Annotated in this window: 201 protein-coding genes, 1 pseudogene and 1 other annotated feature (2 of these 203 running past the window's edge); of the genes and pseudogenes, 49 read left to right on the forward strand and 153 right to left on the reverse strand. The window is 44.9% G+C overall.

All coding sequences use genetic code 11. The features are described 5' to 3' along the window. From MHI06_RS20915 to MHI06_RS20925, 3 genes are all read right to left on the reverse strand, one after another. A protein-coding gene (locus MHI06_RS20915; RefSeq protein ID WP_340398961.1) for a ComEC/Rec2 family competence protein crosses the window boundary here: on the reverse strand, positions 1–812 show its 5' portion. It extends 2,059 nt beyond the left edge of the window; only the first 812 of its 2,871 coding nucleotides appear in the window; the start codon lies at positions 810–812; the stop codon falls past the left edge of the window. A gap of 102 nt (positions 813–914) precedes the next feature. Then, positions 915–1,436 carry a deaminase gene (locus MHI06_RS20920; protein WP_169481197.1) on the reverse strand — a complete coding sequence of 174 codons (522 nt, stop codon included), beginning with the start codon at positions 1,434–1,436 and terminating at the stop codon, positions 915–917. Between the two features lie 39 nt (positions 1,437–1,475). Next, the gene (locus tag MHI06_RS20925) at positions 1,476–2,111 is read right to left on the reverse strand and encodes a helix-hairpin-helix domain-containing protein (protein ID WP_340398962.1); all 636 of its coding nucleotides are present in this window, start codon (positions 2,109–2,111) and stop codon (positions 1,476–1,478) included. 185 nt (positions 2,112–2,296) lie between these two features. Here MHI06_RS20925 and comER point away from each other — a divergent pair, with 185 nt between their 5' ends. Further along, positions 2,297–3,142, forward strand: coding sequence for a late competence protein ComER (gene comER / locus MHI06_RS20930; RefSeq protein WP_036615122.1), 846 nt, complete (start codon positions 2,297–2,299; stop codon positions 3,140–3,142). Here the strand turns inward: comER and leuS are convergent. The 17 genes from leuS to spoVAC form a co-directional block, all read right to left on the reverse strand. Then, complete coding sequence (gene leuS / locus MHI06_RS20935; protein WP_340398963.1) at positions 3,123–5,567, reverse strand: leucine--tRNA ligase; 2,445 nt, start codon at positions 5,565–5,567, stop codon at positions 3,123–3,125. The two genes, comER and leuS, sit on opposite strands and share 20 nt — an antisense overlap. A 78-nt stretch (positions 5,568–5,645) precedes the next feature. Next, positions 5,646–5,915, reverse strand: a binding site (T-box leader). A 112-nt stretch (positions 5,916–6,027) separates the two neighbouring features. Continuing rightward, positions 6,028–6,984, reverse strand: a complete 957-nt coding sequence (locus tag MHI06_RS20940; protein ID WP_340398964.1) for an aminoglycoside phosphotransferase family protein — start codon at positions 6,982–6,984, stop codon at positions 6,028–6,030. A gap of 222 nt (positions 6,985–7,206) precedes the next feature. Continuing rightward, positions 7,207–7,977: a class I SAM-dependent methyltransferase gene (locus tag MHI06_RS20945; RefSeq protein WP_169481201.1), complete on the reverse strand. Its 771-nt coding sequence runs from the start codon at positions 7,975–7,977 to the stop codon at positions 7,207–7,209. 317 nt (positions 7,978–8,294) lie between these two features. Continuing rightward, entirely contained in the window at positions 8,295–9,200 is a 906-nt protein-coding gene (locus MHI06_RS20950) for a S1-like domain-containing RNA-binding protein (RefSeq protein WP_036668546.1), read from the reverse strand. Beyond that, positions 9,197–9,544 (reverse strand): ribosome silencing factor, encoded by a 348-nt coding sequence (rsfS, locus tag MHI06_RS20955; RefSeq protein WP_036615136.1) that lies wholly within the window; start codon positions 9,542–9,544, stop codon positions 9,197–9,199. The genes MHI06_RS20950 and rsfS overlap by 4 nt, the downstream gene beginning before the upstream one ends. Positions 9,545–9,620: 76 nt before the next feature. After that, positions 9,621–10,187: a bis(5'-nucleosyl)-tetraphosphatase (symmetrical) YqeK gene (gene yqeK, locus MHI06_RS20960; RefSeq protein ID WP_169481202.1), complete on the reverse strand. Its 567-nt coding sequence runs from the start codon at positions 10,185–10,187 to the stop codon at positions 9,621–9,623. Continuing rightward, positions 10,171–10,761, reverse strand: coding sequence for a nicotinate-nucleotide adenylyltransferase (locus MHI06_RS20965; RefSeq protein WP_074095918.1), 591 nt, complete (start codon positions 10,759–10,761; stop codon positions 10,171–10,173). Before MHI06_RS20965 ends, yqeK begins: the two co-directional genes overlap by 17 nt. A gap of 15 nt (positions 10,762–10,776) precedes the next feature. Then, positions 10,777–11,070 carry a ribosome assembly RNA-binding protein YhbY gene (yhbY, locus tag MHI06_RS20970; RefSeq protein ID WP_017687186.1) on the reverse strand — a complete coding sequence of 98 codons (294 nt, stop codon included), beginning with the start codon at positions 11,068–11,070 and terminating at the stop codon, positions 10,777–10,779. An 82-nt stretch (positions 11,071–11,152) separates the two neighbouring features. Next, positions 11,153–12,022, reverse strand: a complete 870-nt coding sequence (gene aroE / locus MHI06_RS20975) for a shikimate dehydrogenase (RefSeq protein WP_340398965.1) — start codon at positions 12,020–12,022, stop codon at positions 11,153–11,155. 42 nt (positions 12,023–12,064) lie between these two features. Beyond that, on the reverse strand, positions 12,065–13,192 hold the full coding sequence (gene yqeH, locus MHI06_RS20980) for a ribosome biogenesis GTPase YqeH (protein WP_169481204.1): 1,128 nt from the start codon (positions 13,190–13,192) through the stop codon (positions 12,065–12,067). Then, positions 13,189–13,716 carry a YqeG family HAD IIIA-type phosphatase gene (locus MHI06_RS20985; RefSeq protein ID WP_062835565.1) on the reverse strand — a complete coding sequence of 176 codons (528 nt, stop codon included), beginning with the start codon at positions 13,714–13,716 and terminating at the stop codon, positions 13,189–13,191. Before MHI06_RS20985 ends, yqeH begins: the two co-directional genes overlap by 4 nt. Positions 13,717–13,826: 110 nt before the next feature. After that, positions 13,827–16,040, reverse strand: coding sequence for a transglutaminase domain-containing protein (locus tag MHI06_RS20990; protein ID WP_340398966.1), 2,214 nt, complete (start codon positions 16,038–16,040; stop codon positions 13,827–13,829). Beyond that, positions 16,037–17,284: a DUF58 domain-containing protein gene (locus MHI06_RS20995; RefSeq protein WP_340398967.1), complete on the reverse strand. Its 1,248-nt coding sequence runs from the start codon at positions 17,282–17,284 to the stop codon at positions 16,037–16,039. Before MHI06_RS20995 ends, MHI06_RS20990 begins: the two co-directional genes overlap by 4 nt. Positions 17,285–17,287: 3 nt before the next feature. Continuing rightward, positions 17,288–18,244, reverse strand: coding sequence for a MoxR family ATPase (locus tag MHI06_RS21000; protein ID WP_169481207.1), 957 nt, complete (start codon positions 18,242–18,244; stop codon positions 17,288–17,290). Positions 18,245–18,452: 208 nt separating this feature from the next. Next, complete coding sequence (gene spoVAE, locus MHI06_RS21005) at positions 18,453–18,803, reverse strand: stage V sporulation protein AE (RefSeq protein WP_169481208.1); 351 nt, start codon at positions 18,801–18,803, stop codon at positions 18,453–18,455. A 5-nt stretch (positions 18,804–18,808) separates the two neighbouring features. Further along, positions 18,809–19,825: a stage V sporulation protein AD gene (gene spoVAD / locus MHI06_RS21010; protein ID WP_169481209.1), complete on the reverse strand. Its 1,017-nt coding sequence runs from the start codon at positions 19,823–19,825 to the stop codon at positions 18,809–18,811. Next, complete coding sequence (gene spoVAC, locus MHI06_RS21015) at positions 19,822–20,328, reverse strand: stage V sporulation protein AC (RefSeq protein ID WP_340402160.1); 507 nt, start codon at positions 20,326–20,328, stop codon at positions 19,822–19,824. Before spoVAC ends, spoVAD begins: the two co-directional genes overlap by 4 nt. A 602-nt stretch (positions 20,329–20,930) precedes the next feature. On the opposite strand from spoVAC, the gene MHI06_RS21020 reads away from it, so the two are divergent. Both MHI06_RS21020 and MHI06_RS21025 read left to right on the forward strand, forming a co-directional pair. Continuing rightward, positions 20,931–22,004 (forward strand): M42 family metallopeptidase, encoded by a 1,074-nt coding sequence (locus MHI06_RS21020; RefSeq protein WP_340398968.1) that lies wholly within the window; start codon positions 20,931–20,933, stop codon positions 22,002–22,004. Positions 22,005–22,231: 227 nt separating this feature from the next. Beyond that, positions 22,232–22,552 (forward strand): hypothetical protein, encoded by a 321-nt coding sequence (locus tag MHI06_RS21025; protein WP_062835571.1) that lies wholly within the window; start codon positions 22,232–22,234, stop codon positions 22,550–22,552. Between the two features lie 238 nt (positions 22,553–22,790). Here the strand turns inward: MHI06_RS21025 and MHI06_RS21030 are convergent, their stop codons facing one another. After that, positions 22,791–23,498: a metal-dependent hydrolase gene (locus tag MHI06_RS21030; protein ID WP_169481210.1), complete on the reverse strand. Its 708-nt coding sequence runs from the start codon at positions 23,496–23,498 to the stop codon at positions 22,791–22,793. Between the two features lie 275 nt (positions 23,499–23,773). On the opposite strand from MHI06_RS21030, the gene nirB reads away from it, so the two are divergent. The 4 genes from nirB to MHI06_RS21050 all read left to right on the forward strand — a co-directional run bounded on the left by nirB (position 23,774) and on the right by MHI06_RS21050 (position 28,332). Further along, entirely contained in the window at positions 23,774–26,203 is a 2,430-nt protein-coding gene (gene nirB, locus MHI06_RS21035; protein WP_340398969.1) for a nitrite reductase large subunit NirB, read from the forward strand. 56 nt (positions 26,204–26,259) lie between these two features. Continuing rightward, complete coding sequence (nirD, locus tag MHI06_RS21040; protein WP_017687170.1) at positions 26,260–26,586, forward strand: nitrite reductase small subunit NirD; 327 nt, start codon at positions 26,260–26,262, stop codon at positions 26,584–26,586. A 49-nt stretch (positions 26,587–26,635) separates the two neighbouring features. After that, positions 26,636–27,418, forward strand: a complete 783-nt coding sequence (locus MHI06_RS21045) for a formate/nitrite transporter family protein (RefSeq protein ID WP_169481212.1) — start codon at positions 26,636–26,638, stop codon at positions 27,416–27,418. Between the two features lie 284 nt (positions 27,419–27,702). Continuing rightward, on the forward strand, positions 27,703–28,332 hold the full coding sequence (locus tag MHI06_RS21050; protein ID WP_340398970.1) for a YfbR-like 5'-deoxynucleotidase: 630 nt from the start codon (positions 27,703–27,705) through the stop codon (positions 28,330–28,332). On the opposite strand, the gene MHI06_RS21055 is transcribed toward MHI06_RS21050, so the two are convergent. Beyond that, positions 28,333–29,154, reverse strand: coding sequence for a response regulator (locus tag MHI06_RS21055; protein WP_340398971.1), 822 nt, complete (start codon positions 29,152–29,154; stop codon positions 28,333–28,335). Then, positions 29,147–31,066, reverse strand: a complete 1,920-nt coding sequence (locus tag MHI06_RS21060) for a histidine kinase (protein ID WP_340398972.1) — start codon at positions 31,064–31,066, stop codon at positions 29,147–29,149. The genes MHI06_RS21055 and MHI06_RS21060 overlap by 8 nt, the downstream gene beginning before the upstream one ends. A gap of 135 nt (positions 31,067–31,201) precedes the next feature. Here MHI06_RS21060 and MHI06_RS21065 point away from each other — a divergent pair, with 135 nt between their 5' ends. The 5 genes from MHI06_RS21065 to MHI06_RS21085 all read left to right on the forward strand — a co-directional run bounded on the left by MHI06_RS21065 (position 31,202) and on the right by MHI06_RS21085 (position 35,761). Beyond that, entirely contained in the window at positions 31,202–32,506 is a 1,305-nt protein-coding gene (locus MHI06_RS21065; protein WP_340398973.1) for an ABC transporter substrate-binding protein, read from the forward strand. A 100-nt stretch (positions 32,507–32,606) separates the two neighbouring features. Beyond that, a complete protein-coding gene (locus MHI06_RS21070; protein ID WP_017687164.1) occupies positions 32,607–33,479 on the forward strand; it encodes a sugar ABC transporter permease in 873 nt (290 codons plus the stop codon). Position 33,480: 1 nt separating this feature from the next. Next, positions 33,481–34,305 (forward strand): carbohydrate ABC transporter permease, encoded by an 825-nt coding sequence (locus MHI06_RS21075; RefSeq protein WP_340398974.1) that lies wholly within the window; start codon positions 33,481–33,483, stop codon positions 34,303–34,305. Between the two features lie 61 nt (positions 34,306–34,366). Then, positions 34,367–34,792 carry an Rrf2 family transcriptional regulator gene (locus tag MHI06_RS21080; RefSeq protein WP_036668516.1) on the forward strand — a complete coding sequence of 142 codons (426 nt, stop codon included), beginning with the start codon at positions 34,367–34,369 and terminating at the stop codon, positions 34,790–34,792. 111 nt (positions 34,793–34,903) lie between these two features. Next, entirely contained in the window at positions 34,904–35,761 is an 858-nt protein-coding gene (locus MHI06_RS21085; protein WP_340398975.1) for an SDR family oxidoreductase, read from the forward strand. 186 nt (positions 35,762–35,947) lie between these two features. Here the strand turns inward: MHI06_RS21085 and MHI06_RS21090 are convergent, their stop codons facing one another. The 35 genes and pseudogenes from MHI06_RS21090 to MHI06_RS21260 form a co-directional block, all read right to left on the reverse strand. Then, on the reverse strand, positions 35,948–36,487 hold the full coding sequence (locus MHI06_RS21090) for an RNA 2'-phosphotransferase (protein ID WP_340398976.1): 540 nt from the start codon (positions 36,485–36,487) through the stop codon (positions 35,948–35,950). A 42-nt stretch (positions 36,488–36,529) separates the two neighbouring features. After that, complete coding sequence (gene imm48 / locus MHI06_RS21095; protein WP_062835582.1) at positions 36,530–36,970, reverse strand: Imm48 family immunity protein; 441 nt, start codon at positions 36,968–36,970, stop codon at positions 36,530–36,532. 288 nt (positions 36,971–37,258) lie between these two features. Beyond that, entirely contained in the window at positions 37,259–38,161 is a 903-nt protein-coding gene (locus tag MHI06_RS21100) for a nucleotidyl transferase AbiEii/AbiGii toxin family protein (RefSeq protein ID WP_340398977.1), read from the reverse strand. A gap of 36 nt (positions 38,162–38,197) precedes the next feature. Continuing rightward, positions 38,198–38,779 (reverse strand): hypothetical protein, encoded by a 582-nt coding sequence (locus tag MHI06_RS21105; protein WP_340398978.1) that lies wholly within the window; start codon positions 38,777–38,779, stop codon positions 38,198–38,200. A gap of 79 nt (positions 38,780–38,858) precedes the next feature. Continuing rightward, on the reverse strand, positions 38,859–39,086 hold the full coding sequence (locus MHI06_RS21110) for a hypothetical protein (protein WP_340398979.1): 228 nt from the start codon (positions 39,084–39,086) through the stop codon (positions 38,859–38,861). A 20-nt stretch (positions 39,087–39,106) separates the two neighbouring features. After that, complete coding sequence (locus tag MHI06_RS21115; RefSeq protein ID WP_340398980.1) at positions 39,107–39,298, reverse strand: hypothetical protein; 192 nt, start codon at positions 39,296–39,298, stop codon at positions 39,107–39,109. Positions 39,299–39,519: 221 nt separating this feature from the next. Continuing rightward, a complete protein-coding gene (locus MHI06_RS21120) occupies positions 39,520–39,999 on the reverse strand; it encodes an antitoxin YezG family protein (RefSeq protein WP_340398981.1) in 480 nt (159 codons plus the stop codon). Positions 40,000–40,184: 185 nt separating this feature from the next. Beyond that, the gene (locus MHI06_RS21125; protein ID WP_340398982.1) at positions 40,185–41,120 is read right to left on the reverse strand and encodes a WG repeat-containing protein; all 936 of its coding nucleotides are present in this window, start codon (positions 41,118–41,120) and stop codon (positions 40,185–40,187) included. A gap of 705 nt (positions 41,121–41,825) precedes the next feature. Continuing rightward, positions 41,826–42,302 (reverse strand): hypothetical protein, encoded by a 477-nt coding sequence (locus tag MHI06_RS21130; protein ID WP_340398983.1) that lies wholly within the window; start codon positions 42,300–42,302, stop codon positions 41,826–41,828. Between the two features lie 20 nt (positions 42,303–42,322). Beyond that, positions 42,323–42,421: pseudogene (locus MHI06_RS21135) on the reverse strand (HNH endonuclease); the annotation flags it as partial. Positions 42,422–42,427: 6 nt separating this feature from the next. Beyond that, positions 42,428–42,559: a hypothetical protein gene (locus MHI06_RS21140; RefSeq protein ID WP_340398984.1), complete on the reverse strand. Its 132-nt coding sequence runs from the start codon at positions 42,557–42,559 to the stop codon at positions 42,428–42,430. Positions 42,560–43,118: 559 nt separating this feature from the next. Next, positions 43,119–43,613, reverse strand: a complete 495-nt coding sequence (locus MHI06_RS21145) for an SMI1/KNR4 family protein (protein ID WP_340013869.1) — start codon at positions 43,611–43,613, stop codon at positions 43,119–43,121. Positions 43,614–43,639: 26 nt separating this feature from the next. Then, positions 43,640–44,080, reverse strand: coding sequence for an SMI1/KNR4 family protein (locus MHI06_RS21150; protein WP_340398985.1), 441 nt, complete (start codon positions 44,078–44,080; stop codon positions 43,640–43,642). 102 nt (positions 44,081–44,182) lie between these two features. Then, positions 44,183–44,719 carry a T6SS immunity protein Tdi1 domain-containing protein gene (locus MHI06_RS21155; protein ID WP_340013871.1) on the reverse strand — a complete coding sequence of 179 codons (537 nt, stop codon included), beginning with the start codon at positions 44,717–44,719 and terminating at the stop codon, positions 44,183–44,185. Between the two features lie 17 nt (positions 44,720–44,736). Further along, the gene (locus MHI06_RS21160) at positions 44,737–45,477 is read right to left on the reverse strand and encodes a polymorphic toxin type 15 domain-containing protein (RefSeq protein WP_340398986.1); all 741 of its coding nucleotides are present in this window, start codon (positions 45,475–45,477) and stop codon (positions 44,737–44,739) included. Then, positions 45,474–46,118 (reverse strand): hypothetical protein, encoded by a 645-nt coding sequence (locus MHI06_RS21165; protein WP_340398987.1) that lies wholly within the window; start codon positions 46,116–46,118, stop codon positions 45,474–45,476. Before MHI06_RS21165 ends, MHI06_RS21160 begins: the two co-directional genes overlap by 4 nt. A 511-nt stretch (positions 46,119–46,629) precedes the next feature. Further along, positions 46,630–47,184: a T6SS immunity protein Tdi1 domain-containing protein gene (locus MHI06_RS21170; protein WP_340398988.1), complete on the reverse strand. Its 555-nt coding sequence runs from the start codon at positions 47,182–47,184 to the stop codon at positions 46,630–46,632. Between the two features lie 81 nt (positions 47,185–47,265). Next, on the reverse strand, positions 47,266–47,949 hold the full coding sequence (locus tag MHI06_RS21175) for an endonuclease V (protein WP_340398989.1): 684 nt from the start codon (positions 47,947–47,949) through the stop codon (positions 47,266–47,268). After that, the gene (locus MHI06_RS21180) at positions 47,930–48,388 is read right to left on the reverse strand and encodes a hypothetical protein (protein ID WP_289389923.1); all 459 of its coding nucleotides are present in this window, start codon (positions 48,386–48,388) and stop codon (positions 47,930–47,932) included. Before MHI06_RS21180 ends, MHI06_RS21175 begins: the two co-directional genes overlap by 20 nt. Before the next feature lie 455 nt (positions 48,389–48,843). After that, complete coding sequence (locus tag MHI06_RS21185) at positions 48,844–49,533, reverse strand: Imm3 family immunity protein (RefSeq protein ID WP_340398990.1); 690 nt, start codon at positions 49,531–49,533, stop codon at positions 48,844–48,846. A gap of 1,200 nt (positions 49,534–50,733) precedes the next feature. Then, complete coding sequence (locus MHI06_RS21190; protein ID WP_340398991.1) at positions 50,734–51,447, reverse strand: pentapeptide repeat-containing protein; 714 nt, start codon at positions 51,445–51,447, stop codon at positions 50,734–50,736. Positions 51,448–51,473: 26 nt separating this feature from the next. Further along, positions 51,474–52,253, reverse strand: a complete 780-nt coding sequence (locus tag MHI06_RS21195; protein WP_340398992.1) for a hypothetical protein — start codon at positions 52,251–52,253, stop codon at positions 51,474–51,476. Positions 52,254–52,297: 44 nt separating this feature from the next. Continuing rightward, complete coding sequence (locus MHI06_RS21200) at positions 52,298–55,207, reverse strand: hypothetical protein (protein WP_340398993.1); 2,910 nt, start codon at positions 55,205–55,207, stop codon at positions 52,298–52,300. Positions 55,208–55,368: 161 nt separating this feature from the next. Next, a complete protein-coding gene (locus MHI06_RS21205) occupies positions 55,369–55,824 on the reverse strand; it encodes a hypothetical protein (protein WP_221821884.1) in 456 nt (151 codons plus the stop codon). A 17-nt stretch (positions 55,825–55,841) separates the two neighbouring features. Then, a complete protein-coding gene (locus MHI06_RS21210) occupies positions 55,842–56,807 on the reverse strand; it encodes a hypothetical protein (RefSeq protein WP_340398994.1) in 966 nt (321 codons plus the stop codon). 17 nt (positions 56,808–56,824) lie between these two features. Next, positions 56,825–57,421 (reverse strand): hypothetical protein, encoded by a 597-nt coding sequence (locus tag MHI06_RS21215; RefSeq protein ID WP_340398995.1) that lies wholly within the window; start codon positions 57,419–57,421, stop codon positions 56,825–56,827. A 193-nt stretch (positions 57,422–57,614) separates the two neighbouring features. Then, a complete protein-coding gene (locus MHI06_RS21220) occupies positions 57,615–58,094 on the reverse strand; it encodes an immunity protein YezG family protein (protein WP_154897029.1) in 480 nt (159 codons plus the stop codon). 4 nt (positions 58,095–58,098) lie between these two features. After that, positions 58,099–61,812, reverse strand: coding sequence for a DNA/RNA non-specific endonuclease (locus MHI06_RS21225; RefSeq protein ID WP_340398996.1), 3,714 nt, complete (start codon positions 61,810–61,812; stop codon positions 58,099–58,101). A 1-nt stretch (position 61,813) separates the two neighbouring features. Continuing rightward, on the reverse strand, positions 61,814–62,251 hold the full coding sequence (locus MHI06_RS21230; RefSeq protein WP_340013881.1) for a DUF4280 domain-containing protein: 438 nt from the start codon (positions 62,249–62,251) through the stop codon (positions 61,814–61,816). A 16-nt stretch (positions 62,252–62,267) separates the two neighbouring features. Beyond that, entirely contained in the window at positions 62,268–62,801 is a 534-nt protein-coding gene (locus MHI06_RS21235; RefSeq protein ID WP_340398997.1) for a hypothetical protein, read from the reverse strand. Beyond that, positions 62,783–63,889: a pentapeptide repeat-containing protein gene (locus MHI06_RS21240; protein ID WP_340398998.1), complete on the reverse strand. Its 1,107-nt coding sequence runs from the start codon at positions 63,887–63,889 to the stop codon at positions 62,783–62,785. The genes MHI06_RS21235 and MHI06_RS21240 overlap by 19 nt, the downstream gene beginning before the upstream one ends. Positions 63,890–63,909: 20 nt before the next feature. Further along, entirely contained in the window at positions 63,910–65,325 is a 1,416-nt protein-coding gene (locus MHI06_RS21245; RefSeq protein ID WP_253502183.1) for a hypothetical protein, read from the reverse strand. Positions 65,326–65,340: 15 nt separating this feature from the next. Continuing rightward, positions 65,341–65,979: a hypothetical protein gene (locus tag MHI06_RS21250; protein WP_340398999.1), complete on the reverse strand. Its 639-nt coding sequence runs from the start codon at positions 65,977–65,979 to the stop codon at positions 65,341–65,343. A gap of 34 nt (positions 65,980–66,013) precedes the next feature. Further along, complete coding sequence (locus tag MHI06_RS21255; RefSeq protein WP_340399000.1) at positions 66,014–66,787, reverse strand: DNA and RNA helicase; 774 nt, start codon at positions 66,785–66,787, stop codon at positions 66,014–66,016. Between the two features lie 31 nt (positions 66,788–66,818). Further along, complete coding sequence (locus MHI06_RS21260; protein ID WP_340399001.1) at positions 66,819–67,202, reverse strand: hypothetical protein; 384 nt, start codon at positions 67,200–67,202, stop codon at positions 66,819–66,821. A gap of 602 nt (positions 67,203–67,804) precedes the next feature. Between MHI06_RS21260 and MHI06_RS21265 the strand changes: the two genes are divergently transcribed. Then, a complete protein-coding gene (locus MHI06_RS21265) occupies positions 67,805–68,053 on the forward strand; it encodes an IS3 family transposase (protein ID WP_339308752.1) in 249 nt (82 codons plus the stop codon). Between the two features lie 839 nt (positions 68,054–68,892). Here the strand turns inward: MHI06_RS21265 and MHI06_RS21270 are convergent. The 18 genes from MHI06_RS21270 to MHI06_RS21355 form a co-directional block, all read right to left on the reverse strand. After that, complete coding sequence (locus MHI06_RS21270) at positions 68,893–69,594, reverse strand: SMI1/KNR4 family protein (protein ID WP_339305162.1); 702 nt, start codon at positions 69,592–69,594, stop codon at positions 68,893–68,895. Positions 69,595–69,610: 16 nt separating this feature from the next. Then, positions 69,611–72,841 carry a hypothetical protein gene (locus tag MHI06_RS21275; protein ID WP_339305164.1) on the reverse strand — a complete coding sequence of 1,077 codons (3,231 nt, stop codon included), beginning with the start codon at positions 72,839–72,841 and terminating at the stop codon, positions 69,611–69,613. Between the two features lie 2 nt (positions 72,842–72,843). Continuing rightward, the gene (locus MHI06_RS21280; RefSeq protein ID WP_307543034.1) at positions 72,844–73,278 is read right to left on the reverse strand and encodes a DUF4280 domain-containing protein; all 435 of its coding nucleotides are present in this window, start codon (positions 73,276–73,278) and stop codon (positions 72,844–72,846) included. A gap of 15 nt (positions 73,279–73,293) precedes the next feature. Then, complete coding sequence (locus tag MHI06_RS21285) at positions 73,294–73,809, reverse strand: hypothetical protein (RefSeq protein WP_339305166.1); 516 nt, start codon at positions 73,807–73,809, stop codon at positions 73,294–73,296. Beyond that, positions 73,809–74,915, reverse strand: a complete 1,107-nt coding sequence (locus MHI06_RS21290; RefSeq protein ID WP_339305168.1) for a pentapeptide repeat-containing protein — start codon at positions 74,913–74,915, stop codon at positions 73,809–73,811. Before MHI06_RS21290 ends, MHI06_RS21285 begins: the two co-directional genes overlap by 1 nt. Before the next feature lie 36 nt (positions 74,916–74,951). Beyond that, a complete protein-coding gene (locus MHI06_RS21295) occupies positions 74,952–76,367 on the reverse strand; it encodes a phage baseplate assembly protein V (RefSeq protein ID WP_339305170.1) in 1,416 nt (471 codons plus the stop codon). 21 nt (positions 76,368–76,388) lie between these two features. Then, positions 76,389–77,024, reverse strand: coding sequence for a hypothetical protein (locus MHI06_RS21300; protein ID WP_340399002.1), 636 nt, complete (start codon positions 77,022–77,024; stop codon positions 76,389–76,391). A 31-nt stretch (positions 77,025–77,055) separates the two neighbouring features. Next, on the reverse strand, positions 77,056–77,829 hold the full coding sequence (locus MHI06_RS21305; RefSeq protein WP_340399003.1) for a DNA and RNA helicase: 774 nt from the start codon (positions 77,827–77,829) through the stop codon (positions 77,056–77,058). Positions 77,830–77,860: 31 nt separating this feature from the next. Beyond that, positions 77,861–80,512: a molecular chaperone gene (locus MHI06_RS21310; protein WP_340399004.1), complete on the reverse strand. Its 2,652-nt coding sequence runs from the start codon at positions 80,510–80,512 to the stop codon at positions 77,861–77,863. A 32-nt stretch (positions 80,513–80,544) separates the two neighbouring features. After that, the gene (locus tag MHI06_RS21315) at positions 80,545–81,234 is read right to left on the reverse strand and encodes an iron-dependent peroxidase (RefSeq protein ID WP_100528546.1); all 690 of its coding nucleotides are present in this window, start codon (positions 81,232–81,234) and stop codon (positions 80,545–80,547) included. Between the two features lie 7 nt (positions 81,235–81,241). Beyond that, positions 81,242–82,534 carry a normocyte-binding protein gene (locus MHI06_RS21320; RefSeq protein WP_340402161.1) on the reverse strand — a complete coding sequence of 431 codons (1,293 nt, stop codon included), beginning with the start codon at positions 82,532–82,534 and terminating at the stop codon, positions 81,242–81,244. Continuing rightward, entirely contained in the window at positions 82,534–84,378 is a 1,845-nt protein-coding gene (locus MHI06_RS21325; RefSeq protein ID WP_340399005.1) for a serine/threonine protein phosphatase, read from the reverse strand. Before MHI06_RS21325 ends, MHI06_RS21320 begins: the two co-directional genes overlap by 1 nt. 40 nt (positions 84,379–84,418) lie before the next feature. Beyond that, entirely contained in the window at positions 84,419–85,300 is an 882-nt protein-coding gene (locus tag MHI06_RS21330) for a protein phosphatase 2C domain-containing protein (protein WP_340399006.1), read from the reverse strand. After that, positions 85,285–85,818: an FHA domain-containing protein gene (locus tag MHI06_RS21335; RefSeq protein WP_062835604.1), complete on the reverse strand. Its 534-nt coding sequence runs from the start codon at positions 85,816–85,818 to the stop codon at positions 85,285–85,287. The genes MHI06_RS21330 and MHI06_RS21335 overlap by 16 nt, the downstream gene beginning before the upstream one ends. A gap of 43 nt (positions 85,819–85,861) precedes the next feature. Next, entirely contained in the window at positions 85,862–86,386 is a 525-nt protein-coding gene (locus MHI06_RS21340; protein WP_260632976.1) for an FHA domain-containing protein, read from the reverse strand. 69 nt (positions 86,387–86,455) lie between these two features. Then, the gene (locus MHI06_RS21345; protein WP_340399007.1) at positions 86,456–86,887 is read right to left on the reverse strand and encodes a DnaJ domain-containing protein; all 432 of its coding nucleotides are present in this window, start codon (positions 86,885–86,887) and stop codon (positions 86,456–86,458) included. A gap of 117 nt (positions 86,888–87,004) precedes the next feature. After that, positions 87,005–87,430, reverse strand: a complete 426-nt coding sequence (locus tag MHI06_RS21350) for a membrane-associated protease 1 (RefSeq protein WP_221824347.1) — start codon at positions 87,428–87,430, stop codon at positions 87,005–87,007. Positions 87,431–87,613: 183 nt separating this feature from the next. After that, complete coding sequence (locus MHI06_RS21355; RefSeq protein WP_221824348.1) at positions 87,614–89,782, reverse strand: transcriptional regulator; 2,169 nt, start codon at positions 89,780–89,782, stop codon at positions 87,614–87,616. Between the two features lie 577 nt (positions 89,783–90,359). Between MHI06_RS21355 and MHI06_RS21360 the strand changes: the two genes are divergently transcribed. Beyond that, entirely contained in the window at positions 90,360–92,414 is a 2,055-nt protein-coding gene (locus tag MHI06_RS21360) for a vWA domain-containing protein (RefSeq protein ID WP_340399008.1), read from the forward strand. A 181-nt stretch (positions 92,415–92,595) separates the two neighbouring features. On the opposite strand, the gene MHI06_RS21365 is transcribed toward MHI06_RS21360, so the two are convergent. The 4 genes from MHI06_RS21365 to MHI06_RS21380 form a co-directional block, all read right to left on the reverse strand. Next, positions 92,596–93,585 (reverse strand): serine/threonine-protein kinase, encoded by a 990-nt coding sequence (locus MHI06_RS21365; protein WP_340399009.1) that lies wholly within the window; start codon positions 93,583–93,585, stop codon positions 92,596–92,598. 300 nt (positions 93,586–93,885) lie between these two features. Beyond that, entirely contained in the window at positions 93,886–94,755 is an 870-nt protein-coding gene (locus MHI06_RS21370; protein ID WP_264928185.1) for an alpha/beta hydrolase, read from the reverse strand. Positions 94,756–94,965: 210 nt separating this feature from the next. Further along, positions 94,966–95,619, reverse strand: a complete 654-nt coding sequence (locus MHI06_RS21375) for a ribonuclease H family protein (RefSeq protein WP_340399010.1) — start codon at positions 95,617–95,619, stop codon at positions 94,966–94,968. 124 nt (positions 95,620–95,743) lie between these two features. After that, positions 95,744–96,232 (reverse strand): HEAT repeat domain-containing protein, encoded by a 489-nt coding sequence (locus MHI06_RS21380; RefSeq protein WP_169481226.1) that lies wholly within the window; start codon positions 96,230–96,232, stop codon positions 95,744–95,746. A gap of 207 nt (positions 96,233–96,439) precedes the next feature. Between MHI06_RS21380 and MHI06_RS21385 the strand changes: the two genes are divergently transcribed. Then, positions 96,440–97,072 (forward strand): DUF421 domain-containing protein, encoded by a 633-nt coding sequence (locus tag MHI06_RS21385; RefSeq protein WP_340399011.1) that lies wholly within the window; start codon positions 96,440–96,442, stop codon positions 97,070–97,072. Between the two features lie 143 nt (positions 97,073–97,215). On the opposite strand, the gene MHI06_RS21390 is transcribed toward MHI06_RS21385, so the two are convergent. Together MHI06_RS21390 and MHI06_RS21395 are read right to left on the reverse strand one after the other, a co-directional pair. Then, the gene (locus MHI06_RS21390) at positions 97,216–97,983 is read right to left on the reverse strand and encodes an ABC transporter ATP-binding protein (protein ID WP_169481228.1); all 768 of its coding nucleotides are present in this window, start codon (positions 97,981–97,983) and stop codon (positions 97,216–97,218) included. Positions 97,984–97,985: 2 nt separating this feature from the next. Further along, positions 97,986–99,095: an iron ABC transporter permease gene (locus MHI06_RS21395; RefSeq protein ID WP_340399012.1), complete on the reverse strand. Its 1,110-nt coding sequence runs from the start codon at positions 99,093–99,095 to the stop codon at positions 97,986–97,988. Positions 99,096–99,228: 133 nt separating this feature from the next. Between MHI06_RS21395 and MHI06_RS21400 the strand changes: the two genes are divergently transcribed. The 4 genes from MHI06_RS21400 (at position 99,229) to MHI06_RS21415 (ending at position 103,149) form a co-directional block, all read left to right on the forward strand. Beyond that, positions 99,229–100,293 (forward strand): ABC transporter substrate-binding protein, encoded by a 1,065-nt coding sequence (locus MHI06_RS21400; protein ID WP_340399013.1) that lies wholly within the window; start codon positions 99,229–99,231, stop codon positions 100,291–100,293. 158 nt (positions 100,294–100,451) lie between these two features. Beyond that, positions 100,452–100,898, forward strand: coding sequence for a MarR family transcriptional regulator (locus MHI06_RS21405; RefSeq protein WP_340399014.1), 447 nt, complete (start codon positions 100,452–100,454; stop codon positions 100,896–100,898). A 56-nt stretch (positions 100,899–100,954) separates the two neighbouring features. After that, positions 100,955–101,818 (forward strand): alpha/beta fold hydrolase, encoded by an 864-nt coding sequence (locus MHI06_RS21410; RefSeq protein WP_340399015.1) that lies wholly within the window; start codon positions 100,955–100,957, stop codon positions 101,816–101,818. A 125-nt stretch (positions 101,819–101,943) separates the two neighbouring features. After that, positions 101,944–103,149, forward strand: coding sequence for an MFS transporter (locus MHI06_RS21415; RefSeq protein ID WP_340399016.1), 1,206 nt, complete (start codon positions 101,944–101,946; stop codon positions 103,147–103,149). Positions 103,150–103,244: 95 nt separating this feature from the next. Here MHI06_RS21415 and MHI06_RS21420 read toward each other — a convergent pair whose 3' ends face one another. Beyond that, positions 103,245–103,697, reverse strand: coding sequence for an Lrp/AsnC family transcriptional regulator (locus tag MHI06_RS21420; RefSeq protein ID WP_133385636.1), 453 nt, complete (start codon positions 103,695–103,697; stop codon positions 103,245–103,247). A gap of 170 nt (positions 103,698–103,867) precedes the next feature. Between MHI06_RS21420 and MHI06_RS21425 the strand changes: the two genes are divergently transcribed. Beyond that, a complete protein-coding gene (locus tag MHI06_RS21425) occupies positions 103,868–105,052 on the forward strand; it encodes a serine hydrolase domain-containing protein (protein WP_340399017.1) in 1,185 nt (394 codons plus the stop codon). A gap of 56 nt (positions 105,053–105,108) precedes the next feature. Here MHI06_RS21425 and MHI06_RS21430 read toward each other — a convergent pair whose 3' ends face one another. From MHI06_RS21430 to MHI06_RS21450, 5 genes are all read right to left on the reverse strand, one after another. Then, positions 105,109–106,470, reverse strand: coding sequence for an amino acid permease (locus MHI06_RS21430; protein WP_169481233.1), 1,362 nt, complete (start codon positions 106,468–106,470; stop codon positions 105,109–105,111). Positions 106,471–107,057: 587 nt separating this feature from the next. Beyond that, positions 107,058–107,756, reverse strand: a complete 699-nt coding sequence (gene sigK / locus MHI06_RS21435) for an RNA polymerase sporulation sigma factor SigK (RefSeq protein WP_062329827.1) — start codon at positions 107,754–107,756, stop codon at positions 107,058–107,060. 130 nt (positions 107,757–107,886) lie between these two features. After that, entirely contained in the window at positions 107,887–108,066 is a 180-nt protein-coding gene (locus tag MHI06_RS21440; protein WP_340399018.1) for a hypothetical protein, read from the reverse strand. A gap of 85 nt (positions 108,067–108,151) precedes the next feature. Beyond that, positions 108,152–109,399: an MFS transporter gene (locus MHI06_RS21445; RefSeq protein WP_340399019.1), complete on the reverse strand. Its 1,248-nt coding sequence runs from the start codon at positions 109,397–109,399 to the stop codon at positions 108,152–108,154. Between the two features lie 26 nt (positions 109,400–109,425). After that, positions 109,426–110,352: an ADP-ribosylglycohydrolase family protein gene (locus tag MHI06_RS21450; protein ID WP_340399020.1), complete on the reverse strand. Its 927-nt coding sequence runs from the start codon at positions 110,350–110,352 to the stop codon at positions 109,426–109,428. A 500-nt stretch (positions 110,353–110,852) separates the two neighbouring features. On the opposite strand from MHI06_RS21450, the gene MHI06_RS21455 reads away from it, so the two are divergent. Together MHI06_RS21455 and MHI06_RS21460 are read left to right on the forward strand one after the other, a co-directional pair. Next, positions 110,853–111,521, forward strand: a complete 669-nt coding sequence (locus tag MHI06_RS21455; protein WP_169481237.1) for an HAD-IA family hydrolase — start codon at positions 110,853–110,855, stop codon at positions 111,519–111,521. A gap of 47 nt (positions 111,522–111,568) precedes the next feature. Then, positions 111,569–112,741, forward strand: a complete 1,173-nt coding sequence (locus tag MHI06_RS21460; protein ID WP_169481238.1) for a mannitol-1-phosphate 5-dehydrogenase — start codon at positions 111,569–111,571, stop codon at positions 112,739–112,741. A 239-nt stretch (positions 112,742–112,980) separates the two neighbouring features. Here the strand turns inward: MHI06_RS21460 and MHI06_RS21465 are convergent, their stop codons facing one another. The 3 genes from MHI06_RS21465 to MHI06_RS21475 all read right to left on the reverse strand — a co-directional run bounded on the left by MHI06_RS21465 (position 112,981) and on the right by MHI06_RS21475 (position 115,614). After that, entirely contained in the window at positions 112,981–113,871 is an 891-nt protein-coding gene (locus MHI06_RS21465; protein ID WP_340399021.1) for a hypothetical protein, read from the reverse strand. 142 nt (positions 113,872–114,013) lie between these two features. Then, positions 114,014–114,667, reverse strand: a complete 654-nt coding sequence (locus MHI06_RS21470) for a YkyA family protein (protein WP_340399022.1) — start codon at positions 114,665–114,667, stop codon at positions 114,014–114,016. A 38-nt stretch (positions 114,668–114,705) separates the two neighbouring features. After that, complete coding sequence (locus tag MHI06_RS21475; RefSeq protein WP_340399023.1) at positions 114,706–115,614, reverse strand: polysaccharide deacetylase family protein; 909 nt, start codon at positions 115,612–115,614, stop codon at positions 114,706–114,708. 222 nt (positions 115,615–115,836) lie between these two features. On the opposite strand from MHI06_RS21475, the gene MHI06_RS21480 reads away from it, so the two are divergent. Beyond that, positions 115,837–116,781: a DMT family transporter gene (locus MHI06_RS21480; RefSeq protein WP_211080880.1), complete on the forward strand. Its 945-nt coding sequence runs from the start codon at positions 115,837–115,839 to the stop codon at positions 116,779–116,781. Positions 116,782–116,846: 65 nt separating this feature from the next. After that, positions 116,847–117,683 carry a sulfurtransferase gene (locus tag MHI06_RS21485; protein ID WP_340399024.1) on the forward strand — a complete coding sequence of 279 codons (837 nt, stop codon included), beginning with the start codon at positions 116,847–116,849 and terminating at the stop codon, positions 117,681–117,683. A 113-nt stretch (positions 117,684–117,796) separates the two neighbouring features. Here MHI06_RS21485 and MHI06_RS21490 read toward each other — a convergent pair whose 3' ends face one another. From MHI06_RS21490 to MHI06_RS21510, 5 genes are all read right to left on the reverse strand, one after another. After that, positions 117,797–118,027, reverse strand: a complete 231-nt coding sequence (locus tag MHI06_RS21490; RefSeq protein WP_340399025.1) for a helix-turn-helix transcriptional regulator — start codon at positions 118,025–118,027, stop codon at positions 117,797–117,799. Positions 118,028–118,045: 18 nt separating this feature from the next. Continuing rightward, positions 118,046–118,663: a DUF2975 domain-containing protein gene (locus tag MHI06_RS21495; protein ID WP_340399026.1), complete on the reverse strand. Its 618-nt coding sequence runs from the start codon at positions 118,661–118,663 to the stop codon at positions 118,046–118,048. A gap of 342 nt (positions 118,664–119,005) precedes the next feature. Continuing rightward, positions 119,006–120,277 (reverse strand): hypothetical protein, encoded by a 1,272-nt coding sequence (locus MHI06_RS21500; protein ID WP_340399027.1) that lies wholly within the window; start codon positions 120,275–120,277, stop codon positions 119,006–119,008. A gap of 169 nt (positions 120,278–120,446) precedes the next feature. Next, a complete protein-coding gene (locus MHI06_RS21505; RefSeq protein WP_340399028.1) occupies positions 120,447–122,057 on the reverse strand; it encodes a helix-turn-helix domain-containing protein in 1,611 nt (536 codons plus the stop codon). A 113-nt stretch (positions 122,058–122,170) separates the two neighbouring features. Next, on the reverse strand, positions 122,171–123,205 hold the full coding sequence (locus tag MHI06_RS21510) for an ABC transporter substrate-binding protein (protein ID WP_340399029.1): 1,035 nt from the start codon (positions 123,203–123,205) through the stop codon (positions 122,171–122,173). Positions 123,206–123,498: 293 nt separating this feature from the next. On the opposite strand from MHI06_RS21510, the gene MHI06_RS21515 reads away from it, so the two are divergent. Then, on the forward strand, positions 123,499–125,460 hold the full coding sequence (locus tag MHI06_RS21515) for an AraC family transcriptional regulator (protein ID WP_340399030.1): 1,962 nt from the start codon (positions 123,499–123,501) through the stop codon (positions 125,458–125,460). 145 nt (positions 125,461–125,605) lie between these two features. Here MHI06_RS21515 and MHI06_RS21520 read toward each other — a convergent pair whose 3' ends face one another. The 3 genes from MHI06_RS21520 to MHI06_RS21530 all read right to left on the reverse strand — a co-directional run bounded on the left by MHI06_RS21520 (position 125,606) and on the right by MHI06_RS21530 (position 128,962). Next, the gene (locus tag MHI06_RS21520) at positions 125,606–127,165 is read right to left on the reverse strand and encodes an exosporium glycoprotein BclB-related protein (RefSeq protein ID WP_340399031.1); all 1,560 of its coding nucleotides are present in this window, start codon (positions 127,163–127,165) and stop codon (positions 125,606–125,608) included. Between the two features lie 34 nt (positions 127,166–127,199). Beyond that, positions 127,200–127,559, reverse strand: a complete 360-nt coding sequence (locus MHI06_RS21525) for a hypothetical protein (RefSeq protein WP_340399032.1) — start codon at positions 127,557–127,559, stop codon at positions 127,200–127,202. 458 nt (positions 127,560–128,017) lie between these two features. After that, positions 128,018–128,962: a dihydrodipicolinate synthase family protein gene (locus tag MHI06_RS21530; RefSeq protein ID WP_340399033.1), complete on the reverse strand. Its 945-nt coding sequence runs from the start codon at positions 128,960–128,962 to the stop codon at positions 128,018–128,020. 177 nt (positions 128,963–129,139) lie between these two features. Here MHI06_RS21530 and MHI06_RS21535 point away from each other — a divergent pair, with 177 nt between their 5' ends. Further along, entirely contained in the window at positions 129,140–129,970 is an 831-nt protein-coding gene (locus MHI06_RS21535) for an AraC family transcriptional regulator (protein ID WP_340399034.1), read from the forward strand. A 115-nt stretch (positions 129,971–130,085) separates the two neighbouring features. On the opposite strand, the gene MHI06_RS21540 is transcribed toward MHI06_RS21535, so the two are convergent. Further along, positions 130,086–132,038: an AraC family transcriptional regulator gene (locus MHI06_RS21540; RefSeq protein WP_340399035.1), complete on the reverse strand. Its 1,953-nt coding sequence runs from the start codon at positions 132,036–132,038 to the stop codon at positions 130,086–130,088. A 235-nt stretch (positions 132,039–132,273) separates the two neighbouring features. Here MHI06_RS21540 and MHI06_RS21545 point away from each other — a divergent pair, with 235 nt between their 5' ends. After that, positions 132,274–132,993, forward strand: a complete 720-nt coding sequence (locus MHI06_RS21545; RefSeq protein WP_340399036.1) for an SDR family NAD(P)-dependent oxidoreductase — start codon at positions 132,274–132,276, stop codon at positions 132,991–132,993. A gap of 96 nt (positions 132,994–133,089) precedes the next feature. Here MHI06_RS21545 and MHI06_RS21550 read toward each other — a convergent pair whose 3' ends face one another. Next, the gene (locus tag MHI06_RS21550) at positions 133,090–134,835 is read right to left on the reverse strand and encodes a methyl-accepting chemotaxis protein (RefSeq protein WP_340399037.1); all 1,746 of its coding nucleotides are present in this window, start codon (positions 134,833–134,835) and stop codon (positions 133,090–133,092) included. A gap of 268 nt (positions 134,836–135,103) precedes the next feature. Between MHI06_RS21550 and MHI06_RS21555 the strand changes: the two genes are divergently transcribed. Continuing rightward, positions 135,104–137,176 carry a methyl-accepting chemotaxis protein gene (locus MHI06_RS21555; protein ID WP_340399038.1) on the forward strand — a complete coding sequence of 691 codons (2,073 nt, stop codon included), beginning with the start codon at positions 135,104–135,106 and terminating at the stop codon, positions 137,174–137,176. A gap of 96 nt (positions 137,177–137,272) precedes the next feature. Further along, positions 137,273–138,445: an aminotransferase class I/II-fold pyridoxal phosphate-dependent enzyme gene (locus MHI06_RS21560; RefSeq protein WP_340399039.1), complete on the forward strand. Its 1,173-nt coding sequence runs from the start codon at positions 137,273–137,275 to the stop codon at positions 138,443–138,445. Positions 138,446–138,734: 289 nt separating this feature from the next. Here the strand turns inward: MHI06_RS21560 and MHI06_RS21565 are convergent, their stop codons facing one another. The 3 genes from MHI06_RS21565 to MHI06_RS21575 form a co-directional block, all read right to left on the reverse strand. Continuing rightward, on the reverse strand, positions 138,735–140,783 hold the full coding sequence (locus MHI06_RS21565) for an iron ABC transporter permease (protein ID WP_340399040.1): 2,049 nt from the start codon (positions 140,781–140,783) through the stop codon (positions 138,735–138,737). Continuing rightward, positions 140,780–141,781 carry an iron-siderophore ABC transporter substrate-binding protein gene (locus MHI06_RS21570; RefSeq protein ID WP_169481261.1) on the reverse strand — a complete coding sequence of 334 codons (1,002 nt, stop codon included), beginning with the start codon at positions 141,779–141,781 and terminating at the stop codon, positions 140,780–140,782. Before MHI06_RS21570 ends, MHI06_RS21565 begins: the two co-directional genes overlap by 4 nt. 181 nt (positions 141,782–141,962) lie before the next feature. Beyond that, complete coding sequence (locus MHI06_RS21575; protein ID WP_169481262.1) at positions 141,963–142,505, reverse strand: CueP family metal-binding protein; 543 nt, start codon at positions 142,503–142,505, stop codon at positions 141,963–141,965. Between the two features lie 164 nt (positions 142,506–142,669). On the opposite strand from MHI06_RS21575, the gene MHI06_RS21580 reads away from it, so the two are divergent. Then, complete coding sequence (locus tag MHI06_RS21580; RefSeq protein WP_340399042.1) at positions 142,670–143,302, forward strand: TetR/AcrR family transcriptional regulator C-terminal domain-containing protein; 633 nt, start codon at positions 142,670–142,672, stop codon at positions 143,300–143,302. Between the two features lie 106 nt (positions 143,303–143,408). Here MHI06_RS21580 and MHI06_RS21585 read toward each other — a convergent pair whose 3' ends face one another. Together MHI06_RS21585 and MHI06_RS21590 are read right to left on the reverse strand one after the other, a co-directional pair. Beyond that, positions 143,409–144,179, reverse strand: coding sequence for a glucose 1-dehydrogenase (locus tag MHI06_RS21585; protein ID WP_340399043.1), 771 nt, complete (start codon positions 144,177–144,179; stop codon positions 143,409–143,411). Between the two features lie 217 nt (positions 144,180–144,396). After that, entirely contained in the window at positions 144,397–146,250 is a 1,854-nt protein-coding gene (locus MHI06_RS21590; RefSeq protein ID WP_340399044.1) for an AraC family transcriptional regulator, read from the reverse strand. 197 nt (positions 146,251–146,447) lie between these two features. Here MHI06_RS21590 and MHI06_RS21595 point away from each other — a divergent pair, with 197 nt between their 5' ends. After that, on the forward strand, positions 146,448–147,422 hold the full coding sequence (locus MHI06_RS21595; protein WP_340399045.1) for an ABC transporter substrate-binding protein: 975 nt from the start codon (positions 146,448–146,450) through the stop codon (positions 147,420–147,422). 598 nt (positions 147,423–148,020) lie between these two features. On the opposite strand, the gene MHI06_RS21600 is transcribed toward MHI06_RS21595, so the two are convergent. The 7 genes from MHI06_RS21600 to hcp all read right to left on the reverse strand — a co-directional run bounded on the left by MHI06_RS21600 (position 148,021) and on the right by hcp (position 156,819). Further along, positions 148,021–148,419 (reverse strand): hypothetical protein, encoded by a 399-nt coding sequence (locus tag MHI06_RS21600; protein ID WP_076332907.1) that lies wholly within the window; start codon positions 148,417–148,419, stop codon positions 148,021–148,023. Positions 148,420–148,593: 174 nt separating this feature from the next. Beyond that, positions 148,594–149,619, reverse strand: coding sequence for an NAD(P)/FAD-dependent oxidoreductase (locus MHI06_RS21605; RefSeq protein WP_340402162.1), 1,026 nt, complete (start codon positions 149,617–149,619; stop codon positions 148,594–148,596). A 6-nt stretch (positions 149,620–149,625) separates the two neighbouring features. Beyond that, on the reverse strand, positions 149,626–150,642 hold the full coding sequence (locus tag MHI06_RS21610) for an ABC transporter substrate-binding protein (RefSeq protein WP_340399046.1): 1,017 nt from the start codon (positions 150,640–150,642) through the stop codon (positions 149,626–149,628). A gap of 102 nt (positions 150,643–150,744) precedes the next feature. Continuing rightward, positions 150,745–152,370, reverse strand: a complete 1,626-nt coding sequence (locus tag MHI06_RS21615; protein WP_340399047.1) for an AraC family transcriptional regulator — start codon at positions 152,368–152,370, stop codon at positions 150,745–150,747. A 228-nt stretch (positions 152,371–152,598) separates the two neighbouring features. Beyond that, on the reverse strand, positions 152,599–154,002 hold the full coding sequence (locus MHI06_RS21620; protein WP_340399048.1) for a PTS transporter subunit EIIC: 1,404 nt from the start codon (positions 154,000–154,002) through the stop codon (positions 152,599–152,601). 217 nt (positions 154,003–154,219) lie between these two features. Further along, entirely contained in the window at positions 154,220–155,341 is a 1,122-nt protein-coding gene (locus MHI06_RS21625) for a tocopherol cyclase family protein (RefSeq protein WP_340399049.1), read from the reverse strand. A gap of 185 nt (positions 155,342–155,526) precedes the next feature. Next, the gene (gene hcp / locus MHI06_RS21630) at positions 155,527–156,819 is read right to left on the reverse strand and encodes a hydroxylamine reductase (RefSeq protein WP_340399050.1); all 1,293 of its coding nucleotides are present in this window, start codon (positions 156,817–156,819) and stop codon (positions 155,527–155,529) included. A gap of 78 nt (positions 156,820–156,897) precedes the next feature. On the opposite strand from hcp, the gene MHI06_RS21635 reads away from it, so the two are divergent. After that, complete coding sequence (locus MHI06_RS21635) at positions 156,898–157,272, forward strand: hypothetical protein (RefSeq protein ID WP_340399051.1); 375 nt, start codon at positions 156,898–156,900, stop codon at positions 157,270–157,272. Between the two features lie 214 nt (positions 157,273–157,486). After that, positions 157,487–160,138, forward strand: a complete 2,652-nt coding sequence (locus MHI06_RS21640) for a cation-translocating P-type ATPase (RefSeq protein ID WP_340399052.1) — start codon at positions 157,487–157,489, stop codon at positions 160,136–160,138. Between the two features lie 65 nt (positions 160,139–160,203). On the opposite strand, the gene MHI06_RS21645 is transcribed toward MHI06_RS21640, so the two are convergent. Further along, positions 160,204–160,587, reverse strand: a complete 384-nt coding sequence (locus MHI06_RS21645; protein ID WP_340399053.1) for a VOC family protein — start codon at positions 160,585–160,587, stop codon at positions 160,204–160,206. A 268-nt stretch (positions 160,588–160,855) separates the two neighbouring features. On the opposite strand from MHI06_RS21645, the gene MHI06_RS21650 reads away from it, so the two are divergent. Continuing rightward, entirely contained in the window at positions 160,856–162,196 is a 1,341-nt protein-coding gene (locus tag MHI06_RS21650) for an MFS transporter (RefSeq protein WP_340399054.1), read from the forward strand. A 141-nt stretch (positions 162,197–162,337) separates the two neighbouring features. On the opposite strand, the gene MHI06_RS21655 is transcribed toward MHI06_RS21650, so the two are convergent. Next, the gene (locus tag MHI06_RS21655; RefSeq protein WP_340399055.1) at positions 162,338–162,877 is read right to left on the reverse strand and encodes a DUF2625 family protein; all 540 of its coding nucleotides are present in this window, start codon (positions 162,875–162,877) and stop codon (positions 162,338–162,340) included. A gap of 220 nt (positions 162,878–163,097) precedes the next feature. Here MHI06_RS21655 and MHI06_RS21660 point away from each other — a divergent pair, with 220 nt between their 5' ends. Continuing rightward, positions 163,098–164,585 carry a DUF5123 domain-containing protein gene (locus MHI06_RS21660; protein WP_340399056.1) on the forward strand — a complete coding sequence of 496 codons (1,488 nt, stop codon included), beginning with the start codon at positions 163,098–163,100 and terminating at the stop codon, positions 164,583–164,585. A gap of 187 nt (positions 164,586–164,772) precedes the next feature. On the opposite strand, the gene MHI06_RS21665 is transcribed toward MHI06_RS21660, so the two are convergent. After that, a complete protein-coding gene (locus MHI06_RS21665) occupies positions 164,773–165,756 on the reverse strand; it encodes a sensor domain-containing diguanylate cyclase (protein WP_340399057.1) in 984 nt (327 codons plus the stop codon). 24 nt (positions 165,757–165,780) lie between these two features. Continuing rightward, positions 165,781–166,587 carry an alpha/beta hydrolase gene (locus tag MHI06_RS21670; RefSeq protein WP_169481277.1) on the reverse strand — a complete coding sequence of 269 codons (807 nt, stop codon included), beginning with the start codon at positions 166,585–166,587 and terminating at the stop codon, positions 165,781–165,783. Between the two features lie 219 nt (positions 166,588–166,806). Here MHI06_RS21670 and MHI06_RS21675 point away from each other — a divergent pair, with 219 nt between their 5' ends. Beyond that, positions 166,807–168,021, forward strand: a complete 1,215-nt coding sequence (locus MHI06_RS21675) for an MFS transporter (protein WP_340399058.1) — start codon at positions 166,807–166,809, stop codon at positions 168,019–168,021. After that, positions 168,014–168,577 (forward strand): TetR/AcrR family transcriptional regulator, encoded by a 564-nt coding sequence (locus MHI06_RS21680; RefSeq protein WP_340399059.1) that lies wholly within the window; start codon positions 168,014–168,016, stop codon positions 168,575–168,577. Before MHI06_RS21675 ends, MHI06_RS21680 begins: the two co-directional genes overlap by 8 nt. Before the next feature lie 85 nt (positions 168,578–168,662). Here the strand turns inward: MHI06_RS21680 and MHI06_RS21685 are convergent, their stop codons facing one another. Continuing rightward, on the reverse strand, positions 168,663–170,297 hold the full coding sequence (locus MHI06_RS21685; RefSeq protein WP_340399060.1) for a nucleoside hydrolase-like domain-containing protein: 1,635 nt from the start codon (positions 170,295–170,297) through the stop codon (positions 168,663–168,665). Positions 170,298–170,623: 326 nt separating this feature from the next. Between MHI06_RS21685 and MHI06_RS21690 the strand changes: the two genes are divergently transcribed. Together MHI06_RS21690 and MHI06_RS21695 are read left to right on the forward strand one after the other, a co-directional pair. Then, entirely contained in the window at positions 170,624–171,274 is a 651-nt protein-coding gene (locus tag MHI06_RS21690) for a hypothetical protein (protein ID WP_340399061.1), read from the forward strand. A 34-nt stretch (positions 171,275–171,308) separates the two neighbouring features. Then, entirely contained in the window at positions 171,309–171,872 is a 564-nt protein-coding gene (locus tag MHI06_RS21695; RefSeq protein ID WP_340399062.1) for a DUF1697 domain-containing protein, read from the forward strand. A 72-nt stretch (positions 171,873–171,944) separates the two neighbouring features. Here MHI06_RS21695 and MHI06_RS21700 read toward each other — a convergent pair whose 3' ends face one another. Further along, positions 171,945–173,138, reverse strand: a complete 1,194-nt coding sequence (locus tag MHI06_RS21700; RefSeq protein WP_340399063.1) for an MFS transporter — start codon at positions 173,136–173,138, stop codon at positions 171,945–171,947. A gap of 314 nt (positions 173,139–173,452) precedes the next feature. Continuing rightward, entirely contained in the window at positions 173,453–174,412 is a 960-nt protein-coding gene (locus tag MHI06_RS21705) for an AraC family transcriptional regulator (RefSeq protein WP_340399064.1), read from the reverse strand. Positions 174,413–174,643: 231 nt separating this feature from the next. Between MHI06_RS21705 and MHI06_RS21710 the strand changes: the two genes are divergently transcribed. Beyond that, positions 174,644–176,230, forward strand: a complete 1,587-nt coding sequence (locus tag MHI06_RS21710) for a stalk domain-containing protein (RefSeq protein ID WP_340399065.1) — start codon at positions 174,644–174,646, stop codon at positions 176,228–176,230. A 140-nt stretch (positions 176,231–176,370) separates the two neighbouring features. Here the strand turns inward: MHI06_RS21710 and MHI06_RS21715 are convergent, their stop codons facing one another. From MHI06_RS21715 to MHI06_RS21730, 4 genes are all read right to left on the reverse strand, one after another. Beyond that, entirely contained in the window at positions 176,371–176,583 is a 213-nt protein-coding gene (locus tag MHI06_RS21715; protein ID WP_340399066.1) for a hypothetical protein, read from the reverse strand. A 146-nt stretch (positions 176,584–176,729) separates the two neighbouring features. Further along, positions 176,730–178,973: a carboxylesterase family protein gene (locus MHI06_RS21720; RefSeq protein ID WP_340399067.1), complete on the reverse strand. Its 2,244-nt coding sequence runs from the start codon at positions 178,971–178,973 to the stop codon at positions 176,730–176,732. Between the two features lie 598 nt (positions 178,974–179,571). Continuing rightward, positions 179,572–180,828 (reverse strand): amidohydrolase, encoded by a 1,257-nt coding sequence (locus MHI06_RS21725; RefSeq protein WP_340399068.1) that lies wholly within the window; start codon positions 180,826–180,828, stop codon positions 179,572–179,574. Between the two features lie 253 nt (positions 180,829–181,081). Continuing rightward, a complete protein-coding gene (locus tag MHI06_RS21730; RefSeq protein WP_340399069.1) occupies positions 181,082–182,995 on the reverse strand; it encodes an AraC family transcriptional regulator in 1,914 nt (637 codons plus the stop codon). 232 nt (positions 182,996–183,227) lie between these two features. Between MHI06_RS21730 and MHI06_RS21735 the strand changes: the two genes are divergently transcribed. After that, complete coding sequence (locus MHI06_RS21735; protein WP_340399070.1) at positions 183,228–184,880, forward strand: alkaline phosphatase; 1,653 nt, start codon at positions 183,228–183,230, stop codon at positions 184,878–184,880. A gap of 153 nt (positions 184,881–185,033) precedes the next feature. Further along, positions 185,034–185,399 carry a VOC family protein gene (locus MHI06_RS21740; protein WP_340399071.1) on the forward strand — a complete coding sequence of 122 codons (366 nt, stop codon included), beginning with the start codon at positions 185,034–185,036 and terminating at the stop codon, positions 185,397–185,399. Positions 185,400–185,472: 73 nt separating this feature from the next. On the opposite strand, the gene MHI06_RS21745 is transcribed toward MHI06_RS21740, so the two are convergent. The 7 genes from MHI06_RS21745 to MHI06_RS21775 form a co-directional block, all read right to left on the reverse strand. Next, positions 185,473–186,696, reverse strand: a complete 1,224-nt coding sequence (locus MHI06_RS21745; RefSeq protein ID WP_340399072.1) for a GNAT family N-acetyltransferase — start codon at positions 186,694–186,696, stop codon at positions 185,473–185,475. Between the two features lie 63 nt (positions 186,697–186,759). Then, positions 186,760–187,443 carry a DUF4274 domain-containing protein gene (locus MHI06_RS21750; RefSeq protein ID WP_340399073.1) on the reverse strand — a complete coding sequence of 228 codons (684 nt, stop codon included), beginning with the start codon at positions 187,441–187,443 and terminating at the stop codon, positions 186,760–186,762. A gap of 253 nt (positions 187,444–187,696) precedes the next feature. Further along, complete coding sequence (locus MHI06_RS21755) at positions 187,697–188,725, reverse strand: pectate lyase (protein ID WP_340402163.1); 1,029 nt, start codon at positions 188,723–188,725, stop codon at positions 187,697–187,699. Positions 188,726–189,109: 384 nt separating this feature from the next. After that, complete coding sequence (locus MHI06_RS21760) at positions 189,110–190,540, reverse strand: glycoside hydrolase family 1 protein (RefSeq protein WP_340399074.1); 1,431 nt, start codon at positions 190,538–190,540, stop codon at positions 189,110–189,112. A 25-nt stretch (positions 190,541–190,565) separates the two neighbouring features. Then, positions 190,566–192,461, reverse strand: a complete 1,896-nt coding sequence (locus tag MHI06_RS21765) for a beta-glucoside-specific PTS transporter subunit IIABC (RefSeq protein WP_340399075.1) — start codon at positions 192,459–192,461, stop codon at positions 190,566–190,568. Between the two features lie 212 nt (positions 192,462–192,673). After that, positions 192,674–195,058, reverse strand: coding sequence for a helix-turn-helix domain-containing protein (locus tag MHI06_RS21770; protein WP_340399076.1), 2,385 nt, complete (start codon positions 195,056–195,058; stop codon positions 192,674–192,676). A 225-nt stretch (positions 195,059–195,283) separates the two neighbouring features. Next, positions 195,284–196,126: an AraC family transcriptional regulator gene (locus MHI06_RS21775; RefSeq protein ID WP_340399077.1), complete on the reverse strand. Its 843-nt coding sequence runs from the start codon at positions 196,124–196,126 to the stop codon at positions 195,284–195,286. A gap of 116 nt (positions 196,127–196,242) precedes the next feature. Between MHI06_RS21775 and MHI06_RS21780 the strand changes: the two genes are divergently transcribed. Continuing rightward, positions 196,243–198,228, forward strand: a complete 1,986-nt coding sequence (locus MHI06_RS21780; protein ID WP_340399078.1) for a beta-galactosidase — start codon at positions 196,243–196,245, stop codon at positions 198,226–198,228. 73 nt (positions 198,229–198,301) lie between these two features. Here the strand turns inward: MHI06_RS21780 and MHI06_RS21785 are convergent, their stop codons facing one another. The 8 genes from MHI06_RS21785 to MHI06_RS21820 form a co-directional block, all read right to left on the reverse strand. Then, a complete protein-coding gene (locus MHI06_RS21785) occupies positions 198,302–201,460 on the reverse strand; it encodes a glycosyl hydrolase (RefSeq protein WP_340399079.1) in 3,159 nt (1,052 codons plus the stop codon). Between the two features lie 211 nt (positions 201,461–201,671). Next, positions 201,672–202,787 carry a UDP-galactopyranose mutase gene (gene glf, locus MHI06_RS21790; RefSeq protein WP_340399080.1) on the reverse strand — a complete coding sequence of 372 codons (1,116 nt, stop codon included), beginning with the start codon at positions 202,785–202,787 and terminating at the stop codon, positions 201,672–201,674. Positions 202,788–202,898: 111 nt separating this feature from the next. After that, entirely contained in the window at positions 202,899–203,915 is a 1,017-nt protein-coding gene (locus MHI06_RS21795) for a glycosyltransferase family A protein (protein WP_340399081.1), read from the reverse strand. A 27-nt stretch (positions 203,916–203,942) separates the two neighbouring features. Further along, positions 203,943–204,542 (reverse strand): hypothetical protein, encoded by a 600-nt coding sequence (locus tag MHI06_RS21800; protein WP_169481299.1) that lies wholly within the window; start codon positions 204,540–204,542, stop codon positions 203,943–203,945. Further along, positions 204,508–206,928 (reverse strand): glycoside hydrolase family 2 TIM barrel-domain containing protein, encoded by a 2,421-nt coding sequence (locus MHI06_RS21805; RefSeq protein WP_340399082.1) that lies wholly within the window; start codon positions 206,926–206,928, stop codon positions 204,508–204,510. The genes MHI06_RS21800 and MHI06_RS21805 overlap by 35 nt, the downstream gene beginning before the upstream one ends. A 16-nt stretch (positions 206,929–206,944) precedes the next feature. Beyond that, entirely contained in the window at positions 206,945–207,367 is a 423-nt protein-coding gene (locus MHI06_RS21810; RefSeq protein ID WP_169481301.1) for a hypothetical protein, read from the reverse strand. Positions 207,368–207,372: 5 nt separating this feature from the next. Beyond that, complete coding sequence (locus MHI06_RS21815) at positions 207,373–210,312, reverse strand: glycoside hydrolase family 3 C-terminal domain-containing protein (RefSeq protein WP_340399083.1); 2,940 nt, start codon at positions 210,310–210,312, stop codon at positions 207,373–207,375. Positions 210,313–210,346: 34 nt separating this feature from the next. Next, positions 210,347–210,976 (reverse strand): hypothetical protein, encoded by a 630-nt coding sequence (locus tag MHI06_RS21820; RefSeq protein WP_340399084.1) that lies wholly within the window; start codon positions 210,974–210,976, stop codon positions 210,347–210,349. A 242-nt stretch (positions 210,977–211,218) separates the two neighbouring features. On the opposite strand from MHI06_RS21820, the gene MHI06_RS21825 reads away from it, so the two are divergent. Both MHI06_RS21825 and MHI06_RS21830 read left to right on the forward strand, forming a co-directional pair. Beyond that, complete coding sequence (locus tag MHI06_RS21825) at positions 211,219–211,938, forward strand: LytTR family DNA-binding domain-containing protein (RefSeq protein ID WP_169481304.1); 720 nt, start codon at positions 211,219–211,221, stop codon at positions 211,936–211,938. Beyond that, a complete protein-coding gene (locus tag MHI06_RS21830) occupies positions 211,931–213,262 on the forward strand; it encodes an ATP-binding protein (protein WP_340399085.1) in 1,332 nt (443 codons plus the stop codon). The genes MHI06_RS21825 and MHI06_RS21830 overlap by 8 nt, the downstream gene beginning before the upstream one ends. 119 nt (positions 213,263–213,381) lie before the next feature. On the opposite strand, the gene MHI06_RS21835 is transcribed toward MHI06_RS21830, so the two are convergent. The 7 genes from MHI06_RS21835 to MHI06_RS21865 all read right to left on the reverse strand — a co-directional run bounded on the left by MHI06_RS21835 (position 213,382) and on the right by MHI06_RS21865 (position 217,865). Further along, complete coding sequence (locus tag MHI06_RS21835; RefSeq protein ID WP_340399086.1) at positions 213,382–214,524, reverse strand: DUF4179 domain-containing protein; 1,143 nt, start codon at positions 214,522–214,524, stop codon at positions 213,382–213,384. After that, entirely contained in the window at positions 214,514–215,062 is a 549-nt protein-coding gene (locus tag MHI06_RS21840; RefSeq protein WP_340399087.1) for a sigma-70 family RNA polymerase sigma factor, read from the reverse strand. The genes MHI06_RS21835 and MHI06_RS21840 overlap by 11 nt, the downstream gene beginning before the upstream one ends. A 177-nt stretch (positions 215,063–215,239) precedes the next feature. Further along, on the reverse strand, positions 215,240–215,641 hold the full coding sequence (locus tag MHI06_RS21845) for a hypothetical protein (protein ID WP_340399088.1): 402 nt from the start codon (positions 215,639–215,641) through the stop codon (positions 215,240–215,242). Positions 215,642–215,677: 36 nt separating this feature from the next. Beyond that, on the reverse strand, positions 215,678–216,004 hold the full coding sequence (locus tag MHI06_RS21850) for a hypothetical protein (RefSeq protein WP_340399089.1): 327 nt from the start codon (positions 216,002–216,004) through the stop codon (positions 215,678–215,680). A 14-nt stretch (positions 216,005–216,018) separates the two neighbouring features. Continuing rightward, positions 216,019–216,666, reverse strand: a complete 648-nt coding sequence (locus MHI06_RS21855; RefSeq protein WP_340399090.1) for an SMI1/KNR4 family protein — start codon at positions 216,664–216,666, stop codon at positions 216,019–216,021. A gap of 27 nt (positions 216,667–216,693) precedes the next feature. Further along, entirely contained in the window at positions 216,694–217,374 is a 681-nt protein-coding gene (locus MHI06_RS21860; protein WP_340399091.1) for a hypothetical protein, read from the reverse strand. Between the two features lie 29 nt (positions 217,375–217,403). Further along, complete coding sequence (locus MHI06_RS21865) at positions 217,404–217,865, reverse strand: DUF6386 family protein (protein WP_340399092.1); 462 nt, start codon at positions 217,863–217,865, stop codon at positions 217,404–217,406. A 182-nt stretch (positions 217,866–218,047) separates the two neighbouring features. Between MHI06_RS21865 and MHI06_RS21870 the strand changes: the two genes are divergently transcribed. Continuing rightward, complete coding sequence (locus tag MHI06_RS21870; protein WP_036617371.1) at positions 218,048–218,425, forward strand: PilZ domain-containing protein; 378 nt, start codon at positions 218,048–218,050, stop codon at positions 218,423–218,425. A 69-nt stretch (positions 218,426–218,494) separates the two neighbouring features. Here MHI06_RS21870 and MHI06_RS21875 read toward each other — a convergent pair whose 3' ends face one another. Beyond that, the gene (locus tag MHI06_RS21875) at positions 218,495–219,838 is read right to left on the reverse strand and encodes a uracil/xanthine transporter (RefSeq protein WP_340399093.1); all 1,344 of its coding nucleotides are present in this window, start codon (positions 219,836–219,838) and stop codon (positions 218,495–218,497) included. Between the two features lie 50 nt (positions 219,839–219,888). Then, the gene (locus MHI06_RS21880) at positions 219,889–220,476 is read right to left on the reverse strand and encodes an ankyrin repeat domain-containing protein (protein ID WP_340399094.1); all 588 of its coding nucleotides are present in this window, start codon (positions 220,474–220,476) and stop codon (positions 219,889–219,891) included. A 183-nt stretch (positions 220,477–220,659) separates the two neighbouring features. On the opposite strand from MHI06_RS21880, the gene MHI06_RS21885 reads away from it, so the two are divergent. After that, complete coding sequence (locus MHI06_RS21885; RefSeq protein WP_340399095.1) at positions 220,660–221,565, forward strand: LysR family transcriptional regulator; 906 nt, start codon at positions 220,660–220,662, stop codon at positions 221,563–221,565. 72 nt (positions 221,566–221,637) lie between these two features. Here MHI06_RS21885 and MHI06_RS21890 read toward each other — a convergent pair whose 3' ends face one another. From MHI06_RS21890 to MHI06_RS21905, 4 genes are all read right to left on the reverse strand, one after another. Next, positions 221,638–223,500, reverse strand: a complete 1,863-nt coding sequence (locus MHI06_RS21890) for a beta-glucoside-specific PTS transporter subunit IIABC (protein ID WP_340399096.1) — start codon at positions 223,498–223,500, stop codon at positions 221,638–221,640. Positions 223,501–223,628: 128 nt separating this feature from the next. Next, positions 223,629–224,480, reverse strand: a complete 852-nt coding sequence (locus tag MHI06_RS21895; RefSeq protein WP_145323608.1) for a PRD domain-containing protein — start codon at positions 224,478–224,480, stop codon at positions 223,629–223,631. Between the two features lie 233 nt (positions 224,481–224,713). Further along, positions 224,714–226,144, reverse strand: coding sequence for a glycoside hydrolase family 1 protein (locus MHI06_RS21900; protein WP_340402164.1), 1,431 nt, complete (start codon positions 226,142–226,144; stop codon positions 224,714–224,716). A 186-nt stretch (positions 226,145–226,330) separates the two neighbouring features. Then, positions 226,331–227,788 carry a glycoside hydrolase family 1 protein gene (locus MHI06_RS21905; protein WP_264928341.1) on the reverse strand — a complete coding sequence of 486 codons (1,458 nt, stop codon included), beginning with the start codon at positions 227,786–227,788 and terminating at the stop codon, positions 226,331–226,333. A 273-nt stretch (positions 227,789–228,061) separates the two neighbouring features. Here MHI06_RS21905 and MHI06_RS21910 point away from each other — a divergent pair, with 273 nt between their 5' ends. Together MHI06_RS21910 and MHI06_RS21915 are read left to right on the forward strand one after the other, a co-directional pair. Further along, positions 228,062–228,178 carry a LuxR C-terminal-related transcriptional regulator gene (locus MHI06_RS21910; protein ID WP_248278184.1) on the forward strand — a complete coding sequence of 39 codons (117 nt, stop codon included), beginning with the start codon at positions 228,062–228,064 and terminating at the stop codon, positions 228,176–228,178. 108 nt (positions 228,179–228,286) lie between these two features. Further along, a complete protein-coding gene (locus MHI06_RS21915) occupies positions 228,287–229,066 on the forward strand; it encodes a hypothetical protein (RefSeq protein WP_340399097.1) in 780 nt (259 codons plus the stop codon). Positions 229,067–229,174: 108 nt separating this feature from the next. Here MHI06_RS21915 and MHI06_RS21920 read toward each other — a convergent pair whose 3' ends face one another. Next, positions 229,175–230,686 carry the 3' portion of an ABC transporter ATP-binding protein gene (locus MHI06_RS21920; protein WP_340399098.1) on the reverse strand. The gene runs 240 nt beyond the window's last position, so only the last 1,512 of its 1,752 coding nucleotides appear in the window; its start codon lies off the right edge, out of view — the gene reads right to left on this strand; the stop codon is at positions 229,175–229,177.

Here is a 230,686-nt window from a genome sequence, read left to right on the forward strand (position 1 = left end):
AGTTGTGAAAACTGACCATAGGTGCCTGGATCGATATCATTAGCCATCCCGATAATCAGACCCTTCATATATCCCGCATGAGGCTCAGGAAATAAATGCTCGACCGCCGAACCCAACGTATGCCTCGTCCAATCCGTCCATCGTAGTACGTTAAATTGTCCAAGCCCTTCGGGGGGAGCTGCTGTTACTGAACTGGCTCCCTTCACTTTGAACAACCAGTGGATATGTAGGGTTCGTAAATAACTGCGATAATCAAACCCACCGAAGTTCCTGGCTTCCCCAGGAAGGCTAAAAGAACCATTAAGCGTGATGGAATCGCCCCTCTTCCAGTCTGCTGCTACCTGTTGTTCTTCTTCCTCCACCAGTCTGACTTGTACCATTAATTGTTCATCTATTTTGAATGCAGATGATGTTGCCAGATCTGTATCTGCTGATGAATCCGATATGGGCAATATTGTAGACATCTGTATCTTAAAGTCTGCCCGATCTCCATCAATACGTACATCTGACACAAGCTCACCCTGAATTTTGGCTGCCAAGCCGTCCAACTCTCTAGTAGAGATATGAGTAGTCTCGGACAGACTGCTATGATTGCGTGCATCATTCCATTCCCAATGTGCAACACCTCCAATAAAGGCAGCGAGTAAAAATAAAATAGACCACCCACGTACATCTATGAAACGAAGTAGAAGCGGCAGACATGCCAGCGCTCCAATCATTCCCCAGATTAACGTCCAGCCTGTTAACGCACATGCTATCCCGCTCCCGCACAACCAACAAATCGTAAAACTTAGTAACGGTCTGCCTTTCATTTCTACCCCTCCTTCATTTCACCCGTTGAACGCAGAAAAACCCCCGGAAAGCCAATTCAGGCTTGCCGGAGGTTCTCCCTCACGTATTCGATCATATTTACATTAATTGCTCACAGTCATCATCGTTTCCCGCGGTGGCTGATAATTCTCCAGTCTGCGGAACGTTATGCCCTTCTGTTGCATCATGTTAGTAACCTTGCCGGTATCTTTAGGATAAGAACGATGAAAGACGATTTCTGTAATCCCACTATTCGCCAGCATATTGGCACATGTCCAGCACGGTTCATCGGTCACATACACGGATGAGCCTTCCCGGTCAATTCGATCTGTGAATAAAAGTAAATTTTGCTCCGCATGGATTGTGCGAATACAGCGTTGCTTTTTGACCATTTCTTCCTGACCATCAGTCACGACCAACTCATATTCTTCCGATATCATGCAACCTGCTTCAGAACAATCCGGGACGCCAGTGGGTGCACCATTATAGGCTGTTCCCAGCAGTTTCTTTCCCTGAACAAGAACGGAACCCACGTGACGACGCGAACAGCGGGAACGGGTCGAGACCATATATGCGATGTCCATAAAATACGTGTCCCAGTCCTTGCGTACCTCTACTGTACTCATGCTGCTTTCCTCCCGCTCAACACAATTTTTATTCTAATATTACCGGATCTGCACATACGGTGCCATCTTCTCAAGCATCTTCATGCCGATTCCTTTGACCTTCGTCAGATCACTGACTTTTGCAAAAGGACCGTGTGCATTCCGATAGTCCAAAATAGCCTGAGCTTTCTTCTCTCCGATTCCGGGAAGCTCTGTAAGCTTGGAGACAGGCGCTGTATTCACATCAATTTTCCCACTGTCACCAGATTCCTCACGAACTACAGGTGCATTACTGTTCGAAGCCGTCTCGGAGGTAACCGAAGGATTCGAGTTCGTACTTTGCGCAACTGGTTCAATCGAATTTGAGGTGTCTGGTGGATTATCATTCGTCTGATTTGGAGCTTGAACTCCCGAAACACCTTCAACCCCAACGCTCGAAAGCTCTTTAGACTCTCCTGCCTTTGCATCATTCCCAGTCTGCATTCCACTTGCATCCGATCCTGAAGATGCTCCTGTATTGCCCTGAACCGAATTAGCCGACAGTACAGCAGGGAGTTCCTGCTCTATCGTCGGCTTCTCGGTGCCGAGCTGCAAGGGTTCCCAGCCACTAGGTGGTTGTTCACTTTTGCCCGACCATAATATAAGTATACTTCCAACCACCGCAGCAGCGATGGTCATTCCTTTATTCCATCTCATTCTTCCACACCTCTCCCTGAATTCAAAATCATTCATTTCGAACACGGGCGGTGCTTCCGAACCGTTGAATTTTCCTGATGAAACAAGTTATGCATTTTTCATGTCATGTGAAACAGGTCCTCACGCATAGAATAGAGGGAATGAACTGCGCCAGTACCGTAAAGCATGAAAGGAGGCCTGAAACAATGAAGGTTGGATTTATCGGAACCGGCAGCATGGGCAGCCTGTTGATCTATGCCCTGATCCAATCGGGTGCACTCGAGCCCCGGCAGATCGCCGCCAGCAATCGAACCCCGTCCAAAGTACGTCAGTTATCCCTCCGTTACCCCGGTCTGCATGAATCCCAGAGCAATCGGGAAACGGTGATCCGAAGCAATATCATCTTCCTGTGCGTGAAGCCGCTTGAATTCAAACATGTCATTGACGACATCCTGCCTGTCGTGAATCCCAATCATATAATTGTCTCGATCACCAGTCCCGTGCAGCTGCGACATCTGGAATCTTCACTTCCTTGCAAAGTCTCCAAGGTAATTCCCAGCGTCACACACCAAGTCGGCAGTGGAGCGTCCCTCTGCATACATGGCGAACGAATGACCAGTGAAGACCGCGCTGTGTTGGAAAGTCTGCTCAGTCACATAGGCAGGCCGTACCAGGTGGATGAAGCCTGTACAAGAATCACATCCGACTTCTCTAGCTGCGGACCTGCATTCATATCGTTCTTTTTGGAACAGTGGATCGAAAGCGCCGTGAAGCTGACAGGCATCAAACGGGCAGATGCCTGTGCTCTGGCAGGAGAAATGCTCCTGGGAACAGGCAAGCTGCTCACCGAAGGAGGATACACGCCGCAAGAGCTTCAGGCTCGTGTCGCTGTACCTGGTGGTATTACCGCTCAGGCACTTGCACTACTGAAGGTTAGTCTCGACGGCGTTTTCGACAGCCTGATCCACACGACACATGACAAATATGATGAAGATTTGTTAAAACTGGATGAACTATTCCGAGCCGGCGAGATTAACCGGCAACAATATTAACGAGTTTGCCTGGAACGGCAATGACCTTGCGAATGGTCTTGCCTTCCAGCGCCTGCTTAACAGGTGCCAACTCCATTGTAAAGTCCTGCATACCCTGTGCATCCAGATCCTTCGCGATCGTAGCACGAGTTACAATTTTACCGTTTACTTGAACAACGATTTCTACTTCTGCATCCACCGTCATGGACTCATCATATTCAGGCCAAGCCACGTAAGAGATTCCGCCTTCATAACCCAGACGGCTCCACAGTTCCTCTGCCATATGTGGTGCCAGTGGTGACAACAGCTGTACAAAGTTCTCCATCGCTTCACAAGGCAGTGTATCGGCTTTGTATGCATCGTTGATGAAAATCATCAGCTGGCTGATGGATGTGTTGAAGCGCAGGTGTTCCAGATCTTCCGTAACTTTTTTGATCGTTTTGTGAGCAGTCCGCTTGAACTCGTCCGTTCCACCATCCACCGTAATCTTGTCATTGATGGCTCCTGTATCTTCGTTAATGAAGAGACGCCATACACGTGACAGGAAGCGGTACATGCCTTCAACCCCGTTCGCATTCCACGGTTTTGTCGCTTCCAATGGTCCCATGAACATCTCGTACAGACGCAATGTATCGGCACCGAATTCATTGACGATTTCATCCGGGTTAATGACATTACCACGGGATTTACTCATTTTCTCATTGTTCGTACCCAGGATCATACCTTGGTTCACCAGTTTGTGGAAAGGCTCTTTTGTATCCACAACACCCAGATCATACAGCACTTTATGCCAGAAACGAGCGTACAGCAAGTGAAGTACCGCGTGCTCCGCTCCGCCAATGTACAGATCAACTGGCAGCCACTGCTGCTGTTTCTCCTTGGAGATCAGTTCCTTGTCATTGTGCGGATCGATAAAGCGCAGGTAATACCAACAGCTACCCGCCCATTGTGGCATGGTGTTGGTCTCGCGACGTGCCTTCATTCCCGTTTCCGGATCTACCGTATTCACCCACTCCGTAACATTCGCCAGTGGTGATTCTCCAGTACCCGAAGGTTTGATCTGGTCGATATCAGGCAGCAGCAGTGGAAGTTGATCCTCCGGTACTGTCTTCATCGTTCCGTCTTCCAGATGAAGAATCGGGATTGGCTCACCCCAGTAACGCTGACGGCTGAACAGCCAATCGCGCAGACGATAGGTTACTTTCCCTTGTCCTTTTCCGTTCTCTTCCAACCAAGCAATCATCTTGGCAACCGCTTCTTCATTGTTCAGTCCATTCAGGAAATCGGAATTCACATGCGCGCCATCACCCGAATACGCCTCTCGTGTAACGTCTCCACCTTGAATAACCTCGATGATATCCAGACCGAACTGCTTCGCAAATTCCCAGTCACGTGCATCATGACCCGGAACAGCCATAACCGCACCTGTACCGTAACCTGCAAGAACGTAATCAGCAATCCAGATCGGCAGTTTCGCGCCATTAACGGGATTGATTGCATAAGCGCCAGTGAATACACCTGTTTTGTCTTTGGCCAAATCCGTACGTTCCAGATCACTCTTACGAGAAGCCTGCTCCTGATAAGCCTGAATAGCTTCACGTTGGTCATCAGTTGTAATTGCTTCTACCAATTCATGTTCCGGAGCAAGTACTGCAAAGCTCGCACCGAACAATGTGTCCGCACGGGTAGTGAACACTTTGATGACTTCCTCGCGACCTTCAATGGCAAATACAACTTCTGCCCCTGTCGATTTACCGATCCAGTTACGTTGCATGTCCTTGATGCTTTCAGACCAATCCAGCTCTTCCAGGTCTTCCAACAGACGCTCTGCATACTCGGTAATTCTCAGGACCCACTGGCGCATCGGTTTGCGTACAACCGGATGTCCGCCACGTTCACTCTTACCATCAATAACCTCTTCATTAGCCAGTACCGTTCCAAGTGCTTCGCACCAGTTAACTGCTACTTCATCAACATAAGCGAGGCCCTTATTGTACAGCTGGATAAAGATCCATTGTGTCCATTTATAATATTCAGGGTCCGTTGTACTGATCTCGCGATCCCAGTCATAGGAGAAACCGAGCGATTTGATCTGACGACGGAAATTATCAATATTGCGGAATGTAATATGACGTGGATGTTCACCTGTATCCAGTGCATGCTGCTCAGCAGGCAAACCGAATGCGTCCCAACCCATTGGGTGCAATACATTGTAACCGCGCATACGTTTGTATCGGGAAACGATATCTGTTGCTGTATATCCTTCCGGGTGGCCTACATGCAGACCTGAACCGGATGGATAAGGGAACATATCCAGTGCATAAAATTTGGGTTTAACCGGGTCCTCACCCGTTTTAAATGTTTTATTTGCATCCCAGTATTGCTGCCAACTTTTTTCCATGACTTGTGGCTGATAGCCGTGTTTCGGCTGGTTATTCTCACTCATCTATTGTTCCTCCTTCAGGTTATTCGCTTTAGCTTTAATTGCAACAAAAAAACCTCAGCATCCCGTAGCGTTTGCAGCGCTAGGGACGAGAGGTTGAATTCCCGTGGTACCACCCTAGTTAGCGGACGAACGTGCTTCGTCATCCACTCCCTTTGGACCTGTAACGGCGGTTAACCGATGCGGATTTCCATTCCTGAACCCAAGCTTTATACAAGCAGGTTAAACAGAATGGTGTAATCACCGCATTTCTCCAAGGCGAGTTCGCAAATCACTGTCAACCGGCTTGCACCAACCGCCGGCTCTCTGTTATGTACAGGAATCACTACTGATCCTTATCATCGAAATATGTATACAATATCGGGACCATTATATAAAAAAGCAAGCCCAAAGTCAATATTACACGTGATAATCACCCTTTTAAGCCACACGGTTCGTACCGTTCATTAACACTCGTTGTTGTTCAGGATAAACGAAAACGCTTGATGCCTTCCTCCAGATTATGAATGGTCCAATTCACATGTTCCTGATTATCATATTGACGGTAAGCGCACTCAATACGCAGCACCAGATCAAAGTACAAGTCATAGAGACTTCTTCTTTTCAGCTCACTTCCAGTCGTAATCGCATGCCTATACCCTTTCACAAAACCGGGAGTATAGTTAAAATGACTGAAATAATGCTCCATCAGAGGGTCTGCCCACAGTGAACGTTCAAAATCAATAATCGCTGTGATGCGCCCCGCGTGCACTAGTACATTGCCATCCCACAGATCCCAACTGACAAGCACAGGTTCTTTTACATCGTCCAGCACATCCGATTTTTCTTCAATCAAGCATCTCAATTCAGGGTAATCGATCAAAAATGTAATCCCCGCTTCTTCCCCATCGGTAAGAATGTCATCTATCAGATTCATAAATGCTTCTTTCCATGTGGAATAACGCTGTTTTTGCTCCGAGAAATATCCGAACTGCTCGCCCTTGATTTCATTAATTCGACGATTGTACCGACCCAGCTGGTGTTCAATGGCTTCCTGCTCTTTCGCAGAATACTGATCCTTGACCTGATTATAGGGTATTCCAGACATGTACTCCATGATAAAATAACGCGCTGGAGCAATGGTTAATGAATCATCATAAGCCAGCACTTTAGGTACGGGAACATCCTGTAGTTCCGTAATGAGGCGTAGTGCCTCAACCTCGGCAATCATGAGATCCTGCTCACAGCGCATCAGATTTGTTGAAGCCGACGGAGCAATTTTGAGTACCACCCGCTGTGCGTCACTCAATGTAATGAGATATGCATGATTGGCCCAGCCATCCACCATCTCCTTGTAGTCCTGTATACTTGCAGAGAAATGCTGCTCTATTATGGCATTCAACTGTTCTGACGAGAGTCTTGTTTTATATGTACTTTCCACGTCTACACCTCACCCTGACTATTGATTGATTCAATTAGAAAACGCTTTCTATCCGACTATTATCGCCTCCCTTACTTTAACTGGCAATACTTTTTGTCACGTCGTTATGTCTTTTCTTGCATTCCTTTACCCTATTTAAGAATATTGCTATTCATTCTCCATAAAAAATCAAACAAAAAAACTGCCCTTATGCACCATAAGGACAGTTCTCATTATTCACTCTTACTTCACAGCAACGTAGAACAAGCGCTGTGCGCTGTCTCCGGCCTCTTTCCATTCAAAATCCGCATATACCTTCACGTCTCTAAAGCCTGCCTTGGACAACTCCAGCTTCATCCAGTCCGGATCATACGCACGCTGGACATGAACTTCTTCAAAACGCTGGTACATATCCTTGCGACCATCATCCACACGTGAAAAGATACTGAGATGATGCTCAATCTCACAACGATCTTGATCCAATCCACAAGTCCAAATATAAGATACGGAGCGTTCATCCAGTACGAAAGGCTGCTCCTCATCATAACGAATAAGGGTATTGGGATGATGCACATCAAACAGGAACGTTCCACCAGGCTTCAGCATCTCATATGTGCGCTGGAATGTACGAACGACATCTTCTTGTTCAAGCAGATAATTGACGCAATCACAGAATGATATCACCGAATCCACAGGCTCCGGAACTCGCCAGTCCCGCATATCCTGCTGTACCCAACGTACACTACCTTCCCGATACAAGCGATGACCCTGAGGCGTAGCCTCCATCTTGCTACGTGCAACCGACAGCATATCTGATGAGAGGTCAATGCCTGTAACTTCGAATCCGGAGTTCACGAGCGGGATCGTAATCGAGCCCGTTCCACAGCCAAGTTCAGCGACACTTTTGGGCATTCCATGCTGTTCCCATGCTGTTCTTGCAAACCTTATCCAGTCCGGATAAGGCATATCTTCCATTAATTCATCATACACATAGGCAAATTTCCGGTAAGACATGTCAGGCACCGCACTTTCAATTTCATTTTCGAATTGATCTATATAAGTTGAACCAAAGAATATTTACACTGGACACTCCAATGACAGAACAACCTTCCGATCGCTGTTATCCCCAGATTTTTTTATTCCTTTTATAAAGGTTTAAACCCGGGGATAAAGGCGAACGCTCCGCTTCTTCAGGTTCTTTCTGTCCTCTCCGTTTCGTGTAAATGTTTAGTTCAATTTATATAACAAAAGAAAAAGCAGGGGCATCCGGTGTTTACCCAGCCTATCCCTGCTTATCCGAGTTCCATATTACAACTATTTAATCAGGAAGATTACTTGTTTTCACTTTGATCCGCAGGAGCAGATTCGGACAGATACGTCCAGCTTTCCTTTTGGACCACCAATCCGTCCTTCATCAATTTGCCCAAGGCACGTTTGAATGCAGACTTACTGATGCCAAAGCGCTGCTTGATGATATCCGGTGGAGTTGCATCTGAGTAAGGCATGCCGCCCATAGGACGCTCTTTCATAAAGGCGAGCAGCTTGTCTGCATCTTCGTTACGTCCAACTTGTTTGAGTTGAGTCATGGCCAGATTCACACGTCCGTCTTCACGTACCAGTGTCACCCGACATTTAACTTTCTCACCAAGACGCAGCATATGGCTACGTTCAGATGAATGAATCATACCAATCGCGCCAAAACCCAGTACACCGCCCTCTACAAGTACAAAAGTACCCATCTGCAGTGGCTTGTATACCGTCGCTTCAACCCACTCGTTTAACCATGAAGTTGGCGCATGAAAAGACAATGGTGAAAGCTCACGTTCCCCGGCCAATTTGGCACGCAGACGTCCCTGCTTGTCATGTTCCATGATTACAAAGACTTCATCCCCCACTTGAGGACGCAGTTCTTCCAGTTCAGGCAATTCACGAATAGGAAGCAGCAATTGCCGTCCAAGGCCCATTTCCAGGAAACAGCCCAGTCGTGGGTGAACATCAGCCACAACCAGTCGTGCCATTTCGCCAAGCATGAGATAAGGTTTTTTCATCGTTACGGCCAGACGATCTTCGGTATCAAAGAATACAAATACCTCAAGCGTCTCACCAATTTTAATATCCCGTGTTAACTCGGTGTAGTGAAGCAGTACATCTTCCGATCCTGTCGTCAAAAAGAAGCCAAACGGAGACACTTCACGTGAAACCGGCAAAGAGACGACTGTTCCAGCAATCAAACTCATACAGTTTCCACCACTTTGGCATCAGACCATAGTCGTTCAATGTTGTAGTATTCACGCTCGTCACGGTGGAAGATATGAACAACAACATCGCCCATGTCCATCAATACCCAACGTGCGGAATCCATACCTTCGATACCTTTGATCGTCGCTCCAGCTGCATGAGCCTGTTTGCGAATTTCAGTGGCAATGGCTTGTACCTGTGTATCGGAATTCCCGTGACAAATAACAAAATAATCCGCCACCAGAGAAACATTAATCAGATCCAACGCTACAATATTGGATGCCTTTTTGTCGTCAGCGGCAGCAACCGCCATATTCATAAGTTCTTTCGATGATACTGTCATGAACCAACCTCCATAATCTATATTTGTGTGTTCAAAAAGATCCTTCGTAATCAAAAGTGGACTTTTTGAACAACCTCTATAATTGTGCAATTAAGTCATTCCGCGACAGCATGGTCAAAGGATAAATGACACGTCGTTGCGAGATCAGCAAGCTGATCGTCGAATCGAATCCGGCAATTAAACCTTCCTCCAGACTACGTTCAGCCTGTTCGCGAATGTGATCCACTCCCGGGAAATCTCGTCCCGGTTCAATGTAATCGGCAAGACATACCACTTTGTCCAGCAAGCTCATGCCTACCCGACCCGAGGTATGCCACCGGATAGCATTAATAACTTCGGAATCCGTTACACCGTAATCACGCTTGGCTACAAAAGCACCGACTTCGGAATGCCAGAGCTGCTTGTCATGTTGCAGAAGTTCCTGGTTTAATCCGTTATCACGGATGACCGCTTCCATCTCCGCTACGGGCCAGTACTTCGCCACATCATGCAATATCGCTGCCAGATCTGCTTTCACAGGATCAGCACCGTATTTTTCAGCCAACATCACTGACGATTCCATTACACCCAGTGTATGCTTCCAGCGTTTTTCCGGCATTTGTCCGGATACGGCTTGAATCAGTTCATCACGGCTTAGTGCCATATAAACCGCTCCTTACAATGTATTGGTGCACTTCATCAGGAATCATGAAGCGTACCGAATGTCCTTTGGCTAGACGTCTGCGTACGGCTGTCGATGAAATATCCACCAAGGGCATCTCGGCTAATAGGACCCGATCCTGTAACTCGTCTGGTAGATCATCCAGATGTAACTGGAAGCCCGGCCGACCAACCCCAATAAAGGTTAGGCGTTCGGCAAGTTCTTCAATCTGCTCCCATTTGGGAAGATAGTTCACCATATCCGCCCCAATTATGAAATAGAATTCATGTTCAGGATGGCGACGCCACAGTTCCTTCATCGTATCGATTGTATAAGACACTCCGCCCAGTTCCATCTCGATGCCCAGCACCTCATATTGCTGCACACCCTTCACAGCCGCTTCCGTCATATCGAGACGTTGCTGTCCCGAAGCTCCGGCTCCGCGCTTGTGAGGTGGAACATGGGAAGGCATGAACCAGATCTCATCCAGTGCATGCGAATCCCTTGCCGCCTCTGCTGCCAGGAGGTGTCCCATGTGGATCGGATCAAACGTACCACCCATGATACCGATCTTCACCCGTGTCACGCTCCCTTATCTAGGTAGTTCGATTTGTTTGTTATCGCGAGATTCTTTGTACAGGATGATTGTGTTACCGATAAGTTGTACAAGCTCACTTCCCGTTTCACGGGCAACTTCTTCTGCCATCTCTTTTCTGTCCTCGTCATTGTTGTTCAACACTTGCACTTTCATCAATTCGCGCTTCTCAATCGCATCTTCGATGTGACGGAACAGGTGCTCGTTGGTTCCACCTTTACCAATCTGAAATACAGGGGTCAGGTGATGTGCCTGTGACCGCAAAAAGCGCTTTTGTTTACCGTTTAACATGAATACTCCATACTCCTTATGTTGAGCAGGCCCTGATTGACAGTTGAAAGTCTGTCCGGGCCTGACCGTTCAATTATTATTTTCACACTTCAAAACTATTTAGTACAGCTCGTCTCATCGTCTCCACTGGAGCCGGAATGCCGAGCCAATGCTCAAAGGCCACTGCGCCCTGGTATACAAACATACCCAGACCACCGTGCACCGTGCATCCGCGTAATCGCGATTCCCGAAGCAGACGGGTTTCCAGCGGATTGTAGATCAGATCACTCACCGCTGCTCCTTCACGGATCAGTGTGGGATCAACCGGTACGTCATCAACATGTGGATGCATTCCGGCAGCCGTTGTGTTAATAACGATATCAGCCGTAGCCAGTACCATCGCAGCGTCTTCCATGCCACTACCCGAGATCTCTCCCAAGCCGTGGCCCCGTAAATCCGAAGCAAGTGCAATAGCTCTGTCCGCTGTACGATTCAGAATGTGGATCTGCTCAGGCTTCTCCAGTGCAAGTGCGTATATAACGCCTCTCGCCGCTCCACCTGCTCCCAGGACAGCAATACGTTTGCCCGCAAGCTCCGGCACAGCCTCTTCCTTCAGTGATCGGACATAGCCAATACCATCGGTATTGTACCCTGTCAATGTTCCACCTTCATTGACGATGGTATTCACCGCACCAATCAGGCGAGCACTTTCATCGATCACATCCAGATACTGCATCACCTGCTCTTTGTGCGGGATGGTGACATTGACCCCACGATAGCCAAGTGCCACAATTCCGCGAACTGCCGCTTCCAGTTGATCCGGATGAACATGCAGTGGCATATACATTCCATTCACTCCAGCAGCCTGCAGAGCCGCATTGTGCATTGCCGGAGACTTGGAGTGAGCAATAGGATCACCCATAACACCAAGCAACACGGGAAGTGAAGAGTTGAATTTGTTCTGCTCAGACATAGGTCCGCCTCCGATCCATCTGATGTACAGCTTCTGAGATTACTAGATCAAGGATGGGCGGATCTGTACACGAATGCCTTTAGGCGCATGAACAGCAACCAGTGCTCCAACATCACCATTTACCTTAATCCAGCCCAGACCCGAGATGAATACATCCGATTGACTGCCGCGTTTGATGCGGAATTCATGTCTGGTCCATTCAGCCATTTCTGCTGCATCCTCACGGGTTGGTGGAGACAATAATTCTCCCAGGTGGTCGCGGTACAGGTCATCTGCACGCTCCAGCTTCGTCCGGTGAATATCAAGCGCAGTGCTGATAAAACAAGTGAACGACTGGCGATCACCTTCAACAAAGTCGAATCGAGCCATGCCGCCGAAGAACAGCGTCTGACCGGAATTCAACTGATAAACAGCGGGTTTAAGCGGTTTTTCCGGCATGATGGCAGCAAGATCCTTACGTGAGACAATCTCGCTGAAACGCCAAGGATACACGATTCCAGGCGTATCAATGATATATTTTCCATCATCCAGCGGAATATTTACCATATCCAGCGTCGTTCCCGGATAACGGGACGTGGTCAGTTCCTGCTCCAGATCGCTGTAATCACGGATCAGACGGTTAATCAGTGTAGATTTACCCACATTGGTACCGCCAACCACGTACACGTCACGATCTTCGCGATACGTTCCCACGAGCTCAAGCAGTCGGTCGAAGCCCTGATTTTGCTTCGCACTGCACAAGACTACATCCACTGTGCGCAAACCTTGTTCTTTGGCTTGCTTTTGTACCCAGTTGCGAACCTTATTCCAGTTAGTTACTTTCGGAAGCAAGTCCGTTTTGTTCACAGCAAGCAATACTGGATTGTTGCCTACAAAACGTTGCAGTCCAGAGATAATACTGCCATCAAAGTCAAACAAATCAACGATATGGATGACAAGTGCATCCTTATCCCCGATTTTGCTAAGCAGCGCCAGGAATTCGTCCTGATCCACCGTAACGGATGATGACTCATTGTAGTTTTTGATACGGAAACAGCGCTGGCATATAACCGGTTCACGATCCAGTGCCTTCTCGGGGATAAACCCTGGTAATTCCGAATTTTCTGTTTGCAGATGCACGCCGCATCCGCTGCACCTTACGGCAAGATTGCCGTTATGCGGTTCTGTCATTTCTTCTTTTCCTCCTCAAGCCATAAGCCTTTCCTGCGTAAACTCGTTAGAGCAATCCGTTCCACGCGCCGATTGAAGCGGGTCATAAATCCTTCGTCCCCAATGGAGATTGGCAGTACCAGAACGGTATATAACCCCATTCGGTTCCCTCCATAGACGTCCGTAAGCATCTGATCGCCTACTACAATCGTTTTTTCAGGAGATAACTCCATCATTTTCATTGCTCTACGAAACGGTACATTCGATGGTTTGCGTGCACTATGCACAAACTGGATATCCAGCGGGGTCGCAAACAGGGATACACGATTCAAATTGTTATTGGACACAATCATCAGCTTGAAACCGGCCTCTTTCACACGTGCAAACCATTCAATCAGTTCGGGCGTAGCGTCAGGGGCTTTGGCTCCAACGAGTGTGTTATCCAGATCAGTTATAATTCCACGGTAGCCTTGAGCGTACAGCTCTTCCAGATTAATGTCAAAAACCGTGTCTACACGCAGCTTGGGCATTAACATTTTAAACAAAGAAGTCACCTCAGTTTCATACGACACACTATATCACAAATCCGTCTTTCCTGAAAATGCATACAGCGCCTGATGGCATAGGAAAAAAGGAAAAACGGGACGGGCAACAACTATGCCCGTTCCGCTTTCAGTTCCTTCCGCAGCTTCAAGGCGGTCTGATAAACACCCTTCCAGTCGTCGGCAGTTACGGACGCCGGACTGTAGCGAGTCTGTTCAAACTTCGTGAGAAGCTCATACAATGTCCCTGCTGCAGCAGGTTTTGCCTGGCTCCAGCGAGTTACCGATTCACGAAGTGTCTCGTCTCCGCTCCGGGTCAGACCTTTGCGTTTCACATATTGAATCCAACGCTCGGTCTCTGCCACCACCTTCTGTTCAGGGGTGAGCGGTCCACCTGTCCGCAAACGAAGCAGGAGGAATCGCATGGAGAAACGATTACGCCAGAACATATATGCTACCCACAATACAATAATGGCTCCTGCAGCCCAGATAATAAAAGTCGGGATGGCAGACGATGCCTGCTCAGGTGCAGGGGTCTGCTCTTCCTCTTGTACCGGCTCCTCTTCTGGCTGTTCTTCAGGCTCATCTACAGGCTGTACATCAGGCTGTTCCGTGAGCAGCGGCATATCAAAGCCCGGCGTTGCTTCAACGGGAATCCAGCCATACTCACCAAAGTAAACCTCTGCCCAGGAGTGTGCATCTGCATTCGTAACGGTGTAGGTCGTCTCAATCTCTGCGCCAGGTTGACGCGGGGCCTGCATGTCCGAATTCAGAGACAGTTGTCCAGGCGCATAACCTTTAACCCACCTTGCAGGAATGCCCTCCGAACGCGCCATCATAACCAGCGCAGTAGAGAAGTAGTCACAGTAGCCTTCCATAATATCGAACAGGAAGCCTTCCACAAAGTCGCTGCTTACTTTTCGAGATAAATCCGGATTGTTCGTGTATTCAAAATTAGTTTGTAAATAGTTTTGCAGTAATGCCACTTTTTCATACGGGGTATTCGCAGACGCCGTTATCTCGGCTGCCAGATCCGAAACCCGGTTAGGGAAACGGGATGGTAACTGCAAGTACATATCCTCTGCCGGATTACTGTTATACAGATCATCAAAAGACTTCGTACGAAGCTCATCTTCCACAATCACAGGGGCTTCAGATAGGATGGTGTATGTCTTGGGATACTGTGGTTGCTGACGGTCTGTCACTACATGCAGTTCAGCCTGTTCGGCATTCCACAGCATACGTTCCGTTCTGTCCTCACCGTTAATCGAACTCACTTCAGAGATCGAATAAGCACCAAAGAGAATCGGATAGACGTTATCATTCAGCATCGTTACGTTCTGAGTTACTTGTTTGGTATTCACATTACCGGATTCTTGGTTCTCCAGAGGCTGTCCGGCTTCAACATTCTCTGTCGCACCCCGTCCACGGTCATCCCAGCCTGTGCCTGTATACTCTGCACGTGTCTCACCGCGCCAGTAACTACGCTCATTGGTCGTGACAGACATGACAGGGGTATAGTCGAAGTTGAATCCTCCACCAAGCTGATTGTCTTCCCTGCTGTATCCCGATTCAGTAGCCGCCGGGATATCAAGGCTTCCGTTACCAGCCTGACTTGTGGAAGTTCCGGTATAGTTACGCCAAGCCGTATATGGGTCCGTCAAGGTGGGTGGAATCTCCGGCATATTGACGCTGGCTACAATAATCAAAGAAAAGATAATGGCAATATTGGCCAGGATTTTATAAGGATAACGGATGATTCGTTTCCAACCTTGTGGATACTGTAGCTGATAGTTACGGAAATGCTGACATACGAGCCATCCCATCCCCGCAAAGATCACCCACGCGATTTCAATCCAGAGTGGAATCTGAGTGAAAGAATCGAGAATCCCCATCGAAATGATGTTAACACCCAGAAAAACAAGAATGCGACGTGTGGTGGTCACGAGTCGAAGCGCAGCTTCAAGCATCACCCATGCACACAGGGAGAACCAGATGTACGGCGTCATGTGTAATATGAATTGTTCCGCTCGGTCCGTTAAAGAGCCATAAGGGATGTACACCGTATAATCAATCAGCGTTTTATGCAAAATGTAACCAACAACGACCGCCTTGATGATCGCCCGATAGATCGTTTTGAAGGGCAGAATGACCTCCAGCACACTGACCGCTGCAAGTGTCCATAACACCAGAGAAGTCGTCTCCGTATACCAGGATTCCTGCGTAAATGAAATCCACTGCATTCCAATCAGGAAAATCCAGAGCAATGATGCTGCATGATACCAGGATCGTTTGCCTGCAACACTTTCATTTCCTTTTGTACTCATACAGAACCTCCCCCCATCACCGTTGGAAGCTCCTGCAAGTGAGAAACCGCGAATGACCTCGTACCTCTTCCACGCAACATGGCATTCCACTCCGCACTGCGGCGGGATTCACTGGTATCGATCAGAATATGACATGGCGTCATGCCCCGCGTATCGGCCCAGCGCAACAGTTCCAATATTTTTTCATCCTTCTGAGGAGAAATCACAACAAAATAAGCTCCCTGGGGAAGTTGACGAGCTATTCTTTCCACCCCAGGCAACAGCTGGGCATCCTGCCCGTTATACTGAATATCCACCAGATGATGCATCATCTTCTGTCGTTCCAGCAGACTTTCACTGGGGGCCATAAAGGATGTCTCCTCTGACAATGTCAATAAGCCCATCCCCATCCGTTCCCTGGCACCATACTCCAGCAGAGAAGCAGCAGTAGACACAGCAATTTCGAATGCTTCCCCATGTTCATAACTTGCTGCCAGTGCATCGAGAACCAGAATGGTCTTGGGCACAGACTCATGCTCGAATTCCTTGGACTTCCAGTTCCCCGTCTTCGCCGTTGCATTCCAGTGAATACGAGAAAGTCGATCTCCGTATACGTAATCACGTACACCATTGATCTGAGTGGTCTCTCTCCGCGAGCGGGTTAGAGCTGTCTGCGGACCGGATAACCGTGATTTGCGGTCGTAGAGCTGCCAATATGGAATAAATACCGTTCTTGGCAGTACTCGAAACTCACCTTTGGCCTTAAACTTTCCTCGATGTTCAATCAGTCCAAATATGTCCTCACTGGCACATTCTGTTTCCGAAAAAACATACTTGCCCCGCTCAAGTGGCGGTGTCTGGAAAGACAGCTCGCCATTTCCTCGCATATTGGGAATCAAACTTTCTTTGAATGACCAGGATTCTCCGTTATGCCGGTGCAGCATTTCACGTACTACCACATAGGGAAGCGGGAGGAATCCCGGAATCGTCAGACTCAGCTGTACTTGAACCTGGTCACCTGCATGCAGCAGTTCTTCGTGGTCCAGACCAGAGGATAGCTTACGTACTCCTTGAGCACGTCTTACTCCGCTAAATCCAGCAATGGCAAGGTACACACAGAGCAGGGTAACCATCGACAGCAACATGAGTGATGTCTTCCCGCCCTGAAACAAAACATAAGCCAGACAGCACATCCACACCATTGCGATGCTCCATACGCGTGGGTGGCGCAGCCCTCTATTGACTGTACTCAAAAGCGGCTTCATAAACTATTGCCCCATGGAGACGGGCACGCGTACCTGCTGGAGTACGGCATTCAGAACGGCCTCGGAACTCATACTGTCCAGTCTCGATTCGGGACGAAGCACAATACGATGAGAGATTACATAAGGGGCCATCGTCTTCACATCATCCGGCAGCACATAATCACGTTCCTGCAGGAAAGCAAAGGCTTTTACGGCCATCATGAAGGATATGGCTGCCCGTGGGCTGGCACCCAGCAATACAGATGGGTGGGAGCGGGTTTGACGAACAACATCCAGCAGATAGTCCATGACCGGATCACCGATAAAGACTTCCTTAATCTCTTGTTGAATTGCCGCGATCTGGTCCATATGGGTTACCGATTCAAGCCGATCTACAGGCTGACCCAACTGATGCGTCTTGAGCAGTGTTTTCTCAATTTCTTTATCGGGATAACCGAGACTTATTTTCAACATAAACCGGTCAAGTTGCGCTTCCGGCAATGTGTACGTACCTTCAAAATCAATCGGATTCTGAGTTGCACAAAGCATGAACGGGTGTGGCAGATCATACGTGTCCCCATCAACAGTTACACTGCGCTCCTCCATGACTTCGAGCAGAGCGGACTGGGTTTTCGTGGTCGCCCGGTTAATCTCGTCAGCCAGCAAAATGTTGGTCATCACGGGACCTGGACGGAAATAAAAACGCTCATCCTTCGGGTGGAACACGGATACGCCCGTAATATCACTTGGTAAAATATCAGGATTACATTGAATGCGTCGGTACTCTCCGCGCATGGATTTCGATAGTGCCTTGATCAACTGCGTTTTGCCAGTTCCCGGTACGTCTTCAATCAGAACGTGCCCGCCTGCAAGCAAAGCTGTAAGTAAAAGTTGAATTTCAAAGGATTTCCCCATAATGCAGGATTCCAGATTCGAACGAACTGCGGATATGATTTGGATCGACTCTTTGCGCACAGGCATGTGGTCTAACCTCCTAAAAAAGCATACAGATTTCCTTTTATTGTACATGATCCACGGGCGTGAGTACACTCGAAGGAACTCACAATTTGTTTCCAGCCGTCAGATTCACCGCAGTTCACGCATGAAGACGACAAAAAAGGCCCGGATAGAAGTTATCCGAAGCCTTTGCTGAATCGCAATTATGTTCAAGTAGATATTCCATTCTATGTCAGCCTTTTGGCCTAACCACCAATGCGGCGAGAAAAGAAAAGATGATCGCTGACGAAATCCCTGCCGCGGTCAGATCGAAAATCCCCGTAATGACACCAAGCCACCCCTCTTTCTCCAGTTCCGTCAATGCCCCATGCACCAAGGAATTGCCGAAACTTGTAATGGGGATGGTAGCACCCGCACCTGCAAATTTAACCAAGGGGTCGTACAGGCCAAATGCATCCGCAAGCGCACCTGCCACAACAAGTGTGCTCATGGTATGTGCCGGTGTCAGTTTGACACCGTCCATAAGAAGTTGCCCCACAACACAGATCAAACCGCCAACGATAAATGCCCACAAGAACTGCATGACCTTTATCCCTCCTTTTCTATGGCTACCGCATGAGCAATACAGGGGATACTTTCACCCTGCTGGTACGAAATCGGAGACAACAGTGCCCCGGTAGCAACGACGAGCACACGCTTAAGATCACCCTTCTGCATTCGATTCAAAATATGACCGTAGGTTACGGTAGCAGAACATCCGCATCCACTCCCCCCGGCAACAACATAAGGCTGTTTCTCCCGATCATAGATCATCAGGCCGCAGTCATTAAAAACCGTCTGTTCCATCGGAATGCCTTCTTTTTGCAAAAGTTCTTTGGTAATTGGCAGACCGACGGAAGCCAGATCCCCGGTAACAATGAGATCATAATAACCAGGCTCCAATCCCGTATCTCTGAAATGCGAGATCAGGGTGTCGGCTGCTGCCGGTGCCATCGCTGAACCCATGTTGAAGGGATCTTTGATGCCCAAATCCATAATGCGCCCAATAGTGGCTTTGGTAACTACAGGACCATCACCGGTACGGGAGACTACACCACACCCTGCTCCTGTTACGGTGTATTGCGCATAAGGCGGCTTCTGGGAGCCATATTCGGTCGGATAACGAAATTGTTTCTCGACCGTGCAGTTGTGGCTGACCGTTCCTGCAAGAACATAATCGCCAGCTCCCGAGTCAACAATCATCGACGCTAGCGCTAACGTTTCCATGGAAGTAGAACAGGCTCCAAAGACCCCCAGGTAAGGTACACCCAGTTTTCGCGCTGAAAAAGAACTACTGATAATCTGGTTCATCAGATCTCCACCGACAAAAAAGTGAAGCTCTTCCTTGGTAATATTGGCATTAACCAAAGCCAGTTGGGAGGCCTGTTCGAGCAGTTTGCGTTCTCCCTTTTCCCACGTCTTCTCGCCGATCTCAAGATTGTCATAGACGTAATCAAAATCAGATGACAAAGGACCCTTGCCTTCATCAGGTCCTACAACTGCCGCTTTACCGATAATTCGTGGACGATTCTCAAACTGCCACGTTTGGCGACCCAATCGCTTCATAGATGTCCACCTCCGAATCCCAAAAAGGCATAAACGATCCCTACGACAAATGCTGCCACGACACCGAACACAATAACAGAACCAGCAAGTTTAAACATGTTGGCCCCTACACCGAGCACCAGTCCTTCAGCACGATGTTCCAGTGCAGCAGAGCACATGGAATTGGCAAATCCGGTAACCGGCACAGCCGTTCCTGCTCCTGCCCACTGTGCCATTTTATCGTAAACACCGAGACAAGTTAGAATAACCGATATGAGAATCATGACCGCCACCGTAGGACTGGAAGCCTCCTTCGATGTCATGTCGAAACCGGCCATAAAAGCCTCTTGAATGGCCTGTCCGATCAAGCAGACGGTTCCACCAACCAGAAATGCCTTGAGGCAGTTCTTCAGGATCGGACGAGGCGGCTCATGTTTTTTGGCGACTTTCTTGTACTCCTTTTCATCGATGGACAGGGACGATGTTTTTTTTTCGCTTCCGGATGCAGATTGAGCTGGCAAGATACAAGACCTCCTCTATGTGAAAATGGATCAAAGCTGCGGCTGAATGCCAATGTGTGTAATCCTCTATTCATTGTTTGTTAATGATCGGAAGGTTATGTATCCGGCGACAGACAGCATATGTTTCCAACAGGGACATGCCGCGGAAGCAGGATTGGATTACGCCGGACTGAACACTTATTCAGTTACGTTCTATAAATAAAGAAGAACGATCACGAGCAAGATAAAAAGAACGATAAACAGTACTTTTTCCGTGCCTTCTTCCGGAGGCTTCATCTGATATCCTGGCTCCTTCCTGTTACAGACAAGCGAATATTAATCATGAAGAAATTCAAAAAATGATGACATCTCCTCCATATATTCATATTCATTGCCGTGTCATCAGGACTGCGACTACAGCGGATAGAATACTGAAATTCTGACATGATACGAGCCCAAAACATGCCTTAAATACGTGACATAAACATGGACAATCACTTGCGCAAGGTTCATACTGTTATGTGACCAGTGGTTAAATAACAAGTCCTCAGCATATTAAAGGACAACAGGCGGGTAGCCGTTCTACTGTGACCTGAACTACATACCGACAGAGGAGTTGTTGACACATGAATGAAAAAACGATGGATATGTTCCGTACATTAACGGAGTTTCCTTCCGCATCCGGTTTTGAACGTGAGCTTCGCGGCTGGATGAAAGAGCAGCTTTCCGCTTATACCGAGGAATTCGTCCAGGATCGACTGGGAAGTCTTTTTGGTGTATTACGCGGAGAGGAATCCGGTCCCAAAGTTATGGTAGCCGGACACTTTGACGAAGTAGGTTTCATGACTACAGGCATTACTGAAACAGGTATGGTCAAATTCCGTCCACTGGGTGGATGGTGGAGTCAGGCTGTACTGTCTCAACGGCTGGAAATCATCACACCTGATCGCCGCATTACCGGAGTTGTAGGTTCTACACCTACACACTTGCTGGACGAGTCCCAGCGGAGCAAACCTGTTGACCTGAACACCATGTATCTCGATATTGGAGCAGACAACCGTGCGGAAGCAGAATCTTGGGGCATTCATCCGGGGATGCAGATCGTGCCGATCTGTGAATTCACACCTATGGCCAATCCGAAGAAAATTATGGCAAAAGCTTGGGATAATCGTTATGGCGTAGGACTTGCACTTGAACTGGTTGAAGCACTCCACAAGGAAAAACTGCCAAACACACTCTATGCTGGTGCAACAGTACAGGAAGAACTAGGGCTTCGCGGTGCACGTACGGCGGCCAATCTGATTCAGCCTGATATCTTCTTCGCACTCGACTGTAGCGCGGCGAATGATATGACAGGTGACAAGCAGTCCTTTGGACATATCGGACAAGGGGCATTACTTCGTATTTTTGACCCGGGTATGTTCACTCATCGCGGAATGGTGGAGTACGTGCAAGATACAGCTTCATCCAATCAGATCAAAATGCAGTATTTCATCTCACCAGGCGGTACCGATGCAGGTCAAGTTCACCTGAGTGGAATTGGCGTACCATCAACGGTTATTGGGATCTGTGCTCGTTATATTCACACCTCTTCTTCCATCATTCATACAGACGACTACGATGCAGCCAAAGAGCTGATTGTGAAGCTGGTGAAGGGTCTGGATCGGACAACAATGAATACCATAATTAATAACGCGTAATAATTGACAAGAGACCTCCTAATTATATCGGGAGGTCTCTTTTTTTATATCCACAACGATATCAGCTGAACACATTTACACAGAAAGGCTATTCTGTCATCGAAATGGCGAGTGTAAATATTCTTTAGTTCAACGTACGTAGATTAATAGGCCGAACATTATAGGAAATTACACATAAGATACAATAACGGAAGATGAATTAAACACCAAGCAGCGGGGGACCTGTTATGGCAGTGGGAAGGAATGGAAAATCGAATAAGGGCTCCAAAAAAACAAATGCCGCAAACACCCTTCTCAATGGCAACCTTAAAGGAAGAAATCTGGAACTTATCGTTGCAGCATTACTAGTAAGTGGGAAGTTAAGAGTGGATGCGGTCACGTTGTTTCGAGAAGCTACACTGGTCGTTGAATTGGTCGGGCAATATAAAACGCTTCAAAATGTTACACCGTCAAATCAAGACAAACTGGTGCAATTCCTCGATGAGATCGGTGGCGATATGACATTGAATGATGTGATACGGGCATTCCAACAGAGAATCAATTCCTAAACGCCAAGAAATGAGGTTGAAGTGATGTCTGACTTTGATGGAAATGGGTTCGCAGAGCTATTGATCATCGTCATTCTCGTTGTTTTATTTGTATTTGGATCTTCAGATATTGACAGCCTTACCGATGCACCTTCTCAATCCTGAATCGTCGCACAGATAATACAATCCATTGCAGTACGAACTTCATACCTGTTGTAAACGCCAGTCCACAGTTTAGTGGACTGGCGTTTTTGGATGACTAGAGAAATAGCGGTGAGAATGCAATCCAGGCCAAAATAAGGGTAAGCACAATGCAGACATTCTCCACAACGGCTCCACGCTTGGTTCCTGTACTCATCAGATTCACCCGTATGCGCCACTTGAACGGTGGTAACGGACGAATCCCCCGATTGGTTAGTGAATCAGCCAACAGATGCATCGCATATGCTGTACCTCCCGCTACCCAGATCTCCGGTCCCTGCTGCTGGGTCGTGCTGTAAAGCAAGCCCGCCCATATTGCGGTTCCGTACAGAGTATGAGTCAGTCCCCTATGAGTCAGTGTGGTGCAGAGCATTAACAAACTGCCTGCAATCAAGTTCCACGGTGCGAACGCGTGACCATAGAAGACCAGCCCAAGTCCAATCGCAAACATCAGTACTTTGCGAAGCGAACGTGAGGGCAGAAATGATACGAGCGCAATGAGAATCGCAAGCAACAGGTTCCACGGTTTGGCATGAACATAAAAGTACACGAAGACAGCTGTGGGCAACAGAATCGTCTGTAACAGCCTGATCAGACTATTAGGTAAAGCTCTCGATACCAACAGCGAATTCGGCTCATCGATGTCAGGCAATAACGAACCAATCAGAGCAACCGTAACTGCCGGCGCAGTCACCGGCATACCAGCCAACTGCAGAACAGATAGCGATACGCCTGTCCCAATAATCAGGTGGGATCTTCCCATCATGATGCAAAAACTTCCTTTCGAAGAAATAGGGAACATATATGGCCCAGTTCCGATTTTACAACGAAAACAAAATAAGAACAATAGTTCGCATTTCTTATTTGTATGAAAAAAATATAACTTTCTGTGATGGGGCTCACACTATTATATTTATGACTCTTCTATCTTTATTAGTGAATTAAATCACATAAACTGTCGTCAACTACTTGTATAATTTCAAATATAAACCACTAAAATTGTTGGTAATGTACAGCGTCTATCCAAGGAGGCATACACACATGAACGGAAAAAAAGAGAAACTCGTTATCATTGGTAACGGTATGGCAGGAATCAGTACGGTTGAACAAATTTTGAAATTAACTTCGCGATTCGATATTACTGTTTTTGGTACAGAGCCCTACCCTAACTACAACCGCATTATGTTGTCCTATGTGTTGGAAGGTAGCAAAACACTGGATGACATCGTGCTGAATGATCTCCACTGGTATGAGGATTATGGTATTACTCTCCATACAGGAACAACTGTAGCCCGAATTGATTCGGATACGCTTGAGGTCGTTACGGAGGATGGAAATCGCTTCACTTATGACAAAATCATCATTGCGACTGGCTCCAACTCCTTCATTCTGCCGGTACCGGGACATGACAAAGAAGGTGTCGTTGGTTTCCGCGATATCGCCGATTGTAATGTGATGCTCGACGCTGCTAAACAGTACAAAAGAGCGGCCGTTATCGGTGGCGGACTGCTGGGTCTTGAAGCTGCGAAAGGTCTGGTACAACTTGGCATGGAAGTTACCGTAGTGCATCTGATGCAGGATCTGATGGAACGTCAGCTTGATCCGCAAGCTTCAGCCATGTTGAAGGCAGAACTGGAACGTCAGGGTATCCGATTCAAGATGGGTGCGCAGACTTCCGAACTGCTGGGCGGCGAACGGGTCGAAGGGATTCGTTTTGCTGATGATTCTGTACTCAATGTTGATTTTGTGGTCATGGCTGTAGGCATTAAACCCAATACGGCTGTAGCCCGCGAAAGCGGTATGGAAGTGAACCGGGGTATTGTCGTGAATGACTATATGCAGACTTCACTTGCGAATGTCTATTCGGTCGGGGAATGTACAGAGCACCGCGGGGTATGTTATGGCCTCGTTGCCCCATTATTCGAGCAAGGTATGATTCTGGCGAAACATATCTGCGGAGTTGAAACGGCTCCTTATGAAGGTTCTGTTGTATCCACGAAATTAAAAATTTCGGGTGTGGACGTCTTTTCAACTGGTGAATTCATCGACAGTCCAGAGCACACCGTCATTTCGCACAAAGATGACTGGAAACGGACTTACAAAAAAATTCTGCTTCGTGACAATAAAATGGTCGGTGCCGTGCTCTTCGGTGACATTACGGATTCTGCCGAATTGCAAAAACTGATCAAAAATCAAACCGAAATGACCGAGGAATTGTACGGTTCGCTCATGGGCACAGGCTGCGGCGGTCATAAGAAAGCAACCTCTGTTGAAACGATGCCCGAGGACGAGATCGTCTGCGGATGTAACGGGGTCACCAAAGGAACTATTGTCGATGTAATTACAAACCAGGGCCTTACCACTGTAGATGAAATCAAAGCCTGTACCGGTGCAACCCGCTCTTGTGGTGGATGTAAACCAGTTGTGGAACAAATTCTGCAATACGTGCTCGGAGACGGCTTCAGCAGTGGTGCCAAACAGGGAATATGCGGATGTACTTCTATGGGCCGAGATGAGATCGTAGCCGAGATTCGTGAAAAAGGATTACAAACAACCAAAGAGGTCATGAATGTACTCGGTTGGAGCCAACCTGAAGGTTGTTCCAAATGTCGTCCGGCTATCAACTATTACCTTGGCATGATTGCACCGGATACGCACGAAGATGAGAAGGAATCCCGTTTTGTTAATGAACGCATGAACGCGAATATTCAAAAAGATGGAACATACACGGTTGTACCTCGGATGTATGGCGGGGTGACTACACCAGCAGACCTCAAACGCATCGCTGACGTTTCCGTCAAATATGATGTGAAAGCAGTCAAAGTGACTGGCGGTCAGCGTCTCGACTTGATTGGTGTCAAAAAAGAAGATCTGACTAAAGTCTGGGCTGAACTGGATATGCCTTCAGGTTATGCATACGCCAAATCGCTGCGAACGGTCAAAACATGTGTCGGCTCCCAATTCTGCCGCTTCGGTACACAGGATTCCATGGCCATGGGTGCTCGCATCGAACGTAAATTCGAACGTCTGGATCTGCCCGCTAAGTTTAAATATGCCGTGAACGGTTGTCCGCGGAACTGTGCAGAAGCATGTACAAAAGATATTGGTATCGTAGGTAACGACGGCGGCTGGGAGATCTTTATCGGCGGTAACGGCGGTATTAAAGCAAGACTTGCTGATTCCCTATGCAAAGTGAAAACGGATGAAGAGTTGATCGAACTGTGCGGAGCCATCATGCAATATTACCGCGAGACAGGTAACTATCTGGAACGGACTTCCGAGTGGGTGGAACGCATGGGTCTGGAGCATATTCGCTCGATTGTCGTCGATAACCTTGAGGAACGTAAAGCGTTGATGGAGCGGATTGAATTTGCACTTGAGCATGTTGAAGAACCTTGGCAAAAAGCGATTCGCAATGAAGAAGGCCAAAGCAAAATGTTCCATGGTATCGAAGTATCGGCTCGTCCATAAACAAGCACGCAAGATCAATACTGGCGGAATGTTAAATAGATAAGGAGTGGTTTAAGATGACGACAAAACAATCAGGCACCTACTTCCCTGCCGGAGTAGTTGAAGAATTCCTGCCACGAATCGGAAGAGTAGTTGAAATCCAGGATCATCAGCTTGCTGTCTTTCTTGCATCGGATGGTACCATCTTCGCTGCGGATAATCACAACCCCCACCCTAAGGGTGGGCCACTGGCTGAAGGCATTGTGTCCGGGCATTATCTGTACGACCCACTGTATGATTGGAAAATCGACCTGACTACCGGTCTTGTGCAGGCACCAGACAATGGTCAAGTACAGATGTATCCGGTAAAGGTAGAGAACGGCCAGGTCTGGATCGAAATATAGCTCCATTGAAACGTTCAAAGATTGATGCAAAATAATGGGGGAAACCGTGATGTATACACCAAGTGTTGAGGGAATTATTGAAGCTGCGGTTAAAAAACGGGATCAAATGAACGCAAGCCTGCCACGTTACATGGTTGCTGCCTTGATGGCTGGTGCCTATGTAGGACTTGGCATCGTTCTGATCTTCAGTATTGGTGCTCCGCTCCTTGCAGCACAGTCACCACTGCAAACCATGTTGATGGGCATGTCCTTCGGACTCGCGCTCACGCTGGTCATCTTTGCCGGATCGGAACTGTTTACAGGTAACAATATGTTCTTTACCATGAGTACGCTGGCAGGCCGAACTACAGTTAACGATACGCTGAAGAACTGGGGGCTCGTCTTTGTCGGCAACCTGCTCGGTGCGATTCTGCTCAGTCTGCTGATAGTCGGTAGCGGCCTGTTCAAAACGGCTACGCCGGAACATCTGTTATTCGTCGTATCTGCCAAAAAGATGGCCGCTCCCGTATCCGAGTTGTTCTTCCGCGGCATTCTCTGTAACTGGCTCGTCTGTCTGGCGATCTGGATGGCGGCACGCTCCAAAGAGGATATCGCCAAACTTGTTCTCATCTGGTGGTGTCTGTACGCATTTATCGCAAGTGGCTATGAGCACAGTGTTGCCAATATGACATTGCTGTCTTTATCCTGGTTGCTGCCAAACCACCCAGATACGATCACGATGGCAGGCTGGTTCCATAACATGATTCCGGTGACACTTGGTAATATCATCGGCGGTGCCCTCTTTGTCGGCATGGCGTACTGGTATACTTCGCCGGTACGAAAAAAATCATAATTTTTGATTCAACTGCACTTATGTAGCCTAGAGCACAACATCTACACACTGAAGCCATGATGGATGCCGAACTCACGTTCAGTCACACATCGTGGCTTTTTATTGTTTGTCGATAAGCTGCTACTCTCTCGGACGTTTCCCTTTCATCCTCTCGTCCTTATATAGAGAAATTAAAAATTCATTTTACCTTTGATGCTATCCGCGTTAATCCACAGTTGACATAGTTGGCGTATAGTCGATGGATACTCACACTTATACTCAACCAGCAAAGGATGAACGCTTATATGGGAATCCACACGTACTTCAGGTCACTAAACGATCTTGAACGTATTATTCGTACACCTGGCAAATTCAAATTCGAAGAACACAGCGTATCCGCCCATTCCTGGAAAGTCGTACAGTACGCCAAAACCCTCGCAGATATTGAGGAGCAACATGGAGTCACCATCGATTGGAAGAAGTTATACGAAATCACCAGCAGTCATGATTATGGCGAAATCTTCATCGGTGATATCAAAACACCAGTCAAACATTATTCACTGGAGCTTCGTTCGATGCTGCAAAAGGTGGAAGAAGGCATGGTTGAACATTTTATTAATGAAAACATCCCTGAAGAGTTCCAGCCTATTTTCCGCAGACAGCTACGTGAAGGCAAAGACCAATCGGTCGAAGGACTGATTCTCGAAGTCGCAGACAAGATGGATCAGGTATATGAAGCCTTTGCCGAGCTCCAACGTGGCAATACGGAGAAAGAATTTATCGTCATGTACCGTTATGCCTTGATCAAAATCAAAAATATCGACCTCCACTGTGTGCAGTATTTCCTAGAACAGATTCTCCCTGACATGATCGATGAAGGTATTCGCTCCCCGTTTGATATTCGCAAAATAACCGAAGAAGCTTTGGCCCAGTAATCAGCTCAAGTCAACATGGTGCTCATCATCCATGGACAGGGCTTTTTTTCGTTCCTGTAATTGCAGTCGATACTCGCTAGGATACATTCCGGTTTTGTTTTTGAAGATTCGGCTGAAATAGTGGGAATCACTATACCCTACCGCTACGCCAATGGTCTTGATATCCATATTTTCGTGCGTGACGAGCATGCGCTTCGCTTCATTCATTCGCAGGCCTGTCATATATTTCAGTGGAGTCTCCCCTGTTACTTTCTTAAAACACTTCCCTAGATAGTCCACACTAAAATGCATCTGCCCTGCCATGTCCTGAAGCGTAATCTCATGCATGTAATTCTGCTTCAAATACAGCTTAACGGCCTCTGCGATGTCCTCTGGCTTCACCTGCTCATCCAGCACGGCACTGACATGGGCAAGCGAATCCACTGCGCTCCCAAGCTTCAATTCCATTGCATCGAGCAGTGTACGAAGCTGTTCTTCCGACAATGGTTTGAGCAGATAATCCTCCACCTTGTAGCTGATTGCCTGCCGTGCATACTCGAATTCATGATAACCACTCAGAATGACAATCTTTACATGCGGATAGGCAAAATACAGATATTTGGCCAGTTCCAATCCATTCATTACTGGCATCTGAATATCGGTTACAACCAGGTCAGGAACGGAATGTTCGATCAGCTGTAACGCTTCCTGACCGTTCCTCGCCTCACCGATCACCTCGAACCGGGTGCCCAGCTCCCTAAATTTGCGCGATACATTGCGGCGAATCAAGGCCTCGTCCTCCACAATAATCGTTCTGTATTTAATCGTCATGGGTTCAGTCATGCTCCTTTCGAATGGAACCACCTATGGTAATCTGGACACCGCCGGAAGGCTTGTTTGTAATCTGCATGTGGGCTGCAGTGCCATACCATAATTTCAATCGGACCCAGATATTCTTGAGTCCCATACCGTTAATTTCAAGATCGGGCATACGCTCCCACTCCTGTGACTGTTTGATGTAATGCATGATCTTGGCAAGTGCCTCGGGTTCCATGCCAGGCCCGTTATCGTCCACGTGGATCATCCAAGTCTCCTGTACCGCATCCATAGCTCCAGTAATGTTCAGTCTCCATGGAGGGGTATCACCCAGTCCATATTTCATGGCATTTTCGAGTAGTGGTTGTACCATCAGCATCGGAACCTGGATATTTTGCATCTCATCCGGAATATGGAACGCATAGTGCAGATCATCCTCGAACCGAATTTTCATACACTCCAGATATCGCTCACAATAATCCAGTTCTTGAGACAGTGGAACCCCGTTCTTACCCGGAGTAGAAATATAACGGAGCATGGATGCAATATGACCACAGAAAGCGACAATCTGCTCATTCATGCCTTCTTCCGCCATGATGCTAATATTCGTGATGTTGTTGTAGAGAAAATGCGGGTTCATCTGGGATTGTAACGCCAGTAATCTCGCTTCTGTCTCCTGGGATTTCATCGCCAGCCTGTCCTGAAAAGATTGTACAAGTTGCTGATTCAGCCGGATAAACGTATCATTCAGCTCATCCATCTCCCGGATGGAACCGGGATGCTCCAGCTTGAACAAATGTGCCGAAGCCTGACCTGATATCAGATCGTTCTCACCCGTCTTCTGAATAATGCGCTGTAAGCGATGCAGCGGCAAAGTAACCCGTTTGGAGATCAGATACGAGAGAACCAGAATCAGCATGAGAGTAGCTAATGTGGCACCAATAAACATCACAGCCATCCGGTTGAGACTGGCGAAAAGGGACTGCTTCGACTGCATGACAACAACGGTCCATCCCGTCTCCTGTGACGTCATATACGTCATCATTTGCTTGGAATGATCGAGAGGATCGGTTACTTCTTGCATGGTATCAGTGGGAAATGTACGATGTTGAATCAAGTCCACATCATCGAAATAGCCTGCTTCGGAAGCATCGGCGCCCGACGAAAGCGGATATAACCGTGTATTTTGTTCATCCATCACATAGATGCGAAGCTCATCGTTACCCGCCTGCAAGTCATTCAAATGCTGGAACAGGGTTCCGGCATCCTGCAAAATCTCAACCACGCCCTGGCTGACATAATTGCCATCTTTGTATACCCGGGTAAGCGATATGTAGGGTTGTTCTGACTTTCCCTCCCCTGTTGGCATGGGTAAAGCTCCCCCCTCTAACAGACGGATCACTCGCCAGCCACTCCGCTCCCAGGTTTCCTTGTACCAAGGTCGCTGAGTCAGATCCATCGACAGTTGACCGTTGAATGCACCCGCTCCCAGCATCTTGCCGTTCACATCATAGATATTGGCCTGCTTGGCTGTATTGGAGCTGCTGATGATCGCCAGTATGACGTCAATCAGTGTGGTTGTATCTTTGTACAATGCGGGGTCACTCGTCAGTGTCTGTTCACTGTCCTCCGCTGGTGCCAAGTAGTGACTGAAGTGTTCCTTTACCAGATTGGAGTACACGATATTCATGGAGAAGTTGTTCATTTTCACCACTTCCTGATCCAGATTGCCAACAATCGATACCCCCAGTTGTTTCTGCTGTTCTTCACTTCGATGACGAATGTCACTTGCGAGAAAAACATACAAAAGCCCAGCCACAATCAGCGAAAAGATAATAAATACCGCAGAGTAATAGGCAAACAGACTTTGCTGAAGCGTTCCAAATCGATACCGCAATCCCCACACACCTCGTCCTATGATGATATTGGTTACACCCATCGAAAATGTCCACCCAACAGAACGCTTTTGTCTATTGAGCGCATTCGTTCTTCGCAGTAAAGTTATCCACATAAGAATACGCTTACATTAAGCGTTTCGGCAAGTGACAATTTTCTTTATATTCCGGGAGGTTCAATGATGAGAAAACGATTTCTATTTTCGCTTGCAAGTGTGCTCTTGCTCTCCACCCTGCTACTTGCCGGATGCAACTCAGGGAAAAGTGCTGAAGGTTCGGGTAAGGTGACACTCACGTTTGGAACGAGTCAATCTGGTATTCCTCGCACAGGCATTATGCAGACGATGGCCAAGGAATATGAGCAGGAGACCGGGGTCAAAATTGATTTCCAGGTCGTACCTGACGCACAGTGGCGGGACCTGATCAAGGTGAAGCTTGCCTCTGGCGAAGCACCTGACATTTTCAATGTCGATGTGGACCCACTGAGCATGCCGGCTAACGTAAGACCGGAGGAAAATGCCATTGACTTGACCAATGAGGAATTCACAGGTCGGATGTCCGAAGAGATTTTGCCAACCGTCAGTCACAATGACAAGGTATACGGGGTTTCTTTTGCCCCATCGAAAATCTGGTATGTGTACTATAACAAACGTATCTTCGCAGAGCTTGGCATTGAGCCTCCTACATCCTATGCGGAATTCAAGGCAATCAGCCAGAAAATTAAAGATAAAGACATCATTCCGTTCTATCAGGCACCTGCCAGCGGGTGGTATCAGGTTCTGCCTTTGTTCGAAACGGGGCCTAACTATGAGCAAACAACAGCAGGAACCTATGAGAAGCTGAACAATAATGAGATGAAAATAGCAGATATGACACAGCTTAAGACGGTCATTGAGCAGTTAAAGGAATTTGCGGATCTCGGTTATTTCGGCAAAGACTTCTTGTCCAATACAGTTGAAGCGGGAATTGAAGCGTTTGGTCAGGAGAAAGCGGCTATGCTGCTGCGGGTGCCAGGTACGGAAAAGGAAGTGTCCGAAGCGTATCCGGAAATGGAAGACAACATGGGATTCTTCGTCATGCCATGGGGTGACAATCAGACGATTGGCGTGAACCCGGGCGGATCGGCTGCGATGTTCGGCAACAAGAACAGTAAACATCCCGAAGAAGTGCTGAAATTCTTCCGTTGGATTACCGAGCATGATCATCTGCAACGTGTGTTCGATGAAGGTGAAGGTAACCTGACGATCTGCTGGCCGGAAATCGAACCGAAGCTGACACAGGACTATATTGATTATGAGAAAAATCATGAAAAAGGTACGGTCATGCAGGCCGCTGTGAAATATATTGATCCACAATGGATGGATATCGGCAAGGATCTGTCAGGCATGTTCGCTGGCGCAATGACACCGGATCAGATTCTGCAAAATATCGATAAACGCCGGGCTGAACAAGCCAAAGTGTTGAAGGATGAAGCGTGGCAATAATAGCGTATCTTTCAGATAAACATAAACGCTGAATAGCGTTACATGCAGCGGGCATTCGCCCGCTTGTGTATTTTGGCAGGAAGGAAAGGTGTTACGGATTATGAATGCGAACAAAATCTATCCCTGGTATTTCTCATCTGGAGCGATTGTGTTATATCTGCTGTTCATTGTCGCTCCCGCCCTGCTGGGCATCTATTATTCCTTCACCGACTGGAACAGCTATAGTTCGGAGAAGAACTTTATTGGTCTGGAGCATTTCCGCACTATTCTCGCGGGTGATCCCACCTATCTGCTTTTTATCAAAAATACAGTCTTGTTCACCCTGGTTACATCCATCGCCAAGACGGTTCTCGGCTTGTTTCTGGCCCTGCTGCTGGTCAGCGGTGTAAAGGCCGCGAATCTGCATCGGATGATTATCTTCTCCCCACAGGTGCTGTCGTTCCTGATTGTTGGACTCGTGTTCAAAAGTCTGCTCGACCCCAACAACGGGTTCGTTAACGTGACCCTGCGTTCCATGGGACTGGACGTTCTCGCCCAGAACTGGCTGGGTTCCCTGACCTGGGCCATGCCATCCATTATGGCGGTGGACACCTGGAAAGGCATGGGATACATCATGGTGCTGTTCATAGCCGGACTGCTTGCCATTCCCCGCGATTACTACGAGGCAGCGTCCATTGACGGCGCAGGATTCGGGCAGAAGCTGTTCCGGATCACGATTCCAATGCTGATGCCTACCATTACCATTGCCACGGTGCTCAATATTACATACGGACTGAGAGTTTTCGATGCCGTATACGTGCTAACCAACGGTGGGCCCGGTAACGCGACAGATGTCATTAACACTGCGGTCTATTCCTCTTTTGCCAAAGGATATTGGGGACTCGGAAGTGCACTTTCCACCATCCTGTTTGTCATCATGGCGATCATCTCCTTCTTCATCATTCGTTTGATGAACCGAAAGGTGGAATACTGACATGCGATTGAGAAAAAGATTGGCTTCGATCGGGTTAAATGTACTCGCCTGGCTGCTTAGCCTGGTGGTCCTGATTCCTTTTGTCGTCATTGTACTGAATTCATTCAAGTCGGATGCCGAGGCCAAAGTGCTGAAGCTGACGCTGCCCGAGAAGTTTATTTTCGAAAATTACAAAATTGTCTATGAACAGGGACATTTGGGCGGTTCTTTTTTCAACAGTCTGCTGCATTCCGGAGCTTCTTCCCTGCTATTGGTGTTTGTTGTGGCTTTCTCGGCCTTCACGTTATCTCGTAACCATTCGAAGCTCAGCAAGTTTCTGTACTTCTTCCTGATTCTTGGCATTACGCTGCCACTCAACTACATTCCGCTGATGGAAGTCATGAAGTCGATGGGTATGATCAATTCACATGTCGGCATGATTCTGCTCTACACGGCCATGGGCATTCCGATCTCGCTGTTCATTACGTATGCATTCGTGTCTAACATCCCGAAGGAGCTGGATGAAGCGGCCATTATGGACGGATGTAATGGGATCAAGCTATTCCTGCGAATCATTGTGCCGTTGTTAACCTCGGTGCTGGTGACGGTATTTGTCCTGAACTTCCTGAGTGTCTGGAATGAATTCACTGCTCCGCTCTATATGCTCAACACGGTGGAAATGTGGCCGATGACGCTAGCTGTATATAACTTCTTTGGACAATTCAGTGCCCAGTGGAATCTGGTCAGTGCAGATATTGTACTTACGTCATTGCCTGTGTTAATTGTCTTCCTAATAGGGCAAAAGTATATTGTTGGGGGAATAACTTCAGGGGCTGTTAAGGGTTAAAAGATCTAGTTGACATCAAATCATTTTGTAACTATTATGGTTACAACGGTGGTGATCATCCATGAGACAAATCAGCAGTCGCTTTTCCATTGCGGTTCATACCCTGTCCCTGATCGCTGTTATGCCCAATGAATGCACCGGAGATGTTATCGCTCAGAGTGTGAATACGAATCCCGTGATTATTCGGCGGATTATGTCCAAGCTGAAACAGGCGGGTCTGATCGACGTCAGACCTGGTGTGGGCGGTGCTTCCTTGTTGAAAGATCCGGCGGACATTACCCTTCTCGATGTATATCGAGCGCTTGAGGTCGTGGAGGATGGGGAATTGTTTAACTTTCACAAACATCCGAACCCGAAATGTCCGGTGGGCAATATGATCGAACACACCTTACGTGCCGAACTCATTGAGGCTCAGACAGCCATGGAACAGCGCTTGAATCGTGTAACCATACAGCAGATGATGGATCAGATTCATGTCTCTGAATAAAAAAAGCTCATTGTGAGCTTTTTTTAACCCTTTTGTTGTAATCACACCTGTTATAACATTTTTGATTACAACCATATGCAAACAAAACACATATCATAGGAGGAAAAGAAAATGAAAATTTTGGTTACTGGCGCAACAGGTCAATTGGGTTCACTGGTCGTAAAGGCATTGTTAAAAACAGATTCTGCCAAAGATTTGGCAGTAAGTGTACGTAATCCGGAGAAAGCGGAAGCTCTCCACGCTCAAGGTGTTGACGTTCGTCACGGTGATTTCGATCAACCGGAGACGTTGGAAAAAGCCTTTGCGGGAGTAGATCGTCTGTTGCTCATTTCCACCGATGGTGACAATGAAACGCGTATTCGCCAACATCAGGCTGCCATTGACGCTGCCAAGAGCGCAGGCGTGGGCTTCATCGCTTATACAAGCGTTGTGAATGCAGAGAAAAACACCCTTTCCCTGGCTGAAGTACATCGCGCTACAGAACAGGCTATTCGTGAGTCTGGCATTCCTTATTCCCTCTTACGCAATAACTGGTACCTGGAAAATGAAGCAGGCAGCGTGCAAGCAGCTACGCAAGGCGCACCTTGGGTTCATGCCACCAACGAAAGCCAAGTAGGCTGGGCTACCCGCAGTGATTATGCTCATGCTGCCGCAGCTGTACTTGCAGGTGAAGGACATGAAAATACTGTGTATGAATTGTCTGGCAAACTGCGCACTCAAGCTGAGCTGGCTGCCATTGTTGGTGAAGTGCTTGGACAGGAAATCAACGTGCAAAACGTGGACGATACCGCTTACGCTGACATCATGAAAGGTGCAGGTCTACCGGACTTTGTCGTATCCATGCTCGTTGATATGCAAAGTGCCATTCGTGAAGGCGCACTGGCTGTAGAAAGTAATACATTGGAAACATTGCTTGGCCGTCCGGCTCAGCCACTAAGCGAAGGTATCAAAGCAATTGTAGGCAAGTAAGTTTTGGATATGAGAAAGGGACACACCAACGAATGTTGGATGCGTCCCTTTTTGGTGTAGCTGAAGATCAATACAACGATATAAAAGTTGAACGGATAACTATACTCTCAACCCATTCATTTGCGACTGCAATTCGATGTAGGTGTTTGTAATTTCCACGACAGTTCATCGCTCATTGCTCATAGGTCATGCCTCCAGAATATAACGTGCCGGAATATGATCGGCCAGCCAGATATTTTCGTTTCCATGATAAAAGAGGATTCCATCTATGGCCGCTTGAGCAGCATTGATTCTCAAAATAACAGGCTGATCATCACGTCTTCGCCCCACCTGATTGGCTGTATCGATATCTGCGGACAGATGTACATATTGCCTTTGCCGCGGCTGTAAGCCATGTTCCATAATGGAATTCACGGCGCATGCCGGGGTACCATGGTAAAGGTTTTCCGGTGGCTCAGCAGGTGACTTGGATATCTTGTGCGGAGTGGAATGTCCATACAATGCCCGGATGCGGCCTGAAGAGATCTCATGTCTCTTTTTCTCCGAGGCTTGGATCATCTGCTCCAGATCGTCTTCCGTCACTTCCTTCCACTGCGGACTTTCATGCAAAGCCACCAGCAATTGCGAAATTTCCACCCAACCCTCTTCGTCCAGCTCCAGCTCATACTCCCATGGGGCATGGCGCAGAGCGTATGAGAGTTCCTTGCTTAATTTCATCAGATCCAATGCGATCACTCCCCAAATCTAATAAAACTCAATAAAACTCGTCTATTGCTGCGATTGAACCGCTGTTAAAATCTCCTGAATGTTACGAGCCAGCCCTTCATCGTCTTCCTGATTAAATTGATGGTGCCCATCGATCCCGCGATGAATAATGGTGTTCATCACCGGATGAACTTCCCGGTCAGAAGCCACTCGAATCAGGTCATCCGCAAAATCGACCGCCTGCTGTTCACTGTAGTTAAACGGTTTAATCAGCATCCGGATACTAAGTGCATGCGCCTGCGGCTCCGCCAGCTGATCCCGATGCGTGATGCCATACACCGCGCCAAAACCAAAAGCAGCCATCACCTGACGCTCCAGTTCTGTCGTCTGTTCCAAAGGCGTGCCAATCAGCTCACACATTTTGTCCACCATCTGCTCCAGCTCATTTGCCGCCGCAGCCAGGATTACGTCATTAATATCGTCAGCGTTGATAAATTCAGTCATATCGTATTTCTCCATTTCTGAGCCGTATTTGATCCATTCTCTCAGACTCTATGAGAACATTGTATCGGAGATAGGGTGTTCCTTTCAAACTTCTCTGCGGATAGACAAGTGATGATTCAGCTTACTATGCAGATTGAACTAATGAATATTTAACCTTGCCACTTCGATGACAGAACAACCTTCTGATCGCTGTTATGATAAAGGCGAACGCTCCGCTTCTTCAGGTTATTTCTGCCCTCTACGTTCTCCTGTAAATGTTTAGTTCATTCACAGAGTACATGAAAATCTCTATTTATGGTTAGTGCAGTTTGGTAAATGTTCATATGCGTCATTGTTAATCCCGGCGTGATTCATCGTTTGGCGCAGCTCCGAAACAAACTCCATAAAATAGACTTCAGGACTGCGGCTACCGGCATAATACTCCAGGTCATAATCGTAATTTAACCGCGAATACACATCATGCAGATCGTCAACCAGCACCTTTTTCATAGCCTCTCTCGTAATAGCCGGGTCCATACTGCACTCGTTGACCAGGGTCTGTAATGTCTCTTTGAGCGCCTGCTGATCGTAGGACGGGTTAGACAACAGATGCTGCAAATCGTACAGATCTTTGAACCGGGGCCTCACTATCGTCTGATGCAGTTTCCATGCAATTTGAATGGAGAGTGGTACGGTGTGAGGAACGACAAAAGCTTCACCAACTAGGGGTTGGTACGATAGAGCAACAGACTTCTCGTCCAAGTCGAGGTTAAAGGATATATCCAGATGCAGTTCATCCTCATCTTTATACTCATTTTCAACCCTTGGTTCACTATCAATATAAAAGGTAAGCTCCGTGTTCACCGTTGGAAAATCATCCGCCATGGCGTAGTCTATTCTGCGCCAGAAGGCATTCTCCCGAAAGCTTCGAAATACGATACCGTCATTCAGGTCCATCTCCGTTACTCGGATCATCCAGTCTGTAAATACTTCATTGGCCTGGTCCTCAGTCTCAATTCGACCTGTATACAGAAAGTCGATGTCGTCCACATAACGAACATTGGGATTCTCCAAATACTGTCTTGTCAGTAAGCTTCCTTTTAATACAAATGGACTATTCACCAGAGAGGCACGCTTCAATAGAGCTTCCAACACAACAATGAATCTCTCATCCTCATTCAAGGTATGTAATTGTACACTTTTTCCGGACATCGTTCTCCTCCTCCATTCATCATACTCAACATCCGATTAGATCCATCCACGATCCAGTTCTTCTCTGCTATCGTAGATGCACAGTTCATATTGCTGTTTTAACAGTTCGATCGTGTTAATTTGCAAAATGTCATGTATTTCTTTCACTCTACGATAAAAATGTTCTGCACTTTCATATTCCCGGACAGTTACAAATCTCACCTTCCCATCCGCATTCAGCGAGTTCCGTGAGATATGTCCGCCTGAGTCGGCGCATAACTGCTTCAACGTGCCCACATCATCAACATATACTTTACCGTGCCATTCAAAATAAGGCTTGGACTGCGCCAGCATCGGCTGATCAAAATACGTCTCTTCCTTAGCCGGAATTTCCACCTTCGTCCGAACAACTGTGAATCCGTTATCCCGAAACTTCGCGGCAACCTCTTCAACAATGTTCTTCACTTCTTCATAATCCGAGCTATGTACAATGCCAGTAATCATCGGTTGATTAATGTATTCACCTTGGTCCAAGACGATCAACACGGGCTTCACGTCCTGTTCATTGCAGATGTTAATAAAGGTCTCTTTCTCATCCTGTTTCAGATCACTCATGGTTACATGATATTCAAATTCCATAGGGCCACTTCCTTACTGGATCAACATATACAACCTAATGCAAATGTCTTTTTATTTTTTCTTGATTATATCTATTATATTATCTTCCATCTTGTCCAACCCATGCGTCATACTTATCTATCATTTCTTTTTCAAAATCACTTGGCTCAGTTTTTTCTGTTAATAACAGTCCATTTACATCCCACTCTTTGTATATTAGCTTGAATCCGTATTTGTATTCTGCAACTGATTTTATATTGCCATCCTTATACCAACAAATAGATTTCCCATGTACAACGCCCTTAATCATTTGTTGGAAACTTACCACTTTGCCGTCTTCATAAAATTCTACATAATTCCCCTCCGACAAACCATTTTTATATATCTTTCATATAAAAGACCTGATATTGGATGACCACCGTCTTCTATAGGTTTATCAAATACTTCTTGCCCATACTTTCCAGAAAAACAAACCTCTCCTTCAAATTCTATCCCTTCTAACAACACCTCTTCTATAGAAAGAAGATTATAATCCAACATCTTCAAATCACCCCTTGTCTTGTTTACTCAAATTATATTTAATAAAATGGATAAATCCATTAAAAAATGGTGCATTAGACTTTCTAACGATCTGGGGTATAATTTAACTTTGAAAAAAACGCAAGCAAACAAAGATAACTACAAGGTTAATTATGGTTCAGAAAACCAAAATCGTCCTTTTATATGTAACGCAATTGCTTTAAATCAGGTTAATTTTGCAGCTATTTATTATGACTATTTAAATAATTTTTTACGAATTGTTTATTCTTTTCTTTTTCAGGAAGCAAACCTAAATATTTATACTCAAAAATCATTTGTCTTTGAGTTGGGGTCACCTCTGAAGCTATTACGTCTTCATAATCATAATGAATTTTTAACTTACCAGGATGCTTTAATGTTAAGGTTAAATTTGTCCACGCCTCTTGATCATTGTCTATAAAAATTTGTCTTAATTCTTTAAATTTTGTTTGTAATTCTAATAATAAGTTATCATAAGTTTTTTCACTCAGTCTATATTTTTCAGGAATATCATGAGAGTATATAAACTCATCATTCTCAGAAGTGTTGAAATAAAAGTATACCTCTTTGGATCCATCTAGTATTTCGGCGTACAAGTAAATCTGATTCCAGTTATCATTAGGTATCATACTTAAAATATGCTCTGCTATCATGGGATAAAGAGGATCCATCGGTTGCTCCATTATTCCTCTAACCTCCAATTTAATTCTCTATTGTAATTTTCTTTGTCCTGCTCCATCTATCGAGTACTCTACTATTAAACTATCATTGATCAAACACATTTACATATAAATTCAAAATATGGAGATCGTTCTAACACCAATTCTAGTACTTGTTTTCTATTTTCCACTTTGGACAAAACCTCCGTTTACCAAAGATCAAAATTGCTGGGTTTGAATACCCATTTTCCTCCTTCATCCACATAGCCCCATTCTCCATTAAATGTAACACAGCCAAGGTTATTGTAAAAAGAATCAGCTGTTGTGAATATATTTTTAATAATGCACTCCCCATTTTTGTTAATGTATCCATACATATCCTTACTTTCAACTGGTGCTAAGTTATTTCGGAAGTCACCTACACTTTGAAATTTATCTTTGATAACCCTACTCCCCGAGTGATCTATAAATCCCCATTTTCCATTTGCTTTTAATTTGAATCCTCCTAATCCTTCGGAAAAACTTGAAACTTGATAATACTCAGGTTGTATAAGAAACTCCCCTTGTTGATTAATAAAGCCATAGAACTCACCGTCTACTGAGGCTTCAGCTAATCCCTCTGAAAAACTGGAAACTGAATTAAATTGATAATCAATTTTTAGTTCACCTCTATCATCGATAAAACCAAATTTTGTCCCTCGCTTTACTAAGGCCAATCCATTTGAAAATGTACCCATAACATCAAAAATCGGATCTATAATAATTTTACCAGATACCCCAAAAACACCCACTTTCTTGTCTTTCTCCGCTATAACTGAAAGCCCCGGATTTATTCCATGTATTCTATCGAAGATCGATTCTATTACAAACTCTCCTTGCTTATTAATACATCCATACTTTCCTTTATAATAAACCAATGCTAAGCCATGTTCAAAGTCCCCTAGAAAGTCAGCACTCAATTCAATGACCCATTCGTTTTCAGTATTTATATATCCTTCCTTATCATCGAACGTCCAAACATATGCTAAACCTTCACAAAAATTGTTTACAGCCTTATAAGAAGGCTCAATCATAATGTCACCTTGTTTATTAATAAAACCATACTTCTCATTTATTTTAATTTTATAAAGATTATTATCCTTCATTTTATAAATTCTCCCATTAATCTTTTTTTATCACTGCTAATGCTTCATAACTAAAAAGGCCGACTTGGCAAAGAACGCACCCAACCATATTAAGCTCTTCTACCTTTGTCTTTCAGGGGATAATATGTATAACAAAAGGATTAAATCCCATTCTGCTGCAACTTCTAAGTGATACTATGTTTTCCCTAAACTAGATATGGTCTTCTTCCAATCATTAGGTACTTTATACGAACCCAATTCATTGTTGTTTCAAATTCGCTAAGTGTTCTAGATAATGCTTTGTGCCACTCATATTTTCTAACTTAAACTCATTGTATGTTTCATTTACTGCGTCAAATAATTCCTCGTATTCCCAGTGCATATAAATACCTCCACTAATTTTTTGGAATAACAGGGATGCCCCCATTATGAATAATTCAATTGTTATATTCAGATACTTCGCCTTAAATTAACTTAAAATTCAAGCGTTGATTGCGTACAAACAAAATGAAGAAATCTCTATACAGATACTACATGGGTTAAGTATGAGTTTAGTTGAATGATGGCTTCATTCGTCACTGGGTGAGGGTTACTTCATTAACCGCCGCCATCTATATTAGAGAATGAAAAAGACCAAACAGGGGCGGCTAACTCGCATTGTGGCATTGTACGGTCTTGTTGCTGGGGTTATAAACCAAGTTTACACTAAGTCTTTGACAGAACCTGTTAAAGTACAATATCTTGAAGACCCACTTCTACTACTTCTTCATTTTCAACACTAATACCTAATCCATGTTCTTGTTCCCAAGTGCAATCACATAATATCCCTACTCTTCTTATACCATCTTCGAAATCATATCTTATTAGCAAACCTGTAGGCGTAACAAGTCTCCCTAACTCGTCTATTAATGAAATCTTTGGAGCAATTTTTTCAACTTCTTCACTATCACTTTGCATTGCTCGATAATCTTCATAATTTTCTAAATAATACTCTAAAATCTTATCTTCGCTTTCCTTTACTATGCTAGGCATATTCGCTTTGAATTGCGAAAAAGCATCCCGTTGATTCGGAGTAATTTCCTCATTCTCTTCGCCATAAATATTCAAAAGTATTTTTTGGTTTTTCCTAAACATAGTTATCTCTGTCGTCCCTATCCATAAATCTTCATAAACAATTTCTCCAAACAACTCATCTTTTTTCATTTTTAGAGTATCGTCCTTTCTTATTTAACTTCACTTACACCACCAAGGTGTCCAAATTTAGAATTAACACTACTCGGAACCAATTGTATGGTTTTTCCATCATTAAGTTCATGCCAAGTATACCCTTAAATGTCTGGCGTTCTTACCCTTAGATTTCCATCGATCATCGTTCCGTTCTCTATTAAATCGCGTTGCATTTCATAATCGTAGATCATCTCTACGAATTTCTCATCGCTAATGGATTGTAAATCAACCATGTCAGATGTTTCTATTACTATTCCCTTAGGGAGAGCGTACTGACAATTGAGAAATTTCCAGAAGAAAAGAAGAAAACGAGTCAATCATGGTGTTCCTTATTTAAGTTATAAAATTTAAGCATTTGATGTGCGTACAACCGAAATGACTAAATCTTTATACGGGTCTTACATGGGTTATATGTGTTATTGGTTGAATGATGGGTTCATTCGTCATTGGGTGGGATCTTTGATGGAGATCCACCACTTACATTTGTATTATTTAGCATATAGTGGCGGATAATCAAGAACTACAAAACGCGGTTAGGTCGCATTGTGGTGGTGTTTGTTGTATTGTTCGATCTTATTGTAAGTTGTTTAATAATCCGAACAAATCCATAAATTAATCAAATTGTCCAGTACTGTTTCGGACATTCGTAAAAGGTGCGTGATCTTTCACGAAGAACTGACAATTTATTTAGAAGTCTTTTCTCACAAAAAGACCAATCCCACCTTAATAATTCTGATGGAATAGGCCTTATAATTTGCAACATCTAATTTTTGAAATTATTCACGATTATTCCTACGTCTGAGAAACAAATAAACTATCCAAAAGGTCAGTGAAACTTTCTGTGATCAGTCTGATATGTTCTTCCTCTAGAGGAAGTTTCTTTTCAATATAATTGTCATAATCCATATCGAAATGATATACACTCCCTTTATTAGGTCCTTCTACTACAATACAAACTAAATTATTCCTCGGTGTCTCACCTATTGGATAATAAATTCTCGATAAAATATTTGCTTCTGTGTACAGACGATACTTTTGTTCTGAATTATTATTTAAATTATTAGACAAAGGAAAAAACATCAAAATAGAAGACTCTATTTCACCTTCTTTTTGGTCATCATTTGTAGTAAATCTCCTTCTAGTACCAGTTTTTCCACCATTCTTTACCATTAAAAATTTCTTATAATCATCAGGGAAAATCATATTATACTTCTTCTCGACTATCTCAATCTCCTGAAGACTTACAGGAGGATATGAACTTTTAATAATATTTTCATCTATATCCATACTTATCTACCCACCTATTAAGAAAGTCAATAAAATTCATCGCTGGCCTCATGTAATGTTTCTAAGAGCTCAGAAAAACTGTTACATACCTCAGTAATGGAGTCCTCACCAAATTCTTCATTGTTAAGAAATACAACTGAAGGTGAATTTTCACTTTTTCGGTAATCAAAGCAAAGCTGATTGCCAAAAGGATCTGTTCCAAATGGAAATATCCCTTTTGGCATGAAATCACTTATAAATTCATAAACTACAACAATATTAGGCTCACTTGTAAAGCTTAGTAAATGGTCAAAAACTCCCTCTCCTCCATCATCATAGGAAAATATATTTGGTACAGGATGCCCACCATTATAGTTTTTAACACATTCTCTATAGTCATCAGGAAATTGTATACCATATTTTTTTTCAACCTTATTAATTATATCTTCACTAATATCTCCAACCGTATGTTTCCAAATTATCCCCATTTTTTTTATTCTCCAATTAGCTTTTATATACCTCCTATAGATGCACCTTATAGAAAATAATCCCTACTTTGAAACATTTATATCGGTCTCCATTTTTTATTTTCATTCCATTGGTCCCATAAAATGATTGATTATATATATATGCTCAATAAATTTAACTTTTTTTAAATTCTCAACTTTCTCTGCTCCACCTAATCCTAAAAGAGGAACATAGCCAAAACATTCATCGTAAGCAGGCTCTCCATATTTTTCAAACGCTTCAAGATAGGGAGACCAGTCAAGAGCTTTATTCAAAAAGTATTCATCACTTATGTCTCCAAAAAAGTACTTAAAATTTTTCCCTATAACATTTACTTCATGCTTTCTGAAATTAAGCGCCATTAAGTATCCATCTTCCCAAATCAATATATCTCCCATTGCTGTTGTAAATAGAGGAATTGCTAAATTTGCTCGACTATATGTATACTGTAGTAATTCTATATACTGATCAGGATTAATAATTTTCAGATATCCATTGGAAAGACTACCCTGTCCATATTCCTTCCATACTTCAATTAGTTGAATAGGTATTACAGATTGGTACTTCTCAATGACGTTTGTAGGCATGTCCTCTTTAAAAACAAAATTTGAAATGTTCACCGTGTGTCCCCCCCACTTTACTCCAGTAACTTAATATTTAAATAGGTTGTCTTTCTTTCTTCTTCTGTCATATTCTTAGCAATTTCTCTAATCTGTCTATCCAAATCTTTTATCCTGTTCTTCAATTGAGATCCAAGAGAAGAATTGATTCTTATATCTCCTAGACCGCCTATATTGTCAGGATATCCACCCGCAATTTGATCTGGATTATGAAGGGCAGCTTTCCCCTTGATCCATTCATTTGCTTTCTTTTCAGCCTCTTCAAATGAGAATCCTTCATTACGTAGTTCATCTATTTTATCTTGTAAAGCTTTCTTACGAGCAAGTTTTTGAGCGGCATCCCCCTCTAAAGCTCTACCATCTCTTAGATATCTATCTCTATTTTTCAAAAACTCATCTACTGTTAATTGATTTATCCCTTCTTCTTGATCTTTCAATTGTCTTTTAAACTCAGCACTATCATGTTTAGGATTTCTTTTAAAGATTATTTTAATTTCAGGAATTCTTGATATAACAACTTGATTACGAGTAACATTTCCGCTCTCTTTTGATGAGTTAGATTGATCAGTTTTTTCTGTAGGCTCTAGTTTACTTTTATCTGATCCAGACGCTTCTTCCTTATTGTTTGGTTTATAATTATTCTTCGACGTGTCTAAGTCCTTATCCTTCCCTTGCTGCTCCGTCGATTCATTCGGCTTCGTTTTGGTTTCTTTTCCCTTTTTGCGTTTATCCTTTTTCTTCGATGAATCTTGTTTCACTGATTATGATTGTTGGGAATCTGATTATCTTTCTTGTTAGCGCTAGATGAGCTTGTTCCTTCACCCTCGCTAGACTTTTTCCCTGTACCTGTATTTGATCCTGAAGTGTCCGGTTCTCCGGATGTTTGGGTCTTCTTACTGGTATCCGGAGTTGGATCCTCTATCTTTCCACTACTTGATGATCCTGTTCCTTCACCATCGCCAGGTTTCTTCCCTGTACCTGAACTTGAACCCGTACTATCCGTTTCACCCGATGATTTGAACTTCTTACTACTATTCGGTGTCTGATCCGTTTTCTTGCCACTGCTTGGTGAGTTTGTGCCTTCACCGTCGCCAGACTTCTTCCCTGTACCTGGACTCGATGCAGTAGCATCCGTTTCACCTGACGATTGCGACTTCTTACTGCTGCTCGGGGTCTGATTCGGTTTCTTGCCATTGCTGGAGGAACTTGTTCCTGCCCCGTCACTTGACTTATTCCCAGCGTTCAAGCTTGTTTTCCCTCCGGAACCCACTTCCCAGGCATTACCCGACTCTTTGGGCTTGTTTTTTCCCAAGTTGCCCCAAGACTGAAACCGGATGACCTGGCTCTCTTTATAATAATCGCTAACGGCTTTAACAATCACATCTTTTGACTTTTTCACAAATGTTTTTGTTTAACGTTCATACTGTATCCTTCAAAACTTTCCCTAGCTGCTCACAGCTACAATTCTATGCTCTGATAATGAACAGCTTGAATGACCTGTTTTGTGCACTCCCAGCGATAGTGCCCTGCTTTGTCTGAGGGTTAAGGTAAGGTACAGAAAAATCTAGGTTAAATTTCACTTATTACTTCTTTAATTCGAATAGATAGATCTCTCTTCTCATCTTCTGTTAATTGTTCACCTCATCATTTAAATCAAATTCTTCCAAATCATTTTCAAATTCTAAAATCTGTTCGTTTTCCTTAATTTCATATTTAATTAGTATTTCAACAAGTATAGTTTTTACCACGATATTTTCACTAAGTTCGTGTGAATTTATATTGTTTTATTTATTTCTGTTTGGTCCAATGAATTTCACACCAGATATAAAATAAGCCTATTCCTCCGTAGAAATGTCCAAGTTGGAATAGGCTGGCAGGCTATGATTTTCGTTCATTGTTCATACTGCAATTTATTCGATAGGCCCCATAAATTGAGTGATTAAATAAATATGCCCAATAAGTTTAACTTTGCTTAGACTCTCAATTCTTTCATATCCACCAAGTCCAAGAATTGGAACATATCCGAAACATTCATCAAATTTTATTTCACCATATTTTTCAATTGCTTCAGTAAAAGGTAACCAATCTAGCTCTTCTTCTAAAAAACTCTCATCGTTTATATCTTCAAAGAAGAAATCAAATCCAGCAGCTATTACATTTACCGTACCTTTCCGATAATTAAGTAGGTTTAAGTATCTTCCTTTTTCCCAAACAATTAAATCTCCCATAGATGTAGTAAACAATGGAATTGAATCCTCATGTCTAACGTACAGGTCTACTAGTATTCCCTTGAAATCATCAGGATTTATTATTTTTAAATAACCATTCAGGATACTTCCAAAGCCATATTCACTCCAAATATCGGTAATTTCTGTAGGAATTAATCCTTTATAATTTTCGATAACTGCATCCGATGCTTTCTCTTCTAACACAAAAAACTGGAACGCAGTTGGCTTATCTGACATACAAGTCACCTCAGTACTTTAATTTAATATTTAGAAAGGTTGATTCTCTTTCTTCTTTGGTCATGTTGCTTGCAATTCCCCTCATTTTTTTGTTTCTAAATCTGCTTGTCTGACTGGTACAGGGAGTCTACTTTCCTCATTAATTAACGCTAATGTATGGTCTGTGGCAGTATCGATATTTATCCAATTACCACAGGAGACGAAAATGGGCTTAACACTTTTATGTGTTCGTAATGCTCTCCCATAGATTTTGTGATGTATCACAATATCAGAGAAAGCCCCTTCTTCTTCATCGGGCATAATAAAATCAACCCCGTCAATTTTCAAGTAGCTTTGTGCAATGCCTATTGTTGGTTTATTTAAATAAAAGGAAGCATGCGTTGCTATTCCCATATTCCTAGGGTGTAAGTACACATTTCCATCAAACATAACGATATCTGGTTTATTAATTAAGGTGTTAAATGTTTTTAAAATTAATGGTAATTCTCTGAAAGATAAATATCCTGGTATATACGGGACCGCAATTTCATCTGTCATAGATTTCGTCTCTATAACTTTTTTCGTCATAAAATCCACGACACATATACAACAAACTGCAATTGTCGTTTCATTTTCCTCCCAATATGCCAGGTCAATACCTGCAATCAGCAGAATATTTTCTTTGTGGAAATCATTTTCTAATTTTATTTTCCGAGTTAAATCATACTGAATTTTATCAAATTCATCTATTATTTTATTCATTAACTTATTTTGCACGCGCATCATATTTTTCGATCATTTTCTTTTCAAATTCACTTGGCTCTAATTTTTCATTAATTAGTACCCCTTCTATATCCCACTCTCTATATGTTATGGCAAATCCATATTTGTAATTCGCGATTGATTTATGATTACCATTCTCAAACCAAGAGATAAATTCTCCTGTTATTACACCTTTGCTCATTTTCTGGAAGCTTGAAATTCTGCCAGATTCATAATAGTTCACATAGTCTCCATCAGCCAATCCATTTTTATAGTAAGAGTAATATGCTAAATTCCCATTATCGTATCTTTCATATAAAAGACCAGATATAGGTTTCCCTCCATCCTCTATGGGTTTATCAAAAACTTCTTGCCCACTATTTCCAGAAAAACAAACATCATCAGTAAATTCTATACCTGTTAACAATACATCTTCCATTCGCAAAATATTAACATCAATCATTTAATATCATCCACTCCATTTAGATTATTTGGGTAAATCAGATTCTATTTTAAAATCCCGTAAAATATAATTACAGTGCGGACATGTTTGGAATGGTATATCGATGACTGGCTTTGATGAGCCTCCAGGTTTTATCACATATATTAAGATATCATCAATAGTAGCACTCGGATTATCCAATAATGCCTTATTAGCTGCATACACCTCAGCATGCGATCCTGAACCATGTGTATACAAACTATAAGAATCATAAATGTCGTCTGGCATATTTTCTATTCTAAAATGTACCTTATGAGATGGACTTTTTTTAAAGTGTCCATCTCATAAGGTACACTTTAGTTTGGATTGTTTGGATAATAAAGGGGGATAAAAAACCACAATACAGCGTTTAGCTCGCATTGTGGCGTTGTTGTTTGTATCATTCTAAATACAGATCGTTGAAAAAACAAATGTATCTATAAATTTTGAAGTTTAGTTAAAACTTCCTTGATTCGCATAGAAAGATCCAACTTTTCATTTTCTGACAATTGTTCCCCCACATCATTCATATCAAATTGCTCTAATTCATTTTTTATTTTCAAAAACTCCCCTTTAGCATTAATTCTATATCTGATAAGTAGTTCTGCAAGTGTTGTTCTAACAACTATTTTTTCACTTAATGTACTCCTACATTCACGCTCGAATCGTTCCATTATTTCCTCAACAAGCTCAATTGCATCTTTCTTCTCATTGAATAAAATCCCAAAGTAATTTTTAACTTCCTTTTCTATTTCAAAGTAGTAATATCTTGTATTCGGACTATAATCTACAGGTATACTTTCAATTCCATCAAGCACCATATCTCTTCGTTCTAATATGTCCTGATAATCATCTGGAGCTATTTCATGTTGTAAATTATTTAAATCTAGAGAATTTAATGCATCAATTATCTTTTGTTTCGATTTAACAAAAATTTTCGAATGTGTTAAATGAATTCTCCCTTCCGCAATAGACAATACTGCTTTTTCCATTTCACCTCTTTTATCCATACCGAAGTATGCCTCACATGTGCAAGCAAGAGCTTCAGGACCACTCATTCCCTCACTATTAAAATAAAAATAGTTTTCATAAAAAGCTCCAAATAAAGCCTCATAGTTTCGTTTCACTTTATGTCCTCCCAATAAATTTCTTATGGCTCAACTATCTTATCACCATTATGGATTACCTCAATATCAATATTGGGATAATCTTTGTGAAAATTTTCTATAATTCTACTAAAACTTCCATATGTATCTAATTAAGTAAATAATTTAATTTTTCCACGAGCTTTTGATGGATCTGGCAATTTATCAAGTCTAGAGGCCAAATCATTGAGAATTTTATACTCAGTATCATTGTCTCTTAATCTTACATTACCACTCCTATCTGGTGCTTCATTAGCCTCGTACTTTGGTTTTGTTGGTTTTAATGAATAACCAGCATAGGTCTTTTCCTTATTATCCCCGTTCAAACTACTATGAGAATAAAATTCATTCTTGTCAATTCCTTCAATTTATACCTTCGCATACGCAAAATTTAGATCACCTTTAATCCTATTAGAAAGCTTACTTCTTAACACTTTAACTTTATCAATAATAGAACCTTCTGTTTCTAAATCAATTACTCTTGTTAGGAATACTTTTCCATGACTTACATTTGGAACTTTATCCGTCCCCTCAGCCTCTGATTCACCTTTTTGCCTTTTTTCCTCTTTTTTCTTTTTATCATCTTTACCTTTTCCTTTTTTCTTCGATGAATCTTGTTTCCACTGATTATGACTGTTGGGAATCTGATTATCTTTCTTGTTAGTGCTAGATGAATTTGTTCCTTCACCCTTGCTCGACTTTTTCCCTGTACCTGTATGTGATCCTGTAGTATCCGGTTCTCCGGATGTATGGGTCTTCTTACTGGTATTCGGAGTTGGATCCTCTATCTTTCCACTCTTGATGGTCCTGTTTCTTCACCATCGCCAGGCTTCTTCCCTATACCTGGACTCGATGCAGTAGCATCCGTTTCACCTGACGATGAAGACTTCTTACTGCTGCTCGGGGTCTGATTCGGTTTCTTGCCATTGCTGGAGGAACTTGTTCCTGCCCCGTCGCTTGACTTATTCCCAGCGCTCCATTGTTACTTAGTTTTTAGGTTAATAAGAATCTTATCGTCTCTATTACTTAGAACAATTATTCAATAAAAAAAGACTCATCCTCCTCTTTGATCAGGTTGGAATAAGCCTTTGAAATCAAAATCCTTCGAATTCATACTTAGTTTGATTTATTCTAATTTGACTTTTAGATAACTAGGCTCTTCTAACCAATTAGAATTTATCGTTATAACATTTTAATTATTTTATCTTTAACATTTTCGTCAAATAGAGCCCCCTCCACAATAGCCCCTTTCCAAACTACATTTTCCAGATTCGCACCTATAAAGTTAGCGGCTGTAAAATTCCCATTACAAAGTGTCGCTCCAGAGAAGTCCCCCTCTATAAAATTAGCATTACAAGCATTGACTTCAGACAAGTTCGCATTCAAGAATGTCCCATTTTCAAAGTTTCCATTTGATAGATTAGACTTACTTAAATCCGTACCAGAAAAACTCACCTGACTAGCGTTGATATCAGATAAATTTGCATTACGAAAATCCGAATTAATGAAAGTTGATCCAATTAATTCTCCTTGAGATAAATTCACTTCGCCAAAACATGCTTCTGAAGACATGCTTATGTTTATTTTTGCATATTTCATATTTGCCTTATAGAAGTTCGCTCTACTAAAGGAACAGTCTGCAATATCCGTTCCCTCTAAACTGGAGTTATTAAAGTCAGCTTGTTCAAAATCACAATCCAAGAAAGAGGCTTCATTTAATGAAGATGCTTTTAACAAAACCCTTTTTGCAATCATTCCATCCGCCATAACATGTGATAAATCCAAGAAAGTTAGATCCATATCGCTAATATCTAATCCATCAATGACCTCATCATTGGATTTTGATCTATTGAAAACTTCTATAATCCTTGTTCTTTCATCTCTATTTTGAACCATTCACTTCCACCTCTCAAATATCATATTCATCTTCTTAGATATTCCTTCCAAACCATATTCGGATGGAACGACACCCCCATCCGATCTTCATCAAAACTTGGGATAGCGAAAACTTGGGATGGTTCCAAATATTTCATTACACGTAACCAGTTATCAATTAACCTATCTTCTTCAGTTCCAAATGACCCATTGAATATATCAATACTGATGCCACCCCAGTTAAGTTTAGAAACTACACCTGGACTATTAAGTAAAACTTCCTGATCAATCATATCTAATATATAAGAGCCAAAATATGTTCGCGATCCCACCCCTAAAGGTCCATTTTGAAGAAATTGGACAGGTACAGGATAAGAGCATGCATCCATCCAGACATGCTGTTTCTGATGTTCATTACTCCAAGGGTAATAAGATTCTCCAAAAATATGTGTAACTCCATAGCTAGGTTTTACAATTTCTGCAATTTTATCAGATAATTCAAAAAACGTTGGCCACAATATTCTTGGCATTGATTTATGAAAATCGAACTTCAAAAAAGAACGTGAACTCATATTCAATTCAAAACTACCAGAAAATTTCACAGCTTTATTGCGATATAGATGAACTTCAGAAATGCCACAAACTGAGAATACTTTTTCAAAAATTTCATTGCGGTTATATCCGATTTTAACCATCTCATTATTTCCCCAATGGGTAGGAGTAAATTTCTCGGTTGCCTCAAACGCATCCAGTATATGGCCTAGTACTTCTCTCTGATTTAGATCAACAGTCGGGTACATTATAATCGAAAATAACTCAGGCTTCATAGATATTCTCCTTACTAATAAAACATTTTAATTGTATATTGTTTTTATATTTTTTGCCATCTACCTCCACCAGGAAAGCGTGGATTAGGCTGCCACTTTCTTGTTATATTCCCTGTCTTTGGATCAACATAATAGATTTCGCTCTTTTCTCCTAAAGGCCCACTAGGTCTAGGCTTAGGAGGGCTAGAATCTAATGCAGGCTTGTCACTTGATATTGTTACAATATGGCGACCATTTTTAGTTTGCAGCATTTCTCTTTCAGCCCGAATTTGACTATCATTATGAACGATTTGATCGTCTCCGCCTGTTTTATGCTTATGGTCATGTACTAAATCAATCTCCCCTTTCTCGTTACGACCTATACTATCTGGACGCGTAACATGACCTTCACTGGATTTATAAGTAACAATTTCGTCAGCGTTATTGTCCTCTAACTCTCGACCAAGGTATTCTTTTAATGCCTTTCTACCCTTTAATTCTTCTTCTCTCCCCCGCTCCCTATTTTTCCTAAGGCGCTCGTTAATTATATCCCATTTATTACGATCTAAAGGCTTCTCACCTATACTTTTCTTTTCAGCGCAGTAGCGTTCATATCTGGCATCATCTGCTGCCTTCTGATCTCCACGTGATTTTGCTTCGTCTATTTTCTGTCTAAAGTACTGATCTTGTTCTAGAGTCAAGCCTTGTTTATTTATCTTTGTATTACTATTCTCAGATTTTCTTGAGACCCCTTCCTTTCCATCCTGTGTATCCATTTCTTTTGGCTTCGTTTCAGCTTCTTCACCCTTTTTACCTTTTCCTTTTTTCTTCGATGAATCTTGTTTCCACTGATTATGACTGTTGGGAATCTGATTATCTTTCTTGTTAGCGCTAGATGAGCTTGTTCCTTCACCCTCGCTCGACTTTTTCCCTGTACCTGTATTTGATCCTGCAGTATCCGGTTCTCCGGATGTTTGGGTCTTCTTACTGGTATTCGGAGTTGGATCCTCTATCTTTCCACTACTTGATGATCCTGTTTCTTCACCATTGTCAGGCTTCTTCCCTGTACCTGTACCTGAACCTGAACCTGTACTATCCGTTTCACCCGATGATTTGGGCTTCTTATTAGTACTCGGTGTCTGACCCGTTTTCTTGCCACTGCTTGGTGAATTTGTGCCTTCACCGTCGCCAGACTTCTTCCCTGTTCCTGGACTCGATGCAGTAGCATCCGTTTCACCTGACGATTGCGACTTCTTACTGTTGCTCGGGGTCTGATTCGGTTTCTTGCCATTGCTGGAGGAACTTGTTCCTGCCCCGTCACTTGACTTATTCCCAGCGTTCGAGCTTGTTTTCCCTCCGGAACCCACTTCCCCGGCATTCCCCGACTCTTTGGGCTTGTTTTTTCCCAAGTTGCCCCAAGGCTGAAACCGGATGACCTGGCTCTCTTTATAATAATCGCTGAAGGCTTTAACAATCACATCTTTTGACTTTTTCACAAATGTCTTTGTTTTGCTTGTAGCCGGTTTGTCTGTCGTCGTTGTTCCTTTAGAAGCAGCACTCGGAGAACCCGTTGTACCTGGGTGGTCTGAGGGTTCGGGTACACCTGAAGAACCCTTTTTCGTGCTTACTCTGCCCGTAAATCCATTGAACTCCCCGTCCAATCCTTTCATAGTCATCTCGTGTTGCTCGAATTCACCCATCAGGGTAGATAATTCTTCTTCGCTCATGGGAGCCATAATTCGCCGGGCAAGATACTTCTTCTGTTCGACCGTCAGATTCTGTTTCTGCCAGTAATTATAGTCACCCATTTCCTCGGCGGTGATGTCTATTCTTCCGATATCTCGAGCAATGCCGTTATGATAAGGGCCAAAAAAGAGTTCATATTTAATGTCATTCTGCTTCACATCCCCATAATACACGAGTGCTTCCTTCAACTCTTGGTCAACCTGTTGATGCGCCCAATGCTCCCTCGTATTGCCTGGAATCTGATAATACATCTGGCTAACTTCCTTTTCCTGCTGATGCAGTTTCTTCACAAAATCCATAAAGGAAGTAGCCGTGCTTAACTCTCGTGCTGCTGAGACAACTTTACCAAATAATTGGTGCTTATAAGCCTCTTCTTGCTGCATCTTGCCCACGAAATCACCATTCAGATGATTCAGAAGTTGTAGGGCCGAAGGCTTAAAGGATCCTACACTTGGGATGTTCCCGATCAAGCCGATTGCTGCAGCGCCAACGACAACGGCCTGTGCCGCAATGGCTGGTGCACCTCCAAGCATACCCAAAACGGGGATCATGCCCGCCATGGCGACCGCTGCACCAAACAGGGAGACCTCCTTCATGTTAACCACGGAAGGCTGCATAGCAGCTGCTTCGGCTGCATTTGCTGCTTGAGCTGCCTCATATTGTTCAAGCGGAATAAGGGGCGGCTCCGGCTCCGGCGGCAAATCAGCTACCACGACCGGTGCCTTATGGCTGCCTTCCTGTTGGAGCAGTCCAGCACGAACATCAGCTTGTCCATCCAATATAAAGCTGCTTCCTCCGCCAAGAAGCCAAATTGCTTCAGGGGCGGTTGCTTTAATCTGACCTGCTTTAAGTGATAGACTGCCACCCTGAATCGAGATGTTACCTGCACTCTGCATCATTACACCTTGGTCATTCAGTGTGATGACTAATCCAGCTCCAGCCTGTACGGTCACCTCATCCGATGACATACCAATAGATGGTCCGTCAGGATGGCCCCACAGTTTGTGTTGCGTTCCACTGGAAACCGAACGCTTGCTTTCGGGGACTGCATGACGAATATAAGCCTTGGACTCGCGACTTCCGGGAATGTACAGTTTCACCGTGTCACCAAGCTCTGGCATCAAGAGCAGATAGATCGTGGTTTTCGCATATGATGATCTTCTAGCATCATACGATGTGCAGTCATGAGCAACCCGGACTCCATACTGTTTATCCAAATCTTTAGTCATTTTTCTTATTATGTTTCACTGAATTTAATTCTTAAGACTTTATGGATCATATAGTTGATCAGAGTTTTGACTTTTAAAACGCAAGATTAACCCTTTCTAAAAAACCTCAAAACAAATAAGCCCCAGTCAAATAACTGGAGCCTGTCTGACTTATCTCTGAACTAAATATACAACTGGATATGACGCTCTTTTTCAGGAATATCTTCATCTTCTAGTAAATCCACTTCGGTTAGCGCACCCTCATGCTTAAGTTCGGCGATGAACAATGCATAGAAGTCTCCTGCTGTCGGATAGGAGAATAAACCATATCCTTTTCGAGAAATCAGCTTGTTTACCTCCCTAATTTTCTCAGGGAGATATTTGTAGTCAAACTCTCCCAACTCTTCTAGCTGATCTGCAGTTCCCAATTCGATATCATAGGCATACTCATAGTCTAAGATGTAATTGACGATTTCCTGATCCACTTCTCCTTTGTAGTCCAGAAATAAAAACCGTTTGGTCGCTAAGCCATGATTCAGCATACTATAATACGCCAGTGATTCATCCGGATCATTCAAAATTATGTCGATATCCTCTGTATCATCGAAAATTAACGGCACCAAATCTTCATCTGCCATGCAGTCTTCCTCCTCTCCTATTCAAACAGAACTCCATGGTGGTTTGGGATATACTCTGGATAGTTTTTGCGATAGAAGTCATCAATCATTCGTAAAACGGGATCCCATTCTGGATACGGTTCAGGATCTTGAATGTTCATTTTAGCCTCCGGTAAGTTCATCAGGAAATCATCAAAATGACTTGGATTGGGCAGACCTTGTTTTTTTCTCACATGAAGCAAATACAAAATTTCATAAGGATAAAAAGCGTAATCATAATTTCCAAACTCAAGCGATTTTCCTAACTCTGAAGCAAGCGTGGAATGATGTTCGGACATTCTTCCAATTAAATGCGTAATTTCATCCACATCAGGTGTATTCCATTGTTCCAATACTTCTCTGTAGATTCCAAGTTCTTCGGGAATCAAGCCACATGGCTGTTCCCGATTTGTTAATGCGGATTTCACAGCCAAGTGAACATATTCATTAGTTCCCTCAATTTCTTGCTTGGTATGTTGGAGATATAACTCTAGTAAAAACCAGATATGTTGATTCCAATCATTCGCTTCCATTAAATTATCTCCAAGATATTTGACTATAAAATCAAAAAATATCTTTTCCTCTTTTACCCATCCGTATAAATTGAAGTGTATTAATGCGATGATGCTATACTCGAAAGAATAATCAATCAATTTCAGGCTCGGATAACGCTCTCTATAAATATGCCTACCCATGCACTGATAAAATTTTATTTGTTGGTTTTTTTTTAGCGCACTTACATTTCGACCGTTTTTAATCAATACGTCATTTTTCCACACATCTAACCAAAAGGAAGATATATTATCCATATCAATTAATAGAATGTGATCTCTCTCTGTATCATTAATATCGATGATTTCAACAATCTCATTTTTACCTTCTTCGTATTCATTTACGGCATTACTACCAAAAAAGTTTTTGACATACCTTTTGTAGGCCAAATGCATTTTTTTTGAATTAACCATTGTGTTCTCCTTAAGTTTTATTTTATCTCCTTACTCCAATCTTTTACTTTTACAACATCTACTCCAAAACCAACCGAAGTTTTCGAAATATCAACCTCTACTCTGATATACTCAAACTCCAACCCTGGGTTATCTTTTAAAAGTTTCTTGTACTTTGCTTTAAAATCCGCAAAACTTTTATTTTTACAGCTTGACATCACTTCAAAATATTTAGCACCACCCAGTTTTTGCTCTGTTGAATAATTGAAATTTCCCCACTCGGAAGTCTTAGCCTCAATCATGGTTAATTTAGGAGGCGGACCTTTGGACAAAAAGGCTCCATCTATGCCGTTCCTACCAACTTGAAATTGATCGGAAATATCCTTACCCAGATTGTTGTTTATTGCGATTTTTTTCGCAACTTCCTCGCCAAAATCACCCTTATCATGATCATAATATTTTGTATTATCGATTTTTCGCTCATACCCTTCTACACTGGATAAATCAAATTTACTACTTATATCATCTGGAGTATCCAGTTGATTGATTGAATACCTTACTCCGTTGTCTTGACTGATCATCAGCTTATTTAAAAGTTGTGAGAAAACGAAGGTAATAAAAAAGAGGTCAATCATGGTGGTATCTGACCATAATTAACCTGTTTGATGTATAGGAATAGCGTTATTTAAATTATAAAATTAAAGCAATTGATTTGCGTACAACCGAAATGATGAAATCTTTATACGGGTATTACATGGGTTAGTTGTGTTATTGGTCGAATGATGGATGTAATCGGCACTGGGTAGTCCTACCAAAGAAAAATGGCATTTAATTCGCTTCTTCAAACTGCTTCATTTTTTCGATCTTTATTCTGTCATTCTCTTCTTGTGGAATATTATTCAGATATTTACTTTCCCAATATTCTAACCTGTCTGAAGGGCCAAAATTGGATTCTCCCCATTTTGTATAGTCGTATATTATATTTAATTTTCCTTCAGATGTAAGTTTCATGGTTATTGAAAACCAAGGCTCTTGTCCATCTTCTATAAATATATTTTTTAGATCATTGGTAACTTTCAACAACTTTCTCATAGTTTTTTTATATATTTCTGAATTAATATTGTAATTCTTCAAAATATCTCGGCAATAAACATAATCATGTTTATTTATTGGTTTGAAGAAAAAGAAAACACCCCCTTCTCCATTTTCTACCTCGCCATTAAAATAAAAATTTTCCCAATCTTCAGGTATCAATTCATTTATTGTTTCTGCTATCTCTCTATATAAATCATTCATCTGCTGTTCCATTCTACTAACCTCCCGGTTGATTCTGTATTGTAATAGTAACTTCTTTTTTCTTCCCTATTTGGTAAGTTACTTCGAATGAATGTGGTCTCATTGAACTTCCTGAATAGACTGGTTCAATTTTCACAGTAACTTTTTTAGGTGGTACTTCATTCAGAGCATTCGCCCATTCAGTTTCCATTTCATACCATTTTCCGCCACTTCGATTAATTTGGCTATTCTGTGGCACTAAGTTATCGATATCCTTTGGTCCTTTAAACTGTGCCCCTATCAAGTGTCCACCATCGTCATCAGGTAACCTACCTTGCCCTTTTCCTACCGTCCTCTGGGCATATTCACTACGGTCTCCTTTACCAAGCACAAGTGCTCCTTCACATTCAATAATACGCCCTTGACTGTCCGTACGATAATTATAACCATCTGGTGATGTGTATTCTATATTTGGTTTTAAAACTTTTTTTCTATTCTTTCTTGTAAAATGATCTCCATACTTAACTGTTTCATAGACTATTGGTGGCGGTATAACAGCTTGTCCCGTCCCCTCAGCCTCTGATTCACTTTCTTGTCTTTCTTCCTCTTCCCTTTTACGTTTTTCCTCCTCTTTTTTCTTTTTATCATCTTTTCCTTTTTTCTTCGATGAATCTTGTTTCCACTGATTATGACTGTTGGGAATCTGATTATCTTTCTTGTTAGCGCTAGATGAGCTTGTTCCTTCACCCTCGCTCGACTTTTTCCCTGTACCTGTATTTGATCCTGCAGTATCCGGTTCTCCGGATGTTTGGGTCTTCTTACTGGTATTCGGAGTTGGATCCTCTATCTTGCCACTACCTGATGATTCTGTTCCTTCACCATCGCCAGGCTTCTTCCCTGTACCTGGACTCGATGCAGTAGCATCCGTTTCACCCGATGATTTGGACTTCTTACTAGTATTCGGTGTCTGACCCGTTTTCTTGCCACTGCTTGGTGAGTTTGTGCCTTCACCGTCGCCAGACTTCTTCCCTATACCTGGACTCGATGCAGTAGCATCCGTTTCACCTGACGATGAAGACTTCTTACTGCTGCTCGGGGTCTGATTCGGTTTCTTGCCATTGCTGGAGGAACTTGTTCCTGCCCCGTCGCTTGACTTATTCCCAGCGTTCGAGCTTGTTTTCCCTCCAGAACCCACTTCCCCGGCAGTCCCCGACTCTTTGGGCTTGTTTTTTCCCAAGTTGCCCCAAGGCTGAAACCGGATGACCTGGTTCGCTTTATAATAATCGCTGACGGCTTTAACCATCACATCTTTTGACTTTTTCACAAATGTCTTTGTTTTACTTGTAGCCGGTTTGTCTGTCGTCGTTGTTCCTTTAGAAGCAGCACTTGGAGAACCTGTTGTTCCTGGATGGTCTGAGGGTTCGGGTACACCTGAAGAACCCTTTTTCGTGCTTACTCTGCCCGTAAATCCATTGAACTCCCCGTCCAATCCTTTCATAGTCATCTCGTGTTGCTCGAATTCACCCATCAGGGTAGATAATTCTTCTTCGCTCATGGGAGCCATAATTCGCCGGGCAAGATACTTCTTCTGTTCGACCGTCAGATTCTGTTTCTGCCAGTAATTATAGTCACCCATTTCCTCGGCGGTGATGTCTATTCTTCCGATATCTCGAGCAATGCCGTTATGATAAGGGCCAAAAAAGAGTTCATATTTAATGTCATTCTGCTTCACATCCCCATAATACACGAGTGCTTCCTTCAACTCTTGGTCAACCTGTTGATGAGCCCAATGCTCCCTCGTATTGCCTGGAATCTGATAATACATCTGGCTAATTTCCTTTTCCTGCTGATGCAGTTTCTTCACAAAATCCATAAAGGAAGTAGCTGTGCTTAACTCTCGTGCTGCTGAGACAACTTTACCAAATAATTGGTGCTTATAAGCCTCTTCTTGCTGCATCTTGCCCACGAAATCACCATTCAGATGATTCAGAAGTTGTAGGGCCGAAGGCTTAAAGGATCCTGCACTTGGGATGTTCCCGATCAAGCCGATTGCTGCAGCGCCAACGACAACGGCCTGTGCCGCAATGGCTGGTGCACCTCCAAGCATACCCAAAACGGGAATCATGCCCGCCATGGCGACCGCTGCACCAAACAGGGAGACCTCCTTCATGTTAACCACGGAAGGCTGCATAGCAGCTGCTTCGGCTGCAGCTGCTGCTTGAGCTGCCTCATATTGTTCAAGCGGAATAAGGGGCGGCTCCGGCTCTGGCGGCAAATCAGCTACCACGACCGGTGCCTTATGGCTGCCTTCCTGTTGAAGCAGTCCAGCACGAACATCAGCTTGTCCATCCAATATAAAGCTGCTTCCTCCGCCAAGAAGCCAAATTGCTTCAGGGGCGGTTGCTTTAATCTGACCTGCTTTAAGTGATAGACTGCCACCCTGAATCGAGATGTTACCTGCACTCTGCATCATTACACCTTGGTCATTCAGTGTGATGACTAATCCAGCTCCAGCCTGTACGGTCACCTCATCCGATGACATACCAATAGATGGTCCGTCAGGATGGCCCCACAGTTTGTGTTGCGTTCCACCGGAAACCGAACGCTTGCTTTCGGGCACTGCATGACGAATATAAGCCTTGGACTCGCGACTTCCGGGAATGTATAGTTCCACCGTGTCACCAATCTCTGGCATCAGGTAGAGTCCGCTGTGACCTTCGGCGACGTAAGATGTCGATAAAGGATATGGACAGGAAGATTCTGCTTTAATCGGACCATCTTCGATATACAGTTCCATCTGTACACGATCACCAATAATGCGGATTACTTCACCGTACAAGGAGAGGCCAATGAGATCCAGAAGATCGGATCGTGGAACCCGCATATGATCTTCTAACATCATACGATATGTAGTCATAAGCAATCCGGATTCCAATCGGGATTCCGCTTGAGTTACCGTTAATTCTTTCCCATCAGGCAGTTCGACTTTATCACCCAAAGCATAGGTTTCATAACACTCCATCGTATAGATGAGCGCCCCCTGTGTACCTTTGGGATCCTGCATCATATACCGATGCTGCTCATCCCCATGCCAACTGAGATGGCCCATTTCTTTTTTGACATGATATGGACGATCCAGAGGCCATTTCCACAACTTGCCCATGGGTAACCCGAAGAATAATTTCGGTGAAGCCGCTGTCACCTCAGGCACCAGTACGGTACCAAACCGGGAAGCCAAACGTCTCAGAAACATCCAGTCGGTTTCTCTATATTGTAAAACAAGTTCTCCCAATTGGGTATTCTCTGTGACATTATCAATTACATCCGAGTAGGTATACGCCTTCATCACGTATTTAACTAATTCGCCATAGGACATCGCCCTGTTCTGGAATGCTCGCTCGGATATTTCAATGTCCATCTGATATGTATTCGATATGGCCTCTAGCTCGAATCGGTATATACCACCAACTAAATGTATAGTTAATGAGGTCATCACGCCATGAAACAGACGCCTTACAGATTTCCCCATTTCATCTAGCTGTCTTAGTACAATCGGTTCTCCTTCAGCCTGGACATGAAGGATGTCTGGTCCTTCTTCCTCCGGTATAACGCCGCTAATATATAACTTCGCATGCTCATTAATCTGTCGGATAATTCGGATTTCTTCCAGCCATTGCACTTTATACGGCCAATATAAACGGAGTTGTTCGTATCCGATGCGTTCCTGTACCTTTTTCTTGAATTCGCTCATCTCAAAAATCCAGCTGCTGTCCGTCATCCTCGATGACGATATCTCCACCATACAGACACTTATGCGTACAGTGACCAAGTAGAGCAGCTTTCCCTTCCACCTTGGCATCTCCTTTGCCATGTAGCCAAGGCATAGTCAATACGGGTACACACGGTGCTTTTTTCACTCCATAGATATCTACCATCATACTGTTGGATACAGCCGGATTCTCCATATTGGAGCAATTCCCAAATGATCCAATATGGACTCCAGGTACATAATCTTCAACTGTCAACTGAGCCTTGCCTTTGATGTAAACGCCATGACTAAATGGAATCTTTAATCGGGTACGCTGTGTACCACAACTGCAATGCAGAATCGCTCCGGCAACCACATAACTCTTGGAATCTCCTGTTGCAGATTGAAGACTGATCTCACTCTCTTGATTACCTTGTGCCATTTCGCCTCTCTCCTCTCTATATTGTCTGTTCCTGCTCCAGACGGACTAACTGAATCCCGGAAAAATCCCGGCGCAGCAGACTCTCAGCCAAAGCTAGATTAACGATGATGACAGATTCACGAGGTTCCTTTAATTGAAACAAAGGAAGAAGTTCAGCCTTACCTCGATCCAGAACAATCTGTTTCAGACTGCCGTCCATATGACGTTCCGTTTGGGGAGAGAGCACATCCATTGCCGTTGGATAAATAGCCCAATAGGTCTCCTGGGACATACGTGCTTTGTCCGTCAACACTGCTGCCCTGCGAATTAAGCCGGGATGGTACAACGTAAATACTTCCAGCATTCGATCCGATACCAGAGCTACAGGGCGCTCCAAATAATCGGTGTAATCTACATTAGGTCTGCTTTTGATTGAAAGGTTAATTGCGGTGTGATTACTACTCCCCTCCTGAAAAGAAGCATTCCACTCTCGACGCTGTACTTCACCAACCGCTTCTGTCTCTACACGATTTGTCCATCTGGTATCCTGCATCAGCCTAAAGTATCGCATGGCGATTCCTCCTTCACCGACTCCTCAAATATCGCACCTTCCAGATCTGCCCCATCCCATAACACGTTGGTTAGGTTTGCTCTACGAAATATAGCTCCACGGAGTCGCGCTCCCCTGAAATCTGCTCCGGTTAAGTTCGCATTCTCGAAGTTGATACCTGAGTACCCAGGACCCTGTATTCGACCATCAGGATGCCCTTCTTCCCCAGAAATGCCCCTGAAGATAGCCCTCTCCAGTAAACATCCATTGAAGTCAGCACCGTATAGTAGACTGTCAGCAAAATTGGTATCTCTCATATCACAGTTATGCCAACGTGTGCCTACCAAGACACAACGTTCAAAATCTGTTGATTTTAATCTGATGTCATTAAACCTGCTATACCGGAAGTCTAGATCACTGCATATCATCTCTTCCATGTCCAGATCGTGATAGTCCGCATACATCCCACCCAAACCATCACCCTCTTCAAGCTCCCTGCCGATGTCTTCCAGGTTCCGTTCTCGTTGGTCAAGGCGATACACACATTCACTGGTATCCAAATACTCCCCTACACGAACCTCAAATTCGGGCTCCACCTGCATATCCGATATCAGTTGGGAATCAAGGAGCTGATGGAAACATTGACGAATAAAATAAATAACATAGCGGTGAACCAAAGTTACCTCTTGAAGTCGTATTCGATCCAGTTCAACCATTGAGATCATCCCCTGATAATCAGGAAGTGTCTTCTTCAAACGATCAAGCATCCGTTCCAAACAATCAAAGGCCCACTTGGCATCATATAATGCCTGTATAGAATCTCTGTCGAGAAGCCATGACATATCACTGGCTTCGGCAAGATAATGCATCGCTCCCGTAGCGACTTCTGTCCGCAACAAAGAATATTGGATGTAAGCAACATTCCCTTTGGCACCAATCCGTTGACTGTGCCTTACTTTACTAGTTAATTCCTCGAAATATCTTAGGAACTCCGCAGTCAACATTGGGAATTGGCTGTTTAATGTATGTTGAAGGTCAGCCATCAGCCTGATTCGTTCAGGCTCCACTTGATTTGTATAAAAGTGCAGTAGTGATTCCTTCCGGCTCACTGACTTTCCTCCTTCCAACGTTAATTAGATTTCACTTCTGTCCCGCTCATTTGAGCCTGACCATCAAGCCTTATTTTCCCTCCTCCTCCTTCAAGAAGAAGTTCTGATCCTGCAGATAATGTAATTTTCTTTCCTGCTTTTAACGAAATGCTCCCTCCTGCTGACATACTTACCTGCTGACTACCTGCAATATGAATACCTTCATTTCCACTAAGTCGAATATAGACCTCTCCTTCTTTGCCGCTAATGATTACAGCGTCTGGAGTAAGACGTATCTCTTTCCCATGAGGAGTGCGAAAAATTTTATGATCGGGATTGTTCAGCTTGTTGGTGGATGTCGACTTGTTATCCAGTCGTGGAGCACCTGTGGCGTAAGCGTCTTCCTCATACATCGTTGGAAAATATACAGCTATTGGGTCACCAATTTCGGGCATGACATACCAGCCGGTCTCTCCCTCTGCAATATACGGAGATTGATACAACAGCCACAGTGCATCTTCCGTCCCTTGTTTATCATCACAATCAAGATGCACCTGAACCTGCCCACCATGTACACCGATAACACGTCCCATTAATGAGCTTCCAGCAATCAGCGGATTGTAGTACGTCTTCTGTCGCAATCCTTTGTGAAGACTTAGCACATATTTATGCTTTAAAATACCTCCGGCGAGTTCCGTATAGGCTTCCGTAAGATACAGACTTCTGCCTCGGAATGAGATATGGTGTCCCAGTTCCATAACTTGATCTGTCTCCACTTCGTATACAATGAAGTCACTTTCATTCACATTTACAGTCTCGTTCTCTGTGAAGTACATGAACGGAGTCATGTTTTTGTGGACGGTATAACGTGTATTATCCAGTTCGATCGAGTTACCATGCTCATATACGCCGAAATAAAATTTGGGGCTGTCGAATTGAGCCGCAGGCATCAGACTCGTATGAAATCGGGAAGCCAGTCTTCTGAGAAATGCCCAGTCTGTTTCCTGGTATTGCACGGCAACCTTGCCAATCTTGGCTCCCCCGGTCCCCTCATCGATCACGTCCAGTCCCGGATAATCCTGATCCAGCTCCTTTAACAATTCAGGGAGCGTCATCTGGATGTTTTGAAACGTACGGGTTCGCTTCTTGACATCCATCAGGTATGTATGTGAGATTGCTTCAACCTGGAGCGTATATACGCCCCTCACAACCTGTACTTCTACAGATAAAGGAATGCCTTTGAATAGCGGACTTTTGTTCCCTTCCTCGTCCTTTTGCCACACTTCAATCGGGGTATTCTTATCCGTAACATCCACATAACGATCTTTCCATTCCTCGGATACCATGCCTTTGAAAACAAGACGGGTGTGCTCATTCATCTTTTTACGGATTGTCAATTCTTGCAGATGTACTAGCTCATAAGGTTCAATAATCAGATTTTCATACGTCAGGCTCATGGACTCAGCTCCTCTCTAATTCATTTCGACAATGAGTGTATCCAGAAGTGTACCACCGGGTTCCATCCAATTTCTCTTCTCATCGTCCGTACAGTTAAAACCATAAACAAGGACTTTCTGATCTAAAATGGCGAACACCATATGGTTATAAATTTGATCATTCAATCCCTGAACAACGAACTGGCAGTAACCCGTGGAAAGACCGGCACCCGCCACTCGAACGCCGTGTTTTTTCCATTCTCGTACAGGTTGAGTTGCACGAATCACATCAGCCATCGATTCCGTAAAGGAATTCAGCTCTTCCGGAGCAAGACGATGATCCAATGTCTTGAACGTAAAGTTGATCGTTCCCGAATCATTGGTATAGATCCATTCAGGACGATGGGACGACGGATATTTTAACTGAGCTTCTCTTTCTGTCACCAAACGAAATGTGCGGGGAAGAGATACTGTAACCTTTCCCTCGTATAGCTCCGTTCTTCTCAAATGTATCGTTTCCTGTTCAAGGTGTATCATGGTTATTGGCTCGAATGGTTTAACTTCCCTTGATTCAGGAGAGGCTTCAACATGTCTGGTCTCTGTTCCCTGATGCGGTTCACCGTTCAATGTTTTGCCATATAACATCGGGATGATTTTGCGATCCATATGTTCCATAAACGAATTCCATCCTCCCATTCTCTTAAAAATTTCAATCCACAATCATACGATGTGGTCCGCCCACCGGCATACCCGAACGTCCCGTTCCCCGACCTGCATTCGCCAGTATGCGATCCAGATATCGATGAATCTGCGCATTATCGTATTCTCTGTGCTCCAGTCCCAATCGACTGGCAATGTGATGCAAAATGACGCTACGTGCAACCGTTCCTTCATTGAGACACATCATGGCGAAGACCAGATCCTGGGGATCAGAGGTCCCCGTTCGAAGCAACCTCTCGGCATAATCCTTCATGACAACAGGGGATAAGGTGCTTGCTCCCTCGGCTGCATAAGGAACATGAATGACATGCAGCGTATTGAACTCCGTTGCCAAGTCGGCAAAGGTCTGATAGTCCCGCCGCAGCCGCGCCCCTTCCTTCAGCTTGAATCGAGCCAGCTCCAACTCTCTCGATGTGCACGTTATCTCTTCATCCAAGAGCAGTTCCGACTGGCTTATCGTCATGTCACTCACGGTCTCCTCCGCGGTAAACCGAAGCTTCAGCACATTGACCCGGCCCGTAGCTTGGTATGCCAGTTCCATATGTTCTGTCAGCGTATAAAGCCTTCCTTTATGCAGTACCATCCCAGGAGCAACAACCAGCTTGTCCGGGAACACTTCTACCTCTGCACCTGCAAGAATGCCATCTGCATAACCGCGATAGTACAGTTCGATGAAATCTCTGGGGAAATCGCGTAGTCCCTCCAACATGGATGTTTTCAGAATTCTTCCCTTGTTAAAATGCGGATACGAATATGTGAACATGAGCGTTGTTCCCCCTTTCTGCTCGTGGTCCTCACTTCATTCCGTCAAAGAAGTCCAGTTCAGACAAGTCTGTTTCAAATGGAAGCAGCTTCTGCGATCCCAGATACAGCCGTTCATTTCTGCGAGCTACAGGCAACACATGGAAGCCCCAATGACGATCATCCGGAAAGACAAAAAACTTCGTCTCTCCATTCACGATGGAATCCGTATCATCTTGCGGAATTTTATCTCCATATCGATCCCGAATGTCTTCATAAAGCACCTCTTTATAGAAATCCGGACGGTTGGCATATACGAACTTCTGTCTCAACTGGCCATCACTTCCGCTAAGGTATAACTCCACTTCTGCCGTCTCGAATGGACGGGAAATGCTACCCGGAATGCCATCACTCCGATCCAGACTGCTGATCAGCATTTTTTCACGTCCATTATGCGTGTAGGCACTTACGGTATACGGAATTACTGGTATTATCCCTTTAAGTAGACACTAAAAAAAAACTTCATGTTATCATGAGGGTTCAAGTGACACTTGGAGGGGGAATTTTATAAAAAAAAAGACAAACATTTCAGACCAATACCGAAGAATTCGAATTGAATGCAGTTCAATCGGTTGTCGAAGGTTCTTCGAGCTACAAGGTGGTTACTGAGCGCGAGGGAATTCGAAACTGTTCACAACTAAAGGTGTGGTGAAAAAGTGGAAAAACGGGGAAGCGTTCGATGATGCGAAAAAATAGTGTCCCGAACCCACTGAAGGGACGCCCCCGTACAAGCTTTGGCTGCGCAGAGGAAGAAAGAGATTACCTTCAAGCGCAGGTGGATTATTTAAAAAAGCGGTATCCAAATCTAGTAAAGGAGAAGCGTTGAGCCAGCGAGAGAACTGGCGCTATCCTAGATGAACTACGCTGCTCACATGGCATTACACGCCTATTAACGATAGCAGGAATCCCTCGATCCAGTTACTACAAATGGCGAGCAACACAGCCGCAGCGAGACGCAAGACAAGACCGCGATCGTGAGATCAAAGAATGTATGATGACCATTCATATGAACAACAGAGAGTTTGGTTACCCGCGTATGACAACGGCGCTCTGGGAGGCTGGTCTGAACGTCAATCACAAGAAAGTGTGGCGAATCATGCGGGAACTATCCATACAATCTGTCATTCGCAGGAAGCGGAAGAAGTCCAGCTATACGCCATCCGTTATCTACCCGGTCTGTGATTCAAGACTTGTTCAACAACGAAATTGTAGCTTGGCAGTTATCTAAACGGAACGATGTACAGCTCGTATTGGATACGGTGGAACAATGGACACAAAAAAAGAGACGTTTCGGAAGCCGTGCTCCATTCGGATTAAGGCTTCCAGTATACGTCTCAGGCGTACAACTCACGATTAGAAGCATTCGGCGTCAAAGACAGCCACTCTCGCAAAGCAACCTGCCTAGATAATGCATGCATCGAATCTTTCTTTTCACATCTCAAAACAAAGAAGCTGTACAAGAACCAGTGTAATTCAGAAGCGAGATTCGACAAGCGGTGGAAGAGTACATGTACAGTTACAACTATCGACGTTTTCAAGCCAAACTCAGACAACGCGCACCAATTGAATATCGATGCGCGTTGTTTGAGTTTGGCTTTTTTTCATCTGTCTACTTGACAGGGGTATGACCATTTTTGCTTGTTGAATATTTAAAACTACCTTATCATCTTTTCTATCGTAGTGGCGTATTTTACAGTTGCGATTGATCCAAAAAAATTTTGAGAAAGCGAAGAGAACAAAAAACAGATCAATCATGGTATTATCTGACCATAATCAACCTGCTTCGTGTAATGGAATAGCGTTATTTAGGTTACAAAACTTTAGCATTTCTTTGCGTACAAACAAAATAGCGAAATCTTTTATACGGGTATTACATGGGTTATATGTGTTATTGGTTGTATGATGGAGTCATTCCGCACTTGGTAGCTGCTCCAAGCTTGAATCTGTTAAAGAGTGTACACAATCTATTTTACAGACTTGAGCAGTTAACTCCCATTGCGGCAATTTATAAATCAGAATAGTAACTTCAAAAATAAGTTTTTGTAACTGCTCATATATATTAAACAACTATTCAAAACCAATTACAATCCATTCATCTACATAGCTCCAAAAATTTATATTATAATTCGGTTGTCTTTTTGCTGACCAAAAAGTCGCATTATTATTATTACAATTTTGATAGTCTATTACAATATACGTTCCCATACCATTTGTGAAAAAACCAAAAGATGATTCTAAATTAATTCCGATGGGTTCTTCTAATTCATCAATTATCCCCCATTCTAAATCCTCGTCTCCTAGAAACGTTACAGACTTGATAGGGACTAGCCCCATAGATTCACTAGCATAGTAATAAAAACCATTGTGAACTTCTTCATAGAATTTTTGAATTAAGTTGGGCATTTTCTCCCAAACTTCACGTAATTCCTTATTGTTAAATTGATCCTGTGGATTACGTCCCTCGTAATATAATATGTTTCCCTTAGAATTTTTGATTGTATATAGAACCGAAAAATCCTCCCCTGATTGCATTAATTCAACATCTACAAGAAATTCGCTTAAATAAGATATTGTGTTGCGTAATTCTATCCGTAGATATTCTTTCCAAATTCCTAGAATTCTTTTTATTCTGACTGTGCTATCTTGTTCTTTAAAAATATCATACCAATCATCTGGAAGTTGGTTAGTTGCAATACTACTGATGTCTTTATGAGTAAGCAATCTTATCTCTTGGTTATATTTTCTTAAATACTTCAATTTATCATCCATTGAAATTTTCAACTCCCTACTTGTTATTCAAATTATTCAAATCATCTATTTGCTTTTGTAGCTTCCTTTCTATTTCTCTTTCAATAATCATCATTCTTTGTCTGAATTCAGAATCGATTTCAATTTCACCTTTCTTTCCTTTTTTATAATGAGTCCATTCTTCAAAGGTTTTTGACTGTTTTGAAGTATTGGCTGACTTGCTTAATCCAATAAAGTTATCTGGATTATTAAGAACTTCAAGCTGTTGTGATTTTGTTAATTTCCCGAAACCGTCCATTTTAGTTATATTATTCATTGGTACGATATGGTCTGCTTCTAAAGAACCTATAAAAGTTTTTCCGGGTATTGCTTCGTCCTTTGTCTCCACATTTTTGTTGTGTCCCTCATTAACCTTGTCTCTTAACTCTGGTGTTGGCGTTTCATCTCTCAATATTTTATATTCTTTATCAGTAATTTGTCTATCTCCATAACGAGGCGGTGTCCCAACATCTCCCGCTCCCTCAGTGCCTTCCGAATCATCCTTCGGTTTGTTTGTTTTCGGATTCTCCGGTTCGGTTGATTTAGGTGGTTTAGTATCCGCTTCAGAATTATCCTCAACCTTATTTGGCAGAGATTTCTTCCATGAGTTCACGTCATTTGGAGTAGCATCTTTTTCTGGATTCGTCTTAGTTTCGGTATCTTTTGGTTTCTGTTTTGGTGGCTTCTGGTCACTATCCGCTTGGTTAGGTTTAGTTTCAGGTCCAACTTCAGCTTCTGTTTTACCACCAGAACCTGCTTGTCCCGTTTTTTTCGACTTATCCCCGCTCCAATCGCTTCCTCCCCCAGAAACGATCCTCATTTTCTGGCTATCTGTCCATTTCTTCTTTACAAATGTCGTTGCTGTTTTTAATCCTTTACCAACAACTTGCATGACCTTTCCTTCAATGTCTGGCGTCCTTACCCTTAGATTACCACCAATCATCGTTCCGTTCTCTATTAAATCGCGATGCATTTCATAATCGTAGATCATCTCTACGAATTTCTCATGGCTAATCGGATTGTAAATCAACTGTGTCAGATATTTCATCTGTTCCAATGTCAGGTCCTGACGCAACCAAAAATCATAATCTCTTAATTCCTCGACGGTAATATTATGATATATGCCAGCACTGTCTAATGCCCATGAAATTTCTTGGTAGTAGGGCGAAAAGAAGGTTTGATGTTGAACATCGTCTTTCTCCACACTCTTGAAAAATTCCAGCGACTTCTGCAGGTCACGTTGGAATTTTTCACGCGCCCATTTCTCACGGAAGTAACTCGGAATCTGCTCATAAGCAAGGCTAATCTCCTTGTTCTGTTGTTCCAACTTCTTAAAGAAATCGGTCACCGAAGTCGATGTAGTCAGCTCTTTGGCGGCCGTCAGCATTTTACCAAGCATCGTCCATTTCGCTTCGTTCTCCTGCTGTTGGAGCTCGGTAAATCTGTTCGTAAATCGGTCTAGCAAATTCAGAGCCGAAGGCTTGAAGGAGCCTATCTTCGGCACGCTCGCGATCAGACCCGTGGCAACGGCAGCAATACCTACGCCGATGGCTGTCTGAGCAGCAATCCCCCCTAGAGCTCCCAGGATCGGAATCATAGCAGTGATGGCCAATGCAGCTCCAGCCAACGATCCATCTTTCGGGTTCGTCGTTGATGCCTGCGTCACTGCAGCAGCCTCTGCGGCTGCTGCGGCCTGAGCTGCTTCGTACTCCTCAATCGGCATCAGCGGTGGCTCCGGCTCCGGAGGCAGATCCGCCACATGAACAGGCGCTTTGTTGCTGCCCTCCTGTTGCAATAGACCTGCTCGTACGTTGGCCTCCCCGTCCAAAATGAAGCTACCACCCCCGCCAAGCAGCCAAATCGCTTCTGGTGCTGTGGCTTCGATCTGTCCGGCCGCAAGCAGGATATTGCTGCCTTGAATGGACAGATTGCCTGGACTATTCAATACGATCCCCTGATCATTTAAGGTAATCGTCAACCCGGATCCAGATTGCAGTGTAACCTCCTCAGGCGACATCCCGATAGAGCTTCCGGCAGGATGCCCCCAGACTTTATGCTCTGTCCCTCCGTTAGTGGAACGTTTCCCCTCAGAGATAGAATGACGAATGTACGCTCCGGATTCCAGACTACTTGGAAAATATAATTCCACCTGATCCCCGATCTCCGGCATCATGTATAACCCGCTATGCCCTTCCGCAGCATAAACTGGCGCGACCGGATAGGGGCAAGCGGAGCCTTGCGTCATCGGGCCCTCATCCATGGGTAATTTGATCTGAATGTGATCATGAATCACGCGGACCACCTCGCCGTACAGCGATAACCCAATCAGGTCCGATAGGTTGCATCTAGGTACACGAATGTGGTCTTCGAGTACCATGCGGTATGTCGTCATGAGTAACCCGGATTCCAGTCGCGAATGGGCATACACCACGGTCAGCTCTCTGCCATCTGGAAGTTCGACCTTGTCTCCCAACGCATAGGTCTCGACACTTTCCACCGTATATTGCAATACGCCTTGCGATCCCTTGGGGCCCTGAATGATATATCGATCTTCCGTTCCGGAGCCGTGCCAGTCGATTCCAGCCAGCTCCTTACGAACCTGATAAGGTTGGTCTTCTGGCCATTTCCACAACTTACCTGCGGGCAAACCGATATACAGTTTTGGTGATGCCGCTGTGATTTCGGGGACCAGCACTGTACCGAATCGCGAGGCAAGCCTGCGTAGGAACATCCAATCGGTCTCTTTATATTGTAATACAAGTCCGCTCAATGAGGTATTTTCGGTAACCTGATCCATGACATCCGAATAGCGGTAAGAATTCATAATGAATTGAATGAGTTCTTTGAACGTCCACCCTCTGTTTTGAAAGGCTCGTTCCTCAATTCGCATATCCATTTGATAGGAGTTGGACAAGGCTTCAAGTTCGAATCGATAGACCCCTCCCGACAAATGAACCGAGAGCGATGTCATTACGCCATGGAAGAGTCTCCTCACTGATCTACCATTTTCATCGACTTGTCTGAGTACGATAGATTCCCCTTCAGCCTGAACTTGAAGAACGCCCGGCCCATCCTCTTCCGGAATTATACCGCTGACGTAGAGTTTCGCATGCTCGTTCACTTGGCGGGTAATTTGCACGCCTTCTAACCACTGTGCACGATAAGGCCAATATAGACGTATTTGCTCATAGCCGATCTGGTCGAGTTTTTTCTCCGTAATTTCACTCATCGTCAAAAGTCCAATTGCTGTCCGTCATTCTCTATGACGATATCTCCGCCATACAGACACTTGTGCGTACAGTGACTGAGCAGTGCAGCTTTCCCTTCCACCTTGGTATCTCCCTTTCCATGAAGCCAAGGCATGGTCAGCACGGGAACGCAAGGCGCTTTCTTAACCCCATAGATGTCAACCATCGTGCTTGCCGCTACTGCTGGATTAGCTGGATTGGAACAGTTACCGAATGATCCAATATGAATACCTGGAACATAATCCTCGACAGTCATCTTCGCCTTCCCCTTGATATATACGCCATGACTGAATGGTATCTTCAATCGTGTACGCTGCGTCCCGCAATTGCATTTAAGTATTGCTCCTGCAACGACATAGCTTTTAGAGGCTTCTCCAGCCGTATGAATCTGGGCATCATGATCTTGACTTCGCACCATCATAACCTCTCCCTTCTAATTCGTTTGTTCCAAGTCCAACGGAATGAATTGTACTCCTGCCACATCTCGCCGCAGAATGCTCTCCGACAACGCCAGATTGACAATGATCACGGTTTCGTGCAGCTCCATCAATTGGAACAGGGGTACATCCGGGAAATCTCGCTTCAGTACGATCCGCTCCAGACTTCCATCCATGCGCCGACGGGTATGAGGAGATAATACGTTTGCCAGTGCAGGAGGATGAATGGCCCAATACGTCTCTTGGGTCATTCGCTCCTTGTCCGTTAATACGGTAGCCCTTCGCTTGAGCTGAGGACAATACAAAATAAGTGTTTCAAGCAATTGATCTGAAACCAAGGGAACCGGCTGTTCCAAATAATCCGTATAATCGACATGGAATCCGCTTCGCACATAAAGGTTAATGGCTGTATGCTCACTGCCCGAATCATGAAAAGCCTGATTCCAGGTCCTGCGTTGCAGTTCACCGACAGGCTCAGTCTCTACGCGGTGTATCCATCTGGGATCGGCCATTAGACGAAAGTATCGGATAACCCTCGCCTCCTCTGGGCATCGTCAAAAATCGCACCCTCCACATCAGCACCCTCCCATAACGTATCTGTTAGATTGGCTCCACGGAATATGGCTCCACGAAGGTGTGCCCCCCGGAAGTCAGCACCTGAAAGGTTTGAATTCTCGAAGTTAAGTGCATCGTATTCTGGACCCTGAGCGAGTCCTTCCGGATGTCCCACCTCCCCTATTATCTCCCTGAAAACAGCTCTTTCCAGAGAACACCCGCTGAAATCTGCCCCATATAGAATGCTTCCGGTGAAATCGGTGTTCTCCAGACTACAATCGCGCCAACGTGTCCCTATCAAGATACAGCGTTGAAAATCGGTAGAATGCATATCGATACGATCAAAACGGCTGTAACGAAAATCCAGATCGTTGCACTCCATTTTGCTCATATCTAGTCCCTGAAAATGCGCGTACATGACCTCCAGACCATCACTTTCTTCCAATGCTTCACCAATCTCCTCAATGCTCCTAGTCCTTTGATCAAAACGAAATACGCACTCACTAGCATCCAAGTATTCTCCTACACGTACTTCGAATATCTGTTCCAGATCCATAAGGGAGTTCCATTCGAAGTCCTCCAGCGCGCTACAGCTACGGCGTATAAAATGTACAAGATACCGATTCACCAACGCCGCTTCCTGTAACATGATTCGTTCCAGTTCTACCACTGTAACGGTTCCTTGATAGTGAGGAAGTTCTTCTCTTAATCCATTGAGCATCCGCTCAAGACACTCATAGGCCCAGTGGGAAGAATAGAATGAACGGATGGGTGTTCGATCCAGCAACCATGAAGCATCGTATGCTTCGACCAGGACATTCATCGCCCCTCCAAGAAGTTCTGTTCGCAACATAGAATATTGAATGTAAGCGATCGGCCCTTTCGCCCCACGCTTTTGGGCGTCGCTGACTTCCTGAACCATAAACCTGAAATGACTTTGGAGCTCAGCTGTCAATTCCGTATACCTTGTATGCAGCGTATGCTGCAAATCATCCATAAGTTTGGCCCGCGCAGGTTTTACCTGATGGGTATAAAAATGTAATATAGATTCCTTGCGATCCATTGGAAATTATCCCTCCTGCCCATACGTCACCCTATACTAGTTGGCTTTCACTTCTGATCCACTCATTTTTGCTTGTCCATCCAATTTGAATGTCCCTCCCCCGCCTTCCAGCAACAATTGCGAATCGGCAGATAACGTTATTTTCTTCCCGGCTTTGAGCGAGATATTGCCCCCAGCAGACATCCGAATCTGCTGGCTTCCGATAATCTGAATGCCCTCGTCCCCGCTGAGACGTATGAACACCTCGCCCTCTTTGCTGCTAATGGAGATGGAATCTGGGGTCAGTCTGATTTCTTTGCCATAAGGCGTACGGAAAATTTTATGATCCGGTTTGTTTAATTGGTTCGTTCCAGTTACCTTATTATCCAGACGGGGTGCTCCTGTCGCATAGGCCTCTTCTTCGTTTTGCGTTGGAAAATATACGGCCACCGGATCACCCACTTCAGGCATGACATACCAACCTGTCTGGCCCTCTGCGATGTATGGCGACTGATACAACAGCCACAACGCTTCCTCTTCCTCCTGTTTTTCATCACAGTCCAGCTGAACTCTTACATGACCACCATGCACTGAAAGGATGCGACCAAGTAAGGAGCTTCCGGCAATGATCGAATTGTAATATGTCTTCTGTCTTAGTCCTCTATGAAGGCTAAGTACATATTGGTGCTTCACTATTCCTCCCACAAGCTCGGTATATGCCTCAGTCACATATAGGCTTCTGCCTCGGAAGGTAATATGATGTCCAAGCTCCATCACCTGATCTGTCTCGATTTCATATATAATGAAATCTGATTCGTTGACCTTTATCGTATCGTTTTCGGTAAAGTACATGAATGGTGCCATGTTTTTGCGGATTGTATAACGTGTATTGTCCAGATCGATTGAGTTTCCGTGCTCAAAGACGCCAAAATAAAATTTGGGGCTGTCAAACTGAGCGGCCGGCATTAAGCTCGTGTGAAAGCGAGAAGCAAGTCTCCTGAGAAATGCCCAATCCGTTTCTTGATATTGCACGGCAACCTTCCCGATCTTGGCCCCCCCTGTTCCCTCATCAATCACGTCCAGCCCCGGATAATCCTGATCCAGTTCCTTTAACAAATCGGGTAACTTCATTTTGACATTTTGAAATGTACGCGTTCGTTTTGTAATGTCCATCCGGTATGTATGTGAGATGGCCTCCACGTGGAGCGTATATACACCTCTGACAACCTGCACTTCAACAGATAGTGGAATGCCTTTGAACAGAGGCTTCTTATTACCATCCTCATCTTTTTGCCACACTTCAATTGGGGTATCCTTATCCGTAACATCGACATAGCGATCCTTCCATTCCTCAGACACCATGCCCTTAAACACGAGCCGAGTGTGCTCATTCATTTTTTTCCGGATCGTCAGTTCTTGCAAATGCAACAGTTCATATGGTTCAATAATCAGATTTTCATAAGTCAGACTCATGTTTCTCATCCCCTCTCAACTTCAATGGATCGCAAGTGAATTAAGAATCGTCTCCCCAGGCTCCAGCCAATCGCGCTTTTCTTCATCCGTGCAATTAAATCCGTAAACAAGAACTGACTGGTCTAAAATCGAAAAACCGATATGGTTATAAATCTGATTATTCAACCCCTGAACGGAAAACTGACAGTAGCCCGTGAACTGTCCCGTTTCAGTAATTCGAACGCCATGTTTCTCCCATTGTCTGATAGGCTGCGTCCCTCGAATGACATTGGCCATCGTTTCGGTAAAGGAAGTCAGCTCCTCTTCCGAAATTCGATGCTCCAGCCTGTTAAACGTAAAATTGACTGTCCCTGAATCATTGGTATATATCCATTCCGGCCGATGAGACGAAGGATACTTCATGCTCGCTTCCTTCTCTGAAATTAAACGCAATGAACGTGGAAGGGATATGGCTACCCTACTATCGTACAGCTCAGTTCGTTTTAGAAATACGCTTTCCTTTCCAATACGGAGCCTCGCCGGCAGCTCTGCTGAATCAATAGCCTGAGATTTATGTGCCAATTTAACCGCCTCTTCAATTTCACTGTTCTGACCATTCTCTTCATTTTCACGATGGTTATATAATATGGGAATTACTTTGCGATCGAGATATTCCATATCAAGAACAACTTCCTTTCCTTGTGCTGAATCAATCCACAATCATACGATGTGGTCCGCCCACCGGCATACCCGAACGTCCCGTTCCCCGACCTGCATTCGCCAGTATGCGATCCAGATATCGATGAATCTGCGCATTATCGTATTCTCTGTACTCCAATCCCAATCGACTGGCAATGTGATGCAAAATGACGCTACGTGCAACTGTTCCTTCATTGAGACACATCATGGCGAAGACCAGATCCTGGGGATCAGAGGTCCCCGTTCGAAGCAACCTCTCGGCATAATCCTTCATGACAACCGGAGATAAGGTGCTTGCTCCCTCGGCTGCATAAGGAACATGAATGACATGCAGCGTATTGAACTCCGTTGCCAAGTCGGCAAAGGTCTGATAGTCCCGCCGCAGCCGCGCCCCTTCCTTCAGCTTGAATCGAGCCAGCTCCAACTCTCTCGATGTGCACGTTGTCTCTTCATCCAAGAGCAGTTCCGAATGGCTTATCGTCATGTCACTCACGGTCTCCTCCGCGGTAAACCGAAGCTTCAGCACATTGACCCGTCCCGTAGCTTGGTATGCCAGTTCCATAGGTTCTGTCAGCATATAAAGCCTTCCTTTATGCAGCACCATCCCAGGAGCAACAACCAGCTTGTCCGGGAACACGTCTACCTCTGCACCTGCAAGAATGCCATCTGCATAACCGCGATAGTACAGTTCGATATAGTCTCTGGGAAAATCGCGTAGTCCCTCCAACATGGATGTTTTCAGAATTCTTCCCTTGTTAAAATGCGGATACGAATATGTGAACATGAGCGCTGTTCCTCCTTTCTGCTCGTGGTCCTCACTTCATTCCGTCAAAGAAGTCCAGTTCCGACAAGTCTGTTTCAAACGGAAGCAGCTTCTGCGATCCCAGATACAGCCGTTCATTTCTACGAGCTACAGGCAACACATGGAAGCCCCAATGACGATCATCCGGAAAGACAAAAAACTTCGTCTCTCCATTCACGATGGAATCCGTATCATCCTGCGGAATTTTATCTCCGTATCGATCCCGAATGTCTTCATAAAGCACCTCTTTATAGAAATCCGGACGGTTGGCATATACGAACTTCTGTCTCAGCTGGCCATCACTTCCGCTAAGGTATAACTCCACTTCTGCCGTCTCGAATGGACGGGAAATGCTACCCGGAATGCCATCACTCCGATCCAGACTGCTGATCAGCATTTTTTCACGTCCATTATGCGTGTAGGCACTTACGGTATACGGAATTACAGCGGCATCATGCGTGATGTCGGCTTGAACGCTTCCCGTTTTGCGCGCACTCAGATAACGAATCGCCCCTCGAAGGCAGGCAAGTTTAAGATCAGGCACACGCCCTTCCGCAGGTTTTTGCCGAAACTCAATGCTTCTGCCTGGAACGAACTCTTTCAATGCTTCTCGAAATACATCAATGCGACAGGACTGACCTGTCAACTTGATAATCGAGTACTGGTTCATCCGTCCCTGCCGATAGAAATCATCCAAAAACTTGCGAACCACCTCATAGATATCGGCCTTAATCAGCTGGGTAATTTCCTTGATATTGAACACCACATCGGGGAACTCATATTCATCCTTCAACTCCCCATTCCGTTCTACCGAGAGGAACCAACGCTCCATGGTGGTGATCTGCAGATCACTGTCCCCGTCGCCCTCCATCTCCGAATGGAATCGGTTACGCAAGATGCCGGTTTTGCGGAAAAATTGTTGCTTCATCTCTTCTGCGATTTCCCACAGGAAGTAGAAGTTGCCTCTTACCCGCAAATACTCATCCCGTGAACGGTTCTCTCGACGCGCAAACGCAGTCGGGATGATGTGTTCTGCCTCCTCATAGCGTTGCTCCAGCTTCTGATAAACGGACTTCACACCCTCTTCGTCCACCTGACGGAACACATCCGCACCAGGTGCCTCAATCAGGCTATCAATATCCGTCACCTGACGGCGTCCGCTATAGTAGTCGGCGAATACAATTTTCATGAATTGCATAATACGATAGGTAATATTGTGACCTCCGAAGTTCGTATCCCCATTTTCGTAGGTCGTATGGATATCCAGCTTGTACGCCATATGTCCGTCCTCGATCGTAAAGGCACAGGAGGATAAATCCGTCGTTCCACCGCCACAATCAATTACGAGCGCATGATACGTCTGCCCTTCCATGAAAGCACCACGTTCCATCCCGTCAGCAAGGGTGTTATAGAGCACAGCCATTCCCTCATCTAGCGCATACGTCTGCTCAATCCGATAATCCGGAAGCATCTCTCCGAACATCTGCAAAAACTGTGTTTTCATCTTCACGGGACTCGTAAAGTGCACATGGCGAAACTTGCACTTGAACTGATGCTCTGCCGTTCGGATGATGTAATTCATGTACGCACGCAACAGGTCCATACGAGAAACCATAGCCGCATTGCCATGAACATCGACGATTTCTTCCATTTTGTTGTAATTGTTCACCCAGCGCTTCATGCTGCGGAAGACACTCGCCCGGCTGCTGTACCCTCCCCGACGCATGCTTCGCAACGCTTCATATCCGAACTCGTAACGAATGTTCGCTGGATCCGAACACTCCGCCACACCGATTGCCGTAGGCAGGACTTCGATCCAGTCCGTATCTTTGTATGTAGGATCGGGAAAAGAAACGTAGTTAATGGCATCCATACGGACTCGTCCATTCAGCAAATCCTGGCTACTTGGCGCCTGAATATAACCGTTATGCAAATAGGCGCCTGCCGTCGTATTGGAGGTGCCAAAATCAATTGCAAGCACTGCTTCTGTCGGTTCAAGCTCCCGGATGTCCAGATTTGCCAGTGGGATTTGAGTATATTGAATATGAACCGGTGGAAGCGGTCTGCTGGAATAATAGGTCTGATATAGATACTCCGAGTCGCGTTTCCGGAAAAAGAGGAGACTGTACTGTCTGTTGCCCGATTTCTTCCAGGTCGACCCACTTCCTGCCGTCAAATAAAAGGTTCCCGATACGGAGTCATCCTTAACCAGGTTGAAGATGCCACACAGCTCCATGCTCTCATTGACTAAAAGTACGTTGGATTCGGTTAGTCCCCCCGGTGCCGTGACCACATATCGATCCAGCTTGTCCACGTTCAATCCTTCGTACAGAATCAGTCGCGCAGGCACACTAATGCCTCCATCACTGCTCATGGGGGCTGTCATATGACGAGAGATAGCCTTTTGTATACGCTCGAATCCGCCATCAACAGACTGATCGATCCACAATACATCGTCCGCTCCCAGAAATTTTAAAATAATCCGAATCAGTTCTTCCCGTTCCGTCCGAGGGCCCAACCCCTCAATTAACCGTTCCTTGTAGCAAATGTTCCGTAATTGGAATGTGGTCATGTCCATCAATTCTTCGCGCGTATAACGCATGGTTCCTCTGGAACGTTCCCTGCTCGTGGCGTCAGGATACAATCGGTATGAGTAGCCGTTCATCTATAATTCCTCCTTACAACTGCTGGTGCTGCTTAATATAGGGCAATCCCGTCCTGTATCATCGTATAGTCCACATCCAGAATGCCAAAATGATGCCCCCAGTATATTTCCGTGTCGAAACGTACCGGCAGAAAGAGTTCAAGAATCAGTTCCAGCTTCTCCTTCGCTTCTGTACGTTCTACCTGACCAATATACAAAAGCAATTCATCCTTCTCCTCACAATTGGCATAAAGGGTTGAACGCGGGAACATTCGTACAAGGGTATCCCTCAGCAGATGAACAGCCTCTCCCGTATCATACAAACGGAGCATATTGCAGGCGATCACCTCCTGCTCCTCCTGCCCGAACAGCTCCAGTCGCCGCCGAACCCGATCCCCATAAACACCCGAATGCATATCCTTCAGAATGAAGCGAATATAATACTCCCTCTTGTTCATACCCTGCATCAAATCCATATCCGCCAGAAAATGAATAACCAGATCAAAGAGCGCTTCCCGCAACTCCACCTGCTCTTCATTATTGATGTCGAAAAGATCCCTGAAAATATCAAAAAAGCGATAATACGGATTGACTTCAACCGTGCCTTCCACGCCTGAAGCATTCAGGTTTGTCTGACTAAGTTCCATGTAAGGCGAATATACACGTGCTGGCACAAAGGTTACGTCGCGCAGATCGGTTCCATTACGTTTGGCTCGTATAATCAGGTCCCAGATGTAATTCATGCTGTACTCACACCCATTCCCCTTCGCAGCAGTATTCGGGGAAAGCCAGCTGGATTTCGGATACCAGAAAGCTCAGCAGATCATCCAGAAAAATAGCCTGTCCCGGCTGCTTCCCGTGTCTGCTGAACCTTAAGATCATTCGATGTTTATCTGTCTCAACACGGACATGGTCACTAACAAATGCATTAAGTGGGTAAGTGACTCCCAAAGCGGGTCCTGGCGCCACCACTTGTACGTCTTCCAGTTCCAAACCCTCTGCTGCCTGAAAAGCGTGAACCATGCGGGCAATCTCCCCTTTGGACCGTACAGACCGCCCTTCCTGACGCGCATATTTACCGGCAAACCCTTCCCGTTTGCTGTTGGAAAACAGCGGATAGTCCATTCTGCCAATGCGGGTTGCGACAGGACCAGCTATTTTCAGCACCGTCCATGAATCGGATTTTTCCAGCGGAGATACGATCGTGATATCTTCTTCCGATCTTTTGATATACCGAATATGCGATTCGTCTCCATCGACCAGATATCCGTGTTCCGTTCCGGTTTTGCGGAGTGGCAACACATGTTCATAATTGATTCGGTCCGAAGCCGGAACGGGGAATCCACCCGTTTTCATATCAATCTTCTGGATGTTCCACAGCGGAATCATATTGGTTCTTTTATAAGACTCAAACTCCTCCATATGGATGGAAAGTTCCTTGACCGTATGTTGTTTGTCCCATGCCTCTCCATCGTCAGAACCTACCAGAACACAATCAACGAATTTGAAAATATAAGGTGCATTAATCGATTTCCATGGTAGGCTGTTTTTACGAAAGACCCGGTACAATTCTTCCACTTTGGAGATATACGCTGTACTTGATTTCAACCGAACCGTTATGGCATGTCTGCCTTCACTCGTTACAATCTCCCCGCGAAATGTCCGATTACTTTTCAGCAGAGATTGGAGTTCCTGTTGCCCGCATTCCATGTAGAATGTGAACAATTTCATCTCTTCCTGACGCGCCAGTGCCTCTGAGGCCTCACTCAAATAGACGGTCTGTGGTTCAGCATCCTCAGGAATGATCGGGTACAGAAATTCATGAATAGGGTCCAGATCTTCCCGCGCGCATAATGTGACATATACATCATGACGTTCCTCCTGCGGCAACACCTCATCAAAAACACGTTGCTCAATTTGCTTGTTCAGCGTCTCCTGATACTCCACAAGATTAAGAAAAACGCCTGTCATGAGATCTTTGAGCATGCGGCGTTGTTCCAGATCCTCCATCTTGTTAAGACGGTCACGAATCATGTCTTTCATCATGAATCTCCTCCTTCCGATGACTCCTGTTCGTTCACATCAGCCTCCGTGGTGTCGGTGCTTCCATCAGCATTGGAGGCAGCATTACCGCTAGCATTACTTGTCGTTTTTCCAGCAGAAGCACCTGAGCCAGAAGTATCCACACTGCCACTTCCAGCCGAGGTGACATTACCAGTGGAAGAACCGTTCCCCACTGTATTGCCTGCGCTCATACTTCCCGTACTCCCGGTCATATCCGAGGTCATACCCGATGTATTTGCTGTATCTAATCCTGCCGTATCCTGCGTAAGATCAGCCGCCGGTACAGGTGGGTTCAATTTCTCATCCAGCTTGTTTATTTTCCGCTCCATGGCCAGCACGCGTTCCAACATATCGATCTCCTGATAAATTTCTTGTGCCGAAGCATAAGCATCCATGGCTCCACTATAGTCTCCAGCTTCATTGAAGCGGTCACCCTTCTGTTCCAGCGTATCTGCTTGAAGCTGCCGGGATTGCCGTTTGATATCTGCACGTTTGGTCTCAGCCGTCTCCAGTTGCGTAGCAATTTCCTTCAGCGCATCCTTGTAAGCTGTCTCCGTCGCGGCTGTTCTGGCCCTTTTATACAAAATGATCGCTCCACTGTAATCTCCGTTCTGGAGTTTCAGATCGCCTTCGGTGATCCAGTCTTGCACTTGCTGGAAGGTGGTCATCTGCTCCAGGCGCTCCTGAATAACTTCCCGGTTGAACATGCTATAGGATTCAGACAATTCCAATGCTTTGGTGTAACTCGCGGTTGCTTTGGTAATGTCGCCTTCTTTCAGGTGAGCTTCCCCATCAACCAGCGTCTGGGCAGCAGCCATCTTCGCAGTCAACAGCTTTTTATGTATCGGGTCCTTGATTTTGATGGAATTATTGCGCGCCAGGCTGTAGTCCGAGACTGCCTTGGCATACTCTTGTTCCTTGACGTACTGGTCTGCGGTCTGTTCATATTGCAGCATATCTACGGCCAATTCAGCTTTTTTGGCTGCACTTTTCACCGCGTAGAATATGCCGGCTCCACCAAAAATCAGGAGCATAACCAGCATGATGGCAATCCGCTTAATCCATTTCTTACGGTTCTTGGGCTCTTCATGAAAAATCTTGTTCACATATATGGCTGCCGCACTATAATTCTCGATACGGGCACGCTGCTTGCTAAGCATCACTTCTTCAAGCGTATCCGCCAGCGTCTGCGGGTCATTGGCACCTTCAACCGCATCGATCATCTCGGCATCCTGAACACCTTCCCATAATCCAGGGGTGCAAAGCACAAGCACATCGCCATCGGCCAGCTTGATCTTATCCGATACATACGGTCTGATCATGCCAGGTTTGCCGGCATATTCATTCAGATTACCGCGTTCATCATGCTGATCCACACGATCCTCTGCAATCTGGCCTTCGGCTGCCAGCTGAGCAGCAACGCTGTGATCCTTGCTTTTTAATGCAAGTCGATTTCCACGGAAATGATACAACCGGCTGTGTCCGGCAGATGCCCACACCATACGTGTATAGTCTGTCACAACAATGACGAATCCCGCTTTGAGCCTGACTCGGCGACTTTCATACTGAAGCCATTCATGTGCAATCTTGATATACTCTGTTAGTCTGCGTTTGGACATGGTTGGCTTTTCCAGAAAGGATTCCAGAATGGTCTGCACTGTGATCTGTGCGCTATTCACTTCCGTATCCGTATCCAGGCCATCTGCAATGACATAACAGGCCCAATCTTCCAGCTCAACGCAGCCGTAGAAATCCCGATTTTTCAGGAAAGATCCCGCTTCCGAGACAAAAGCCGTCTTGAATTCACTGTTCTCCTTCCTCATCCGTCTCCCCATTTCCCTTCCCTGTGCGTTGCCTGATCCGTTACCATCCTTGCTCCAAAATGATAATCGTGGCATTGTCCTGATGCACGAGCTGTTTTTCTTCAATCAAATCAATGATGGTCTGGGCTGCATCAAATGGCGTCATGTCTTTCGCCAGTATAGTCTCCAGTTCCATCTCAGTAAGAGAGTTGTATACTCCGTCACTGCATAACACAATCTTGTCCGCCGGTTGCAGTGCAAACGGCTCGTCCGCGATTTCCATTTGTTTAAAATGGTCGTACCCCAAATAGTTGACCAGCCTTTTGCGCTGCGGATTATCCAACGCCTCCTGCTCCGATATTTCTCCAGACATATACTGTTCTTCGAGTTGAGTTTCCAGCGTATGTTTATGATTGATAGCAAGTAGCTCACCTTTGCGAAACACGGCCAAAATGCTGTCCCCTACTGCGCCCCAATACAGCTCCCTGCCCTTGATCATGGCTGATACCAACGTTGTTCCTCCAGGAACGCCAAGTAAATTGCGAAGAATCGCCTGGTTTGCCGCATGGGAAGAAGCATCCCAAAACTCCGCCGGATCAGGAAACCGCTCCAACGCTTCAAACTCACGGATAAATGTTTCTACAGCAGTTGTACTGGCTACTTTCCCACCAGATAAGCCGCTAATTCCATCGGCAAGTACCGCAAGTACACCATATGGCTCCACGGCACAGGCAAAATAATCATCCTGCTCACTGCGAGCACCAATGGTCTGTCCATTCCCGATCTGAACACCCACTGGCCTATCGTCACGTTGCCTTACCGGAATCCGGCTTCGGACGAATAACAACAACCAGATCGACAAACAGCCTGCTACCAGAACCCAATAAGGCGTTAGCTCCTTGTCGTGCCACAAGATCATAAAGGTATTCACTGTTGCTCCCATTCAAAATGCACACCACATAATGGGATGAAAATGAATTTGCTGCGACCCAATTGAATGACGTCGTAGGCAGCCAGTTCCACCGGAGAATAGACCGCTTCATTGTTGTGATAAGCAAGGCCGGAAGCATCGCCGGGCAGCAGATAGAAATTCCGTTTTTTGGGATCATACACAATCACCGCATGATTACGCCTAGAAATCGTGTTATCCCCAAGGATTCGAACATGCATCTCTTCCGAACGTCCAATAAAGTTCTTTTCAGCCATAATCCGATAATCCTGGCCCATCTGCGGACCTTCGATACACACCATCCATCCCGTTACCGGTTCAATTCCTGTCGTTTCTCCCAGGTATGGCATCGTTCTGTCATCCTCTGCTGTGCGAGGCGCGCGTGGGACTGCTCCCGCTGCTTCACTATTGCCGGAGGCCGGTGACTCGACGGCCAGATTGCAATATGGACACGTGTTTCCGTGCCGTCTCGTACTGAACATATGTCCGTTTCCACATCTTGTCAGACTCATTTCTTTTCATTCCCCCGTAAGCTTGTATAATGGTACGCCAACGTTATTTCACCAAAATTCGGGTATTGGCAATATAAATTAAGTCCCCTGCCTCAATCAGGCTGGGTTCTTCGATTTCCAATTTGGATGATCTGCTTTGATTTCCCTTACGAACACCTACGCCGCTAGCCGAGTCAATATCCTCGATAAACCATTGGCCCGAGGCTTTGTTCAGCACAGCATGTTGCGGACTGATGAGGGAGGCATATGGAGTATCGGACAGATCAATGTCCGCCTCACTGTTCTTCGAACTTTTTCCGATCAATACACTCGTCTCACCCTGAATGTACCATTCCTTCACACTTGTACCATCGTCGTCCAACAGCACGAGTTTCACAACACGTGAAGACAGCTTCTTCTTTTCCCCCTTGGTGGCAGGTATGTATTTAAAAAATAGGTATGCTCCCCCGGAGAGAACTACAATAATTCCAGTTATCCACTGGGCACTGATGTCCCGGTTAATGATGAATATGTAATACAGCACGGCTAACGAAATCATGGCGACGCATGCGTCAAGCCCTATCGTCATTACCGACCTTCCTCGTCTCACTTCCATAACCTCCGCCTGAACCGGCACGATCCATTACAGGCCACCGGCTTACTTTTTTCGAACTCCGAAATATCGGTCAAACATGGCGGACATATCCATTCCTTTATTGGGATCGGGTTTGCCACTGTTTGAGCTTTCCTTGCCTTTGGGGCTATAGCCAAAAAATTGTTCAAACTGTTCCTGCATTCGTGATGGATCAGACCATACCTTCTCGGTATTCGTACTGGATGTTGCTCCTTTTGCCGCTCCTGGATTCCCTGTAGATCGAGGTTGTTGATTGTATGCTGCCCTTAACTCGGGATTTCCGAGTGTGCTGTAGGCCTCATGTACTTGTTTGAAACGCGCTTCTGCCTGTGGATCTCCCCCATTAACATCCGGGTGGAATTTCTTCGCCAATTGACGATAAGCCTTCTTGATCTGTTCCGCAGAAGCTTCACGTTCCACACCAAGCACGGCATAATAATCTTTCATCGTATGCATTCCTGCCTCCCTGCCATATTCGGGCGTAAATAAAGATTAAGGGGCACTAGGGCCCCTTAACATGATAGCGTTATTCTGGGCCAGTCATAACTGACCCGGAACATTAGTTGCCCCCTTTTATACCGGGAAGCCGCCTTCGATTTTAGTGAATTCAGTTTTGTCTTTTTTCTGTTTGATGAACAAGCTGAATTCACCCACGCCTTCGGTATCTCCGAAACGCTCTGTGTAATCCACAACGAACGCATTAGGCATGTAAATTTTGCGTACCACTTGATCCGCTGCAACCACTTCCAGAGTTACTTTACGGTAGCAATCTGCTTTTTCAGCTGGAACGAGGGACCACAGAGCAAGTTTCATCGTGTCATCTGCATTGTCACCGTCTGTTGCTGTAATAATTTTTCCACTGATGCGAAGTGTTGCACCTACATCTGTGGATCTAGCGTTGGAATCATCTGGTGTATCTGTGTCATACACTACGGTTTGGATATTATCCATTCCCAATTCGATTGTTTCTGCGCCTTCTACTTTCAATACAAAACCCATTAATAAAAACCTCCTTAAGATTAGAAAACAATGTGCCCGGCATGCTCTCCATCTGGGAGAGGTGCCGGAATATATGTATAAGGTCAGCCAATAAAGGCTGCCTCTAACACCAAAATAAATGTCTATAATTCGTTGTTTGAAGAATTATATTCAATATTCAAAACTTGTGACTACTCCAGCCTCTTACACTTTCATCGCACTGGTGCCTTTAGTAATCATGACCTCCAGGTTCTTCACGTTGCCGTTGAATACCAGGTCAATGTGGCACATATTGCTCTTCTCATCGATGATAAAGCTCATGTCGTCACCTTCCTGAATGATCGAATTGATCGACCCTCGGGTTCCCAGCCACCGGCTCTTCTGACTGCTCGGATTGTTGCTGAAGAATTTGACGATATTTTCATGCTTGAAATCACCCGTCTGGAAACGGAGCAAGCGCTCAATGTAAGTACTTACGAGTGTTTTATACAAGGAATCAAAGCCATCTTCGGACATCGCCATGCTTCTCGCTTTGTATACCGTGATTCGCTTGATGTCGCTATCCTGGATTTGGGCATTTTCCGATGAGAAAATAAATCCAAAGTTTTTCCGGTTAATCGAATCCTTGATAGTGTTCGTGAATCCGGAGATTTCTTTGGTCATCGTAGTCACTACACGCAGACTGTTATCGCCTGCTTCAATATCAAAACGCACACCTGGATAATCCCGGTTCACGGTTTTGAATGCACCTCGTAGATACTCAGGGCACTGATATGCAGCCACAATTCCGGCAGATACATAAGACGCACCCACATAAACGCCTTCAATCCACAGCTTCAGAATGTCTTCTTTCTCCTTGGAAAGCTCCACACCATTCTCCGTCTGGAGCATACGACTGTCGATCACGACACCCGATTTCTCTTTCGGAATGATGGTGAAATTCGGAGCACTTGGAATGGCGAATTCGCTGTAGTCCTTGCGAGTTAATACCGCGCATTTATCAATATATTTATCGATGCCTGCGGTAGCCATGCTGCTGAATGTAGTCTCTTCTCCAGATTCAAAGCTGAAGAATACTTGTACTTTGTAGTCTTTAACGACTTGCAGAAGCATCGACAAGGATTCCATACTGTTTCCGTCTTGTTTAACCACTTTCTCATTACCACGGAAACGGGCACGACTGACTTGAACTTGTCCCGTATTCTCCAGTTCAACGGAAGGAACAATTCCGAACCAAATGGTGTCGGTAAAATCATTCTTCGCATTGACTGTGTTGAGATAGGTCTCCAGCCGCGGAATGTTACTGCTCTTAACAAGCATATCCAGCTTGGCATTGGCAATCAGCATGGAAGGCAGCATGCCTTTGTTTTTGGTCGCATATTGATCAAAGAACATTTTGACACCCAAAATTTTCTCTACCAGCGGTTTTACGGTTTTCACAAAGTCATCCTTGGCGTTCTTGTAAAATTCCAGGTATGTATTGTAATTCTGTACTTCAACTGCCGTATCCACATCCGTCTGAACCGCAGGCAGTGGGCAGAATGTACGAACGACCAGATCCTGTACATACGGTGAAGGCGCCTCAGAGAGTGAATCATAATCTTCGGCAAACACCTGAGTCAAATCTGTGCTTGTCGACTCATCCAGAAGCATCAACTCGTTGTTATCACTCTTTGGAGCTTCGATGATTTTCAATTCTCCGCTCTCACCAATCGTGAGTTGTCCTATCTGAATCGCTTCGGAAGAAGTTTCTTCTTGAGCACGGCCCAGCAACAAGCGGGTTTTGATATCTTCGATGGCCAGTGGCAGCATGGCCATAACATTGTTATAGTTCCGGCTGGCATCTTCAAACATGACATTAAGTTTATCCCCGATATCCAACTTCTTCGGGTCCCCGTCATCCAGCTTCTCATGCTGGCCGTACATGTAATGAATTTCTTTCCGTACCTGCCGAATGTCATCCATAACCTTTTTCGGTGAGATCATATCGAGCAAATTTTCAAACTTGAAATCTACATTCGTAATCCCCTGACTGCGTTTGGTATCGATCAGGGTAAACAGCATTCTCAGGAAGTCATTGCTATGATCAATTTTGATCTCAGAGATTGCTTCGTCCGGAATCCCTTCCGGCTTTTTGAGCGTATACATGACTTTCTGGTTTACCGCATTGAAAAAGGAATACACACTGGGAGAAAACTTGTCCAAAAACTCGTCGAAGCTTCGTACAAGCAGGTGTTCATTGATCTCCTTGATCTTGTCATCATTCAGACTGTCGATTCCTTTTACGTCACCGACAATCGTGATCAAATCCATTTTCTCCGGATTGATCTCTTCAAAAAGCATCGTTCGGTTCGTTTGATTAATAATATCCATTCAGGCAACATCCCCCTAATGATGGTTCATTCGGGCGAATGCTTCCCCCCCTCCATCAATTTTTGACACTCCGCACGCACTATCAGCCTTTAGTCATGATCTAAGAGAATCATCTTCTCAGGCGATCACAAGTCCAATAGAACGAGCTGTCAACATATGACTGGAACTTATGTACCAGATTATGCCGTTTGCTTTGGAGATTTATGGAATTCATCTTAATCATCAGCGATATGTTTTGTCAATATTCCCCTATATAGGTCTAAAAGCTCATTTATGTGACTTCGATATACCTATAGAACTATTTTCCGAATTTCGCTTCACTTCCCTTCGAATCATGCCGATGATAAAGAATATCCTATAATCTGGATGATGTTCAATGATTTAAAACTAGTGGAGTTTTCCCCCTAATTAAAAGGAAAGCACCTTAACTTATGCGGTGTTGCACTATTCTTCACTTATCAAAACTACGCATAACGGGGTTTTATCGTGTAGAAACAAAATTTTTTCAACAAAAATCAGTTTGACATCAAAAAAACAATTGCAGTACCCAAAACAGGAAGGAGATTCAAAGCATCGTATGATATTAATAAAATTCAAAAAAGCAATTTTCACTCTCTTGTTCATCAGCTTTTTAATTCCAGCATGGGACATGGGGAGCATATACGCTGAATCATCTGTCAAGACCCAGACGTATGAAGGCCTCGATGCCATGTTTGTCCTGGATGTTAGCTACTCCATGAATGAGACCGACAAAGATCGCATTGCCGAAGAAGTTATACATATGTTTATGGATATGAGTAGTGGACCTAAGACCCGATTGGGATTCGTAGCTTATAATGACAAGATCACTTCATCCGTACCACTGATGGATATTTCATCCTCTGGAGCTCGTAATAATCTTCGTAGCCGTGTGGATGGCTTAAAACGTTCAGGATATACAGATCTCGGACTCGGCTTACGCCGAGGTGCTAGTCTGCTTGAACAATCGCAGACGGATAAACGTAAACCATTTATGATTTTGCTCTCGGACGGAGAAACGGATTTGCGAGGATCGACGAGCAGAACACCTGCTGACTCCTCCAAAGATGTGGACAAGGTTATTGAGATGGCACAGCAAGCTGGTTATCCCATCTATACTGTGGGACTAAACCGCGACGGTACGGTTAACCCGGCAGAATTGGAGCGTATCGCCAAAGAAACAGGTGGTTCTTCCTTTATCACGGGAAGTGCGGACGATCTGCCTGAAATCTTCAATCGTATTTTTGCAGATCAGATTCAATCCGTTCTTGTATCTGTAGCGGCCGTAACTGCAACAGGAGCAATGCAGGAAGTAACCGTGGATATTCCTAACTCCAGCATGGCGGATGCCAACATTATCATGCTCTCTGATCATGCTGTCTCCGAAGCTCAGCTCTATTATCAGTCAAGCAATGTCAGCTTCATTCGGTCTGATAAATATGCTCTGATGAAGATCATTCGTCCGGTCAAAGGACAGTTCAAACTGAAATTCAAAGGCCGTAGCGGTGATCTGGTGAAGATTAACCTATTAGGGAACTACAACGTCTCTGCGGTCGCTAATATGGCAACGGAGCAGCCAGTCAAGGGGAAGAGCGTCACATTTGAGGCATCACTCTACGATCAGGCTGTGGACCCTAAACCCATTAAGGACTTGGATGTGTACAAGGGACTGGAAGCGGAACTCATTGTAACTCCATCTGATGGAAAGACAGAACGTATCCTTTTGACCAATACAGGTAGCGGATTTACGGGAAAATACACTTTTCCCAAGTCGGATCTGTATACCTGGGGACTGCGGATCGACGGTCCAGACTTTTATCGGGAAATTACTCCGGTTGAAGTAGACATTACGAATCAAGCACCCGTAGCCACCGGTGAATCCATGGTGTTATCCAAAGACGACAGCAATACAGATGTCGACCTGAACAACTACTTTAAGGATGCCAATAATGATCCATTAACGTATGTCCTTGCAGACGGTGGAAGTGAGCGCAAACTCGGAGATGCCGTCATTGAAGGTAACCTGTTGCGATGGTCTTCTCTTCACACTGGAAGTTCAACGATCAAGGTGACAGCAACGGATTCTGAGGGAGCAAGTATAACTACGGACATCTCGTTGCAAATTCATTCTTTACGTGAAAAGGTACTGCTATATACAGGATTAGGCCTGCTTCTTGCTGGTGCTATTTTCGCACTGTATTGGTTCGTATTGAAGCCAAAACCCGTATTTCGCGGAAGACTGGAAGGATACTTTCTAGCTACAGCGAACGGCGAGGATATACCGGTGACCAATTGGCCTCTCACTTCATTGGAACGCCGAAAAGTAAGTCTCAGTGAACTGTTTGATCGCATGGACATCGGGGTCAAAGTACCGGAAGCGGGACGAATCTGGCTGGAAGCGGGTAAGAAAGAAACGTTATTGATACGGCACGATACGAATTGTACGGTTGTCCGAGGCCGAACGCCAGTGAAGCGCAGACACACGGAAGCTATGGAGTACAATGAAAAGTTGTACATTACGTTTGAGGATGGCGTTACAGAGATCGAAATTCGTTACAAAGCCATCAAACCAAGTACCAATATCTATGTAGGACAAAAGAGAGATCCACAGTAAACTACGTCTTAACGAAGTGGAAATGAAGCACGCTGATGCGAGTTCTCTCTGAAAATATAAAAGAAAACAAGCCAGTTCTTACCCTTGAAGGGGACGAACTGGCTTGTTTATGTTGTTCATACATATAAATGCTATGCTCTCATTTAAGTGCATTCACTTTATGAACACAGGTCATGACTGCTTACGCCGTCTCATGTTGCTTTTTCGGCTCCACTTCATAGACCTGCGTATGTTCATTCTCGACCAAAGACCATTCCACCGTACCTGGTTTGCGAACTTTCCATACCCAGGCTTGAACTCGGAGCGAGCTTCTTACCCAAGCCAGAGAAGCACAGCGTTTCTCAGAACGCACCGACAGTCCCCAATGAATAACATGAGCGAGCCATGGGTTCACATATTCATTATGTGAACGAACAGATGGCAGTTCATCCTGGAACAACCGCTGCTTCACATCCATAGGTGGCTGCCCGCATGTCCAATAATGGAGCAGAGCCGCCAGGCTATAGATGTCCGACATAGGTCCCTGACTGGATTTTTCTGAATAGAACTCCAGCGGGGAATAACCTGCTGATGTAAATATGGCCTGTTTCTCTCCGGATTGCATAGGCCAACGGGTAGCTGAGCCGAAGTCCAGAAGTTTGGGTGTACCGTCCTCCATCACCATAATGTTGGAAGGTTTCACATCCCGGTGAAGAATGCCTTGCTTATGTATATAATCCAATGTGTCCACCAGTGGAAGCAGCGTCTCCGTTATGAATGCAGCATCGAGCGCATGATTGTGTTCATTCAGATACTCGGTCAACGTAATCCCTGTGCAGTATTCCATAACCAGATACCCCGTATCATTCGCTTCAAAATGATCCAAATACGAAACAATATGAGGATGATCCAGTTTTGATAATAGTTCACCTTCGAGCAGAAATGCAGTCAGCAACTCCTGATATTGCCCGCCATATCCCCGCGATGAACAGAAGACTCCCCGCTTGTCTGCCTGACGTTCAGCCAGTCGCAGTGGGAAGAATTCCTTAATGGCTACCTTGGCACCTGTGTTACGATCCCGCCCTGCATATACAATAGCCAACTCACTGCTGGCCAATACCTGTCTCACCTGATATGTATCATTTATAATCACATTGCGTTGCAATGCCATTTTGCAATTGTCTTTTCTCATAACAGACCTCTTTTCAACCTTGTCGATCGGAAGACTTTCCGCGTAAATGCATCATTTGGTCCAGCCAGTAAGCAATTCATCGCCAACCATCTATATAAACCAAATGATGCAATTCGAAACACCCCTACGCGAAATATTTAAATATTAATAATATCAAGCTTTCTACGATCTACTACTAATCCCTGTTCACACTATTATATAGAAGAAACGGATTCTCTTATATAGAGTATCGACAGATGGGATGAATTACTTTATTAAACTGGAAAAATACATTTCTCCATTCAGCTCTTGCAGCTTTTTTTAATAATTTTTCTGTAAAAACTGCCCTATTTCCTTGTTCATTTGAACCAATACGTCCTGTGAAGGAAAATGTCCTGTATCATACTTGATGGCTTGAACATTTGGAATAATCTTTTGAGCCCGTTCAATACACTTATCCGCTGGGAAAAATACATCCTTCTCCCCCACCAATAATAGGGTTGGTGACGTGTAGTTCACCAGTTCTTCCCGCTCCGTGAGCTTGGGCAGATCCTGATCTATGCTGACATATTTAAAAAGTTTGCCGATAATGTTTTTGTCCATTTCTTTCATGCAGTTGCACGACATGGTGTCCGTAATTTTTTGCAAAGAAGATGGTGAAGACGTCATGCGGTACTTGACGAGCGGCAGCGTGATATCCTGAGCTGTTTTGATTTTGGAATTGACAGCGAGACCCGCAGGAGCAACCAATACGGAGCACGAAATGCGTTCCGGAATATAGGTAGCCAATCTGAGGATAATGCCTCCTCCAAACGATGGACCGATAAACGCACTCTTTTCGATATCATAGTGATCCAGCAGATCCGACACCCATAATGCCAAACTATCAAACCGTGTCGAGATGCTAGCTTCCTCACTATAGCCGGGATGACCAATCGTATCAGGAGCAATAATCCGGTATTCTTTAAATAAGGAAGAGAACCATGACAACGTCATCGGATTCACACAATTACCGCCCTGAAGAATAAATAACGGCTTGCCATCTTGAGGACCTGTCAATAAAACATGGGTCTTCCCAAAACGTGTCTCCACATACTCCCGTGTAAATCCCTCACCCAACTCATTCAAATAAATCTCATACTCTTCAAGAATGCTACTCTTGCCTTCTTCACTTCTATAAATGGAACTCATGTCTGCCTCCTGCAAAATATACTCAAATAACCCATTCTAGTGAATGGACTTGCTAATCAATGGACCAAAAAGATAAAGAGGGCCTGCAGATGACAGGCTCCTCCATATGTTTAACTAATCATATTCAGATGATTATAGAGCGGAAACTGGAAATTGTAAATATCGATTCTAATAGACAAGAAATAAAGGAGGCATCTAAAAGAAAAATACTTACTTTCGACCGTAATCTGCCTTGATTTCGCCCCACTGTTTCGTCTGCCATTTCAGCACTCTATTACTGTACGTATTCGCCTGAAGCCACTGCTCCGCACGTTCAATCATCAGCCAGATTTCTTCTGTGGAGTTGTCTCTTGCTAACGTCGTGGCTACTTTTTTCTGCTTCAGCCATTTCATGGCATTGACCGAGTCAGTATACACCGTTTTGGTACTGCCTTCTTTCTTCAGATGTGCGAGGGCATGTACAATGGCCAAAAATTCGCCCAGATTGTTCGTGCCTTTGGAGATCGGCCCTACAGAGAAAATAATCTCACCTGTGCGGGTGTCTACACCTTTGTACTCTACAGGCCCGGGGTTACCGCGTGTACCTACATCAACAGAGATGCTGTCGTAATCCACTTCTTCCGACGTTTCCATGCCTGCGCTTCTTCCGCTACTAGCGGACTTCGTCTTCGACGCTCCGCCTGCACTTGAACCCCAATTCCCTTTCCATCCTGCACGATACGCTTCTTCTGCAGCCGCTTTCGATTCATACGATTTATATTTTGCTCCGGTATAATGATCCGTCTGCGCTTTGCAATCTGCCCATGTGCTATATACGCCAGGCTTCTTACCTTCCCAGACAACATAGTATTTCTGTTTCGCCACTGTGACCCGCTCCTTCATTTGCTTCATCAATACCCTATTGTAAACGATTGGGAGGTCGGAATGAAAGCAGTGGTTCGTCCTTTTGAAGAAAGAAGGTTATGAAAACTCTCCTATGTCTGGAGGATCACCCCCATGTTCTCAACATTTCTAAAGCTACTTCCAAAAGCTTGCTTTGATTGTTTTGCATTTGTAGTTCAATTATTTGTTGATACCTAAGTATTTGTGAATCTGTTAGCCTATCCATCGCTTGCTCCAATAACATGAATGACTGCGCACTCACTTCCAGACTGGAATCCCCGATAAACGGGATGATGTTCTCTATATGTAGTATGTAGTCCAGGTGTTCAAGAGCGTATAACAATGTGCCTCTGCTGCCCAAAGTCTTGGGGTCTGTTATGACTTCCACTAATGGCTCGACTGCTCGATTATCTCCAATGTCAGATAAAGCGATGGCAATTTCATTTCGTAATACATTGTTTTCTGTAGATTTTAAAATCTCAATCAGAAAGGTTAATTGAGATGTATCCTTTTTCTCACCAATACATGCTACTTGTTGGATAGCACCTTCCATATCTCCTTTAGAAAGCATTTCTTGTATTATGTTCGTATACATCGTACGTATTATCACTCCTCTTTTGTTATAAGAAAGGACTACTTAAATAACATCGGTAATTTCCTTATTTTAGGATGTAGGATAATAGTCCCTTTATTATGGGACTATTTCACTTCATCCTCTTTCTTCCTTTCAATTGCATAATTCACCCAACTCCAGAACAGCCTAAGAAGCACAGAACATACTGGAATAGAAAGGAATATACTTATGGACTGGATATGGAAATCCGTTTTACTTGTACTTATCGGCATGATTCTGTTGCGAATTGCAGGACGTAAGTCGATCTCGCAGATGAGTGTCGCCACAACGGTCATCATGATCTCCATCGGAACAACGATTGTGCAACCCATCGCGAATCATGAGCTTGGCAAAGCGATTGGATCGGCATCGGTATTCATCGCAACATTGCTTGTGGTGGAACAGCTACAATTGAAATTTAATGTTTTTGAACGGCTAATGAGTGGCAGTTCCAAAATGGTGGTAGAGGACGGGAAGGTCATTATCCCGAATCTGAAAAGTATGCGTTATACGATGGATCAGCTGGAGATGCATATGCGGCAGAACGGAATTACAAGTGTAGACGATCTGGAGACGGCAACGGTGGAACCCAATGGTCAACTCGGTTACGTGCTAAAACGACATGCTCGTCCCGTGACGATTGGAGATCTGGAAGAGATACTACGAAACTATACGATTACAGGTAGTAGTCCAACAACAGGAGATCAGCCGCAACAACACAATAGCAGCAAGTCATCCACAAACAGCGATAACTCCACAGACATTTTCCAAGAAGTCAGCAAAGGTGCTCATGCTCAGCCCGTCGACCCGAAGCTTCAATAGACGCGCCCTAACCCCATCAAAAGAACAAAAGACCGGCCCTGCGAGCATGCAATAACATCGCTCCAACAGGTACGGTCTATTTTTACTTCATTTGATTATTTGCAAGATTACTCCACGTCATCCAACCGAAGATATAGTCGTAATCAACGTGTACTCAGATAAGCGATGCCCAAGCCGCCTGTAACCGGGTTCTTATAAATTTCACAGTCTACATCAAATACCTCACCAATCATCTCGCGAGTCAAAATATCAGCCGGTTTGCCATGTACCACAATCTGGCCCTTTTTCACCACATAGAGATAATCGCAGTATTCTGCGGCGAGTTCGAGATCATGCAGCGCTGCCAATATGCCAATGCCGAGTCCACGGACAATATTCAGAATTTGTAGTTGGTATTTGATGTCCAGATGGTTCGTCGGTTCGTCTAGAATCAGGAATTCAGGCTGCTGTGCCAGCACACGTGCCAAGACCACACGCTGTTTCTCTCCACCAGACAGAGACACGTAATTGCGGTCTGCATGTCCAGTCAGATGTACTTTTTCCAGAGCCTGCTCCACGATTTCGTGATCCCGTTCATTATCCGTCTCCAGCATTTTTTTATGTGGGGTACGACCCATCATGACCATCTCGCGCACCGTAAAATCAAAACTCAATTCATTAAATTGGCCGACAACGCCCATATGCCTGGAAACGATCTTCGGGCTGGATTTGAGAATATCTGTATGATCCAGAAAAACCTTTCCTTGCTGCGGTTTGATTACTTTATAGATGCTCTTGAGCAGCGTTGACTTGCCACAACCATTTGGTCCGATCAGCCCAACGAACTGTTTGCCGTTCACCTGTAAAGAAATGTCCTTGATGATGTCCGTGTTTAGCACAGAGATGGATACATTTTCTACGTTCAGCTTCATGTTTAATTTCCTCCAAAACCGTAGCCTTTTTTGACCAGCATATACATAAACATCGGCGCACCAATCATAGCCGTAATAATCCCGATCGGCAGCTCCACGCTGGATATGAGGGATCGTGCGATCACGTCAGTCCAGATGAGGAAAATGGCTCCAAACAGCACGGATATAGGCATCACTTTACGATGGTCCGAACCCACCAGACCTCTCACAATATGCGGAATAATCAGTCCGACAAAACCAATCATGCCACAGCTTGCCACCAGCACGCCTGTCACCAAAGCCGTTAACAACATGTAAAGTCTGCGATACACACTCAGATTAATACCCAGCGTAACCGCTGCTTCATCCCCCAATAACATCGTATTGAGAACTCTGGACTGCAACAGGAAGAATAGAATCGCCACCAGCACGACGATACCGACCAGTGGAAGCTTGTTCCATCCGGAAGCAGCGAGGCTACCCATGGTCCAGAACGTCACCGTTTTGATGCCTTCGGCATTGTTGGCAAAATAAATAATAAAATTGGAGAAGGCGCTGCACAACGCGTTAATCACCATTCCGGCAAGCACCAGCTTGACTGACGTCATTTTACCCCGAATTCCCGCGAGGGTTAACACCAGCAAAGAGGCCCCCATCGCTCCGGCAAATGCCCAGAAAGCCACACCGGTCTGGCCCAGCCAGCCAATCGCACCGAAGCCAATGAGAATGGCAAAAGTCGCTCCAAGTGAAGCGCCTGAGGATATACCCAGTATGTAAGGATCAGCTAGCGGATTCTGCACAGCAGCTTGCATAACAGCACCGCACAAGGCCAAGCCTGCACCGATAAACATCGCCATCAGCACACGCGGAAAACGAATCTGCCAAATGATGTCAGTAAAGGATCCCGCCTCAATGGGTGTTGCCCCCCACTGAAATCCCGTTAATTTGTATAAAAGAATACGATATGACTCCGCCAGCGGAATACGAACCTGTCCAATGGAAACCGCGATTCCTACGGAAATAAGCGTAATAATAATTAAAGCTGCAATCAGTAAGGCAAATCCGGATTTACTATGAATCAAAGACTCTCTTTTCCCCTTGCGCTGTGTCTGAACCTGAACCGTCTGTGCCATCTCTTCCCCCATCAATTCGCGTAAAATGTAGAATAAATTAATTTTAGCTATTTACAAAGTGTTTTCTCGGATTATAATTGAGAATGATTATCTTTGTCAATTTAAAACACATAGAAAAGGGGTTCATCGTTTAATGAAATTCACATCTAGAACCATTGGCTTCGCTGCTCTAAGTCTCCTGTTACTGCTGCTTGCAGCCTGCTCGAATGCTTCAACTTCTTCCCCTGCCGAAGAAACAACTTCAACAACTAACGCGACAGAAACTTCAGCTCCTGCTGAAAATACAAATAAAACAACGTACCCGCTCACGATTGAGAATTTCACGATCTCGGGTGAGGGCGGCGAGTGGAAACCGAAAGCGCAAGTATTCGATAAAGCGCCTGAACGTGTTGTTGCGAATACCCAATCTGCGGCTGAGATGCTCGTCAAGTTGGGTCTGACCGATAAAATGGTCGGTGTTGCTGCTCTATACGGTTCCGTTACACCCGATGTGGCTGATGATTTCGCCAAAATTCCGGTATTGTCCAAGGATTATGTCGGTAAAGAGCTGGTTGTAGGCGCAAGCCCGGATCTGGTACTCGGACGGGGCGACCTGTTCGCTGATGCCGACTGGGGTGTGGGTACCGTGGATGGATTGAATGACATGAACATCCGTACATTCCTGCAAACGACCAACCACAAAGGTACACTTGACAGCCTGTATAGCGATATCGCACAACTCGGTCAGATCTTCGACGTTCAGGAAAATGCCGCAACATTCACAGAAAGCCTGAAAGCACGTGCCGAAGCGATCAAAGCCAGTGTAGCTGATCAGCCTGAGCACAGTTTTGCCTATATCGTACCCGCTACGGAAGACACGATTACCGTAAGCAGCATGCAAAACGATACGTTTCAACTTGATGCACTCGGCCTGTTGAAGCTGAAAAATACGTTTGATGGTGTGCAAGGTGAAGTTAGTGTAGAGCAGCTGATTACAGCGAATCCGGACTACCTGCTCTTGTCCGCTTATGCCGGTTCACCGGATATCGATAAGCTGATTGAGAACCTGTATGCCAACCCTGCCCTGCAAAGCATGAACGCGATCAAGAACAAACAAATCTATGTGACAGATTTCAGCCAGTTCTGGGGTTATGGATATCAAATTCTGGACGGTATTGAGAAAATGCAATCGGAAATGAAAGCTAATCCGATTAAATAATGGAGCCTCATTAAACGGTTCACGGAGCCTTGGATTCAATAGTGTCCGTGATTAGATATCGAAATCAAACAGATCAAATGAGCAGGAGAAGACATTCTCACTGCTCTTTTTTTTTTGCTGCGCGTGCCAAAAGTCATGGAGCAAAGCTTGACATTAGTTTGATAACAAACTATATTACACGTATGAAAACAAGAGACGCTATTTCACTCATATCCAAAATTAAAGAGAAGGTCAACCGCTTTATCCTGGCCGAGATGGCTGAGCAGGGAATCCAGGATCTCGCTACGTCCCACGGGGATATTATCTATGCCCTGTACAACAATCACAGGATGACCATGGCTGAGATTGCCAAAAAAATTGGCAAGGATAAATCCACGGTGACTGCACTTGTGGACAAATTGGTGCGGACAGGATACGTCGTCAAGGAGCGTGATGCAACAGATTCGCGAGTTGTTCATGTGGCTTTGACTGCAAAAGGCGAAGAATTAAAGCCCGTCTTTGAAGAGATATCACAACGCATACTGGATGTGTTCTATACGGACGTTACAGAGACGGAGAAAAAAGAACTGCTTCGAATTTTAATGAAAATTCATAGCAACTTTTAATTTTTTTGGAGAAATAGTTTGACATAAAATTAATAGTTCAGAGGAGTTTTTTTGGTATGACAGACTACACTCGATTGTTACCTGAACATGAGGTAAAGAAGATCGGAGAACATGATTTACACTTGGAAATATTCGAAGGAACCCCAGTTCATGACGCCGAAGCAACAACGAAGAAGCCACCTCTCCTGTTCGTTCACGGTGCATACACAGGCAGTTGGATGTGGAGCAAATATATCCCCCACTTTGTCCAGCACGGTTGGACCTGTTATGTCATGAACCTGAGAAGTCACTACAAGAGTCGGGTCATGGACATGACAAAGATTACGTTTGACGATTATTTGGAGGATATTCGTGAAGTGTTAGCCGGGATCAACGAACCTCCCGTTCTTATTGGCTTTAGCATGGGTGGCATTCTCAGTCAAAAGATTGCAGAAACCGTTATTCTTGCAGGCCTGATTGTAATCGACTCCAGTCTGAGCAAGGAAGTCCATGAGCTAATCCCCTACCCGGAAAGCAATCGAATCACACCTGGGATCATCATTCCTGCACCTGTCCGTGATGAGCTGACCAGTATAGATGAGACGGCAGATGACATTGCTTTTCAACGTAAATATCTTCAGATGGAGTCTTCGAAGGCATTTAGCACATTTTCCGTGATGTTTGGAGCAGATGGCGGTGTATCCATTAATGGCGACCTGATCCATTGCCCCAGCTTGGTGATCAAGGCTGTTTCTTGTGAAGACGAAGATCAGAGAGGCAAATTAACTGCCAAGCAGCTGCATGCTGAATATGCCGGACTGTGGGATACGACCCATACGGGTTTACTAGTAGGCCAACGGTACATGGAAGCTGTCGATATCATTCTTAAATGGTTACACAGACAGCAATCCTTTGAATTAACGGAGAACCTTGCAAAATAAAAAAAATACCATGTTAAAATCTCTTTTTTACCTTTAATCCTGTATGCAAAAGTTTGTTTTTCTAAGATAAGCTTATATGCATAGTTCTGGATAGGATTAAACGATAAGAAAAGAGGTTTTTATTCATGTCCGTTAACACATCCCTCCCAAAGCAAAGGGAGCTGACTTCCATATCTTCAGAACGCCTTCCGTGGGCTGGGCTACTTGCTTTAGCCATGGCTGGATTTATTTGCATCCTCACTGAAAGCCTACCTGCAGGACTGCTACCGCAAATTGCAAAAGACTTGGGGATCACAGAAGCCCTCACCGGACAGTTGGTGACTCTTTATGCCATTGGATCACTTGCTGCTGCCATTCCTTTAACTGCTGCTACACGTGGATGGAGACGCCGACCTCTACTGCTAGTATGCATTAGCGGCTTTCTTGTCTTTAACACTGTCACCGCCTTATCCTCAGATTATATCCTGACACTTGCTGCTCGTTTCTTGGCCGGGGTCTCCGCGGGTGTGTTATGGGGAATGACAGCAGGTTATGCTCGTCGGATGGTCTCTGATTCGTTAAAAGGTAAAGCCATGGCTGTGGCTATGGTCGGCACACCGGTGGCATTAGCCCTGGGTGTCCCAATCGGTAGTTTTCTCAGTTCTTATATCGGCTGGCGCCTCATCTTCGGGATTGTATCTCTTCTGACCGTAGCTTTAATCGTATGGGTTCTCTGGAAAATGCCGGATTTTGCAGGAGAGCCAGCTGGGGAACGTCTTCCGCTCCATAAGGTATTTTTGATTCCGGGAGTTAGGCCCATTCTGTTTGTTGTTCTGGCCTGGATGCTTGCGCATAATATCCTTTACACCTATATTTCTCCCTACCTTGCCCAGACCATATTTGCTAACAGAGTAGACTTGATTTTACTCATTTTCGGTATTACTTCCATTGTGGGAATTTGGTTAACCGGAATGCTCATTGACCGATCTTTGAGGAGATTAGTTATCGTCAGCCTGGCAGCATTCGCTTTGGCGTCTGTCGTGATGGGAATCGGTATTCATCAACCTATGATTATTATCCTTGGCATCATGATCTGGGGACTTACGTTTGGCGGGGCGGCGACACTGCTGCAAACTGCCATTGCCCAAGCCGCGGGTAAAAGTACAGATGTAGCTCAATCGATGCTGGTTACAGCATGGAATGTGGCGATTGGCGGAGGGGGAATTATTGGCGGCATTCTTCTTGAGGTATTTGGAGCCGGTTACCTTCCCGGATCACTGTTTATCCTGCTGATTCCTGCTCTAATCGTAGCTATGCGTGCTTATAAATATGGATTTCCCAAAGGAAATTAACAGGAAGGCAGTTGTGCATGAGTTGCAACTAGGACGAAAGAGGAGTTCACTTGATGTGGACTCCTCTTCTGTTTTTCATTTAAGACACCACAATCTTATTCTGCCTGTGCCAGTAGATTCGGCCCTTCCATGAGATTTTTATGTGCAATCGGAGAAGACATTGTAATTAAGGTCATGTAAGTACCGTATGGGTCACACTTGTTCTCGAACTCTTCGAGTCCCTGGATCGTGTCTGTAAGGATTTTCAGCAAGTAGTTATACTCCCCACTTATCCGATAACATTCCACGACTTCAGGTGACGCACGGCAAAAATCGAGGAAGGGATAACAATCCCGTGTACGAAAAAGAACATATGCCGTGCTCTGCTTGCCTAATTTGGATGGGGAGATTACCGTACGATATTCCTCGATAACCCCCTTTTCTTCCATTCGTTTGACTCGTTCAGTAACAGCCGGTTGAGATAATCCCACCAGTTTGCCTAGTTCAGTCATGGATAATCTCGCCTGATTCTCCAAATGAAACAGGATATGCTGATCTATTTCGTCCATCTAATCCACTCCTTTAAATACATAAGATATATTTAACAATTACCTTAAGTATACTCGCTAATTCATTATAATACCTTTAATAATGCATGTAATACAAGATCAATCATTTATATAATAAACACAGTTATCATGTGTAATCAATCACATCTTTTAATGAGAGGAAGATAGAAATGGGAAAAGAACACCTAACAACATTGCATACTTATGTGGATCAGGCCATTGACCGCGCTCTAAGCGAAAAAAGAATCGTAGGAACGGTTGTACAAGTTGCTTTAAGAGGGGAACTGATATACACCCGGGCTGCTGGTTTCGCGGACAGGGAGCAAAAGCGCACCATGTCGGAAAACGCTCTGTTTCGACTTGCTTCCGTAACCAAACCTATTGTATCGACAGCAGCTCTGGCATTGATCTCACAAGGAAAGCTGAGTCTGCATGATCCGGTGACTCGCTGGCTGCCTTCATTCCTGCCCAAACTTGCCAATGGTCAAGAAGCCCCAATAACGATTCATCAGTTGATGACGCACACTGCTGGCTTAACATATCGTTTCTTCCAAGAAGATCAAGGAACTTATGAACGTGCTGGGATCTCGGATGGAATGGATTTATCCGGAATTAGTCTGGAGGAGAATCTCCGTAGGCTCGCTTCTGTTCCTCTTTTGTATGAGCCAGGACGCATGTGGAGATATTCCATTGCGACGGATGTACTCGGAGCCGTTATTGAAAAGGTAACCGGAATGTCATTAAGAGAAGCTGTTCAAATGCTGGTTACTCATCCACTTCACATGACGGACACTGATTTTGTTGCGGTGGATTCGAATCGGTTAACGGCTGCATATGCAGATGGTTCTGATGAACCTCGTCTTCTTCATAATCAGTTGGAGCAGGTTCCTTTTATTGAAGGTACTGCCGGTTTCCAGCTTGCCCCCAACCGTGCGAATAATACTTCCGCTTATTTGTCAGGCGGAGCCGGTATGGTTGGAAGTACCGGAGATTTTCTGACTTTACTTGAGACATTGCGGCAAGGGGGTAAGCCTATTCTTACGGAAGCTATTGTCGCCGAGATGTCCAAGAATCAAATCGGTGAACTCGTGATGCCGTATTGGCCGGGAAGAGGATTTGGCCTTGGTTTTACAGTACTTAAAGACCCCGTTGCAGCCGGTACACCGGAATCAGCAGGTACGTGGCGAATGGGTGGAACCTATGGTCATTCCTGGTTTGTCGATCCTAAAGAAGAACTTAGTGTTGCAGCATTCACCAATACGGCACTTGAAGGGATGTCGGGTCAGTACACCACCGATATCTGTGATTCCATCTACGCCGGCATTCGTGAAAGCAAAGAAGCTGCAAGAATGTGAATACAAATAACCGCCCAATCTCATTGGGCGGCTTTATTTCGCAGCGAAGGTAAGACCTACTGTCTGGTACTGCTCAAGTTTCTCTTTTTGAAAAGGTAGATGGCAGCAACCAGGATAAACCAAACCGGTGTGACAAACAGTGCTACTCGCGTATCATCAGCCAATGCCAATACCACCAGCACGAATACCAAAAACGCCAGGATCAAGTAGTTGGAGAACGGATATAGTGGCAGTTTGAAGCGACTACGACTCGCCAGTTCCGGCTGAGTACGACGATATCTGAGATGACAGATCACCATGATGCCCCAGACAAAGATGAAGCACACAGTCGACACGCTCGTGATCAGCGTGAATACGCCCTCTGGCATCACATAGTTCAACACAATCGCGATTAATATAACAATCGTGGAGAAAAACAGTGCGTTGGAAGGAACTTTCCTTTTATTCAGTCGTGCAAATGACTCAGGTGCGTTGTGATCTTTTGCCATGGAGAATATCATACGGCTTGTACTGAAAATGGCACTGTTACATGCTGACGCTGCGGACGTCAGTACCACGAAATTCACAATGCCAGCGGCGGCCGCAATACCTACAGCTGCAAACACCTGTACAAATGGACTTTCCGTAGGAACTATAGCGTTCCACGGGTAGATGCTCATAATAATCAGCAATGCGCCAACATAGAAGAGTAAGACCCGAATCGGGATCTGGTTAATCGCTCTCGGAATAACTTTCTCCGGGTTCTCCGTCTCCCCCGCTGTCAGTCCCACCAATTCCATGCCTACAAAGGCGAACACCACCATCTGGAACGATATGATGAATCCATGCAGTCCATTCGGGAACCATCCCCCATGACTCCACAGATTGGTGAAACTTGCTGGACCTTGATCCGTGGTAAAACCTTTGAAAATCATATATAAACCTACAACAATAAGTGCCAGAATGGCCACGACTTTAATTAGAGCAAACCAGAATTCCATCTCACCAAACAGCTTGACTGTCGCCAAGTTCATGATTAGCAATATGACCAACGCAATTAACCCCGGCATCCACTGAGGTACATTCGGAAACCAAAACTGCGTATACAATCCTACGGCGGTAATGTCGGCCATGGCAATGGAGATCCAACAGAACCAGTAGGTCCATCCTGTAATAAATGCCGCCATATTTCCCAGGTAATCACGCACAAAATCGACAAAGGAATGATACTTCAAGTTGCTAAGTAGCAGTTCTCCCAGTGCACGCATGATCAGGAACAACACAACACCCGTTATGATGTAGGCCAGCAAAATGGATGGTCCTGTTAGTTGAATCGTTTTGCCTGCTCCGAGAAACAGCCCCGTACCGATTGCCCCTCCAATTGCCATCAGCTGCACATGCCTGTTTTTTAAGCCTCTTGTTAACGTTTCTTCCTGCATGGTAACCCACCACTCTCTTTCTGCACATGCTCTCTACGATGCAAAATATTATTACTCATCATATAATAATCTGCTCAGAATACATATCCTTCATTTATATATTTTTTTACACAGCAAATAGGCCGCCTTTGTAAAAGGTGACCTATGGATATGTACACGTTTATCATACATACCTAATGAAATATATTAAAATATAAACCAAGCATAGAACAGCAACGACTAAAAAGGTAATTGCTAATGAGCGTTCGTTTTTCCAAATTCGAATCGCATTAGCAACACTAATCATCAATAACGCAATAAAGTTAATAACACTCGAATACGATTGAAACGTGTTGAAAACAATCATCATAAATCCTACGATCCAGATTAACAAAAACCACAGTGGAGTTTTCAGAAAAAGCTGCTTCATTATGATTTACTCCTTATGTATTAAATTGGTTTGTTTCCAATATATTCTTTAACAGAGAGGTGCATTCCTTTATTCAGGTTATAAATTAATCGATTTAATATTATTTATATCCAATTTTAAGCATCTTCACAGTAAAAAGGGCTCCCACGAATAAGGTGCCCTCTGGTGTGTTCAGCTATTATTTTTGCTTATAAAACTCATGATACAGCTTCATTAACGCACGCTTCTCAATCCGCGATACATAAGAGCGTGAAATGCCCAGTTCCTTGGCAATCTCGCGTTGAGTTCGTTCTTCCCCACCTGCTTCCAGGCCGAATCGACCGATTACAACTTCCTTCTCCCGATCATCCAGGATGTCGAGATTGCGATAAATTTTGCTTTTTTCAATCTTGAGCTGCACTTTATCTACAACGTCGTCGGCTTCCGTTCCGAGGATATCGATTAGCGTAATTTCGTTGCCTTCTTTGTCCGTACCAATGGGGTCATGCAGGGATACGTCTTTACGTGTTTTCTTTAGGGAACGAAGGTGCATAAGTATCTCGTTTTCAATACATCTCGCTGCAAACGTAGCGAGTTTGGTTCCTTTGCCTTGTTGAAAACTTTCGATGGCTTTGATTAAACCAATGGTTCCGATGGAAATCAGATCTTCCTGATCTTCACCCGTATTGTCGAACTTCTTGACGATATGCGCGACGAGGCGCAGATTGTGTTCAATGAGCAAATTGCGGGAGTGGGCATTGCCTTCAGCCATGAGGCGTAAATGTTTGGCTTCATCATCCTCAGCCAGTGGCTGGGGGAACGCATTATTTTTGACATACGAGACGAGTAACGTTAACTCTTTAATGAATAGAGCAATTGCGGTAAACAATCCGGGCACAGATGACACCTCCTGCAGTTTTACAACGATCTGGCCTGAGCACGTGTGGGAACAGGGTCGATCTATTGTATGTAGGCAGGGGCCCAGAAGTGCACGTACACTTGAAAAAGAGGATGAACTTGCGAAGATTTTATACACTCACGGAAACAATCGAGCCCACCTTCTGAAGAAGGAGAAATTCTTTCTCGACACTTTGAATAAAATAATTTCTCTCGCCAAATATGACGACATCATTCTCGGCTAATGGAACATCACTTTTGAAATAAATGAAATTATCCGTTTCCCGAAACGCACCTTTGTAGTAAAACATCCTATCCCTCTCCCACTAATCGATATTAGAAAAAACCTCCACTCCCACATGTTGATGCAGGAGCAAAGGCCTCACATTCCAAATTCTAATTCACCGGCGCTGACTCCACAGCATCCGGGAATTCCGGCAAGCGCTGTTTGCGCTCCATCGCCAAACTGATGAACAACCCTAGCAAGCCTAACCCGGCAATAACTGCTGCATACAAAGGTACCGATATAAGACCCGTGTGGGTAATTGCATACCCGCCCAGATACGCACCGCCTGCATTCCCCAGGTTAAACGCGGAGTGACTTGAGGTTGTCGCCAGCAGCGGCGCTTCACGGGTCATATTCATAATTCGAATCTGCAACCCTGGCATAATACCAAAGGCCGCAACACCCCAGAAGAATATGGTGATCACCGCGAGATAAGGATTGTCCAGCGTAATCGTAAGTGCTGCCAGAAGAACAGCCAGTACCCCAAAGTTGACAATCAACGAAGGCATCAGCTTCCAATCCGCCAGACGACCACCAACCATGTTACCCAAGGTAACGCCGAAGCCGAACAGTACCAGAATCCAAGTCACATTCTGCTCGGCAAAACCACTGATGTCCACAAGCATCGGGGTGATGTAAGTAAACACTGTGAAGAGACTGCCACAGCCCATCGCGCCAACGATCAGGATCAATAGTACTTGTGGACGCACCAGGTTCCGGAACTGCTGTCCGAGATTAGCAGGTGCACCTTGAGGTAGGATGGGAATGAAACGAATGATACCCATTAACGAAATGATGCCCAGAATTGTAATCGCCCCGAAAGATGACCGCCATCCGAGCTGTTGTCCGATAAATGTACCGAACGGAACACCAATGATGTTAGCGATCGTAAGTCCTGCGAGAACAACGGATACAGCCCCTGCCCTTCTCTCGGGCGCAACAAGTCGCGTCGCCATGATTGAACCTACACCGAGGAACGTACCATGGGCAAATGCTGTTAATATCCGTGCCGAGATTAACAACCCGTAGGTGGGCGCAATGACAGACAATGCGTTCCCGATAATGAAAATGCACATCAGCAGAACCAGCAGTTTTTTCTGCGGAATCTTGTGTGTAAATACGGTCAATATCGGCGCACCTACCGCTACACCAAGTGCATATCCCGTAATGAGTTGTCCTGCCTGTGGAATGCTCACATTCAGATCTGTCGCCACATTAGGCAGCAGGCCCATGATAATAAATTCAGTCATACCAATTGCAAAAGCGCCTATCGTCAGGCATAACAGGGATAATGGAAATGCCCCTCTTTTACCGGACTGTGAAGCCTGTGGTTCTGTTGTGTGTCCTGTGGTGCTCATAGATGTTCTCTTCTCCTGTCTCTTTATCAACGATTTTCTGTCGCCTTCAACCACAAGGCATCTGTTAATTGATCAAACGTTTCACGCATGGCCAGCTTGTCCAGCCAGTGTGCCGGAATGCCGCTTAGCCCGTAATAAGCACCTGCGATTTGTCCGTACACCGCACCCGTGGTATCCGCATCATCACCCAGATTAACAGCTAGCAACGCGCCTTCCTCAAAACTTGAGGATTTATGGAACGCCCATAATGCTGCTTCAAGTGAACGAACCACATAGCCACTGCCCTTGATTTCGGGCGGTTCTTTGCTCTGATACGAACCCCTGACAACCTCTTCAATTGCGGGGGAAAAAGTAAGCTCTTCCCTCCACTGTCGACATGTCTCCGGCATCAGCATGACGTTCTTGTCCGCTCCACGCAGGCCAGCAACAAGTATCGCAGCCAGTACTTCACATGCCTCCACACTTTCCGTTGCAGCGTGTGTTGTACGGGAGCTAAGCGCTGCATAATGAACCGCCTCCTTCGGACGTTTCGCGTAAGCCAGCACGATAGGCGCAAGTCTCATAATAGAGCCATTGCCCGCCGTCATCGGGTCCATTGATCCGCTGTAGGCTTCTCCGGTTATAGCAAACCTCTCCAACGCATTTCGTGTGGCCCCGCCAATGTCGAAGCAATCGCCTGTGCTGCTCATATACCCCACTTTGTACCAATTGGTATATCTGCGCATCTGATCTGCCGGATCGAAGTTTTCATTACGTACCAGACTTTCTGCCAGACACAAAGCCATGGATGTGTCATCTGTCCACTGTCCAGCCTCCAGCCCAAATACGCCGCCTCCCACGATATCGGTAACAGGTTCGAACGTGCCTGGACTACTGAATTCCACCGTAGTTCCCAACGCATCACCCGCTGCAAGCCCGATGAAGCAGCCATTGAAACGGTCTTTTTGCAGCATGTTTATGTTCCTCCCTCACTCCATATACTTTCAGAATCTTTATTCCATTTTCCCACAGGGATTCATCAGACGTAAAGCTAATAAATCCAAAACTTAAGCTCCATTTCTTCTATTATAAAAGTGTCGAAAGCTGTTGAACGGTTAGATCATCAAATTTTCATAAAAAAAGTTTTATTTTATTATGCTGAAAAAACAGTTTATTCAGTACACCGCTTACATGTAAAGGGCTTAACGGTTTGCAACGTCCATCATTTTCAGAAAATACGTCATCCATGTGAAAATTTTCAATGTAAACTATCATGACGCGCTTGACCCTTCAGTTTGTCCTATGTTACGGTTTTATTAGCTTCAACGCATATTTTTTCCCAAATTAATATTCATTTTCGATCTTTTGCGTCAAGTAACATTCCGCAGGTTAATGAATATACGGGAATGAATTTGCAGAAAACTTTCATTTTATTCTATCCCCAAACTAATTCTGAAACAGGAGGAACAAATTTATGATTAAGGCACTGGTGTTTGATTTCGACGGAACGATTATTGATACAGAGACAGCGTGGTATATTGCTTTTCGTGATGCTTACAAGGAACACGGCGTGGATCTAACCCTGGAGATGTATTCACAATGCATCGGTACCAGTCTGAAAACATTTAATCCGTATGAGTACCTCATCACAGATTTGAATCTTCCGATCGATCGGGAAGCGTTCAGGGAGTCTGTTCAGTTGCAGCACGCTGCATTGATGAACAAAGAGGTGGTCCGTCCGGGTATTCAGAATTACCTTGATGAAGCACGCAAAGCCGGACTAAAACTGGCTGTAGCATCCAGCTCCAAACGGGAGTGGGTTGAACAGCATCTAGAACAACTAAAACTGAAAGATTATTTTGAAGTCATCCGTACCGCAGATGATGTTGCGAATGTGAAGCCTGATCCGGAACTCTACAATCAAGCGCTTGAAGCCCTTGGAGTAACTGCAGACGAAGCCGTAGCGATTGAGGATTCACCTAACGGCGCGCGTGCAGCTGCTGCGGCTGGTATGCACTGCGTAGTCATATCGAATACCATCACAGGAACACTGGAATTCGATATGCCTCACCAACGGCTGTCTTGCCTGACCGACCTTGCATTTAACGATTTGATTTCGAAGCCACTCGTCACTACCGTCTAAGGTCTGCACGAATTTCGCGATTTAATCTTTAAAGGGGGAGTTCACACATGAAAGCTGTACATTTTGGTGCGGGCAATATAGGCCGCGGTTTTATCGGTCATATGTTGTCCGCTTCCGACTACGAAGTCTGCTTTGTCGCACGTAACCCAAAGAAAATCTCCATGCTGCAAGAGAGACAGGAATATCCGATTACCCTGGCTAATAGGGATCAGGATACAACGATTGTCAACAACGTGACGGCTATCAATGTGAGTGAAGAGGATCGTGTTGCTGAAGAAATCGCTTCAGCCGATCTGATCACAACCGCCGTGGGTGTATCTGCACTCGGAGATATCGCCGAGCCGATCGCCAAAGGCATTCAACTTCGCATGAAAAACAATAATCAGGCTCCACTGCATATTATCGCTTGCGAGAACGCCATCGGTGGCAGCACTCGACTGAAGAAACGCATCTATCCATTCCTGGACGAACCAACCCGTAAAAAAGCCGAACGTTATGTTTCTTTCCCCAATGCAGCTGTGGACCGGATTGTTCCGGCTCAAAACCACAAGGACCCGCTGCAGGTCACTGTTGAACCTTTTTACGAATGGGTCGTTCATCGTCCAGCACTTTTGGATGGTTTTAAGAAAATAGATGGCGTCCACTATGTGGATTCGCTTGAACCTTATATTGAGCGTAAAATGTTTACGGTAAATACAGGTCACTGTGTCGCCGCATACTTCGGCTATCTCGAAGGATTCAAAACAATCCGCCAGGTGATGAGTAATTCCACCCTGCGGGCCAAAGTGCGCCATGTTATGGAAGAGACCGGTCAGATGCTCATCCAGAAGCATGGATTCAACGCTCAGAAGCATAACAAATATATCGACACCATACTGGAACGCTTCGCCAATCCTAACCTGACGGATCAGGTCACCCGGGTCGGACGTTCCCCCCTTCGCAAGCTTTCGCCTCATGATCGGCTTGTTCGCCCAGCGATGCAGGCCATTGAATTCGGAATTGAAATTCCTCATTTAACTTCTGCTATGGCGGCCGCAATGCTGTTCAATGACGAACGCGACGAGGAAGCCATGAAGCTACAACACATGATTCGCGAAGATGGTGTCTCCGCCTTCATCCGTGAACGCATGGGAATTCCCGACGAACATCCCGTTCATCAGAATGTGATCGCGCGCTATCAAGAACTCAGAGGGCGTAAGGAATCGACAATACTAACCTGATTAGACCTATTAGGGTTGTTGGTTCGATCCCGCAAACTGAATAGAAGCACGGCTAAGAAGCCGGGAAGAACCTATGCATCAGCATCGTTCCTTCCGGCTCTTTGTCTTTGCACGGTATGGTACATTGTATAGTAACATCAACAAAACAGCGTATCTCCTCTCTCAAGGAAACACGCTGTTTAATGGGATTGTTTTAGCTTACTTCATCGTTTGGCTCGACCGTGTTGCTCGTTCATTTTCTACTCATTCATGATGGAATTAAGGGATGCATATGCCATCGGCAGGAAACCTTCAGAAGGTTCACCAATAGGTGCATGAATGTGGAAAACGAAACCATTGCCGTCCAGTTCTTTGACAATAAAGTACTCTGTTTTCTTATCATTCTGGGACATCATGTACAGTTGAGCATCCTTCATCGGCCCATTGCTGAGTTGTTCAGCCGTTAACTGCTTTACTTCCCCGGTCTCGGACAACTCTTCCTTCGCATCCATCTTCAGCGCATCCAGATTGTAATCCGCCGGCAGCTTCTCAATCTCTACCTCATAATCCGGATCAATCTTCATTGATAATTCCTGGTCTTCCGCGTCAAATGTCATCGGTTCAAACACATAAAGTGAATAGCCTTTCGCTTGTGCAAGTGTCACTGAGCGCTTCTCGGTCATGCCTTCTACCGTCACTTCCAGCTCTGACGTCTTCGGACGATCGGACGTTACAGTACCGCCTGCATTGGAACCGTTATTATCATCACCTGATTCAATTTTTGCAATCTCCGTGAGTACCAGCTGTTTCGTTGTTGCATCAATGGTTTTCTCTACATATTTGAAACGAACGGAATCTTCGTCATCGATATCATCCAGTGATTTCTGCAGATTTTCGCCCACCTGGAAAGACATCGGTTCTTCATTCACTCGAATCTCCACGGTGTGCGGATCAGCCCATCCAGTCAGAATACCTTCGGCTTCTATAGCAGCACTTTCATTCGGTTGTTGCTCCGGTGCGGGTGACTGTTCTTCCGTATTATTCACTGGTGGCTGTACAGCAGGACTGCTGTTCCCACAGGCCACAAGCGAGAATCCCATAAGTAACACCAGTAGTGATGTACTGACTTTCATTGTATTTCCTTTTCGCATATGAACACCTCCGTTAGCTTATACGCAATGATGCTTGTCCACGTTGCTTCTCATCCATTGGCTTGGCTGTATACTAGTACTTACACGGGAGACAGGCGGCTCAATCATGCAATATGTCTGAATGGCTGCTCAGATCCGCTGCTTAGCTGGCCTGATCCATCTGTACCAGTTTCGCATTGGCTCCGTTAAATGCTTTGGTCTGTAGGTTGAATTGCTTACGGAATTCAGCAAGCTGCGCATATTCGCTATTCCGTACCCGAATGGCTCGCTTGATCTTCACCAGATTAGGTTCCACACTTTCTCTCATCAGGCTATATAACTGTTCATCGGCATTCAGACTCTGCTGATACGAAGCTACGAAATTTTCAAATGCACGCGCTCTTGCTTCATATTGATCCAACACCTTCTCAGCCTGGGCCAACGTTTCTTCATTTTCAAATGATAGTTCCTTAAGGGAGCTGCGCAGGGCCAACGTCTTCTCATTGGTCTGTTTCATGGCCTCTTCCGCCTGCTGCAACAACGTTCTTCGTTCATGAATATGCTCTGCTGCCTGATCCAGAAGTGCTTCGAGATCACTGTTTTTATTCTTGCCTTTATCTAAAATAGTCTTGTATAACTTCATGTCTTCCTGCTCATGACCGGTCAGTGCCTTCAAACTCTGGTCAATCCCCTGACCGCTGAGCACCAATTGGTTCACCTGATTTGCCGCAGGCTCCTGCGGCTCTCCACAACCACTTGCCAGCAGAATTAGCAATACGCTGACTGCCGCAAGCGCCATTTTTTTACTCGTTAGCACCAAAGTCCTTCCTCTCTTGCATCAATCTTGTTGTTATGTTACAAGCGGCTATCTCCGCTAAAATTGGCTACCCAGTGTGCATCCGGATCGTATACTTCGAACTCGTAGCCCCGATCTTCCAGCAGTTTCAGAATACGTGGCAATGCCTGAACCGTCTGCTCGCGCTCATGCATCAGAATTACTTCCTTGTCCCGATGTACACTTTTGCTCACGCGAGCCACAATCTTATCCGGCTGACCGGGAAGATTCCAATCGAGTGAATCTGTCGTCCAATCCCACATTTTGAACCCCGCTGCCGCAATGTCACCTCTGAACGTTTCACCGATCTGTGGGCTGCTGCCATAAGGTGCACGAATCAGATGAGGTGTAAAACCAATCAGGTCCTGCACCATCTTCTGCTCTTTCTTAAACTCTTTCACAAAGTTTGCAGAACTGCCGCTCTTATACAGCTTTTTATAGTTATGCGTCATACTGTGGAGTCCAGGATAACTACCTTCCTTCAGCAACCGTTTCACTGCATCAGGATGCTGATTCAACTGACGTCCGATCATGAAAAAGGTAGCTTTCGCCTCATGCTGCTTCAATATATCCAGCAGTTGTTCCGTATATTCAGTTGGCCCATCATCAAACGTTATGTATGCCAATTTGCGAACCTGGCCCTGGAACCGTGCCGGCTCCTCCTTCGCATCCGGAGTAACTTGTATCATACCGAGCTTGGCGGGCTGTTCGATTACAGTAATCGGAGGCGGCGCCACAACGCTTTTGATCCAATGCGTCATGCCAAGGAATACATATGTAATACCGGTAACGAACAGTACCAGGAGCATTAGAGCTATGCTAATCCTTCCATACCGGATTTTTCTTCGTTTATGTGTTTTCGTGCGACTTGTGCTAGGCGGAATACTGCCACGTTCTCCCGCTCTCTCTTGTTGGACTCTCACTGTCATGCCACTTCCTTACTTTCATTTTTTCCCGATTATTGGTATATTATCTCGTTTCATGTCTCTATATAGAAGATTAATAGAAAAATGGATCGGGAGAATGACAGAATAGTTACAAGCCCGGTTACAATCTACTTATCTCTTCGTTCTCTTTATCTTTCCTGCGGTTACCTTCTCTTGTATAATGAAGTGATTTACGCCATCAGACTTCAAGAAGGAGCTACACCCATGACAAGCTTGAACCGTGCCGGCAGATCCATCTATCTGCTATTCTTTGTCGGCATTATCGCCATTTCTTTTTCTTCGATCTTTGTACGCTGGTCTACCGCAGATGTTGCGGTCATTGCCATGTACCGTCTATTTTTGACCAATCTGCTGATGCTACCTTTTGTCTGGAAATACAGACATGAGATGATGCGTCTGAGCTTACGGCAATGGGGTTTGCTGCTTGCATCCGGTGTGATGCTAGCCCTTCATTTCCTGCTCTGGATGGGTTCGCTACGGCTCACCAGTGTTGCCAGTTCCACAGTTATTCTCGCGCTGGAGCCTATACTGATTCTTGCCGGTTCGGTATGGCTGTTCAAAGCCAAAATCAACCGCATGATGATCATCGGCATGGGCATCGCCCTGCTTGGATCAATCGTCATTGGTGCCGGTGATTTCCAGTTAGCAGGTACTGCCTTGCAAGGTGATGTCCTGTCTTTGCTTGGCACAATCGCAGTCGCCGTTCATATGCTGCTAGGTCAATTTTTGCGAGCGGGACTTAGTGCATTTTCGTATAACTTCTGGGTGTTCTTCGTGGCTGCTTGCACGCTGGCGGTATATAATCTGATTATGGGCCATCCGTTCGGAGGTTACGCTGCGTCAGAGTGGGGAATCTTCCTGCTGCTCGCCATTGTGCCAACCATCTTTGGACATTATCTCTTCAACTGGCTGCTTCAATATATGAATGCCACAACGGTATCCATGGGCGTACTTGGGGAACCCGTATTCTCTTCATTACTGGCCTGGATGCTGCTCGGCGAATCCCTCAGTGCATTACAAATGTCTGCCGGGGTTGTCATTATATTCGGGGTATGGATTTTCATTCGATATGGCAAAACCAAACCTCAGATTGCTTCAACAGAAGCTTCTGTTGCGGGAAAAGGGCCTATTGAACCTACAACGGTATAACGTATTTTTTCGTAAATCATAGTTATAAACGACTCTACCACTCTCACATAAGGCGGTGTATTTTCATGAAAAATATTGTATCCATGCGCTGGCTGCTCGCCAGAATGTATGAACCGGATGTCGTCATTGCCGATTGCCGATTCTTGCTCGGTCAGCCGGAGGCTGGAAGACAAGCCTATGAAGCTGGACATATTCCAGGGGCTGTCTATCTCGATTTGGAAAAAGATCTTTCCTCTCCTTTATCTACACACGGAGGACGTCACCCACTTCCTGATCCAGCTGTGCTCGCAAGTCGTCTCTCCAAAGCTGGCATCGGCTCCAATAGTCGTATTGTTGCTTATGACGATCAAGGCGGGATGAATGCATCTCGGCTATGGTGGCTGCTTCGCTATATCGGTCATGAACAGGTGTATATCATGGACGAAGGTTTCTCCGCTTGGAAAAACGCCAAATTCCCGGTTACCACGGATGTACCGGTTCAGATCCCATCTTCCTTTGAGGTGAATGTACAGCCAGCCATGCTGGCAAGTGTTGAGGATGTTCAGCAGGCTTCGGCAAGCGGCAGTGCCGTGCTAATTGACTCCCGTGATGCTCGCCGCTATGCGGGTCTGGAGGAACCCATTGATGCCAAGGCTGGTCATATTCCTGGGGCGTTGAACTATTTTTGGAAAGATGTGTTGGATTGGGATGGACGTTGGACAGGTACTGAGGTGTTAGAAGAGCGTTTCAGTAAGCTGGACAAGGATTGTGCGATTATCGTGTATTGCGGTTCTGGCGTCTCGGCCTGCCCTAACGTGATTGCGCTGGAAGAAGCGGGATTCTCGAATGTGAAATTGTATTCCGGAAGCTGGAGCGACTGGATTAGTTACGAGGAAAATCAGGTGGCTACAGGCACTGAATAACGTTCAAGAACCCGCGCTCTGCGCGGGTTCTTTGTGTTCAGGCTTGGGTGGTGTACCCTCGGTACATAGTGCTCTAAGTAATCCTAAAACAATTAAAGGGTGATTAGGCACTCTCAATCCATTTCACGGCTGTCGCTGTCGCCTGGAACAAATTCCAGAATGTCTCCCGGCTGACAATCTAAGATTTCGCAGATTGCTTCCAAGGTAGAGAAGCGGATAGCCTTCACTTTCCCCGTTTTCAGATTGGACAGATTGACATTTGAGATCCCTACCTTATCTGCCAGGTCATTCAATTTCATTTTTTTGTCGGCCAGAACTCGATCGAGACGTATAATAATCGGCACTGTCATCAGTCTCCATTCTCATAAAGTCGAATCATGCTCTTCCTGCAGAAGAGCGCCATATTTGAAAATCTCGGAGACGAACAGCACGAGTATGCCGATGATAATTCCGATTAAAGAGATACTTCCTAGATTAATGGAGAAGATACGAGTAACGAACAGGCAGATCAGAATGTTGAGAAGCAGCTTCGCTAGCAAAGAATACAGGATAACGACGACTCCCAGCCTTCTCAGACGCGTGGCATTCGCCAGGCTAAACGGGCTGCTTCCGCTAAGTATGCTACCTATTATATTGCGAATCTGACCAATTGAGTAGATGTAAGTAATGAAGATAAGCGTAGTGTTGGTCAAACTGACGACCAGATAAGCGGTCTTGGCATCGAACATATCGGGATTGATCGGTTGAAAATAAGTGAAAGGCACCATGACGCTCTTCGTCACAGTATCCGATAACGGTAATGAAAAGAACCAGTGTGCGATTCCCTTCTCTGCATAGAACAGCTCCTGAGGTTTTAATCCGATCCATAGATTGAAACTCAGCATCGCAATGAGCAGCCCGATTCCTCCCCAGTATCCGATCATAAGTGCAATGTGCATTCTTTTGAGGCCAGGCTTGGCTTTGAATTCAATTCCGTTCATACGCAATCTCCTTTTCATATGACTTACAATATATACTAAATAATTAATTCACGAAAAACAATAAATATTTAATGATAAACATTAATTATTGATGAAAAAGCAGTTCATACTAAGCTACTTGATGATGTATTTTCCAGTAGTTTGATCTTTATCGCCTATAAAAGACAAACACGTATAGAGCAAACCAAATCAACACCTCACATCGTGAAGAATACTCGTAAATACACCCACATTAACCTCAGAATACAAAAAAAATACATCACCAGTATTGTACGTCACTTGGCGATGTATTTAGGGTGTTACGCTTATTAGAAATCTGACTAAACTAGCGTGTAGCTTGAGCTACTTCAGTATGTATTTGGTTACGGTGGTATCGGAAAAATCTTTCGTGAGATAAAGCTCACCGTCTCCAGCATAAATATACATGTGCCCAGCATTATTATCAAGCCACAGCGTGGAAAGATGATACTTAATCTGCAGATTTCCCGGATTGAGCACGTAGAAATCTTCTCTAGCCCAATCTCCCTCAAACGTGTTCTCATCAATTATAGCCGGGCGCTCCTGCCACTGATACTGTCGCTCCACGGTAATCTCACCTGACGGAGTCATATGGTGATACCATTGCTTATCACCAATCTCACCAATTTGCTGCTTGCCGAGAAGCTGGTTATCCTTGCTGTACAGCCGATACGCGTTGTCGTTCCGAATTAAATAGTTGTTACCCGTGATATAGATCTGATCTTTCTCATTTAGAGTACGCACCCATTTCTTCTTGCCTTTCGTATCGTAACCGATGACCAGTTTTTCATTCTTACTGCTGAGATGAATGATAAAGGATCCGCCTTTGAACGGCAGCACCTCAAGATAGGGTTCTTTCATCGATTTGGGAGCCGTATAGGTGACGAGAGGGGTGTTTATTGTGCTCAAATTGCGGTAAACACTGACTACTCCTTGCTCAGGCATATTATGCACCACATAGCCGTTTGGAAGTACATCTACCATCCCTATAGTCCATTTATTAGTTAAATTTTGTTTTCGATCCTGTTTCCCATCCTGGTTGTACTCGGTGATACTAATGGAGGATGTCTTCTTATCGACGGCAGAAACAATGGCAACATTACCGCTGTGGAGCACTACTGGCGCGTATGAATGGGTTATCCGTTTTGTCCACTTCAACTTACCTTTCGGATCGACTGCAGAGAAATCATAGCCGCTTGAGCCTTTCGTTTTATAAAAAAAACTGTAGCCATTACTAGCAGCATAGAATTGGTTGCGAGTAAAAGGTGTGTCGTTGATTACGTCAGAATAATCGTACAACCAACTCGTAGAACCATTGTTGCGATCGATGGACGCGTAGACCTTGCCACTTTCTTTGGTTTTGTTGGCCGAAAGCTTCACTTTCTTGATCAGTTGAATAAACATCCGATCCTTGCTTTGCAAGCTATCGATCGTATTCCAAAACTTATAACCTTCTGGTAACGTATAACTCCATTCCGGATCCGGCAGTTGTTCTATGGTCTTGCCTGCAGCCGCAGATTGACCTAATGTAAAAATCTGAACGGCAAGTAGAAGTGTTAACGCAGCGACGATAAACTTGAAACGTTTTGAAATCATGCTCATATCCCTCTTTTTATATGTAATGATGTTCCAATTGCCTATTATAATTTCGCAAAGGGAAGGAAGACAAGGAAAGTAGTGGAAAAAAACTATGCACTTCAATCCATTGACTTCATGTAAAGTGGAAATCTGTCATTTACTTCTTAATCCCATTAAAGTGCCTACTCTATCGGCCTTTATCCACCAACTTAACGATCTCGTCCAATTGCCCATCGACCGCCAGCGGTGTGTACATCCACCATTTGTCGTAGGATACCTTATGCACGTTTCTATTACGAACAGCATTCAAGCTCCTCCATACTTCCGAACGACACAGTTTGCGAAAGGCGGCTTCGGCACGCGGGTTTTGCCCATTGACCATGATAAACAATCGATCCGCGTCATAATGACAGAGTTCTTCGAATGGAAGCTTTTCCGAGAACGCGTTATGACCATTATAGTCATTAATGAATTGCTGCACGAGCGGATGAGGTCTCAATTGAAGAGAGCGGTACAGCACATGCCCCATGTTCCGGTCACCTGCCACGCGAAAGCCTGTATCATCGATCACCAGTGCCGCATACGTATCTTGCAATCCGATAGCGGCACAGAGTCGCTCCTTTGTCTGGGCAACCTTAAGCTGATGTTGTTCCATCCAATCTCTGCTTCTCTTACGTTTGTTAACAACAGCAGATACGCTGTCTAACTGTTGGTATACGTCCTGAGATTGCCAGGGGATGCGTACCACTTCGGCGATCGTGGAAAATTGTTCGTATTCCCCAGTCGTCATATGCTCATATCCCAAAATGAGATCAGGCTCCATTTCGCGAATCGCCTCAAGATCGTATGGTGCCCACACAAACGGTTTCATCTCAGGCAAATACGGGCGAACGTACTCGTTGCGGAATAAATGATAATCCGGTGCTCCGATCGGTGTCATGCCAAGTGCAAGCAAATGGGAGGTGAACAGCAGACCGATAACACGCGGCTCATGTTTCTTGACATAGACGCTTGGAGACACGCCTTCTTGCTGTTTGAACCTGCGGCTGAAATAAAATTCGTCCTTGAATCCAACCTGTGTGGCAATAGAGTGCATGTCCCGGCTTGATGATCTCAGCAAACGTTTCGCATGGTCGACTCGCACACGATGCAAATAATCCATTGGGCTTGTTCCTGTTACCTGCCTGAAAATATGACTATACTGCCTCGTGCCAACGCAGGCGATAGCAGCCAACTCGCCCACCTTCCAATTGTGCTGGTAATTTTCCTCCATATGAGTGATGGTCCGCAGCACAGCCTCCTTGGTACTCGACGGCTGATTCACACAAGCCTTGACCGCAAAGTGAAAAACCGCTTCTTGCAGTAAAATTTCCCGCCTAAAGCGGCTCATCCCCATATCGGTCGTCCGTAGCTCAGCAATTTGATCGAATAGTTCCATCAGATTGGCCAACGGCTGAATTGCAACCACTCGGTTTCCGATCATTGCCAATGGATGTTCCTCTGGTTCTCCTTGCCAGTCCGCATCAAACTCTAGCTTATGCGCATGCACGATATGTCCAGGCTGATGCTCCCACTCCAAGATCGTACCGGGGAGAATCAGAATACTGCTGCTTGGAACGATTGTAAGGCGTTGTCCGTCCACAACGGCAACGCCTTCTCCCTCATCAATGACCCATAGTTCATAATTGTCGGGTGCAAACATCGTGTGTTCTATACCCGAATGAAACGTATATACATCAAGCCCAATCCAACGTAATCGTACGTTATCCATGGGCAAATCGAAGTTCTGCCACTCCACCGTATGTCACCTTTTTCTAAATGAAAACAATTCTCATCTACAACTTATTGTACGACAATTCAAATATGCAGAAAAGCCCCCTTTATCCAGGGAGCTTTTACACCAATTCTTCATTATTGATTATGTTGTTTGAACAATTCCACGGCTTCATCCAGCAAAGCATCCGTGGAGAATAATGTGTAAGACCACCATTTGTCATGTGGCACAATGAAGACGTTGCCGTTTTTGACCGCAGGGAGGTTTTTCCACAGGCTCGATTCCTGCATTTTTTCATAAAATTCCGTCGAACCCGGTTGGGTATCATTGACCTTAATGATCAAATAATCCGCGGTAAGCTCCGGCAATTTCTCCAGTGACTGCGGCTCCGTGTACACGACGAATCCATCGCTTTTATCAACCTCTTCCTGAACCCATGGCATGCGCTTTAATCCAAGCAGATCGTGCAATACGAACCCCATGTTTCGGGTGCCTGCGACTTGGAATGAATCCTTGAAGATTTCTACAGCCGCTACTGTCTCGTCTGCTCCAACAAGATTGCTCATTTCAGCTTTGCGTTCTAATACTTTGGTTTCATGTTTCGTGATCCATTCTTCTGCTTCCGCTTTTTTACCCACGATATCGCCAATATATCTCAGTTGATCGTATAGATTGTCTTCCCATGGATAGATAACCGTCGGAGCGATTTTCTCCAGTTGCTCGATTATATCCGCTTCGACAAAGGAAGAAGCGATAATTAGATCAGGCTGAAGTGATGCCACTGCTTCCATATTAGGTGGATAGTCTCCGGCGATTTCAACTTCGCTGGCAGCATTTTTCAGATAATAATCCTGTTCGATTTCATATTGAAGTCCGCCTACAGGCGTAATGCCCAGAGCCAATAGTTGTGTTGTTGCACTAATAGAAAAAATGCGCTGCGGTGTCACGGGAATCTCTTTTGTTCCAGTAGGATCCGTGAAAGATTTCGTTTGTGAAGCGTTGGCGGATGCCGTCTCTTCCTGACTCGCAGTTCCTTCGCCCGTTGATGGCGAAGCCGTCTGACTTCCGTTGGACGAACCGCTATCGGCCTGTGTGCTACATCCCGCCATAATAAAGACCATCAGTAATATCATTGCTGCAGACATCATGCTATACGTACCTCTTCGTTTCATTGAATGAATCTCCTCGCTTTGCAGTATTCAGTAATGAGAATCAATATCACTTAGAATAGAATACCGGACAGTCCTCTACTTTGCACATGGAGAATTCGGCGATTTTCTTTAGATCATTGAGAGGTCATGACATCAAACATTTTTCGTCTTTATACTCCATAGTTATGAGAAGAATCCGGTGCTACCGAGGAAACGTTTTGGAAAGTGACAAAAAGCCACTAATATTATTATATAATAACCTCACCACATAAAAGGCTGGCTTCAACAGCTCATGGAAGGAAGACAACTCTCTATTGAAAGCAACCTTGAATGTACAAGATCACATACTCATCTGGAATTGTGCATCGCTCAAAATCATGGATGTACGACATATTGTCATACAATCCGACGAGCGCGTACGTCCTTACCTGTTCCCTGCCAGCGCCTTTCTGTACGTAACGCATGGCAGTGCAACCGTGATTTTAGACGGAAATGAGCATGCTACCAAACCATTTTATATGCTTCATGGGGGCAAAAACACCCGTCTGGACATCATGCCAACGGACGAATCCTTTCATTATTACCTAATTTTCTATAAAGCCTCCTTCCCGCTACCTGGCAAGCAGCATACACTTCAACAACCGGATCAACCATTGCCATTCCACCTCCAGTACGGTTTTATTCCATACCATCCTGCCATCCTCTACGAAATCGCTGAGCGTATGCTGTGCGAATGGAATAGACCGGGACGCTTGGAGCGGCTCCATACCAAAACACTATTCTATCAATTTGTATATGAATTGCTCAGGCAAATGGATCAACAGCAGGTCAGCATTGTTAGACCTAACCTTGCATCTCAGCTTATTCGCTATATGCAGGAGCACTACGCCCAGCCGCTGACGCGGGAAACACTCGCGCATACATTCCATTACAGCGTCCCTTATCTGTCCAAGTACTTCCGACGTGAAACTGGCGCAAGTATAATCGATTACTTAATCGGTATTAGGATGAACAAAGCAGGAACGCTGCTGCAAAAGACCGAGTTATCTCTGCAAGAGGTCGCTGCAAGCGTTGGATATGGTGATGTATCCTATTTTATAAGAATGTTCAAAAAGCATACGGGAGTCACACCAAAGCAATTCAAGGATGAGTCCGGACAAGTGGCGAGAGGTTCTTATCGTCCTATTCTTAGGCTTCGATCATCCATTGCTCCGCGTAAACTCCGTCGTTATATTGATATCAGAGATGATAATCATTATCAACATAGCGAAAAAGGAGATTTACGGATGTATAGAAGCAAACTACCTGTAGGAATTACCCTGCTGTTGTGCCTAACTCTATTGGTTAGCGCATGTTCCAGACCAGCAAACACGAATGGAAGCACTGGCAGTACGCAGAGTCCAACTGTAGGTGCAGAGAGTAATATCAGTAACACAACAACCGGCAGCTCGGAGATGGTAACCTATTCTGCGGTTAACGGTGAAGTACAAATCCCAAAAAAACCTCAAAGGGTCGTAATGGTGGCAGGAGCCTTTACCGGTCATTTGCTAGCGCTGGGCCTTAAGCCTGTTGGAACTGGTGATGAGTCCTTTAACAGTTATACAGAAGGAAAGCTGGATGACGTTGTCAACATCGGTAACGATGTACCCTACGAGAAAATCATGGAGTTGCAGCCGGATTTAATTGTCGTTTGGAATGACCCTGAAACGATCGAAAAGCTGTCCAAAATTGCGCCGACCGTCTCTGTTGAATATGGAGTACCTCTGCGGGAGCAATTGATGGATTTTGGCAAGATGACTGGTAGAGAAGAGCAAGCGAAGGCCTGGATCGCAGAGTGGGATGCTAAAATCGCTGAATATAAACCACTCGTGGAGCAAGCGGTAGGTGATCGCACGGTTTCGATTTTTGATACGGGAAGTGCCAAAGAATTTTATGCCTACGGGAGCTTTGGTAGAGGTGGAGATATTATTTATGGCGAGTTTGGCCTGAAGGCACCGCCGATCATTCAGAAGGAAGCCATCGATAGCGGCAAAGGTTGGGCCAAGTTATCACTTGAATTGTTACCACAATATGCAGGAGATTATATCTTTATTAGTGGATGGACAGGTGATGAGAGTCGGGATTCCGTTTTTGAAGGTCCGATCTGGGATAACCTCCCTGCTGTCCAGAATAATCACGTTTATCGCGAGAACAGCCGTGGCTTCGTGTTTAGTGACCCGATTTCGTTGGAAGCCCAACTTAAATTTGTCGTAGACAGCCTAACCACAACAGAGTGAAATTCAGTAAACCACGTTATGTACGAGGCGAGGAGCAATCCTCGCCTTTTTATGCTCTACTAGTTGTGCTCACAAATAAACAGGGACCTCTCACCATGATCGCAAGGGGTCCCTGTCTATGAACTTGTTATATAGCTAATTTCCGTTAAGTGATGGTAAGGCCGCCGCTTGCATATCCGGCTACGGTTGTAGCCACATCAATTCCGGCTGTTACGGAAGCTGAGAAGACCATAAGCAGGCGGTCACCGGCGGCTACCGGAATACTCAGTCCTGTAGTCAATCCGCTGGATATTGTGCCCAGTGCTAAAATGCCAGTCAGTGGAGGCGCCAAGGTTACCAATGCACCCGGTACAGCTGTAAAAGAGTTATTAGGTGCAGTGGAACGGAATAATTGTGCAGTTATGGTTACTGTGGATCCAACCAAGCTCAGTCCAGCTGTCGTGCTGAAATAAGCAGCCAGCGAAGTAATCGTTCCTGCACGCGATGCCGAGAAAGCGAAGTTAAGCAATGTGCCTGCGGCGCCTGTGAGATCAATAATTCCTCCGTTAACACTTACTCCTGTAGCATTGTTACCAAAACCAACTAAACTGGAGGTATTCAAAAGTCCACCCAATACTGTAGTCAACACCACTGGAAGTCCTGATGCATAAGGAATGATTGCTCCAGCGCCTGCTACACCTGTAGCTCCCGTTGTACCTGCTGTGCCTGTCGCTCCCGTTACTCCCGTTGTTCCTGGTGTCCCTGTTGCTCCGGTTACTCCCGTCGTACCCGATGTGCCTGTTGCTCCGGTTACTCCCGTTGTACCTGGCGTGCCGGTCGCTCCCGTTACTCCCGTTGTTCCCGGTGTGCCGGTCGCCCCTGTCACTCCCGTTGTACCTGGCGTGCCTGTCGCTCCTGTTACTCCCGTTGTTCCTGGTGTGCCTGTTGCTCCGGTTACTCCCGTTGTTCCCGGTGTGCCGGTCGCCCCTGTCACTCCCGTTGTACCTGGCGTGCCTGTTGCTCCTGTTACTCCCGTTGTTCCCGGTGTGCCGGTCGCCCCTGTCGCTCCCGTTACTCCGGTTGTACCTGGCGTGCCTGTCGCTCCCGTTACTCCGGTTGTTCCCGGTGTTCCTGGTGTACCTGTCGCTCCTGTCACTCCCGTTGTACCTGGTGTGCCTGTCGCTCCTGTCACTCCCGCTGTACCTGGTGTGCCTGTTGCTCCTGTCACTCCCGCTGTACCTGGTGTGCCTGTCGCTCCTGTCACTCCCGCTGTACCTGGCGTCCCTGTCGCTCCTGTCACTCCCGCTGTACCTGGCGTCCCTGTCGCCCCCGTAGTTCCGGTTGCGCCTGTGGCTCCGGTGATGCTTGGGGTTTCACCCAGCAGTTCGGAAGAAACCAAACGATGGGCTGTTACCAAAGCGCCTGTGCTGCTCTTACCCCATACGGATACTTGAACAGGATCATTAACCGTCGCTGGTGTTGTAAAAGTAAACTCAAAGGCATCAAAATTGGCATAATAATTGTTGGTTATTACTTGATTTGGTGTGATGTCAAGAGACTCACTGACATACAAAACTCTTATTCCACCATCCAGGTAATACCCTTGTATTTGTACGGTTGAGGCTGTCACATCACTGCGGTTATCCATTCTGACGGTAACGGTCTGAGTCGGTCTTACACCGCTAACAGCATTATTTTCTATTGGCCCGGTTGATAAAAAGCTCATCGCTACATCTCCTCTTTTGGGTATATCTTATCTGTTAGATGTCATTAACTGTTTTTTCGTGGGCTACCACCCGGTGTGCATCAACCAATTGTCCAGACGCCTGTTTGCCCCACACTGAAATTCCTACTTCCTCCACACCTTCCACATCTGTTCCAAAAACAAACTCAAAAGCATCTAAATCTGCAAAATAATTTCTGGTCACTGCTTCGTTAGGTGCCATACTGATCACTTCACTTACGTACAGCGTTCTTGTTGTGCTTAGCACATAACCCTGAACGGATACAGTTACCGAGTCCACAACAGCCCGACTTACCAATCTGATCGTTACCTGTTGTGTCGGTCTAACCCCGGAAACCGGATTATTTTCTATCGGCCCAGTTGATAAAATAGCCATTTTCCCCATCCCACCTTTTTAAGAACCTCATACTCTAGCAGTATTTGGCATAAGCTCACCTGATAGTAATATTCAATCACTCAACCAACGGTGTGGACAAAACACAGGGGGCAATCCACCATTATCAATAAACAACAACTGTCTAAGCCCCAGGCTTTAGCTAACAAAAGCGGGAATATGTATAACAAGGAGAAGAATTTATGCTACCGGAAGATAAACAGAAATAAGAGAGTATATTTTTATAACTACTAGCATCAATTCCCGAAAAAAACAAACGACCGTTCCCCCTTTAAATTACAGGGAAACGGCCGCAGCTTAAGACGTCTTTTTTCGTATTTACTTGATGAGATTAGGACTACGTATATTAAAACCTAAAAGCAGGTGTTTCCTCCGCCTGAACACCAATATCATCAACATCCAGAGCCTGAAAATAAAATAATAGCGGGGCGATTCATTTCCTATCTAAAAGACTCATCCTTCGTAATCAAAGATTGCCGGAATAGCTGGCTTAGCTCCAGGAACTGATCTACCTCCAAACGGTGTACTGGTTTGAGCTCTTCGCTACTTCTGGCTCTGGAATGAAGCGTAAGCTTCAGCCCTTCTTGTTGCAGCAAATATTTCGCGTTGACCGGATAATGACGTCCCTCAAACAGATGAAGGGGCCCCAGCAATGTCTGTAATCGTTCGGCTCTTGTTTGATCCTGCTGCCAATTTTCGATGATCCATACGTACAGATCCGGATGGAAGTTGGTTAGAATGCCACTGTAACCATGCGCGCCTGCTTGTAGCGATCCTAGATACGAAGTGCCGTTGGCATTATAAATTTTGAGCGGTGTCCCTTGAACGGCTGCGACCTTCTGACGGATCTGTTCCAGATCACAGCTTGTTTCCTTGAGAAAGAAAAAACGTCCGCTATCTGCGCACCACTTCAGCAATTCTGGAGACAACAAGCGATGGTATGGAATTGGACATTCGTACAGACCCAGCTTCACATCTGGCAACCGTTCCATGATGGTGCTCAGATTGCGTTTCCACACCGCATCGTCATCATCTGGACCCGCTATACGGCTTGTCACAAGAATGACAGCATCAACACCTGTCTGCGCAATTGCCGTTAACTCCGTGATTTGTTCCTCCAAATTATCCGAATTATGGCCTGAAGCAACGACCGGCACTCTCCCTTTTGTTTTCTCTACTACGAATTTGGCCAAGTCTACTCTCTCTTGCAGCGATAGATGGAGCATTTCACTAGAAAGACAAACCGCGAATAGACCATGCACGCCTTTCCCCATATACCACTCGATTAATTCTTCTAATGCCGTATAGTCAATCTCATTGTCCTCCGTGAACGGAGTGAGCATAACTGGCCACACGCCGTCCGGGAATAAAGTATCGTTCAACATACTGCCTCCTCGCTGACGCCAATTCCATTCTCAGAGTTGGCGACCTCCTGATATAATAAGGTAATACCTATCCCTATTATAAAATTGTAAACGCTATTATCGAATGACATAATAACGCCATTTCATGACATCATGTCGCCATGCGTGTCGTGCTGGAGAGAGTGTGGGTGAATCGAAATGGACATCGTTCAATATCAATTCTCGAATTTTTCCAAAATCCATAACGTCGATCTGAAATTGTACTATTGCGGCACAGAGCAGTGCTTGTCTGGACATGAGGTCGGCCCTATGGTGCGTGATTATTACAAAATCCATTATATCCATAGCGGTAAGGGGCGTTTTCATACGGGAGGCCGAACGTACACGCTGGGCAAAGGGCAAGGGTTCCTGATCAGTCCGGAGAAACTGGCGCATTACCAGGCCGATGATGAAGCTCCATGGACATACTCCTGGATCGCATTCAACGGCATGCAGGTGGAACGCTATCTCAAGCGATCATCCTTATCCAACGAACAGCCCGTATTTTCGTCCAAGCGGGACGAGTATATTCAATCCTGCTTTTTGGAGATGTTCAAAGCAACGGAGCATAACCTGACAGACGAACTTCGGCTATTGGGCGCCCTCTATTCCTTCTTGTCCGTCATATTGGACCCAGCTTCCATGCCCGTTACCTCACCGGGTGCACGAGGTCAATATGTAGAACAAGCCATTGCATTCATCGAGCATAACTATGCAACGGATCTGAGTGTCGAACAACTGGCTGCACGTTTGAAGATCAATCGTAAATATCTGTCCAAAATATTCAAGAATGCAACCGGATTCACACCTCAACAATATATGATTCAATACCGGATGAATCGAGCCAGCGAGCTTATTCAGAAGTCTTCCCTTTCGATGAATGAGATCGCATGCAGCGTCGGATACAAAGACCCCTTTCAGTTCTCTCGTATGTTCAAAAAAGTAATGGGCGCAGCTCCACGAGACTATCGCAACGAAAAGAAGGAGTAGCCTGTCCGAATTGGTCCGTACGATTCTCCCCACCGCAACTCGAAAAGCCCGCACCATATGGCGCGGGCTTTTTTCGCATATGTTCATTCACATCAAACTTTTACGATGCTGTGCTTTATTCAGCAATCATCTTAGGAAACTCATCCAGCAGCATGTCGCTCGTCAGCATATCTTCATAATTCCATTTGGACTCGATGAAAGTGACTTTTCCGCTTTGCACAGCGGGGAGTTTTTTCCAAAGTGGCGTTTCCAGCAGTTCCTTAAAGGATGATTCGGCTTCATCATTCTCAGGGTACAATACGAACAGATGGTCACCTACAAGCATCTCATGCATCAGCTCAGGCGAGATCTCAATGAACGGGGAGCCTGCGGCTGGCTCAATGCCTTTCACCTTCTCAGACATCTGGTAGCCTTGCGGCTGGTACAACAGTTCAGGCACGCCGCCTGTTTTCATCAGATACATCGTCCGATCCCAATAATACATCAGCACCACAGCCGTTTCGCCTTCAGCGACTTGACCTTGATCCCGTACCTCGCTCCACATCTTCTCTGCCTTGACATTATAATCAGCCAGCAATTGCTTGGCCTCATCCTGTCTGCCTACAATCTCCCCGATCACCGGAAGACGTTCGTTCAATGGTAAATTCTGATCAAAGACAACGGTCGGTGATATTTTGGATATTTCATCATACTGCTTATCCAGTACATAACCCAGCATGGTCAGATCTGGTTCCAGGGACAGGATTTTCTCAAAACTCGTGGGAAAACCGATATCCTCTGCGGGCGTGATCTCTTTATCCTCATATGCCGAATTGGTAATAAATCTACGGTCAACCCCAACAGGCTGTACACCCAGCGCAAGCAGATCTCCAATCGAATTGCCCTGAAGCACAACACGTTGCGGCTTCTCCGGTATACTGACTTCATGTCCCTGATTGTCCGTGTATAGCCTTTCGGAAGGCGTTGTGCTGGCCTGTTGACTCGTTTGCGTTTCTACAGTTGATGTAGATGTTGTGCTTGTATTCCCCCCGGCAGGTGCACAAGCGCTGACCATAATGGTCAGGCATAACAGCATGACAGCCCCCAATGATACTTTAGTATTTCTGTACATCGATAAATCGTTCCTCTCCATATGTTGATAATGATTATCATATTCATTACCAATATAACCTTGTCCTCTGCGTTCTGCATTAGACAATCTAAGCCTGGTTATAGGACGATCCATTCTTTTGGTTTGATCACGAGCTTCTGACCTATAATTACCGGGTGTCACTCCCACCGTCTTTTTGAAAATGCGGATAAAGTAAGATAAATCCGTGTAACCCACGCCCGACGCCACTTCCTGTAAAGAAGCCTCTGTTTGTTCCAGCAATTCACAGGCCATTTCCATTCGAACTTGAATCAGATAATCAATGAGACTATTTCCGGTCTTATTTTTGAACTGTTTTGCCACATAAGGAGCACTATAATTAAGCCGCTCAGCAACCGTGGATAACGTAATTGATTCCCTGTAATGTTCGCGGATGTATTGAGTAGCTTGCTCAACTAGATCAGGTTTAACATTAGCTTCCGTATGTATCTTCCATTGTCTCTCAACTTCGTACGCAAACTGATACAACTGCGATTTCACCTGCAATCGTTCGAGTGAGTTAGGCTTCAGCCATATGTGAAGCATTTTCTTCAGTTGAAGCAGTAATTCAACCGGATCATTGGGAGCAAAAGCATATTGCCTTTGAAATGGATTGCTGCTCTTATATTGTCTCTGGACAGATGGTAGAGCCGTGTTGGAGAGAGAAGTTTTATATAACACCAGATAGTATTCCATTCTCTCTCTAACCGGACCGATGTCCAGACGACCTCCCTTCCCACTATGGATGATATAAAAACGTTCAACATCATGCGTCACACCATCGAGCCGAAAACAAGCGGTACCACGAGCAATATATAGATATCCAGATGTAGGAAAACGATAGGAACTCAACGCTTCCCCTGGATTCAGAAACTTATAGCGAATATCCATGAGTTGAATATTGGTATAATCCCATAACATTAAATCATCGTCGTTCAAAATAATGCCCCCTTTCCTATGGGAAGTATAATTGATAACAATTATCATTTACAACAAATTTTTAACTGCTACATCCTTCGTTTAGTTCAAAACGAAAGATTTTCGATTTCATAGATATATCGACATTCAACATATCTTCATTCAAGCTTCATTCTTTCCCTTCACTTCTATAGTACGATTATGTAGACTTTCCAATGAAGTACAGACACTGCAATTCCACAAGGAGGATTTCCATATGAAAAGTTATCTCGTGTTCGGTGCAAGCAAAGGATTAGGAGATGCCTTCGTCAGAGGTGTGCCCGAACAAGGCGATAAAGTCTGGGTCGTTTCTCGAAGCAGACCGGAAAGCCTGGATTTGAGTGATGGTGTACAGCGGAGATGGATACAGGCAGATCTTTCTGAGCTGAATGCCGCCACCATTGTCACGGACCAGTTGAAGAATGAACCTTTGGATGTACTCATATACAATGTAGGCATTTGGGAGAAAGAAGGCTTCGAGGATCACTATACGTTCGATAAAGACGAGCCTGCGGACATCAGTCATCTGATCCATGTTAATATCACTTCAACCATCGTATGTATTCAAGCATTATTGCCTCATCTACGACAATCTGCAGCGGGAAAAATCATTCTCATTGGTTCAACAGCCGGTCTGAATAATGCCAATAGTACACAAGTTTCTTTTGTCGCCTCCAAGTTTGCCATTCGCGGAATCACAGAGGCTCTGAGAGAACATACCCGACATGACGGCATTGCCGTTACATGTATTAACCCCGGAGAGCTGGCAGCGGAGATCCCTTATGAAGAAGGACCGGATCGAGCTCTTGCTGAGTATGACGGGACACGTATTCCACTTCAGGACATGGTTTCTATCGTTCGTTGTATCGTGAATTTATCCAAAGCAGCTTGTGTAAAAGAGATCAACATGCCAGCACTAACGGATATGAACACCTAGCTAGAATAAGAATATTCCAATACTTAACGGTACAGAAAAAAGCCCGCTTCTCTTAAATGAGGGCGGGCTTTTGGCACAGTTTAACGGGCAATGCATTTAAATGTTAAACCCTTTTACAATGTCGTTAAGACGTAATGCACTTTCCTTCACTTGATCCGACTGACTCGTTACTTGCAGTGATTGCTCAGTAGAGGACACCATATGTTCAGCAATATGCTGACTCGACGCAGCGGATTGCTCACTGGCCGTCGCGATCTCATGAATGGCTCTCACCAAAGTTTCAACGGTTTCATTCACCTGTCGCGCCGTCGTGTGGAGGTCATTCACCGTGTTGGCTTGTTCAACTGCATGGGTGTAATACTCATCTGCCGTATCTTCCAACAGTTTATAGTCACTGCCCACCTGGTTGAACATAAAGGTAAGCATTTCCTTCGCGCTAGAAGACAGAAGAGCTACAGACTCTGTAACTTCACTTGTGACATGCCGGATCTCGTCTGCAGCTTGTCTGGAGCCATCTGCCAATTTTCGGATCTCCTCAGCTACAACCGCAAAGCCACGTCCTGCTTCACCTGCACGAGCCGCTTCAATGGAAGCATTCAATGCGAGCAAGTTGGTCTGCGAGGTAATATCCAGAATGGACTGGGACAGAACACCGATCTGGTCCACTGCATGGGCACGCTCCAACGCATCATTCATCTTCACACTTGCACTGGTATACATATCCTGTGCTGCCTTACTAGACACACTAGCCTCCTGCTTCAGAACCTCAGCTTTGCCGCTAGTAACATTAGCAGACTCAGCCTTCTCCTTGGTACGGGCGGAGATGTATTCAGCTGCTCGAAGGACCTCATTAACGGATTGATTCATATTCTCCGTATATGCAGAAGTCTCTTCCATCGTTGCTGACAACTCTTCTACCGTTGCAGATACCTCACGTATACGCTCATTGAGTTCCGACATGTTCTGATTCGTGAGGTCACTCATCTCATTGATCTGCTGAGACTCATTCACCACACTTGTAATTACATTCGAAGTGGAACCCGTCATTTTATGAATGGCACGAGCAATGACACTAATTTCATTCTGACCTTGAAGCAACTGGGGAGCAATGGTAGCTGACAGGTTGCCCTGCGTAATCTCTTCACAGTAACTATTGATTGCACGCATCCGAGAGCGAATATTTCGAATCGTCAGATAAGACACAACGACCAGAATGAACAGTGAAGTGAGAAGCACAATGCCAAGAAACAGCGCTGTATCTCGAATGGTGTCTTGGGTTTGCGCATATAAATTCGCAGATTCTTCTTCATTATATGTACTTAACTTCGTAACCGTTTCCACAATAGCTGTACTGCTTTTGTTAATTCGGTCTCTCTCTTCATCATCATAAGTACCCGTTGTTTTCTTGACGTTCATGATCTGTTCAATGTCCTGGTCGTAAACTTCCAGCTTCGCCTTGAGATCATTAAAGATTTCTTGTTCTGTTGTATCAAGAGTTCTTGCGGAAAACTCGTCCATCCCACCCATAACCTTTTTCTTGTTCTTCTGAACTTGCTCATACTGCTTGTCCGTATATTCTTGCTTATCGAGAAGCTTGGTATAGTTGGCACGCATATTATAGAAGTCAGCCTTAATCTCCAAAATATTAGTCTGATGCAAGAATCGATCTGTATATAACGCGCCCTGTGCCAGTCTTACATCATTCATGCCAAATATGCCGAATAGAAATAATACAACGAGTCCAATCAAACTAACGGCAATCATTAATATCAAGGTTGTCGTTATCTTCAGCTGTTGAATCCCTCTCCCCCTTAATTTATTACTCTCTGATTTCTTAGCCATTCATGCTCCTCCGGTTCTCCATAGGTCTATATTTCACAACGTGATACTTATAGTATCGGTGTGTAGTGGTCTCAATTGTTAGCTGCATGTAAAGTTCTGTATCGTTCTGTCCCCACTATGATGTCACTTCCATACCTTCTCGATCCGATCTTATTCCCATTTCTGTTGATTTTTTTCGTTTAGCCTACAGGAATCTACATAATTATATATATTATTCCGACATATAATTAGAAGCTTTTAGCTTAATACACATCTGGGGAGATGGAACATGTCAAACATTTTAAGGAATCGGGTATTAAAGAAAACACGAACATCCAGCATCGCGAACACATTATCCATTGTGCTATTGGTCATTATCGTGGTCGTCTTTGCCGTTCTGGGGACGTTCATGTATTCAAGCACACAAAACATTTTGGTCAAACAACAGGAGTCTATGCTTCAGACCAAGACACAAGCGATTGTAAGTGAGTTCGATGCATTATTCAAAGAAAAAGGTTCACTGGTCAAGCAAATGTCTACCAATAAGTTATTTCGACAATACATAGAAACGACCGAATCGGCAGAGGTTGCAGCCAGTTCCACATACGCAGCGGAAACTCAGGAAACACTCGCAGCCATCGTTAAGGAAGAGCCTTCGTTCGCCGATGCCTGGATCGCAGGTTTAGGAGGTAAAGGCTTCTGGCTGCAAAATGATGGTGCGGCTTCCGCCCCGGATTTTGATATCCAAACACGCCCATACTATAATCCGGCTGTAGCCGCAGACGGGTTATATTTCTCTGATCCGTACATTGATCTTGCAACAGGCAGTGTGCTCATGGGCATATTCTATCCAATCAAAGATGACAATGGTCAGCTTATTGGATTTGCCGCGGCTGATATTGCATTCAAGGATATCCCGGCCATTATGGAGAGCTACTCACTGGGAAGCACGGGTTACTCCATTCTACTTTCCAAGTCCGGAGATATTCTCTACCATCCGGATCAGGAGAAAGTTTTGAAAGAAAAGATTACGGACACGACTGGCGGTATTGGGGACATCGGCAAAAAGATGATCGCTGGGGAATCCGGTGTGCAGTTGATTAATGACAATGGGGAAAGTCGTTATATCGGCTACGCAACCAGTAAAGATACAGGGTGGTCAGTAGGTCTAACCATATCCGAGAAAGAAGTTCTCGCGGAATTAAAAACATTTACATGGATTACGCTTGGCGGATTTGCCGCTGCTACCATTCTGCTCGTGATCATCAGTTACATTACACTTCGTTACCTCTTGAGATCGATTCCACAGCTGCTTACCAAGATCAAGTTGATTGAACAAGGCGATCTGACAGTTCAGCTGGATGCGAATTCCAATAATGAGATCGGACAGATTGCTCAGGGATTGAATTCCATGGTGCAGAAGATTCAAGGCATGTTACAGATGGTCGGCAGCTCGGCGCATGTCCTGAATCAGTCGTCTAATGATCTGCAATCCATATCTTCAAGAACAGCAGGGACCATGAACGACACGTCTACAGCCATCAATGAAATTGCTAATGCAACCAATTATCAATCGATTGAGACAGAAAATATTTTACGCAAAACAGGTTCATTATCGAATCAAATCGATGAAATCGCGACGGATGCTCAAGCGATCGAGACGATGGTGCAGACATCTGTTGATCAGAGCGGCCAAGGACTCTTAGTCGTTGAACAACTCTCCAAATGGGCTGAGGAGAACCACAATTCTACACAGGCGATGTCCTCCATTATTCAGGAGATTGATCTGAGTCGTAATGAAATATCCAGTTTTGTGGATACCGTAAAACAAATTGCTTCACAAACCAACCTGCTGGCACTCAATGCATCGATTGAAGCTGCACGTGCTGGGGAACAGGGCAGAGGTTTTGCTGTCGTGGCCGAAGAAGTGCGCAAGCTTGCAGAACAAACTGCGATGGCGACAGAAGAAATCAACAAGAAGGTACGTGTGATTGAAGAGAAAACCAACATCTCGGTTGAACATACCGTGCGCGGCATGAAAATTGCGGATGAAAATGCCAAATCCGTAGAGGACACGAAACAAGTCTTCTTCAGTATTAACAAGGACCTGGAAGATTTGAAATTACGCATGGTCCAGATTACTGGCAATACAACCAATGTTCATAAGCACAAAGATGAGATTTTCCAGGCGCTGGAGATTATCTCCTCGACAACAGAAGAGAACTCTGCTTCAACAGAAGAAGTTAGCGCCAGCACACAAGAACAATTGGATAGTATTGAACAGGTGGCTGATCTTTCGAAGCAGTTGAATCAGTTATCCAATAAATTGCAAGACGAATTGAGCCAGTTCAAGGTTGAATAGCATAAGTGACTATCTCCCTCCTCTTCTCATTTGCGCCTGATCCATTTATTATAAATAGATATGTGTGTACGAAGAGGATTGGAGGAATACATCATCATGAACTTTGCTAAACGTATGGAGCACTTCAGTGAAGGGATCTTCACCCGGTTGCTGGAGATCAAACGCCAGCGCCTGGAGAATGGGCAACCTGTCATCGATCTCAGTGTAGGTACACCAAATATTCCACCTGCGCAGCATATCATCACTGCACTATGTGAAGCTGCTGCTGACCCGTTGAACTATATATACGCGGTGAATGACCAGAGTGAGCTGCTGCAAGCTACAAGTGAGTGGTACAAGCAGCGCTATCAGGTCGAATTGGACCCGAAGACACAGGTCTGCTCCTTACTCGGTTCACAAGAGGGACTGGCGCATATCTCCCTCTCCATCGTGGACGAAGGAGATCTCGTTCTGGTACCTGATCCCTGCTATCCTGTCTTCGCCGATGGACCTTTATTGGCCGGAGCAGAGCTGTATTATATGCCGCAAAAAGAAGAAAACGGATATGTTATTCAGCTTGAGGATATTCCGGAAGATATCGCTCATCGAGCGAAATTCATGCTGGTCTCCTATCCCAACAATCCGACAACAGCGATGGCACCGGATCAGTTCTATCTTGATCTGATTGCCTTTGCCAAGAAGTATGATATTATCGTGCTCCACGATAACGCGTACAGTGAACTTGTATTTGACGGAAAGTCATGTGGAAGCTTCCTCGCGTTTCCTGGCGCTATGGACGTCGGTGTGGAATTCAATTCCTTATCCAAAACCTATGGCCTGGCCGGAGCCCGAATTGGCTTCTGTGTGGGCAATGCAGCTATGGTCGCCATGATGAAAAAGCTAAAATCCAATATGGATTACGGCATGTTCCTACCGATCCAAAAAGCAGCGATTGCTGCCATAACCGGAGATCAATCCGAGGTTGAACGGGTCAGAGCGATCTATGAACAGCGCAGAGACATCCTCTGTGAGGGCTTCAGCAATCTCGGTTGGCCGATTGCCAAACCTGAAGCGACCATGTTCATCTGGAGCCGGATTCCGGCGCACTACGACAGCTCGGAGCAATTCGCCATGGATCTGGTTACACATACGGGAGTCATCGCAACGCCAGGAAGTGCCTTTGGCCCTTCAGGTGAAGGTTATGTGCGATTCGCCCTCGTTCAAGATCATGAGATATTACAGCAAGCCGTACAGTCAGTCGATGACAGCGGGATTCTGAAATCCAGCTAACGACAGCACGATTCACATGTGCTCAACCCAAAATCCCCTCAAGGTACACAGGGAGTAAGAGCTTCACGCTTAATAACGTGACTCTCTATTCCCTGTAGACCTGAGGGGATTTTTTCATCTCCGGAGGACTAGACATTCTTTAGGTGATGCTTTGTGTGTTGTGCCAGCTAGGGGGACACAAACCATTGTCTGTACACACGGGTTTAACGAGATCATAAGATCGTGAGATGAATGGTACCACGCGACAGCAAAAAGCCTGCTCCGAGAGCAGGCTTTTGGTTTTAACTATTTATACAGACTTGCGCCAGTTGGAACGATACATCAGATACAGGAAGTACGGCGTTCCGATAATCGCAATGAGTATGCCTGATGGAATCTCTGTTGGCGCCATGACGGTTCTGCCGATCGTATCGGCCAGCACCAACATGACTGCACCGGCTAATGCGGATAAAAACATCGAACGTCTTAACTTATTCCCCGTCAGTAACCGAACCATATGTGGTGCAATCAGACCGATAAAACCAACAGTTCCTACACAAGCAACAGCACCTGCTGCAAGTAATACACCCACGGTCATGGCCAGTAATCGTGTACGGCGTACACCCAGTCCAAGTCCAGATGCACTATTGTCGTCGAATACCAACAGTTCGAATCTACGCGCCAGCCACCAGGCCACAGGTACCAGAATAACTAAAAATAATCCGATAACCTTCACCTGTTCCCAGGTACGAGCATAGGTGCTTCCCGTCAGCCAGATATACCCGCTGCTACCGTATACGGCACCACGGACAATCAGAATCTGAATCCCTGCTCCAGCAATGGCAGACATCGCAATTCCCAGCAACACAACCGCCGAAGGGTTCAGTCCTTTCTTCCAGGCGAGGGAGAACACAACCACTGCAGCAATGGCTGCACCGATGATTGCCGCAATTGGCAGCAAGTATATCGGAAGACCCGGCCATAAGATGATGACCATCATCGCTCCAAGCCCTGCACCTGAGGATACACCGACAATTGAAGCATCTGCCAGCGGGTTACGTACCGCCATCTGAATGAGCACACCACTGATTGCCAGTGCTGCTCCTGCACCTGCGGCAACAAGGGTACGCGGAATTCGAAGCTGAATCAGCGCAGAGAACAGTCCATCCGATTGGAATAGACTCGGTAACCAATCGGCCAGAGGAATTCGCATACCGCCAAACATCGTACTGAGCAAGATTAGCGCGACGGTAATGACTGAAAATAATACAGCCATTGGGCCAAATGCAAAGCGACGCGCAGCTCCTCCTGTACTCATTGAAGTGGACATGCCTGAGCCGTTCGCTGCCTTCATGCGAGTAAGGACAAGCCAGATGAGCCACGGTGCACCAATGATCGCCATAACAGCACCTGTCGGCAGCTCCATGCTGGAGTTATGCACCATTTTGGCAAGCACATCCGCCCCAACCAGGAGCGCTGCTCCCCATATGAACACACCTGGTAACAGCAATCGGTTGGAACGTACGCCACTCAATCGAACCAGATGTGGCGCAACCAGCCCCACGAAGCCAATCGGCCCAATTACACTGACGATGACTGCAGCCAGCAGTACCGCGAGAATTAAACCACCCGCACGAGCCAATCCAACCTTTTGCCCCAATGAAGAAGCCGTTGATTCATCCAGCTCTAGCATATCCCACTGTCTGGACAGGATTAACGCGAGAAGCGTAATACCAATCACCCAAGGCCAAGCATAGGACACACCACTCCAGTCATTCTGGACAAGTGTTCCCGAGCCCCAAAGGAACAACCCTTGCGTCTCCATGGAGAAAAAAATATGTAATGCGCTTGTAAATGAACCGAGCACCATCGATACAATCATACCGGACAACGCAAGCCGAACCGGGCTTGATGTTCGTCCGCCGCCCATGAAATAAGCCGCAAAGGCTGCCAGCAGACCACCAAGAGCTGCGAAGAGAAAAGGCGACTGACTTAACAGTCCTGGAAAAGCAATAACTCCCAGCACCACCACAAAGTACGCTCCTGCATTAATGCCCAGCGTATCTGAAGCAGCCAATGGATTACGAGTAATCGTTTGCAGCAAAGCACCCGCAACAGCCAGTGCGCCACCCGCAAGAATACCAATCACTGTGCGTGGCATTCGCAAATCCCAGACCATATTGTGCTCTAATGTATCCTGTCTGCCTGTAAGTGCGTCCCAAACGACATGCAAAGGAATGGATGCCTCTCCATAACACAGACTTACAAAAAAAAGCACGATGAGAGCGGTTAGACCGCCCCCATATATGCTTATTGTGCGCCAATTCATAGTTGGCTTAGATCCTTGAACCGAACTCATTTGGTAATCGCCTCTACTACGCCATCAACCAATACTTTGGAGGAGATCGGTCCACCAAATGTCCATGTTGTGCTATCCAGTTGATAAGTGCGTTTGTCCTTCACGAAGTTCAGTCCATTCCATACAGAGTTATCTTTCATGGCTGTGCCAAAGACATCATCGTCTGGTTGGGTGATGTAAATGAAGTTACTGTCCTTTACAGCAGTCAAAGACTCAATGCCTACTGTGGAGAAGCCATAGTTTTCAACTTTGTCCGGCTTCCAATCGTTAACCAGTCCGATTTTATCCAATGTACCAATCACAACGGAATTATCGGTAAACATACGCAGGCTAACTGCATTTTGATAAGTGAACGCTTGTGTCAGTGCAAAGTTGAAGTTTTCTTTACCCGCAGCAGCCAATTTTTCTTTGGCTTCTACATAGTGCTGATCGAGATCACTCAGAACTTCTTTTGCTTTGTCTTCTTTACCCAGAGCAGTTGCAATGTTATTAAAGATCTCTGTCATTTTGTCATAATCATAGCCGTTACCATCGTACGGATCATATTCAATCGTTGGTGCAATCGCGTTCAGTTGATCATAGACCGCCGTATTATTATCTGCATTAGCAATGATGAGATCTGGCTTCAAAGCAGCAATAGCCTCCAGATTCGGTTCACTGCGTGTTCCGATATCCGTTACACTGTCATCCAGTGCTGCTTCGGATGTTACCCATACTTTATAGTTAGCGTTATCTGCATTACCTACTGGTTGAACACCCAGGGCAACGACATCTTCCGTATATGTCCATTCAAGTGTAACGACACGCTCTGCTGGCTTGTCCAGCTTAAGCTCTCCACGTTTATGCTTCACGGTAACAGGACCTGCTGTCTCTTCAGCTGGAGCACTACCCGAATCAGTACCTTGACTTGTATCTGTTGTAGTCGTGGTTTTACCACAACCTGCCAAAACCAGCACAAAGGCCAGCATAATCAACAGTCCGTTTAACCCTTTTTTCATATCTTTATCTCCCCTGTTTATATGTATTTATATGATAACAATTATCATTATCACTATTGGATTATGCCGTAGGAATGGATTTTTGTCAATGCAAAGTACCATGTAATTCAGATTCTCCGAATAAAAGGAACAGGGACTGCCACTAGGCAATCCCTATCGCACAGGTAGATCAAATGGATGTTTAACTCAGCTGCATCGTTGTGATACACGTATCATCGTTGTCATATGTAGACAGTTGAGTCTCAGCAATTTTTCCATCATGAAGTATACGAATAAGATATGTTCTATCTCGGGGTACCCATAGATCCATAAATCCGTTTGCACCAGACTTCACCATGGTATCCTTCATCAAGGTGTTGCCCTCGGAATCGTGAATGGTTACATTGAACTCCTCGTTGCTCAGTTCCCCCTGACAGCCGGTCAAGCTATGAATTGCACAGGGATGGGTCTGGTCCACGTAGGGCGCAATGGAAAGGAAAAATTCATTTTCAGGCAAATCGTATGTAGTGGTCTTTTTATCTTGATCGGTGACAATTAACTGTTTGGCATTAATGGAGGCAGATTCCGGTGTCTCTTTACCTGTGCTGATATCTTCCACCAATTTTCTGATGTTGGGCGCACTGGCTGTACCCGCCTCATCCTTGCCCGTATTGCTTGCAAACAGATAGGTTCCGATCACAATTACAACTGCAACACTTGCAATGATCCACATTTGTTTTTTCATCTGGAGTCCATCTCCTCGTCCGTTTTGGTTTATTATAAGGTAGAACACAGTGAGACGGACAGATTACGACACCAAAGTCACCATATATTCACATTTTTGTATTGTAGTAAGATTAATCTACTGCCTGTGCACTGTATCATTGATAAGTAAGGGAGGTTGTGTATATGTTTAAGTCTCCATCTGTATCTGACACTGATCGAAGAGTACACAAATCCAAACTGGCTCTGAAGACAGCCCTTCTGGAATGGATGTCCCGTAAACCATTGGCCAGTATAACCATCACCGATATTGTCAAATCCGCCGATTTGAACCGCAGCACATTTTACAAGCATTATGTATACAAAGAAGACCTGTTTGATGAATTGTTACATGACGTGATTGACGATCTCAAATTAGCCTATCGAGCACCCTATCAGCATTTCCGTGATTTCGATATGAAGGACCTTAACGCCTCAGCAATTCAAATTTTCGACCATGTACTGGCTCATGCCTCCTTCTATACATTGCTGGTTCATTCTAACGTGCTACTGGATTTCAGGGATACACTCTATATAACACTTAAGAACTTGTATCTGGAGGATGTGACCGATCTGTCACCTGATCCACGGTTGGATAAGGAACTTCTCGCCTGTTATCAGGCTAATGCCGTTCTTGGTTTAATTACGGGTTGGGTGCAAAGCAACTTCAAATACAGTGCCTCCTATATGGCGGAACAACTGTTGGAATTCACACGCATGAACCGATCCCAAGAGATTTATCGGTCTAATCTCCATTCTGCAACGAGTCCACCAAGATAAAGTTACGCCATAACTCTGTAGTGGAATCTACTCTTAAAAAGAGGTACTGTCTCCCCTGAAGCTTGAGATACAGTACCTCTTTATTATGTCGAAACATTTATTTTAATTAGTTGCTGATCCAGCCACCATCTACAGGCAACTCAACACCTGTAATGAATTTGGATTCATCAGATGCCAAAAACAGGTAGGCGTAAGCGATATCCATAGATTCACCAGCATGTGGAGGCAGTGGAGCAAGATTTTTGTAATGCTCCCCCATCTCCACCTGGGATTTGATGCCTGCTTTCTCCACCATCCCCGTAAACACAGCACCCGGATGTACGGAGTTCACACGAATATTGTCTTTGGCAAACCACTGTGCCCCGTGTTTGGTCAATGAACGTACAGATCCCTTGGAAGCACTATAAGCCGCGCCCTGGGCATCCGCGATTCCACCAATGATCGCTGCAATGGAAGAGGTATTAACGATGGAACCTTGTCCATTCTTCTGCATATAAGGAATGACTGCCTTCATGCCGAGCCATACACCTGTGCCATTAATGGACATAACCTTGTCCCAATCCTCTAACTCAGCTTCCAAAATACCTTTGGCCATATGAATTCCCGCATTGTTGATCAGAATATCTATTTTACCGTATTTCGATACGGTTTCTTCCACAACAGCATTCCATGACTCTGGACTGGACACATCCAGCTTCAACGCAATGGCTTCCCCGCCATCAGCTACGATCAGTTTAACCTGTTCCTCCAAAGCATCGATTGCCACATCGGTAGCCACTACCTTGGCTCCTTCTCTTGCAAATAATTGAATACCTGCCAATCCCATTCCACTTGCGGCACCGGTTATAATTGCAACTTTTCCAGTTAATCTGCCCATTTCATATCATCCTTTCCTATTAAGATGAATACCTCATTATGACATCCAACCTGCTAACACCTTTAGTATACGGATGAAATGAAAGCTCTTTCAATCAGCAAATAGACAGGCTTTTGTGGGATAACCGATAGTGTCTGCCTCCTTTTGTCTGTTATGTCAAAGTTAATCCACAAATCTAAACCAATCTGTTGTTTTCACTCTCATACTGTATTCCATCTCAACGTGCCATAATCCGCTCTGCCATTTCCTCGGCTTGCAGCACGGCAGACAACGGGTCGGAGAGAAAATATCTATTCCAATCAAGGTTAATAATCCGGCAATGATCTGTCTCGATGGATTTCTGCCATGGTTTGCCTGAAGCTTGATCAACCCCAGGTCTTGGACCATTATCCAACACCAACAGGTAGTCCTCCACGTACCCTCCTACCGCACTCCGCGCAATATCTAGGTACTCCAAGCCCGGCTCCAACAGTTCCTGACGAACCTTGCCTGCCGGCTTCAAGTTCAGTAAGCCATAGGCTGCCTTCCCCCCACGAGTTCCCGTATTTCCCACAAGAGTAATATGTTCTCCCCAATTCGGATCAATAACAGTAAATGTCTTCTCTGCGGAGACTTTGCCTGTGATCGTTTGCTGCAAAGTATGTACTCTCCGCATGTATTCCTTAATCCATGTTTCGGCCTCTGTCCGGCGATTCAGAATACGTCCCATCTCTCGAATCTCCTCCGCGACAGAGCTGTAACCATTCCCTCCATAGACCACCGTAGGTGCAATCCGGGCATAGGAAGCGTAGGCGGCAGGATTCCAGGTGATGATCAGATCTGGCTCCAGTTCAAGCACTCTTTCAATGGAGATAAAATTATGATTCCCGATATCCTGTACTTGGTCATAGATATAAGGCTCCAGCATTTGGTTGCTTTCAATGAGTGAATGTGGCGCTCCAAGAGGTGTTACCCCCAATGCTAGCACTTCTCCCAAATTCCAGTCCACAACAACACGGCTAGGCTTGTTCGGTACCGTAATCTCGCCCATGCTTGTGGCAAGCAACCGAGTTCTGGCTCTTGGCAACGCGGCCGCCGAGGATTTCCACACTTGGACTCCTTTCAAATCTATAGTCTCCTGTTCTGGCTGGGGCTGGTCAGCTTCAACTATGGATACTGTTCTTACGCTCCAGCCGGAATAGTGACTTTCCAAAGCGGCGTGTGGTTGGAAAGTTTTCGGGGCTACATCTGGAATACTGCTCTCTCGACGCTTTCTGTAGAACTCCGGAGAAACCCCATAATGTTTTTTGAAATAACGACTTAGTGTATAGCCATTCTCATAGCCTACTCTTTCCGCGATTTCCTGTAAGGTCCCTTTCGTACTCACCAGTAGTTTCAGCGCCTGTTCCATCCGAATCTGTAACAGCACACGACTGGGACTCGTGTTCAATTGAAGCTGAAACAATTGGTTCAGATACCTCGGACTGCAATCCAGCATTTCAGCAACCTGTTCCATCTTGAGTGATTCCGCGTAGTGACGTTTCAGATAACGGACTGCCTGATCTACCCGATCCAGCTTCGTACGGTTCTTCCTCTTCTCTTGCATTTGTTTCAGCATCTCGGCGAGCCATTGATAGAACAACGCCTTGGTTTGAATCCGGCCTGCTGACTGTAGTTCATTCCACTGTCTGTATATCAACTGCATAATTTCAATTAATGGCAAAGGGTACGTTGGTTCAAAACCAAAACTGACTTGCAGAGACTCCGCCCCAGTATATGTTTGGGATTCTTCAGCATTTGGCTTCTCTGACTCTGGTGACGAATACGACAACACATGTAATTCCATTCGCTTCTTAGCCAGACAATCCAGACGCATTCCTTTGGAGGCATGCAGAATATATGTCCCTTTAATGTGATGCATCGCCTGACCGAGCCAGATCTTCCCCTTGCCATTCGTAATTAATAAAAAAGCATTCGAGGGAAGCGTCCACGTATTAGGATCTTCACTGATGTTAATGGTAATGATTCGAATATCCAGTAATCGGATCGTTATATGCTCCCATAATGCGCCGTATTCTTCTATGTTCATCATCAAGGACCTTTCTTTATTTCCTCGTTACCACACCCAAAGCTTTGCCTCATCATATATGATAACCATTCTCAGTTCAACCTGTCGATCTGTTCTGAAATGGTTATGCTGCCGCTTCCGAATCGGTTATTGTGCAATTGCAAGTTTCCCTCTAGAGTTATATAAATGAAAATCATTATCAATTAGAAAGAGGGTTCGTCATGTTGTTCAAGAAAGCTTGGTATCGAATGGCCCTGCCGGTTTTGCTGATCATGGCTGTATTCATTAGTGGTTGTACCCAAAAAGAGACGGTGGAATCCGTCACGACAGAAACAGAAAACGCCGCACCACAGACAAGAACACTCTCAACGATGATGGGAGACGTCACCGTACCCCTTAACCCGGAGCGGGTTGTCGTTGACTGGAATATAGGACATGTTCTGGCTGTCGGCGTAACACCCGTTGGTGTGCCGGGTAGCCTGCTGGATTACGGAATGTTCCTGCGTGACAAACTTACAGATAGCGCAGATTTGGGTAACCACAGTGAGGTTTCGCTTGAGAAAATGGTAGAGCTGGAACCGGACCTGATTATCACATGGGACCAAGAGAAATTTCAGACCTATTCCAAAATCGCTCCGACTGTCGTATTCGTACCAGATCAGTATGATTCCATGGAAGCCGAAGTAACAGCCATGGGCGAGATTCTGAATCGTCCGACAGAGGCCATAGCGTGGAACGAATCATTTAAACAACGGATCGCAGCTGCTCAGGCCAAAATCAAAGATGTGATTCCGGACGGCGCCACCTTTACCGTTGCCGATTTTAACTTTTTGAAGAATCCCGCCATTATCGGCAACAGCGCCAATCGTGGCGGGAGAGCAGCCTATGAATTGCTAGGACTGACTCCAGCACCCAAGGTGAAGTCGGATCTTCTGGACCAAGATAAAGAAAACCTGGAAGCTAGCGCGGAGGTATTCGGAGAGTACGTGGGTGATTACCTGCTGATGATGGTTACAGAAGGCACGAAGGATCACTCCCTGTTGCCGAACGTCTGGGACAATCTGCCTGCGGTGCAGAACAACCATATCTTCAAACTGGATATCCATAAATATTTCACCGCTGATCCCTACACCTCCATTCTACAAGCCGAAGAGATCGCAGATCGACTCGCAAGTGGACAGACTGAGCTGAATTAGCGCGAGTTTTCAAATCTAGTGAGACCCGAAACCGAACCTACAGTCTGGGATTCAAGATTTTTATCCAGCTCAAAAAAGATTACACAAACAGCGCCCACCAGAACGATTCAGGTGGCGCTGTTTTATTTGGTTTGAATATGTCGCTGTTACCGAAACATTATATCTATATAAGTTGAACTAATCATTTACACGATAACGGAGAGGACAGAAAAAACCTGAAAAAGCGAAGCGTTCGCCTTTATCCCCGGATTTTCCCCTTCGGAAAAGGGGATCAAAAAAATTCTGGGGATAACAGCGATTGGAAGGTTATTCTGTCATCGTAGTGTCAGTGTAAATAATCTTTAGTTCAACTTATATAGTTACACAAATAAGTGTTCATACTTTCGAATCTGAGATCTTAAAATTTGAGCAACTCTCCCAAGATCTTGATCATGTTGTTCAATGAATTGAATAACTGAAGATCGATCGAATCGAAGATTTGTTTCCAGCGCACGTGCTTGTTTTGAAAAATCACTGCTAAATGGCTTCGCCTTAATCTTACGCAATGCAATACTTGTTGGCATGCTTAGCGGATAGTCTGTTGTATCTGACAAAAGTCTTACGAGAATCCTTGCTCACCTGCAAAACGGGGATGGACATCAGCACAAGACAACTCCTCATTAGAAAATCGAATCCAGACATAATCATCATATAACACACCATGGGTTTGTTTTACGATCTCCGAAGCTACATAATCATTCAGACCCAATGATTGCAAAATTTTATCGGCATGGTGTCTGGTGCGAGGGAAGCATCTGGATTCGAAGTAATCCAATACATCTCCTACGGTTACCTTGGACTTGCTTGGAAAAGGGAGAAAAACAGGAGATACACTTTTATCTTGCCATACATCAACCGTTTGATTGCTATAATCCAACTTCACTTTGGCAATCACCTGGTCATGCTCCAAGACCTCAAATTCAAGAGGAGAAGATATAAATTTGTTTATTTTTTTCATCTGCTACCTCCCATAGTGATCTTTCATATTTCTTTGTTATGATTATATCATTTCTTCAACTTGTATTTCATTTCCTTACTGCACCATTCTATTAAAAAAAGCCCGACGCAAGTTCGAGGAAATCTCGACGTTGTTCGGGCTTCTTTAGATTGCCTTCCATCCGTACAAACCTATCTACGTATTGGAGAGCGCTTTGTTTTTCTCATAGAACCGGGCATTGTGAGAAGATACACCCGCCATATCGGAAGCAGAAGGTTCCAGATATGTCTTGGCACTGTTGACTGCGAGCACCGCATCGTTAAAAGCACCTGCGATCAGCCTGACTTTGCTTCCATAAGTGATGAAATCACCTGCTCCGAATATGCCTGGAATGTTGGTACGCATGCGCTGATCAACGGATACGCCGTAATCTTCCCGCGCCAGTCCCCATTGCACGAGGTTACCAAAATCACGATCATACCCATGGCTTACGACGACTTCATCCACCTCAACTTGTGTGATTTCACCGGTTTCTACATGGGCCAACTCGACACGATCTATTTGGTCACCTGTACCGTATAAGCGTGAGATACTATATGGCGTCATGACGTTCGCTTGAGCTTTCATCTGGGCAACAGGCGACTCATGTCCGGTAAATTCATGACGCCTGTGGGCTACCGTAACTTCACTTGCTATTTTGCCCATTTCATTCGCCCAGTCGACTGCGGAGTCACCACCACCCGAGATCAGAACACGCTTCCCGGCAAATCGGGATAGATCAGTTACGGTATAGTGCAGATTCGTCAGCTCATACCGATTGGCACCCTCGACATCCAACTTTTGCACCTGAGTCATGCCTCTGCCCGCACATAACAGGATGGTACGTGTGTAATGACGCTCGCCTGTTTTGGAAATCAGTACAAATACACCATCCTCACGTCGTTCAAGCTCGGCAATTTCCTGCCCAAACACAATCGTTGGATCGAACGTTCTCGCCTGTCTCTCCAGTGATTCAATCAGTTTCTCACAGCGAATCGGATCAATCCCACCTACATCCCAGATCAGCTTCTCCGGGTATGTCCGCATGAATCCACCCAGTTCCTGTTTGGCTTCAATGATCTTGGTGCGCATCGCTCTCATACCACTATAAAATGAGGCATACATGCCAGCAGGCCCACCACCAACGATGGTAATATCGTAGATATCCAATTGTGTCTCCATCGTCATTTAAGGCACCAACTTTTCAACAACGTAGTCCATCAATTTTACAGAACCAATCGGACCCACACCGGATACGAATTGGCTTGTCTTCAACGGGAAGACATGATCATTCTTCACAGCCTCCAGATTCGCCCACACCTGGCTTGCTTTCAGATCTTCCATAGATTTCTTCGTGTCATAACCTACGAGGGTTCTGTCTTCCAGGAAAATATAATCCGGATTCATCTCAGGCAAGAATTCCAGGGAGAACTGGCTAAACCAATCTGTAGAGTCTTTGATCGCTTCAGGACTATTCAGGCCCAGGATATCATAGAAGAAGACACTGCTGCTTCCTCCTTTGGGACCCATGAAACGGTAACGATTGTGCTCTACCCGGAGAACCAATACCGTCTTGTCTCCAAGGGCTGCCGCAATTTTCTCTTTCGCTTGTGAAGCTTTCTCGTCGAATTCGGCCAGTACTTTGGCAGATTCTTCGGTCTTATCGAATATGGCACCCAGCTTCGGCATAGCACGCTTCATTTCACTGTTGGCATCCACAGCCACCGTTGGAGCGATTTTGGACAACTCGTCATATACGCCCTGCTCCATACCTTCTCCAGCGGTAAGGATCATATCCGGTGACAAGGCAAGCAACTGCTCATAGTTATATTGATATTGCTCAACTTCAATGATCTGAACTCCGTGTTCTTTCAAATAATCAGGGCGGTATTCCGCTTCAACCTCCGGAGTTAACAAGACGATTTGGGGTGTGATACCCATCTCAATCAAATACTCCGCATAGATCGAATCGAACACAAGCAGATTTTGAGGATGGGTCGGAATCGTTACTTCTCCGAACTGATCCTGCACCACCTTAGTCGCACTTTCATTCGCTGCTTCTTCCGTTGTACTTGCTTCTCCTTCAGTCTGGGTACTTGATGTTCCAGCTGTAGTGTTCTCTTCAGTAGTTCCACCGGAACATGCCGCCAGCATAATACTGATCACCAACAGCATAATGCCCAACCCTTTAAATCTTCGTGACATGATATACTTCGCCCCTTATATATGTTGATAATGATAATTATTATCAAATAGTATCAAATAAGAAGTGTTGCTTCCATAGCATATCGTGCGCATTCAGTTGGATTATTGTGCTATCTCATGAAGAGGTTCCGTAAGATTGCGAATGATCTGATTGAGAATCAGGGCATGTCCCGTAATTCCGTGGCCGTCTACCCACAGATGGGTATCTACGTAAAATACCCGATTATTTTTTACAGCCTTCAACTCGTTCCATTGTGGACTCTCCCATAGTTTCCTCATATTCTCTTCAGCACTGAAGTGCTGCATGATGCGCTTCTCCACAAAAAGATAATCGGGATTGGCTTGTGTCAGCAGATCAAGCGAACACGGGTTAAACCAGGCTGTACCTGGTTGCAGTACTTGCGGCAGTGCTAATCCAAGCTGTTCATATAACAATTGTGATACCCCGTGTGAATGCCCCCCCAGATATCGATAACCAAATGCTTCTACCCTCAGCAGCATGACTGTGGATGCGGATTGAATGATCGGTTGCAACTGTTGCTTCGCTACACTGACTTCGTGTTTCATCTGCTGATGCAGTCTATGAGCCTCTTCTTCTTTATAAAACCAGGCTGCCATTTGATTGAGCATTGGTTCTACATCTTGATGAAGTCCGGTTAGAATCGGTGCAATTGTGCGCAACTCCCTTTTGACCTCTTCCGTCAATACGTTTCCTATCAACATCTCCGGTTGAACTTGTCGAACAAGTTCTATCTCCACCTCATACTGTGTAACCTCCAGCATCTGCACTCCGTGCGCTATAAATTGTTCATGGTGATGTGGGGACAGCAGGATTGGGGTGACCACTACGGCATGGGGGATGACACCCAGATGAATCATAATTTCTGCACAGATTGGAGAAAGTGATACGATCTTTCGCTGCGTCATCGTCTGCCTATATATCTTAGGTGATACGCCAGTCAGTTGTTTGAAGCGTCGGCTAAAATAATGAGCATCTTCAAATCCAGATTTTTTGGCAATATCCTGTGAGGTTGCATCTGTTAATAACAGTTCTTCCTGCGCACGGTAGATCCGGTAGTGTGCCAGATAATCCAGAGGTGGCTTACCATATCGTTCACTAAATTTGCGGGAATAATGCCATGGACTAATACCGGCGATCTGAGCTAACTGTGTACGTGTTATGACCTGATCATAATGCTGCTGCATGTAGTCAATGGAGCGAAGTATACCGTGTTCTGGCTTCAACTCGTCATCCGGCTGTTTCCGATATAGATTACTTAACAACTCATATAACAAATGCTGATTGCCAACCCTTTCTGCACTCTGATCCTGTGAATGCACTTCACTCCAATGCTGAATGATACTTGCCAAACCTCCACCGGACAGTTGCACTTTCTGATACGCCTCTCCTGACGGTAACCGCCATTCGAACTTCTCAGCTTCCCGTCGCTCATGCAGCACCAAATATGTATCGAACTGAACATGCCAGCCTGCCAAATCCAGATTACCACCTTCAATGACCTCCATTACGGAGTTCTCTTCGAGCGCAATTAATTCTCCAAAGGAGACATGAACTCGGTGTCCATTTATATTCCAGACCGCTTTTCCATCAATAATAAATATCAAGGTGTGACTGAAAAAGTGGTGCAGTTCGCCTTTTGTTATCCATGCATTGGTTAATGCCTTCGTCGACTTCCACTGAGCGATCCATTCCATGTTGTCAGACATATCGTTATCCTTTCAAGGGGAATAATCATCCCGATTTATACATTTCACTATATCAAAATATATGACAACTCCATAACCAACAAGCTATGGCTTGAATAAAATGGAGGACAGCTATTATACATTTCATACTTGTATTCTTCAGATAAAAAACAAAAAAAGCCCGTACCATCAGGTACAAGCTCTTTCTTACAACTTTAATACTACTTTTTCAAAAGTACGTTCTACGTATTACTCGATGCTAGCTTTCGGTGCTGCCTGTCCCGATTTCTGTCCTTTTCCTGCCATCCAATACGTCAGTCCACCAGAGACAACGAAAGCAATAACCACACCAATACAGGTGTGTAACAGATTCAGGCTCCCCTCTTCGATGAAGAGCGGGAGGCTGACCAAGCTCGGATTGCCAACGATAGCGAAAGCCTTGACAGATAACAACCCGAAGTACAGTCCACCCGCTGCTCCACCCAGCAGTGCCGAGTAGAAAGAGGATCTCTTTCTCATGTTGACCGCATACAATGCAGGCTCTACGACTCCCAGGAGTGCTGTTCCAGTAGCCCAGAAAGCCAGTCTTCTGGATGTTGGCTCTTTCGAGCGCAGACCGTTTGCGAGCGAGGCCCCTGCTTGTCCAATAATCGCCACCATCATAGCAGCAATCACCATGGAACCACCATCCATAACCATTTCATTAATTATGATGGCAAGTACCCAGTAGTGTAATCCCATAACTAACATCAGCGAGAAGACCGCTCCCAATAACATTATCGTCACCACTGGAGCGTTAGCTAACAGTGAATCCAATGCCTCTGGCAGATATTCATCGACCCAGGTGCCGACTGGACCGAGGATCATTAAGACCAGTGGGACAAGAATCAATAACGTCAGGAATGGTGCAACCATCCCTTTGGAGAATTTTGGACTTATTCGTTGAACGGCTTTTTCCAGATAGGCCGCTGCACAGATCGTTAGAATGACCCAGATGGCAGTAGTGTAAAAAGCCGGCTGGGACACGAGTGGCAAGCCCAGTAAATGGACGTCTTGTTCACCTGACATCATCATGGTCATCTCCGGATGGAACATCAATCCGCCAATAGATGCTGCAACATAGATATTGCTTTTCAACCGATACGCTGTGCTGATTGCTACCAGTACAGGCAGTAGATAAATCACACTATTTCCAATGATCCTGAATATCGTAAAGGTCTGACTGTCCATCAGTGCAGAAGAATCGGCTGAACCGTAAGTATCCATTAACGTAATTATAGCGAGTAAAATCTTAATTACGGCGGCTCCGAGAATCGCAGGCATCAAGGGCCGAAACACATCGGATACAAAATGTAAGATCGAGAACCTGTTCTTCTTCGCGTGTCCTGCTTCCTGCAATGCTGTTCCTTCCGCTGCCCCCACGCCCTGAAGCGCATTGTAGATCCGGGAAGATTCATCTCTTATTGCCAGATGACACTGCTCACCTGTTACCCGAATATCTGCCACAACATCTGTGGAGGCAAGAACCGACATGTTCAATTGGGTACTGTCCTTCAGTACCAACGTCGTTGTACCCTTATTGTGTTCTACGAGCTTGATGTTCTCCTTGCCACCTGCGAGTTTCAACCAATCTTCAATCTGTGTGTCATGCATTATGTACAATCTCCTCATGTTACGGTAAACCCGTGTTTTGTGATGTGATACGTTCTAATATGCCTCTATCTATATAGACATTTCCACGAAAAAACTTCAATAGGATAATAAAACTAATTTTCCTTACATTTCATGTTTATTTATACAAGGTATATGGACCTACTAAGGTCGAAAAGCAAAAAAGCCTACTCGTATGTAGGCTCTTCTCCATCTTTATTTATAAGTCATACTCGCCGTATTCACAGCCGACATTCGCGGTCATCAGATGATCGATAAGTATCACCCTGCCCTGCTGCTTTTTATACAATTTGATCTCTCCCCGCCCGGTTCCACCATTCCACAGCCGATTGTGAAGTTTCTTCCCGTTCGGAGCTTCGTAATTCACCAGCAGCATCTCGTTCTTCGGACATGAAATATCAATCTGAATGGCGTATCCGCTATTTTGCGAGGACACGTTCCAGACAATCTCATCATCGGTTTCATGGCAGTCGAACTTTGTGCGGGTAAACGTCCAGAATTTGGAGAAATTGAATTCATAGCTCTGACCCTCATAATAAAAATCAATCAACAACTTGCGATCCAATGGAACGCCAAACACTTTGGGTTTACCTCCTCCTACATCAAAAACGGAGTTTTCCAGCCGTCTGCCACTGATCTTGCTTATCAGATTACAGCTACTGAGCCAGACCCAAGGGCTTGTAAAATCCCCACCCCAGTTTTTATCCGCATATCCATATGAAGTTTTAGGGGAAATAGTATAGGTCACACCATCCAGTATGACGGTTCCCTCATATTCCGTCTTCATTCCTTCCGCGTGCCAGAACATCTCAAAGGCATTCATCGCCCGAAACATACTCGCGGCACCATATCCAACATGGAATGCAACCTGCTTGTCGATCTTAAGATCCCAGCTCATCTGCCCACTATCGCTCATATACTCCGGGTGCTTCTCACCTTCTTCCTTCGATAGGGCTACCGAGCCCTTCATGCTTGTTTCGGATAACGTACAATCTCCTACAACCAAATCAAGCTGGTCCGAACGCATCTTCATATGATCGATACCATAGAATCGGTGGATTTGTTTCGCATTTTCGCCCCAATGCCCCGCCTTGATCATGACATACGAAGGCTTGTTCGTTGTGCCCGGCAGCTGTCCAAATACGGGGTGTTCTCCACCCAACGCAGGGTTAATAATAAAATACTCAATAAAAAATGATTTTTCTTCCCCTGTCTGTTCATTCTTGCCTGTAAAAGAGTGCCACCACCAATCATAACCTCTAGATGCCAGAGGTCCTTTCTCCAACATGTATCGATTTCTGCGCTTGTCCTGTTTATTCATATGGGATGACCGCCTTACGGAGGGATTGATTTCGTTTTACAATGTACTAGTGATGTATACCGCTGTTGATCCCATCCTAACTGAAGAACTTATCATGTGCAATAATACGCTCCATGTTGTATCCTCATAGCAAAGAAGTCGTGCTACGCACGACTCCCTATATACTTTACTGTATCCTTTTCCCCTTATGACAGTGCCAACATCGCGTTCATATCTTCTTCTGCCGTTGTAATTAACTTCAGACCAAACATATCCACGAGCACATCCAAGACACCTTCCGATATGAACTCAGGTGGTTTCGGTCCAATCCGAATGTCCTGAATGCCGAGGCTGAACAGGCCGAGCAGGATCGCAACTGCTTTTTGCTCAAACCATGACAGTACGATGCTGACAGGTAATTCATTCACAGTACAGCCAAAAGCATCCGCCAAAGCCATGGCAATCTTCACCGTGGAACCGGAATTATTGCATTGACCCAGGTCGATATAACGCGGTATGCCGGTGTCTCCAACCGTACCATAATCCACATCGTTGAAGCGGAACTTACCACAGGATGTCGTCAGAATAACGGTGTCATTCGGCAACGATGTAGCCAATTCACGATAGTAGTTGCCACCTTTGCCTGGTGCATCACAGCCTGCAATAACGAAGAATCGACGGATATGACCGTCTTTCACCGCCTGAATAATCTCGGGCGCAAGTCCGATCACCGTCTCGTGATGGTATCCTGTCGTTAAGACTTGCTCGGACTGTACATTAGCCGCTGGTAGTGACAATGCACGTTCAATCAGAGGTGAGAAGTCATCCTCTGTAATTTTGGCAACGCCCTCCAGACCCGCCACTTCGTATGAGAAAAAGCGGTCAGCATATGTGCCTTTGATCGGCATGACACAGTTGGTCGTTGCGAGAATAGCACCCGGGAATTGTTCAAACAGTCTACGCTGATCGTACCAGGCTTTACCGATATTACCCTTGAGATGGGCATATTTCTTCAGCGCCGGATAACCGTGCGCAGGCAACATTTCCGAGTGGGTATAGATGTTGATTCCTTTCCCTTCGGTTTGACGAAGCAACTCCTCCAATGCATACAGATTATGCCCTGTCACCACGATACATTGTCCTTCGATCTGGTTCTGACTAACCGTAATCGGTTGCGGTACACCAAAGCGGTCCGTGTGCGCACGATCCAGCACGTCCATAATGCGGATTGCTGCATTACCAACCTTCATCGTCATCTCCAGATGTTCTTGTACATTAAAATTCGAGTTCGTTAATGTCATATATAATGCCTCATGTGTAATCCGATCCACCTCAGGATCAGAATATCCCAACTGGCGTGCGTGTGTTGCATAAGCAGCGATGCCTTTTAACGCAAAGATCATCGTATCCTGCAAACTTGCGATCGTTTCATTTTTGCCGCATACCCCAACGACGGTACACCCGCCACTCGGCGTCTGTTCGCACTGATAACAAAACATAATGGGTTCCCCTCCAAACATAGATTAAACACGCTTCGTTATGAAATAGCGTAACAGACCCCGATAGGAGCGAGTGTGATGGTGCACACAGTTTCCGATCCAACATCTATATTTGGTTCTCTGACTGTGTATAGTCAAGAGAATTTCAGAGGATTACGAAGAGTATACCGTGGTAACTTGGGTATTGCCGATGTCGATTCTGTCCTAACCGGAATTGAGAGCCTGCGATTCTTCTCGACGAATCCGAACGCCACACTTGTGCTGTTTGATCGGTCACGCTTTCGTGACAATTTCTATATATTGCGGGGAAATCGCAGCATTCGCGAACTGGATGATATCCTCAGAAGAGGTGACGTGGAGTCATTAATCGCTACGAATCAGCGGTTAACAGCCGCTCAGGTTCGCCGAATCCAGCGTACAGGAAACCTGCCTCCAGGTTATCGTCTGATCTAAACTTTTCCCATTGTTATAACCAGTTCTAAGTTCCATTCCAGTGATGTCTGTTATGTCTGTGCATCACTGGAAATAATAACATTGGAAAAGAAGCATATCTCGGCTCATTCTGAAAAATACTGTGTACATAAAAAATATGGAAATGAAACGATTCTAGATTTTGCCCGTAAGGGTAATACACAGAGAGAAATCTAATATTCAAGGAGCTGGTCAATTGCAACATTACAGACACAGTGCAGAGGAAACCCTTCAGGATGTGCAGAGTTCCTCCAAGGGACTCACGACCTCCGAAGCTGCTAAGAGACTTGAAACGGCAGGATATAACGAGTTAAAAGGCAAAGATGCAACGCCTGTCTGGAAACTGTTCCTCGAAAATTTCAAAGATCCGATGGTCATCGTGCTGCTGATTGCAGCCGCTGTACAGGTTGTACTTGGACATCTGATTGAATCATTGATCATATTCCTGGTTATTTTGCTCAACGCGGTAATCAGTGTTGTGCAGACCAAAAAAGCGGAGAGCTCACTCGACGCGTTGAAACAAATGTCTGCACCCGAAGCCAAGGTCATCCGTGACGGCCAGAAAAAGACCATTCCAGCAAGGGAGCTCGTTCCCGGTGATATTGTTATGCTGGACGCAGGCGATTATGTCCCGGCTGACGGGCGTATTCTGGAATCAGGCAGTCTGAAAATCAACGAAGGTATGCTGACCGGAGAATCGGAAGCTGCGGAAAAACACGCGGATGCTATCCCGGATGAAGCGCCCATTGGAGATCGTCGCAATATGGCCTTCAGTGGTTCACTGGTTGTATATGGACGCGGCATGCTTGTCATTACAGGTACGGCACTCAAAACCGAAATCGGCAAAATCGCCGAACTAATTGAAAATGCCGAAGCCAAGAACACACCACTACAACGCAAGTTGGAATCATTCAGCAAAAAACTGGGCTTTTTCATCCTTGGCTTGTCGATTCTCATCTTTGCCATTGAAGCTGGTCGTGTGTGGTTGACCGAAGGTACGGAAAATATCGGACCATCCATCGTGAATGCACTGATGTTTGCTGTAGCTGTTGCGGTTGCTGCCATTCCTGAGGCGCTATCCTCCATTGTGACCATTGTATTGTCACTCGGTACGAACAAGATGGCCAAACAACATGCGATCATTCGCAGACTGCCTGCCGTTGAGGCGCTCGGTTCTGCCAGTATCATCTGTACGGATAAAACAGGAACACTAACTCAGAATAAGATGACTGTCGTTGATTATTACATTCCCCATGGCACCAAAGACGAATTCCCCGATGATCCCGATCAGTGGTCGGAAGAGGAACGACGTTTGTTACATATTGCAGTGCTCTGCAATGATTCGAATATTAACCAGGAAGGCAAGGAACTGGGTGACCCCACCGAAGTGGCCCTCATTGCCTTCAGCAACCGGGTGAACAAGGATTACAATGAAATCCGTGACCAGTTCCCACGTGAAGCCGAGCTGCCTTTTGACTCGGATCGAAAGCTCATGAGTACGGTTCATACGTTTGAAGGACAGACGGCTTTGCTGACCAAAGGTGGACCAGATGTGCTGTTCAGTCGCTGTAGTCATGTGTTTATTAACGGTGAAGTTCAGCCCCTCACGCCCGAGATTCGCACACAGTTTGAAGAAAAAAATGAAGCCTTCTCCAAACGTGCCTTCCGTGTGCTGGCCTATGCGTATAAAAAATTCGATGATAAAAACCAAGTCACCATTGATGACGAGCATGATCTGACACTGGTTGGCCTGACAGCGATGATTGACCCACCGCGTGAAGCGGTATATGGCTCTATTGAAGAGTCCAAAAAAGCGGGCATTCGCACCATCATGATCACTGGAGATCACAAAACGACGGCTCAGGCCATCGGTGTGGATATCGGACTTGCCGAACCGGACGATCTCGCCATTACCGGCGCCGAGCTGGACAAAATGTCCGATGAAGAGCTGGATCAACAACTCGAACACATCTCGGTTTACGCAAGGGTATCTCCTGAAAACAAAATCCGGATTGTTCGTGCATGGCAACGCAAAGGCAAAGTTGCAGCCATGACCGGAGATGGAGTTAATGACGCGCCTGCGCTGAAACAAGCCGATATCGGCGTAGCGATGGGTAGCGGAACAGATGTCGCCAAGGATGCGGCTGCCATGATTCTGACGGATGATAACTTTGTCTCCATCGTGAATGCGGTAAGTGTCGGGCGGATGGTATTTGATAATATCAAAAAAGCCATCGCATACCTGTTCGCCGGTAACCTCGGCGCGATTATCGCCATTTTGTTTGCCTTGATCGTCGGCTGGGTTAATCCTTTTACGGCGCTTCAGCTGCTGTTCATCAATCTGGTGAACGACTCCCTGCCTGCTATTGCCTTGGGTACCGAAAAGCCCGAGCCAGATGTCATGCGACGCAAACCGCGTGATATCAACGAAGGCATCTTCGCAGGCGGAACCCTGCAAGCTGTAATTACGCGTGGTGTCCTGATTGGTGCGGCTGTTATTGTGTCCCAATATATCGGACTTGGCATCTCGGAGGAAATCAGTGTGGCTATGGCATTCACAACCCTGATTCTGGCACGCAGTCTGCAAACATTTGCAGCACGTTCCAACACACAGACGATCTTCCAGGTGGGCTTCACGACTAACAAACTCGTGCTCGGTTCCATCCTGGTGTGTCTCTGTCTCTATGCAATCACACTGATTCCAGGTGTACGCGGCGTCTTCGCCATCCCGGATACGTTCGGCTGGAATGAGTTCCTCATCGCAGGCGGACTCGCTCTTGCTGCCGTCATTCTGATGGATGTCATCAAGTGGATTCGCAATCGAGGCAAACAAGTTACTGCGGCATAAAAGTCATAAGTATACATGATGCACAAACAGGCGCCCGTGATCGGTGCGCCTGTTTGTGTATCTAATTATCCCTGTTTGATGCCAAAAGCGATCCATCGTCCATCGATATCCTCGATCACAAACTCCTTGTTATTATAGTCTGTATGATTGAGGACTCGTACGATTTTCACATCTGCGTTGATCAATTCCTGTTGAAGCTCTTCCTGATTCTGGGTAATAAAATATGCATCATATCCATAGCCATATAATTCTCTGTTGGGTACAACTTTCTGTCCATTGCTTTGGGTTAAAATAATCTCGGTTAGATCACGATACAGGCAGATATGAGGTTCCGTGGCATCGAGATATTCGACCACCCGAAAGCCCATCTTTTCTTCATAAAACTGTGCGGTTCGCTTCATATCAAGCGTCGGAAATACGCTGTGGGACATTAATAATGTATGAGTCATCGGTATAATCCCCTTCATTTTCAGTATGCTATTATGTGTTGCTGTTTCTAATGCTGTTATGTATGTTCAATGATCATTTTAGTTAAATACAGGAAATTCGTCTATTGTTTATTATTAATATCTTTCTATGCTCATCACATCCGAACGAATTAGTATGACATTATTGCCATATGATAAATTTGGGTGTAAAATGATATATTGCTTTTCATCACATTTTCATCAAGGCTCAATCCGAATTCATATTCATACCCAAGACAGGAATGGTACCGTGAAAGATAAAATCGTCATGCCACTCTGGACATGTTGCCTGTTCATCGTTGTGATGAACACCACCATGTTCAATGTTTCTTTGCCAGTCATTATTCAAGATCTACATATTACCTCCGACCTGGGGTCTTGGGTTATCTCAAGCTATTCGATTGGTTACGCTTTGTCGACGGTGATCTACAGTCGATTGTCAGACCGCATCCCGGTACGCAAACTGCTAACGGTTGGACTCCTGATCCTGGGATTATCTTCGTTGCTCGGATTGTTCGCGCATAGCTTCGCGATTCTGTTGCTGACACGTATTTTGCAATCTGCGGGTGCAGGAGTTATGGCCGGTCTGGGCCTCGTCATTGCGAGTCGTTATATCCCAGTGGAACGGCGCGGAGCTGCCATCGCACTGATCTCATCAGGCAGCGCCATGGCTTTTGGACTTGGCCCTATTGTCGGCGGACTCATTAGTGAGTATTGGGGCTGGAACGGACTTTTTGCCATAACGGTAATTGTCCTGCTCGCCCTGCCTGTACTGCTCTATTTCCTTCCACGGGAAACGGTCAAAACAGATCAGCCGTTCGATGTTATTGGCGCCATATTAACCGTCATTAACGCAACTACACTTCTCGTCGCGATCACCCAGCAATCCTGGTTCTGGTTTGCCATCGGCGTTATCTCTCTTATTGCACACCTCTTGTATATTCGTAAAGCGAATCTGCCGTTTGTGAATCCACAAGTGTTCCGAACGCCAGGATACACCCGATTAATCCTGATCGGATTCTGTGTGCTGGTCGTGAATCTGGGCAATCTGTTTTTGATGCCACTTGTGCTCGCTGATCTGTATGGACGCTCTTCGCTCGCCATTGGTTTGCTGATTGCTCCTGGAGCCATCGTTGCGGCATTCTGTACCCGTTTCGTCGGACGCTGGATCGACCGTTATGGCAATATGCGATTTATGATCATCGGACACATTCTGCTCGCAGCTGTCCTTGCCTTATTCATGCTCGAACTTGATCAGTCCGCCTTGATCATTACCAGTGGTTATCTCTTTTTCTCACCGGCACTCTCAGCCTCCATGGCATCATTGAATAATGAAGCGTCACGTGTACTGCCCAAAGCGCAAATTGGTTCTGGTATGGGCATGTTACAAATGATTCAATTCTTCGGTGGTTCGGTGTCTGTAGCCGTGTGTGGGCTGCTGCTGCACAGCATTCCGGGAGTCTCGGTCGAGCAAGCTTATCATGTGGTGTATGGTTGTCTGTTGCTCGTCTGCGTTGTTTCACTCGGATTGACCGTCTGGCACAACAGAGCTTCACGCTCAGGCATTAAACCTGTCACATTGGACAGTTAATCATTAAGTTCAAAACAAAAAGGCCCGCGCCAAGCGCGAGCCTTTTTTAGTTTGGAACAGAAATTCCGTTTTTTTTAGAAGTAGATCACTCCATGAACTTACCCGTTACTTTCCTTATTCCATCCCAAAGCACCATGCCAACTATTTACCGTCCAGTGCGGACTTCCAAGCTTCCAAGATGTGAATAGGTGATTTACTGCTGCTCTCGCCGCCACCTTCCTGCGTCCAAAGTGGTGGATAATACGCAAACACTTGTCCTGTCTGGAGCTGAGACATATCCTCTTGCCAGCCTTTCCAGCGAAAGGTCTGATAGAACTTCTCCAGATCCCCATTCGCCAGCCAGTTGATGAAACCTGAATATGTCAGTTCTGTCGATTCCCATTCAAGTGTATCCGGTGCAAAATAATAGACTTGTCCCGTACGACCATACTTGCCTGTATCCAGTCCGAAGAAACCTCCTGCCGCATCATATGCGACGACCATCATGCCTTCCAGTACATCTACCCAAGGTTGCTCACTCACACCATTCCAACTGGTTAGACTTCCCGATGTACTGTCACCACCCGCACCAAGCAGCATGATCCAGCCATGGTCAAGTACAATGCCTTCTGTCTCATAAGCAACAGCTCCCAAATAGGATTTGGTGCTTATGAGACAGACGATAGAGAGTATCCTCTCCAACCTCCTGCTTTGCTGGAACATACACATATGTATTTTGCCCGCTGTCCAGGAGTTCCTTGAGTTCTTCCCATGCGTGATTCTCCCGATCCACTAATTCAGCTATAGTTAATGTATTCATGAGCACTCTCCTCGCTGATTTTATAAGAGCATATCATGGCTTATTAACCCGTTCAAATCTGCTATAATCTATCTTCAAAGCTAAATGCAAGGGGGAAGCGATTTGACTCGCTTAGTTATACTTATAATTCCGATTCTGATGCTGCTCGTATCCGGTTGTCAGGATCATACATCTTCCATGAAGGAACCTGTTTCTGTTCAAAAGTCCGATCCTCAGGTCATCCGTTACATATCACCCCAAGGAAACGACTCGAATAAAGGAACCATTCAATCTCCATGGAAAACATTACAGCACGCTGCCGACCATGCTTCGCCAGGAAGCACGATCTATTTGCGTGAAGGGGTCTATCATCAGAAAGTCAAAATCACCCGGAGCGGTCATTCCTCAGGTAATCCCACCCTGTTTTCCAGCTATCCTCAGGAGAAGGTTATCATTGATGGGGAAGATCTATCCGTTCGAGGGATCGAAGGGTTGATTGAAATTGAAAATGCCAGTTATATCACGATTCAGAATCTCGAAATTCGTAACTTTACAACCACACTTCGGGGGCAGGTTCCAACTGGGATCTATGTCCACGGAGCAGGAGAGCATATTCAGCTGTTGGGCAACACCATACACGCGATCGCTAATCACGCACCTCCTGAAGGTCCGGATTTGCGAGGCAGAGATGCACACGGTATTGCCATATATGGCACAGAGCACCCACAAGCTTTACGCGATATCATCGTCAAGGATAATGAATTGTATGATCTGATACTTGGTTCGAGCGAGTCACTCGCAGTTAACGGCAATGTCGATACCTTCGCCATTTTGGACAATACCATCCATGATTCCGACAACATTGGTATTGATCTGATCGGGTACGAGGGTACGTCTGAGGACGACACGTACGATCAGGCACGGAACGGTATCGTGCGCGGGAATGAAGTATACGATATTACGTCCAACGACAACCCCTCCTACGGAACAGATCTGCCCAATGATACCAACTCGGCGGGCGGTATCTATGTAGATGGCGGGAAAGATCATATCATCGACCAGAACCGGTTATATCGGAGCGATATCGGAATTGAGATTGCCTCGGAGCATGCCGGACGTTCGACAAGCAAAATTACGGTAAGGGATAACCTAATTTATGCCAACCGACTGACGGGCATTGCGATGGGAGGTTATGACGAGGAACGGGGAGCTACCGAGGATAGCAAGATTATGTACAATACGCTGGTCGGGAATGATACGCTGAATGCAGGCAATGGACAGTTATTCATGCAATCAAGGACGAAGAACAATACGTTTATGCATAACATTCTCGTATCGGGCAGCTCGGAAGTACTAATATACAACGAATATACTAGCAATACCGGCAATGTGTTTGACCACAATGTCTATTACTCACCAGGTGAGCAGGAAGATGCTCTGTGGGTTTGGAAAAATAAAGCCTACTCCGGCATCGCCGCTTACATCAAGGGATCTGGCAATGATACACACTCCATATATGTGAACCCGGCATTTATGGATGTGTCCAACGAAGATTTCCGTCTTCAGGCGAATTCTCCGGCGAAAGCGTATGGCTACCTTGCTCCACGGTAAAATAACCCTGAGGAACCCATGTTCGATTAGAGGTGTCTCAAAACTCGCTGAAGTGCACTTTCGGAATTTTCAGACACGCCCTAGTTCATTCTATTTCACACAAATAAAATAAAAGGAGCCTGTGCATGTGGGATCATCTCCCTCATATTGCACAAGCTCCTTCTCGTTTTTTAATCCAATCCAACCCTTAACTTCTTACCATCTGGGCTGCATGTGTCACCCGGTTTCGTCCTCCTGTTTTGGAGGCATACAGGGCGTTGTCCGCTTTTTGGAACAAGGTCTGTTCCGTATCTTCCTCGACTACAGTGGCCGCACCGATACTCACGGTAATGTTATATTCGCCCCAATCGGCTGAAGCAACCTGTGACCGATATCGCTCTGCGATTCCGCTCGCCTGCTCCTCTTCACAATCCGAAAGAATGATGACAAATTCCTCTCCGCCGTAACGCGCCACCACATCCGTACTGCGCGACACCGATTGCAGCAGCCCCGCCAGATTGCCGAGTACCAGATCTCCGATCGGATGTCCGTACGTATCATTAATACTTTTGAAATGATCAATGTCGACAACGAGAAGAGAGAAATAACGTTCTTTCTCCTGGAACAACAGCAAGCTTTCAACCATTTTTTCCTGGAAAAACCTGCGGTTCTTCAGTCCTGTCAGCAAGTCTGTGGAGGCCAGTGTCTCCAACTGATCATTCACTTTAATGAGCGCCTGCTCTTTGATCTTATATTCCTCGTGTAATCGTTCAAGCTCCTTGTTCGCTTCTTGGGTCGCTTGATACAGCTCCTGTAGCTTCGTTTTGGTATGCAAAATATCCTTCTCATGTTCGATTCGCTTACGCATGACTACAACGACACAATCTACCACGCTTTCCCCGTTACGGGTCTGACGAATACCGTTAAGCAGCACGGGAACAGGCTGCTGATCACGAGTACGAAACGTGAAGTACATCTCGTCCACATGTCCATATAACTGGATGTAGGGATAGAAATACGTATGGAAAAACACCTTGTTGCTCACCGACATGGTGGACTCAATATGTTGCCCCACAAGCTCATCGCGTTCATATCCAAGCATCGCAAGCAAGGTTTGATTAATCGATTGTACGATGCCCGAATCTGAGATAGAGAAGTATCCACAGGGAGCCAGATCTAATTGTATATCCATGGAATAACGCCTTTCTACCGAGTTCTATGCGCTCGTCAAATAATCTTTAATCATTCGGATCGTTTCTTCCGGTTGACTTAGATGCGGATAATGTCCCTTGGCCGTCATCTGTTGCAATCGGCTATTCTTCAGATGAGCATGTAAGTAATCCCCTACTTCAACCGGAGCAATGCTGTCTTCGGAGCACTGAAGAATGAGTGTCGGCACAGTAGCCTGATCCAGATCAATACGACAATCAGATAAAAACGTCACTTCGGCAAATTGTCTCGCAATATGCGGATCTCTGGAGCAGAAGCTTTTCTCCAATTCTTCCGTCAGATCTTTCCGTTCCGGATTGTTCATCACAATGGGTGCCAGATAACTCGCCCATCCAATAAAATTCATCTGCATCATCTCAAGTAATTCATCGATATCATTCCGATCAAAACCTCCATAATAATTCGGAAGATCATTCACGTAACGCGGGGAAGGCCCCAGCATAACAATTTGTTTGAAATACTTGGGGTTATGAATCGATGCCAGCATGCCAATCATGCTGCTGACGGAATGCCCGACAAATATGGTGTCCTGTAGTTCAAGTACTTCCATAATTTCCAGCACATCCTGGGCGTATCCTTGGAGGTTGCTATATTTGCCAGCATCATAATAGTTAATTTGAGATTCACCAGATCCAACATAATCAAACAAAACCACACGGTAGTTCTCCGTAAAACTTGGAACAATGTAACGCCACATATCCTGATCGCATCCAAAACCATGAGCAAATACAATCGTTTGGCTACCTGAACCAAGAACTTTAACATTATTTCTTACAAGCACATCAATCGTCATTTCATATCACCTCTCTGAGGTAGTACTCACTTAAGTCAATCTATCTGATTATTATATCGGAAAATGTTGGGATATGGATTAAAAATTATTAATCACTTCTTTCATCTACAAAAAACTCATTAATCCATGCTCTGGATACGCACTTTACAATCTGACTATCGTCAGGTAAAATCAGTTCAACATGTCGCGCGACAGAGATTACATTTACGGAGGAATACCATGATTACTTCAACACACAGCCCGACTCCTCAGCAACTCTGGGGAAGATCATTCATTTTTATCATGTTAGCCAACGCATTATTGTTCATGGCCTTTGAAATGTTGCTTCCCACCTTACCTTTATTCGTTTCAAGTTTGGGTGGAGAAGCTTCCCAGATTGGGCTTGTTACTGGCATATTTATGTTCTCTGCCATCTTGATTCGGCCCTTCACATCTGTTTTGGCAGCTCGAATAGATAAAAAATATCTCTTGATTATTGGCATCACCATCTGTGCATTAATGACTGGCGCATACTACCTATCGTCAGGTATCTGGATGATCCTCGTGTTCCGGGTAATTCATGGATTTGGATTTGGTTTGGCAACGACATATTTTGCGACGATAGCTACAGAAAACATACCCAGGGATCGCCGGGGAGAAGGTATGGGGTACTTTGGGGTAGGGGAAACCGTCGCTATATCCATTGGTCCGCTGATCGGCACCAGCCTGTTGTTTCAATACGATTATCAGAGCCTGTTTATGGGAGGCATGTGCATTTTGCTGTTAGCACTTCTGATGGCCGTGTTTGTATCCAGAAAGCCCAGACCGTTATCTGGTAGCGAAAGCTCTGACCTTCCTGCTGCGACCGTCAAGTTGATTGAAAAGAAAGTACTGTTCCCTTCGTTGTTGATCATGCTGGTTGGCATTGCGGCCGGCTCAATCATGTCCTTTGTAGCTTTATTTGCTGCGGAAAGAGGGTTCAACAATGTCGCCTGGTTTTTCTTTATCGTCGCCATCGCCAGCTTCGCCGTCCGACTGTTCTCTGGTAAAATGTTTGATCGATGGGGACCAGGCTCCGTGTTATTGCCTTCTGCGGTGTTTGCAATCGCAGGACTACTGGTTCTGATTATCGCCCAGAGTGATGTTCAATTCCTGATCGCTGGCGCGTTATACGGCTTTGGCTTTGGTGCCATATTCCCGGCTATTCAGACCTGGTGTGTGAATCTTGTAGAAGAACATGAGCATGAAAATGCGATGGCTTCCTTCTTTAATTTTTTTGACCTCGGGATTGGCGGTGGCTCGTTGATCCTGGGTGTGGTGGCTTCTGCATTTTCCTATACGGTGGTGTATGCTATCTCTATAGGCATTTTTGTGGTATATATCTTGTTATATTTGGTATACTCCCAAAAACAGCAGAGGTATACAGCTCGCCAACTGGAGGTAGACATTGAGTAAAAAACGAATCAAAGAAATTGCCATTCAACATTTTAATCGTCTGGGTTACGAGGGGACCAAGATGGCGCAGATTGCCGAAGAGGCAGGCATTCGCAAGCAATCCCTGGCTTATCATTATTCATCCAAAAAAGCGTTATTGCTGGAGTTATATGAGGAAGTCGTGCAGGAGGAACAACAGTTTGTACGCCAATTCTTCAGCGAGTCTGTTACCCAAACTCTGGAACAGCAGTTATATGCCTTTTTGCATGAACACAAAAATCGCTTTTTGACTCACCCGAACGTCGCTTTTATGTATATCCTTTCCTTTATCACACCGCTGGAGGTGCATGATTTTGTGCTGGCCCAATATCGAACGTACCTCGGGACACTGAAGGAAGAGCTGGCAGCCGTATTTACCAGACATCCTGATATACGCCTGAGTCCGGAAGAAGCCACCGTAGCCTTTGTCACCGTGATGGATGGATTGGATGTACAGCTCGTGTATGAGACACGGCAATCCTATGAACAAGCTTTGGCAATCACCTGGAATGTCTTCTGGTCGGGCATCCAACGCTAACGAATCGATTTCGATTAGACTGCACAAATAAGAGGGGCGTCCCGCCAGCCATGTTGATGACTTTTGGGACAGCCCCTCTATTTCTTTATTTCACGGTTAGGATCACACGTTGATAATGCTTCAACTGATGCTCTCCATCATCCTGTACTTCGGCAACGATATGAATGGTATCGCCTGATTTGGCATCGTCAGGAACGGTGAATGTCACCGCTTCGGTGTCACTGCCCTGCAATTTTATCGTATCCACCTGCTCATCCTTGGCAAGGTCACGATGCAATCCAAGCAACAGGTCGCCCGCCATTTCTGGCTGAACTTTATTCTGTTCTACTTTGGAATCCTCATATGTGTCCGCTTCGAAATATCTCCACCACGTATAGGTCAGTTGATCTCCATCCGGGTCTGTGCCCTCCGCGTGAAGAGTAACTTCCTCCCCAGGACTAACACTCAGATCCAGCCCTTCCTTAATCGTTAATGACGGATTATGGTTGGCACCTTCGTAAGTGTCTGTAACTGCCCAGTCTGCACGTGCTGCAAAATCATCCTGCACATCGTCAAACCATCTCATCAGAGAGTATTCGGCTTCATAGCGTTTGGTGTAGGGATCGTAATCAAGCACATTATTTCTAAACAGCTTATCGTTCACAACGCCAAAGCGTCCACCCCAACCGCCGTAAGAAGGGTCTTCCATACTGCGTAGCCCATTATCGATCAGATAGAAGAAGGATGGAGAATCCCCCTCAGATATAAAATCGTATTTGTCATATTGCGGATTGTTCTTGAGATATTCAGCACTTCCACGTTGTTCTTCGGCCAGTTCGCCTTCGATCATCTTGCCGTCACCCATTGACGCATACATATCCATCAGCTTGCCATGTCCGTCCAGAATGTTCTTGACCATCCAGTCGCCATGAAGCTTACTGTTCACTTCTTCGGCATGCATCTTCCATGCATAGGCAAAATGCCAGAAGTTGGATTGGTCGTTGAGAATGCGGATATCCGGCCAATTCTTCGCAATGTATTCGTTGTAGCTATCATCCTGATCAAGAATGATATACAGGACCAGTTTGTCGCTCACTTTTTTGCGAATCGTATCCCACTCAGCCGTGTCTTTGTATTGTTCCTCAATCGATTTCAGCGCTCTGGCTGTGGTATTAGTGCCACCCCATGTCTGAACAATCAGATCTCGGGAATCATCGTCGAGGAAAAGAGTTTCGAGGAATTCGGAACCTTCCGTTTCCTTCTCCATCTCCCCTTTATCGGAAATATTACCGATCTTTGTCATCGCTCGAATCTGTTCCGGCTCCGGATAGCCCTCCGCATGTTTGGACAAGTTCGGATAGATCTCGCCATAGGCATCGATCATGTCATACACCCATTGTGTGCCTGTCCAGCGGAACGGTTTTATCCCCGCTTCCTCATCTCCAGCATAATGATACACGGAGCTGGTCAGTACAATTCCGGCGAGGTCCATCTCATTCGAGTACAGCAAGAAACGAATGACCGAGTTCATATCATCCACTTCACCGTCGGTTGTAATCACCGTTCTGCCTTTGGCAGCTTGGTTGGTTGCAGGTTCCTGGGTTTCATTTCCCGTCTGCTCTGTTGCCTGATTCGGTGTGTCACTCGCGGTTTGCGGTGCTTTGGATGCGCATCCACTAATCACCAGAATTATACTGAGACAACCTGCGGCAAAACCGTTTAACCATTTTCTCTTGTTCATAATGCTCCCCTTTCTTGTGTACAGCGTGATGTTGGTGTCGGGATAAGTACGTCCTCTGTTTTCTATCCTTAATATGGACCGTAGAATGCAAAAAAACCCGAACATCAATACGAATGGCACAAAGTCCACGCATAGTGTGTTCAGGTTTTGCCTGCCCGAAGCAGTAACAATCCTTATTTGAATGAAATTATATCATGTTCACGAAATAATGTAAACGTATTCAAAAGTTTTTTCGAATTTATCTTTGATATAGTATAATGCGTATAGCCAAGAATCAACTGGATCGGCGTAGTACTAAACCAATTTACCAGGAGGAATCAGACACCATGCAACAACTGGATGCGGCCTTGAGCCGTTTTGTGGAACAGCAGGATTTATATAATGAAGCTTATGGACTTTTCCAAAATCATGATCTGCGTCCTCGCGAACAACATCACCAACCAGAAGTCGATCCGCGAGTACCTCTTTCTCCAGAACTTCAGTATCTGTACAGTCATTATGAAATGATGGATGCGGAAGCTGAAGGTACACTCAAAATGAAAAATGCCGCCGTCGAGATCGGTGATGCCGCACTGATCTCCTTCGTTGCACCTGAACATCTGCACCGTCAGCAACTAGGTTACCGCTGGATTGGCATGAATGAACCTTATGAGGAGGCCTCCACTTGGCCAAAAAATCACGTCGTCATCGCAAATGTGAACGATGATCCGATTATTGTAGATGTGGAAGCACCGAACTCTCCCGTATATGCCGCTTTTACAGGTGGAGAAGCCAATCGTGTCGCTGATTCGCTGTCTGATTTTTTCAGTGCACTAGCTATCCTGATCGAAGCGGCACGGAGCTATGCCGGGGAAGTGAAAGATGAAGAAACCTATGAAACCAAGCCCGAATATCTGGAGCAAGTGGAGCCTTTATTACAGGCCCTATTGGGAGAAGAGTATACTGCACATCTTTTCGAGTATCTGTCATTTTGTTAAATCATTGTCTTAAAGGAATTGGAGGGGCATCCATATGAACTATGTAGCCTTGCTGCGGGGTATTAATGTAGGTGGTAACAATAAGATTAACATGAAGCAGCTAAAAGAAACGTTTGAACAAGCAGGCATGCTGGATGTCGTGACCTACATCAACTCTGGCAATATTATTTTTGCCGATCATCAGGAACGTGTCAATGCGAATGCGGAGATATCCCATGTGTTAGAACAGGCGATCGCGGCCGATTTCGGCTTACAGATCAGGGTAATGGTGCGGAATATGGATGAAATCCAAAGCGTTATTCAGGCACTGCCAGCGGAATGGGCTAATGATGACACCGCCAAAAGTGATGTACTGTTCCTTTGGGATGAGATCAATGAGCCCTCCGTGCTGGACAAGCTGCCAATCAAACCGGGAATCGGCACGCTAATTTATATCCCCGGAGCCATTTTATATTCGGTCAGCAGAGAAGATGCGTCCAAAAGTGGCATGAACAAGCTTGTGGGGTCCAAAGTCTATGCCTATATGACGGTTAGAAATGTGAATACCACACGTAAGATCTATGCACTAATGCAGGCAGCCGCTGCTACTTCGCATTGAATGGGACGCCGTATCCGGCTTCGCAGCACCGTACCTCTATGGCAAACATTGTAGTTTAAATCACGCTGCTAACTAATGAGATCCAGCTACCGATTGGGGCTGGTTCTTTCGCATTCCCAGCATCATAATTGCCATTAAAACAACAAGAACGGCCACGAGCATAAATGGAATATGTTTGTCCACCTGGTAAAGTGTCGTTGTAAGTATCGGAGTAATGACAGCGGATATCCCCTGAATCGCTGCTACCAATCCGGCTGCTCCTCCCTGTTGTTCTTTGCTGACCGCCAGCGAAGCACCTGCCATGAAGCCCGGCATCATCAGACCCGAACCCATACCGAACAGGAAGAATGAGAAATAGTACATGGGCAACTGGGTGGATACAAGAAACAGGACCATGCTTGCGATCAGAAAAAGGGACCCGAGCAAAATCATCGGACGTGGCTGCCATTTCAACCACTTCATCTGAATGACCTGCATGATCAACATGGCTACTCCGGAGAACATAAGTCCAAACGAAACCATTCGGGCCGTCGCCGCTGGAGATAGAGCCAGTTGATCCTGAAAATAAAATCCCCCGACAACCTGCAATGTCATGATGCCAATCATCGTAACCAAGCCGGCAGCAAGGTACATTAGTAACCCACGTTGGAATGGGTTGACTCTAGGCGGCTTTGCCTGAATGACGGGTTTGGCTGCTGGGATTAACAACAAAGCGATAATAAACGCAGCGATCGCTATAAAAATGCCAAAATAAAGCGGCCACAGCAGACCGATGATAGTAAATGCTCCTGCAATGGCGGGTCCAAATACAAGGCCGAGTCCATTGGCAGCGCTGATAATCGCCATCCCGCTTCCCCGCTCCTCCCCTTCTGTCACATCACCCATATAGGCCTGGGCAGAAGACAGCACGGCGGGAATAAACATGCCAATCAGACTACGCGTCACAATCAGAAGGGTAAGCAATAGGCCTCCTCCGATCCATGCATTTAATCCGCCGTACAATGCCAAGGCAAATAATGCGCAGCTAACAGACATTCCTATGAATCCAATCAATATGATAGGTTTTCTACCCTTCAGATCACTGAATCTTCCCCATACTGGAGCCATGACAGCCATCATAATGGACCCAAGTGAAATAATAAGACCGGAATGGCTTTCTTTCATACCCAACTCGCGAATAAGCGGCGGCATAATGGGTGCAATCAGCATCAGACCCAACATGGCTGCAAATACGCTAAAAAAAATACTTCCTCTGATTCGGTTCATGCTCATACACTCCTCTATATTTCAGTACAGTATCCACTGTACCTGGAGTATACAAGGCTGAGAGAATCCCCACTGCCTCTATACGGAACAATTCACGGCAAGCCGGATTATTAATCTTATTTTATATAAGATGAACCCTTGAAACTTTACACCAGACCACTACGATTGCAGTACCATCTTCCGATCGCTGTTATCACCTGATTTCTGTAATTCACTTCTAAGATGGGAGAAATCCGTTGATAAAGGCGAACGCTCCGCTTCTCCAGACTGGTTCTGCACTCTTCGTTCTTGTGTAATCTTTCAGTTCATCTTATTTAATAAATCTTTTTCATTTCAGAAGGCTTCACGCCGAATTTGCGATAAAATTGCTGCGAAAAGGCACTGACATTGCTGTAACCGACCGCAATGGCGGCCTCGGTGACGTTGTTATCCTGATTGCGAAGCAGCTTCATGGCGTTGTCGAGACGAACCTGACGCAAATATTCGAAGACCGTACTTCCGAAAAGCGCCTTGAACCCTTTTTTTAATTTAAAATCGTTAAGACCCACTTGTCTGGACAATGCTAGCAAAGATGGAGGATCTACCATGCAGGCCTCCATAATCTCCCGCGCCGTATGTAACTTCCGGATGTCCTCTCTGGAGAATCCCGCAGGGATTGGCGCCAGATCAAACAGTTGGATCATAAATCGATTCAAGATCTCCAAAGCTGTGGCTTCCATCATTAAGGATGATCGATAACTGTTGTTTAATTCCACAATCAGACTGTCAATCATCGTTCGTATCCGGTTATCCAGTTGAAATACAATCGGCTTAAACACCTTCTGTCCCAACACCTGATTAAACGCAATCGGCTTGAAACTGCCCAGTTGTGCCGCAGCATAATTGAACAGAGATACCGGAATCCCCAGCGAAAAGGACGTATACGGCTCCCTGGCCGGAGGATGAAACCACGCTTCGAAATCATGCATAAAAATAAGGGCCCCTTGCCCTATCGATAATGAATAATCCTGACCGGATATATCCACATGTCGCTCTCCTGATAAGGCAAATTGCAATTCCACAATGGGTGTCTCGGACGCAAAATACGTAGGATAAGGCTGATGATATTCAACCTGGGAATATAAAATCTCAATGCCACTGTATGTTGTCACTCTTTTGACCTTACCGCTACCCGCCTTGGGAGAGAGCAGATACGTATGTTCATCTTGCTGACTGTAAGGCTCCTGGGTCAGGTAATGTTGGTATACTACGCCTAATGCATCATCCGTGCGCATAGGTATTCACCTCGCCTATATCTTGATCAGACTCGTCAATAAAGAAAGCCTGAATTAATTGATAATGATTCTCAATTAATTCTACCGCAATTTCTTCTTTTCGGCTAGTTGGAAAGACAACATGTTTTACATAACTTGCTGACTCCTCATATTTCTTTTTAACATTTCATCCCCATACTAAAACAATTGTACATGCCATCACACACGAAACGATAAAGGGGATCTGGAACATTGAAAAAGAGAAATCAATGGCTTGCCGTTCTGTCGATGACTGCCATTCTTACCGCAGGAGCCACTAGCTACACATCCATGATCCATGCCGCTGACGCAACTAAACCTGCCAATGATCATATCGTCCTGCGTACAGCCATCCAAAACATGCAGGGTACGGTCACATGGAACGGAAGCAGCCGCAGTGTCGATATCCAGATCGCAGATACTAAAGTACAACTTCCTGTAGGAACGTCCTCAGCCACCATCAACGGTGTGAAAATTCCTCTGGATAGTAAAAGCTATATCACCAATGGGACAACCTATGTATCTCCCCAAACGCTAAAATTAATCACGGATCAATTGATCCTGAAACAAAATAAAACCGGTTTTGAACGGACCGCATCCTTCCAGATGCCTGGTGGCAAAGCAGAAATATCAGCCTCTACACCAGATGGACAGCGCCTGCTCGTAACCGAGGCGGACAATGGCAGTATTTCCGTGCTGGACATTGCTGACTTGAAAAACATCAATGTATTGAAAACCGTCAGCTTCCATGACCTCTCTGCCAAAGCTGAAGTCACGAGCGTAACCGTGTCCAAAGATGGCAAATACGGTCTGGCTGTTATTCGTACAGGTGATACGGACAGTGAAGCAAACAAAGGATTGCTTGCCATTGTAGATCTGACAACCTACAAAACCGTCAAAACGTATGAACTCGGTATTGGTCCTGACTCCATTGCACTGTCACCTGACGGTCTACATGCGGTGATCGCGATAGAGGATGAAGAGCTGAATAAAGTTGCCGATGAAATTGACTATGCCAACACCAAACGTCCGGGTAGCATTATGGTTGTATCTTTTGCTGGCGGGAACGTACTGGAGGGTGAAATCACCAACTTGCCGGTATCTCTGGACAATGTAGAAGGCGCCATCTATCCGCATGATCCACAACCGGAGTATGTTGCCATTAGTCCGGATAGCAAGACAGCAGCCATCACGTTACAGGAGAACAATGTCGTGGCCATCGTAGATCTGGAGACGAAAAAGATCAGCTCCATCTTCGCGCTTGGTACCACTTCACATCAGGCCGACCTGAAAGATGACGGTATCGTTCAGTTTAAAGAGACATTGACCGCTCGTTATGAACCGGATGGTATTGCTTTCTCGGCAGATGGTAAATACCTGCTGACAGCCAATGAAGGGGACCTGGGCAAGAATGAATTTGAGGATGGTGTAAAAGCAGGCGGACGTAATATTGCTGTCTGGGATCTGCAAGGCCAGCGGATGTACGATAGCCAGAACCTCATTGACGAGGCAACCGCCATGGTTGGCTTGTACCCGGATGATCGCAGTCCCAACAAGGGAAGTGAAGTGGAGAATCTAACCGTTGCTACTGTAGATGGTGCAACATATGCCGCGGTAGCTTCCGAACGGGCAGATGCCATTTTGTTCTTCGATCTTGCTGATCCGGTCAATCCGGACTATCTGGGTCTGATCCCTACAGCCGGAGAGTCGCCGGAGGGAATCCATCGGGTAAATGGACGTAACCTGTTTGTGAGTGCTGATGAAAGCACAGGAACACTTAGTTTTTTTGCCAAGAAATAGATCAAGTGTCCTTAGTATGCAAAGGCTGAATTGAACGTTTTCACGCTGTATTGAGTAGGAGGGGGCGAAGAGCCCCTATCCTCTCATACTGTTGTACACGCCACACTATTTCACATTTCCACAACTAGTGCTTCGAACAGTTAACGAGACTTTATATTTTCCAATTCCCGCCTGTTCCTATCCACTTCCTCTTGTAATACTCGCACTTCCATCCTTAATGCGGATACTTCCTCTTTGACGCCAGACCTCTTCATCACAAGATAGAAAACCAGATATAATACAAGACCAATCATAATAAAGAAAATTAATAGCGTTATAATACCTGCAATACCAAAATTACTAACTCCATCCATAATGTACGTTTTCCCCTTTCCTATATCTTATTAATTTATATTTACAACAATACCATATTTAAGTATAACGAACAGTACAAAAAGCCAAGAGAGCATGCTCCCTTGGCTTTCAATTTATCTATATATACCTTCCTATCCGGTGATCCTTATTCCCAGAAGAAACGACCTGCGAACACTTTTTCCGTCAACAGTTTGTATGTTTCTTCTGGCAATTCTTTTTTCATCTTCGCCATAACGGCTTCTTTGTCTTGATTATATTGTGTGGACATGCCAATCTCTGCCATTGTATTGCTTGCATCCAGACGCATGATTGGGGCTTGGGCATCTTTCGTCCAAGGTGTCCATGCCGCCAGATCAGGGGACCCACCCTTACTTGGATTGCCTGTGTACAGGAACTGCTTCAGGTATGCTGCCATCGCGGTGGACAACTGATCACGTCCTGGTTTGTTCGTATCGCTAAAGTACCCCTCAGGGAAATAGGCAGCAATACCGTCTGCGTGCCCTGTATAGAAGTCCATGTCTGCACCATGTGGTGCGCCCAGTAATGTAAGCAAACGCTCAGAGATGACTCCAGGTTGTGTACCCCATGCAAAACGATACGCATATACCGGTGGCTGACCTGCTTCACTCGTCAATTGCTCCGCTACACGCTCTGCATTAAAGCCTGCATAAGCTTCGCTACCGTATTTCAACGCAGCAGCATATTGCTCCGCCTTGGTTTTATCGGTAAACAGAGTCTCATCGGCGATGGATGGAGCGAAGTTCGGATCACCAAAGGCAAAGCCAGAGAACTCCGTTTCCAAGCTGCCGAGCAATACAGGAACTTTCGTATAATTGCCGCTATTGATCGCGTCAAATCCTTCTTTTGGAATCACAGTACCATCTCGGAACAGATGCGGGAATGGTTCCATACGGATTGCGGTTGCACCAAACGCTGTGACCAGCTTGTCCGCAGGCAGTGCACGCAGGTAGCTCTCCAGCTGTGCCTGAGATTGCTTGCCAATCCATGCTTTTGCTTCTTCTGCGTTAGCCGCTTTCCCCTCTTGTACGAGCAGCTTCACGAGTACATCTTCGGATTTTTGCTCGCCTTCTTCCGGTGATGCTGTCGTCAATCCTCCGCTGAAAGCAACTGCTTTTTGATACAGTCCTTTGCTAAGTGGAGAGATCAGAGTTGCCAGCACATCACGTGCACCCGCAGATTGTCCGGCTAATGTCACATTGCCTGTATCTCCGCCAAAACCTTCGATATTATCCTGTACCCACTCTAGTGCACGGAATGCATCGAGCAGACCGTAGTTACCGGATTCATCCAGGGCATTGCCTGTTTTCAGCGCTGCATTCTCGAAGAATCCAAGGGCTCCCAAACGATAGTTCACCGAGATAATGATGCTGTTGGTACTCCGTGCAAGCTGTTCACCCTGAAAATCTTTACCTGATCCGGTCATATTCCCGCCGCCGTGCAGGAATACCATCACCGGAAGTTTCGAACTCGTTGTGTCGGGACGCCAGATATTAAGATACAGCGAATCCTCGCTGCCTACAGTATTTTTACCAGAAATCTGCAAGCTGTTCGCTGCAAATTCCTTAGCCGATCTCGTTCCTGTCCATGCTTCCGGTTCTTGTGGAGCTTTCCAACGCAGTTCACCTACCGGAGGTGCCGCGTAAGGAACACCGAGCCAGCCGAGCGTGCCATATTGCTCATAGGTTTTGCCATCAATCGCACCATATTTGGTCTGTTGCACCGTTTGAGGTTGGAACGCCCCAGCCTCTTTATGTTTCAACCAGCTCTGCTCCAAGGTTCCACTACCATTCTTGAGCTGCGTCTGCAAAGCCTGTGCGGTGGCCTCTGCCATCAGGCGATTGGTAAGTTGACTCGCTCCCTGCCCTTGAAGCGCCTTAATTCCTTTACCTGCCGCATAGGTGGAAGCTGCTCCTTGCTCATAATCCGTACCCGCTTCATATCCGAGCACCTTCAGTAACATTTCGGCATAACCTTCTGCTGTAAGGGGTGCGTTAGGATCAAACTTCTCCGTTCCTGTTACGATCTCAGCTACATACGGATGCTGCTTCAAGTATCCAACGACCGGTTGCAATACTTTGCCTGCCTGAGCCGCATCGTCATACGTTTCCGTTCCCTGATAAGCGAGTGCTTCTTTCTCCAATCCGGACAAACGCAAGTAAAGCACTGCGGCCTGAATGCGTGTAGCCTTTTTGTTCAGATAAGCCGCATTAACGCCTTGACCGCTGCCGCGAATAAGCTCGGATTGGATCAGTTTGTCCATCGCTGCTGAAGAAGAGGATGCTGTATTGCCTGCTGCATATGCCGGTAGAGCGGATACACATAACCCCAGAATTGTTGCTACGGCAATCGAACGTTTAATGGTTTTCATGTCATAAATCTCCTCGCTGTCGAATAGTGTGTGATGGGATAATTTCATTGGAAATGTTCAGTTGAAATGCGTATCTAAGAATCAGTATTCCAATGTCTGGATGAGCCTATATCTCTATTTAGGAAAAATTAAATTTGCTGCGCTCCTTTCTTCTCAAAATATCTGCTACGGCGCTTGCGATCATGCCATCAGGCATTTTTTTATATAAAAAAACCTGAACCGAAGGCAAACAGACATCGCTTTAGCGTGGTCTACTGCCCTCAATTCAGGTTTTGCCTGCAATCAGTAACAACCCTGAGGAATGAGGCTCATTCCATATGATAATGTAAACGCAATCAATCGTTTGATGATGAAAGAACCAACGAATGAACTGACACAGGTATTGCCCTAAACACGGTTACAATCCTGTTGTTATGGTGATGTTAGCACAGAATGAAAGCGTTCGCAATATCTTTTTTTAATCATCTTCATATGATCTCTGTCAGGGATAACACCAAAAACCCGCATTCTCATGCGGGTCTGAACTTATCTTACATCATGATGATCTGGACTGCTAACTCTCAATCCATGGATATCTGCTGCCCTATCAACCTGTCGTTTACAGTGTACGTGCCAACTTTTCCAGCAGTTCTACCGCAAGGGCCAATACCGCTTCATCAATATCAAATTCGGGATGATGATGCGGAGCAGGCAACTCGCTCCCAACAATCATATACGTAGCTTTGCCACCTTGCTCCTGCACTCGCCGGATCATATAACTGGCATCCTCGCTGCCGAGAGCAGCACTATCTGATATGGCCTCTGCATGGGTGAACCCAGCGATGCCTTCTGCTTGCTGAACCGCAAGTTCTGCAAGTTCCATATCACATCGAATCGGAATAGCACTTCCGACCACCTCAACTGTAGCGGTCAGTTCATGCATGGCTGCGCTATGCTCAATGATGTGCCGCACGCGACGTTCCAGCTCCCAATTTGTTTCTTCACTCGTCGATCGCGTCTCAATAACCATACGAGCATGCTCAGCAATAATATTGGCCCCTGTTCCACCTTCCAAAATACCTACATTGATCCGGGTATCTGCCGAGCTGAACCGGGGAAGTGCATGAATATTGAGCATGGCGGTCGCTGCGCCCAGCAGTGCGTTCCGTCCTTCCTCCGGTGAAGCCCCTGCATGGGAAGATACCCCGGTGAAGTGCGCTTCCAGCTTGGTCGTTGCCAGGAATCCGGCAGACGCACCTCTGATATGACCGGATGGCACACCGGTACCCAAGTGAATACAGAACAGGCGATCCACCTGTTCCAGCATTCCTTTTTCGACCATGGCATATGCTCCGCGCACACCTTCTTCGGCAGGCTGGAACAACAGCCGGATCTTGCCGGCAAACTTCCGGTTACTCAACCGTTCTGCAAGTGCTAGTCCAATCGTTGTATGTCCATCGTGTGCACAGGCGTGCATAATGCCCTCATGATTGGAACGAAATTGTGCCGCTTGCGGCGCATGTTGTTCCAACTTGCTCTCACGGATCGGCAGTGCATCCATATCGAAGCGGAACGCCGTCGATGGTCCCTCCTGCTCCCCTTGAAGTTCAGCGACAACGGCGGTGAATCCACCTCGCATCTGCTCCACGATTACGGGATCTGCACCTTCCCGGAGGGCACGCTGATATGCATCTTCCAACACTTCCGGTTTGGGCAGCCCCCGCCGTGATGTGTCGTCAATGGCATCTTTTCCATAAGTGACGCTATACCCCAGTTCCGTCAGCATCTGCACCACTTTGGTCGCGGTACGAAATTCCGTAAATCCCAGTTCAGGATGTGCGTGCAGATCCCGGCGAAGCGCAATCATATCCATCATGTGTCATTCCCCTCTCCAACCTCTATCTATTTGATCATGCATACCGTTCCACACTACTCATTCAACGTTATGAGTCACTAAGCCTGCTCCTGATGATCTCCTACAATCTTGCGTTTACTCCCTGTTCCGTGGGTTATAAGCTTTAATTATATATAGAACCGCCGATATAACAAAACAGGCCATAGGTGAATTCACCTATGACCTGCTCTAATATGACGTGATTTGGCGTCACACTTATAGAATGACATCATCACTATTCCTGAAGCTTGCTCACTTGCTCAATCAGGCTATCCAGTCCCTTGTCGACCAGATACGGTCCATAATTCCAATAGTTGCGAGATACATTAATGATCCGATGATTTTTAATTGCAGGAATACTCTGATACACCGGCTCCTTGAATAGTTCCATCATCTGCTCCATCTCTTCATCGTCCATCTGGGTGAAGAAGTAGTCTGCAGGTTTATCCGCCAGCTTCTCCAATGAGAGCACGGTTCCACCATCTGCATAGGCTTTGTACTGTTCAGGCATATCAAATCCGAAATCCTGGTATATCAGCTTGCCCAATGTGCCGCCTTCTCCCCCAAGTAATACCTCCTTATTGTAGATGACGAAGGACATGGCCGTGGTTCCCGGTTCAATGTTGATGTTCAGTTCATCCCGAATCCCCTTCAACTTATCTTCAAAGGTAGCAATCCATTTCTCCGCTTCCTCTTTCCGATCCATAATCTCGCCCATCGTTCTCAGCGTGTTGATGACATCCGGGTCACCACCCCAGGCTACTGTAATCGTCGGCGCAATTTTCTCATAGGTACCGATCACTTCCGTGCTTGTATAATCCGGTACGATAATCAGATCTGGCTCCAGATCCGATACCACTTCTACGTTCCCCGTTCCTGATCCGATATCCGGCACATTAGCCATCTCTTCCGGGTACAGATCAAGCGTTTCCTTATTCGCACCCGCCGGCTTCATTCCAAGTGGCAGCAAATACCCACCATATGTGATTACAACCGGTTTGGTAGACTGAGCTGGAATCTCAACCGTTCTCCCCGATGCGTCGGTATACATTTTGGTTGCAGGCAATGAAGCATCTTCATTTGCTGTTGACTGTGGATCAGCCCCTCCCCCGCAAGCTGCTAATAGCAGGGATAAACTAAATAATAAACTGACCGCCAACGTAGGCTTAAAACGAACATTCAAGTCATTCACGCTCCAAGTGTTGTATTGATAATGATTATCGTTATTATCAATATAGCGTTGTCCGAGCTCTCCAGCAATGAACGATTCCGACTTCTTGTTGGTACGATTTGAACCTTTAGGAAGATGACTATGCATTTTATATTGAGCAGGGGTTTCTCCCATCATTCGTTTGAAGATTCGGCTAAAGTAGTACAGATCTTTATATCCGACGCTCTCAGCCACATCACGAATCTGAACATCTGTCTCTGTTAACAATACTTTGGCTCGGTTCATCCGGGTTTGGATGACGTAATCCATGGGGCTGCACCCGAATTTGCGCTTGAATACCCGTGCCAGATAGTGACTGCTGTAATGAAATTGGGCCGCCATATCCTCCATAGACACGGGATGCGCGTAGTGCTCCTGAATGTACGCTGCAATCTGCTCGGCCAATTCCGGAGGTTCAATCACCTGCTCAGCCGCCAGCTTCCATTGACGAAACTGTTCGTATACAAACTGATACAACAGTCCTGTGACCTGCAGCCTGTGCAATTCTTCGCCGCTTGCCCAGCATTCATGCATTCTCTCCATTATGGGAATTAGCGATAGTGGATAGGTTGCTGCAAAATGATACTGCTGCGGAGAAAATGCGTACTCCCGTTGTACGTTTTCCGCTCTCGATGGGTCGGTACTTGCGAAGCTTGGCTGAGGTTTATATAGAATTAGATAATATTCCAAAGGCATATCCAGACAATGGATATGTATAGTTGTGCCTTTGTCACCATGTAGAACCTGTGTCTGGTTGGACCTGAGCTTTTCTTTGCCCAAATGAATATTGGCTTCCCCTCTGACCATCAGCAAAAAAGCATGGGCTGGCAGAACATACGGCTTGAGCACCTGTCCCGGCTTCAAGACCAGATGACGAATGTCCATGAGCTTCACCTGATTTTTATTCCACCACTGAATGGCTTCTGACCATTCTTTCATTACATACCACCTCAAAGCCGATCATTAGACGAGGGTCTTTCCCAAGCCCGATTTTCTCCTTAACATACAAGAGTGATCCTCATTTTGTCCAGTTTACCTGAATTCCACCACCCTTTATTAATCGTAAATTTTACATATAGTTAATCCATTTCATACATTGGTTTAGCAATTGTTGTATACACTGGGTTCTGGAGACAAAAAAACTATACATATATTCTAGGAGGATGCATTCATGTTAAACCGGTTTAATGTCCGTGCAGCCAAAATGATGCTCGCGGTGACAACGATTGTTACGGCTACACTCGGAGGAAGCAGTGCAGCGTGGGCTGTCGAAGACACGACCTCAACGACATCTGCATCACCGATTAAAAATGTCATTATACTCATTCCTGACGGCATGGCTAACGATGCGACTGCTTTGGCTCGTTGGTACAAAGGCTCGTCCCTAACACTGGACTCCATGGCAAGCGGCATGGTTCGTACACACTCCGCTGATGCGCCGATTGCGGACTCGGCTCCTGCCGGAACAGCTTTTGCAACAGGTTATAAATCGCATACCGGATTTGTCGGTGTACTGCCGGATAAGGCTACGATGCCTGGACAGAAAGCAATTGCACCTGGAGATGCAAGAAAGCCTGTTGCTTCCGTGCTGGAAGCATCCAAACTGGCCGGTAAAGCAACCGGGATTATAGCCACATCCGAGATTATGCACGCTACACCAGCAGACTTCTCTGCCCACTATCCGGATCGCAAAAACTACGATGCACTCAGCAAACAACAAGTCTACAATGGCATCGATGTTGTGTTGGGTGGAGGTAGCAAATACCTTGAGCCAGCTGGACGTAAAGACGGCGAGAATCTGGTTTCTTCCATTAAAGCACTGGGTTACGATTACGTCACTACACCGGAGGCAATGAAAGCATCCGATTCAAATAAATTATGGGGCATGTTCGCACCCGCAGGCATGGCTTACAATATAGACCGTGATCCTGCCAAGCAGCCAAGCCTTGCTGAGATGACATCCAAAGCCATTGAAGTTCTGTCCAAAGACGAAGACGGCTTCTTTCTAATGGTTGAAGGCAGTAAAGTGGACTGGGCAGCTCACGCCAATGATCCGATTGGTATTATCAGTGACGTGCTGGCATTTGACGATGCCGTAAAAGTAGCCATAGATTTTGCCAAAGCGGATGGAGAGACTGCCGTTGTGGCTGTTACGGACCATGGTAATGGTGGACTCACCATTGGTAACAACGCAACAAGCGGCACATACGATAAAGAGCCGTTGTCCACATTTATCGGACCTTTGAAAAAGGCCAAGCTAACAGGCGAGGGCGTTGAAGCGAAGCTGAATGCCAAGCGCACGAACATCAAAGCAGTGATGAAACAATACTATGGCATTACCGATCTGACTTCCGAAGAGATTGCCACCATTAAAGCAGCTGAACCAGGCAGCCTTAACTATGCAATCGGTCCAATGATCAGCAAACGTGCAGGGATTGGCTGGACAACTGGTGGTCATACAGGTGGAGATGTTGTGCTGTACACGTATGCTCCGAACAATGATCGTCCATTCGGTGTGATTGACAACACGGATGTCGCTAAATATATGGCACGTGTACTGGATCTGGATCTCGACAGCGTGAGTAAACAATTGTTTGTACCTGCCAAACAGGCATTTACAGCCAAAGGCGCGACCTACAAGCTGGATCTGACGGACGCCAAAAATCCAAAGATCCTCGTTACAAAAGGTAACACCAAGCTGGAACTTCAAATCTACAAAAATATCGCACTGGTGAACGGCAAAAAGACAGCGTTGGAAGGTGTCATTGTCTATAACGGTGTAGAAGCCTTTGTTCCACAGACGGCCGTTGATCTGATTCAATAATTCGTTAGAACTACTGGAACTACTGGAGATTACACCATTTGGCTGCCGAATACTTCGGCAGCTATTTTATTGTTTGCTGATAAGGAGTAGGTGCTTGTCCCCGCTTAACGTATAATGGACGTAATATTGATACAAAAAAGGAGAGATTCACCCATGTTGATCAAATTAAACTGGATCACGCTGAGGGTCAGTAATTTGGAAGCTTCGCTCGGGTTCTATCACGACATGCTCGGACTTCCCATTCAGCGCAGATTCGAAAGCCGTGGACGGCAGATTGCCATGCTGGGCATGGAGAATGCAGCCAAGCTGGAACTGATTGAGGGTAGTGAATCCATTCTTAAACGTGAGGCTGGCGTGTCAATCGGTTATGAGGTAAGCTCGCTGGATGAAGCCATGGAACGACTGACAGAGCTGAATGTCCCGATTTTACGTGGCCCCATCCAGCCCAATCCGCAGCTGCGGTTTATTTACATTACAGATCCAGATGGTTTCGAGGTACAACTCGCAGAGCATACCTAATAGCCGAGTGTAACTAAGCATTAAGTGTACTTATCAGGATGACCGGTGGGGTATCGGTAAGCTTTATGTCTGTTTACAGCTTCATGCGGCGCATCAGCGGCACACCTACGCGATTCAACAACCGATCAAGCAGTAGCCAGCACCAGCGTCTGCCCCAAGGAAGATGGCGCTCATATACAGCGGAATACTCGAAATCCGCCACAGCACCGCGATTGCGCTTGAACTGCGCAGCCCCGGCGCTCTCATGCAACAGATGGCCGTTCTCGCGAGACTGTCCGATCAGACAGGCCGATAACATGCGGTATAGTCCAACAGACTGGGGCACCGCTGTGTCGTAACCGAACAGCGGCGTTGTCATAACTCCATTGCGGCAGAAATAACCCATGACCGCGTCCAGGCGCCCCTCTTTTCGCAGTCCATAGAGCCTGAGTGTTCCTGAAGCCATCGCAGCAGCAATGAACCGCTCGGTGAATTGCGGATTGTGATAGGAGTATTTTTCAAGGTATAACAGCTTGTACAACTCCACGATTCGCGGAATATCTGCATCTGTCATATCTGTTACGGATACGAGTTCGTATCCATGCTTGGCCAATAATTCGTAATCCCGCTTTAGCAACCAGCGCGACTTCGAGTTGCCAAAATTCGGATCATACGCTCGGTACAGATAGATTTGTCGGCTTGGGATCAATCGACACCCCGCTTCTGTTAGCCTCGCCGTCAGATCGGAATGAAGTCCCGGACACAAGGAGCGAAACACAATGACATGCTCAGGGTATCGCTCTTGTACCGCTGCAAGCAAACAAGCCGCCTGATCACCAGACATGGCTGGATACAGATTGGTGGACAACAACCAGTTGTTCACATGCACGACTTTGTTGATCTGTGATCGCTTCATTCCCCAACCGATTAGACTGAGCAGCGCAGAAAGACCTTTTTCCAACATGGGCTTCTGCAACATGGTCAATTCCTGCTTGGCGTAACTCACGTAATGCGTGTATGGCGAACAGACATAAGCATTATCATACTCTGTATCGTTCATTGTCACCGGAATAACGAGATCATCGATCCGGGCGAGCAGCAATGTCGTTTCCACGTTGGACATAAAGCTTTGGGGCCCTTGCTGCATCATAGGTTCCAAATAAGCCCTGGCATATCTGCCGTCCTCTGTATTAGGCCAGTCCATGTCTTTGAACAAATGTTGATCATATAGACGCACGCGTTCAGCGCCGTTATCATTCCTAATCTCATATGTACGGTCATCGCAGGCCGAGCTGTCTTTCATTCCTTTATTCTTCAACCTTCTACTCCCCCATGAGGTAACATCTTCTCTTTAACTATCAAGTTCAGTTCAATGGCTACCCTATCCGGATAATTGCTCTGCAAGCTGACGATACGCCGGTCCGTCCTCTCTCTCGCTGACCTCATCTTCATCCATCTCCAGCCAGTAGTCCGCATCCAGCAGTTCTGCCATATCCAGCCGCGTAATCTCTGCACATTCAGGATGTTCACATACTGCAATCATCGGCTCAGGACTGTCGTCCCAGTTGTATCCGTTCACAATGGCATGCAGGAGTACAGCTGAATCCAGTGCACGGATTTGGGCAGTTGCCTTGTCTGAAGACTCCTCGTACAAAATTTCATCTACAATGCTTTGCTCCGCCTGGGTCAGCTTGAGTCTAACCGCACCTTTGGTATCCAGTAACATATCCGCTATGTCCGGATTACGTCTCGCTACGTTCCAGGCACTGGCCTGAATTCCAAGGGGAGCGTCCAGTTTGACTCCATGTTCAATCAATAGCTGAATGGCTTCAATTTGCTTGAACTTCACAGCTTTTTTCAGGGCGGTATCCCCAAGCTTGTCCTCCACTTCCAAGTTCGGGCCGAATTCCAGAAGACACCGGATCGCTTCAGTCGGCATACGATTTGTCAAAAAGAGCATCAGCGGTGTACGCCCACGATCATCCTGTTCGTTGATATCCAATACACCGACGGCTGGTCTGACTTGTTCCACATCTTTGGATTTGCTAATCTCCAACCAATTCATGGTTCGTTCTCCTCCATCCTCTTCATACTCTACACAACACTGTATAGGAAAAAAATGCATGCATCAAGTTGTACTCTAGACGAAAAAAAGCCCGTCCAGTACGCTAAATACGCACCGACAGGCTCTGCACTGGATTGCTCCGTTACACTCGAAATCTCGGAAACCTCATTCTTTACAAACAAAAAGGCCTGTCTTATACGTTATGGCGTACAGAACAGGCCTTTTTGGTCATGATATGGATGGGCAGAAACTCTTATTTTCCGAATACAAGTGTGGTATTGGATGATCCTGCATACTTGGTGACGAACTCACGCGCGTAGCTGGCACTCTCTACCTGATAACTATAGTTGGAGCTTGGTCTCCAGTTCGTTTTAGGAGAAGTCGGGCTATTCAGAGCCGGCGTACTGCCCGTATCCGTAAACTCACCTTTTCCTTTGTCATCCAGGATGCCACCCTTTTCAGCGCCAGCACCAAAGTAGTTGTTTTCAGAATAAATCCGTGCTTTTTCACCAATTGTGATGGCCTGATTAAAGTTGTTGGCATAGTTGTTTTTGAGATGGAAGTAACCATATCTTAAAAGTCCAGGACCACGTACATTTAAATTTTCGAAGTAATTATTAGACATCGTCACATGAGGTACGCCATTGTAACTGCTGTTACCATCATTCGGATGACCGAGGATAACGCCATACTTATGGTTCGCAAATTTGGAATTGCTAATCGTAATGAAGTCAGCGCGATCACCGATATACAGAAGCTTGTCCAGATCACTTCCGCCAGAGCTATAGCTGTGGCCAGCGAACGTCACATGATCGATCCAGTAATTGGAGCCAGAAGTGATGTACACCTGGATATCATCATTGCCGTTGATATTCGCTGAATGTTGAAAGGTCAGGTTCTGAAAAATCACATTGCTTGAACTGCTTGTAGATCTGAAATGAATATTCGTTAATGTATGTTTGTCAAAAGAACCTACCAGTGTCTTGTTCGCTCCAAATTCAACCTTTTGCAGAGAGGAAGAAGAAATATTCTGTTCAACAACGACAATTTTGGCTGTAGAGCCCGCCATATGTGTTCTCAGGTCATTAAGATTACTAACGTAAACCACCTGACCGTTCTTGCCACCTGTCGTAGCTGCCTTGGATACACCATTTTCATTCTTGGCACTGCCTGCAAAACCGGTTAATCCGTTCGTACCTGTGTTTGGATAACTGGCCGCGCCATATGTAGACGGAGCCGTTGAGATCGTTAACAACAATAGAGTTACTGCGAGTAAAAGCAACGAAAACTTTTTCAAAATTTCACCATCCTTTATAATATTATCCTCGAAGACAACTCGATTATATCGTGTAACTTCGACTGTGACAATACAATGATTGCAAAAAGACAACAATTATCACTTTTATGCAACAGCAGATCAGATATAGTGAAAAACGTAAAACCAGGTGCAACAATCAACGTGTTTTATTTATCTGATTGTTCCTCTATTAGGTAATGTAGAAAAGTCTCCTTCAACTAATCTGCTCGTTAGTGTAAAAAAGCAGCAAATCAAAAAGATGCACCTCCATTGTTAGTCATGACTAACAATGGGATGCATTTCACACGTTGATCGACTGCTTTTATTTGGTTTTAGTTAATTAAATTTAGCTGTTCAATGCTGGTTAACTCAGTCCAGATCTTCACCATTGTTCTCAATCACCTTTTGGTACCAATAAAATGAATCTTTAGGTATCCGTTTTAGGTCTCCATTACCTTCATCATCTTTATTAACATAAATAAATCCATATCTTTTTCTCATTGTACCACCTGACAGACTTACAAGGTCCAGAGCACTCCACGGCGTGTACGCAACGACATCTACTCCATCATTAATTGATTCACCAATTTGTTCGATATGTTGACGTAAATAATCAATTCGGTAATCATCATGTATTCTTCCATCTTGAACTATATCAGCAGTACCCATACCATTTTCGACAATCATAATAGGAATTTGATAACGATCATAAACGTGATTTAACACCCATCTCAATCCAATTGGATCTATTTGCCATCCCCATTCTGTTGCTTCAAGATAAGGATTTTTCATACCATAGATCAGATTTCCTGCGGTAAGTTCCTTGCTTTTATCGTTTCCAATACAATTGGTCATATAATAACTCATAGAATAAAAGTCTACTGTTCCATCTTTTAAAGTCTCTTCATCTCCAGGAAGCATCTCAATATGAATGTCTTTTTGTTTGAAATATCTTTCCGCAAATACGGGATATGAACCTCTAATCATGACGTCCCCGCATAACATATTTTTGATCTGATCTTCTTGTTGTGCAAGACGAATATCTTCTGGGTGACAGGTTAGTGGATAATTACACATATATGCAATCATACATCCAATCTTATTATTATTGTCAATGCGATGGCCTAATGCAACGGCTTTTGCGCTTGCTACGAACTGGTGATGAAGAGCTTGGACGCGGAGCTGTTCCGTATTATCCTGGGACTTATAGGACATATTCATCGCACCAGCAGTAATAACGCCAAAGGGAACAAGTAGACAGTTAATTTCATTAAACGTGATCCAATACTTCACTTTTCCCTTATAGCGGTTAAACAAAACTTCACAGTAATTGATGTAGAAATCAATCATCTTACGATTAGACCAACCACCGTAGTGATCCGCTAGATGCAAAGGTGCATCATAGTGAAGAATGGTTACAATGGGTTCAATATTATACTTTGACAGTTCCTCGAACACATCATCATAAAATTTCAAACCCTCTTCGTTTGGAACGGTTTCATCCCCTTTAGGAAACACACGGCTCCAAGAAATTGACATTCTATACGATTTAAGTCCCATCTGCCCCATCAAAGCAATATCTTCTTTAAAATTATGGTAGAAGTCGCTCGCAACATGACCTGGATAGTACACATCCGGCATAACTTTCTCGGTTTGGTGCCGATGTACACTACCGTCCACACTTCCGCCTAATATGTCCATTATACTTGCGCCTCTCCCGCCTTCGTTCCACCCTCCTTCAACTTGTGCTGCAGATGTTGCTGCTCCCCACATGAAATTCTTTGGAAAATTGTGTTTCATCTCTATCTCTCCTATCCATAATTAATTAAGTGTTCAGCACATGATCTCCATAGGTTACGTTTCCAGTCTTGTGTTGAATGTTAGGGTAACGATCTGAATTGGTCACCACAATCGAAGTTGTCAGATCATAACCAAGATTTTTAATCTCTTCTTTGTCAAATAACATTAGGGTATCGCCTTTTTGAACTTGATCTCCTGTCTGAACTTCTAGATTGAAATGATTACCTTTCAGTTTGACCGTATCGATCCCAACATGAATCAGTAGCTCCATTCCGTTATCGCTAACCAAAGCAACCGCATGCTTGGTTTTGCTTATGACAACAACTGTCCCATCGAATGGGGCAACTACTCTCCCCTCAGAAGGAATAATTGCAAACCCTTTCCCCATAGACTCCGTCGCGAATGCTTCGTCATTGACTTGGGAGAGTCGTATTGCTTCCCCCTTTAGTGGACTTCCAACATGCTCTTCAACAACATTCTCAACTGGAGAATCATTCACATCTTTGCCCTCAAGCGTATTCGTTACCGTTGGATTACTTTCTTTTTCCTCATCTACAGGATCTTTAAATCCAATTAGCCAGACAGCGATAAATGTTAGTACGAAGGAAGTTATAACGGTTAAAATTACCCATACTAGCGATATAAAACCTTCGTCGCCAATAAAGATCGGAAGCGAAATGATGCTCGGACCTACAAAGGAATATGCAGTCACTCCTGTTATACCAGCTACTGCCCCAGCCAGAGTAGAGCCGATTAGAACTGCAATAAATGGACGCTTGAGTCTTAGATTCACCCCATATAGTGCTGGCTCGGTAATACCAAATAAGGAGGCTACACCTGCCGAAAGTCCAATACCTCTCATTTGGTTATTCTTCGTTTTCAGAGCAACAGCAAAGGCAGCTCCTGCTTGTGCGATATTTACCACTAATCCACTAACGATTAATACAGGGTCAAACCCTTTGGTAGCAAACATCGTAATGATCAAAGGAATAAGCGCATTATGTGTACCCGTTATAACAAGAAATGGGAAAATTAAAGCGTTAATACTTACGGCAATCCAACCCCATGTGTTCATAACATCAACAAATTTACCAAAGTAACCGCCCAAGAAATCTCCAAAAGGCCCAAATACGATTAACATGACAGGTGCAACAATTAAAATGGTAAGCATAGGTCTTAGAAAAACCTTGACCATTGCAGGACTTAAACGATCTGCAATAGGATTGACATAAGACATCAGCCATACCGCCAAAATAATAGGTACAGCTTGCGAGCTATAACTTAGCAATTGTAATGGAATACCAATAAAGCTAGTAGAAGTAGCCCCCTCTGCGGACATGGCCATCAGATTAGGATGTAGTAAAATAGCTGCCATGACCATAGCTGCAAAGTGATCTGTATTAAATTTCTTCGCAGCAGTAAAGGCTACAAAAAACGGCAAGAAATAGAATACGCCATCACCCATAAGATTCAATATCTGCAGCGTAGAACTCTCATTCGTCAACACTCCTGCGCTGACCAATATCGTACAAAGGACTTTAATCATCCCTGAACCTGCAATTATAGGAATAATAGGAATGAAGCAGCTCATCAACACATCAAGCATCCGACTGAATACATTTTTCTTCTTAGGTGTTTCAGCGGGATTTGAGTTCCTCGAACTCACCGGCTTTTCTTTAGAAACTGCCATTTCAAATTCTTTATACACTTGTTCAACTTTCGGTCCAATGACGATTTGATACTGTCCTCCCTGGTTTACGGTACCGTTTACATCTTTCAAGGTTTTAATTGCTTGATCGTTTACCTTGGACATATCTTTTATAGAAAGCCTTAGGCGGGTAACACAATGGGAAGCGGATTCAACATTTTCATTTCCTCCCAAATGTTTAAGTATTTCTTCAGCTGTTTTCTTGTGATCCACCAGCATCATCTCCTATATTGTTCTACACTCCATTTAGACATTACTTATGTTAACGCTTTATTTTCTGTTGTTATACAAGCTAAATATCCTTTTATATATGTCTTTTTTAATCCCTTCTCAGTTTAAATGAATTGACATTAATTATTCACATTCATTTATTATTCTTTTCTCAAAAAAAGAGGATGTACACTGTTGGAAGCGCACATCCTCTTTTAATATTGATAAATTAGTCGAATGCTTTTGATTTCATTCCTACTTAATTCTGTATTGAACTCAAGTGTTTCATTGTTGACTTCGATTTGGTAAATTCTCATTTGAGGAACAGTAATCTGTTTCAGATAGTCAATTTCACTATTACTAAGGTCCTGACCCATATTAAGATTAATCCACTCTTGCTGAACATTTCCATGCTCTTCATTCACCGAACGAACTTTGATTTTATACATTCCGTTTTTTACATTATCTATCTTAAATCGTAGTGTCATTGAGTCTTCTTTCTCAAATATTTCCCTGTACATTAAAGGATCGTTGGATGACATCTGTTCCGTATAGTATTTGTAATTTAGCGACCCACAGTTATGACAGATGATAAAGTAATTATCTGTGCCATCCGTTGTCATAAGACTATGGGGATTTTTACCGAGAAAGTATTTTCCTTTTCCAATGTTTAAAAAATGATAAGCATAGTACGAAGGTTTTTTAAGCCCCTGTGTACTTAGAAGCCCTGGGCCTCCAAACAATAAGTTTGGTGTATCTGCCAGTTCAGATAGTGAATCTAGAGCATACCAGTACCCCATGGCTTGAAGCAGACCATAACTATCTATAATATTCTTCACCAGATAAGCAGCTTTATAACAACTGTCATTCAACATAGTATGATGAGACATATTAAAGTCCCAGTTGGACAATTCAATATCATTTAGTTCATAACCTGTATCGTTAATTATTCTTTTGACCATCAGTACCTGATTTTGGATATATTGTGCATCCATTATCTTACGCAACTCTCTTTCTCCTTCCATACTCGAACCTGGCTGAAGATCAGAATGTAAGGTTATGAAGTCAGGTTGATACGGATTAACAAACCATTTTGTCAAAAATTCTTTAATCCTTCCAGCGCTAAGATGGATAGGTAACCCTGGACCACCTACCTTAAATTCCACAGAAAAGGAGTAGAGCACTTCTTTTATTGAGTTAAATAGCTGAAAGAAAAATGATTCGTTACACTTTTTGTTTTCTACATTAAAGACCACTTCGAAATACCATTCTTTAACTTGTGATTTTCCGTATCGATTACTGACATGAGAAATAAATGATCTGAAGACTTCCATAAATCTCACAATTACTTCACTGTCGGAATCACCTTCAATGCCTAGTTGATGAAGATCTTCTAGCGGATTCAAAACAATGTATGGCTTTATCTGGTGATCCATCAAAAAATCAAATACACGTTCTAAGTTAAAGAAATTTAGTTTTGTACTCTTAGAGGGAGTCAATAGCTTCATATCTTTACTAAAAACATTCCATATTCTTCCGTATTCAAAACCTAAATCTTGTTTTAGTTTTGTAATCTGTTCTTGGGGAGAAAAATTACTAAGCATTGCAGCTTCGTTCAAATTAATAACTTTCGTCCAGTATCGGAAGAACGGAGTTTTATCATTTCCGGATACTTCTAAAATGCTTAGTTGATTGGATACCATGGATAACTCACGATCGGCAGGTACTTCAAATATATCCTTTAAATTTTCACGCCAATTCGAGGGCATCTCTAATGTATCTTTACGCTGTTCCTTCGCACTATTTATACGATAATCGTGAGGAGTATCGCTATACTCTTCTTTAAACAATTTGTTGAAAGCATTCACATTTGGAAAACCATTATTCATTGCAATTGAAGTGATGGAATGGCTTGTACCCAACAATTCATTAACTGCATGGAATAAACGCACCTGATTTAAATACCTATTAAAATTCATACCAAATTGTTCCTTGAAATATTTAGAAACATATGGAGGAGAAAGAAACAGGAACTCCGCTAGGTCTTTCAAACTGATGCTTTTAAAATAATTGACTTCAATATAGTTTTCAATCTCATTTCTCCGTTCTACTCCTCTATATGCCCCATCCATACTCCCCTTGTTATATATGACAGAAAAATGACTAATAAAGTGGTCGAGGAGCTGGTAATACAAACTATTTAAGTTAATTTGGTTGGGATCTTGGTTTTCGTAGTGAACTTTGAGAATGCTTGTTAAATATTTGCGAATTTGTACATAGTCTTCTTTCTTCCCTAAGGATGAATTGCATAAAAAGAATGCTTTACTTGCATGTAAAAGTTCTAAAATTTTGTAATAATTAAAATGAAAGATAACATACGTTACGTTATGTTCTGCAAGAATTTTATGTTTGAATGTTGAATTAACAATGATGATATCTTGTTCTTCTAAAGTAAACTCCTCTTCCTCAATTCTAATTTTGAGTGAGCCCTTTAGTAAAAATAACAATTCAACATTTCGATGCTGATGAGTATCTATTCGTTGTTGAGTACTTAATTTGTAACTGATTAATTGATCCTGTTTTAAATAAGCATTGTCCATAAGTAATTCCTCTTCCTTCAATCACAATATTCTCACTTACATTATGTCCATTTTAAAAATAAAGATTTTAACGTTTCATGATTACAACATATTATATAACAGATTCAATTTTTGTTTTTGTGCGTGTAGAACCGATTATATCGGGTTCATTCAATCTTGGCCTTTTACACACAAAATAGAGCCGCTAATTAGCGGCTCTATAAACGAGTTGCAGTTAATAATATGTCACGACTTCTGATAGTTGCGGCGGAAGGCGCCAGGTGTGATTCGTTCCAGCTTCTTGAAGATGGCTCCATAATAGCTGGTAGATTCGAAACCGACTTGACGAGCGATATCCTCCATCCCGCGCTGCACATTGCCAAGCAGCAGTTCCTTGCTCTTGTTGACCCTTACCTGGTTAACATAGCTGATGGGACGAATGCCTGTCGTCTTCTTGAACAAATGACAGAAATATTCCGGTGTGACACAGATCAATCCAGCCAGCGTTGGCAAAGTAATCTCTTCAGCATAATGCTGTTCAATATAGTCCAGAACCGGCTTTAATCGCTCATACTGCTGCCCGACGGTATCGTTACCCTCGACAGATACGCGTTGAATGATCTCTGTCAATAAGGTATAGAGGACGGCGGAGCAGGCGTAATTGCTTAATGTCTGCTCTTGTGGTGTTAAGGCAGCTTGCAGCAACTCCCGCATGCGGGATCGAAGGTATTCAGGTGATGCAAGCGTATATACGCTTGTGTCGACAATGCCCACGGTTTCAAACAAGCTTGCTGACCCGCTGCCATCGAAAATGATCCAGTCGACTTCCCAGCTCTCGGATAACGCATAGTATTCATGCTTCTGTCCAGGGAACAACAGCATGCCCATACCTGGCTTGACGATATGTTCCGTTTCACTTAGCTTGAGCTTGCCCACACCACTGCGGCATTGTATCCACTGATAATCCTGAATGCCTTGGTCTCGGCGTATGTGCTCCTGTTCATGATGCAGACCGATGCCAAGCAGATAAAAAGGGAGTAGCTTGTCTCTGGCGGATAATACCGGGAAATTGCGATTGGGAAGAGGCATACGACTAACTCTCCTGTTATCTTAATATTGTTATATCATATTAATTATTTAAGATATTCACTCCAATTAATATAGCATATAATCGCAATATATTGATAACTAAAGGAGATTACAGGATGACAATTAAGATAGGAATTGATTATTATCCAGAGCAATGGACCCCGGAGTTATGGGAGAAAGATGCCGTACTTATGCAAGAGACGGGGGTTGCTGTTGTGCGAATGGCGGAGTTCGCCTGGAGCCGAATGGAACCGACCGAGGGTACTTATCAGTTTGAATGGCTGGATGCGGCTATAGAAGTATTCGCTTCGCGTGGTATGGAAATTGTGTTATGCACCCCAACCAATACCCCGCCGAACTGGATGACAACCCGTTATCCGGATGTGCTGCCCATGGATGAGCAACGCCACATCATCCGGCCAGGTGTGCGTGGACATCGTTGCAACAACAGCCCTTCCTTGAGAATGCTGGGCTCTAGATTTGTGGAAGCGATATCACAGCGCTACGGTAAGCATCCCGCCGTCATCGGCTGGCAAATTGATAACGAGATGCACTACCAGGAGTGCCATTGTGATACATGCAATCGTGCATTTGTCGCTTGGCTGCAAAAGCGTTATTCCAATCTGGAGGAGTTGAACCGGGAGTGGGGTACGGTCGTCTGGAGTGGGGAGTACAGCAGCTGGGCTGAGGTAACAACGCCGCTCGGCGTCAGCAAACCGATGAATCCTTCCTATCTTCTGGAGTACAAGCGATTTTGTTCTGACAGCGTAGGCTATCTGCTGGGATGGCAGCTTGAGATTTTACGCCGTAACTGTCCAGGCCAATTTGTGACGCATAACATGTGGCAATATCCGAATAGCCTGGACTATTATGATATGCACAACGAATTGGACTTTGTCTCTGTTGATTATTATCCGAATGAGCTGTATCGCGATTATGGCGATCGGTTTCCGAGGAACGGAGCGCTTACGCTGGACTTGGTTCGCGGCATCAAACGCCGGAATTTCTGGGTAATGGAACAGCTCAGCGGAGCACAGGGCGCCTGGATGCCGATTCAGCGCACCCCGTATCCTGGACTGATCCGAGCTCGCTCTTGGCAGACAATCGCTCGCGGTGCGGATATGGTCGTCCATTTCCGATGGCGGAGTGCTACCGTCGGAGCCGAACAATTCTGGCACGGGCTGATCGACCACAGCAATGTTCCTGGACGCAGGTTCAGGGAATTCGCGGAGCTTACTCGCGAGGTGAACCAGTTAGGAGAAATACTCGCCGACTCAACCATTGTTACCCAGGTTGCGATCCTGCATTCGCATGATCAGCATACGGCGCTTTCCCTTCAGCCGCAGGCGGAAGGGGGAATGCACTATATAGACAACTTGTCCTCTATGCATAATGCATTTTTGAAAATGGGCGTCGGTACAGACGTTATCAACTGGACTGAGGAGCTCGACGGGTACAAGCTGGTCATTGTCCCTTCCCTCTTCCTGTTAAGTGAAGAAGTAGCACAGCGACTGGAGAGTTTCGCAGCCAAGGGTGGCACGGTTGTTCTCACCAATCGGACTGGTGTGAAGAACATGAGGAATGTATGTGAGATGTTGCCTCTGCCGGGGCTACTGGCGGAAGCGGCGGGTGTTGTCGTAAGTGAATATGATGCCATCGGCAACAGTGAGCATCGCATACGGAACGCGGAGGGCAAGACATTCGCTGCGAAGCAATGGTGTGATCTACTGGAACTGCGAGGTGCAGAGCCGATCGCCTGGTATGACAACGACTTTTACGAGGGTGTACCGGCGGTTACTGTCAATAAGCTTGGTGAAGGTGAAGTGTATTATGTCGGCACTTGGCCGGAGCCATCGTATTTCTATCAGCTGTTTGAAGACATATTGAAGGAAAAGGAATTGGCGCCCAAAATCCAGTTGCCGGAAGGTGTCGAGCTATCGATTCGAACGAAGGGGGAGCAAAACTTCCTCTTCCTGATCAATCTGACGAATGAGCAACGAGAGATTACGCTGGACGTTCCTTATCTCAGCTTGTTGACTAGCGAGAGATTGGATCAGAATTTGACTCTTCCAGCTCTGGGAGTAGATATTATAACTGTATAAGATCAGTATTTTTTCATAATTAAGAAGGGATGTCTCACAAGGCTTACGACCTTGAGGGCCATCCCTTCTCTCACTAATCTCGAGCCTTCTTGTTACTACGTAGAAGTTTAATAGGTTCTAATAAACCGTAGGGAGTGCCTTGGTATTCTAATGTATAATCTTCATCTTCGGGATGGAATGACCACCAGTCAAGCCAGTTTGGATGGGCCTCCTGTTGATGAAGTGGACCGAACAGATTTCTTGGACTTCCAACAACTTCAACCACGACTTTATTCTTTTGCTCCGTCAGGAGGGTGGGATCTATGTCAAACCATGCCTCGCATTTCCACGGAATGGTCTTACCTGTTGTGCCGTCCAACTGGATATCAAGGAGAACAGCCGCATATTTACCAAACTCCAATCTGTATCCGTTAACTGATTCGATACCCTTTTCAATCTCAAAATCATAGTTCATACTGCCACAATAGTAAGGATAGCCTTGTATACGCCAGTCTCCGTAAGTTAGATTGTCAGGCTCACTCACTATTTTACGATTAGGGTCGACAGCAAAATCTCCAATAATATATGCATTCTCCAATTCCATATCGCTACAATACGAGATCAGAACAATTAACGTATTGATGCCCTCATGCAATCCTGATAATTTAATTTTTTGCATACGCCGATCCAAATAATATCCTTCTGGCTCTTGATCCAAGCGGGTGCCATTAAGCTCAAAATCGAAACGATCTGCATCTTCAAATACCACAAATACATCATTCGCTGGCACATCGGCAACCACAAATGTAAACCTGAGTTCCAGCGGGGCTTCATTGCCCGGATGATCCTCATGAATCCAGAAGTACCTCTGCAGGTTTCCGTTGTGGAATACCTGACGCATACCCAGTCGTTCACGAATCATACGTTGGGCCCTCCACACCTCCATGGGCTCGGACCATGGTTCCTTCCCCAGGCGAAACTGGCATTGATCAAGAATAAGCGCATTAGGCTCAGTTCTTTCAAACGAGACAGGTTGTAGCTCTGAAATGTACTCATTGCTTATCTCAAACATGGTATGATCTTGATCCGACACCTGATTCACGTCAGGCATTTCATCGTTGATAACGGTTGCAATTGTCTCTTGATGGGTTGAAATGGGTGACACAATATACAGCCTGGACTGTGCTGGTCCGAATGTATCGCTGAAGCGTATCTTGCCATCTTTCTTATGAACTGGACGTGGAATCATTTCTCCCGACCAAGCGTCCCATTCTTCCAGGTGTTGCCCTTCTGAGATACAGATTTCCACTTGATGGGTGTTATTCCGATCGTTGTTTACAATAAAAACAGTCGAGCCATGTTGCACCTGCCGGTGCATGTGCAGAAAATGCTTTGCTTCCATGCCATCCTTATCCTGAATGCTTACCGCACGTGATGTTTTCTCGTCCAACAGAGGCATCAGTTCAGCAGAATCTTTGAATTGAATATAGTGGCTATGCTTATATAGCTCATCCAAACGATGCAAATTTTCTGACCTGCCATCTACTAAGTACGGCACTTCCCCAAATGCAGCAACAATACCCCCACTATCCATAAATGAAAGCAATACCTCAAGTGTTGAGGACGTTACGTTGTGCACAGAAGGTAGAACAACAAGTGAATATTCTGCTTCACCCACGTATAGCTGGCCTTTCTCAGCTCTGGCGAACTCTTTCATTATAAGCTCATCACCCAGATCATAATCAACATGCCATTCAACCATGCGGTTGACGAATTCGTTGAACGATTTATCATAGTCTGTCAGCATCGATTCATTACCGGCTGTATTCTTCCATGAGGATATGTTCACATTTTGTCCCAGATGTGACCACACCGATGAGGCTGGATGAATCACGAGCACATTCCGAGTTAATTTCCCCTCACTTAAGACCGATCCGAGTCTTGCATAATAATCCTCCATGCGCCGATTATGATTCCACCAGTTCATATGATAATTGAAGGATGGCGGATAATCCCGCTTACGACATCCTCTGAGTGAGTACCAGGATAGATGATGAGTCAATAGATTAATACCTAGAGCAAATTGCCAATCCCCGATCCATCTTCGACTCTCAAAAGTTAAATCCCAGCCTGTCACACCATAAGTTTCGGTGATTACTTGTTTCTTACCAAGCTGATTCGCAACACTGGACACCTGTTTGATCGTTAAATGTTCTTTTGTCTGCTCTCCCAGTGTATCAATGCCCGGTATGTGCAAATATCGATAATGAGACATCACTGAACCGCTATGACGAGTCTGTCCGACGATGCTACCTTCGGAATGAAAATGTCCAGTGAACTGAATGCCATGTTCTTGGCACCACTCCCCGATTTGTTTCGTATACGATTCGCTGAACGTTTCGGTCACGGTCAACCAGTAGTCATATCGTATTTGTGTAGAAAGAGTGCCTTGAAAAAAGAAGTATGGAAGCAACGTCCATATGGAATACCCTCTTCTGAGTTCGAACTCGTGCGCGAACACTTCGCTCCATGCAATCCAAGTCAATTCTGGTTCATTCATACGTTCGGCAAAACCTTGGATCGTCGGCTCATCGGTAAATATCCCCGGAACCGTTTTTCCGAATTCTTCTCCAACTGCTTCCCTGTAAGGTTCATAGTTGGTCTCAATAAATAACTTTACCGTCTCAGGATTCATGAGATCCGTGTAGGTGTCCCCATGACACCAGTCGTTTTTATCAGCGATTCTCACACGGAAGATGAGATAGATCTCATCTTCCGCATGAAGAACCACTCCGACCTCATTCTCTGCCAGTTGCCTCAGCTCCGTGATGCTTCCCCCTGTTATGATAGCGTGATATATGGCAGCAATGGATGTATCTTCTCGTTTAAAGGTACGGCTCATATCTAACGTCAGTGCCTTGGCACGTACCTTATCGCCGCCTTTACTCGCAACCATTCCACCACCCATTCCTGAGGAATATCGATCTTCATCGTACAACCAGGCAGAGATGCCTGACTCCTTCGCCTTAGCGACGCTATCCTTGATCCGTTGCATAAACTCTTGGCTCAGATAAGGTGTTTCCAAGCCCTCACGCACATGCATCATAAAACCGCCCATGCCCTGTTCCTTGAAACCATCAATCTGGCGATTCAGCTCCTCCTGCTCCAACTTGTCGTTCCAAGCCCAGAATGGAACCGAACGAAACGAATGACCTGGATTTAAAAATGCACGCTTCAATATGTCCGGATTCATGTGTCACCTCACAATGTACAGATTGATTAACCGTATTATTTGTATTTCTGAACGCGTCAGCTACTCCACTTTCTATCTAATCTCTATTTTTCCAGTGTGGAATACGCTTTCATTATTTGGTGTATGTAGAGATAATATAGCACAAAGTGATATTACGGAAGACTGTTGTTGTGTTGATCATAAACAAAAAAAAGTCGCTTAATAGCGACTTTCAATGGGATTGCCCGAATTCCGTCCTGACTGCATTCAATGCAGCCGCAATCACTTGATGCATATCATAATATTGATACATTCCTAGACGTCCACCCAATATAACATGTGGTGATTGCTCTGCAAGTTTATGATATTTTCTATATTTTTCATTATTACTGTCGTCATTCAGAGGGTAATAGGGTTCGTGGTCTTTGCTCCAAGCTTGGGGATACTCTTTCGTTATAATTGTCTTGGACTGCTTGCCGAATTCAAAGTGTTTATGCTCTATAATTCGAGTGTATGGTGTTTCGGAATCGGTATAATTTACAACTGCGTTGCCTTGGAAGTTTTGCTGATCTACAGTCGTGGATTCGAATCGTAAACTTCGATATTCTAACTCACCGAATGTATAATCAAAAAATTGATCGATCATTCCTGTATACACCATTTTTGAGGAGCTTTTTAAATAGAATTCTTTGTTGGAAAAAAAGTCCTGATTTAGTTCTACCTCGATCCGTTCACTCGACAACATTTTTTCGATGATTTGGGTATACCCGCCAACAGGAATCCCCTGATATCGGTCATTAAAATAATTATTATCATACGTGAATCGGACAGGGACACGTTTAATAATAAAGGGAGGCAACTCTGTTGCTTTACGTCCCCATTGTTTTTCTGTATACCCCTTCACCAGTTTCTCATAAATATCCGTTCCAATTAATGAAATGGCTTGTTCTTCGAGATTTTTTGGATCTTTAATCTGTGTTGCCTTTATCTGTTCCGCAATCTTCAATTGGGCTTGATCAGGGGTAATCGTGCCCCATAACTGATTAAATGTATTCATATTAAAAGGTAAATTGTATATTTCACCTTTATAATTGGCGACAGGGCTGTTCGTATATCGATTGAACTCCGCAAATTGATTGATGTAGTCCCAGATTTCCTTACTATTGGTGTGGAAAATATGCGCCCCATATTTATGAACATGTATGTCCTCTATAGGTTCCGTATAGATATTACCGCCAATATGGTCTCTTTTTTCAATAACCTTTACTCGTTTTCCCCGTTTGGCTGCTTCATAAGCAAATGTACTGCCGAATAATCCGGAACCTATGACTAAATAATCGTACTGCATGTACACTCACCTTACCTTTCATTCGTGTATAAGAAAGCAATTGATATAAAATAACCTGTGGATTCTATACGTATCCACAGGTTTGAAGATGATAAACGTTGTATTATACTTTCAATTAAATCCCACAATCTTCTGTGATAATTTATAGGCAGCTACTGACATGGTGCGACCCAAATGACCCGGCATATTCATCAATCTTCCCATGGCTCCATACCGGATACTATTGTATAATTCAATATCTTTATCCTTCATGTACTTCCACAGTTCTTTTTTCGTTTTTAGATTTTCCTTCTTTCCTGAACGAATCAATAATATGGTAGAGATCACGGTTATTATTTCGAGATGGTTCAGCATATATTGACGAAGTTTCAGGCTTTTAATTTCTTCCATATTGATCTGATCGATCATGAGTTTATTTACTTTCAGCTGTTGGTCAATTCGTTCAATCATCACTTTTTCGTTGACGGATTGATCTTCTCTTCCAATGAAATAGCGGTAGAAATCGACATTTACATAATAGATGCGCTCCACTTTTTCCAGCGGTTGAAACACAAATAGATTATCCACATAAAACGTATGCTCTGGAAGTTTCAATTTGCATTCTTTCAATAGACTCGTGCGATAAATAATCGAATGCATCAAAATATACTGACCTTTGCGAAAGGGTTTAATATCATCCCATGAGAAAATGCATCCTTCAGGAAAGTTTTTTCCGTACTCCATCACCTTTTTGTACTTTTTCCCTGTTTTCTCATAGACAAAATTACTTACAACCATGTCGACTGTTTTATCTTCCGCTACCAACGTTTTTAGTGTTGCAAGTATTTCTTTGAAGGCACTCGGATCAATCCAATCATCACTGTCAACAACCTTTAAGAATAATCCAGTAGCAAAACTAATACCTGTATTGACCGCTCCACCGTGGCCTAAATTTTCTTGGTGTACGACTCTTACAATGGATGGATACTTCGCCTCATACTGATCTGCAATCCTTTGGGTACTATCGCTAGATCCATCGTTAACAATAATGACCTCAAGTTCTTCATCGTCAATTAGCAAGCTATCTATACACCGATCCATGTAATCCTGCGAGTTAAAACACGGTATTACGAAAGATAATAGTTTCATAACAAACCTCTTCTTAGTATCTTGTATTTATCCTATTGTTATCTTGTTTTTCTTCTCTTTAAATATGATTTTCAATATCGGGAAATATACCCAGAATGAAATGGCGGCATTAATAATCATGGTGATCAGATCCGCCGTTGTCTCACCAGATCTTCCAAATCGTTCGATAAAGAAGCTGTAGATCGGTTCCTTATACCACCCCTGAAGGGCTCCTGCACAAATGGTAATCAAAATATAAGCTACAAGATACCAGAACGCCGCTTTATAAATGTTCCCTTTGGATCGGAAGGTGATATTTCGTTGTGCAAAGAAATTAATGATCTGAGCAATAGCCAAGGTTAATTGGACAGCAATGAAGTAAGCTAGACCTCCACCTCCACCCGATGCAATTGAACCCGCTGGATAATTGAAAATATAGTAAACTGACCCGTCAAAATTATGACCTAGCGGAAAAAGTTGAAAAGTATAGGCTTCCATACTGCTTCCGCTAAACATGGCCTTTAACACAGGCATAAGGACCATCTGAAAAACGGTGATGCCATTACTCAAGATTAGAAACATTAAAAATTCTGCTAACTTGGGATGCCTATCTCTATAATTGTTCCAGCGCAACCTGATTGCTTGCATACCGATCACTTCCTTCTAATTTCACGTTAAAGCTTAATTGGATAGGTTCAGTCTGATTGGAGGTGATGGTCAATATTCCTTCGCCAGCTGTTCCGTGTGTCTTGATATACGTACCACACATACCACCCTCTGCGACGACACAGTCTGGTCCTACGATTTCTATCGCACCTTCCGCTTTTAGAAATAAAGGTAAATGAGAGTAGGTTGCATTATTGTTATTGGCATCTACTACTCGAATACGAACTGACGCCATATCATACGTGTCAGCTTCGACTAATTCCGCAGCACTAACGGTGGTTTCCACATGAATACTCGCGTTAGATGATTTCACAACCTCTGCGACAACCTTTCCTTTTTTCACAGCTTCAAAACGATAGACAGGCGCTGAAGCTCCCCAATTCTCGATGTACTTGAAAAACAAACGATAGAAGGTGATCGGCGATACAAGGTGACGACACATGACCCACACTGCTTTAAAAATATATTTTACAGGTAATGCAGTTCCAAAGCGCTGGATAGCTAATAGGCTCTCTTTGATGGCATCTGCTTTCTTACGGGAATACTTCTCTCCTTCTTCAATTACGTTTCCTACGGTGTCATAGAATTCGATCGGTGGATGTGGTAAATAACGATACTTTTGGTTAACCGGTTCAAACTCCCGGATCATGATCTCATTCTTATACAGCCGGACTTGGTCCGCATTCGTGAAGATGTAGTTTTCACCAACAGCGCCACCAGGGTAATCTCCGATATGCATATCTGAACCCACTTCCAGAACAGGAGCATCTTCTGAGAAACTGGCGTAGACTCTGGCAGCAAGCTTCGGGTTACGAAACATGTCCATCACGCCGTGATAACAAATGCGATCCCCAGATCCAAAATCACCATGGGTTTGATAATCAAACATACACCAGCCGAAAGAGCCTGCAATGTCTTCTCTTTTATATACTTCATTCAAGACATTGGCGTAACGCATAGCATGAGAAAGACGGCGAGAAGGCTCATCTGTTGCTTTTGTTGGAAACATATGACCATTAAATTCGGAGATCAAATACGCTTTGTTTTTACTTGGTGAAATCAACCACCTTGGTAATAGTGCACCGTTCTTTCCAGTATGAGAAAAATCATTAAACCCATAGACATCTTCTAATAGATTACTTCTCCACAGGAAGCGAACTCCACTGGTCTGTCTGCTGTGATCCAAACGGCGAGCGATTTCATTGGTCTTTGTATATAGAACGTCATCATCTTGCGACTCATTCAATCGAACCCCCCACAGAATAATGGACGGGTGATTACGATACTGCAAAATCATTTCTTCCACATTTTCACAAACGATTTGTTTCCATTCTTCATCGTCTTTGATATGTTGCCAACCTGGTGTTTCGGTAAACACGAGCAAGCCTAAACGATCACATGCATCTAGAAAATACTTGGACTGAGGGTAGTGCGAGGTGCGAACTGCATTAACATGTAGTTCTTCCTTTAATATTCGTGCATCCTCCACCTGCATTGACGCAGGCATGGCATAACCTACATACGGATAACTCTGGTGGCGATTCAGCCCGCGAATCTTATATTTTTCACCATTCAAATAAAATCCATCATAGCGAAAATCAATTTGGCGGAATCCGAAAAATACATTATATTCGTCGATTATTTCTCCATTATGCTTTTTAAGTGTTGCTATCAACGAGTAAAGATAAGGAGTCTCCGGGCTCCACACGTTGCTATCAGGAACATTAATTTTGCATTCTTTAAGTTCTGACCCTGTTACATTCAGGGTTGTATGGGCAACTATCGTTTGCTGTTGATCTAACAAGCTTAATTCCACAACGTGTGTTGAATCAGGATGACTAATGGTAACGTCGATCAGTGCTTGGTTTTTCTCCGGTGTTCGAACAAAAACATCTTCTACATAGCTTTCATTAGCAACTAACAACCATGCTTCACGATAGAGTCCACCGTAAGTCATGTAATCAATGACATGACCAAATGGCGGTACATTTGCATCTTCTCGTGTATTCAGACGAACGACAATTCTGTTCTCGGCTCCGTACACCAGTTTATCCGTTACTTCTACTCGAAAAGCAGTGTATCCGCCATTGTGAGTTGTTAGCTGCTCGCCATTGACAAATACTTCTGCTACGTGAGCGGCCCCATCAAACTGAAGAAACAAACGCTGACCTTTCAGTGAATCCGGAACCATCAGATGACGTCTATAACCACAGATCATCTGACAAGCGCTCTCTTCCATGTAGTGTACAGGGACTTCTTTACAAGTATGGGGCAGCCTTACGGCTGTCCCCTCACATGTAAAGTTGAAAAATTCATCAGTAATATTCTCTACAAAACTCCATCCATCACAGATACTAATTTTTCTCATTTATGTTTCTCCGCTTTCATTTTGAAGTATGAACCGTATGGTTTAACCCTTCGGACTTGGATTGTTTCATAAAACAAGAGATCAGTGCTGCAATGGTTCCAATCGCAAAGGCAATACCAAAGACCAGAACAGCTTGAGGATTCCCTCCAATAAAGTTAACTCCGTTCACAACATCTGATAATGTCGGGAACCCTAAATAGAAATGCATGGATAATGCCACTCCAAAAGAAACGGCTGGTAGAATAGGGGCAAAGAAATAGTTTTTAAGCAAAACCAGCAATTCTCCTAATACGCCAGCAATAATTAAACCAAAGGTGATGAAGGAAAAGGTGCGATCACCATGATTAACAATGAGAAACACAATGTTAGCTACCAGCATCAAACTTGCAGCCATAAATCCGATCCAAAAACCCAGTGTTCTGTCTTTAAATAAGACCATTTAGGTTAAACCCCCTTTATCCTTCTTGCATAGCCAGTTCTAATGAACAGGATTAAACTCAACAGCGTTAATGCACCAAGTGCATAATTTGTAACTTTCAAAAATGTTTGCCACCATGGTACAAAATCTTCTACTTCGGTTTCGGCGGATAGACCATTAATCAAAGTAGAATTAGCTAAGGAATAATAGAAGCCTTTATTCGCTCTTCTTAACTCCTGCAATACGTAACCATCCTTGTTACTTGCAAGGTATTTGTGAATTTCACTGGCACGGGCAGTATCCGCATTAAACGTATCTGTTCCAGCAACAAGTGATTCCACAGTTGGGATATTCGGGTTACCCTTAACTGAATCTGTAATCGTAACCCCTTTGAAGCCCCATTCATTTCTAAGCACTTGTGTCAGTGTTGCATGATCTGCATAGGCCAATCGTGCACCAATTCGCGAAAATGACATCATCGTACCAAGCGCTTCTCCTTTGGTGAAGGCACCCTCAAATGCTTTCAAAGGACCTTGACGATAGGATTGTTCAGTTGCAAATGTAGCTAACTCGCTTCTATTCGTCTCTTGATCATTGGCAACAAAGTGTTTAATGGCAGCGGTTAACCCCTTCGCTTGCATTGCTTCTGTCTGAACTGCACCCATGATATAGCTCAGAATGCTATCTTCAGAATAATATTCAAAGTTACGTCCACTAAACGGAGTCCGGTGTAGATTGGCTCCTGGTGACCACAGCTGTGTCGTTCCACTGAACAAGGCATCCTCTGCGATAAAATCACCACGTTCTGCTATGAGCTGTTGGTTCCATGTTGATGCTGCTACAATTTGACTAACATGTGCCGTAGACGGTTGACCATTATTAAATAAATAATTGGATTGGGCGCCTGAAGGTCCATCTGTATTTTTGTTGGCAGGTTTATTAATGGACTTCACAGCTGGTTGTCCAAAATTCTCCCCGATCGTCGCACTCAGCTCAGCAACCGTTAATTGACTCAAAAACGTATTCCATTTCTCATCGTCATCAAACGGAACGTCCTTCATATCAACCAGTTTCAGCCCTGCATCTACACCTTGGGCAAAGCTATCATATGCTGGGGCATCACTAGGCTTTTGATATTTTTCGTTATACAATACTTCTTTTAATTTATCGGTAGCCTCAACATCGGTGTATGCTTTAGGGTACGTGTCCCAGTCATTACGTGTTAAATACGTAACTGCATTTTCAGCGAAGTAATTATAATCAATATCTTCATATTGATTGGAAACCACTTCATCTGTTTGTTGAGATTTTGCGTAGGTCACGTTGTCCAAAGTTTCTAACGGTACAGAGACTGCTTTATTTGCATCTCCATCTACCACTGAACCATCAGCCAATAACAGCTTGCCTGCTACTGCTGCACCTTGCTTATTCGCCATCACATTATTGAGAGCGTCATGACTATCATTACCAATTGCAAAATAGTAGTCCCCTGGATCAAAGACATAGCTCCCCTTCTTGCTGGGATCAGCCCCATTTTCAGCGTTCTCGTCATAGGTTGCAAATAAATAGTCATCAATGGTAACAGTGACATCTTCAGATTCACCTACAGCCAGTTCACTCGTTTTCCCGAATCCAACTAACTGAATTGCCGACTTCTCTGCTTGCCCTTCTTCATATGGAAGTTGAGCATAGACCTGTACGACTGATTTGGACTTTCCTGTATATGCTGATTCCTGAGGATAGCCCTCATTCGTCACCTTAACCTGAGCCGTTACTGTTTTGGCATTTCTGTCCCATTCAACCGAAGTTAACTGCTGAGTGAAATTAGCATAGCTCGTTCCATAACCAAATGGATATACCATTTCGTCAGCATAGCTCCAGCGTTCTTGATTAACAAAAGCACCTGCGCTGCTGTCCGCATTATTCAGACCCAAGACAGCATCGTGATATCTTGTTTCGTAGTACTTGTATCCTTGATAGATTCCCTCTGCCTGGATGATATAATGACCATTATCATTTGAATATTGAAAATCGCCTGCATTTCTTACCGCTGGTGCAGACAAGGAATCTGCTGCAAAGGTATCCACGAGTCTACCTGAAGGATCAGCCGCACCTACTAATACATTAGCTACACCTGTAAAACCTTTAAGACCCGGATTTCCGATCCACAGGGCAGCGTCGACTCCGTATTCCTGTTCTTCAAGCCAACCTAGTTCCATCGCATATGCACTATTGATGAGAACAACAATCTTCGAAAATTTTCCGCTATCTTTGATCATTTTCAATAGATCTTTTTCTGTGTTATGAAGTGCCAAGTAAGACATACCGTCTCTGTCGGTTGTCGCTAAGTCTTTACCTTCCCCACCATCACGGGACAACATGACAATAGCCACATCATTGAAATTATCTTGGTATGTTGCTTGCAAGTCACTGGTATAGAAGTTTTTGTCGACTTCACCAATGAACCAATCCGGAGATGCTTTTGCTCTAGCCACATCACTGTTCTTGTAAGCATCCAACAACTTGTCATTAATGGTGAATCCAGCTTCCTTCAAAGCGTTGTATAAATTAACCTGACGTTTCTCATCCATACCGGGTCCACCAGAGTTCCCGCTAAATACCGGATCTGCCGTCGCCCGACCAAACAAGGTAACACTACGTTCTTCAGCACGTAACGGCAGAGAGGATTGGTTATTTTTTAAGAGAACCGTTCCTTCTTCCATCGTTTGCACGTCATGTTTATCTGAATCAACTAACATCTCTGCTAGACCCTGATCAGATAACTCATATTTGCTTTTATAATACATGGAGCTCTCATCAGCTTGGATCACAGGCGGAGTGATTTTAAGAAAAACATTCACTTGACCACTCCAACTCATTAGCAACTCCGTCATGAATAAACTAAAGGCTAAAAGGAATGCTGAAAGCGCGGTCAATCCGCGCCATAATTTTTTTTTGCTTTTCAATGCAGCTACCTCCTACAGAGTCCATTTATTTAACTTAATGTGTTGCTTCTTCGCTCTCTTTAAGTACCGTATAATCGAAGCTTGCTCTTGCAGGGTCAACAATGATAGAAGTTGCCGGGAATGATACAGATTCAAGGTATTGCTCTGCTGTTAAGGCTGCTCCTTCTCCACCAGCTGCTTGCCCCATTTCATCCGTCCATGCGAGTGTATTCAAATAGCCAATTGGGTTTGCACCTGCCGAGTATGAACTATTCACCATCACGGATGTGGGTTGGGATAATTCAAGTGTACGTAGCCCATCTTCGTCTTTTACAGTTACTGTCCCATAATATTTAGTGATGTCCGCTCCTCTAGGTACAACATCGTATTCGCCGCTATCTTCAAATAGTAGAGCTCCCGAAAAAGAAGTACCTGTGGATGTTAAGATGTACGTATTATCTGCAAATGTCTCAATGGATTGAACGCCGAAAGTGGCTCTTTTGAACGTATGTTCTGGGTAAGCACTTGTGAATGCAACATTAGTCGTAGACGCATAATACCCTGTAGGGTTATTGGATGCACCCGACTTTTCTCCATCTGTTCCACTTCCGCAAGCTGTTAATGCAACCAACATCATAACCATACAAATTGCTGTGAAGGCTGTTTTTGCTGTTCTTTTCCCCATGTTGCTATCCCCTTTTAATCAAGTATTTGTATACGCTTTCTCAAGCGCATATTTATTGTATGGGGTAACGCCGGTTGTTTGTGGTATTTGGCATAAACTCAAAGAATTAACGAAAATTCACGATTGGGTTTTTAGTTTGTGAGGTTTTTTTTTAGTTTGCGCTGAGTTTTAGGTTGTATTATTGACAAAGAGATGCTTGCTTTCTATAGTGAACATACATTAGAGATAAAACTGAGGGGTGAATGATGATTATCAAAATCGCTATTGTAGAGGATGATATCAATCAAGCGCGTTTGTTAGAAAGTCATCTGACGAACTATAGTGCTGAAAAAGGACTTTCCTTCAATATTGTGCATTTCTCTCAAGCTGTTGCACTATTAGAGAATTACGAGTCCAATTTTGATATCATCTTTATGGATATTCAATTACCGTATATGAACGGAATGGATGCTGCGCGTAGTATCAGATTACTTGATAAAAAAGTAATTCTTATCTTCATCACCAATCTTACCCAATATGCTATTCAAGGATATGAAGTGGAAGCGCTTGATTATATGTTAAAGCCGGTGGAGTACTTTGATTTTGCCTTGAAAATGTCACGGGCCATGCAAAGGCTTAACGATAATCCCAAAGATGAAATACTTATCCCTTCGGACAAAGGAATGCTCAAAGTTTCTCCCAAAAGCATCCGCTATGTTGAAACGGAAGGGCATCATGTCATTTATCACTCGGTAGAAAATAGCTTCCGGCAGTATGCCACGATCTCATCCATCGAAAAAAAAATGCACGGGTATGATTTCTTCAGATGCAATAATTGTTACTTGGTCAATCTGGCGTATGTGCAAAGAGTACATGGATACACTGTTACATTAGATGGAGGCGTTGAGCTGCGGATCAGTCAGCCCAGAAAAAAAGCCTTTGTTAATAAACTAATGGAATATGTGAGAGAAAAAGATGAATAGTATGATTTCTGATTTTTTGGTTGTCTACTCCAAACAGATTATCATTCGATCGGCTAGTTTGATTGAATTTGTGTTTTGTATTTTTATTTTGACGCTGCCTTATCAAAAATCAAAAGGGTTTTGGTTAAAACTATGTATCATGGCTAACTTGGCGATTCCACTTCTATTGTTGGTATCTTATATGAATTATCATTATCCCTATCTATTTCCTGGAGTCATAAGTACTGTTGTCTATCTTTTCGTTTTGAGTGCTTTATGCTTACTATTTAAGGAAAACTTTTCAGAACTATTGTTTTGTCTCTGTGGCGGAATTGCGATCCAGATGATTGTAGGTCGGTTCTATGAAATATTCATTATTGTATTCAAACAAAATCCGTATGAAACACTTTCCCCCTTCAAGGAAATGGTTCCGTTACGGGATTGGTTAGTGTACTCCTTGACACATTGTATTTTTAGTATTTCACTCGCTTTACTTTTTCGTCGAAACAAAGTCTATGAACACGATAGAAGTAACAAGGTTTTAATTGTTATTTTTTCATTGATCTTTATTTTCGTCACTGTAATCATTAACTCGTTAAGTCGCTCCTTCGAGGGTGAAAATAGTATCTTGGATTTCATCATTCGAATTTTTTCAATTCTGTATGCTTTACTTACGTTATTATTTCGCACAAGAATATTAGAAACCAGCAAACTAAAACAGGATTTATTAATCATGGATGAACTACTCTATGTGGAGAAAAAACAGTTTGATAATATGCGAAGTGAAATAGAACTGATTAATATGAAATGTCACGATCTCCGTCAACAATTGTCAAATATCAGTTATAAACTGACACATCAAGAACTCGAGTCATTGAATGCTGCTATTGAAGTCTATGATACATCGTTGAAAACCGGTAGTGATATCCTCGACGTAATTCTCTATAAAAAGCAGCTTTATTGTGAAAAAAATCAGATTCGAATGAGTTGCATGGCTGATGGCCGATGTTTATCATTTATTTCACCCACTCATCTATACTCCCTCTTAAGCAATGGAATAGAAAATGCACTGGAGGCTGTCCAATCCGTAACCCATGATAAGAAGCGAACGATCTCTATTGCAATCGGAAATGAAAGCGGTATCATATCTATTCATATCACTAACTACTTTAATAGTGACCTGATTATTAGAGATGATGTGATACAAACGAATAAGAAAAACACAGATCGTCATGGCTTTGGTATTAAGAGCATGCGTCATATTACGGAACAATACAACGGAACTTTAACGTTTCACACGGACGAAGATATTTTTTATCTTCATATTTATTTCCCTAGATACTAAACAGCAAAAAAACGATCAAGGTACCGAAAGTACTTTGATCGTTTGGCATGAAAACCTGACTAAAAACCTCGGCTAATACACCACCCAATTCGAATAAGAGTTATTCCAAGTAGTTCATCTTATTTGATTTTGATCCCCAGTTCATCATTCTTGGCTTCCTGTAAATCATCATAGACCTTATCTGGTTTGCCACGAAGTTTTAATATCATCGACTTCGGATTGTCCAACAGATTGCTGCTGAAAGAATACATCATTCCATCTCCTGTTGCGCCCCCGCTTACCATGGATAAATTGGTCTGTTTCCCGTTTTTAGTGGTTGTTACAATCTCGAGAGGCTGAACGACCTCACTGATCAACAACTTTGTTTTGTAATCGATCTCTTGCTCCGGCTCAAAAACAAATCTAACCCGAGTCACAAGCGGTGATAATTCCACTTCTGACAACATAACTTCATAACCCCCAACGGTAAAAGTACGATTAACGTTCAAGATTTCCGTTTTGGGGATAGAGAATTTGGGATCCAGTGCAAAAGAAAGATTCATTTTTTTGGAAAATTGATATTTCCGTTCCTTCTCTCCGTTTTCCGAATATTCCACCACATCCGGAACAACGGAAGAAAGCTGGAACTGAAGATTCACTTGCTCAGGCAACGGTTTGTTTCGATTTCGTTCAATTGTATTCCGACCATAGATAGTATGTTTATCATTTGAGAAATGTACCCCTCCTATATTTCCGTTATCAAGGACATAACCTGTTCTTGCATCCGTCATCTTGGTATTGACGATCGAATATATCTCTTGTGAAGCATCCGTTCTGGCGGTATACAATACGGTTATCCTGTTCTCATCTGCCATAACTGCATTCACGGTAAACTGATATATGCCCGATGTAACCGTCTGATCCACGAGTTGCACATAACCATTATTGAGCGTTGAAGTAATCGTAGCACGTTCCATATCCGAAGTTAGCCGGCCACGGAAGGGCTCTAGTACTCCCCAATGGGTTACAGGCTCAGTATATGTTGCCGTTTGTTGCCCATAGTTTCCAAGCGGGCCTATAAGAAACCAACCTGCAGCCAAGACCGTAACCAGCACTGCCGTGATCCATTTGATACGAACGGTCCTACCTGAGCGTTTTGTTCTGGCCTTTGCGAGACCACGTTGAATTGCCGCAGTCGTGTCCGCCGGATTCCAGTGCTGTTTCTCTCTTTTCACCTGATATGCATCTGCAAGAAGTGCTTTTTCCTCCGGGTTAGTGGTCATGCCAATCCCTCCTGTTCTTCATCAACTTGCGCAACTGCTGGAGCCCCTTATGCTGCCAGGTCTTGATCGTACCTTCCGGTTTGCCGAGGATGGAGGCAATATCCGTCAGTGTCATGTCGTTATAATATTTCAGCAATAATACATGGCGATATTTCGGTTTCACCTTTTGCAAAAGAGATTCCATAGCGATTCGATTATCATCAACGCTAATCATCCAAGACGCCGGAATGCTGTCCTCTATATCCTCCTTCGCCAGAGGTGTCGCCCGCTTGCGGCGCCTCTGTTCATCGATGCAGACATAGATCAGAATCCGAATGATCCAAGATTTGAACGCCTTCTCATTGTTCAGCGTACGCCGTTTGATCCAAGCCCGGCACGTCATCTCCTGTACCGCTTCCAGCGCATCTTGCCGATTACGCAGGTAACTGTAGGCGATGGAAATGAGCGTATCTTGATGTTCCATAATGGATTGCACAAATGCCGTCTCGTCTTCGGTCTGTACATATATCCTCTGGTTCATCTCTGCTTTTGTTTCCACCCCGCATCCCTCCTTCTCTCTTTCTGTGGTATAAGACGGGTGAGTGAAGCAAACGGTTTTTAATATATGTTCATCAAAAAAAGCTCCGCCATCATCATGAGGGAGCTTGATTACATAGCACTTCGGCCGCCGGTATACTGATTACCTACACGCATGAACAATCCAAGATCATCTAACTTACAGATTACCCGTTACTTCGATCCCATCAGCCAATTGCAGATGGTTTCTCACCCAAGCCGTGAACTGATTCAAAAACATCCGTAATTCTGGCTCTGCAACAATCTGTTGATCCAACTCTGATAAAATCCCCACCCACACTTCCTTTGTAATCGGATTCTCCCAGCAGGAATCAAGTGCCTTCAGCTCTTCTCCAGTTCGCGGGTCAGTTAAGGGAAAGGCGCTATCTAATGCAGGACGAATGTAGTCAAAGTCTTCATGATATATGAACAGCATGTTTTCCATCTCTACTTCGACCGATTTTTGTATGTATAAAGGGGATAAAACAAATCCCACATTCCGTTGCGGACCTTGATACTGGTATATGAGCGCAGGAATAGTCCTCTTTGATTTTTTAGCCATATAGAATCCTCCTGTTTCAGGCAAATCTCCTACCGATCAGAGTTCAAACCAGATTAAACCGCCATCAACCTGCCTGCTTTCCTGCTCCATCTGTTGCATCCAGCCCCGCGCCTCTTCACCCCAGATATGAAACAAACAGTAGATATACAACGATCCGTCCGCAATCTCTTCCACGCCTGAAGCCTCTTCGATCCACACTTCCAGTGCTCTAGGCCAGGAAGGATCTTCACGTTTTAATACAAAGCCGTTGGCTTGGGGTTCCAGACTATACATATCGGTAAACGTTAATGCACCTGCCAGACGCTTCACAACTTCAGGTAAAATTGCAGGCTGCGTTGTTCTGATCCCGTATTCCCAGCCCATATGTATAACCTCCTTCAGACTTCGTTTGCTCCAGATAGTTGCTTTTGTTCATGCATTTGATGGATTGAACGATCCAACCACAACTCATACCAGTCCAGAAAATGTAGTCGATTCGTATTGCCCCAATACTGATCAGGATAAATTCCATTTCGGTTGGCCCGGTCATCAACCCATATTTCTCCGTAGGAGGCTCCCTTAACGATAAGATTCATGGAAATAGCACAACCAAAATCACTGATGCGCAGCATGCCTGCTGACCATTTTGGATCAAGATATTCATGTTCCAGCGCCTCCCACTCTTCTTCTTCCTTGCTGTCATCGAACCAGTCATAGTTCCAGTTCCATGCTTCCGTGAATTGAAAAGGGTCCGAGATCGCATTCAGCTCATCATCATAACCCAGCACAGCGTATACGCCGTCATCCGGGTTTTCCAGACCATAATAAGGTCCTGCACCACCCGTTCCCATATGAAGAAGCCATGCCTTATACTCCTCCGGCAACTCAATTCGCCATTTCTGTTCAAATTGTGTGATATCCTCCTGCGTCCACACAGGTTCCATTTCATATTCATGGTTTTCTGCACCGAACAGGTCCAAATCCGGGTCCAGACTTCGGAGAGTGATCAACTTTTCACGCATACGTTCCAGTTGTACATTGTACATGGCCTACTTTCCTCCTTCACTACTCCATTACGTCTGTTCCACGGCGTACCCGCGTTGCTGCAACTCATCCAGTGCTGCTACCACATCTCGCTCAGGGCACAACTGCTTGATCAGACTGGCAGTCACCGGTTTTTCTTCATATACTTCAGCTACGGCTTCCAACGACAGATCCAGCAAGTCGTAGTACCCTTTTGCCCAATCAACGTAATCTTCCGAGTTCTTCTCTATATATCCAAGTAAAAATTCTGCACCACCTCTGGCGTCCGCTTTGTCTTCCTCGGTCATCGCCAGCTGAATCCAGTTACCAACCTTCCATGACAAGTCGTCCCCTTCCTGCCATAGGCAAAAGGTCACATCCTCCAGATCCAACGTTTCTTCCTGATCTCGCAGAACAGCCATCAACGTCTCCGGTACTTCATCGTACATGCCTGGGTAGATCTCACCATCCTCACGAGCATGCGGGCTCAAGGGTGACTCATGATCGAATCCTTTGATCAACGTGCCAGAGTTCGTAAACAATACATGCAGATGATCACCTGCTCCATTATCAATGCTTCCCCACGCCACACTTGGCTGAAGTTCGGCTTCATAATGATGAACACGTAGCCATTCTTTCTCCGAAAAGATGATATCCAATGCAGCAAGTATTCTCATCCGTTTACGCAAGCTATCTGCATTCATCATGGTTGTGTCGTTCCAATCCTGCATATGAAATGCCTCCTGTTCACATATGTACACTACATCCGAATTAATTCATCCAAGGTGTTATTTCCCTGTATACTTGGTGTCATGACAATCGCGATCCGACTGGCTTCTCTGGAGACGATACACGCATAATTTCCGGGCTTTAACTGAAACAGAACCCCTTCACACGACTCATCCGGCTCCAATTCACCACCGGTGACATCATCCGCCGCTCCCAGATAGACGTGCCCAGACGGAACTTGCAGATGATACACCTTTTCCCGTTCCGCTACGCAATCTGAATCTCGATCTGAGTCCTCCAAGCTCCATTCCACATCATACACTCCATCCGCACCCAGATTCAGGAACAGACAATGGCCTGCATTCACCTCAGCCAGCTCATCCTCCGGAATGGACCACCAGTCCGAAGTATCCTCTACACGGTGCCTCAACGCCGCCAGATCATACAGGCACAATGTTGCCGTGTCTGTAACCATTTGAAATGTTCCTCGCATATTCATCCGCCCCTTCTGTCTGATTCAGGTCTGAACTCAGAAATATATTCCATCATTATATCAAGCCTAGTACACGTGTAAAAGGAGCCCATGGACCATCTCTGCTTTCGCAACTCTTCATTTCTCGCTCCAAACGGTCGATATAAGCATAACTGACTTTTTTGAACCTGATGGAGGAAGCCATGTCAATTAACAATAGAAAAGAACCCTTTCGCTACACATTGAAGGAACCAATCCACTTTGAGATCTATATTCTCAGCATCAACGGGGTTAACGCACCAGCCAAACCCATTCAGGCCGAACTCTGCGATATCAGTCGATCCGGCTGTCAGCTGTCATTTCCGCTGTCTCTTCCTGTAGAGAATAACGATATTCGGATTGGAATGAATATGTTGCTCTTTGAAGACCCTCTATATATGGAAGGCACTCTCCGCTGGGGTCAAGAAAAAAACACCTCATGGCACTATGGTGTTCAACTCGAAATGCAGGATGGGAACCAGGATCGTCTCTCCCGAGAGATGCGAATGCTTGCAGGGCAAGGAAAAATTATTGTGAAATAGTCATATAGCCTGATAACAAAAAACAAAAAAACAGCCCAATCAAATTGGACTGTCGCAAGATGAAACTCTTTATGCCGCTTTACTAGCTGTCACTGGTTGTTCCATTTTGGACCAGTTCACTGTTTTTTCAAGTACTAATGATACCAGCACTCCCATCACGAGACCATTGCTTATAATGGGAATGAGATACATGGGCAACGTTTGAAAGGCTTCTGCAGGAATGTTCATTACAGCAACTCCAGTAAGTACCGGCAACGCTACACGATAGATCGTTTTCGAATTAAAAGTCGTACCTTCAAGCGTTCTTAGTGCCGTGCCGAACATCTGCAGATAGGCCACGAACAGAACAGCACTGCCAACGCTTGGTGGTATTTGTGCAAAAAAAGCTGTAACCGAAGGTGTAAGACCCATCATACATAACAAACCGGCTCCAATAATAAAGGCAGCCCGGCGCAGAATGCGAGTACTCTCTAGGAACCCGATTGAAGATGCAAATAAACCAAAGGGCAACACACCCACACAGGCTGACAACATCGTGAACAGACCCGTTAGCGCATAGGACCGCTGATATTGACGGCTTGTCGTCTCTGCCCGATATAACTTCTCGACTGTGCTTAATGTGGTGATCGAATTCGTCATATTAACCAGTCCCACAAAGAAAGCAGTAATGACGATCCCCGGTTCCCATCTGGGTACTCCCCACGGAAACAGTTCAAGACCTGCCAGGGTCTGATTCGGCTGTCCGCTATGCTGTCCAGGGAACAATAGACTATAAGCGATCCAGCCTGCCACAATCCCAATCAGGATCGCGTAGTTCCCCAGTTTCCCCCTACCCTTCAATTGAATCCATGCCACCAGAAATGCAATGACAACGGATAATGCGGCAACAGGCAGATCGAAGCGGCCAAACTCCGTATATCCAATCATACCTTTGAAAAAATTCATGGTTAATTGAATCGTCATCAGAAACAGCATGGCACTCTTCACCATAGGTGTGAACAGCTTTTGCAGCACTCGCGCTGCCCCCAGCCAGCCCAGAATCATCATTGTCAGTCCCGCTAACAGAAAACCTGCAGCCAGTCCACCGCCAATACGCTCAAGACTCATACCTGCTGATGAAGCAGATACCGTCAAGCTTAGTGTTAATCCCCACCATAATCCTGACGGACCATCCATGACCGCATATCGATGACCAAATACGGCTTGAAGGATACACACTGCTCCGGTAAGTATAAATGCGTGCTGCATCGATGCAGCGATCGCATCCGGGGACAGATGAAAATTATGTCCAATGGATAGCGGAACAACCACGGTATTGGTAAACAGGAAGAAAAACCACTGTATGCCCGCCAAAATCAGTGAAGATATGTCCTTCATATTCTTTTGTGAAAAATGCTCTAGATGTCTGTTCATTCGTTAGGAATATCCTTTCACTGTTCTGTATCATAAACGTATAAGTCGCTTCAGACTTGAATTAATAGTCGTTCCATTTCGGTATATTGATGCTTGCGCGCATGTGCAAGCGGTGTAATCCCGTCCCGATCCGCAATCTTTGGATCTGCACCATATTGTAAAAGCAAGGCAACAATCTGCTGGTGACGCGGCCCACCATCTCCCAAAATGACCGCTTCCAGCAAGGCTGTCCACCCCAGGTTGTTGATATGGTTCACATCCACATCACTGCGTGTCAGCAGAAGCTCCACAATGTCCACATGGCCCCGATCCGCTGCTGGGATAAGAGCTGTGCCGCCAAAACGATTTGTTAACCTCGTATCTGCACCTGCTGTAATCGCCAATTCGACCATGTCATACATACCCTCAGCACTCGCGTATAACAGCAGGTTGTCCAATCGTGCATCCCGAAGATTAATGTCGGCTCCGGCGTCCACTAACATCCTTGCCGTGTCTATCTTGTTACCGTGTACCGCTGCCAGCAGAGGTGTCCGCCCCAATGTATCCCGTTCGTTCAACCGGTTACCCTGTTGTGTGATAAATCGAATGACCTCATCGGTATGGCCCGCTTGAGCAGCATCATGTATTGTTCTAACCACGTTGTTTTATCCTCCAATTCAAGGTCTTTCTCATGCAGTAATATTCATATAGAAACCAAACCCTGTTAGTCAGGTATGCAAATCTAATGTATGGTAACATAAGATCGTAGTATATTAAAAATACATGTTTTGTTGGCTTTCCATACGAATTACATATACATTGTAGGCAAAGGAGACAATCACTTGGATATCAAACAATGTCGCTATTTCATTGCCATTGCCGAGGAGAAACAGATTACAGCGGCTGCTCGAAGACTGCACATGGCTCAACCACCTTTAAGCCAGCAGCTTAAGCTAATGGAGGAAGAGCTTGGCGTAATTTTGTTTGAACGCAAAGGGCGCATGATGGAACTAACGCAGGCGGGTCGCAGCTTCTATGATTATGCGGTTACCTTGACCAAATATATGGAGGAAGCTGTAATGGAGATGCAAAGTTTCCGTCACGGCATACGGGGTAAACTTACCATCGGCATCAATACCATATCGGATCGCCTGATCCCGCAAGCACTTCAGCAGTTCCGCACTACCCACCCACAGGTTACCTATAAAATTCAGCAAAATGAATCTGCGCAATTATGCCGATTACTGGAAGATGGCAAAGTTGAACTCGCCTGTGTACGCATGCCTGTCCAGACCGAACGCTATGAGGTGCTGCACCTGCCACAGGAGCCCCTTTTCTATATTTCTTCAACACCGCTGGATAGCTCGAAGAAGATGGTTCTAGGAGCGGAGTTGGGGACTTATTTTGAGCAGCTTACGGGTATTCCTCTGCTGCTTCCAAGTACAGAAGGACTCGGTATGTTCGAGCTGATTCTGGACAAGTTCCGGGAGAATCAGGTCACGCCCTCCATCATGGGCGAGTGCTCTGACATTAATATGTTGCTGGAGCTGGTCCGACTCGGCTTCGCCAGTTCAATCGTGCCTCACACGGTGCTGCAGCTATATCAAGATCATCCTTTCCACGTATACCGCATTCAGGATCAGCATTCCACGGTTGGCTCGGCGCTCGTCTGGCTGCAGAACCGTTATTTGTCCAAGCCTGCACAACACTTTGTGCAATTGGTTCAGGAGATGCTTCCCGTGGTCTAAACGTTTATAAGCAAAAAAAACAGCAGCTTTACCGGATCACATTCCGGTGAAGCTGCTGTTTCGTTCTTATGATTAAACTTTAGCTGTGAACAACAAGTCTTTTTCTTTGATCGTAGTGCGACCAGCAGACTCAATGGACTCATATTGATGCATGTTCGTAATAATGACTGGTGTAATCGTTGTGTAACCGGCTTTTTCAATCTGTTCCCGGTCGAACTCCATCAGTACATCACCTACGGCAACCTTCGCACCTGCTTGAACTTTAGGAGAGAAGAATTGACCTTTCAGCTTCACGGTATCAATCCCGATATGAATCAACATCTCTGCGCCTGTATCACTTACCAGACCAATGGCATGTCCACTCTTCGATAACGAGAACACAGTTCCGTTGATCGGAGAAACAACGCGGCCTTCAGTTGGTTGAATCGCGAATCCTTTACCCATAATCTCTTCAGAGAATGCAGGGTCTGGCACTTCGCTCAGCGGTTTAACTTCACCAGTGATCGGGCTGAATACTTGCTCATCTTGTGCTTTTACTTCTTCAGTTACAGCAGGAGCAGAAGTTGTTGCTGCTGGTGCAGATTCAACTACATCTTCGAATCCGAGAATGTATGTCAATACTGCTGAAATTACAACAGCAAGCACAATTCCGATTAAAGCATATACAAATGTGGGGCCAATAATCATCGGAATACCGGAAAGTCCTGCAAGTCCTCCAATAACATAAGCTTTAGTTTGGAAGAAGCTTATGAACGCGCCACTAATTGCCGCACCAATAAGAGCTGCAACAAAAGGCTTCTTAAATCTCATATTAACGCCATACATCGCAGGTTCTGTAATCCCCATGAGAGCTGTAACACCTGTTGATGCGGACAAAGATTTAATTTGTTTATTTTTGGATTTCAGGGATACACCAAGAGCACTACCAGCTTGTGCAAAGTTTGCGATCATCATAAGTGGAATCAGATAATCGTATCCCAGCGTAGCGATGGATCCTATCATGATTGGAACGAGAGCATAGTGCATACCTGTAATAATCAAGAGCGAGAATGCTCCCCCAACAAGTAAACCTGCAAACAAACCCGCGTTGTTGAACAACCAGTTGATTCCATCTGTTAGACCATTACCGATAATAACACCGAGCGGTCCTACAGCAATCATCATTACAGGTACAATGACTAGTAATGTAACTGTCGGAACAATGATCAGCTTCAGTGAAGCATGAGTCACTTTATCAATAGCTTTCTCCACATAAGAAGCCAGCCATATCGCAATCAGAATCGGTATAACTGATGAAGCATATGTTGCTGCTACAACTGGCAATCCGATAAATGTTACGTTTTCACCTGGTGCTAACAATGCCGTAATCGTAGGGTGCATAACGGATGCACCAATCGCCGCACCAATATACATGTTGCTGCCAAGTTTACGTGCTGTACTGATCCCCAGAATAACTGGCAAGAAGTAAAATGCACCGTCTCCAATAGCGGACAAAATAATATATGTTGAACTTGCAGCATCGATCCACCCAAAGGTAAGTAGCAAAGCCACGATTCCTTTGATCATACCTGCCCCTGTGATAGCTGGGAGAATTGGTGTGAATACGCCTGATATGAAGTCGAATACAGCACTCAACGGATTTTTCTTTTTACTGTTTGTACTCGAAGAAGCCTGACTCGCCTCTGGGGATTTGGACATGTTGCCTACAAGTGCATTGTACACGACAGGCACATCATTACCGATGATGACCTGGAACTGTCCACCGTTCTCCATGACACCCATAACGCCTGGTGTATTTTTCAGCGTCACTTTGTCCGCTTTTTTGTTGTCATTCAGGTTAAATCTGAGTCTTGTCATACAGTGTGTGACTTGATCAACGTTCTCTTCGCCACCAACAAGTTTCAAAATATCCTTGGACAATTGTTGTGTATCCATTGTGTTTTGCTCCTTTTATGTGTAATGAAGGTTTAAAAAAAACCTAAACACTGAATAATGACAAAGCAGATAAGCTTATCATTATTCAACGTTTAGGTTTTGCCTTTTTAGCAGTAACAATCCCAAATTTATTCGATTGTTTGTTCATTTCTGACAACTCGTTCAATATGAATGGTCAGATACAGTATTTCTTCCTTGGACAACACCCGATTATAGATCTTACGAGTATAATCACTGATCCTTACTGCACATGCATGTGCTTCTGGATATTGCTTGCTCACCAAGTCATGAAGCGGATTATCTTCTTCTTTATCTTCAATCGCCATTCCTTGCAACACACGTTGGGCAAAGAACTTCAGATGAGTTAAAAATCGATAATAACTCAATGAATCTTCATCAAGCTCGATTACAAAACTACGTCTTACAATGTTAAGTATGTCCTTAACGATATTCGTAATGCTGATGGTTTCCCTCATCTCGCCGTTCATCTGGGCATTAACCAGATGCATCGCAATGAATGCGCATTCGTCTTCGGGAAGCAGGACACCTAACGTTTCCTCAATAATCTGTAGCGCCTTAAGTCCAATGGCATATTCCTTCCGGTACATGCGCTTGATCTCCCAAAACAATGCGTTACGGATCTGCAATCCTTGACGATGTCGATCAATGGCAAAATGAATATGATCCGTCAGTGAAATGTAGATGCTCTCATGCAGCTTCTCACCTAACACCGTCTCGGCATAACGGATAATCTCATCCGAGCACTCGACATATTCAACCGGGATATCAGACAGAAGTGTTTTAAGTTTCTGTGATACTTCCTTACTTTCAAGCGAGAATATTTTTTCGACGAGACTCTCGTCTATTGATTCACCAGTATGCTTTTTGAAGGCAATTCCACGTCCCATAACGACCAGTTCGTTTCCTCCCGGATCAATTACGGTAACTACGTTGTTGTTCAGCACCTTCTCAATTTTCATTTCTTCACATCACCTTGCACCGTCAAAGTAGTAAAAGGCAAAACCAAAGCAGGTCACGAAATATGCCCTGCTTCTGGTTTTGCCTGATTGAACAGTAACAATCCAGTATTCATTAGCCTTAGGCCCATCTTACCATATAATTATCCATATGACAATGTTTTTGTGAAAGCGGTTAATGTGCGTTAATGTGACATAAGAAGGTACTTGTACAACTATGCTTGAAGAACTAGTATTTACTCGTTGTTGTTCTTAAGACTTGCGCCATTCGTACCAATAACTTCTTTGTACCAGTGGAATGATTTTTTCTTGTAACGATCCAGTGTTCCTGAACCATCATTGTTGCGGTCTACATAGATGAAGCCATAACGTTTCTTCATCTCTGCTGTTGAAGCACTTACCAGGTCAATACAGCCCCATGACGTATAACCCATCACTTCTACGCCATCCTCAAGAGCTTCGCCCACCTGTACCAGATGGTCATTCAAGTATTGAATACGGTAATCATCGTTCACCGTTTTATTGCCATTTTCGTCGGTAATCAGCTCATCCACTGCACCCAGACCATTTTCGACAATAAACAATGGTTTTTGATAACGGTCCCAGTATTTATTCAAGGTTACGCGCAGTCCTTGCGGATCGATCTGCCAGCCCCACTCACTCGCTTTGAGATAAGGGTTTTGTACACCTGCGAACAGGTTTCCTTTTCCTTCGATACGTTTCTCGGGATCACCTGTCTCACAGATACTTACATAGTAACTGAACGAGATAAAGTCTACGGTATGCTTCAGAATTTCAGCATCGCCATCTTCAAACTTAATATTGATATTATTTGCTTTGAAATAACGATTAATGTATTTCGGATAGTATCCACGTGCATGGATATCAGCAAAGATATCATTGCGCTGTTCAGCATGCATCGCTGCAACTACATCATCCGGATTCGGAGTCAATGGATACGTAGGCATGCTAAGTACCATACAGCCGATTTTGGCTTCAGGCATAATTTCATGTCCCAGTTTAACAGCCAGGGCACTAGCTACCAATTCATGATGGATCGCTTGGTACAGATCCTGCTTGGACAGTTCTGCTTTTGGCGTGTAGATTCCACCACTCATGAATGGCTCTTCCAGAATGGAGTTGATTTCGTTGAACGTCAGCCAGTATTTTACTTTGCCTTTGAAACGGTTGAAAAGAACTGTTACATAACGCTCGTAGAAATCGATCATTTTACGGTTAACCCAGCCATCATATGTTCTGGACAGATGCAGCGGAGTCTCATAGTGAGAAATTGTTACGAGTGGTTCAATGCCGTATTTTTTGCACTCATCGAACAGGTCATCATAGAATTGCAGACCTTTCTCATTTGGCTCCAATTCATCGCCTTTAGGGAAGATACGGGACCAAGCGATAGATGTACGGAATACTTTGAAGCCCATTTCAGCAAACAATTTAACATCCTCTTTGTAACGGTTGTAGAAATCGATACCGATCAGTTTCAGGTTATCTTCTGTAGGTGCTTCCGTTCTAGGCGTTGTAATCCCGTGTGGCATTACGTCTTGGACAGACAGGCCTTTGCCATCTGTATTATAAGCTCCTTCAAGTTGGTTGGCTGCTACAGCGCCGCCCCATAGGAAATCCTTCGGAAATGGTGTTGTCATGTCAATCATTCCTCTCTAATTAACGGTATTTTCATTCTTTGTCTAAATGTATTTCTCTATCCTTTGCTGACAGGAAAAAGCGGACAATCTCCAACTAAAAGGGCTATCAGGAATATTAGATTCCTTCCATGCCAACTTTCGCGTTAGGTTTTGCCCGCTTTTCATGCGGTAACAATCCTGGAAACGAGAGAACTACAGTTGCTCACCATTGCTGGAAATTACGTTTTTGTACCAGTCGAACGAATCTTTCTTGGAACGTTTGAGTGTTCCGTTACCTTCGTCATCCAGATCCACGTAGATGAAACCATAACGTTTGGACATTTCGGACGTAGACATACTCACAAGGTCAATCGGGCCCCATGCTGTGAATCCAATCAGATCCACACCATCTTTGATGGCTTCTTTCATTTGTTCAATGTGTTTTTTCAGGTAATCCACACGATAGGAGTCATGGATCGAACCGTCTTCTTCAACACGGTCATATGCACCCAGACCATTTTCTACGATGAACAATGGTTTCTGGTAACGATCCCAGAAGTTGTTCAAGGTTACGCGCAGACCGATCGGATCAATCTCCCAGCCCCAGTCGGACGCTTCCAGATAAGGGTTTTTCACGCCGCCAGTCAGGTTACCTGCTGTTTCTTCCTTGTCTGCGGATGCAGATTTGGTTACGGACATGTAGTAACTGAAGGAGATGAAATCAACGGTATTGTTCAGCAAGATCTCATCATCGCCTGCTTCTTTTTGAATAACGATGTCGTTTTCTTCAAAATAACGAGCCATGTAGTTCGGGTATTTACCACGAGCATGCATGTCCGTGAAGAACAGGTTAATCTGATTCTCGTGTTGAGCCAGACGAACATCTACCGGATTACATGTTGCCGCATAAGTTTCCATACGAGCAAGCATACAACCCACTTGGGAACCAGGCATAATCTCGTGAGCAAGCTTCGTTACCAATGCACTTGCTACAAATTGGTGATGCAGTGCTTGATAAGTGGTTTGCAGCTTGTTGTCCACTTTATCGATCAGAATGCCGCCGCCAGTGTACGGGCTGAACAGCATTACGTTAATTTCATTAAACGTCAGCCAGTATTTCACTTTATTTTTATAACGGTTGAACACCGTTTCTGCATATCGAACATAGTGCTGGATTACTTCACGGCCAGCCCAGCCGTTATATTTTTGCGTCAAGCCAAGCGGTGTCTCATAGTGAGACAATGTAACGAGCGGCTCGATGCCATATTTCAACAATTCGTCGAATACTTCATCGTAGAATTTCAAGCCTGCTTCATTCGGCTCTTGATCATAACCGTTCGGGAAAATACGTGCCCAGTGAATGGACAAACGGAATACTTTGAAGCCCATTTCAGCAAACAATGCAATATCTTCTCTAAAGTGATGGTAGAAATCGATACCAAAACGTTTCGGGAAACGTTCTTCGATTTTGCCGGAGAGGATCTCTTCAATTCGGGAAGAGGAAATTTCCATGGCATGTCCGCCTGTACGCTTCTCTTTTGGAACATGAGCGATCATGTCCGCTGTGGAGAGGCCTTTGCCGTCCTTATCGAATGCACCCTCCAATTGATTGGCAGCTGTAGCGCCGCCCCATAGGAAGTTTTCGGGGAATCCTTTTTTTGCCGTGGTCATGAACAACAACCTCTTTTCGAAATTTATTTTGGTTTTTCCAGGTAAAAAGCTGTAATTCAGAGCAGAAAACAAGAAAAACCTAAACTCAAGGTAAAATAGCACCAAAAAAGGGGCCTTCATTTCACCATCAGTTTAGGTTTTGCCTGTCTTCACAGTTACAATCCATCAAAAGATGTTATTGCATATTCTGTTGTGTTTGCTCTTGTAATGTAAGCGTAACATATCTATTTTGCAAAATCAACTTCACGATTAGTAGCGTCCATTGGCAGGACTTTGGTCCTCATCAAGGAATGCACCGTGAATCATCACAAAAAAGTGATTTTCAACAAATTAGGTGTGCAATCCAGCACAGAAGCTGTTTCAATTGCCAGCCGAATGTCTTATGTATAGAAGACCCCTATAGATTCCTATAGGTAGTATATGAGAACGTTTGTGCCACAATTTAGAAAGCAGGCAACATGTAGAGAGAGAAAAACACACACATTTCAGGAGGGTAATATGACAATTCCAAAAAAAGCTTCTTTATTCGCCATGCTCATCATGATTATGCTGGTTGCAGCCGCTTGCGGTGACAAAGCAGATAACACAGCCGCAACAGAAGAGCCTGCCCCGACAGAAACAACGACGGGTACTGATTCTGATACAGCGAATACAGAAGAAACAGAGAACACAGAACCAGCAAGCGAAGAGTCCAAGGAAACTGATAATTCCAAAGACGTTGAGCTGGGGACTACAGAAAAAGGTTCTTACACCAATGATTATTTTGGCGTATCGCTGAAATTCCCGGAAGCATGGGAGTTCCAGGATGCTGCAGGCATGAATGAGCTGACAAGTGCTTCATCCGAGGCGATTGCTGGTGATGATGAAACAAAGAAAAAACAAATTGAACTGTCTCAGACCAAAACATTGAATCTGCTTATGGCTTCAAAGTATCCATTAGATGCAGGCCAAGTTGGTCCTTCCGCAATTGCGGTTGCTGAGAAAGTAAGCTTGCTGCAAGGTATTCGTACAGGTAAAGACTACCTGGTAGCAACCAAAAAATTCATGGAAGATAGCCAGTTCCCTTACGATTACAAAGAAATGACAACGGAAACCATCGGTGGTAAAGAGATGGATCTCATGCAAATCACGATGGAAGCAGGTGACGGTACAACCGTTACTCAGGACTACTATAGTACGATTATTGAAGGGTATGCTTTCAACTTCATCTTCACTTACATGGATGATGAGACCAAAGCCGAGATTGATACCATCAAAAAATCGGTCCAATTCAAATAATTGCTTTCGATGACTGCTATTATACAAAACACATATAACACAACCCCGATAACGATCTATGGAGATCATCGTCGGGGTTCTTTTGTAGTTACAAAGCGCTATATTCCTTTAGCTAGATATGGCTACCCAGTGTCCTTCCGTGACTTCTACCCACTTGGAATGTTCGAGATTATAACGGTCTTCTACATCAATATTTTCTCTTGTTATTTCTTTTACAACATGTCTCTTTCTCTTCGCTTCTACCGCCGGATCAGGTACAGGAATAGCAGACAGCAACGCCTTGGTGTAGGCATGTTGCGGGTTGGAATAGAGTTCTTCACTCTCTGCCAGTTCAACAATTTTTCCGTTATACATCACAGCCACTCGATCACTGATATGTTTGACCATGGACAAGTCATGCGCGATGAATAGATACGTCAAGCCTAGTCGCTGCTGCAACTCTTCAAGCAGCTGTACGATCTGTGCTTGTATCGACACATCCAGTGCGGACAACGGTTCGTCACATACGATGAATTCCGGCTCCACAGCCAAAGCTCGCGCAATACCAATCCGCTGTCTCTGTCCACCCGAGAATTCATGCGGATAACGCTGCGCATGGGTAGGGTCGAGACCCACCATCTCCAGCAATTCCTCCACACGCTTCTCCCGCTGAGCGGCAGTGCCTGCAAGTTGATGAATATCAAGGGCTTCTCCAATGATATCCATAATTCTCATTTTGGGATTCAGAGATGCATAAGGGTCCTGGAAAATAATCTGCATATGTCTGCGCATTGTTTTCATCTCCGAAGCCGACAGACGATTAAGCGGAACTCCCTTAAACAGCACATCTCCACCCGTTGGCTCATGCAATCGCAGAATGGCACGGCCTGTAGTCGATTTTCCGCTACCAGATTCCCCTACAACGCCAAGCGTCTCTCCTTGACGAATATGAAAACTGATATCATTAACAGCCTTTAAGGTGTTACCTTTGCCCAGATTAAAATGTTGTCTGAGTGATTTCACCTCAAGCAACGGCTGATCATCCTCCAGATCTCTCGGGACCAATGATACCGGTTTTGGCTTTTTCTTCTGGTCCAGACGCGGTAATGCATTCAGCAGTCTGATGGTATACGGGTGTTTGGGATTAGCAAAAATCTCTGTCGTTGTCCCGGTTTCCACAATCTGTCCTTCCTTCATAACAACAACCCGATCGCACATGCCTGCCACTACGCCCAGATCATGCGTGATCAGAATAATCGATGTGCCCAGTTGGTCCTGCATATCTTTCATCAAATTCAGAATCTGAGCTTGAATCGTAACGTCCAGTGCGGTTGTCGGCTCATCGGCAATGAGCAATTCAGGACGGCAAGCGAGTGCGATACCAATCATGACCCGCTGACGCATGCCTCCGGAGAATTCGTGCGGATATTGGTTGTAGCGTATTTCGCTGCGAGTTATCCCCACCCGCTCCATCATGGCAATCGCCTGCTTTTTGGCTTCCCTTTTGGACACCTTCTGGTGTTTGATCAGACTCTCGGAGATCTGTTTACCTACTTTAATAGTCGGATTAAGGGAACTCATCGGGTCCTGAAAGATCATGCCAATATCACGCCCACGAATGCTCTCCATCTCTTTCTGCGT

The organism is Paenibacillus sp. FSL H8-0079 (assembly GCF_037991315.1).
Taxonomy (GTDB): Bacteria; Bacillota; Bacilli; order Paenibacillales; family Paenibacillaceae; genus Paenibacillus.

Excerpts from the sequence above, each read along its gene's own strand:
- MHI06_RS20920 (WP_169481197.1), bottom strand. The coding sequence starts at position 1,436 with ATGAGTACAGTAGAGGTACGCAAGGACTGGGACACGTATTTTATGGAC.
- MHI06_RS20925 (WP_340398962.1), bottom strand. The coding sequence starts at position 2,111 with ATGAGATGGAATAAAGGAATGACCATCGCTGCTGCGGTGGTTGGAAGT.
- comER (WP_036615122.1), top strand. The coding sequence starts at position 2,297 with ATGAAGGTTGGATTTATCGGAACCGGCAGCATGGGCAGCCTGTTGATC.
- leuS (WP_340398963.1), bottom strand. The coding sequence starts at position 5,567 with ATGAGTGAGAATAACCAGCCGAAACACGGCTATCAGCCACAAGTCATG.
- MHI06_RS20945 (WP_169481201.1), bottom strand. The coding sequence starts at position 7,977 with ATGTCTTACCGGAAATTTGCCTATGTGTATGATGAATTAATGGAAGAT.
- MHI06_RS20950 (WP_036668546.1), bottom strand. The coding sequence starts at position 9,200 with ATGAGTTTGATTGCTGGAACAGTCGTCTCTTTGCCGGTTTCACGTGAA.
- rsfS (WP_036615136.1), bottom strand. The coding sequence starts at position 9,544 with ATGACAGTATCATCGAAAGAACTTATGAATATGGCGGTTGCTGCCGCT.
- yqeK (WP_169481202.1), bottom strand. The coding sequence starts at position 10,187 with ATGGCACTAAGCCGTGATGAACTGATTCAAGCCGTATCCGGACAAATG.
- yhbY (WP_017687186.1), bottom strand. The coding sequence starts at position 11,070 with ATGTTAAACGGTAAACAAAAGCGCTTTTTGCGGTCACAGGCACATCAC.
- aroE (WP_340398965.1), bottom strand. The coding sequence starts at position 12,022 with ATGTCTGAGCAGAACAAATTCAACTCTTCACTTCCCGTGTTGCTTGGT.
- yqeH (WP_169481204.1), bottom strand. The coding sequence starts at position 13,192 with ATGACAGAACCGCATAACGGCAATCTTGCCGTAAGGTGCAGCGGATGC.
- MHI06_RS20990 (WP_340398966.1), bottom strand. The coding sequence starts at position 16,040 with ATGAGTACAAAAGGAAATGAAAGTGTTGCAGGCAAACGATCCTGGTAT.
- MHI06_RS20995 (WP_340398967.1), bottom strand. The coding sequence starts at position 17,284 with ATGAAGCCGCTTTTGAGTACAGTCAATAGAGGGCTGCGCCACCCACGC.
- MHI06_RS21000 (WP_169481207.1), bottom strand. The coding sequence starts at position 18,244 with ATGCCTGTGCGCAAAGAGTCGATCCAAATCATATCCGCAGTTCGTTCG.
- spoVAE (WP_169481208.1), bottom strand. The coding sequence starts at position 18,803 with ATGCAGTTCTTGTGGGCATTTATCGTTGGCGGTTTGATCTGTGTTGTG.
- spoVAD (WP_169481209.1), bottom strand. The coding sequence starts at position 19,825 with ATGAAGCGATTGGGTCGCCAAACGTGGCAGTTTGAGAATCGTCCACGA.
- MHI06_RS21020 (WP_340398968.1), top strand. The coding sequence starts at position 20,931 with ATGAATGAAAAAACGATGGATATGTTCCGTACATTAACGGAGTTTCCT.
- MHI06_RS21025 (WP_062835571.1), top strand. The coding sequence starts at position 22,232 with ATGGCAGTGGGAAGGAATGGAAAATCGAATAAGGGCTCCAAAAAAACA.
- MHI06_RS21030 (WP_169481210.1), bottom strand. The coding sequence starts at position 23,498 with ATGATGGGAAGATCCCACCTGATTATTGGGACAGGCGTATCGCTATCT.
- nirB (WP_340398969.1), top strand. The coding sequence starts at position 23,774 with ATGAACGGAAAAAAAGAGAAACTCGTTATCATTGGTAACGGTATGGCA.
- nirD (WP_017687170.1), top strand. The coding sequence starts at position 26,260 with ATGACGACAAAACAATCAGGCACCTACTTCCCTGCCGGAGTAGTTGAA.
- MHI06_RS21045 (WP_169481212.1), top strand. The coding sequence starts at position 26,636 with ATGTATACACCAAGTGTTGAGGGAATTATTGAAGCTGCGGTTAAAAAA.
- MHI06_RS21050 (WP_340398970.1), top strand. The coding sequence starts at position 27,703 with ATGGGAATCCACACGTACTTCAGGTCACTAAACGATCTTGAACGTATT.
- MHI06_RS21055 (WP_340398971.1), bottom strand. The coding sequence starts at position 29,154 with ATGACTGAACCCATGACGATTAAATACAGAACGATTATTGTGGAGGAC.
- MHI06_RS21060 (WP_340398972.1), bottom strand. The coding sequence starts at position 31,066 with ATGGGTGTAACCAATATCATCATAGGACGAGGTGTGTGGGGATTGCGG.
- MHI06_RS21065 (WP_340398973.1), top strand. The coding sequence starts at position 31,202 with ATGATGAGAAAACGATTTCTATTTTCGCTTGCAAGTGTGCTCTTGCTC.
- MHI06_RS21070 (WP_017687164.1), top strand. The coding sequence starts at position 32,607 with ATGAATGCGAACAAAATCTATCCCTGGTATTTCTCATCTGGAGCGATT.
- MHI06_RS21075 (WP_340398974.1), top strand. The coding sequence starts at position 33,481 with ATGCGATTGAGAAAAAGATTGGCTTCGATCGGGTTAAATGTACTCGCC.
- MHI06_RS21080 (WP_036668516.1), top strand. The coding sequence starts at position 34,367 with ATGAGACAAATCAGCAGTCGCTTTTCCATTGCGGTTCATACCCTGTCC.
- MHI06_RS21085 (WP_340398975.1), top strand. The coding sequence starts at position 34,904 with ATGAAAATTTTGGTTACTGGCGCAACAGGTCAATTGGGTTCACTGGTC.
- imm48 (WP_062835582.1), bottom strand. The coding sequence starts at position 36,970 with ATGACTGAATTTATCAACGCTGACGATATTAATGACGTAATCCTGGCT.
- MHI06_RS21100 (WP_340398977.1), bottom strand. The coding sequence starts at position 38,161 with ATGTCCGGAAAAAGTGTACAATTACATACCTTGAATGAGGATGAGAGA.
- MHI06_RS21105 (WP_340398978.1), bottom strand. The coding sequence starts at position 38,779 with ATGGAATTTGAATATCATGTAACCATGAGTGATCTGAAACAGGATGAG.
- MHI06_RS21115 (WP_340398980.1), bottom strand. The coding sequence starts at position 39,298 with ATGTTGGATTATAATCTTCTTTCTATAGAAGAGGTGTTGTTAGAAGGG.
- MHI06_RS21120 (WP_340398981.1), bottom strand. The coding sequence starts at position 39,999 with ATGGAGCAACCGATGGATCCTCTTTATCCCATGATAGCAGAGCATATT.
- MHI06_RS21125 (WP_340398982.1), bottom strand. The coding sequence starts at position 41,120 with ATGAAGGATAATAATCTTTATAAAATTAAAATAAATGAGAAGTATGGT.
- MHI06_RS21130 (WP_340398983.1), bottom strand. The coding sequence starts at position 42,302 with ATGAAAAAAGATGAGTTGTTTGGAGAAATTGTTTATGAAGATTTATGG.
- MHI06_RS21140 (WP_340398984.1), bottom strand. The coding sequence starts at position 42,559 with ATGGTTGATTTACAATCCATTAGCGATGAGAAATTCGTAGAGATGATC.
- MHI06_RS21145 (WP_340013869.1), bottom strand. The coding sequence starts at position 43,613 with ATGGATATAGATGAAAATATTATTAAAAGTTCATATCCTCCTGTAAGT.
- MHI06_RS21150 (WP_340398985.1), bottom strand. The coding sequence starts at position 44,080 with ATGGGGATAATTTGGAAACATACGGTTGGAGATATTAGTGAAGATATA.
- MHI06_RS21170 (WP_340398988.1), bottom strand. The coding sequence starts at position 47,184 with ATGTCAGATAAGCCAACTGCGTTCCAGTTTTTTGTGTTAGAAGAGAAA.
- MHI06_RS21175 (WP_340398989.1), bottom strand. The coding sequence starts at position 47,949 with ATGATGCGCGTGCAAAATAAGTTAATGAATAAAATAATAGATGAATTT.
- MHI06_RS21180 (WP_289389923.1), bottom strand. The coding sequence starts at position 48,388 with ATGATTGATGTTAATATTTTGCGAATGGAAGATGTATTGTTAACAGGT.
- MHI06_RS21190 (WP_340398991.1), bottom strand. The coding sequence starts at position 51,447 with ATGGTTCAAAATAGAGATGAAAGAACAAGGATTATAGAAGTTTTCAAT.
- MHI06_RS21195 (WP_340398992.1), bottom strand. The coding sequence starts at position 52,253 with ATGAAGCCTGAGTTATTTTCGATTATAATGTACCCGACTGTTGATCTA.
- MHI06_RS21200 (WP_340398993.1), bottom strand. The coding sequence starts at position 55,207 with ATGACTAAAGATTTGGATAAACAGTATGGAGTCCGGGTTGCTCATGAC.
- MHI06_RS21205 (WP_221821884.1), bottom strand. The coding sequence starts at position 55,824 with ATGGCAGATGAAGATTTGGTGCCGTTAATTTTCGATGATACAGAGGAT.
- MHI06_RS21210 (WP_340398994.1), bottom strand. The coding sequence starts at position 56,807 with ATGGTTAATTCAAAAAAAATGCATTTGGCCTACAAAAGGTATGTCAAA.
- MHI06_RS21215 (WP_340398995.1), bottom strand. The coding sequence starts at position 57,421 with ATGATTGACCTCTTTTTTATTACCTTCGTTTTCTCACAACTTTTAAAT.
- MHI06_RS21220 (WP_154897029.1), bottom strand. The coding sequence starts at position 58,094 with ATGGAACAGCAGATGAATGATTTATATAGAGAGATAGCAGAAACAATA.
- MHI06_RS21225 (WP_340398996.1), bottom strand. The coding sequence starts at position 61,812 with ATGAGCGAATTCAAGAAAAAGGTACAGGAACGCATCGGATACGAACAA.
- MHI06_RS21230 (WP_340013881.1), bottom strand. The coding sequence starts at position 62,251 with ATGGCACAAGGTAATCAAGAGAGTGAGATCAGTCTTCAATCTGCAACA.
- MHI06_RS21235 (WP_340398997.1), bottom strand. The coding sequence starts at position 62,801 with ATGCGATACTTTAGGCTGATGCAGGATACCAGATGGACAAATCGTGTA.
- MHI06_RS21245 (WP_253502183.1), bottom strand. The coding sequence starts at position 65,325 with ATGAGCCTGACGTATGAAAATCTGATTATTGAACCTTATGAGCTAGTA.
- MHI06_RS21250 (WP_340398999.1), bottom strand. The coding sequence starts at position 65,979 with ATGGAACATATGGATCGCAAAATCATCCCGATGTTATATGGCAAAACA.
- MHI06_RS21255 (WP_340399000.1), bottom strand. The coding sequence starts at position 66,787 with ATGTTCACATATTCGTATCCGCATTTTAACAAGGGAAGAATTCTGAAA.
- MHI06_RS21260 (WP_340399001.1), bottom strand. The coding sequence starts at position 67,202 with ATGCTGATCAGCAGTCTGGATCGGAGTGATGGCATTCCGGGTAGCATT.
- MHI06_RS21270 (WP_339305162.1), bottom strand. The coding sequence starts at position 69,594 with ATGGATGATAAATTGAAGTATTTAAGAAAATATAACCAAGAGATAAGA.
- MHI06_RS21275 (WP_339305164.1), bottom strand. The coding sequence starts at position 72,841 with ATGAGTGAAATTACGGAGAAAAAACTCGACCAGATCGGCTATGAGCAA.
- MHI06_RS21280 (WP_307543034.1), bottom strand. The coding sequence starts at position 73,278 with ATGGTGCGAAGTCAAGATCATGATGCCCAGATTCATACGGCTGGAGAA.
- MHI06_RS21285 (WP_339305166.1), bottom strand. The coding sequence starts at position 73,809 with ATGGCCGATCCCAGATGGATACACCGCGTAGAGACTGAGCCTGTCGGT.
- MHI06_RS21290 (WP_339305168.1), bottom strand. The coding sequence starts at position 74,915 with ATGGATCGCAAGGAATCTATATTACATTTTTATACCCATCAGGTAAAA.
- MHI06_RS21295 (WP_339305170.1), bottom strand. The coding sequence starts at position 76,367 with ATGAGTCTGACTTATGAAAATCTGATTATTGAACCATATGAACTGTTG.
- MHI06_RS21300 (WP_340399002.1), bottom strand. The coding sequence starts at position 77,024 with ATGGAATATCTCGATCGCAAAGTAATTCCCATATTATATAACCATCGT.
- MHI06_RS21305 (WP_340399003.1), bottom strand. The coding sequence starts at position 77,829 with ATGTTCACATATTCGTATCCGCATTTTAACAAGGGAAGAATTCTGAAA.
- MHI06_RS21310 (WP_340399004.1), bottom strand. The coding sequence starts at position 80,512 with ATGAACGGCTACTCATACCGATTGTATCCTGACGCCACGAGCAGGGAA.
- MHI06_RS21315 (WP_100528546.1), bottom strand. The coding sequence starts at position 81,234 with ATGAATTACATCTGGGACCTGATTATACGAGCCAAACGTAATGGAACC.
- MHI06_RS21320 (WP_340402161.1), bottom strand. The coding sequence starts at position 82,534 with ATGAAAGACATGATTCGTGACCGTCTTAACAAGATGGAGGATCTGGAA.
- MHI06_RS21325 (WP_340399005.1), bottom strand. The coding sequence starts at position 84,378 with ATGAGGAAGGAGAACAGTGAATTCAAGACGGCTTTTGTCTCGGAAGCG.
- MHI06_RS21330 (WP_340399006.1), bottom strand. The coding sequence starts at position 85,300 with ATGGGAGCAACAGTGAATACCTTTATGATCTTGTGGCACGACAAGGAG.
- MHI06_RS21335 (WP_062835604.1), bottom strand. The coding sequence starts at position 85,818 with ATGAGTCTGACAAGATGTGGAAACGGACATATGTTCAGTACGAGACGG.
- MHI06_RS21340 (WP_260632976.1), bottom strand. The coding sequence starts at position 86,386 with ATGACGATAGGGCTTGACGCATGCGTCGCCATGATTTCGTTAGCCGTG.
- MHI06_RS21345 (WP_340399007.1), bottom strand. The coding sequence starts at position 86,887 with ATGCATACGATGAAAGATTATTATGCCGTGCTTGGTGTGGAACGTGAA.
- MHI06_RS21350 (WP_221824347.1), bottom strand. The coding sequence starts at position 87,430 with ATGGGTTTTGTATTGAAAGTAGAAGGCGCAGAAACAATCGAATTGGGA.
- MHI06_RS21355 (WP_221824348.1), bottom strand. The coding sequence starts at position 89,782 with ATGGATATTATTAATCAAACGAACCGAACGATGCTTTTTGAAGAGATC.
- MHI06_RS21360 (WP_340399008.1), top strand. The coding sequence starts at position 90,360 with ATGATATTAATAAAATTCAAAAAAGCAATTTTCACTCTCTTGTTCATC.
- MHI06_RS21365 (WP_340399009.1), bottom strand. The coding sequence starts at position 93,585 with ATGAGAAAAGACAATTGCAAAATGGCATTGCAACGCAATGTGATTATA.
- MHI06_RS21370 (WP_264928185.1), bottom strand. The coding sequence starts at position 94,755 with ATGAGTTCCATTTATAGAAGTGAAGAAGGCAAGAGTAGCATTCTTGAA.
- MHI06_RS21380 (WP_169481226.1), bottom strand. The coding sequence starts at position 96,232 with ATGTATACGAACATAATACAAGAAATGCTTTCTAAAGGAGATATGGAA.
- MHI06_RS21385 (WP_340399011.1), top strand. The coding sequence starts at position 96,440 with ATGGACTGGATATGGAAATCCGTTTTACTTGTACTTATCGGCATGATT.
- MHI06_RS21390 (WP_169481228.1), bottom strand. The coding sequence starts at position 97,983 with ATGAAGCTGAACGTAGAAAATGTATCCATCTCTGTGCTAAACACGGAC.
- MHI06_RS21395 (WP_340399012.1), bottom strand. The coding sequence starts at position 99,095 with ATGGCACAGACGGTTCAGGTTCAGACACAGCGCAAGGGGAAAAGAGAG.
- MHI06_RS21400 (WP_340399013.1), top strand. The coding sequence starts at position 99,229 with ATGAAATTCACATCTAGAACCATTGGCTTCGCTGCTCTAAGTCTCCTG.
- MHI06_RS21410 (WP_340399015.1), top strand. The coding sequence starts at position 100,955 with ATGACAGACTACACTCGATTGTTACCTGAACATGAGGTAAAGAAGATC.
- MHI06_RS21415 (WP_340399016.1), top strand. The coding sequence starts at position 101,944 with ATGTCCGTTAACACATCCCTCCCAAAGCAAAGGGAGCTGACTTCCATA.
- MHI06_RS21420 (WP_133385636.1), bottom strand. The coding sequence starts at position 103,697 with ATGGACGAAATAGATCAGCATATCCTGTTTCATTTGGAGAATCAGGCG.
- MHI06_RS21425 (WP_340399017.1), top strand. The coding sequence starts at position 103,868 with ATGGGAAAAGAACACCTAACAACATTGCATACTTATGTGGATCAGGCC.
- MHI06_RS21430 (WP_169481233.1), bottom strand. The coding sequence starts at position 106,470 with ATGCAGGAAGAAACGTTAACAAGAGGCTTAAAAAACAGGCATGTGCAG.
- MHI06_RS21440 (WP_340399018.1), bottom strand. The coding sequence starts at position 108,066 with ATGTTTTACTACAAAGGTGCGTTTCGGGAAACGGATAATTTCATTTAT.
- MHI06_RS21445 (WP_340399019.1), bottom strand. The coding sequence starts at position 109,399 with ATGAGCACCACAGGACACACAACAGAACCACAGGCTTCACAGTCCGGT.
- MHI06_RS21450 (WP_340399020.1), bottom strand. The coding sequence starts at position 110,352 with ATGCTGCAAAAAGACCGTTTCAATGGCTGCTTCATCGGGCTTGCAGCG.
- MHI06_RS21455 (WP_169481237.1), top strand. The coding sequence starts at position 110,853 with ATGATTAAGGCACTGGTGTTTGATTTCGACGGAACGATTATTGATACA.
- MHI06_RS21460 (WP_169481238.1), top strand. The coding sequence starts at position 111,569 with ATGAAAGCTGTACATTTTGGTGCGGGCAATATAGGCCGCGGTTTTATC.
- MHI06_RS21465 (WP_340399021.1), bottom strand. The coding sequence starts at position 113,871 with ATGCGAAAAGGAAATACAATGAAAGTCAGTACATCACTACTGGTGTTA.
- MHI06_RS21475 (WP_340399023.1), bottom strand. The coding sequence starts at position 115,614 with ATGACAGTGAGAGTCCAACAAGAGAGAGCGGGAGAACGTGGCAGTATT.
- MHI06_RS21480 (WP_211080880.1), top strand. The coding sequence starts at position 115,837 with ATGACAAGCTTGAACCGTGCCGGCAGATCCATCTATCTGCTATTCTTT.
- MHI06_RS21485 (WP_340399024.1), top strand. The coding sequence starts at position 116,847 with ATGAAAAATATTGTATCCATGCGCTGGCTGCTCGCCAGAATGTATGAA.
- MHI06_RS21495 (WP_340399026.1), bottom strand. The coding sequence starts at position 118,663 with ATGAACGGAATTGAATTCAAAGCCAAGCCTGGCCTCAAAAGAATGCAC.
- MHI06_RS21500 (WP_340399027.1), bottom strand. The coding sequence starts at position 120,277 with ATGATTTCAAAACGTTTCAAGTTTATCGTCGCTGCGTTAACACTTCTA.
- MHI06_RS21510 (WP_340399029.1), bottom strand. The coding sequence starts at position 123,205 with ATGAAACGAAGAGGTACGTATAGCATGATGTCTGCAGCAATGATATTA.
- MHI06_RS21520 (WP_340399031.1), bottom strand. The coding sequence starts at position 127,165 with ATGAGCTTTTTATCAACCGGGCCAATAGAAAATAATGCTGTTAGCGGT.
- MHI06_RS21525 (WP_340399032.1), bottom strand. The coding sequence starts at position 127,559 with ATGGCTATTTTATCAACTGGGCCGATAGAAAATAATCCGGTTTCCGGG.
- MHI06_RS21530 (WP_340399033.1), bottom strand. The coding sequence starts at position 128,962 with ATGTTGAACGATACTTTATTCCCGGACGGCGTGTGGCCAGTTATGCTC.
- MHI06_RS21535 (WP_340399034.1), top strand. The coding sequence starts at position 129,140 with ATGGACATCGTTCAATATCAATTCTCGAATTTTTCCAAAATCCATAAC.
- MHI06_RS21545 (WP_340399036.1), top strand. The coding sequence starts at position 132,274 with ATGAAAAGTTATCTCGTGTTCGGTGCAAGCAAAGGATTAGGAGATGCC.
- MHI06_RS21550 (WP_340399037.1), bottom strand. The coding sequence starts at position 134,835 with ATGGCTAAGAAATCAGAGAGTAATAAATTAAGGGGGAGAGGGATTCAA.
- MHI06_RS21555 (WP_340399038.1), top strand. The coding sequence starts at position 135,104 with ATGTCAAACATTTTAAGGAATCGGGTATTAAAGAAAACACGAACATCC.
- MHI06_RS21560 (WP_340399039.1), top strand. The coding sequence starts at position 137,273 with ATGAACTTTGCTAAACGTATGGAGCACTTCAGTGAAGGGATCTTCACC.
- MHI06_RS21565 (WP_340399040.1), bottom strand. The coding sequence starts at position 140,783 with ATGAGTTCGGTTCAAGGATCTAAGCCAACTATGAATTGGCGCACAATA.
- MHI06_RS21570 (WP_169481261.1), bottom strand. The coding sequence starts at position 141,781 with ATGAAAAAAGGGTTAAACGGACTGTTGATTATGCTGGCCTTTGTGCTG.
- MHI06_RS21575 (WP_169481262.1), bottom strand. The coding sequence starts at position 142,505 with ATGAAAAAACAAATGTGGATCATTGCAAGTGTTGCAGTTGTAATTGTG.
- MHI06_RS21580 (WP_340399042.1), top strand. The coding sequence starts at position 142,670 with ATGTTTAAGTCTCCATCTGTATCTGACACTGATCGAAGAGTACACAAA.
- MHI06_RS21585 (WP_340399043.1), bottom strand. The coding sequence starts at position 144,179 with ATGGGCAGATTAACTGGAAAAGTTGCAATTATAACCGGTGCCGCAAGT.
- MHI06_RS21590 (WP_340399044.1), bottom strand. The coding sequence starts at position 146,250 with ATGATGAACATAGAAGAATACGGCGCATTATGGGAGCATATAACGATC.
- MHI06_RS21595 (WP_340399045.1), top strand. The coding sequence starts at position 146,448 with ATGTTGTTCAAGAAAGCTTGGTATCGAATGGCCCTGCCGGTTTTGCTG.
- MHI06_RS21600 (WP_076332907.1), bottom strand. The coding sequence starts at position 148,419 with ATGAAAAAAATAAACAAATTTATATCTTCTCCTCTTGAATTTGAGGTC.
- MHI06_RS21605 (WP_340402162.1), bottom strand. The coding sequence starts at position 149,619 with ATGGAGACACAATTGGATATCTACGATATTACCATCGTTGGTGGTGGG.
- MHI06_RS21610 (WP_340399046.1), bottom strand. The coding sequence starts at position 150,642 with ATGTCACGAAGATTTAAAGGGTTGGGCATTATGCTGTTGGTGATCAGT.
- MHI06_RS21615 (WP_340399047.1), bottom strand. The coding sequence starts at position 152,370 with ATGTCTGACAACATGGAATGGATCGCTCAGTGGAAGTCGACGAAGGCA.
- MHI06_RS21620 (WP_340399048.1), bottom strand. The coding sequence starts at position 154,002 with ATGCATGACACACAGATTGAAGATTGGTTGAAACTCGCAGGTGGCAAG.
- MHI06_RS21625 (WP_340399049.1), bottom strand. The coding sequence starts at position 155,341 with ATGAATAAACAGGACAAGCGCAGAAATCGATACATGTTGGAGAAAGGA.
- hcp (WP_340399050.1), bottom strand. The coding sequence starts at position 156,819 with ATGTTTTGTTATCAGTGCGAACAGACGCCGAGTGGCGGGTGTACCGTC.
- MHI06_RS21635 (WP_340399051.1), top strand. The coding sequence starts at position 156,898 with ATGGTGCACACAGTTTCCGATCCAACATCTATATTTGGTTCTCTGACT.
- MHI06_RS21645 (WP_340399053.1), bottom strand. The coding sequence starts at position 160,587 with ATGACTCATACATTATTAATGTCCCACAGCGTATTTCCGACGCTTGAT.
- MHI06_RS21665 (WP_340399057.1), bottom strand. The coding sequence starts at position 165,756 with ATGGATATACAATTAGATCTGGCTCCCTGTGGATACTTCTCTATCTCA.
- MHI06_RS21670 (WP_169481277.1), bottom strand. The coding sequence starts at position 166,587 with ATGACGATTGATGTGCTTGTAAGAAATAATGTTAAAGTTCTTGGTTCA.
- MHI06_RS21675 (WP_340399058.1), top strand. The coding sequence starts at position 166,807 with ATGATTACTTCAACACACAGCCCGACTCCTCAGCAACTCTGGGGAAGA.
- MHI06_RS21685 (WP_340399060.1), bottom strand. The coding sequence starts at position 170,297 with ATGAACAAGAGAAAATGGTTAAACGGTTTTGCCGCAGGTTGTCTCAGT.
- MHI06_RS21690 (WP_340399061.1), top strand. The coding sequence starts at position 170,624 with ATGCAACAACTGGATGCGGCCTTGAGCCGTTTTGTGGAACAGCAGGAT.
- MHI06_RS21695 (WP_340399062.1), top strand. The coding sequence starts at position 171,309 with ATGAACTATGTAGCCTTGCTGCGGGGTATTAATGTAGGTGGTAACAAT.
- MHI06_RS21700 (WP_340399063.1), bottom strand. The coding sequence starts at position 173,138 with ATGAACCGAATCAGAGGAAGTATTTTTTTTAGCGTATTTGCAGCCATG.
- MHI06_RS21705 (WP_340399064.1), bottom strand. The coding sequence starts at position 174,412 with ATGCGCACGGATGATGCATTAGGCGTAGTATACCAACATTACCTGACC.
- MHI06_RS21715 (WP_340399066.1), bottom strand. The coding sequence starts at position 176,583 with ATGGATGGAGTTAGTAATTTTGGTATTGCAGGTATTATAACGCTATTA.
- MHI06_RS21720 (WP_340399067.1), bottom strand. The coding sequence starts at position 178,973 with ATGAAAACCATTAAACGTTCGATTGCCGTAGCAACAATTCTGGGGTTA.
- MHI06_RS21725 (WP_340399068.1), bottom strand. The coding sequence starts at position 180,828 with ATGATGGATATGATTGCGCTTCGCCGGGATCTGCACGCACATCCTGAA.
- MHI06_RS21730 (WP_340399069.1), bottom strand. The coding sequence starts at position 182,995 with ATGAAAGAATGGTCAGAAGCCATTCAGTGGTGGAATAAAAATCAGGTG.
- MHI06_RS21735 (WP_340399070.1), top strand. The coding sequence starts at position 183,228 with ATGTTAAACCGGTTTAATGTCCGTGCAGCCAAAATGATGCTCGCGGTG.
- MHI06_RS21740 (WP_340399071.1), top strand. The coding sequence starts at position 185,034 with ATGTTGATCAAATTAAACTGGATCACGCTGAGGGTCAGTAATTTGGAA.
- MHI06_RS21750 (WP_340399073.1), bottom strand. The coding sequence starts at position 187,443 with ATGAATTGGTTGGAGATTAGCAAATCCAAAGATGTGGAACAAGTCAGA.
- MHI06_RS21760 (WP_340399074.1), bottom strand. The coding sequence starts at position 190,540 with ATGAAACACAATTTTCCAAAGAATTTCATGTGGGGAGCAGCAACATCT.
- MHI06_RS21770 (WP_340399076.1), bottom strand. The coding sequence starts at position 195,058 with ATGGACAATGCTTATTTAAAACAGGATCAATTAATCAGTTACAAATTA.
- MHI06_RS21775 (WP_340399077.1), bottom strand. The coding sequence starts at position 196,126 with ATGCCTCTTCCCAATCGCAATTTCCCGGTATTATCCGCCAGAGACAAG.
- MHI06_RS21780 (WP_340399078.1), top strand. The coding sequence starts at position 196,243 with ATGACAATTAAGATAGGAATTGATTATTATCCAGAGCAATGGACCCCG.
- MHI06_RS21785 (WP_340399079.1), bottom strand. The coding sequence starts at position 201,460 with ATGAATCCGGACATATTGAAGCGTGCATTTTTAAATCCAGGTCATTCG.
- glf (WP_340399080.1), bottom strand. The coding sequence starts at position 202,787 with ATGCAGTACGATTATTTAGTCATAGGTTCCGGATTATTCGGCAGTACA.
- MHI06_RS21795 (WP_340399081.1), bottom strand. The coding sequence starts at position 203,915 with ATGAAACTATTATCTTTCGTAATACCGTGTTTTAACTCGCAGGATTAC.
- MHI06_RS21800 (WP_169481299.1), bottom strand. The coding sequence starts at position 204,542 with ATGCAAGCAATCAGGTTGCGCTGGAACAATTATAGAGATAGGCATCCC.
- MHI06_RS21805 (WP_340399082.1), bottom strand. The coding sequence starts at position 206,928 with ATGAGAAAAATTAGTATCTGTGATGGATGGAGTTTTGTAGAGAATATT.
- MHI06_RS21810 (WP_169481301.1), bottom strand. The coding sequence starts at position 207,367 with ATGGTCTTATTTAAAGACAGAACACTGGGTTTTTGGATCGGATTTATG.
- MHI06_RS21820 (WP_340399084.1), bottom strand. The coding sequence starts at position 210,976 with ATGGGGAAAAGAACAGCAAAAACAGCCTTCACAGCAATTTGTATGGTT.
- MHI06_RS21825 (WP_169481304.1), top strand. The coding sequence starts at position 211,219 with ATGATGATTATCAAAATCGCTATTGTAGAGGATGATATCAATCAAGCG.
- MHI06_RS21830 (WP_340399085.1), top strand. The coding sequence starts at position 211,931 with ATGAATAGTATGATTTCTGATTTTTTGGTTGTCTACTCCAAACAGATT.
- MHI06_RS21835 (WP_340399086.1), bottom strand. The coding sequence starts at position 214,524 with ATGACCACTAACCCGGAGGAAAAAGCACTTCTTGCAGATGCATATCAG.
- MHI06_RS21845 (WP_340399088.1), bottom strand. The coding sequence starts at position 215,641 with ATGGCTAAAAAATCAAAGAGGACTATTCCTGCGCTCATATACCAGTAT.
- MHI06_RS21850 (WP_340399089.1), bottom strand. The coding sequence starts at position 216,004 with ATGGGCTGGGAATACGGGATCAGAACAACGCAGCCTGCAATTTTACCT.
- MHI06_RS21855 (WP_340399090.1), bottom strand. The coding sequence starts at position 216,666 with ATGTACAATGTACAACTGGAACGTATGCGTGAAAAGTTGATCACTCTC.
- MHI06_RS21860 (WP_340399091.1), bottom strand. The coding sequence starts at position 217,374 with ATGCAGGATTGGAACGACACAACCATGATGAATGCAGATAGCTTGCGT.
- MHI06_RS21865 (WP_340399092.1), bottom strand. The coding sequence starts at position 217,865 with ATGCGAGGAACATTTCAAATGGTTACAGACACGGCAACATTGTGCCTG.
- MHI06_RS21870 (WP_036617371.1), top strand. The coding sequence starts at position 218,048 with ATGTCAATTAACAATAGAAAAGAACCCTTTCGCTACACATTGAAGGAA.
- MHI06_RS21875 (WP_340399093.1), bottom strand. The coding sequence starts at position 219,838 with ATGAACAGACATCTAGAGCATTTTTCACAAAAGAATATGAAGGACATA.
- MHI06_RS21890 (WP_340399096.1), bottom strand. The coding sequence starts at position 223,500 with ATGGATACACAACAATTGTCCAAGGATATTTTGAAACTTGTTGGTGGC.
- MHI06_RS21895 (WP_145323608.1), bottom strand. The coding sequence starts at position 224,480 with ATGAAAATTGAGAAGGTGCTGAACAACAACGTAGTTACCGTAATTGAT.
- MHI06_RS21905 (WP_264928341.1), bottom strand. The coding sequence starts at position 227,788 with ATGACCACGGCAAAAAAAGGATTCCCCGAAAACTTCCTATGGGGCGGC.
- MHI06_RS21915 (WP_340399097.1), top strand. The coding sequence starts at position 228,287 with ATGACAATTCCAAAAAAAGCTTCTTTATTCGCCATGCTCATCATGATT.